This window comes from Allopusillimonas ginsengisoli, from assembly GCF_004153455.1.
Taxonomy (GTDB): Bacteria; Pseudomonadota; Gammaproteobacteria; order Burkholderiales; family Burkholderiaceae_B; genus Allopusillimonas; species Allopusillimonas ginsengisoli.
This window is the reverse complement of the sequence record NZ_SDQE01000001.1, coordinates 566550-797235: the sequence shown is the minus strand read 5'-3', so window position 1 is coordinate 797235 and position 230686 is coordinate 566550. Positions and strand designations below refer to the sequence as shown.

The window sequence follows — 230686 nt, the reverse complement described above, 5'->3', positions numbered from 1 at the left end:
CGTCATCAAGATTGAACGGCCAGGCGTGGGGGATTTTGCGCGTGGCTACGATGAACGGGTCAAGGGGCTGGCTTCGCATTTTGTCTGGACCAATCGATCAAAAGAAAGTCTTACGCTTGACCTTAAACGCCCCGAGGCCCGCGACGTTCTCGGCAAATTGCTGCAACAGGCCGACGTGCTGGTTCAGAATCTGGCGCCGGGTGCTGCGGCCCGCCTGGGATTATCGTACGAAGCCCTGGCGCCCGATCATCCACGGCTTATCGTCTGCGATATATCGGGCTATGGCCAGGGCGGCGACTATCAGGACAAAAAGGCCTACGATCTGCTTATCCAGAGCGAAAGCGGCTTTCTGTCGGTCACCGGGTCGGCTGACCAGCCTGCCAAGGCTGGGTGCTCCATTTCCGATATCGCCGCAGGCATGTATGCCTACAGCAGCATTCTGTCGTCGCTCTTGCTGCGCGAACGCACGGGGCAGGGCTGCCGGCTTGATGTATCGATGCTGGAAAGCATGGTGGAGTGGATGGGTTTTCCTATGTATTACGCCTTTGATGGCGCGCCGCAGCCGCAGCGCGCGGGCGCTTTCCACGCCACGATTTATCCTTATGGGCCTTTCCCGGTGGGCGATGGCAGCGAAGTGATGCTGGGCTTGCAGAACGAACGAGAGTGGGCTGCATTCTGCAAAACGGTGCTGCAGCAGCCGGAGCTGGCTACCGACGAACGCTTCAACGCCAATTCTCGCCGAGTCGCCAACAAGGAGGCTTTGCGGGTGCTGATTGTCACGGTGTTTGCAGCGCTGACGCGGGATCAGGTCATTGCCCGGCTGGAAGAAGCCGCCATCGCAAACGCCAGTGTCAATACCATGGCCGACGTCTGGCAACATCCCCAGTTGGCGCAGCGCGCGCGCTGGCGAACGGTGGACAGCGAGGCGGGCGCATTGCCTGCGCTGGTGCCGCCGGCCAGCAGTTCGGCCTTTCAGCCGCGTATGGATCCTATCCCGGCATTGGGCGAGCATTCGGCTGTGATCCTGGCTGAGCTCGGTTATAGCGAGACGCAGGTTCGAGCGTTCGCCGAGCAGGGCATTATCTAGGTCGGCGTGTTGGCGATCCTTGCAGTGGCAGTACATTGATCGCCATCCTGCAGGCTGATCAGCGGCGAGGGTCGTCCGGGATGCGCGTAATCGCCTGATCCGCGCAGGCCGCAATCAGGTCGGGCAATGTACCCTGCGCCAGCTTGAGGCCAGGTGCGAGATCGGCCAGCGGCCTGAGCACGAAGGCGCGCTGATGCATGCGTGGATGCGGCACGGTCAGGTCAGGGTCATCAATGTGCCAGTCGCCATACAGCAAGAGATCCAGATCCAGTGTGCGAGGCGCGTTTCGGTATGGGCGCTCCCGACCATGCGCCTGTTCTATGCGCTGCAGCATTGACAGCAGGGCGTGCGCGTCAAGCGCGGTATCGAATTCGGCGACGGCGTTGACATAATCAGGCCCCGATGCGTCTACCGGGGCGCTGCGATACAGTGGGGACAGCCGGAATGTACCTGTGCCTGCGGCATCTTCCAACTGCCCGGCAGCCGCCAACAGGACCGATTGCGCTTCGCCAAGGTTTGCCCCCAGGCCTATATAGCAGCGTGTCATAAGGCCTGGCTCAGTTTTCTGTCGACGGTGCGGACTTGGCCTGCTGGTCGTGCGGAGTGGACCGCTTGCGTCCGCGGCTGCGCCGGCGCTTGGCGCCCGCAGGCCGTGCACGCTGCGTAGATTGATAAGCCTCTATCATGTCGGCGCGCTGACCGTCATCGGCATTGGCCAGATCCATCCACCATTGTGCCTGTACGCTGTCAACCTCGCGGGCTTCGGCTCTTAATTGCAGAAAGTCCACAGCGGCGCGAAAGCGCGGCTGATTCATCATGCGCCAGATGGCGCGCGTGTTGACGTGTTCGAAGCGCGCCTGCATAAACCAGATTTCTCGCATATCCGCCTGAAAACGACGCTGGATGGCGAGTCTGCGGGTTTGTTCGTCCATGACGGAGTCTGCCGCCTGCACCAGCGCCTGCGCAACGTGTTCGCCTTTGGCGGTGATTTCTTGCCAGCGTCTGTTGACGAGCTTCCAGAGCAGGGCGGCAAACAGAAAACTCGGGCTGATGGATTGACCGGAACGCACGCGTGCATCCGTGCGGGCCAGCGCCAGGGCAATGAATGCTTCCCCGCCTTCTTCGGCGAATATCTGGTCGATCAAAGGCAGCAGGCCTCGATCCAGCCCGGCCTTGCGCAACTGGCGCAGGCATTCCATGGCATGACCACAGGTCAGCAGCTTGAGGGTTTCGTCGAATAGCCGCGACGAAGGCACATGCTCGATCAGCTCCGCCATGCGGGCGATAGGTTCGGCCGAAGCGGTATCGATCGAACCATCCAGCTTTGCCGCAAACCGTATGGCCCGCAGCATGCGCACAGGGTCTTCGCGGTAGCGCGCCTCGGGCTCGCCGATCATCCGTACGACACGGTTCTTGAGGTCGGCCACGCCACGGTGGTAATCGATGACTTCTTCAGTGAGCGGGTCGTAATACAAGGCGTTGAGCGTGAAATCGCGCCGCGCGGCATCTTCGGCCTGCGTGCCAAAGAGATTGTCGCGCAGAATGCGACCGTACTCGTCGGTGTGCTCCTCGCCATTGGCCATGGCCCGGAATGTCGAGGTTTCGATGATTTCTTGCCCGAACACCACGTGCACGAGCTGGAAGCGCCGTCCGATGATGCGTGCGCGACGGAACAGCGGACGCACTTGTTCGGGGGTTGCATTGGTTGCCACGTCGAAGTCTTTGGGGACCAGGCCCACGATCAGGTCGCGCACCGCGCCGCCCACGATATAGGCTTCGTAGCCTTCGCTGCGCAATACTTCGCAAACCTTGATGGCATGTCGCGATACATTGCGGCGGTCGATGCCGTGCTTATCGCGTGAAAGACGTTCAGGTCCACGCGGCGCCGACGCAAAGAGGCGCTCCACGAAATTTTTTATTGTTTGCTTGAGCATGGCGGTATTTTAGGACTTTGCGTCCTGCATGTCCTCGAACAGGTCCAGCACCCTCCAGCCACGCTCAAGCGCCAATGTGCGCAGGGTCGGATTGGGGTTGGTGGCGACCGGGTGCGTTACGGCTTCGAGCAGGGGTAAATCGTTGTGCGAATCACTGTAGAAATAGGACGCGTCGAAGTCTTCCAGGCTCCGACCCAGGTCGGCCAGCCATTGGTTGACGCGCACGACCTTGCCTGCCTGGAAGCTTGGCACGCCCGCAATGCGGCCGGTGTAGCGGCCTTCCTGCATTTCGGGAATGGTTGCAATCAATTGCGGGATACCGAAAGTCTTGGCGATGGGTGCGGTCACGAATTGGTTGGTTGCCGTGACAATGGCGCACAGGTCGCCGCGGTCTATGTGATGTCTGACCAGCGCTTCGGCGCGTGGCAGCACTGAGGGCTGTATGACTTCTTCCATGAATGCGTTATGCCAGTCATCCAGTTCGGCTGGCGTGGCCCGTGCGAGCAGGCCCAGCATGAATTCGGCAGATTGTTCCGCAGTCAGGTTGCCTGCGTTGTAGCGGTCCATCAGTTCCTGGTTGCGGCGCTGCGCTTCGATGGGGTCGCCGGCTCGCCCTGTGCGTGCCAGGAAGTCGGCCCATTGATAATCGCTGTCAAGGGGAAGCAGCGTGTGATCAAGATCGAATAGGGCCAAGTGTTGCGTAGTGGTCATGACAAAATGGATTACAGGATTTCGCCTAGAGTTGATCGGGTTCGGGCCTGCCGCGGGTGTCGTCGACGGCAGGCTGGCCGGACGCGAGCAGGTCTTTGAGCAGCGGAACAGTAATTGCCCGCTTTTTCTCGATGGAGTAGCGATCGAGCGCTTCCAGCAACGCGCTCAGCAGCCGCATATCGCGCGAATAATGGGTAAGAATCCAGTTGACAACCTCTGGCGCCAGCCGCAGCCCGCGCTCGGATGCCCTGGTTTCCAGTGCTTGAGCGCGATCATCGTCCGACAACAGTTCCAGTCTGTAGACCAGATCCCATCCCAGGCGGGTACGCAGGTCTTCGCGCAGCGGCAGTGCCAACGGCGCGCGATCACCCGCCAGCACCATGGCAAATGCCTCATTCGTCGTGGCCACCTCGCGCCAGCGATTGTACAGGGCAAACAAGGCGGTTTGGTCGCGTTCGTCCATGAGTTCGACGTTATCGATGGAAACCAGCCGGTAAGGAAAGGTATCCGCGCTGGCCAGGGCGGACAGCGTTGCGGCTGGGCCATCGGGCCCTACATACAGGGCATCGTCCTGCTGGGCGACGGCTTGCAACAGGTGGCTACGGCCTGCGCCGGGAGCGCCCCACAGGTACAAGGCATGCCCTGGCGTGCAGTGGGCAAGCGCGTGGAGCACGGCGGCATTCTGGCCGGCCACGAAATTTTCCAGTGATGGCGGGGAGGGCGGCAGAAGGTCCAGTATGAGTTGCTGAGTCATGATTATTTCGGAGCGGCACGGCGCGCGGGTGAAATTGCCGCGTTCATCGTAAAATCTACCCTCTGGTTCAATTAAACATGCAATTCTTGCACATCCCACGGCTTTTCTCATGACAAACAAACAATCCGCTTCCATGACCTACCGCGATGCCGGGGTCGACATCGACGCCGGGGATGCCCTGGTTGATCGCATCAAGCCACTTGCGGCCCGCACCATGCGGGCTGGCGTCATGGCGGGCATAGGCGGGTTCGGCGCCCTGTTCGAAGTGCCGCCCCATCTCAAGCAGCCTGTGCTGGTGTCAGGCACCGATGGCGTGGGCACCAAGCTGCGCCTGGCTTTCGAGTGGAACCGCCACGACACCGTCGGCATCGATCTGGTCGCCATGAGCGTCAACGACATTCTCGTCCAGGGCGCAGAGCCGCTGTATTTTCTGGATTATTTCGCTTGCGGCAAGCTGTCGGTGGATACTGCCGCCAGCGTGGTCGGTGGCATTGCACGGGGCTGCGAGCTTGCAGGTTGCGCGCTGATCGGCGGTGAAACAGCCGAAATGCCTGGCATGTATCCGGACGGCGAGTACGATCTGGCCGGTTTTGCGGTCGGGGCGGTAGAAAAATCCCGCATCATCGACGGCAAGTCCATCGCCGAAGGCGACGTAGTGCTGGGCCTGGCCTCCAGCGGCGCCCATTCCAATGGCTACTCGCTCCTGCGCAGAATTCTCACTCACGCCAATGCGCGTCCGGGGCAGGAACTCGACGGCCGCCCGCTCGAAGACGTCGTGATGGCGCCTACGCGCATTTACGTCAAGCCCGTGCTGGCGGCGCTGGCCGAGCACGGCCCGGCCATCAAGGGCCTGGCCCATATCACAGGCGGCGGTCTGCTCGAAAATGTGCCGCGCATTCTGCAGCCTGGGTTTGCCGCAACCTTGCATCGCGACGCCTGGGTCATGCCAGAGCTGTTCACCTGGCTGCAGGAAAATGGCGGCGTCGAAGACAACGAAATGCATCGTGTCTTCAACTGTGGCATAGGCATGGTCATCGTGGTCGCGGCGCAGGATGCCGACGCAGTCATGGCCACACTCACGGCGCAGGGCGAGCAGGTCAGCCGTCTGGGCGAGATCGTGGTCCGGGAAAGTGCCGACGCGCCACAGACGGTCGTCATCTAGCTCACGCGCATCCGGAACCCGGGTTGAATGCGCACCGTACGGCTGCCAAGGGGGCTGTGCATTTGCGTGAGTGGGCTGCGAGCGCGCATCCCGGATCACCTGGCCTGTCAAGGCCAATAGGCAGAGGCCTTATCCACCACCTGTGCCGCGGTATTGTCGGCCAGGCAGTCCACCGTCAGGCGGTCCGGCTGCGAGCGCAGCCATGTCAGTTGTCGCTTGGCCAATTGGCGAGTTGCGGCAATGGCGCGCTCCACGGCGGTTTCCAGGCTGCTCGCCCCATCCAGATACTCCCAGAGCTGGCGATAGCCCACGCAACGCACCGAGGGCAGACCGGGGTGCAGGTCCGGCCGGGCGTGCAATGCGGCCACTTCCTCCACCAATCCCTGGTCCAGCATGCTGCGATAACGCTGTGCGATACGCGCATGCAAAACCAACCTGTCCGAAGGCTCCAGGCTGATCGTTATGTATTGATGGGCCTGATCGGGCTGCGTTGAGGGCGAGCGCGCTGCTTGCAGCCAGGCTGACATGGGTTTGCCACTGATGCGATAGATCTCTATGGCGCGCTGCAGACGCTGGCTGTCGTTAGGAGACAGCCGCGCGGCCGTGACGGGATCGTAGTCGGCCAACTGGCGATGCAGGCCCGGCCATCCGATCTCGGCGGCTTCACGGTCTATCTGTGCGCGTATTTGCGCATCTGCTTCCGGCAGGGCATTCAGGCCCTCTCGCAGTGCCTTGTAATACAACATGGTCCCACCGCACAGCAGCGGAAGCCTGCCCCGTGACAGGATGTCGCCAATCAGCTGATTGGCATCCCGTTCGAACTCGGCGGCGGAATAGCTTTGCGCCGGGTCGCGGATGTCCAGCAAATGCTGGGGCACGCGCGCCTGTTCCGACTTGCTGGGTTTGGCCGTGCCGATGTCCATGCCGCGGTAAATGGTGGCTGAATCCACATTGATGATCTCCACGGGCCAGCGTGCTGCCAGCGCGGAGGTGGCGGCGGACTTGCCTGCGGCTGTGGGGCCGGCAAGGCAAAGAATGGGGGTGGTCATGGGCGGGTTCTTCCTGTACCGCGCATCACTGGCCACGCATGAATAGCTTGTCCAGTTCGCCAATGCGCCATTGCACCCAGGTGGGACGCCCGTGATTGCATTGATCGGCGCGCTCGGTGGCTTCCATCTTGCGCAGCAGGCCGTTCATCTCATCCAGCGTGAGGCGGCGATTGGCGCGAACCGAGCCATGGCAAGCCATGGTCGACAACAATTCGTTGCGTTGCTCTGTCAGGCGTGGCGACATCCCTACCTGGGCTAGGTCCCGCAGTACGCCACGCGCAAGGGATTCGATATCACCGCCCGCCAGCAGCGCCGGCACGGCGCGCACGGCGACGGCGGTAGGACCCGCGGCCCGTATGCTCAGGCCAAGCTCGGTGAGAGTGTCTTCGTATTCTTCGACCAGGCCGATTTCTTTTTCACTGACTGTAAAGACTACCGGCACCAGCAATTCCTGGCGGGGGAGTTCGCGCGCGTCCATCGCGTGCTTGAGCTGCTCATAGACTACGCGCTCATGGGCTGCGTGCATGTCGACCAGGACCAGCCCTTGTTGATTTTGCGCCAGAATATAGATGCCATGCAATTGGCCCAGCGCCATGCCCAGCGGGTATTCTGTTGCGCCAGGCTCAAAGGGTGATGCGCCAAGGGGGGGCGTGCCAAAGGGCGATGGTGGCAGGGCAGAAGGCCGGGGCTGATCGCTGCGGGACGCTGGGGCCCCATCTTGATGTCCATAAGGCGCGAAGGCGTCTTCCAGGCCGGAGGCGCCGCCTTGCGGACGGTAAAACGATTGCCAAGCCACACCGCCGTCGCCATGCAGATTAAGGCGCTGCTGCGAGCGGTAGACATCGGTGCCTGGCCTTCCGGCGCCCCAGCCTGCCGGATTGGACGGGCCTTGGCCTGGCCTTTCGTCGCTGCGCAGGTCTGCTCCGGATCGCAGGTTCTCGGGGTGGGCGTGAGCGGCCCAATGCCCGGCGTCGCGATCCATGGAGGAAGGGGTGTCCGCCCCGGCCGTGCCGGGTGCTGCATCAGTGTTGGCGAGCACCTGCCCGCCACCGCCCGCCAGCGCATGTCCCAGCGTCTGGCTGACAAAGCGATGCACCGCGCCGCTGTCGCGAAAACGTACCTCGTGCTTGGCCGGATGGACGTTGACATCGACCGTGGCCGGATTCACCGACAGAAACAAGACATAAGCCGGTTGGCGGTCGCCATGCAGGACGTCGGCATACGCCTGTCGCACCGCGTGCGACACAGTGCGATCCTTGACGTAGCGCCCATTCACATAAAGATATTGTTTGTCTGCCCGCGCCCTGGCGAAGGTTGGGCGGCCGATGACGCCTTCGAGCGAAATCAGGCCCTGCTCGCGCTGCACCCCCAGGCATTGCTCGACAAACTCGCTGCCCAGCACTTCCCGAACGCGTTGAGCCACGTCGCTGGCGCGCCAATTGCGTTGGGCCTTGTCATTGTGGAACAGGCGAAAGGCAATATGGGGATGCGCCAGTGCGATACGTTCGAAGGCGTCTACGCAATGCCCATATTCCGTCGCTTCCGAACGCAGAAATTTGCGGCGCGCGGGCACTTCGTCGAACAGCTGGCGGACATCGACGGTGGTGCCCACGGAGCCGGATGCGGGGGCCGGGTCATCGAATGCAGCGCTAATCTGCCAGGCGTGTGGTTCATCGGCCGTGCGCGAGGTGAGCGTCAGGCGTGATACTGACGCCACCGATGCCAGCGCTTCGCCCCGAAACCCCATGGACCCGACCGATTCGAGTTCATCCAGCGAAATGATTTTGCTGGTGGCATGCTGGGTTAGCGCAAGACTGAGTTCGTTGGCCGGTATGCCGCTGCCGTCATCGCTGATGCAAATGCGGCGGATGCCGCCGCCATCGAGGCGAACCTCGACCGCGCGGGCGCCCGCGTCAATGGCATTTTCCATCAGCTCTTTAAGCACCGAGGCGGGGCGTTCGATCACTTCGCCCGCCGCGATCTGGCTGACCAGCAGGTCGGGCAGGGGGGCGATGCAGCGTCGTTCAGACATGGTGTCAATCCGATTCGTCATGGTGTGATTTTAGCCGTTCGTTCGCGGCAAGTTGCTGCGTGGAATACACTGGGATTTTTTCCGGGGCAATGCCCCACGCACGATGTCGGGAAACTATGCTTGATCTTGTAAATATGATTCTCCATATAGACCAGTTCCTGGGCGAATGGGTCGTACAGTACGGAGAATGGATATACCTGGTGCTCTTCCTGATTATCTTTGGGGAAACAGGCCTGGTCGTGCTGCCGTTTTTGCCCGGTGATTCACTGCTGTTCATCGCTGGGGCATTTGGCGCAAGCGGCATGCTGGACCCGGTGTTATTGGCAAGCCTGCTTATCCTGGCGGCGGTGCTGGGCAATACCGTCAATTACCACGTGGGCCGCTACATTGGACCAAAAGTGTTCACCAGCCGTGTGCGTTTTCTGGACCAGCGCGCGCTGCTGCGTACTCATGTGTTTTACCAAAAGCATGGTGGCAAAACCATTATCCTGTCACGATTCCTGCCCGTTTTCCGGACGTTCGCGCCCTTTGTCGCCGGGGTTGGCATGATGAGCATTGTCCGTTTTCAGCTATTCAACGTGATTGGCGCGGTAATTTGGGTCGGGGGGCTGGTGACTTTGGGTTACTTCTTCGGCAATGTCCCTATCATCAAGGAGCACCTGAGCACCATTGTATTGGTGGGTGTCAGCGCCGCCGTCGTGCCGGTGGCGGCCGGGGTGCTGTGGAAGCTGTTCAAGAAAAAGACGTCGGAGTCCTAGCCGCTTTGCCACTCGCCTGGTTGCAACCCGCCAGCGGATCAAGCAGCAGTCTGTAGCCAGCTTGCCTGATCTCGGGCCGGTGTCGCTGGCATGCCAGGCCGCGGCGCGGCCGGAGGAGATGGCCTGATTTCAGGCTTTCGCCCCGATGGGCAAGCGGGTGGCTGCAGGCTATGCCCGTCGGGCAAGCGCCGGGCTGGATTCGAAATAACCTGAGATGCCTGCCAGCAAGGCTTCGGCCATTTGCCCCTGGTATTTCGGGCTGCGCAGGCGGCGTTCCTCTTCGGGATTGCTGATAAAGGCGGTTTCAACCAGTATGGACGGAATGTCGGGCGCCTTGAGCACGGCAAAGCCGGCTCGTTCTACACCCTTCTTGTGCAAGCTGTTGATCTTGGCGATTTCGCGCAACACGCGCTGTCCAACCTGAATCGAATCGTTGATCTGGGCTGTGGTGGAAAGATCAAGCAACACCTTTGCCACCTGCTTGTCATGCGAACCCAGGTTTATCCCGCCGATCAAATCGGCATCGTTCTCGCGCTTGGCCATGATGCGGGCTGCCGCGCTGGTGGCGCCATTCTGAGACAAGGCAAAGACAGACGCACCGCGCGCACTGGGCTTTATCCAGGCGTCGGCATGGATGGAAATAAACAGATCGGCTTTGACACGCCGAGCCTTTTGCACGCGTACATGCAGCGGAACGAAGTAGTCATTGTCCCTGGTCAGATAAGCGCGCATATTGGGTTGCGCATCGATCAGCTTTTTCAGGCGTCGGGCGATGCTCAATACGACGTCTTTCTCGCGTGTTCCGTTTCGCCCCACGGCGCCCGGGTCTTCCCCGCCATGGCCAGGATCCAGGGCGATCAGCAAGGGCTGTGTGCGTGGTTGCGCGATCTGCGGCGGCAGGGGAGCAGGTGCTTGGGGTTGCTTGGCGATAGGGGGCAGTTGCTGACCCGGGACGGACGGAACAGGCGCGGACGGTGGTGCGTTCTGCGCGAGATTCTCGAGCACTTCCGCCAGTGGATCCTCTTCGGCATTGTTAAGAATTGCAAGCAGGGGATCCTGGGCGATCTTGGGGTACAGGTCCAGCACCAGCCGGTATTTGTATTCGCCGATCGGCTTGAGCGTAAAGACCTGCGGGGCAACTGGCTGTTTCAGGTCGAGCACCAGCCGCAAGACGCCTGGGCGGTTTTGCCCCACGCGTACGGAGCGAATATAGGGATCGTTGGGTTTGATCTTCGAGACAAGTTCATTGATGGCCGGGCTCATGGAAAGGCCATCAATATCCAGAACCAGACGATCGGGGCCTTCGAGCATGAAATGCTCGGCCTTCAACTCTTTGTCGAGCTCAAGTGTCACGCGCGTGTATTCATCGGCGGGCCATGTTCGCACCGCCACGATGGAGGCGGCGTGCGCCAACGAAGGGATGACTGGAATGATCAGTAGGGAACCGGCAGTTACGAGGACTCGGCGTCGGGCGACGTCTGCCGGTGTGGATCCTGTCGGGGCGGAGCAAGTTTCGTCAGCCATAGTCGTCCTTTTTCGCTAAGGGCGGAGAGGCTGGCGTTACGTCCCGTATCTGCATAAGAGAACGTAATATCGAGGTCTGGAGGCGGGAGCATCCCCCCCGCCTGGTCCGGCCATTCGATCAAAACTACCGCATCGTCCCGCAGGATTTCTCGAAAGCCTGCATCCACCCATTCGCGTGTATTGCTAAATCTATAAAAATCAAGATGATAGAAGTATAAGTTAGAAAGATTATAGCTTTCAAGCAGGGCGTAGCTGGGACTTTTGATTCTGCCGGTGATTCCGGCAGCCCTTAACAGGGCGCGAACGAAGCTGGTTTTGCCGGCGCCAAGGTCGCCGCGCAGATGGATCCGGCCGCCGGCGGACAGCCCGGGCAGTTGCGGATCAGTGCCGCAAAGCATAGGCGCAAATGCTTTTGCCAGTGCCGATGTTGCGTCTTCATCTTGCAAATATACGTTAAAAGTAGCTAATTTCTGCTGATTATCGGACGACATAACAAATACCCCGAGACGCTAGGTGACCGGGCTGAGGGTCAGCCAGAAGGGAATCGTAACGATCGCCAGCACGGTCGATGCAGACATGGTGACAGCAACCAGAGGGCCGTTTCCGCCCATGCGCGACGCCAATACATAAGTTGACGATGCAGTCGGTAAAGAGCCAAATAACAACAACATTTGGCGCTCCAGCAACGAAAGTTCCAGCAGCCAACCAATGGCCAAGGCAGCCAGCGGCATGGCAAGTAGTCGTACCGCCACCACCCAGCCCATGAGTTTGCCTGAGCCGCGCCCGCCCTCCAGGGACAACGTAGCGCCAACGCAAATCAGCCCAATCGCAATCGCGCAGGCCCCGAGCCGGGCAAGCGTGACATCCACCACCTCGGGGAGGGACACATGCAGGAAATTGCCCGCCAAAGCCAATACGGTGGCAACGATCAGCGGGTTGCGGACAATCTCCCTGATCAGGCTGCTGCCTGGCTGCTGCCGCGCCAGTCCATAGACCGCAGCCACATTGACGAATGGCACGGACAGGCCCACCAAGACCGCCATCACGGTCTGCCCTTGGGCGCCGGCCATCGCCGCGGCCAGCGACAGGCCTATATAGGTATTGAAACGGTAGCCGCACTGGGCAACCGAGGCAAGGGACCGAGCGTCAGGCTTGAGCGCTGGCCGGGCCAGCCACATGGCAGCAAGGCCGAAGGCCAGCAATGCCAGCACCGCCTGTAACAATTGCCATGCTGTAGAAGGGCTGAGAGGAGTTTGTATAATCGAACGAAAAAGAAGCGCCGGGAACAGAATGAAATAAACCAGCTTTTCAGCGTATTGAAAAAATTCTCCCGAGTACTTCAGTTTGTTGTATAACACCCAACCCATTGCAATCAAAAGAAAATCAGGCAGGACGAGCTGGATGACAGACATATAAGCGGGCTTAGGCCATACGAGCCGGTCGCGCAAGCGCCGGCAGTTGCTAATGGTTTTCGCTAGGAAGCCATTATGAATCAGCTAGTTTACTGTTATTCTGCGGCTGGTCACAAACACCCGGCTGATCCTGGCTGTTTTTCAGAAACCCTTCCCGGAGAATCTCCTAAATGAAAAAACTCCACACGAAACTTGCGGCATTTACCCTTGCTGCCGGTGTTGTCTCGCTGTTTGGCGCGGGCGCCGCCATTGCCGCTGATTACCCCAGTCAGCCCATTCGTGTCATCGTGCCGTTCGCGCCTGGCGGTTCCACAGATATCGTCGCGCGTATTGTTACGCAGCGCATGGCTGAAGAGCTCGGCCAGCCCATGGTCGTGGAAAACAAGGGTGGCGCAGGTGGGGCCATTGGCGCCGCCGAAGCTGCGCGCGCCAAGCCAGACGGCTACGTCCTGTCCATCGCAACGGTCTCTACGATGGCGGTGAACTCCGCATGCCGTCCCAACGACCTGCCGTACGATCCGCTCAAGGATTTCATGCCGGTCACCAACTTCGCCAACGTACCCAACGTGATCGAAGTCAATCCCAAATTCCCCGCCAAAACGTTCAAGGAGTTCGTCAAGGCGCTCAAGGATAATCCAGGCAAGTACACGCATGGCAGTTCGGGCACATGCTCCGTGCTGCACTTGTTTGGCGAAGCCTTCAAGCAGTCCACGGGTACTGATGCCGTACACGTTCCGTACAAGGGATCAGGCCCTGCCGTGACCGATGCGGTCGGCGGCCAGATCGACAGCATGTTCGACAACCTGCCTTCGTCCATGGGTCAGATCCAGGCCGGCAACTTGCGTCCCCTGGCTGTTGCCTGGCCAGAGCGCCTGAAGACACTGCCCGACGTCCCGACGCTGGCCGAGGAAGGTTATCCGGAGCTGAACCAGCCTGCCTGGTATGGCCTGCTCGCGCCAGCCGGCACCCCGGAAGCCATCATCAAGACGCTGCGTGATGCGGCGGTGGTTGCGCTGGAGGATCCCAAGGTCATCGCCACGCTGGAAAAACAAGGCGCCGCGCCGTCGGGCAATACGCCTGAAGAGTTCGGCAAAGAAATCAAAGAGCAATACGATTGGGCCCGCGATGTTGTTGCCAAGGGCAATATCTCGCTGGAATAACACGGCTTGACGTTCCAGGTTGGTAGGTATGCGTACCTCAGGTCAGGAACGAATATAAGTATCAAGCATCTTTGGATTTCAACTGTCTGTAGCCCCGGTTAGCAGTAGCCGTCGCAGGGCGGTTGAAACAACTTGCAATGACTCAGAGCACGCTTCGGTCTGAATGGCCGGAGCGTGTTTTTTTTATGGTTGCTCACTGGCAATGTCTGGCTGGCATGCGGCGGTTTTTGAGGCGGCCCGGTCTTTCGCTGGCTCCTAAAACAATCGGGATTTGGTCCTACGCGGCTGGAGATCGAGTCGCTACACTCTTTTGACCATTTAAGTGCGACTGCGTCGGCGACAGTGTCCGAGGCAAGACGCAACGCGAGGAGGAGACAGTGCCGGAACGCATCACCCTGGAAAAATCCTTTAAACCCCATTGGGTCTGGGCAATCGCCTTTGGCTCGGCAATCGGGTGGGGCAGCTTTGTATTACCCGTTGAGTGGATGGAAATGGCTGGCCCCCTTGGCGTCATTATTGGTCTTTGGATCGGCGCGATGATCCTGAGTCTGGTTGGCTTGAGCATGGGGTTTTTGGTGAAAGCCTATCCTGTAACCGGTGGAGCATTTACCTACGCTTACCTGGCATTTGGTCGAAAGCATGCTTTTCTGTGTGGCTGGTTCCTTATTCTGGGGTATGCCGCCATCGTGGCGCTCAATGCTTCGGCATTCGCGCTGATGATCAAGTTTTTGCTTCCGCAGGTCGCCAAACAGGGATTCCTCTACAGCGTCGCTGGTTGGGATGTCTATCTCATGGAAGTTGTGATTGCCAGTTCGGTGCTGGTGATTTTTGCCTGGATCAATATTCGTGGCGCAGATGCGACCGCACAGACTCAGTTCTATTTTTGCGCCCTGCTTATTGCAGCCGCCGTCGGCGTGACTGTTGGGATGGTCGCAGCCCCCGATACCTCATTCCGAAACATGACGCCGCTGTTCCAGCCGGGCTTGCCAACCTGGACGGCGATTGGCGCGATCGTGGCCATCTCCCCTTGGGCCTATGTCGGGTTTGATACGGTTCCCCAGGCTGCAGAGGAATTCAGCTTTTCGCCTGGCAAGGCAACCTTTCTGATTTTGGCTGCACTATTTGTTGCGGCATCTCACTACTCGATCATGATTGTTGCGACAGGGCTGGCCATGCCCTGGATGGAACTGGTGGAGCATCGTTACCTGTGGGGCACGGGCCAGGCTGTGCTGGGCGTGCTGGGCAATGTAGGGCTGGGTGCGCTGGCCGTCGCATTGTGCATGGGGATTTTTACGGGGCTCATCGGTTTCTATATTTCTTGCAGTCGCCTGATGTTCGCCATGAGCCGGGCCAAAGCTCTCCCGCCCATTTTTTCCCGACTGCACGATAAGCATTGCACGCCCTACGCCAGCATTATCTTTATCTGCGCTATCTGCCTGTTCGCGCCTTGGTTCGGTCGCTCGGTTCTGCTGTGGATTGTGGATATGTCCGCCGTCGGCATTTCCGTGGCGTTCATCTACTATTGCGCAGCGGCCTTCCGTCTGTTCAAGTGGTCGCCTTCGCATGCTGGCTCCGCCTTCTGCAAGGAAGTGGCGCCCGTCAAGAAGCTGATTGCCTTACTGGGCACATTGAGCAGCATCGGCTTCCTTGGCTTGCTGCTGGTGCCAGGCGCCCCTGGGTTTCTGGACACGCCGGCATGGATCGCCTTGCTTTGCTGGCTTGCGCTGGGCCTGGTGTTTTACCTGTCCTTTGGACATCACTACCTGCGTACTCCCAAGCAAGAGCTCGACAAACTGATTCTCGGTGAAGAAGTGGTGGCCGTCGCATAGTCCAAGCACGCATCCGGCAGGTTATACTCCGTGGATTCCTTTTTGTCTCCGTAGTTAAATGGATATAACTTTCCCCTCCTAAGGGAAGATTGCAGGTTCGATTCCTGCCGGGGACGCCAAGGCTTTATTCCTTTCTGCAGCAAGCACCCGAACCCGCACAGTCTTTGACCTTGCGGGTTTTTGCTGCGCAAACGCCATCCCCCAGCAGGCAAAAACGTCTACCGCGTCAAGCGGGTGCGGGCCCCAGGCTCTCACGCTCGACAATGGTTTCCTGCAAAGCGCCAACCGGTTCGACCGGTTCTCCTTCAACCAACGACACCATGATGCGCGCCGCGTGTTTGCCGATTTCGTGGGCCGGGATGCACACCGACGTAATCGATGGCTGCATCATGCTGGCTTCTTCGATGCCATCGAAACCGATGATGGAGACCTGACCCGGTACCGCAATGCCCAGGCGGCGGCATTCATCCAGCGCGCCCATGGCCTGCAGATCCGTCCCAAACATGACGACGGTGGGGCGAGGCGATCCTTGCCACAGTTGCCGTATCGCATCGCGTCCGCCGTCAAAGGAAAAAGGGCGCTCAAGCAGCCATTGCTCGGGCACATTCACCCCCTTTTCGGCGGCAGCGGCCAGGATGCCGTCGCGTCGGCCCCGGGCGCGCTCATTGTGCGCGGACGCGCCGCTGCAGATGGCAATGCGCTGGTGGCCATGGGCCAGGACGCGCTGGGCCAGGCGGTAGGCGGCATCGAAGTTTGAAATCCCTACGCAATACGGATAGTCGCTTTCATCGACAGACCAGGTGAGTACGTAAGGAAGATTGCGGTGGCGAAGCAGAGAATAGACCTCTTGCTCATGATCAGTACCCACCATGATGATGCCGTCGATGCCGCGCTCAAGGGTGGCGCGTATCAAGGCGGCCTCGTCATCTTTGTGGTATTCGTGGCTGACAATCAGCAGCTGATAGCCCAGCGCCCACAAGGTTTGCTGCATTGAATGCGTCGAGTGCGCAAAAATCGGATTGGTCAAGGTTGGGTAGACGGCGGCAATGGTGTGGGTGCGTCGCGATGCCAGCGCCCGGGCGGCGCCGTCGCGGATATACCCCAGCTCTGCAACAGCGCGATTGACGGCGTCCAGGGTTGCCGGCCGTACCTGATCGGGTACAGAAAGTGCGCGAGACGCGCTGCCCAGCGAGACGCCTGCCAGGTGGGCGACATCGGCCAGCGTCGGGCGGCGTTGTGGCTGTTCGGCTGCAGAAGTGCTTGAATCCTTGCTCATGGAGATCGTGTTTGTTTTGAAAATAATTGATTTGTCCACTAAAATGAAGCGCTTCAAGTATTATAAGTTAATTGCAGTTTCCAACACATCAATCCAGCAGGGGTGGCAACATGTTGAAGTTGAAGAATCCGGATTTATTCCGGCAGCAGTGCTATATCAATGGCAAATGGTGCGACGCCGATAGCGGCGCAACCATCGAAGTTACCAATCCGGCCACAGGCGAAGTGCTCGGCACCATTCCCAAAATGGGTGCCGACGAAACCCGCCGCGCCATTGAAGCCGCCAACGAAGCTTGGGCAGACTGGCGCAAAATGACCGCCAAGCAGCGCGCCGGCATCCTGCGCCGCTGGTTTGACTTGATGCTGGCCAACACGGACGACCTCGCCCTGATCATGACGGCAGAGCAAGGCAAGCCGCTGGCCGAATCCAAAGGTGAAATCGCCTACGGCGCGGCATATTTTGAATGGTATGCCGAAGAGGGCAAGCGCGCCTATGGCGATACCATCCCCACATCGTCTCCCGACAAGCGTATTGTCGTCATCAAGGAGCCGATTGGCGTTTGCGCGGCCATCACGCCCTGGAACTTCCCCTCGTCCATGATCACCCGCAAGGCGGGCGCCGCACTGGGCGCGGGTTGTCCTATCGTGGTCAAACCGGCCACCCAGACGCCATATTCGGCGCTGGCGCTGGCCGTGTTGGCCGAAGAAGCCGGCGTGCCGCCCGGCGTGTTTTCCATTCTGACCGGGTCTGCCAGCGCGATCGGCGGCGAGATGACGAGCAATGCGCTGGTGCGCAAGGTAAGCTTTACCGGCTCCACCGAAGTGGGCCGCCTGCTTATGCAGCAAAGCGCCAGCTCGATCAAGAAAGTGTCGATGGAACTGGGCGGCAATGCCCCGTTCATCGTGTTCGATGATGCCGATCTGGATGCTGCCGTTGAAGGCGCCATGGCCAGCAAGTACCGCAACACAGGGCAAACCTGCGTGTGCGCGAACCGCATCTATGTACACGACAAGGTGTACGATGCCTTTTCAGAGAAACTGGTTGCCGCGGTTGCCAAGCTGAAGATCGGCAACGGCATGGAAGAGGGTGTTACCCAAGGGCCTTTGATCGACAATGCGGCGGTCGAGAAGGTCAAGGAGCATATCGAGGATGCCTTGAGCAAAGGCGGCAAGCTCCTGGCCGGAGGCAAACCGCACGCGTTGGGGCAATCATTCTTTGAACCCACCATTATTGCCGGCGTCACCACCGACATGAAGGTGGCGCGCGAAGAAACCTTCGGGCCGCTGGCGCCATTGTTCCGTTTTTCGTCAGACGAAGAAGTGATCAAGCTTTCGAATGACACCGAGTTCGGGCTGGCAGCGTATTTCTACAGCCGCGATATCGGCCGTGTGTGGCGCGTGGCCGAGGCACTGGAATACGGCATGGTGGGCATCAACACCGGCATCGTTTCGAATGAAGCCGCGCCGTTTGGCGGAGTGAAGCAATCAGGTGTCGGCCGCGAAGGATCGCACTATGGCCTGGACGACTACCTGGTTGTTAAATATCTGTGTCTGGGCGGAATTTGATGTAAAGCAATCAGGCCCTGCGGCCTGGTCCACCGTCGCATAAATTGAAGGCCGCAGCGGAAACGCGCGGCCTTCAGTTTTATGGGTGTGCAGTTGCAGCGCCGATAGAAATAGGCAGTGCTGGCACTGTGCCAACTAAAAAAATCCCTGCGCTGGCTGACAGCCTGGAACAAGAAAAGAAGATGGCCCCACCGCTGCGGAGGGTGCGCATCGACAGCTGTCTTATTGGCGATTACCCTGATTCGACCTCGTGTAAACCCTTATTTCATGCGGGTTTTGCGCCTTCTGGCTCCATTGAAACCGCTCACTTGGACCTATTGACGCCATCGGTCCAATGCTACGCTCACTCAAGCCTGCTCTCGAGATGGAGACGCTGGATTCCTCGCTATTATTAATCGACAAGGGGACAACATGCGCAAGTTTAAGAAAGTATTCAAACTGGCTGCCGCAATGGGGCTATCTGTGCTGATTGGTGCCGGAACAGCGTTGGCTGCGGAGCAACCCAAGCGTGGCGGCACCTTGGTGTTGGGTACCTACCAGGCGCCTCGGCATTTGAACGGCGCGGTACAGTCGGGCATGGCAACAGCGCTGCCCAGTACGCAGTTGTTCGCCAGCCTGCTGCGTTTCGACGACCAATGGAATCCGCAGCCTTATCTTGCTGAATCGTGGGAATGGTCAGATGACCGGAAAACGCTCACTGTCCATTTGCGCCAGGATGCGCTGTTTCATGATGGCGAGCCGGTTACATCTGAAGATGTTGCGTTCTCGATCATGGCGAACAAGGAGAACCATCCTTTCAAGGCGATGTTCGATGTTGTCGAAAATATCGAAACCCCTGATCCACATACCGCTGTCTTCAAGCTCAGCCAGCCGCACCCGGCCTTGCTCATCGCGCTTTCCCCTGCTTTGTCGCCGATATTGCCCAAGCATATCTATGACGATGGCCAGGATCTGAAATCTCACCCCCGCAATTCGAAAGACGTGGTGGGTTCGGGGCCGTTCAAGCTCAAGGAGTTCGTGCCGGGTAAAGAGGTCGTGCTGGAGCGTTTCGATAAGTTCTTCCTGAAAGACAAGCCTTATCTTGACCGCATCGTCCTGCAGATCAATCAGGATCAGACAACCCTGCTGATCGGCCTTCAGCGCGGCGACCTGCAAATGCTGCCTTTCATGGGCGACCCCACGCAACTGCGCATGGCCAGTGCCGACAAGAATATTGAGATGCTGGATAAGGGGTATGAAGGTATCGGCGCCTTGGCGTGGCTTGCACTGAACACGGAGCGCAAGCCTTTCGACGATGCCCGGGTAAGGCAGGCCATCGCCTATTCGCTGGACAAGAATTTCATCATCAAGGCGTTGACGATGGGCTTTGCCAAGCCATCAAATGGGCCGATCATCAGCTCCAGCCCATACGCAACCCAGGATGTACATAAATATGCGCTTGATCTGGATAAGGCAAAACAATTGCTGGATGAGGCTGGATACAAGCCGGACAGCAATGGCATTCGTTTCAAAATGAGCATAGACATGCTGCCTGGTACGGGTGCGATCAGCAAGAGCCTTGCTGAGTATGCCCGGGCTCAGTTGAAAAAGATCGGCGTGGCGGCGGATTTGCGTACTTCCGCGGACTTTCCTTCCTGGACCAAGCGCATCGCAGGGCATGACTTCGACATGACCACCGATATCGTCTGGAATTGGGGCGACCCCGTGATCGGCGTACACCGTACTTACCTGACCTCCAATATTCGCCCGATTGTATGGACGAATACGCAGTCTTACTCCAACCCCAAGGTGGACGAGTTGCTTGAGAAGGCTGGCGTCGAGACTGATCTTGAAAAACGCAAGGCACTCTATGCGGAGTTCCAGAAAATTGTCACGAATGACGCTCCGCTGATCTACGTGGCCGAGGTGCCGTATCACACGCTTGTAACGCAAAAGGTTGGCAATCCTCCGGTAAGCATCTGGGGGCCCTTGTCGCCGCTGGATGATGTCTACCTGAAATAAACCACGGCGGCCACGATGTTTCGTTACATTATTAAGCGACTGGTCTATGCAGTGATTCTGCTGCTTGCGGTCATCACGCTCAACTTCCTGCTGATACACATTTCGCCCGGAGATCCTGTCGAGACCATCGCGGGGTCGATGGGTGGGATGACCGAAGAGCTTCGCGCTCAGTTGCGCACGGAGTTCGGGCTCGACAAGCCATTTCTTGTGCAACTGGGCATCTACCTGGGCAACGTTGTGCAGGGGGATCTGGGGCAATCGTATTTTTTCAACGCCCCGGTGACGTCGCTGATTCTGGAACGGTTGCCGGCGACGCTGCTCTTGGTGATCGTGTCTGTATTGCTGGCTTTTCTGGTTGGTACATTCATGGGGTCGCTGGCGGCGCGGCGCCCGAATGGTCTCTTATCGCAGTTGGTGACCATTCTTTCGATCGTGGGTTATTCGGCTCCGGTGTTCTGGACAGGCATCGTACTGATCATTTTGTTTGCGTCAGTGTTTCCGATATTTCCGGTCTCGGATATGCGTACGGCAGGTATGGACGATGGCGGATGGGCCGGCATCCTGGATGTCGCGGAACATCTTGTACTGCCCGCCTTTACGCTGGCCTTCGTTTACATCGCTCAGTACAGCCGGCTTGCGCGTGCCAGCATGATGGAAGCGCTGTCCGCAGACTACATTCGCACCGCGCGCGCCAAAGGCTTGTCCGAAACCATTGTGTTGTACAAGCATGCGCTGCGCAATGCAGTGCTGCCCGTCATTACCATGCTGGGGATGCAGTTCGGCAATGTGCTGGCGGGGGCGATTCTGGTCGAAACGGTGTTCAACTGGCCGGGCCTGGGTCGTCTGGCTTTTGATTCAGTGCTGCGGCGGGATTACCCCACCATGCTGGGCATTCTGTTTTTTGCTTCGATGCTGGTGATTATCATGAATCAGCTTACCGACTTGGCGTACCGCATCATTGATCCAAGGATAAAGGCATGAATCAGAGCTCGATCGCGACAACGTCGACGCCTGGCGTACAGGCAATTGCCCAGAAACCGCCGGGCCAGTGGCGTGAAGCCTTGCGTGTGTTCTGTCGCAACCCTTCAGCAGTGTTCGGTTTTTTCTTGTTGCTGGCCATTGTGTCGATTGCTGTGTTCGGCCCCATGGTCATGGATGCGGATCCATTCGAACTGGTGGGCCCGCCCATGATGCCGCCGGGCACCGAGTTCGGCTTGCTGGGCAGCGATTATCTCGGCCGTGATCTGCTGACGGGCCTGATTTTCGGCGGTCGGGCGACTTTGCTGGTCGGTGTGGTGGCGGCCTTTCTTTCGGTTTTCATTGGAGTCGTCATTGGCGCGGTCGCGGGCTATTACGGTGGGTGGGTGGATGAAGCGCTGATGCGCATCACTGAGTTCTTCCAGGTATTGCCGACGCTCTTGTTTGCCATGGTGCTGGTCACGCTGTTTTCACCGACCTTGTGGACTATATCGATTGCCATTGGGGTGGTCAGTTGGACAGGCACGGCAAGGCTGGCTCGGGGTGAGTTCCTGCGGTTGAAACAACTGGACTATATTCTGGCCGAACGGGTTATTGGCGCAGGAAACGGGCGCATCATCTGGAAAGTTATTCTGCCCAATGCCGTGGCGCCGCTTATCGTTTCTGCCACGCTCGCAATTGGCACCGCCATCCTGTTTGAGGCGGGCCTGTCGTTTCTTGGGTTGGGTGATCCAAACATGATGAGTTGGGGACTGATGATTGGTAATAATCGTCCGTATATTCTTGTGGCCTGGTGGGCGGTAACCTTGCCTGGCGTGGCGATCTTCCTGACAGTGCTGGCGGTTAGCCTGATTGGCGACGGCTTGAATGATGCATTCAATCCACGGCTGCGGGAGCGGACATGAACGCGCCCCTACATCCTGCGCAGCTTTCAGAACCTTTGCTCAAGGTAGAAGGCCTGGGCGTTGAGCTCAAGGGCAGGTCGGGCACGGCCTCGATTCTCACCGAGATCAGCTTCGAGGTTGCGCAGGGGGAAACCGTCTGTCTTGTGGGCGAGTCGGGGTGTGGGAAAAGCATGACGGCGCTGGCGATCATGCGTCTGATTCCTGACCCTGGCCGAATCAACACAGGCAAGGTCATCTTGCGCGGCAAGGATCTGGTGGCATCCAATCAAGCGGAAATGCGCCGTATCCGGGGCAACAAAATCTCCATGATCTTTCAGGAGCCGATGACCGCGCTCAATCCCGTGTATACAGTAGGCGACCAAATTTGCGAACCTTTGCGCCGCCACCAGGGGTTGGATCGTGGGCAGGCCAGGAAAAAAGCGCTCGAAATCCTGCACTCGGTAGGCATTCCTGTGCCGGAACGGCGCATCGATGATTATCCGCATCAGATGTCGGGCGGCATGCGCCAGCGCGTGATGATTGCCATGGCGCTGGCCTGTGATCCCGATGTGCTCATTGCCGACGAGCCGACTACCGCTCTTGATGTCACCGTACAGGCTCAGATTTTTGACCTTCTGCGCGAGCAACAACAGCGGCGAGGTACCGCGATTGTGATGATTACGCACGACATGGGGGCGGTATCGGAGATGTCAGATCGAGTCGTCGTCATGTATGGCGGACGTGTCGTCGAAGAAGGGCTTACCGCAGAAATTCTCGTCAGCCCCGGTCATCCTTATACCCAAGGGCTGATCGCCTGTCTTCCGGAACTCGATGAGGCACCCAGCGAAGAAAGACCAGAGTTGGCTGAGATCCCCGGCGTCGTGCCTTCGGTATGGAATCGCGGCGCTGGCTGTCCGTTCGCGGATCGCTGCAAGCATGTCATGGACAAGTGCCGGGAAGCATTCCCTCCCTCCTTCCAGACGGGGCCTACCCAGAAAGTTGCTTGCTGGTTATATGAGGAGCAGCAATGAACACTGTTGAAACTTCACAGCCATTGTTGTCTGTGCGTGACCTCAAGGTGCATTTTCAAATTGGCCGTGCTAGGTTGGGCAAGGAAAAAGACAAGGTGCATGCCGTCGATGGCGTCAGCTTCGATATACAGCGCGGCCGCACCATGGCGATTGTGGGAGAGTCGGGCTCGGGCAAGACGACCACTGCGCTTTCCATCATGCGGCTGGCCCCGGTCACGGCGGGATCCATTATTTTCAATGATGTCGATCTGACCAAGCTCGAGGGCGAAGCTTTGCGGGCGCAGCGTCGGCATATTCAACTGGTGTTCCAGGACCCCTATTCATCGCTGAATCCACGACAGCGCGCAGGAGAGATTGTGCGAATGCCTCTTATGCTGATGGGCATAGGGACGCCAGCCGAACAGCGCGAGAAAGTGTCGGAGTTGTTTCGACTGGTGGGATTGCGGGACGATCAGCAGGTTCTGTTTCCCCATCAGTTTTCGGGCGGGCAACGTCAGCGCCTGAATATTGCGCGAGCGTTGGCAACAGACCCACAACTGGTGGTCTGCGACGAACCCGTGTCCGCACTCGATATTGCCATTCGTGCCCAGATACTTAATCTCCTGCGGCGCATACAGATAGCGCGTGGGCAATCCTTTTTGTTCATTAGTCACGACATGGCCGTCGTGGAGCACATCTGTGATGATATTGCTGTCATGTATCTTGGACAAATTGTCGAACAGGCCTCCCGCGTTGCGTTCTTTTCCCGACCTCTGCACCCATACAGCGTTGCGCTGATGTCGGCGGTGCCGACAGTATCAGGCGGGCGGGAAAAAGCGGCCAACCGCATCAAGCTGGCGGGTGATCCGCCCAGCCCGATCAACCCGCCCAGTGGCTGTCGCTTTGCCGGGCGTTGCCCGGCCGCGCAGGCACTTTGCCAGCAGGAGCCTCCGTCTTTGCGGGAAGTTCTGCCGGGACACAAGGTGGCCTGTCATTTTGTGCGTGTGGAAGACGGCCGCGTCAGTGCACCGCTGGATGGGCACAAAGCATTTGGTAAAGTGGAGCAGATGGCATGAGCAAGGAAGCAGCACAGCAGGATATCAAGATTTTTCAGGCACGCCGGATTCTCACCATGAATCCTGCGCAGCCTCATGCAACCCATGTCGCGGTCAGGCAGGGGCGTATTCTTGCCGTGGGTACGCAAGAGCAGGCGTCTGCCTGGGGGCGGGCTCATGTCGATGATCGCTATGCCGATCAGGTGCTGATGCCGGGTCTGGTAGAAGGGCATTGTCACTTGCACGAAGGCGTAGTGTGGCTCTATGTCTATGTGGGGTTTTATGATCGGCGCGGCCCCGACGGCAAGATATGGCCCGGCCTCAAAACCATAGATCAGGTCGTCCAGCGTCTGGCGGAGGCACGCAGCAAGCTCGAACCAGGGCGGCACCTGGTCGGATGGGGGTTTGATCCGATCTATTTCGGATCTCAGCGCATGACGGTTCAGGATCTGGACAAGATTCCCGGCGATGGGGCTGTTGTCGTCATGCACGCCAGCATGCACCTGATGAACGCAAATTCGCGCGCGCTGGAGATGGCTGGCATTGATCGCGACACCGATATTGAAGGAATTGCCAAGTTCGACAATGGTGAACCAACGGGCGAACTGCAGGAGTTTGCCGCGATGTTCCCGATCACGCGGATGATAGGCAATCCGTTTCGCACCCTTGGGCAAAGCCAGGAATGCCTGACCATGTTCGGTCAGGTCGCCCAGTCGGCTGGCGTCACGACTGCAACAGACCTTGTCAACGAGCTGCACGACGAGGGGATCGTCGAGTTGGCGCGGGTAACGCGCGCCGACGACTACCCCCTGCGCATTGTGCCGGCTGCTTCTGGCATGCTGTTTGGGCGCGACGTGGACGCGTGCCTGGGCAAGCTCGAAACATTGAAAAAACTCAATCACGATAAGATGAATCTGGGCATCGTCAAGCTGGTGGTCGATGGATCCATCCAGGGCTTTACGGCACGCGTGCGATGGCCGGGCTACTATAACGGCGCACCCAATGGCATATGGGTGACGTCGCCCGATGATCTGGAATACATCGTCGAGCGCTACCATCGCGCTGGGATACAGCTGCATATACACACGAATGGCGACGAGGCTACCGAATTGACGCTCAATGCAGTCGAGCGCGCACTGACTTTGCATCCGCGTTTCGATCATCGGCACACATTGCAGCATTGCCAGATGGCCGACGCCGCGCAGTTCCGCCGCATGGCCAAGCTGGGCATGTGTGCCAATCTATTTTCGAATCACATCTTTTACTGGGGAGACGCACACTACGGGACAACGATGGGCCCAGACAGGGCCAATCGCATGAACGCTTGTGCGACCGCGTTGCGCATGGGGGTGCCGTTTGCCGTGCACTCGGATGCGCCGATTACGCCAATTGGGCCGCTCTTTACTGCATGGTGTGCGGTCAATCGGCAGACCGCCTCCGGGCGTATATTAGGAGAAAGCGAACGGATCAGCGTGTCCGATGCATTGCGCGCCATTACGCTGGGTGCTGCCTACACACTGCGCATGGACGACAGAATAGGATCCATCGAAGTCGGGAAGTACGCTGATTTCTGCGTGCTGGATTCCGATCCCTCTGAGGCGGCGCCTGAAACGCTGAGGGATGTTGCCGTACAAGGAACAGTCGTGGGCGGGCATCCGCTGGCGCTACCCAAGGCGAACTGATGACACAATGATCCGTATCCCTCTGATCGTACTGGGTGGTTTTCTGGGGGCCGGTAAAACCACCTTGCTGAATCATATGCTGTCAGAAGCCGGCGGGCGCCGGATTGCTGTCATGGTCAACGATTTTGGCCCGATCAATGTCGATGCCGCATTGATTGCGGAACACGACGGCGAAACCATCAGCCTGACCAATGGCTGTATATGTTGCTCGATCGGTTCAGGCCTGGATGCGGCGCTGATGCAGGTGCTTGAGCGTCAGCCCGCGCCGGAGCTTATTGTTATCGAAGCGAGTGGCGTCTCGGATCCAGGGCGCATCGCGCAGGTTGGCATGTCAGATCCCATGCTTCAGTTGGAAGCCATTGTGGTCATGGCTGACGCGGAACATCTTCCCGGACAGCTTGACGATCCATTGCTGGCTGATACGGTTGCCAGGCAAATCGAAGCGGCGGGTGTCGTAGTCTTGAACAAGATTGATCTGGTTTCGGCAGAAGATCTCTCCGCGCTCAAACAGCGTCTGGTACGGCAGTTCGGCGCGATTCCGGCCATTGAGGCGCGGCACGGGCGACTACCGATCGAGGCGCTGTCGGGGCAGCCCGCTCAGCTTGAGCGTTTGCGTCAACGCAACGCTCGCACTGCGCAGGATGCTGAAAGCCCGCATCCCCATTCGCATCCCCATGAACACGCTATTGAGGCAGACCATCCCTTCGAGGGTGGCAGTTGGTCCGGTGCCGGCATTTTCAATGCAGATCAGTTGATCCAGGCGCTGAAACAGTTACCCCGTTCAGTCATACGCGTGAAAGGCTGGGTCGTGACAGACCGGCATGGGCCCGCGATTGTCCATCTGGCGGGCCGCCGCGTACGCGTTGAGCGCCTGCCTGCCACGCAAGTGATAGCGATGAACGAACTGGTGTACATTGGGCTAAAAGGCGAGAAGGTACAAGCGGTGATGGAGCAGGCACTGGGAGCGCTGGTCCGCGCGTCGGCGCACTGAGACGATATAGACACCGTCGCCGCACGAGTCAGTGCACTCGACATACGCTTGGCCTTAAAATACCCCCACGTCGTCAATGCATACAAAATTCCGGTCAACATGCCACCGATCCGCAAGGAATGTCCCCCTGGCGCCTGTATCTGCGCCCGCGAAGCGCTGCTCTCCCAAGAGGGCAGCGACATGCGGGTGCTGTTGCTGACGCGCGAAGAAGAGCAAAGGCTTATTCAAAGGCTGGAGCGCATTGCCAGCCTTGAAGACCTGCGTCACATGCAAGCGCTCCTGTACAGGCAACTGGGCGTGGTGTTGCATGTCGAGCCAGGCGCGAACGAGGTGCGTACTGTTCTGGGGTTACGAATCGAGCTGCAGGAACAGCCGGGTTTGTGTCGCAAAACACGCAAATCCATTCCTGCGGCCATCCGGCGCAGCCTCGAAGCCAACCTGGATATCGTGTTCGATCTGCTTAACGAGAACGATCTGCTGGGCAATGCCTAGTTTCGCCCCTTACCCAGTGTCAAGTCGTACCAAAGCATGCCTAGCCACTCGTGCAAGGCTGTGTTCGATTCATGCAGCGCATCAAGCTTGGGAAGATATTTCAGCATATTGTCCAGCGGTGGCCCCTGATAGCCAGTAGGGGCTGGAATAACCGTAAAGCCGACCCGTTTGTAACTGGATACGGAACGACGCATGTGCGAGGCACTGGTCACCAACAGAATGGTATGTATGCCTTCGGCGTGCAGCATATCCCAGGAGAACTGCGCATTCTCCGCCGTGTTTTCCGACTTCCCCTCCACCCATCGAACGGGCGTGTCGAAAAACTCGTTCAGGTCATTTGCCATGGTTTGGCCCGAAGATTCGCCGTTAATCGGCACACCGCCAGATACCAGAATGGGCAGGCCAGTGTGCCGGTGCAGATAGGCGCCGTAGCGAATCCGCAGCAGGCTGGAGTCGGCGGTGGTGTTGATGCCGCCGTATTCAGGCTGCCCGCGCAAAATGCCTCCCGCAAGCACCACGATGGCTTGGGCATTCTTTGCTGCTCCCTGATCCAGTGCAGTAGGCGTCAACGCTGGCTGGTATTCCAGTGCGCGCAACAGCTTATGCGATACAACCGGCAACGACAGCACAAAGACGCAGAGCAGCGTCGCAACGAGAATGCCCGTGCCGATTCGATGGTGGCCGCGCCATAACAATATGCAGCTAAGTGCAAGCAATAACAACATGTTGCCGGGAAACAGCAGTGCCATGGACACGGCTTTGGAGGCAATCAGGCTAGGGGACATGGATCATTGAAGTCTGTGTAAATGAAGGGGTAGTCGGCATTGTAAAGGCTGCGCGCGGCGCGTCGAATTTCAAACCAGACTACGACCAAAGTCGCCTAGGCGGGGCCTGACCGCAAGACTATATTGAGCGGCATCATTGCGGGCCCAGGCATCGCAGTGGAATAACGATCACAAATACCGGAGACCGAACATGCCATCCAGCGACCACGACCGTGTCGTCCAAGCCGTCATGCGCTTGCCAGAATACCAGCAGTTGGTGAAGATACGCAGCCGCGTCAGTCTTTCCTTTTTCATGGCGACACTGATCATCTATTCGGGTTTTATCCTTACCTTGGCCTTCAACCCCGAACTGTTTGCACGCCCCGTCAACGCGGGGCTCACCATCAGCATAGGCGTGCTGGTTGGTGCGTGCGTAACCGTCAGCGCTGTTGTGCTGGTCGCGCTGTATGTTCGATTTTCCAACAAGAAGTTTGATCCGCTGCTGGAAACGATTGCGAGGAAAGTATCATGAAAAAGCTGTTCGCAAGCTGTATGCTGCTTGTCGCCCCGTGCTCTCCCGCGATGGCGGCGACGGGCCAGGCCAATATGTCGGCCATCGTCATGTTTCTGGTGTTCATCGTCGGCACTATGATGATTACATACTGGGCCGCGCGCCGCACGCGCACGACTTCTGATTTCTACACTGCCGGCGGCAGCATCACTGGATTCCAGAACGGATTGGCGATCGCTGGGGATTACCTCTCGGCGGCATCTTTTCTGGGCATCGCGGGCATGGTTTATGTCAGCGGATTTGATGGAATGATCTATGCCATCGGGTTTCTGTTCGGTTGGCCGGTTGTCATGTTCCTGATTGCGGAACGTCTGCGCAATCTGGGTCGCTATAACTTTGCGGATGTGACGTCTTACCGGCTCAAGCAGACGCCGATGAGAGTCCTGGCCGCCAGCGCATCGCTGCTGATCATTGCGCTGTACCTGATTGCGCAGATGGTGGGTGCAGGCAAGCTGATCGTGCTGTTGTTCGGCCTGAACTACAACGTGGCCGTCGTGATTGTCGGTTCGCTCATGATGATTTACGTTACCTTCGGCGGCATGACGGCAACCACTTGGGTACAGATTATCAAGGCGGTATTGATGCTGTTTGGCGCAACGCTGCTGGCGTTCCTGGTACTGGCCTTATTCAAGTTCAGCCCGGATGCCATGCTGGCCGAGGCAGTGCGTGTGCATCCCACTGGCGTGGAAATCATGGCGCCGGGCTCGCAAGTCAGCAGCAATCCGCTCAATGCCTTGTCTTTGGGTTTGGGGCTTGCCTTCGGCACAGCCGGCCTGCCCCATATTCTGATGCGTTTCTTCACGGTGTCCAACGCCAAGGAAGCTCGTCGGTCGGTGATTTACGCCAGTAGCTTTATCGGCTATTTCTATCTGCTCACGTTCATCATCGGATTTGGTGCCGTGGCGTTGCTGGTGCGTCATCCGGAATACTTCCACACCGGGCCCAACGGCCAGATCGACCTGATCAATGGCCTGATCGGCGGCACCAATATGGTTGCCGTTCATTTGTCCAACGCCGTCGGTGGCAGCTTGTTGCTGGGTTTTCTGGCGGCCGTCACCTTTGCCACGATTGTGGCAGTCGTTGCAGGGCTGGCGCTGGCCGGCGCAGCAGCCATCTCGCATGATCTGTATGCCAATGTCTTTGCCCGGGGGCGCGCAACGGAAGCACAGCAAATGCGCATTTCTCGCCTGTCGACCATCATGCTGGGCGTGCTGGCTATCCTGTTGGGGATTCTGTTCGAGAACCAGAACGTTGCCTTCATGGTTGGCCTGGCCTTTGCGATAGCCGCCAGCGCCAATTTTCCGGTATTGGTGCTCTCCATTGCATGGCGAGGCTGCACGACTCGGGGGGCCACCATTGGCGGTTTTCTCGGCCTGGCGACAGCCACGATCTGGGTGGTGCTCAGCAGCACGGTATGGGTCGATGTGCTTGGCTTTGCCAAGGCGATCGCACCCTTTCCCAATCCAGGCATCGTCTCCATCCCACTGGCATTCTTTTCGATCTGGCTGTTCTCTGTACTCGATAACAGCGCGCAGGCCAAGAGGGAGCGCCACGCATTCGATGCCTTGATGGTGCGCAGCGAAACCGGCCTGGGCGCAACAGTCGCTGTGGCGCATTGAGACAACGGAAAAGAGGTAAATCGAATCATGACCCAAGCAAACGAATGTTATCCGGTGCCCGCCGGTTTTGCAGGACCAGGCACCGTCACGGCATCAACGTACGAACGTCTGTATCAATCATCGCTGGACAATCCCGAGGCGTTCTGGCGGCAGGCCGCTGCCCGGCTGTCCTGGTATCGCGAGCCCACCGTTATTCGCGATGTCAGCTTTAATGCCGATGATTTTCACATCAAGTGGTACAGCGATGGCGAGCTGAACGTTAGCGTTAACTGCCTGGATCGTCATCTGGAAACGCGTGGAGATAAAACGGCCATCATATGGGAGCCTGACAGCCCCGACACCCCCGCGCTGCATATCAGCTACCGCGAACTGCATCAGCGCGTATGCCGCCTGGGCAATGCGCTGCGGGCGGTGGGTGTGGGCAAGGGCGATCGCGTCAGCGTTTATCTACCGATGGTGGTCGACGCAGCGGTTGCGCTGTTGGCTTGCGCACGCATTGGCGCAGTGCACAATGTGGTGTTTGGCGGCTTCTCGCCCACATCGCTCGCGGATCGCGTGCGCGATTGCGGCGCCAAAGTCATCATCACCGCAGACGAAGGCCGGCGTGGCGGCCGCAGCGTACCATTGAAAGCGAATGTCGATGCGGCGCTGGCGCTGCCGGGTACAGAGAGTGTCGAGCATGTATTTGTACTGCGCCACACCGGGGGCCAGATCAGTATGAAGACGGGTCGCGATCTGTGGCTGCACAAAGCCATCGAGAACCAGCCAGATACCTGCGAACCAGCGCGCATGAATGCGGAAGATCCCTTATTCATCCTCTACACCTCAGGCAGCACGGGCAAGCCCAAAGGGGTTGTGCATACCAGTGGCGGTTACCTGGTCTATGCCAGCTATACGCATGAAGCCATCTTCGATCTGCGTGAGGACGATATATTCTGGTGCACGGCCGATGTAGGCTGGATTACCGGACATACTTACATTGTTTATGGCCCATTGGCTAATGGCGCCACGACCATGATGTTTGAGGGCGTGCCCAGCTACCCCGACGCATCGCGCTTTTGGCAGGCGGTCGACAAGCATCAGGTAACGATTTTCTACACCGCGCCAACCGCGATCCGCGCGCTGATGCGCGAAGGCGATGGGCCGGTCAAGACGGCGTCGCGCCAATCCTTGCGGCTTCTGGGTACTGTAGGTGAGCCTATCAACCCCGAAGCGTGGCGCTGGTATCACCAAGTGGTGGGCGAAGGTCGCTGCCCCATTGTTGACACCTGGTGGCAAACCGAAACGGGCGGGATTCTGATTTCCGCGCTTCCAGGCGCAACGGCCGCCAGGCCGGGGGCGGCCAGCTTACCTTTCTTCGGCATACAGCCGGCACTGGTCGATGCGGATGGGGTCCGGGTCGAAGGCCCAGGTTCCGGGAATCTCGTCATCAAGGATTCCTGGCCCGGTCAGGCGCGCACCATCTACGGCGACCACGATCGCTATATCGATACGTATTTTCGCGCCTACCCGGGCGCCTTCTTTACAGGCGATGGCTGTCGCCGTGATGCGGACGGGCATTACTGGATTACCGGCCGGGTCGATGATGTCATCAACGTCAGCGGGCATCGCATCGGCACCGCCGAGCTCGAAAGCGCATTGGTGGCACACCCCAAGGTTGCGGAGGCTGCCGCGGTAGGCTTTGCGCACGATCTGAAAGGGCAGGGCATCTATATGTATGTCACGCTGGTGGCAGGAGAAGAGCCCGGCGAAGCATTGCGCAAGGAGTTGCTCACGCATATACGCCGTGAGATCGGCCCTATTGCCACGCCTGATTATCTGCAGTGGGCGCCGTCCCTGCCCAAGACACGGTCGGGAAAGATCATGCGTCGTATTTTGCGTAAAATTGCGGAGAACGAGCCAGATCAGTTGGGTGACACCAGCACACTGGCGGACCCCTCCGTGGTTGACCAACTGCTTGCAGAGCGCCATGTTTTTTCCTGAGGCTGGATGACGGAACTGCTGATCGCCGACGACCATCCCCTGTTTCGCGAAGCCTTGCGAGGGGTGGTGTCGCGCATCTTTCCGGATACCGTTATTCACGAGGCCGATCAGTTCGAGCGGCTATACGCGCTGGTCGAGGCCTATCCCGATGCGGATATGCTGCTCCTCGATCTGGATATGCCTGGCGCAAGCGGCTTTAGCGGGCTGGTTCATTTACGTTCCCTGCACCCGCAGTTGCCGATTGTTATTGTGTCTGCCCACGAAGAGCCTTCCATCATGCGTCGCGCGCTGGACCATGGCGCCATGGGCTTTATTCCCAAGTCGTCGGATTCGCGTCAGCTCGGGCAGGCCCTGCAGCAGATTCTGGAAGGTTTCCCCTGGGCGCCTGCCGGTGTCGAAAACGGCGCCGGCGCGGATGAAGACGAAATGGCGGCGGCCAACCGTTTGCGTGACCTGACGCCGCAGCAATTCCGGGTGCTGCAGATGGTGTACTCGGGCCAGCTCAACAAGCAGATCGCCTACGAGCTCAATGTGTCCGAGGCCACGATCAAGGCGCACATGACACACATCATGCGCAAGCTTGGGGCCTCCAACAGAACGCAGGCCGTGCTTATTGCCTCTCGACTGGGGATTCCGGAAGATCCTGCACTGCGAGGCTAGCCGCCAGGAAAGCGCGCAACGATGCAGGGCGAACGGGCTTGGTCAACACCCGATATCCACGTTCTTTGGCGGATTGCTTGAGCGTATCGCTGCCATCCGCAGTCAGCAGCGCGCCCACGAGCTGCGGCATCTTTTGACGCAGCGCGTCCAGTGCATCCAGGCCATCCAGCCTGTCGTGCAGGTGATAATCCATCAGCACCACCTGCGGTTTTTCAGCCAGCTGTTCCAGTGCGCCGTCGATGGTGGTTGCGCAGACGACATGGGCCTGCCAGCGTTGCAGCAGCGCCTGCATGCCTGCGAGAATATCCGAATCGTTGTCTACGCACAGTACACGCAGCCCCGTCAGCGCCGTGTCGTGGCGCACGCTGCGTTGCCTGGTAGGTATGGCCTGCGCCGGCGCCGGCGCGCGCGGCACGGCGATCGAGAACATGCTGCCTTTGCCGACTTCCGATCGGGTGTCCAGCGCATGTTCCAAGAGCGATGAAATACGCTGGCAAATGGACAGACCAAGTCCGAGCCCGCGGCTGTCCCAATCAAAAGGCTGCTCAAATCGATGGAATTCCTGGTAGATTTGTTGAAGGTGGTGCGGCGGAATCCCGGGACCACTGTCCCATACCTGCAAGACAACACGCTCTCCCCGTATTCGGGCCGCAAGGATAATGCGCCCCGAGCGTGTATAGCGCAAGGCGTTGGCCAGAAAATTTTGCAGCACGCGCCGAAGCAGGCGGCGGTCGCTCCGGATGAAGACAGGCCGGCCGTGCAGGCGCAGCTTCAGACCACGACCATGCGCCATGGGCGCGTATTGTTCCGCCAGTTGCTGAAGCAGGGCCGCCGCATCGAAAACGCTGATGTCCGGACGCAACGCGCCCGCATCCAGGCGAGACACATCCAGCAGCCCATCCAGCAGTTCTTCTGCCGCGCGCAGTGACGTATCAACGCGCTCGGACAAATGCTGTTGTTCCTCGGATTTATCGGACTCTCGCAATGCCGAGGCGAAAAGACGCGCAGCGTTGATAGGCTGCAGTACGTCGTGACTGATGGCGGTCAGGAAACGGGATCGCGATTCCTGGGCCATTTCCGCTTCCTGCGTGCGCTCTGTCACGCGTTGCTCAAGGGTTTCGTTGATATTGCGCAACTCGCGCTCGACGCGCTTATATTCGGTAACGTCGCTGTAGCTGGTGACATAGCCTCCGCCGGGCAAAGGCCGTCCGCGCAATTCAATGACCTGCCCTGTGCCGAGGGTACGTTCATACACATGAGGGGAGCCCATTTTCATGTATGCAATACGCTTGGCAACTTCCTGCTCGATATTCAGTTGCTCTATATTGCCCAGCTCGCCGCGCTGTGCGTTAAAGCGGATCAGGTCTGCAACGGGGCGGCCGACGTACAACATGTCGGCGGGATACTGAAAGAGCTGACGATAGCGATTGTTCCAGGCCACCAGGCGCATCTGCGCATCCACGACACTGACACCCTGATCGATATTCTCGAGCGTGGTCAACAGAATATCTCGATTGAATCGCAATTCCTGGCCAGCCTCGTCCAGCACGGCAACAACCGCTGCGACTTCCACGCCTGATCCTTCCAGTGCGCTGGTCAGCACCAGACGCGCCGAGGCTGCGCCCACGGCTGCCGCCAGAAGCAGCTCGGTGAAGTGTACCCATTCCATATCAGCGCGAAGTTCCGGCGAGAGTGCCTGGCCTGTTTTGGCTGCGCGCTGCTCAAAGGCGCGCCGCGCGGTTTTCTCTCCCACGATGCGTGCAGCCAGGGTACGCAAATCGAGTACGCGCAGATTGCCGCGCCATTGTCCCGAGGCCAGGCTCCGCCGTGCCGCGTAAGGCTCCAGAAACGGCTGGGCTCGCAAGCGTTCTCCCAGACTGGGCCGCCAGTGCGCCGACACCAGCACCATGGTCGTGACATTGAGCAGAAGCGACCAGAACGTGCCATGCGTCAGCGGATCCCAGCCCTCGGCGCCAAAAAGCTGTAGAGGGCGCAGCCACGACATACCGAACAGACCTTGTGTCAGCCACGCCTGGTTCAGCCATCCGGCATCGGTCAAGGTTGGCAGCAGCAAGGTATAAACCCACACAGAAAACCCAATGATCAGACCCGCTTCCACGCCCTGGCGGCTGGCTCCGCGCCAATACAGGCCTCCGATCAGGGCCGGGCCGAACTGCGCCACAGCCGCAAATGCCATCAGGCCATATGACGCAAGCGCCGTATCGCTGCCGCTGGCACGATAATATCCATAGGCGAACGCGGCAACGCAAATGATGGCGATGCGGCGTATCCACAGTACCGTGGAAGCCATGCTGCGCTGACGGGCCCGTCCACCGCGTCGACGCAGCAGCACGGGCATGACCAGATCATTGCTCACCATGGTAGCCAGGGCAACGCTCACCACAATGACCATGCCGGTCGCGGCGGAGAAACCGCCGATATAGGCCATCACGGCGAGCGCTGTGCGGTTTTGCATGAGCGGCAGCGCCAGCACGAAACTGTCGGGCGCCACATCGCCATCGCTGCCGAACATGGTGACGCCCGCCGTTGCGATGGGCAGCACCATCAAGCTGACAATCACCAGGTAGCCGCCGAACAGCCAGCGCGCCCGTTTGATGTCAGCCACATTGCCGCATTCGACGATGGCCACGTGGAACTGTCTTGGCAAGCAGATAATGGCCGCAAAGGCCAGAAGCGTCTGGCTGACAAACCCAACGGGTGGTGTGTTCCGTATCAGCGAATGCGCGGCCTCGACCAAATGAAATTGCGTGCCCGAAAACCAGCGCACTGCAAAGAGCCCGACCAGCACCAGGGCCACAAGCTTGACCAGCGACTCGAAGGCCACCGCCAGCATCAGGCCCGGGCGATGCTCTGTGGCGTCTACCTGTCGCGTGCCGAACAGAATCGAGAACACGGCCATCAAGACCGCCACATACAAGGCGGGATCCCCTAATGTGGTGGACAGCATTTCCTGCCCGCCGAGTACGCCCAGACTGATTGCGACTGCCTTGTACTGCAAAGCCAGGTAGGGAACGGCAGCGATGATCGCGATGATCGCAACCAGCGCCGCCAGTCGTTGCGAGCGCCCGTAGCGCGAGGCAATGAAGTCGGCAATGGATACGGTGTTCTGGGATTGGGCGATCAACGCCAGCCGCTCGATGATGCGCCAGCCGAAGATAAGCAGCAGCAGGGGCCCCAGATAAATCGGCAGATAACCAATACCAAATCGGACGGCTGAACCTACTGCTCCGTAGAACGTCCACGATGAGCAATAGACGGCTAGCGCCAAACTGTAGACAGCAGGCCGAAGCCAGGGGCGCTGGGGGTACAAAGGGTACTTGTCGCCCAGCCAGGCCACGGCAAACAGAATAGCCGCATAGCCCAGCGACACGAGTACCAGCCATACCGGCAACATATGCTGATCTCCCGAGGTTTTATCGTCACGCCGGAGCGTGCGCCTATTGTATAGTGGGCGATTTTAACGAAGACGTACGAAGCCCCTCAAGCGAACGCGCCGGCAGCACGGCCTTTATGTTAAGCGTACATAGCTCAGGGCTCGCTTTCGGTGACTATGCCCCACCAGCCCAACGTTTGGCGGAAGTGCCTGCGTACAGCCAGCATGGCCTCATTGGCTGTGCCTTCGAGAATGGCATCGATAATCAGTAAATGTTCGTGCATGGCGGGCACAATGCGGTCAGGAAGAAGAGGGCGCGACTGCTGCATGATGGAGATGCGATCGACATTGTCATCATAGCTACGCTTGGCCAGTGGATTTCCCAGGGCATTAGCAAGCGTTTTATGCAATTGCCAGTCGACATCCATCGCTTTGCGCTGCAGGGCCGGTGTGATGCCCACCAATGCAGCTTGGCGAACCTCCTCATGTACATCGCGCAAAGCGTGTAAAGAAGATGTTGGCGAGCGAGATGCCAGAATACGAGCGCCTTCTTGATCAAATAAATAACGTAGATGAAAGCAGGATTCCACAGCGTCTGACGTTGCTTCGAGAACGAGCACCCCGCGCTTAGGCAGTATTTCGACCAGGCCAATGGCTTCGGCTTTCTTGACGGCTTCGCGCACGGGTGCCATAGGTAGTTGGGTCTGAGCGATGAGTTCCGGCATAGAAATGAGTTGGCCTGCCCGGATGTGACCCTGCGATAGCAAGGTTCGAAACGCTTGGAATGCTTGATCTGCGAGTGAAAGCCGCTGAATATCCATATCTAGTCAATGCCTCTCTGATACTGCTCCGCTGTGTTAGCCGTGAGAACTCCACCAAAGGCTCTCAAAATAAATTCTCGGAAGCAGGGTAATCCCGATAGGTGCGAGCCTTTCGCACGAGTACCATACTCTAAAAATATCAAAATACATTCTAGCTGAAATGTCAGAAGAAATGTTAGATGTTCAATTGTATCCAGAAAAATTTGGGTTGGGGGAAAAAGGCCACCCTTTATTTGCGACGAAAGTCACTCGAAAGGACAGATCTATGAAGCGCATGCATACAACATTATTCGGCCAGGTGGTGATTGCACTTATCCTGGGCATTATCGTGGGTGTTGTTTGGCCCGGGTTTGCTGTAGAGCTCAAGCCCTTTGGCGACGGTTTTATCAAACTCATCAAAATGATTATTGCACCGCTGGTATTTTGTGTGGTCGTGCATGGTATTTGCAGCACAAGCGATATTCGCAAGGTTGGAAGGGTAGGGATCAAGGCCTTGGTCTATTTCGAGGTGGTCACCACGTTTGCGCTTGCTCTTGGAGTGATTCTGGCCTATGTCTTTTCGCCTGGTCATGGCATGCATGTTGATCCCAGCTCACTTGATGGGGCCGCTTTATCGGCTTATACGGGCCGCACATCGGAGGCTACCGATACAGTGGGTTTCATCATGCGCATAATCCCCAGCACCTTTGTAGATGCTTTTGCCAGTGGTGACATTCTGCAGGTACTGCTGATTGCAGTGATGTTTGGTTTTGCGGTTGCGCTTCTCGGGGAGCGCGGACGGCCAGTTGTCAACTTGTTGGATAGCCTCACTCAGGTATTTTTCAAGTTGATCGCGTTTATTGTCAAGCTCGCGCCAATCGGTGTGCTGGGTGCCATTGCATTTACGGTCGGTAAATACGGTGTAGGGACACTGGGCCAATTGGGTATGCTTGTAGCTCTGTTTTATATTACATGCTTTATTTTTGTGGCTGTGGTGCTCGGGTTCATACTGCGGCTTGCAGGTTTCAATATTTTCAAGCTGCTTCGTTACCTGCGGGAAGAGTTGCTTGTAGTGTTGGGCACGGCATCTTCCGATGCCGTATTGCCACAAGTCATGCGAAAGCTTGAGCTCATGGGCGTTAAGAAATCTACAGTCGGATTGGTAATCCCTACGGGATATTCATTTAATCTTGACGGATTCTCGATCTATTTGACGCTCGCTGCTGTGTTTATCGCGCAAGCCACTGATACACCACTGTCCTTCGTTGACCTTATGACGATTCTGGCTGTTTCGTTGCTTACATCCAAAGGGGCGCATGGCGTGCCGGGCTCCGCCATCGTGATTCTGGCCGCCACGCTTAGCGCTATTCCTGCTATTCCTGCCATAGGTTTAGTGTTGGTGTTGTCCGTGGATTGGTTCATGGGCATGGCCCGCGCATTGACCAATATGATCGGCAACTGCGTAGGCACTGTGGTGATTGGAGCTTGGGAGCGAGACATTGATCGTGCCCGCGCACATGATGTGCTTGATGGCCGTATTACGGTCGACCTTGACGCGCCGGATGAAAATGAACTGGAGTCTGACGCGCCGACTTCAGGAGTGACGCCTGCTTTTGCAAAAATCGGTGTGGACTGACACACAATAAGACGGGGTTCATAAGTCCATATCGACGGCAGTGGACGTAGGCATGGACTTGCTCCCGCTCTGAACTGATGTGTCCGGGAACGCCATGCATGCGCCTTGGACACTCAAGAACACCGTTGCATAGAGATCCGGCGCGGACAGCGAGGGCGAACGCAGGCTGATCCGCGTTTCATTCACCTTGAGTTCAAGCATCGTATGGTCACCCCGAAACGATCGGTGTATCACCTTTGCGGGGATGCCTGGCCCATGAGCGGACAGTCTGACTTGCTCAGGCCGTAGCATGGCCCAGGCCTTTCCGGCCCTGCCAGATGTTGTGCCATGTATATCGAGAAGGCCCAGAGGAGACTGCATGCCAAAGGTCGTCATCTCCCCGCTCAGGAAAATCGTTGAGCCGGTCAGCCTTGCCACCGAAGGGTTTGCGGGTTGCCAATATACGGTTTCCGGGCTGGCGCACTGCATGATTTCACCCGCTTGCATCACGGCCATTTGATCTGACACAGCAAATGCTTCACCAGGGTCGTGCGTAACCAGAATCGTGGTGGTGCCGGTTTGCCTTAATACATCTATAACGTCTTCACACATGCGTCGGCGCAGATCCAGGTCCAGCGCATTGAATGGCTCGTCCAGCAATATCAAGGCCGGATCAGGCGCCAAGGCGCGTGCCAGCGCGACACGCTGCTGCTGTCCTCCTGACAAGGCATGGGGAAAGCGCTTATTCAGGCCAGACAAGCCTGTGAGCGCGAGGACGTCATGCACACGCTGCCGGCCGCTGGCGTGCTTGCGCAAGCCATAACGCACATTGCCTTCCACCGTCAGGTGAGGAAAAAGCGCACCTTCCTGCGGCACATAACCGATGCCGCGGCGCTCGGGCGGCACGAACACAGAGGGTGCCGCGACAATGTGCTCGTCGAATGCAATACGGCCCTGGTCCAGGCGGTCGAAACCCGCGATCAGACGCAGCAGCGTCGTCTTGCCGCAGCCTGAAGGCCCCAGCAGTGCGACGACTGTACCGTGTTCAATCGTCAGGCTGGCCCCGCTGAGGACTTCTACGTCGCCATACCGCTTGGACACGCTATCGATCAGTATGTTGCTCAAAGCACTTCTCCGTAGCGGAGCATGCGCCGGGTAAAGAACCATACCGGCGCGATCGAAATAAGAACCAACAGGGCAGCAAAAGGCGCTGCAGCGGCATACTCCGCATCATAAGTGTAAGACCAGACCTCCGTGGCCAGCGTCGACACCCCCGTGGGGGCGAGCATCAGGGTGGCTGTGAGTTCACGTACGATCTCAAGCATCATGAGTGCCAGCGCCGCCCCGATGCCTGGTGCGATATTGGGTAGAACGACAGTCAAAAAAACCGGGAACGGGCGGCGGCCCAGGCTGCGGGCGATGTGTTCGATCTGTGGTGAAACCAGTTCGACCGACGCACGCAGCGAAGACTGCGCCAGCGGCAGGAACAGAATGGCGTAAGCGCAAAGCAGCAGCAGCGTACTCTGATAGATGATGGGTACGAGTCTTATGGATAGAAACACCAGCGCAAGCGCGATGACCACCCCGGGCAGTCCATGAATGATATACGGCAATCGTTCGACCACCGCCGACAAACGCCCGCGATGGCGTACGGCAAGCAACACCAGCGGGATAGCGAGTACGCTGGTGACGATGGCGCCAGACAATGAAAATAGAATCGTATCCATCAAGGCGGGCAGAATCTCAGCGTAGCCCAAGCCCGCAGAGCTCCCATGGAACAGCCAATAGGCGAGTGTGGAGAGCGGTACACCCAATGACAGCACCCCCAGCAAGAGAAAACCGCCAAGCACAGGAAAAGTGGTGCGGCCCAGATGCACCGTGATTACATTGCGTGCACTACCGCGTCCCACACGCGCCACCCGTTTGTTGCCTCGCACGCGCATTTCGGCGTACGCGGCAGGAATACACAAGGCCATGAGCACCACGGACTGCAGGGCTGCTGTCGCGCTGTTGAACTGCAGCTCATAAGACTCGAAAATAGCAGTGGTAAACGTTTGAACGCGAAGCAGCGCAAGCGCGCCAAACTCGGCGAACATGTGGGTGAGCACCAACAGCGCGCCGCTGCCCAATGCCGGTGACAGTTGGGGGAGCAGCGCGCGGGTAAATGTGCGCCACGGTCCATCGCCCAGGGAACGCGATACATCCTCGAATGCTGGATCCGTGCTTCGCAGCGCTGCGGCGACGGGCAGGTATACCAGCGGGTAGCTGGATAACGACAGAACCAGTATCGCACCCGCCATGCTCTGGAACATGACATCAATGGATGACCATGCGTAGCTGGATACAAAGGCAGGCACAGCGAGCGGAAGCCCTGCCGCGACGCGCCAGACTCGTCGCCCGGGTAGGTCCGAACGCTCCACACACCAGGCTACCGCGATACCGACCGCGCTGGCGGCAACGGTTACCCCCACGGCCAGCATCAGCGTATTCCTCAGTAAGGTATAGGTGCGTTCGCGAAAAATTTCTTCCCAGATCCCAATCAGCCCGGTTTGACCCGCACGGATTGCCACGTAGATCAGTGGCAGGGCAATCAGTGCGGCCGGTACCAGCGCAGCGCCAATAATCCAAGGAGAGGGTGCCGTGTGCGCGTTGCGTGAAGGCGCTATGGCCCGGCTCACGCCAGGCCGGCTTCGCGGCGCAAGGCCAGAGCGTCAGCCGCATCGCCCAGATCGGCGGGGCTCACCAACGGAGGGTCAAGCTCGTCGAAAGGCTTCAGATTAAACGGTGAAGAGACGCCGGGGCGCAACGGATATTCGGCTACGGACGCAACAATGGCCTGTTGTCCGGCTTCGCTCACCATGAATGCAAGCAACTGCTGCGCAGCCTGCTGGTTTTTTGATGACTTGAGAATACCCGCCGCTGACACAGTGATCAAACCTCCGGGATCTTTATTATCTGTGTAATACAAGGCGGACTTCATTTTATCTTCGCCCACTTCCTTGGCGACGGCGAACCAGTAGTAGTTGTTCACCAGCGCAGTAGCAATCTCGCCAGCCTCAACGGCTTTCATCGCTGCCATGTTGCCGTTGTAGATGCGACCGAACTTCTTCAAGCCTTTGAGCCAATTCAATGCGGCCTCGCGCCCGTTCAGTAGTTTGATTGCAATGAGCTGTTCCTGAAATGCACCGCTGGTCGGCACGAAACCGACTTTATCCTTCCAGGATTCTGTCGCCATATCCAGAACCGATGCAGGAAGCTCGGCGGGATTGACCATTTTGCGGTTATAGGCGACGACCCGGCATCGGGCACTGACACCCGTCCATGTATCGTCTTTGGCGGTATACCCTGCCAATACCTGTTTGAGCGTGCGGTCGTCCAGCTTCGCCAACAATCCTTTTTCTGCCAGCGTTACGACGGGCGGGCTTTCTTCCGCGTAGAACACATCGGCAGGAGAGCGCTGGCCCTCTTCGATGATCTGGTTGGCCAGTTGAGAGCTGCTGCCTTTGCGGATCGCTACTTTGATGCCGCTCGCCTTCGTGAAGGCTTCGACCAACGCTGCAGTGGTGCGGGCATGTTGCCCGTTATAGAGTGTCAGTGCCTTGGTGTCTGCCGCGCAGGCGACGCGAAATGCGGGCGCGCCGACCAGTGCGCCGGCCCCCATGATGATCCCTTGGCGCAATAAAGAGCGCCGATTCAAATTTGCCATTGCGATAACTCCTGCTGTTCAGAGTCATAATTCTATGGCAAATAAGAATCATTATCCTTACGATACGCTGAACAGATTGTCGCAGTTGTTGCGGCAATCTGTTCAGAACGGCGCGCTTACGAGGCCTGTTTCACCTGGTCGGCGTCGCTGTCCTTCTCCAGCAGCCTGCTAAAGTCACTGTCCAATTGTTTCAGCGCTGCGTTGATGGCCTCGCGTTTCTCGTCAATCCAGGCCTGCTGATCGGCGAGATCTTTTTTGGCTTCGTCAATCATTCGCGTCATCTCGGCTGGCTGGGGGCCACCGGCGGTCGCTCGATGATTCACGATAGCGACGGGGTCGAGCGCCTTTCTGAAATCCGCTTCGCTCATGGGAAGTTCTTGAGGATAAGTCGCACCATGCACCGCTTCCGCATAAATACGCTGAGCCTCAGCGTAAGGGAAGTCCAATGGTTTGATATTGTTTTGCTTTGCATAGCTGACCACTTCCGATGCAAAATGATGTCCCAGCCGGAAGGGGAGCTTGTGGTTGCGCATCAGCGAGTCAGCCAGTTCCTGGGAAGCGGTCCAGTCACTGTTCAATTCTTCCAGCGCCCTGTCCGGGCTCACCACCAGCGCTTTCATGACATCATTCCAGTCTTTCAGTGTCTTGATGGCGCTGTTTACCATTGCGCTATTGGTCTTGGCGCTTTTGGGATCCGCCATTCCGGGCGTAATGTTGTGCGCCTGAATTACAGGCCCCAATGCAAGTGTGATTGCCGTAGACGCACTGCTGCGAGTTCTGTTCAACAAGCCCGGGTTGCGCTTTTGCGGCATAGCGCTTGATACATACGTGTTATCGCCGCCTTCCTCCAGCAAGATCCATGGCCTTGGCTGAGCATACTGTGTCATCAGGTCCTCGATGAAATGGCCTGTATGCAAGGCAATGCTGGTCACAATCGAACCGGCTTCCACCGGGTGCTCCATCGAGGAAATCTGCGCGGCATCAAAAGCATTGTCCACGGTACGTGCAAAGCCCAGGTAATGGGCCATGCGTTCACGATTCAGCGGCCAGCTCGTTCCGTTCAATACGGTCGTGCCCATTGCTGAACGGTCCACGCGCACATACGCCTCGCGAATGCGTTGGGCATCGCGCTGCAGCCCTGCTGCGTGCCCGAGCAAATAGTGGCCGTAGCTGTTCGGCTGAGCCGCCACGCCGTTGGTGTAGTTCGGCACAATCGTGCCCGCGTGTTTCTCGGCGAGATTGACCAGCGTCGTCGATGTCTTTTGCAGGCGCTGCGCCAGGCCAAGCAGGTCATCACGCAATATTGCAGCCCGATAGGTTGCATGCATATCCTGACTTGAACGCCCTGCATGCAGCAAGGTGATTTCTTCCCCAGCAGCATCAATCATCAACGGCTCAAAGGTAATGACGGTGGAGGGACGTTTGCCGCCCTCTTTGTTCCCCGCCTCAATGACTTGCTCTATTCCCGCTGCGAAGCCGGGCGCCATCGATTTTTCAATCAGCCCTTCGTCAGTGTTGATGACCAGGGTCGCTTTATTCATTTCACCCAGCCAGAAGAACTCATCCCGTTTTGGCGTGTCCGCGGACCCAATCGCGGGGAGGGCGAGCAAGCCCAGGCACACTGCGGATAGTATTGGGGCTTTCATGGTATGTCTCCCAGGTAGTTGGTTCTAATGTTCTTTGATTGTATGTGGCGTGCTGCGCGCAAGTCGTTACTGACTGTGCACGCGCGGATTGCGCAATTCAGGGACTTTGCCAGTCACACCGTTCCTGTTTGTTTCCTGTTTATTAGGGAGAATGATGAAACAAAAGCTCCAGCCCGATGCGCTCGCCACTGTGCACTCGGCTGATGGCGTGTTTCAGTTTGACGCGATAATATGCGCGGGCGCCCTTGACGGGCCGAGCGGCTGTTGCAATCACCGCAATATCGCCACATCGTAGTGGCAACACCATGGGCCGAGACTGCATGCGCGGGCGATGCTCTGTCATCACGAATTCGCCGCCAGTGAAATCCTTGCCTGGCTCGGACAACAAGGCGATCACCTGCAGGGGAAACACAAGCGAACCCTGGCCATAGTGCGTCAAGGCCTGATAGCCTTGCGCGCGCAGGCGTACCAGGTGTGACTGCGACCGGTGCTGCCCCGCCTGATGGTTTTGTTCTACGAATGACTCAAGCGCTACGGGGTAGCGATAGCGCATTCCGAGCAGTTTATTCCAGCGGTTGGCAAGCGGGTACAACTGACGATAAAGCGTTTGCCGCCATATCGCCAGCGGCGCGGGTGGCGGCTCATCAAAGCAGAATACCTCAGCACGGTACTTGTCATTCTCCATCGGCAAAGTCTGGGGCCGGTTCAGGGCGGCGCTTAGCCATCCCCTCAAGGCATACACGTGCTCGTCACCCAGTAGACCGGGCACGATGGCATAGCCTTGTTCGTCGAGTTGCTGCGAGAACGCGTCATTGACAAAAGAGGTGGTAGCAGGCGTTGACATAATCTGTTTCCCTTATCGGGCATCATGAAATATCAGGCCCACGGTATGGCGTTGGCCGCTGTGGAGCTGGCTTACGCCATGCCGCATGGCCACCTTGCGCAGTGTGTGGCGTTTTCCTGCGGCAGGTCGGTGATTTACAGTGAACACCACAGCGTCTCCTTGTTGCAGCGCGACCACTTCAGCGCGTTGCGCGCCCGACGCGGTTTCGGTCATCACGAATTCGCCGCCGGTAAAGTCTTTGTCCGGCGCCGACAGCAAAATGGCCGCTTGCAACGGAAAGACATGTTCGCCATAAAGATCCTGATGCAGGCAGTTGTAGTCCCCCGCGCTGTATTGCAGCATCAGCGGTGTCGGCCGCGTCTGGCCCGCCCGATGGCAGCGGGCCAGAAAGGAATCCAGGCTGTCAGGATATTGGGTATCGATGCGCATCAGTTGATTCCATCGGTTGGCCACACGAGCCAGATGCGGATACAGCGCGTGACGCAAGTGGTCGAGCAATCGGGGAAGCGGGTAGGCAAAATACTTGTACTCACCGCGCCCAAAACCGTGGCGAGCCATGATGATGCGGCTGCGAAAACGTTCATTCTGCGGATACAGGGCGGCAAGCTCAGTGCATTGTTCTGCATTCAGCAGCGAAGGCAGCACAGCATTACCATGTTCGTCCAGCGAATGCTCGATTTCGGCCCAGTTCAGGCCGCCGATAGGCGTTGTTTCGGATGTATGCACTGTGCCAGCTCCCTGGGGCTGTATCGTGGCCGAACATCAGGCGGCCGGATGATAGCTGCGTTATGGATATTGCCAGTTTACGAGTGCTGTCCGCGGGTGACACTCCGCTGCTTGCGGCGGCGTGTCGGTGGTTGTTCACCGAGGCTTAGGCTGTAACTTGCCGCCACACACTCGCCAGCCAAGGCTGCTGCTCCCGTGGCAACCCCGTGGGCCGATAATAGTGCTCCATCTCTTCAAACCCCGCAGCTTGCATCAGTGCCTGCCAACTTTCCAGGTCGTGATACGAACCGTAGCGCGGGCCATTCCAGCCCTCCTGATTTTTCCCATGCGGGTTTGAGCTAAACAGCACGCCGCCTGGCTTTAACGCAGCATGCAATGCGTGGAGTGTGCGCGGCAAAACCTGTGCGGGAACATGAAACAGCACGGCGTTGGCGAAAATACCGTCAAAGAAAGCGTCCGGCAACGCCAGGTCAAATAAGTTTTGCTGCCACACTTCGCAGCCGGTATCCGCGCGTGCCATCTCCACAAACCGTTCTGAGCCATCCAGGCCGATGGCGCGATGCCCCAGTGCGTTGAAGGTTTTCAGATCGCGCCCTGGTCCACAGCCGACATCAAGCAGGGTATAGGGCGGCGGGCCTTCGATATGGCGCAAAAGCGCGGCGATGTTCTGGCTGACATCATGGTCGAGCGTGCCCGCACGAAAGCTGACGGCATTGTCGTTGTAATGCGCCAGCGTCAATGCACTGATTGATTTCAGCGTGTCGTCGTCGATGGTCATGGCTTGCTGTTCAGTTAACCTTGTCAAGTAGATAGTAGCGCGTTTGAATTGCTTTACTATGGACTATACCTATAGGGAGGAGCTCCACCATCATGACCAAGACCACCGCAGTCCAGTTGACTGAATTTGGCGCACCCGAAGTAATGCGTCTGGTATCCGCAGATTTGCCTGCTCCGGCCGAAGGGGAGGTGCAGCTCAAGCAAACTGCGATCGGCTTTAACTATATAGACATATACCAGCGCAGCGGAAAGTATCCGCTTCCAGCGCCCACGGGGCTGGGTCACGAAGCGGCAGGCGTTGTCACCGCGCTTGGTGATAGCGTGACAGACCTGAAGGTTGGCGATCGTGTTGTGTATATGAACGCAGGCATCGGCGCCTACGCCACACATCGTAACGTTGTCGCGGATCGCTTGGTGAAGCTGCCGGATCACGTCGATGACGAATCAGCCGCCGCGGTATTCTTCAAGGCGATGACGGTGCAATACCTGGTCACCAAGACATTTCCCGTGAGCAAGGGGGACATCGTACTCGTGCATGCCGCGGCTGGCGGAGTAGGGCAGATTCTTAGCGCTTGGGCCAAAGCGTTGGGTGCCATCGTGATCGGGACTGCGGGGTCGTCAGAAAAATGCGCGATTGCGCGAGAGGCGGGCTGTGACGTCGCCGTTGATTATTCCGATACTGGCTGGGTATCGCGGGTGATCGACGCAACAGACGGCAAGAAGGCATCAGTGGTTTACGATTCCGTTGGGCAACATACGTTTCTGGGCTCACTCGATTGCGCCAGGCCGTTCGGGCATGTCGTGGTATATGGCTCCGCGTCTGGCCCGATCGCGCCCTTTGACGTAGAACTGTTGAACAAGAAGGGCGGCCTCTATCTGACCCGGCCTTCCGTTTTTCCGCACAACGCCGATCTGGCCACCTTCCGTGCCAATGCCGACATGGTATTCGATGCGCTGGGCCAAGGCATCGTGCGCGCGCAAATCGGTGCGCGGTTTGCTCTGGCAGAGGTCGCGAAGGCCCATATCGCCGCCCAGAACAGGGCGATCACCGGCGCCATGGTCATCGTGCCTTGATCGGAAGAGCACCCCTAGGACACGACCTGGCCACACTGTATATACTTTCTATAGGATCTCGCCGCGTGGTCGCGGGCGAGTCCGTCCGTGCAATCGTTCTGGATTGCTCCCGGCGTAACGCTCACACATAGGAGGCGTGCAGAAACATTTCAGGCGTTACCGGCTGCGCATGGCACGCTTGCGGTGTAACTGGCGTATTGAAACATCATGGCTGATCAACACAATCCGATCCTGGTGAAACGCCGGCAGCTGTTGCTGGCGTCTGGTGCGATGTCTTGTTTTGGCGTGTTCGGCGCCGGGGCAGCTCGGGCCGCAGACAAAAAAGAGGTCGCGTATGGGCAAGGCAGTATCGACCCCATCTTTACGGCAGGCTACGTGGCGCTCGCGCAAGGCTACTTTTCTGACGCTGGCCTGGACGTCAAGTATCTGAACAGTCAGAGCGGCCCCCGCACCAATCAATTGCTGGCCGCACGGCAGATTCTTGTGGGCGCGACGGCCGCCACCGCCGCACCGGCACTGACAATTGCAGGCAAGCCTGCGGCCTTGATTTTCGGTTTTGATCGCCGGATGACTTATGCGAACGTGCTGGTGCGCAAGGCCGACTATGACAGCGGAAAGTTTCGCACGCTCAAGGATCTGGACGGCCAGAAAATAGGCGCAACGCAGCCGGGCTCTGTGACCGCCTTGATGGCTATCTATCTGATGGAGCAGGCCGGCATAGGCAACAAAGTGGATATCCGTCCGTTGGGCGACCTGGCGACCATGCTCGCGGCCCTCAAGACGGGATCGGTCGCCGCAACCATGGCGACCGCATCCATGATGGAGCAGGCCGTTGCAGAAGGCTGGGGAACCCCAATTTTCAACGGCATCGATAGCGAAGTCTGGAACACGTACATGAAGGGAGACGTGCCGGGCATCGCAGCCTATGCGCTTCAAGACGATATCGACAAACGGCCCCAAGACATTCAGCATTTTGTGAACGGGCTGGTAAAGGCGCAGGATTTCATCAATCAGCACACGCCTGAAGACATTACCGAAGCCGTTTACGGGCGTTACTTGAATGCGCTGACCCGGCCATCGGTACTGAAGGCCATTGCGGACTACAAGGCAAATGTGTGGCTGGAAGACAATATCATTACCGAAGACGCCTACAACCGCATGGCCGCCATCATGGGCGACGGCCGGCAGTTCTCTAACGATCAGATGAAAACCGTGCCCTACGACAAATGCGTGAACATGTCCTTCGTCCGCAAGGCAAGAGGCATGTCATCGTGATTGAACTGCGTGAGGTCTCCAAGGCTTTCCAGACCGACAAGGGATATACCTGGGCCGTAGGCGATGTCTCGCTCAAGATCGAACAGGGTGAGTTTGTGTCCATCGTTGGGCCATCTGGCTGCGGCAAGAGTACTTTGCTGAACCTGATTGCCGGTTTTCTGGAACCCACGGCGGGCACAATCGAAATTGACAAGACGCCTGTCAAGGGAAAACTGCACCCCACGCTGGGTTACATCTTTCAGAAAGATACCTTGCTGCCCTGGTACAACGTCTACAAGAATGTGGCGCTGGGGCTGCGTTTTCATGGTGTACCTGAAAATCAGGTCAGGAAGAAGGTGGCGCAGTTACTGGAGCTTGGCCACTTATCGGGCTTTGAACATGCCTACCCACATCAGTTGTCGGGTGGCATGCGGCGGCGTGTGGCATTGTTGATGAGCCTGGCCGTTGAGCCGCGCCTGCTCATGCTGGATGAGCCTTTTGGCGCCCTGGATACGCATACCAAGACGCATCTGCATCGCGAACTGATGGAGATCTGGCGCAAACTGGGTCAGACGGTCGTCATGGTGACACATGATCTCGACGAGGCCATTACCCTGTCCGATCGTGTGGTGGTGCTGTCCTCGCCGCCCAGCAAGGTTCTTCTGGACGAACGCATACACATCCCTCATCCACGCGATGTATTTACAGTGCGTGAGAGCCCTGCCTTTGTCGCGCACTTTCAAAGTGTCTGGAGTGTACTGGGGCAACAGTTCCGGACGGCGGCGTGAGGGCGGAACATGGATAGGCATCACACTTATGTCAGCTTGGCACGGCACGCCGACAACGCTTCTTCGTACCGCCTGGGGGTAATGCGATGAATATACCCGTTTCAGATGCGCCGGAAGGACAGGCCATGCACCTGGCCGAAGCGCGCAGAGCGGCGGTGCGCCGCCGATTTCGAATTACGCTGTGGCAGGTTGGCATTCTGGCCGTCATCCTGGGCGCATGGGAAATCTTGACCCGTATTCCGTGGTTCATTGCCAATACGGTTTTCGATCCGTTCTTTATCAGCCAGCCTTCGCGGATTGCGCTACGTCTGTGGGAATGGATGCAGCCCGGCCCTGATTCGGTTTGGCCGCATCTGTGGCTCACGCTGCGCGCTACCTTTCTGGGTCTGATCGTGGGTGTCGGCAGTGGCTTTGTCGTAGGCGTTGCGCTCAGCCGCAACCGCTTTATGGCCGATGTCCTGAACCCATTTATCGTGGCGTTCAACTCCATGCCGCGTATCGCATTCGTACCATTGATCACCATGTTTTTTGGGCTGGGCGTTGCGTCCAAGGTCGTAACGTCCTGGTTTGTGGTGTTCTTTCTTGTGTTCTTCAATACCTACAAAGGCGGCCGCAGCGTTGAGCGCGAACTGCTGCAGTTCTGCCAGACACTGGGTGGATCACCGCGCCAGATTCTGTGGCGGGTGCGCATCCCCACTGCTGCGGCCTGGACGTTTGCGGCACTGCCCAATGCGATCAGCTTCGCGCTGATCGGTGTCGTGCTGGCAGAGTTCGTTGGCTCGACCACTGGCATGGGTTACCTGATGATTACGGCGCTGGCTACGCTGAATGCCACAGATATGTTCGCCGCCGTGGTGCTGCTTTCGGTGGTAGGGATTGTGCTGGTGTATGGCATCACGCTGATAGAAAGGCGTTTGCTGCACTGGTCGCCGGAATTCAGGGATACTTGATCTGCAGGGCGCTATCGCCGAGGGCCCGCGCTCGCCATAAAAGCCAAAGATAGCGGCTTTTCAATCATAAATGGAATTTGTCATTCAATTTGTGCTTGCGCAGTATTGAGTGCGTTCGCGTCCGTGTGCCAGACTTCTTCACATCCAATCAAAGCACGTGATAACAAAGGAGTGAAGATGAAAGACGAAATACACTTTTTGCGCTATGCCGAGTTGCCTGCGGTTCCCCGCGGACATGGCATTGTCAATCACCCGATCACCAGCGCCAGGCTAGGCGCAACGCGAATTCGATCTGGCGTGACGTGGCTGCCTGTCGGCGCTGCCGTACCGAGCCATTCTCACGGCAATGCCGAAGAACAGGTCACCGTGCTGCAGGGAAAAGTGCGTATCACGTTAGGCGATCAGGTGCTGGACTGCGAGCCCTATGATTCAACGTTTATTTCCAACGGCGTGCCGCATGCGTTCTGTAATGCCGGCGATGAACCGGCCCTGGTCATGGTGATATATGGCCTGACACGAGACAATGACGTAACGCGGACATTTACTGAAACGGGAGAGACCGTTCAGATAGGATCTGATCAGGATCGCTTTCCGGCTTCAGGCGCCGTCGACAGCGGTCACGCATTGCCATGACAGCGACACAGGCCGTCTCGACACACGCAGGGAATCCGTTGGACGCGGGAGGGTTCTACTGCTATCTGGCCACTCCCTACGATGCGGCGGGGAATGTCGATGTTGAAACACTCGCCGAGTATGCCCGACGCATAAGCGTGTCGGGTGTAGCGGGCGTGACCTGTGTTGCAAGCACGTGCGAAGGCCCTTATCTCAACGACACGGAAAGGCAGGTGGTTGTCGACACGGTGTGCAGGGCGGTGGAGGGGCGAGTCCACGTGAATGTCGGCGTCGGCGCGTTCTCGACACGGCAGGTGATCGATTACGCGAAGCAGGCAAAAGACAGCGGAGCTTCCTGCCTGATGCTGGAGATGCCGCAATACTTTGCAGTTACCTTTGAGGCTGCGTATCGGCATTATGAGGCGGTGGCGAACGCTGTGGATCTGCCGATCCGGCTCTATAACCTTACTCAGCCGACCCGATTTGATTTCACTCCGGAACGGATCCTCGCAATGGCAAAGATCGACGCGATCAGGTCGGTCAAAGATGCTTCGTACGATGTAAGCCGAGTCAGAGACATCCAGCTGTTGTGTGGTGAACGGTACACAGTGTATTGCGGCTTTCATTATCAAGCGCTGGAAGGGTTCCGTCTTGGTGCAAAAGGGTGGGAAGTCATGATGCATCCCGTCTTTGCCGATCGCTTGGTTGAGCTGTATCGAGCGTTGACAAAGAATCCCTGGTCCACCGAGTCGGAAAAGCTTTACGCCCGGCTGCATCCGCTTTTTTATTTTTTCAAGCAATACGGGGTTCCGCACTCGATCAAGGCAATCTCGCAGTGGACGGATCTCCCGATGGGCTGCCTGCGGGCGCCACTGGAGCCGCTTCCTGAAACCGCACGCTTGAGGTTACGCGAGCTGGTGGGGGATCTGGACGTCATTTGAATCAACAGGCGTTCCTGAACGCCGCCAACACTAATCAGGCGGAAAACGCTGAAGCCTGGCGTCCTGCGGAAAATGCTACTTTTGACCTTTAACGATATGCGAGGTTGAAATTTTCATAATCTAGGGATGGGTGCCCAAATGCCTACTGAACGATTTTCCGCGAAAGCGGGAAAACTCCCGGAGCGGCCTTCTACCATGCGAAGTATAGAAATAGTCGAGTCCATTGCGTTCTCGGTCGAGCCGTTGAGCCTGGAAGAGATAGCGGAAGTGACAGGGACGCCAAGGTCCACGCTGCATCGCTTGATAAAAACGCTGGTCGATGCCCGGATACTGATGCGGGAGCCTAATGGAAAGCGTTACTCGGCCGGTGAACGACTCGTAGCCATGATAGACGGCGTGCGCAGTCATGCGTCGCTTCACAGCGAGCGGCGGGCCATTCTGAAAGGGCTCGTAGAACAAATCGGGGAGACCTGTAACTTCACAACACTTGATATTACAGACGTAGTCTATGTCGATCGCGTGGAATCGAAATGGCCGCTGGGCATGCATCTGGAGCCGGGTTCACGCGTGCCATTGCATTGCACTTCCAGTGGCAAGCTTTTTCTTAGTCACATGCCTGCGCGGCAGCGGCGGCGGATGTTGTATCAGTTTTCGTTGAAGCGCTACACCGAGAAAACAATTGTGGACCCGGACATTCTTGCTCAGGAGCTGGTCAAGATTCGAAGGGCAAATATTTCGACGGATGACGAGGGATATCTGATTGGTCTGATTTCCGTGGCGGTTCCCGTGTTTGGCCGAAACCGGAAGGTGATTGGCAGTGTTGCGGTGCATGCGCCCAGGGCGCGCATGGAACTCGACAAAGCGCTCGGATATGTTGGGTTGCTGAAACTGGCCGCAAGCGATCTCGGCAGCTTATATCGGCAATTCAAGTGACTTTGATTTCGCAGTAAGGCGCGGTGTTCGCACCAGCATCATGAAACAGGAATGTTTATCCCATTTATGAGACAAAGCATCCGGATTTTGGACGGTTGAGAGTGCCATATGTGACGCATTAAGCTAACCTGAATCTACCGCTTTCCCCGGCTACTTAGCAATAATTAAAAGATTATGGAGACTATTATGAAGGAAACAAAATCCATTTCACGGCGAGACATACTTCGCACTAGTCTGGCTGTGGTGGGCTCATCTGCATTAGGCCCGTTTGTGATATCCACAGCACGCGCGCAGTCCGCCGAGCACAAAATGTTGTTCGCCCATACCTTTACGCAGGCAAGCGAAAGGTATGTCATTACCGGCCTGGATTTGTTCAAGCAGCTCGCTGAAAAATACAGTGAAGGCCGCCTTCTGGTTGACATTCATGAAGGCGGAAAGCTGGGCGGGCAAACGGAGCTGCCGCAGAAAGTGCAATACGGTGCCATTCAGGCATGCCAGGTTTCAATGCAGAATTTCACGCCTTATTCAGAAGTGTTCAATCTTCTGGATCTGCCCTTTATGTTCCGAACGAATGAAGGCTTCAACAAGTTCCTTGAACATCCTGATTTTGCCAATTCGAAGTTCATGACCGATCCTGAGCGTAAGGGGCTCAAAGTGTTGAAGGGCATGTGGGCAAACACCGGATTCCGTGTGCTCTGTGTGAGCAAGAGGGCCGGCAAGCAGATTCGCCTGCCTGTGGATATTACCGGACTGAAGTTGCGTGTGACCAATTCAAAGATTGAGCAGCAAACCTTTGCGCTCACGCCTGCGAGTCCTGTTTCGATCAACTGGGCGGAAACTTATCAGGCCATGCAACAGGGAGCGGTGGATGCGCTCAACGTGGGGCTCGGTCCCTTGACGGCGAATCGTATTCACGAGGTCATCGGAACAAGCGCCCGTGTGGACATGAGTTTCAATGCGCATGTGACCATGATCTCGAAAAAATGGTTCGAGAAACTGCCGTCGTCCATACAAGACGCAATAGAGCGGGCCGCCCAGGAAAGTTGGGATTATCAGAAGTCTCAGCAAAAGACCGCGGACGACCGGATGTGGTCCGAGTGGAAGGCCGCTGGCATCGAGATTGCCGAACTGAGTGACGACGATAGAAACCTGTGGGTCGAGGCGATAGGACATCAACGGCCGGAATGGGACAGCTGGAAAGATCGATACGGTCGACAGCTGTATGAACAGGTTGCCGAGCTGGGTAAGAGTCTGTCGACCTGAATCTTATAAAGCCGTTGCTCGCGGCAGGTATATGAAACGTTGCGGGAATGTGATGATGCCGCCGTGCGTCAATGGCTTGCTGTTGTCTGATGGAGGGGTTGAAAAGTGCGGAATCTTTGGAAGAAGATCGATGATGGGTTTGAAACCTGGCTGATGGTGGCCTGCTATGGCTATCTGGTGCTGATTATCCTGGCGGAGGTTGTCAGGCGCCATCTATTTGGCGCATCAAGTGAATGGGGCGAGATGACCGCCCGTTATGCCTTTGTTTTTGTGGTGTATATCGCCATGGCAGAGATTGCGAGAAACAGAAATCACATACGAATCGATCTCGTCCCGCAACTGCTGGGGGCGCGAAAGCGCTTGTTTCTGTACTTGTACTTCGACTTTCTGCATCTGGTGCTGGTCGTGCTGACGGTCTACTACGGCCTGAACGTGATGCGCTTGCAGATTGAGAATGAAGTGTTGATGACCGGCCTCGACCTGAATATGGCGTTTGCTCAAGCGGCATTGCCGATAGCCTTCTTCATGCTTGGCTACAGGGTGATCCAGCGTTCCATCAGAATGATCAAACATTACCAGGCGACCGGAAAGGTTGAGCTGGGCGGGGGCAATTATGATGATGAGTGATGAAATGGCTGTTCTGATCATCGGTGTACTGATGATGGTTCATCTGGCAATCGGCGTGCCACTATTCCTGATACTGGGGCTTGGATCGCTGGCGATGGTGATAGCGGTCGGCGTGTACTCGATCGATATTATCGGGCAAGTACCTTTTTCCGCGATTGATAACTGGGCTTTGCTGGCCATGCCGCTGTTCATCCTGACGGGGGACATTATTTCAGGCGGGAGGATTGCCAAGGCGTTGACGAATATGGGGCAGGCGATGTTGGGCTGGATACACGGCGGCCTGGGCATGTCTACTATTGCTGGCTGTTTCTTCTTCGCAGGCACAAGCGGTTCGAATTCCGCCGATACGGCGGCAATCGGCAAGATCATGATTCCCTCCATGGTTGAAAAGGGATATGACCGGCCCTACGCGGCCGCGCTTGCAGCCGCAGGCGGGTGCCTTGGCATTATCGTTCCGCCCAGTCTGATTTTCATCATCTATGGCGTAGTGACGTCCACATCCGTCGGAGATCTATTTCTTGCCGGCATCTTCCCGGGCCTGCTGATGGCCGCCAGCATGTGCGTGGCAAATTATTTTGTATGCCGCAGGTTCGGCTGGGGTGTCAGTACGAAGACGCCTTTTGACGGCAAACAGGTGCTGATTAAAACCTGGGGGGCAAGGTATGGCCTGCTGGCGCCAGCGATTATTCTCGGTGGCATCTACTCTGGCGCCTTTACACCGACCGAATCTGCTGCCGTGGCGGTCGCATACTGCCTGTTCGCCGAGCTCGTGATCACGAAAGGCATTACCTGGCGCGAGATACCGACCTTGCTGTACCGCAGCGGGGCGATTACGGGCATGATCGGGCCTATCATCGCTTTTTCCATACTGTTCGGAGAAGTCATGTCGGTGCTGAGGCTGCCCGACGCGCTGGCAGGCGCAATGCTTTCCGCCGAGATGGGTGTGGTTGGAACCATGTTGATGATTATGCTGTTGCTGTTGATCTTTGGTTGCTTCATGGAAACCATTGCGTCGATCATCATCCTGATGCCCATCCTTTTGCCCATCTGCGCCGCCTTGAATATTGATCCGGTCCATTTCGGCGTGTTTGTTGTGTGTACCCTGACAATCGGATTCATCACGCCGCCGGTGGGTATAAATCTATTTGCCGCATCAGCGGTAAGTGGCGTTCCGTATATTCAGATCGCTCGACGTATATGGCCGCTGTTTCTTGCGTTGGTAGTGGCTACTATCTGCATCGCATTCATACCCTGGCTGTCGCTTTGGTTCAGGTAAGCAAAGCGGCCCCCGAACGCTTGCATATGGTTCGGGGATTGGCCGGGATTCGCGGACTGGTTCGTTATTGCCTGAGCACAGTCAAAGCGGCCAGACCAGCAATATCATCGGTATCGTGATCAGGCTCACCACGATCTCCAGCGGCAAGCCCATCCGCCAGTAATCCCCGAACCGGAATCCGCCGGGCCCGAGGATGAGTGTATTGTTCTGATGCCCGATCGGGGTCAGAAACGCTGCTGAAGCACCGATCGCCACTGCCATCAGGAAAGGGTCGGCATTGACATTGAGCTGCGCCGCCGAGCCGATGGCGATGGGGCACATGATGGCCGCGGTTGCAGCGTTGTTGATGACATCAGACATGGTCATGGTGACCAGCAAGACAACCGTCAAGGCAACAATGGCATTGCCATGTGCGACGCTGTCCAGCAGGAATACCGCAATTAGCTTGGCCGCACCGGTGCTTTCGATGGCCTGCGCCACCGGCAGCAGCGCCCCCAGCAGCACAATCACTGGCCAGTCCACGGCTTCGTACATCTTGCGCAGCGGCAGTACGCGAAAAACCATCAAGAGCAGCACGCCGAGCAGAAAACTGATCGCCGCCGGCAGAATATTGAATGCAGTGAGCCCCACCGCCACGGCCATGATTCCGCCCGCCAAGATCATCTTCTTGCGATCGGGCGCGCGCAGCGAGCGGGTCGCCAGAGGCGCACAGCCGGCATTCGACGCAAACTCTGAAATCAGATCGCCCGACCCCTGCATCAGCAGCACATCGCCGTGACGCAGCGCAGTGTGCCTTACGCGACTGCGGATGCGGGACCCCTGGCGCGAAATGGCCAAAAGGTTGATACCGTAGCGCTCACGCAGGTCCAGATCTCCGGCGGTACGCCCCAGCAGGTCTGAGCCTGGGAGAATCACCAATTCCATCAGTTCTTCGTCATCCAACTGAATGGACCGTTCAATCTTCTTTTCACGCGCTTCATCTTTTTCTTGTTGGGTCTGCTCCATGGAGGCGTCAGCCTCGCCGTTATGTTGACGTTCTGGCGCTGCGGTAGAAGCGTTTGCGGCAACCTCGGCGTCTTCGGCTGCTGTCTTCGACGCTGCGTTGATTCCGGGGTCGGCCTTTGTCGATTCGCTATCGGCCTCGTCATGCTTGTCGTCACCCCTGGCCTTGAGCGGTTCCTCCCCAAATACCAGGCCAAGGCTGTCCAGCGCACTGGCCAGTGCCTCGGGATCGGCCTCGATCAGTACCACGTCGCCTTCGCGCAAAGGCCCGGCTGACAAGGGGCTTGTCAGCCTGATCTCGTTGCGGACAAGGCTGATGATCTGGGCGTCGGCGCCTTTCAGTTCGGATTCGGCTTCGTGTAAGGTCATGCCGATGGCTTTGGAGCTGGAGGCAACGCGCGCTTCGGTCAGATAAGCACCGGTATCAAATGAATCGGCGCCAGCGCGTTCCCGCCCCGGAACAATGCGCCAGCCCACCAGCGCGATGAAGAGTATGCCGCCCAGCGCAACAGCGGCTCCGACGGGCGTGAAGTCAAACATGGCGAAGCCGCCGTCTCCGGCTCCCTTGCGGAATCCGGAGACGATCAGATTGGAGGGTGTGCCGATGAGGGTGGTCATTCCGCCCAACATCGTGCCAAACGCGAGTGGCATCAGTACCTTGCCCGGGGCAATGCCCTGGCGTTGCGCAATCTGCAAGGCAATCGGCATAAGCAAAGCCAGCGCGCCCACGTTGTTCATAAAGCTGGACAGCAATGCCGCCAGGCCGACCAGCGCAGCGATTGTGATCGTTGGGCCTGCTTCGGTGGGCAGCACGCGCTGGGCCAGCAGGTCTACCACGCCTGTATGCAGCAGTGCGCTGCTTAGAATCAGCACGCACGCCACTGTGACAACCGCTGGATGGGAAAACCCTGCAAAGGCTTCGTCGGCAGGGACCAATCCAACGATCACGCTGGCCAACAACGCCGCCGCCGCGACGATGTCGTGCCGCCACCGGCCGTACAAGAACAAACACAAGGTCGCGGCCAGTATGGCCAGTATTATCCATTGGGGTTGCGTCATTGCTTACAGCTCGCTCCTTGAATCACCTTGCTAGCTTAACGGATTTCAAGTCGAGCCCCATGCAAGCCACGCAATATCGGTGCGGTTACCTCTTGAACTTTGCCTGCCTGGAATCGCTTATAAGAAAAAATGTTGAATTGAAATAGAAATTCAAATTGTTCTAATGACGGCCCCTGCGTAAGATGTATTCAACCTGTGTGTGGGGCATGAGGAATCTGTGTTGCAGGCCCCGTTTTTCATCCAAGCTTTTTTGCAATCCACTTGCTGGAGATTGATGTGATGATACTTGCTTCATGGTTTAAAGCTGCCAAGTTGGCGCTCTGTGGTGCAAACGGGTCTACAAAGCCTGCTTCCGCCCTCAGGTTCTGTGCGATTATCGGAGCCGCTGCAATATTCGTCATTGTGCCGATAGAAGGTCGGGCCGCCTATCCCGATAAGCCGATACAGATCACCATCTCATTTCCACCAGCGGGCGCAACCGATGTGCTGGCCAGGGCGGTGGGTAATCAGTTGGCCAAGGAGTTGGACCAGTCGGTTATTATCGAGAACAGGGCCGGAGCGGGAGGCGCGATAGGCTTGGTGGCTGGCGCCAGGGCTGCGCCCAACGGCTATAACCTGTATCTTGCGGCAACCACAAATCAGGCGATTGCTGCCGCCATCTATAAAGACCAGGCTGCAAGTCTGGTCGATGATTTCGTTCCCATTGGCCTGATAGGCTTTGTGCCCCACGCGTTAGTGGTTCCGGCGAGCTTGCCTGTCAACAATGTCCAGGAACTCATTGCCTACATCAAGAAGAGTCCTGGGCATTACAACTACGCCTCGCAAGGGGTGGGGACTTTGTCTCACCTGGAAGGGGATCTGTTCAAGGTCCAGAATGACCTGGATATCACGCACGTGCCTTACAAGGGTAGTGTGCAAGCACTGCCGGATGTCGTGAACGGGTTGGCGGTCATGATGTTCGACAGTGTTACAGGGTCAATGCCATTGGTGAAGGGCAACAAGCTTAGATTTCTGGCCGTGGCATCCAGCGAGCGCGTCAGTCTGCTGCCCAATATCCCCACGCTGAAAGAAGCCGGGATTGAAAACGTTGTCGCCGATAATCTCTTTGGCCTGTTTGCGCCAAAAGATACGCCGCAAGAGGTCATACACACCTTGTCGACGGCGCTGGAACGCGCCTTGAAAAACCCGCAACTGGTTTCGACCATGGCCGCCCAGGGCGCAGAACTACGCTTCGGGCCAGCGCCCGAATTGGCCAACGTGATCGCCGACGAGCACAGTTTCTGGGGCGACGTCGTCAAGCGCGCTGATATTGAGGCGCAATAGCGGCAATGGTTTCTATGGGACCGTTGTCTGATCGCTCGCTTTGGCGACCGTCGAGAAGGCCTGCGGTGTGCTGTCAGCGTGGCTGTACTCGTTACGCATATCCTGTGAGCGCTTGAGCACGAGCTGTTTCTCTGCGGTTACATCCATGGTTTTAACCGCCTGGCCGAAACGCCCGAATGCATCGCCGTAGGTAAATCGGTTGAACGGAACCGCCTTACTGGTGATAGGCGACAGATACGTGCTGCGTTTGCCAACGATGCTCGCCACATCAAACCCCATGTACTGCAGAACAGTGGGAAAGATGTTGAAGTGTGAGAGCCGCTGATAATTGAAACTCGTTGCGGCTTCCATCATCTCGTCCTGGTAATTGGTGAAAACCACAAGCGGAACCAGCCCTTCGCCGATGAAAGGGTGGCCTGAACCAGTGCAATGATGCGGCCCGGGCTGGTCGTTTATGTTTTGCCCGTGATCTGACGTATAAATGGCAATCGTCGGCTTGCTCAAATCGAGTGCTGTCAGTGCTTTGATGAAACCCTTTGTTTGCCAGTTCACTGATTTGGCGTACTCGACGCGAGTTGTGTCCGCAGCAACATACTCCGAGTGCAATTGAATCGTATAGTCGGCAGGAAAGTTATTGTGATATGGAAAGTGCGATCCATTCATGATGGCAATGGAGAACGTTTTTCCCTGCTCGTTCAGGTAGGCCATCAGGGCGGGAATATCGGCATCCCGGGATGTTTTGCTGGCATCAATATTGTGATCGACCAGACTTAGTTCGCGCGCATCAAAATGATCATGGCCCTTGCCGCCACGTTGCGCGTCCAGCAGATAGGTCGTGAACCCTGCGTTTCTGGCGTAGCTCCACACGAGGGGCTTGCTATATAAATCATCGGTCACGTGCAGAGGGCGCACTCCCTTTCTGATCATAATGTTGCTTGAGGCACTGCAGTTTCCTGCAGATGTGGCGGCACCGAAATCATAGTATCGCCAGTCGCCGGTGTATCCGGCAAACAGATCCTGGAGGTCACGGGCGGATAAGAAATCGGCCCTGACGCTCTCGTCCATCACCACCAAGATATTGATATCATCGGTTGGATTCGAGGGATGCGATTCTCCCTGATATACATATGCTTTACTGGAACCATCAAAAAGAGAGGCGAGACTCAACCCATATATACCAGTCGTTCCGGGCAGCAGATTCGTATACGTTCCATGCTTGAGAACACAAACACTGGAAAACACCAATATCGATGACACCAGCAATGCCATCGCTTTCAGACTGGCCCCCTTGGTGGGCGCCATCATCCAGAATGCGCAGAACAAGAGGAGCAGGCGGATGGCCGAGTAGGTGAGTAGCGGGTAGTACTCAGCCAGGGCATCTCCCGAGGATCTGATGGCATCAACCAGGATGGCATAATCCTCGTAGAGTAAAGGGGCGCCGCCCGACACTGCGTAATACAGATCAAAGGCCGTTGAAGACACAGCCAGCAGAACAAAAATAGACCATTTTGCTATCGGCCTGCTTTTCGCCGCATACAGATATAGAAAGAAACACAGTAGCCACCAAATGAATATAAAGAGGATCAGTGCGCTGATCTTTGGCCAGCCAGACTGTTCAAGGTAGCCGGGATATTTAAAAAAAACATAGGGCCGCTCTGCCAGATACGCGAGAACAATGAGCACTGTGGCAACAAGTTGACTGTGATGGGGCAAGGATGCCGCGAAGAAGGCTTTTTTCATTGTGTCGGGCCATTCCATTCGAAGCCACGCAGGGCCAGGGATCAAGGCATCCTACGCTGGCCCCACCGGTGATCCAATAGGCCGGTCGCCCTAATGAATCCTCTTTGAATTCTCTTTTAAGCCCTCTTTTCCCGTCAAAACAGCGGCATTTTCCAAATTAACGGACGTTAACTTTGGTTGCACATTCTTTTATTATCCTTTACGCTACCTGCAAATTTAGAACTAATAACTTCGGCCTAGGCTATAAGACGTAGCGTTACATTTTCAACGTTCATGGCCTGGTGTTGGGCGGCACATGCCGCCTCCTGGGAGACTGCTGTGAACCTGACGCTACCTAAACTGCTTGCATCGGCATTTGCTGTGCTGGCCCTTGCATCTTGCGGCAGCGGCAGTGATGTCGCTTCCAGCGACGATTCAGAACAACCAGCAAACATCCTGTTTGTCATCATGGATGACGTTGGCATCGACCAGATGAAGTCTTTTGGCTACGGGGGCAGCACGCCGCCAAGCATGCCGAACATGGACGCCGTGGCGAGCGCGGGCGTGCGTTTTCGCAATGCCTGGTCCATGCCAGAATGCTCGCCGGGGCGTGCCGCGTTCTTCGTGGGCCAGTATCCGTTGCGCACCAACATCAATCAGGCCATTGGGCCCAACGATCTGGCCAATTCGCAGTTGTCTCCCTATGCCGTGACGGCGCCCAAGCTGCTCAAGCAGGCTGGGTATGAAAGCGCCATGTTCGGTAAATTCCACCTGGCTGGCCCGGAAAACAACGAGGCAGAGAACGCCACCCCCAGCGTGCTGGGCTGGGATTACTTCTATGGATGGGTGGGTGGTTTGCCGGGTTCTGTGGATACCACCGCGGGCGGTGTGGATTCAACGGGGCCCTATATGTGTGGCTTTGTTCCCGGCAAGCTTGCCGGCGGCACCGACACTGGCGCTTGCTACCAGGCCAACAACACGTGCAGTGTGATCAAGCGGACGGCGTTGTCTCAAGACGCCGCCGGCCTTCAATGCCTGGCCTCGGGCGGCATATTTGTGCCGGATGATGAGACCTGCGCCGGTCCGCCTGCCACGGTCAATTTCGAACAAGAAAACGGTTACTACGTTTCGCCTCTCGTAATTATCGATGACGGCAATGTCGAACAAGTGCCGCTCACAGACCCGCGGGCCAGAAAGTATCGTACGGTGATCGAAACCGATGCCGCCATTGAGTGGATCAATACCCGTTCGGACAGCAAACCGTGGATGGCAACGGTCAGCTACAGCTCCGCCCACACCCCCTGGCAACAGCCTCCCGGCAACTTGCTCGCCAAGCATAATGGCCCCGCATCGGACAGCTGGGATTGCACAGCCACGCAGCCCGGCCGTTTGATACAGAACAAGATGATCGAGGCGATGGACGCGGAGTTTGGCCGGTTGCTGGTTGAAACAGGGCTTGCAAGTTGGGGTGGCGATGGCAATCTGGTCTACGACCCCAAAGCATCGAATACCATCATCGTCATCATGGGAGACAATGGGACGCTGGGCACCGCAGTAAAAACGCCGTTCATTCCTTCTCAGGCAAAAGGCACCGCATACCAGACGGGTGTCTGGGATCCTTTGATCATCGCTGGCCCGCAGGTTGCCCAACCTGATCGAGAAGTCGAGCACATGGTCAATGCGGTGGATCTGTTCCAGTTATTTGGCGAAGTTGCTGGTCTCGACGTGCACGAGGTTGTGCCGCACACCGTCGACTCTGTGAGTGTGTTGCCCTATCTGACCAATCCTGACCAACCCAGCTTGCGCACGATAAACTTCACCATGGGCGGTATGAATCTGCAGGCCAATGGCGGCAGAAACGGGCCCTGCGTGATCAGCACAACGTGCACGGTGATTCCAACATCCAAGAGCGTATGCGAAGACAACCAGGGGAACTGGTGGGGGCCGGGCTACACCCACAGTTCCGTGGTGGACAACAATGGGGTGGGCTACGAGACATGCGCGGATGTCAATCAGGCGCTTTACAACGCACAGCGAGACACCCTTACCGTACTGCCTGAGTCGTCGATCGCCATTCGCAACGATCGCTTCAAGCTGGTTCGGAATACGGCCATGGATTTCGATCCGAACACCAATGGCTTCCGGACGGACATCGTCGAAGAGCTCTACGAGGTCAATCAGGCTGCGCCCACGCCATTGCTCGATACGCCGAACCTTGATCTGTTGCGCACTCCCACCGCAGAAACGCAGGCTATCTACAAAACGCTGCGGGCGCAGATGGACAAGATTTTGGCCTCCGAGCCGTATTGTCCCGGGGATGGCAATAAAGACGGCGTGGTCAACGCAGAAGACCTGGAGAACTGGCGCCGGATAGCGCATGACTGGGGGCTATCGAGTGTTTACGATTTTTATGTGAATGACATCCTGGATGGACTGACAAACAATATTGACGAAGGCATCGTCCAGAACAACCTGAACAAAACCTGCGAACGCAGTTATGGCGTTTATTAACCCTCTGCGTCGCAAACAGTTTTTTCGCCACCTCATAGCGCGCTATCGCATCGGCGCGGGGTGGCAGGTCTGGGGAATGGCCTTTTCAGGGAGAAGGCTATGATAAAGGCATTTTCAGCGCTTGCCGTGGCGGGGACCGCCGCAATCGTCTTGGCCGCCTGTGGCAGCGGCAGCGATGTCGCTTCCAGCGACGACCCCGAGCAACCGGCAAATATCCTGTTCGTCATCATGGATGATGTCGGCATCGACCAGATGAGGTCATTTGGCTACGGTGGTGTCAAGGCGCCCAATCTGCCGAACATAGACACCATCGCGAGCGCCGGCATACGTTTCCGCAATACCTGGACCATGCCAGAATGCTCGCCGAGCCGCGCCGCTTTCTTTGCCGGCCGGTATCCCTTCCGTACCAATGTGTACCAGGCGCTTGGCCCTAACGACCTTGCCAATTCGCAGCTTTCACCTTTCGACCTGACGGTGCCCAAACTGCTCAAGCAGGCCGGGTATGAAAACGCCCTGTTCGGCAAATCCCATCTGGCTGGGCCAGAAAACAACGAGGCGGGGAATGGCGCGCCCAGCGTGTTGGGTTGGGATTATTTCTATGGCTGGGTAGGCGGTCTGCCCGGATCCGTGGATACCTCCGCGGGGGGCGTTGACCCTGGAGAGGGCTATACGTGTGGCTTTGTTCCCGGCGAACATGCTGGCGGCGCCGACACCGGCGCTTGCTATCAGGCCAACAACACCTGCAGGGTGATCAAACGTACGGCACTGTCTCAAGATGCTGCCGGCCTTCAATGCCTGGCCTCGGGCGGTATATTTGTACCGGATGATGAGACCTGCGCCGGTCCGCCTGCCACGCTCGAATTCAATCGTCTTAACGGCTATTACGTCTCGCCGCTTGTCATCATCGAAGACGGGAATGTGGAAGAAGTGCCGCTTACAGATCCCCGCGCCAGGCGGTATCGTACCCAGATCGAAACCGACGCAGCGATCGAGTGGATCAACGCGCGCACAGGCGACAAGCCATGGATGGCGACGGTAAGCTTTACGGCTGCTCACACTCCCTGGCAACAGCCGCCTGGCGAACTCCTTGCCAACAGCGATGGTCCCGCATCGGATGGCTGGAACTGCAATGGTCCGGAAGCAGGCCGGCTCATACAGGACAAAATGACCGAAGCCATGGATGCCGAGTTTGGAAGGCTGCTGGTCGAGACGGGGCTTGCCAGTTGGAGAAGCGATGGCAACTTGGCTTACGATCCCAAGTCGTCCAACACGACGATCGTGATCATCGGCGATAACGGCACGCTGGGTACGGCGGTAAAGGTACCGTTTGTCGGATCGCAGGCAAAAGGCACGGCGTATCAGACGGGTGTGTGGGATCCCCTGATCATCGCTGGCCCGCAGGTGGTCCAGCCTGATCGCGAAGTTGATCACATGGTCAACGCGGTCGATTTGTTTCAGCTGTTCGGCGAGATCGCCGGGATAGATGTACATGATGCCGCGCCGCGTACGGTCGATTCGGTGGGCGTGTTGCCCTATCTGACCAACCCGGACCAGGCCAGCCTTCGTACCATCAACTTCACGATGGGCAGCAGCAACATACAGGCCAACGGCGCCAGAAACGGGCCGTGTGTGATCACCGCAGCCTGCACGCAGAGCGCGCCCTCCAAGAGTGTGTGCGAAGACAATCAGGGTAATTGGTGGGGCCCTGGCTACACATCAGATACTGTGATTGACAACAACGGCGTGGGCTACAAAACGTGCGCAGAAGTAAATCAGGCGCTCCATACTGCAGGGCAGGATATGCTCAACACGTTGCCCGACACGGCGATGGCCGTGCGCAACGATCGATTCAAGCTGGTGCGCAATATCACCTACAATTTCAATCCGGACACCAACGATTTTCAGACAGACATCGTCGAGGAGCTATACGAGGTGAACCAGGCCGCGCCCACGCCTCTGCTCGACACACCGGATCGCAATCTGCTGGATCATCCCACTGCAGAAACGCGGGCAATCTTCAAGGACCTTCAGGCAACGCTGAACAAAATAGTGGCTTCAGAACCCGATTGTCCGGGCGACGGCAACAAAGACGGCGTAGTCAATGCCGAAGATCTGGACAACTGGCGCCGTATCGCGAACGACTGGGGGTTATCCAGCCTCTATGACTTTGCCGTGAACGGCGTTCTGGATGGATTGACGAACAATGTTGATGAATCGATTATTCAGAACAATCTGAATAAGACTTGCGAGCAATCCTATGGCATTTACTAAACCCCGGCGTCGCACCTTGTTGCTGGCTGGCGCAGGCGTTGTCGGCTTGTTGGCGGCAGGGGGGGCGCTGGGATGGTTCACCCGGCCGGCGCAACAGCCGACAGCACCGACAGTCATTGTCGGTGACGGCGTGACCACGCCTCAGGATATGGCTTGGGTGCCCGCCGGTGTTTTTCTCATGGGCAGCGACAGCAAAATGGCCCAACCCAACGAGCGTCCTGCGCATCAGGTCAAGGTTCATGGTTTCTGGATGGATCGCACCCATGTCTCCAACGATCAGTTCGCCCAATTCGTGAAAGAAACAGGGTACGTAACGACCGCCGAAAAGAAACCCGATTGGGAAACCGTACGCGTGCAATTGCCTCCCGGCACACCCAAACCCCCTGATGGCGTGCTCGTGCCCGGCGGCATGGTCTTCGTGGGCACGCGCGTGCCTGTCAGCCTGGAGAACTATACACAGTGGTGGCGTTATGTACCCGGCGCAGACTGGCGGCATCCGCAGGGGCCCGGCAGCTCCATCGAAGGCAAGGGCGACCATCCTGTTGTGCAAGTGAGCTATGAGGATGTTCAGGCCTATGCGCGGTGGGCGGGCAAGCGCTTGCCTACCGAGGCGGAATGGGAGTTCGCCGCGCGTGGTGGCCTGGAGCAGGCGACTTATGTGTGGGGTGATGAATTGATGCCCGACGGCCAGATGCAGGCCAATTACTGGGATACAGGGGAACGCAGTTTTCCGGTCGTGAGTCCCGAGGCCGGCGGTGCTACGGGCACGATGCCGGCGGGAACGTTTCCACCCAATGGCTATGGGCTGTACGACATGACTGGCAATGCATGGCAATGGGTGTCGGATTGGTACCGCGCCGATTATTTCGCCCTGCAGGCGCCCGCTGCCGCAAAACAGCCTATCGACAATCCCTCAGGACCCAATGAGTCTTTCGATCCGTCCGAGCCCGGGGTGCCGGTGAATGCGCCGAAGCGCGTGATTCGCGGCGGTTCGTTCCTGTGCAACGAGAGCTACTGCCTATCGTACCGGCCGAGCGCCCGCCGCAGCGCCGATCCATACAGCCCCATGTCTCATGTAGGCTTCCGGCTGGTCAAGGATGCGCCGGCGCCTCAACTTGCGTATCGCGCACAATGAACGCCCCGACACCAGGTCATTGAATCATTTGATTGATTTGGATAATCGGCATCATAACGGCCAGCACAATGACCAGTACGATGCCGCCCATGATCAAGATCATCAAGGGTTCAAGCAGCGCAGTCATGGTCATGGCACGCCGCTCCAGTTCACTCGATAGCGTGCGTGCGGCGCGCTCCAGCATCGCAGGCAGTTCACCTGTACGTTCGCCACTGCCTATCAGGTGTATCAACAGGGGGGGGAACACTTTCTGTGACTGCAAGGCCCGCGCCAGCGGGCTGCCTTCACGCACCCTCTGCGTGGATTCGTCCACTGCCAGGCGCAGCCTGTCATTGCCCAGCGTTCGGCCTGCCGCATCCAGGGCGGCCAGTAAAGGAACGCCGCTACCCGTGAGTATGGACAGTGTGGCGGCGTAGCGGGCAGTGTTCACGCCCAGCACGTAGCGGCCGATCAAGGGCAGGCGCAGCACCTGCGCATGCCAGGCCAGCCGTGCCGCAGGATCACGCAGGCGCCAGCGCCAAAGCCCAACTAGCACGGCCAGAGCCAGCGCGGCAGCAGCGCCCCAGTTCTGCACAAATCCACTGGTGGACAACATCACACGGGTGAGCAACGGCAGGGTTTGATGCGTCTGGTTGAATGCGCCGACGACCTGGGGCACAACATAACTGAGCAGAAAGATCACCAGACAGATCGACACAATCGTGACGATGGCCGGGTAGATGAAGGCGGTCATCACTTTGTTGCGCAATGCACCGCGCGATTCGATATAGTCGGCCAGTTTTTCCATAACCTGCGGCAGGTCGCCGGACTGCTCTCCGGCGTCGATCAGTGCGCAGTAGATGGGAGGGAAGTCACGTGGATGCGCCGCCAGTGCCTCGCCCAGCCGATGGCCGGCGCGGATGTCGGCGCGCACCGATGCCAGCGTGTTGGCGATGTGCTGGCGCTCTGCCTGTTCCAGCGTGGCGCTCAGGGCGGATTCCAGCGGCAGGTGGGCAGCCAGCAGGCTGGCCAGTTGGCGTGTGAGCCAGCCCAGATCCGAATCGCTGAGCCGCCCGCGCTTCAGCAGGGTGCCGGTGTCGACGCGGCTATTGCTGGCGGTGCGCAAGGTCAATGGCACAAACCCGCGCGAACGCAGCGCCTGGCGGGCATTGCGCTCACTGTCGGCGTCGATCATCCCGCGCTCTACGCGCCCGGTCGCATCGGCAGCTTCGTAGTGGTAGGTTGGCATAGCGTTTCCGTGTAAAAGGGATCAGGCGTCTCGGGTAACACGGCTGAGTTCTTCTTCGGTGGTGATGCCCTGGGTAATCCAGCGCAGGCCGTCCTGGCGCAGCGTACGCATGTCCGCGCCCAACGCCGCATGACGCAATGTCTGTTCGTCGGCGTTCGCGTGTATCATGCCGCGCACCGCGTCGTCCAGCGCGAAGAGTTCATGGATACCTGTTCGTCCACTGTATCCTGTATGGCTGCAGGCCGTGCATCCGCCTGGATTCCAGGCCGCGCTGCCGTCTGCATGGCCGGTCTTGCAATGCTCACACAGCTTGCGTATCAGCCTTTGCGCCAGTACGCCTTGCAGCGTCGAGGCCAGCAAAAAGGGTTCTACGCCCATGTCGATCAGGCGGGTTATGGCGGAAACAGCATCGTTCGTGTGCAAGGTTGCCAGCACCAGATGGCCCGTCAGCGAAGCCTGCACCGCGATCTGGGCGGTTTCCAGGTCGCGAATTTCTCCAATCATGATAACGTCGGGATCCTGGCGCAGGATGGCGCGCAGGGCAGCGGCAAACGTCAGCTCAATGCGTGGATTCACCTGCGTCTGGCCTATGCCCGGCAAGTCGTATTCAATCGGGTCTTCCACCGTAAGAATATTGGTCGTCGTGGTGTCCAGCCTGCCCAGCGCGGCATACAGCGTCGTACTCTTGCCGCTGCCGGTGGGGCCGGTCACCAGAACGATTCCATGAGGCTGATGGATCAGCTTGTCGAGCCGCACCAGTACATCGGGCGCCATGCCCAGTCGCTCCAGCTCCAGCCGTCCCGCCTCTTTGTCCAGCAGGCGCAGCACAGCCCGTTCGCCGTGTCCGGTGGGGAGCATGGACACCCGTACGTCGATGGGCCGGCCGCCAACGCGCAGGGCAATGCGCCCATCCTGTGGCAGGCGTTTTTCGGCGATATCCAGGCTGGCCATGATCTTGATGCGCGATATCAATGCGTTGTGCAGCGCGCGGCGCGGGCTGACGATGTCCCGCAGTGTGCCATCCACCCGGTACCGCACCACTGAATGTGTGTCGAACGCCTCCAGGTGAATATCGCTGGCGCCATCGCGCACAGCCTGTGTGAACAGCGCATTGATCATGCGTATGACCGGCGCATCGTCATGCGCTTCGAGCAGATCTTCGATTTCCGGGATATCCTGCATCAGGCGATCCAGGTCGACCTCATTGGCGGCTGCGTCGACCACCGCGGCAGCGTCATCGGTTTGCGCATACGCCGCGGCAAGCAGCGTGTCGAGCTCTGCGTCGGGCACTTCGCGATGCGCCATGTCGCCATGGCGCCGCCGGATCTCCGAGAGCGCCCAGTCGGGCGTGCGTTCAGACATCACCAGCACGCTGCCCGTTGCGTTGTTCTGGACCAAAGCCCGATGCGCGCGCGCCCAGGCGTAGGGAAGCCGGATGCTCATAGCTGTCCGACAGGGGCTGGCGCAGCGGGAGGGGCTGGGTGAACGGCCGGATTGACCGAGCCCGATGCGGGCCCCGGCAGAGGCTGGGCTTCGTATGGATCGCGCAGGTCAAGCAGGCCGGTATCCGGGTTGCGGTCTATGTCCGGCAGTGGCGCCATGCCGGTCTCGGGAGCGAACCAGGTCGACCGCGGCGGCAGGCCCGACTGCGCGGCGCGCATATAGTTGTACCGGTCCAGTGTGACGCTGGCACCGTCCTGTGCGCTGCGCAAGATATGAGGCCGCAGGAAAATCATCAAGTTGGTCTTGGTGCGGCTGCGACTGTCGTAGCGAAACAGATTGCCCAGCAGCGGAATGTCGCCCAATAGGGGCACTGAACTGGTGCTGTCGGAAATGGTGTCCTCGATCAACCCGCCCAGAACAATGATCTGGCTGTCGTCGACCAGCACATTGGTTTCCAGCGCGCGCTTGCGCGTCACCAGACCGGTTGCCGCGCTCGACGCGCTGGCGTCAATGGAACTCACTTCCTGATAGAGCGCCAGCTTGACGGTGCCACCTTCCGAGATTTGCGGTCGAATGCGCAACGTCAGGCCGACGTCTTCGCGCGTAATGGTTTGGAACGGGTTGCTCGCCCCGTCGCCCGATGTCGTGTACTGTCCGGTAACAAACGGGACGGTGCGCCCCACCATAATGCTGGCTTCTTCGTTGTCCAGTGTCAGCAGATTAGGCGTGGACAGCACATTTGCCCCGCCTTTGGACTCCAGGGCCCGAGCCAGCACGCCCAGGTTGATCACCTCGTTGCCCAGGATGTTCACCGTGCCCTTGACGACCCCCAGGCTCAAGCCCTGGGCCAGGGCGTCGATCGTGCTGATGCCATTGGGGTTGATGCCGCTGCCCGGGAATCGTGCGCCGCCAATGAAGGATGAACCGCCTGAGTTGATATCATCGCCGCCCACCATCCACTGAATGCCAAACTCGGCGGCTTTGTCGGTATTCACTTCGACAATCAGGCTTTCAACCAGCACCTGGGCCCTGCGCTGATCAAGCTGGTCAATGATTTCGCGCAGGCTGCGGTACAGGGGCGCGGGCGCAGAGATGATCAAGGTGTTGGTGGATGGATCGGCCTGTACTGTCGCGCCGCCGGCCGAAAAGGACAGCGAGCGTTGGTCGCCGCCACTCATGCCGCCCAGCATCCCTGCCGCGCCGCCCATGCCATCCATGCCCATGCTTCCCGTCATTGCCGTCGCCTGTGCAGGCAGGCCGGTCGCTAACCCGCCCTCGCCATCTTCACCGGCATTGGACAGGCCGCCGACCCCCAGGCCGCCCCTGCTGCCGCCAGCGTCCGATGCGCCCTGGCCGCCCCCCAGCGCGCCGCGCAGGACTTCGGCCAGGCGTGTCGCCTGCGCATTGCGCAAGTACACCACATGCATATTGCTCGCGCCCGACTCCGGGTTGTCGATGCGTTCAATCAGCTCGCGCGCGTGATCCAGCATTTCGGGGCTGCTCGCGCGCAGCAGCACGGAATTACTGCGAGGATCAGCCACCACGGTGGTGCGTCTGCCGCCCTGGTTGCCTGATCCCTGATTCAATAATTGCGCCGCCAGTGCGGCCACGTCCAGCGCCACGCCATACTGAACAGGTATGACATCGGTGCTGATGGAGTCCGGCGTGTCAATGCTGGCGATCACTTCGGCGATTCGTTCCAGGTTGTCGGCGTAATCGGTGATCACCAGCGTATTGTTGCCAGCGTAAGCATTGATGGAATTGTTGGGCGCAATCATCGGCCGCAAGACAGGCATGAGATTCGTGGCGCTTTCATAGCGCAACTGGAAGACACGTGTGACGAGCTCTCCCGCATGCGCGCCGGTTGAACGGCCGCTGCTGACCGCCATGCCTTGCAGCTTGGCGTCTGCTTCGGGCAGGACGCGGCTCACGCCGTCGATGTCGACGACGGCAAAACCATGCATGCGCAAAGCGCCCAGCAGCATGGAATAGGCCGTGTCAGGATCAACCGGCGCTTCCGACACCAGCGTGAGCTGGCCTTTGACGCGTGGATCCACCAGGAAATTCCGCCCGGTGAAGCGCGACAACGCGCGTACCACGCCGGGCAGGTCAGCGTCCACAAAGTTGAGCATGGTGTTGCCGTCTTGCGCGTTCTGCACAGTGGTTTCAGCACGCGGGCTGCGCGTGTCGTCGCTGCTTGTGCGTCGCGAGGACGACCTGGCGCGGGGAGCGGGCGGAGGCGGCGTGTAGTCCATGCTGCGGGCTGGCCCCTCTTGCCGCCAACCCTGGCCTGTCGACGTATGCACCACCAATTGCGAAGGCCCGCCTGAATCGACGCTGCCCTGTGGGGGCGTGGCGCAGCCTGCCAGGGTCAGCGGCAGCATGAGTGCCAGCGTCAACAACGTCGGGCGGAATCGATGATTGTGTCGCGCGATGGTGAAGAGGTTTTTCATAACGTCTCAATAAGGTTATTGTTCTGGACCGCTTTAGCGAAAGCGCAAAAGCGTGACATCGTTCTGTTGCGGACCCAGCGCGGCCAGTAAATCACGCAGCGCAGTCCGGATCTCGGCGCCTGCGGAAGGATCCGCCTGGGCAGTGCCGTCAAACTGAAACTGTTTTCTGGACAAGATGCCTGCACCATTCAGCATCAAAGGGCCTTGCCGTGTACTGAGCAACACGTCGGCCTGGCCTGGCGCGCCTTGTTTCAGCGCCAGCGCATAGTCGCCAAGCGGGCGCACCGGCGCCAGCGCCGACACGGCATTGCGCCATTCCATGTCCAGCAGTCTTGCGCCGGCCGTCCGCGACGCCAGGCCGATGAATGTTGCCGGCCACTTGAGCGAAAGCTCCCCGCCCGGGTCGATGGCAGCGATACGGGCGTCCAGCGCACCCAGTGCGGTGGCGGGCAGTTGCAGTGTTTGCGCTGAAATACCTATGCCTCGCCAGCCCAGAGACAAGGTGACAGGCCCGCGAAGCCAGGGATGAGACACCCGCAACCTGGGGCCAGGGTCTAATGCGAACTGCCAACGCACGGGTTCGGCCACGCTGCGGCGTCGTTCTGGCGTGCCCAATGCAACCGTCGCGGTGCCAGACCAGATCGTGCCGCTGGCATTGACAACCGCCAGGGGCAGGTGGGAAGGCAGCGCCGCCATGATCCAGCGCGCCGGCAGCACAGCCAGCGCGGCGCTGCCGGCCACGAGCACAAACCCGATCACATAAAGCAGTATCCGCCGACTCATGGCTTGCGCTCCGTCGGCAGCTTCACACGAACCGTCCCGGCGACGCGGCCCGGCCGATCGCGTCCATCAATACTGGCGCGTTCGAGCGCCACCGCCTGTGTCTGAATCTGCAACAGTGACGGCAATCCAGCCAGCCACGTCATGACATGCGCGACGTCGGCATCGGTCAGCACAATTTCCCATTCCATTCCAGATTCGCCCTGCGGCGTATTGATATCGCGGACCGTTGCTGAGCCCGCCAGGCCAGCGCGCTCCAGGCTCGCGCGTATCGCGTCCGGCATGCTTGCAGCGTCGATCTTGCCAGTCTGCGAACGCGCAAGCCCCTGTGCCTCGACAATCAGGGCGTTAATTTGCGTGGCTTGCGCATGCAGGCGGGGCAGATCTTCGCGCGATAGCGCAATGGCGTCCAGGGCAGGCTTGATACCCTGTGTCCATACCAGCGCACCCGCCACGGCTATTGCACCGACACGCAACAGTTTGCGTTCCCTGGAAGTGCGCGCTTGCCACCAGGCATGCGCCCGTTGCACGATTGCTGCCAGTTGTAGGCGCCAGGCGGGAATGGCTTTCGATGGCGCTGTATTCCTGCGCGTCGTCATGGGCGTGCCTCGCGCAGTTCCTGGACACCCGCGCGGCGAATATGCCAGGTATGGGCGGCCTCATCATCTTTCTTCAGCGTCAGGGACTGGGTCGCTGCAGCCTGCTGCAACGCGGCTTCGTTGGACGGCGGCGTATAGCCTTGTGCGAGAACGAGGGTCAATATGCCGTCTTCGTAGTGCAGGGATGCAATATGGCCTTCGGCAAAATCCAGTACCCGGGCTGCGCCCAGTGCCAGAGGCATGAAGTCATCCCCCCCGGCCGTTCCGCTGCCCAGCCGCAGCATGTCGCGTTGGTTTTGCGCTTGTTTCAGCGGGTCAATAATGATTCCAATCGAAGGAAACGCCGTGCGCAGCGACTGAACCATATCGGTTTGCAATGTGCGCGCCTCGCTGCGAAGCCTTCCTGCATGCAGATTCAAGCCAAGCAGCCACAACAGCGCAGCCGCGCCGGCCCATATCGCCGCGCTTCGCCAGTGATGCGTTTTCGTTATGGGGCGCCATTCCGGCTGGGCTAGCGACCAGTTCGGCAAGCGGGCCTGCCAGCGTTCGTCAACGGGAAGGGCAAGTGCCTGATCAGGATGCGGATCGTTATTGGGCAGCGCCAGCGCGCTTGGCACAAAGGCCACAATCTGAAGCTTTGCGTGGGCCAGCTGTTGCCAGGCGGCCAGCAGTGCGCGGCGGTTGGTCCAGGCAATGCAGACATTGCCATCGGGTGCGCGTGGACCATGGGCAATACACAGATCGGCAATGTCTTCCAGCGCCATGGGTTCAACGCTGTTCTGCACGGCATCATGAAGGCGCTTTGCAGTCAAGGGAGGAAGAACGGTGTTGACGACAATGGCGTCGTGCGGATGCAGTATTGCGTACACCGGATAGCCGGCCGCCGCGTCGGCGAGTTGCGCAAGCGATAGCTCGCCACTGCGCAGTACACGGCCAGTGCGATCCAGCACCGCGAAAGCCGTGATGGATTGCGGCGTGACCTCGGCCAGCGGTGGCAGGGATAAGCGCAGATGACCTTTCATTTCAGCCCTCTACCCAGCGTATTTGCGGTGGCTTGCCACCATGACGGTGCAAAAGGGCCTGCATTCCCGCCACGCTATCGTTCAACGTGACCTGGCCCGTCACTTTGAACCAGTCGCTTTGCACGCCAATATTGCTCCCGCCAGTCATGTCGCCGTTGCCCATGCGGTTCAGAAAATCGCTGCGACTGTTGAACCACAGCCCTTGATCGCGCTGATCTGCCAAATCGCGTGCCTGGGCCAGGTCCAGGCCGGGAATGCTGGCGCTCAACACTTCGGCACTGGCCGTATTGACATTGATGGCCGTCTTCTGCGGCAGAACCGTTACATAGTTGGATAGAACGGCGACAACGTCGGGCGGCATACCCTCAATGCCTGTCAGATCGCTCATCGTGCGCAAGCCCGGCGCAGTCTGTTCGCGCTGTGGGCCGGACTGTGACGCTGCCACGCGACGCGCCATCGTCATCGCCAGCGAAGCCGGCATGCCCAGGCCCGTGAGCAGTCGCTGCAGAACCGCAACTTCCCCAGGCTGCACCGCGCCCAGCAACGCCAATTGCGAGAGGTTGTATTTGCCTTGTTCGTCTTCGATCTGCCCCGAAAAATACGCCTTGTGTCGGCCATCTGGTGTGCTGATCTCCAGACCGGCAATAGGCTGCGCCCAGATGGCGTCCTTTCGGGTGATTGCGTTGCGGCGGGCATCATTGAAGAGAATGACGCGCGCCCAATCCAACCCGCCGCGCAGAAGCCAGTCGGCCTGCGTGCGCTCACGTTCGCCGATCAGCGTGTCGGCCAGCAGCGCCTGCCTTTGCATGATGGCGGCTGTAGTCACTGCCGCCGCGCCCACCACCACCAGGGCGGCGATCACCGCCATGCCACGCTGGGCGCGCGGCCGTGAACCGGGCGGGGCAGGGCGACGGTGCCAGGGCATGCGCACAAGTTGATTCATGGCAGCCGCACCACTTTTCGATAGGTTTCATCCACTCCGTTGTGTCGGCGTGCAATAACGATTTCCAATCCTGTCGCTGCCGATTGAGCATTCTGCGTGCTCAGCGAAGACCAGCCCTGGCCAGGCACCCAGCCCCGAACCATGAAACGGCCCACCTGTTCAAGCACAATCTCGCTCACGCCCGGATCGGGCAAAGGCAGCGTATGCGTGGCGGGCCCGACAGCACGCCGCAGGGTATTGCCTTCCATGCCCCAGATCACCTTTTGCCATGCGCCGTTATGGGCCGATCGCAGCACCGTAAGCACTGGCTCATGCCAGACAATGCCGGGCGGCAAGATCGCACTCGTTGGCGCAGAGGGATCCCACTGCATGGCGGATGTGAGGATGTCGTTGCTGGCATGTCGGCTGATATCGCTTTCGATCTGGCCCAGCACCCTCACCAAACCCAGCGTATCGTCGGCGCTGGCATTCAGGCGTCCGTTGGACCGCTCGACCATGTCCAGGGCTCGCCATGAAATGAGGCTGAGCAGCGCCATGAGTGCCAGCGCCACCAGCACTTCAATCAGCGTGAACCCTTTCTGATGTACATGCGTGTGTTTCATGGCAGAGACGACAGCAAACCGTTCAGCTCTGCCAGCACAGGGCCGTCTGCGAGACGCGCCCGCACCGTCGCCAGCCGGAAATTGCCATTCACCGTAGTCTGAAACTGCTGCTCGCACACAAAAGGCAGCGGACCCTGCGGACAGGGCTCCGTTTTACGCCCCGGCACAGGAAAACTGCGCATCAGACGCAGCTCGGTCAAGCGGTTTTCAGCCGCCTGCAGCGCCAGGCTGCGCTGCTGCATGGCCTGCGCGCCGTTGGCGCTGATGCCCAGCGCCCGTACGCTCGCTGCCAGCGCCACGCTGACAATGGCCAGTGCGATCAGTACTTCCAGCAAGGTGAACCCGGATTGAGGATAAGGCGTACTCATGGCCGTACCCGATATTGACCGTTGCCCGAGCGCACAATACGAACGGTATTCGTGCCGTCGTCCAATTCAACCGCCAGCGGGCCGGATATCCACTCCGTATTGAATACGGTCGCCGCGGGCGGATCGATGCGCACCGCGATCGCATTGTCAGAAGACCAGTCGCGCCTGCGCAATGAACTGGTGTCGGGAAAATCCTCGGCCCGCACAGGCCCCGCCTGCCGCGCCAAACCTGTCGGCAGAAACAGATCGCGCGGCGCGCGCGCAAAACCATAGCCCTGCGTATCGAATTTCCAGACAACAGGGCTGTCGCCCTTGCGCGCCTGCGCCTGGGCAACCCCGAACAGTTGCGACAGGCGCACAGCATCCTGGCGAAGCGCCTGTGCGTCGCCATCCTGAAAAGCGCCGACACTGATCGTCGTGGTGGCGATACCGATAATTGCCAGCACAATCAGTACTTCCAACAGTGAAAAGCCAGCCTGTCGGACACCTCGCCTACCTTGATGACCAGGAGCCGATATCGGCGTCGTTGCCTTCGCCTCCCGGTTGCCCGTCGGCACCCAATGAAAAGACATCGATTTCCCCATGTACCCCCGGATTCAGATACTGATAAGGCGTGCCCCACGGATCGTTGGGCAGGTTGTCCATGTACGAGCGTCGATTGCCGGCCTGACCCGTTTGCGGCGGCGCGACCAGCGATTGCAGCCCCTGCTCGGTGGCGGGGTAACGACCGTTGTCGAGCCGGTATAGTTTGAGTGCCTGCATGAGCGCACCGATATCCTGGCGCGCCGCGATAGCGCGCGCCTGATCCGGGCGATCCATGAGATTAGGCACAATTAGCGCGGCCAAAATGCCCATGATGACCACGACCACCATGATTTCAATCAGGGAGAAGCCGAGCTGATGCCCACGGCCGAATCGCGATGTTGGCAAGCGCTCCTGCATCCCCCTCCCTCGTGTACCCTGTTTATTGTTTTGCACAGCGCTTTGGAATAATCATTATTTTGAAAGAATTTATCAAGTTTATAAATGACAATGACAGACACGTCAATTAGCGCACTTTATACTGTCATCATCTTGTTTAATACAATAAATTCGTAAATGCTCCAAAGCGGCCCGCCACCAGGATTCATAAGCAATGACGCGTTTTTTCTCCTTTAACCATCTTGATGGGCCAGCCGTGGTGCGCGGGCTGGCGATGGTGGCGTTCATGGCAGGGGTAGGCATATGGGGGGCGATTCTTTTTGCGCCGGTGCCGCAAGCCTTGCCCCCGGCGCTCGACACCGCTCACGACCCCGGTCGCGATACGAGTGCCGTTGCCCGTTGGTTCGGCGGCGCAGCCCTGCGTGTTCGCGTGGCCGTCGCTGGCCTGATCACAGGCGAAGACGCTCGCGGGACAGCCCTGCTGTCCATCAATGATGGCCCCGTGAGGGCCTATGGCATTGGCCAGACGCTTGCCCCTGGCGTGAGCCTGGCAGGGATCACCGCCAATGCGGTGTCGATTGACCAGGATGGCATTCTCGAGCAGGTAGCCATGCCTCATCCCCCTTCAAGCGATATCCAGGGTTTTTTACCTGCCCCGCCTTCATTGGGGTTGAGCGAGACTTCAGTTCAACAACGCTGAAATAATTTTCAAGTGATTGATTTAAATTCAATAAATATCATTCTTCCAGCGTTTGACGATGTTCCGGAAGTTACTTCCATTTCTTTCATAATTGCAAACAAAAATCATTATCAATACGCAGCGCTTTCCTATATTCTCTGAAACGTCTATTGGCTAAGCCAGCATGCCAGCAAAGCATGCCGGTTTCATTTCAGAGGCTAGTTTGCATGTGGACGCCACAACTGCTGTTTCAAAAGCACGCGCACGAAATCAATTGCTACTTACGCAAGTGTGGGCATGGGCAGGATGAAGCCGCCGATCTCACGCAAGATGTATTTTTACGGGTAATGCGCGCCATGCAACCCAAGTGCGATGACAACCTTCGCGCCTACCTCTATGCTGTTGCGCGCAACTTGTCTACCGATGTCTATCGCCGGCGACAAACCGCTCGTATCTCCGATATTCCCGATTACGAATACTACGGCTTTCCCGATCCCAACCCAGGCCCAGAGCAAGTCATTGCCTGCCGCCAGCAGTTGGAAATCCTGGATCGTGCTTTGGCCGAACTTCCCCAAAAAACAAGGCGTGCATTCGAGCTCTATCGATTCGGCGAAATGACCATCACTCAGGTCGCTGCCGAAATAAATCTTTCCGTTTCCCGCACCTGGACGATTATCCAGCAAGCATGCCAGCATTTGCGCGCCAGTATTCAAGAGGAAGCCTCCTAGCCGCAATCCCCCCGCCTGGCGCAACGGTCATTCCAAATCGCAGCCGCAAACTGGCATTGTGCCTATCTAGTGCGTCTGCGCACTCCCGGAATGACCGTGGCTATGATCGTGGTTGTGGTGCTCGCGAGGCTGAGTAAGGCTGCAGTCGCTTGCTGGTTCATCGGCATTCCAATCGATCGCGACCGTCGGGTGCTCTATATTGAACCTGGTCTTGAGCTCTTTTGCCACGCGCTCAACCACTTCCCTCGCCTGCGCATCGTCTTGCGGACGTACATGCAGCGTTGCCATGGTTCGCCCCGAAGAAAGCTGCCACACATGGATGTGGTTGACAGCCGCAAGTCCCGCGACGCTCTCCATCAGCCCGCGCTCCACCTCGGCCGGAGAAGCGTCATCCGGCGCGCCTTCCAAGAGGATGTGGATCGATTTGGCCAAAAGCTTCCAGGCACTTCTGACGATCAGTAACGCAACGACGACAGATAGGATTGGATCGATCGGGGTCCAAGCGGTGTAGTAAATCACGACGGCCGCGACGATGGCACCCACTGAGCCCAGCAAGTCTCCCATTACGTGCAGTATCGCGCCTTTGACGTTGACATGATCGGTGTCTCCGCGGGTCATGATCCACAGCACGAGAATGTTGACCAGCAAGCCAACAATGGCCACGAGCAGCATTGGTCCGGCCAGGATCTCGTGTGGTTCGAAAAACCGCAGCCACGCCTCATAGCAAATCCAGCCCACGATGGCGAACAGGGTAATGGCATTGATAAAACCTGCAATCACCTCTAGTCGCAGATAGCCAAAGGTGCGTTTGCTGTCGGCCGCGCGCCGGCCGAATCGGAAGGCGGCATAAGCCAGCGCCAGCGCGCCGGCATCCGTCAGCATGTGTCCGGCGTCCGCGAGCAGGGCCAGCGAGCCCGACAGGAAGCTACCGACCACCTCCACGATCATGAAGACAAAAATCAATACGAATGAAAGCAGTATCTTGCGCTCGTTGGCGCTGGTCACTGTGGGAGTATGCGAATGATCATGATCGTGATGGTGGTCGTGACCGCTCTGTGGATGTGAATGTGAATGAGACATTGGGAACCTAAAAGGATGGCATGTCTAAAATATAACATATGAACATATGTTCATGTAAAGAATCTTATAATCCCGCCAATTTCCAAATCATAGGCGAATTGCCTGGCAAGGACATCCCCGAGCGTGGTCGAGAGGGTATATTGGCGCGTGAGCCGCGTTGGCCAACCGGCTTCAGACCGCTCCTTGAGCCGTGCTCGCCGAGCCCGACCAGCGTGCATTCCGAGTTCGACCAGACTTTCCGGCTTGCGCGATAGTGAGGCGGCCTGCCATTTTCGGCTAATCTTCTGCGTGCTCTTCAGCGACGTGATTCGCCATATCAAGCAATACCTGGCTTACATGGTGATCGGCGATCTCGTAGAAGATCTGCTTGGCGTTGCGCACGCCCTTAACCAAGCGAGCGCCTCGAAGCAGGCGCAGATGATGGCTTACAAGCGATTGGGACAAACTCAGGCTTTCCGCAATGTCGCCAACTGAAGTTGGGCCTTTTACGCAGGAAAGTATGATTTTCAGGCGGGATGGGTCGCCAAGCAATCGGAATGTTTCCGCGAGGATTGCGATCTCATTCTGAGAAGGATCCAAAGCTTGTGCGCCGCCACCGTCCCGGTGAGCTTTGTTCTTGCGCACAGTCATCAATCAATCTCCATGGCTCTATGGTGCGTGCGCTCAGCACCCAACTCAATAGCGTTAAAGTCGTTACCCGTAAAACGGTCAATTATTGACCTTACCATAATGATCGGGTTTACGCCTTCGGGCCATATTCGCTTTCCAATTTGAGGGCCACTCGCCGGGTGGCTCCTCCGGAAGCAGCCACGCCTGGATCGTCGCGGGTAAGTTCGCGTTGCCACGCGTAACGCTCAATTGCGCCTTGCCATTTGGCATTCAGTTGCTATGCCCGCTTGACCTTCCCATCGTGGCAGAGTTTAAGCTTTGCATTAACACAAACATTCAAGGAGTAGGTCAATGGCTACCAGTGACCTTCGGCAAAGTGATCGTTCTTTCATGACTACAGGCCATCGTCTGGCCCTGCCGGTCGAAGGCATGACGTGCGCATCGTGCGTAGGCCGTGTCGAGCGTGCGCTCAAAGCGGTCCCCGGCGTGCATACCGCCGCGGTCAATCTCGCCACCGAGCGCGCCGACATCACCTTCACGGGCGAGGCCGATCCGCAGGCCGCTGTCCGCGCCATCGAGAGCGCCGGCTACACCGTCCGTGAAGAGACCACCGAGCTCGCGATTGAGGACATGACGTGTGCGTCGTGTGTGGGCCGGGTGGAGAAAGCGCTCGCGCAACTCCCGGGCGTGCTCGGGGCGACTGTCAACCTGGCGACCGAGCGCGCCCGGGTGCGCCACCTTGCCGATGTCGTCTCAACGGCCGACCTTGAAGCGGCGGTTGAACAGGCAGGTTACAAGTCCCGCCGCCTGTCTGCCGACACGGCGAATGCAGGCGATGAAGACACCGACCGTCGCGAGAGCGAGGCGCAGGCGTTGCGGCGCTCCCTGCTCATTGCCGCCATTCTCACTTTGCCCGTCTTCATCCTCGAGATGGGTTCGCACCTAATTCCCGCCATGCATCACTGGGTGGTGGTGACATTAGGTCAGCAGACCAACTGGTATGTGCAGTTCGCACTTGCCACGCTGGTCCTGTTCGGTCCGGGTCTGCGATTCTTTCGCAAGGGGATACCGGCGCTGCTGCGCGGCGCCCCCGACATGAACTCGCTGGTCTCGGTCGGTACGGCGGCGGCCTATGGTTATTCGGTGGTCGCGACCTTCGTCCCCGATGTGCTGCCGCAGGGAACCGCCAACGTCTATTTCGAGGCCGCCGCGGTCATCGTGACCTTGATCCTGCTCGGACGCACGCTGGAGGCGCGCGCCAAGGGGCGCACTTCGCAAGCGATCAAGCGGCTCGTGGGGCTTCAGGCCAAGACCGCGCGTGTTCAGCGCGACGGCGATACGGTCGAGATTGCGCTCGATCAGGTGAGTACCGGCGACGTCGTGCTCGTTCGTCCGGGCGAGAAGATTCCGGTAGACGGCAAGGTCGTCGAGGGCGCTTCTTATGTTGACGAGAGCATGATCACCGGCGAGCCGGTGCCCGTGTCCAAGGCGGTGGGCGCCGAAGTCGTCGGCGGCACGATCAACAAGACGGGCGCTTTCAGTTTCCGCGTGACCAAGGTCGGCGCGAATACCGTGCTTGCGCAGATCATCCGTCTGGTCGAGGAAGCGCAGGGATCCAAGCTGCCCATCCAGGCGCTGGTGGACAAGGTGACCATGTGGTTTGTTCCGGCGGTGATGGCAGCGGCCACGCTGACCTTCCTGGTCTGGCTGATCTTTGGCCCGACCCCTGCGTTGACCTTTGCCCTCGTCAATGCGGTCGCGGTGCTTATTATCGCCTGCCCGTGCGCCATGGGGCTGGCCACGCCGACCTCGATCATGGTCGGTACGGGCCGCGCAGCGGAGCTCGGCGTGCTCTTTCGCAAGGGCGAAGCGTTGCAGGCGCTGCGCGGTGTGAGCGTCATTGCGCTCGACAAGACTGGCACGCTGACCAAAGGGCGGCCCGAACTGACCGATCTCGTCCCCGCCGAAGGCTTCGACTATAACGAAGTGCTCGCTCTCGTTGCGGCGGTCGAAACCCGCTCCGAGCACCCGATCGCCGAATCGATTGTCGCCGCCTCGAAGCAACTGGGTCTCACGCTCGCACCCATCAAGGGCTTCGACGCAACGCCGGGCTTCGGCGTTTCGGCCCAGGTCGACGGCCGCACTGTCGCCGTCGGCGCGGACCGGTTCATGACACAGCTCGGTCTCGATGTGGCAAGCTTTCAATCTACCGTCCAGCGCCTCGGCGCGCAGGGCAAGAGTCCGCTCTATGCCGCGATCGACGGCCGCCTCGCGGCGGTGATAGCCGTCGCCGATCCGATCAAGGAGACAACGCCCGAGGCGATCAAGGCGCTGCATGCGCTCGGACTGAAGGTTGCGATGATCACTGGCGACAATTCCGCCACGGCCTCGGCGATCGCCTCGCAGCTCGGCATCGATGAAGTCGCGGCTGAAGTCCTGCCCGATGGCAAAGTCGCGGCGCTGAAGAAATTTCGAGCCAATGGCGCGCGGGTAGCCTTCGTAGGCGACGGCATTAACGACGCGCCGGCGCTTGCCGAAGCGGACGTTGGCCTTGCCATTGGCACGGGCACCGATGTAGCGATCGAGGCGGCGGACGTGGTGCTGATGTCTGGAGACCTGCGTGGCGTGCCAAATGCCATTGCGCTCAGCCAGGCGACGATTCGCAACATCAAGCAAAACCTGTTCTGGGCCTTTGCCTACAACGTCGTGTTGATTCCGGTTGCGGCGGGCGTGTTTTATCCAGTGAACGGCACCTTGCTTTCGCCGATCTTTGCCGCAGCTGCGATGGCATTCTCCAGTGTGTTCGTGCTTGGCAACGCGTTACGGCTCAAGCGCTTTCACGCACCCATGGCGATCGATGCCCGGGCCGAGACGCCGACGGGCGGGACGGCAACGCGCCCCGGCCACGCCTAGCGAGCGACAACGTATTCCGCGCCGAAGCGCCGCATGGCTAGCACCCAAAACACAAATAAGGATGGCATCATTGGCTGTATATTTATGCGGGACATTATTCCGCAATGCGGTATCAAGCTGGGCTATAATAAGCGCCAAGGAAGCTGTCAATAATAGTTTCAAGATACTCTTCAATCGGAATAATGACTGTGGATAAAGAACACACACCTGCCATTTCTCCTCAGGCCGGTGAAGACAGAGCTTTTGTTACAGCGCTAGCGCGAGGTTTGGAGTTGTTGTCATGCTTTCGCTCAGGCAATCGCGCATTGGGCAATCAAGAGCTCGCGCAGCGATGCAAGCTGCCTAAATCCACAGTGTCTCGCCTTACCTATACATTGACTCGCTTGGGGTATCTGGTGCAGGTGCCCGACAGCGGAAAGTTTCGCCTTGGAACCGCAACGCTTTCCCTGGGTAGCAACATGCTGGCCCGCATGGATGTGCGCCGGGTAGCCCGGCCTTTTATGCAGGAGCTTGCCAATTTCGCGCACGGCATGGTGTCCCTGGGCGCGCGCGACCGCTTGTCTATCATCTACGTGGAAACCTGCCGCAGCTCCGCGACGCTCACGCTGAACGCGGAGATCGGTTCGCGCCTGCAGATTTCCAACTCCGCCATCGGACGCGCCTATCTGGCCGCCGTGTCAGAGCAAGAGCGCGGAGAAATCATGAATCAGATCAAAGACCTGGACGATATGGCGTGGCCAAAGACACAGTCTGGCATAGAAAAAGCGGTGGAAGACTACCGCACGCTAGGCGTGGCATGTTCTTTCGGGGATTGGCAGGAGGATGTGAACGGCATTGCGCGGGCTTTTTCTCCCGGCGATGGGTTGCCACTCATGGTCATCAATTGCGGCGGTCCTTCCTTTACGCTATCCAGGGATTTTCTTCTCCAGGACGTCCGGCCCCGGCTCATCGACATCTCTGACAAAATCGAGAACATTCTTACAGGGCATCGTTAGATCCAGGGGGGTAATGCTTCCACCTTATGCCCATCTATCTCCGCCGAGGCGGGTGATCCCGGCCCAGCTTGCCTTGTCCAGAGCCCGCGGCCACCGCCCGCTCCCTGGCTGGGTCTCCCGTTTCTCTTCGCCTGGGTCGCCCGGCTTCTGCTGTGTGTTTACAGAGCTGGGCCGTCTTAATATTACTTGCGCAATGCGGTACAGGATACCGCTCAGCAGAATATTCTTTCTCATCTGATCGGTTTGGACATGTGCGCCTGTCAGTGCTGCGCGATATAAATCTTGAAGTAAGCAAGGGCGAAATCATTTTGTTTTTGGGAGCCGATCCCTCCATATTGAACCTGATGCGGGATTGGGCAAATGAACGAACGGGTATATTGCTTGTGGAGCAGTATGCCGATTTGGCTCTTCCTCTGGCAGATCGCGTGATTGTCATGCGGGGTGGGGAAATCATCCTGTCATGCGAGGCGCATGAACTTAGCAGCAGCAGTCAACTGCGCGAGGCTTATCTCGGCGTAAGCTGGGGCTGGGCCAGGGTTCCTCGAGTGCTGTCGATGGGGAACGGGCTGGCCAAAGAGATCAAGCTGTCAGATCTTGAGGCTAATAGGATAGATCCAACTTCGAAAACTCATTCAATTCCGACTGAATGGCATTGGAAAATTCCTGGCGAGTCATGGCAGGTAAATCCATTGCCATCGAATCGTATAACCCCGCGTGGCGGGGCTGCATGAACTGGTTTCTGCTTCACTGGGCGCTTTCGCGCGTGGCGCCGGGCATGGCCGGCGGGTTGGTCGTTGATGCGTGATAGAACGGAATCATGCGGTTGCGAGAGGAAATAATATGCGCGGACATGGCTGCGCGCGCGGCGCTCGAGTCGCGGTTCTGTATTCCATCAACGATTTTCTTGTGTTCTTCTATGGCCTCTTCAGCGACGGACGCGTGATAGCGCAGCCTGAACAGATGCATGTGAGCATGCAGATTCTCCAGGACATGTTTCATGATGCCATTGTCGCTCAGTGTGATGATGGTGCTATGGAAAGCGTCATCCAAAATCGCGAAACGACCATAGTTCTTCTTGGTGCCCTCGAGCACGAGTTGCTCCATCTGGCTGCATAGTTCTCGCAACTGGCGCACATCATCCGCACGCGCGTTATCGGCCGCCAACGCAGCGGCTTCCGGTTCCAGTAGCTCGCGCATCAGGTAGGTTTCACTGAAATATTTTTCGGTTGGGATCGGGGCTACCCAAAAACCTGCGTTGTGCTTTCCAACAATCAGGCCTTCCGTCTGCAGGCGGATCAATGCTGCGCGCACGGGCGTTTGAGACACGCCAAAGGTACGGGCCAGCGTATCGACGGTCAATCGACTGCCTGGGGGTATTTCCAGCGATACCAGTTGGGTGATGAGTGATTCGTAGACTTCGTCACTTAAGGATCGCTTGGTGCGAGGCTCATCTTGTTCATCACCTGCTAGGTGAGCTGTGCGGGTTTTTAATGCCATGGTGTCAGTGAAAGTAGGGCCAAAGCGGCATGAAATCAATTATAGGCGGCCCGGATCAGGCAGGAATTCCATCCTATCGTTTTCCCTAGCGCTCGACAATTTACTTGCTGGGCCTGTCTTTATCATATACGATTTTATAAATCGTGTATGATATGCACTATAGGAAAAAAATGAGCATACGCACTTCTACAGTGGGGATAGACGAAGTCAGGCGTACGTGCCTGGCTGCATTATGTGCCGCCGGTGTGCCTTCTAATCATGCGCAAACACAAGTGCGCTTGTTATTGGATGCCGAATTGCGAGGCGTGCATTCACATGGCTTGTTGCGTTTGCCGCGTGTAATTGAACGCGTTCGCAACGGAGTTTGCGATCCTCATGCTACGGGCAGGGGTGCGTGGAAAGGCGCTTCTCGTTACGAGGTTGATGGTTGCCACGGTTTGGGGCCGGTGGTGGCTTGCGCCGCTTTGGAGCGCTTGTATGACAAGGTGGAAACCAGCGGTGTTGCTGTCGCCGCTGTACGCAACTGTGATCATCTTGGCATGCTCGCCTGGTATGCAAAACAGGCAACTAATCGCGGCCTGATTCTGATCGCGCTCACTGTCAGCGAAGCCTTAGTCCATCCTTGGGGAGGTAGGCGTGCCATGGTGGGCACAAACCCGATCGCCATCGGGGTGCCTGCGGATCCTCATCCTTTTATTCTTGATATGGCGACGAGTCTCGTTTCCATGGGAAAAATCCATGATCATGCGAATCGCGGCCTGCCTATTCCTTTGGGGTGGGCGGTCGACGGAGCAGGGCAGCCGACCACCGATGCAGAAGCGGCCAAGGGCGGTGCCATTGCACCCTTTGGCGGAGCCAAAGGATATGGACTCGGACTGGGGTTCGAGTTGCTTGTCGCGGGACTGACGGGATGTGCTATTGGCACGGATGTGGTGGGAACGTTGGATAGCGACCAGCCTTGCAACAAGGGCGACCTATTTATTGTATTGAAACCCTTGAATGACGCAACCAAATCGATAAGCAATTATCTGCAAGCCTTGCGTTCCTCCCAACCTGCAGATCCCCGCAGCCCGGTTCGTGTTCCAGGTGATCGCGGGCGCGAAGCTCAAGTGAGTCGAGAGCGGGATGAGATAGATATCGACAGCACCGTATGGTCGCAAATCGAAAAGTTGGCAAAAGCATAACGCGTTTGGTTAAAGATGAACACTATGTCTGAGGTGTGGCAATGACGAAGTATGAATATGGAGTAACGCGTATCCCAGGTCGGGTAATTTTTGGCGCGGGGCAGAGGGCTGTTCTGGGGCGAGTCGCGGCATCGTTGGGGCGTCGCGCGCTTATCTGTACAGATAGCCGACTGAGCCAATTGCCGCTCATTGACGACATGGTGGCCGATCTGGCGGCAAACGGTGTTACAGCTGAAGTTTTTGACGGGACCGGTGCGGAGCTTCCGCTTGAAGGCGTTAGGGACTGCGTGGCGCGCTTTCGCGAATTCGATGCTGAGATGTTTATCGGCGTTGGGGGAGGGAGCTGTATGGACTTGGCAAAGGTCGTGAGTTTATTGATGACCTATCCGGAGCCCGCATCTCAATACTATGGTGAGTTCAAGGTTCCGGGGCCGATAAGACCCGTGATTGCCATCCCGACAACATCAGGTACAGGGTCTGAGGTAACGCCTGTCGCCGTGCTTGCGGATCCTGAGCGTGCAGTCAAGGTGGGAATATCCAGCCCTGAATTGATTCCGCATGTGGCGATCTGCGACCCAGAGTTGACGTTAAGCTGTCCGAAGGAACTTACGGCAATCACAGGCACAGACGCCCTGTCTCACGCGATCGAGGCAATTTCTGCAATCAGGCGTCCACGTGATCCCTGCATGGCAATGGAGCGCGTATTCGTCGGCAAGAATACTTTAAGTGATCACTATGCTCTGCAAGCCATCAAGTTGATTACCGAGAATCTTGTCGTGGCCGTTGAGCAGGGTTCGGATCTGGCCGCGCGCAGCGCCATGATGTTGGGCTCAACCTACGCAGGAATGGCTTTCAGCACTGCGGGTACATGTGCTGCTCACGCGATCCAGTACCCCGTGGGCGCGCTGACCCATACTTCGCACGGGATCGGTATCGGCGTGCTCTTGCCGTACACCATGGACTTCAACCTGGAAGCGTCAGTGGACGTATACGCCGAGATTGCCAGCGTCATGGGGATCACCGCTGATGGCGGACCGCGAGAAGCCGCGCAGAAGATGATTGATGCGGTGCGCGAACTGCTCAAGCAAATCGGAATACCGGCCAGTTTGAAGGATCTGGGGGTAAAGCCCGAAGATCTCGGCGCGATCGCGGAGCAGTCGATGGCGGCCACACGGCTCATTGAAAACAATCCAAGAAAACTCGACGCGGAGGGTGTTCTTTCTATCCTCGACGCGGCAATGCAAGGGAAACAAGCATGCTGATTCAAGCTAACAAAAATACTGACGTTGATATGAACCCCAATCTGTTGATTGGCGAGGAATGGCGTGAAGGTTCTCGCAAAGAGCGGATCATGGTTGAGGATCCCGCCACCGGAGGTACGATCGGATCGGTGTCTGACGCCGACGTCTCAGATGCAATGCTGGCAGTGGATGCCGCTTACACCGCAGGTCACGGCTGGGCAGCGACATCTGCGCGGGATCGGTGTGAAATTCTGCGCAGATGTTTCGAGCTAATTACTCGAGACGCAAATGAGCTGGCGAATATTATCTCCTTGGAAAATGGCAAAGCTATCAAGGATGCTCGCGGCGAAGTTGCTTATGCCGCCGAGTTTTTCAGATGGTTTTCAGAAGAAGGCGTGCGCGCCAGGGGCGATATCGGGATGGCCCCGTCGGGCAATAACCATATACTGGTCCAGTATCAGCCCATTGGCGTATCGCTGCTTATAACGCCCTGGAACTTTCCCGCGGCAATGGCAACAAGAAAGATTGCGCCGGCATTGGCAGCAGGCTGCACATGCGTCCTGAAACCCGCTACGGCGACGCCACTAACAGCTTATGCGATCGTCAGAATTATGCTTGAGGCGGGTGTGCCTCCGGGCGTTGTGAATGTCATCACCACCTCCACCACGGGTTCAGTGGTCAACGCCATCCTGAACGATTCTCGCGTGAGAAAGCTTTCATTTACCGGGTCGACCGAAGTTGGGCGCACCTTGCTGCGTGAGGCAGCCGGGCAAGTAATAAATAGCTCAATGGAACTGGGTGGCAATGCTCCCTTTCTTGTATTTGAAGATGCTGACCTGGATTCAGCCGTTGAGGGCGCTATGGTTGCCAAAATGCGTAATGGTGGCGAAGCATGTACAGCTGCAAATAGGTTTCTTGTTCATCGTTCCGTGGCTGAGGCGTTCACCGAACGGCTTGTATCGGCGATGTCTAGACTCAAGGTCGGTCCCGGCGTCAATGAAGACACCGATTGCGGGGCGATGATCAACAACGAGGCAGTCAAGAAAATTCAAGAGCTGGTAGATGATGCAAAAGCAGTCGGTGCGAGGGTTCTCTGCGGTGGAGCGGCGACGGATGAGAAAGGCTTCTATTACCCGCCAACGGTACTGGACAACGTTCCCTTGACTGCGAAGATGTTCCGAGAGGAGATCTTCGGGCCAGTGGCGCCCATCTATGTGTTTGAGACCGAAGAAGAAGCAATCAGGCTGGCAAATGATACGGAATACGGATTGGTTGCCTACCTGTATACCAAGGACACTGGACGTGGATTGCGTATCTCCGCGGCCCTGGAGGCAGGGATGGTGGCGTTGAACAGGGGGCTGGTGTCTGACCCTGCAGCACCGTTTGGCGGCGTCAAGCAAAGTGGCCTGGGGCGTGAAGGCGCGCAACACGGCATGCTTGAATTCATGGAGCCGAAGTACATCGCAACCAGTTGGGCTTGCTAACTCGCCGCTCCTGGCCATTCATTGTATGCATCGGCTCAGGGGCGTCTGTTGATCAGTCGAAGGAAATATTCAGCATGAATCCGCGTCCAGTATTCAGAGGAAGCATACCCGCTCTTGTAACGCCCATGCATGAGGATGGCAGCGTTGATGTCACCACGTTTCAGGCATTGCTGGACTGGCATGTCTCGGAAGGATCCGACGCTGTTGTGGTGGCGGGAACCACAGGCGAAGCGTCGACGCTCGGTATCGAAGAGCAGTTTGATTTGGTTAAAACCGCATGCCGACATCTGAACGGGCGACTGCCCGTCATTGCTGGCACAGGAGCTAATTCAACCGCTGAAGCCGTCGAACTTGCCCGCTTGGCGCAAAAGGCCGGTGCGCAAGCACATTTGTCCGTGGTTCCTTACTACAACAAGCCCGGGCAGAACGGCATTATTGCGCATTTTCAGGCAGTGGCGGAAGCATGTGAACTGCCTATGATCTTGTATAACGTTCCCGGAAGGACGGTTGCTGACATCGCCAATGATACGGTGCTTGCACTCGCGGAAACTCCCAACATCATCGGCATCAAAGATGCAACGGGTGATATGGGCCGTGGGTTCGATTTGCTTTGCCGCCGTCCATCTGGCTTCCAGGTTTTCAGTGGGGACGACGAAACCGCGTTGGCGTTGACCATGCTGGGAGGGGATGGCGTCATCTCTGTCACCGCCAACGCATTTCCGAGAATTATGCACTTGATGATGGCCGATGCGTGCCGTGGGAGCATGCAGTCTGCACGTGATTGGAATGCGAAACTGCAAGAGATGCACCGAGCACTATTCGTCGAGCCTAACCCAGCTCCGCTCAAGTGGATTCTGGCACGCCACGGAAAACTGAAAAACATGCTGCGTTTGCCTCTTGTCCCGCTTTCGGAGATCTATGAGCCCCGCTTGGTGCAGTTGCTGGAAGAGATTGGATAGGAACCCTGCACTTCACTGGAGACAACAACAATGAATACAAAAATAAAAAACAAGAGTGTCAAGTTCATGGAATTCATCATGGCCATGTTAATGGCCGAGATGGCGATTCTCGTGTTCATGAACGTAGTCATGCGCTACGCGTTCCATTCTGGCGTCAGTGGCACAGAAGAAATCGCGCGGCTCAGCTTCATATGGCTGTCTTTCATCGGTGCAGTGGTGGTCATGATATCGGGTGGCCATTTAGGGGTCGATATGCTCCTGCAAAAACTTTCACCGAAATCGCGGCTTTCGGTGGGTTTCCTGGGGCGTCTGCTGATGGGGGGCGCGTTGGGCCTTTTGGCATGGGGTAGCTGGCAGCAGATCATCGCGAACGATGGCGTTGTCGCAATGGGTGCTTTGCCCTATCCCCTGGCCTGGAACTATGCGGCTGGATTATTCGCTGGCGTGGGAGGGCTGCTTTGTGTGCTGAGGGATATTGTTCGCCTTGCGAAAGGAGACTCCCGTTTTCTGACATGCGCCGCATCGGAGGACGAGAGAGAAATTGCAGCGATAACTGCAAGTATTAAAACACTCGGACGCGTTCCCCTGCCGGATGATGACCGTCACGGTCAAAAGGGGAAATGAATCATGAGCATACTTATTTTCCTGCTTACCTTGCTGGGTGCGCTGGCAGTGGGAGCACCGGTCGCATTGGCTCTGATGATAAGCGGCGCTGCGTTAATGCTGCAGTTGGACAATTTCGACGCGCAAATTGTCGCCAGCAATATGGTGAATGGTGTTGATAATTTTATCTTTCTTGCCGTTCCGTTTTTTATCCTGGCCGGTGAGCTGATGAACGTGGGTGGGCTCTCGAAACGGATAGTTTCTATGGCAATCGTTCTGGTCGGACACTTGCGTGGGGGTCTTGGGTATGTGGTAATCGTTGCGTCGGTTCTGATGGCAAGCTTGTCCGGTTCAGCTATTGCCGATAGCGCGGCGATGGCGGCTCTCTTATTACCCATGATGAAATCCGCGGGTTACGAAGAGGGGCGTTCTGCCGGGCTGGTAGCGGCGGGAGGAATTATAGCTCCCATCATTCCCCCATCGATTGGGCTGATCATGTATGGGGTGGTGGCAAATGTCTCCATAACAAAGCTGTTTATCGCAGGCATCGTTCCCGGTCTCTTGATGGGCACAGTTCTGGCGGCGATGTGGTGGTGGCTCAATCGTGACACGAAACTCCATGTCTCATCGCGTGCGAGCGCCAAGGAAGTTTGGCGCGCTTTGGGTACAGGGTTCTGGGCGCTGATGATGCCTGTCATCATTGTCGGCGGATTGCGATTCGGCATATTTACCCCCACCGAATCGGCAGTGGTTGCCGTTGCCTACGCGCTGTTTGTCGGCGCCTACATCTATAAAGAGCTGACACTGAAATCCGTCTATATGTGTCTGGTGTCCGCATCGCGTACCACCGCGGTTGTTATGTTCATCGTTGGGGCGGCTTTTGTGTCCGCCTGGATGATCACCATCGCCAATCTTCCAGCGCAATTGGGCTCTCTGCTGGGCACGATTTCCGATCAGCCGATGGTGCTTATGGCGCTGATGATGGCAATTACGATCGTCGTCGGCACGGCCCTGGATTTCACTCCCATGGTATTGATTCTGACACCCATCATGGTGCCTGTTGCCAAGGCCGCTGGAATAGACACCGTTTACTTCGGCGTTTTATTCATCATGTGCGTGGCAATCGGCCTATTGACCCCTCCGGTTGGAAACGTAATCAATGTAGTGGCAAGTGTTTCCAAACTCCGCTTTGAAAAAGTAGTTCGCGGCGTCGGACCTTTCCTCCTAGCAGAAGTCTTTGTGGTAGTTCTTCTTGTGCTCTTTCCAGAGCTTGTACTTACCCCCTTGGAATGGCTGTATTGAGCCAGCCCGTTTACTTACTAAATCAATAATCAGGAGAAGACAATGAAATTCATGAGGATAAAGCCATTGACCACCATAGCCGCCGGGTTGAGCTTGGCGATGTTATTGCACGCACCTGCGGCAATGGCTCAAATCAAAGAACGTAATCTCAAGTTTGGCCATTTTTCTACCGGGGAGTCGACATACGGCCAAGGAGCGTACAAGTTTGCCGAGATCATCAAAGAAAAATCAGACGGAAAGATAAAGGTCACTATCTATAACTCGGCTCAGTTGGGCAATGAAGTTCAGCAGGTGGGCGCCACCCAGGGAGGGCTTCAGGATTTCTTTTTGATTTCATCATCGCCCCTCACATCCATCGTTCCGCATCTTCAGGTGCTGGATTTTCCCGGATTGCTAACCAGTAAGAAAATCGCCTATGCGCTGCTGGATGGATCGATCGGGCGCGAGATGCTCAAAGAGTTCGAGAAAAGGAAGCTCGTAGGATTGGAGTATTGGGAAAATGGATTTCGGCAGTTCACCAACAACGTGCGGCCGATCAATGACATCAACGACTTCAATGGATTGAAGGTTCGTGTGATCCAGAATCCAATCTATCTGGACATGTTTCAAGCGCTGGGAACGCATGCCGTTGCGATGCCATTTGCTGAACTTTACACAGCGTTGGAAACAAAAGTCGTGGATGGCCAGGACAACACCATCGCCACTGATCATATGTCCAAGTTCTATGAGGTTCAGAAGTACCTCACAATCACGAACCACGTTTTCAACCCCATGATGCTGGTGGGCAGCAAGAAACTCTGGGATGGCATGTCCGATGAAGAGCGGGAGATCATTCAGAGTGCCGCGACCGAGGCGGGCAAGTTCCAGCGCGAGCTGGCTGACAGCATTGAAAAACAGCAGATTTTGGAAATGGAAAAACAGGGCTTGAAGGTCAACTATTTTACAGATGAGCAAACGGAACGAATGAAAGAAAAGATGAGTCCAGTGATCAGTAAATACAGTAAACAGATCGGTGAAGACTTTGTAAAAAAAGTCTATGAAGAAGTGGGCCGTATTTCAGCAAGAGATTAAAAAAGCCCGAATTTTATGGTGCGCACATCACTGTGCATGATTTAGGAAATTAAAGTTATGTCTAACGACCTGCGTCAGAAGTTGCTTGTGGATCCGTCTTTTACTGACACGATTAACAGTGTGGTGATGAATCCAAACAATTCATTAGTTACTGCTTTCCTGGATGTTGTAGGAAAATATGGATCGCCGGCCCAGATCCAGGAAAAGGCGAGGGCAGCACGGCAGCTTCCCAATATTTTGCAGCGCCTGAAATCCGAAAAATCTCCCTATTTCGATGATCTGGATTGGTTAATGAAGATGCGTGACGAGCGCGCATTTGTAAGCGTTGATGACTTCCGTTCAAACGCGCTTCAAGGGCAAAGTCATCCAGCACAGTTCGGTGGAAACGGCGTGATCATGGAAATCAGTGCTTGCCAGTTTTTCCCGTGGCTGATTGATCAAGCAAAGCATGCAATCAAGCATGAAGAAATCATGCCTGGACGCTTTATCCGCGTTCGCGATATGGAGGAGTCGGCTGCAGATCAAGGTGATCTGCTGGCTATGATGGCTGCCATGGAGATTATGGGCACCAGCTATGTGGAAACCCTGAATACCCGTGGCACAGATGGAGCCAATATTCACCTAAACGGGCCTGACACGTTACTTGGCTATTTCACATGTGCTGGTGAGCCGAATGATTATCCGCTCAAATGGATTGACGAATTTCTGCACTATCACACCGAGTACGGGGTGCGCGAGGTTCTGACGTTCAATCCCGGGACCATGCTCTTGGGATACTGGTTGGGGCGGCTTGGGATAGATATCAAATTGAAGGTGTCTGTTTTTGCTGGCACCGACAATCCTTGGTCTTTCTTATACATGCTGATGATTGCCAAAATGTTTGCGGGTCCAAATGGGGAGACGCCTTTGTCGGGCATGAATCCCACAAACGCGACCAATACAGAAACACTCTTGGGCTTCTCGGAAGCACGCGAATTGATTGGCATGACGGAGCAGGTTCGCATTGAGCATCATCTGACCAACTTCTACAAGGGCATGGTCAAGCAACCTTATCTTCGTCGGAATCAGTTCATTGAGGTTGCCGACAAGATCAAAAACATGGCTGCCAAACATGAAGGCGCGGATCCTGAAGTAGATGCCCAGCGCACTCAACCCAGTGCTCCCTTTAATTATTTTCGCAGCAAGGAGGAACTGGTGGCGACTGGAGATATCACAACCGATCAACTGAGCTATATGGACAAACATGCATCGGTGAATAAGACGGCACGCGAACTGTCTCGCCACGGCTTAACGTTTGGCGCTGCGCCGCGGCTTCACGAAGGAGCCTGAGCCGGCCACATATACATAGCTTCAAGCTGGGTGCTCGGGCAGCCCAGCTGCAGTTTTACCCAAGACCGTTTGTCGTTGTTCATTCCGCGGAACGCGTTGAAAACAATATGCCGAACGGAAAACCGGACAACGACCTGTTCCTCATTTGAAATTTACTGGGATATATATGAAAGACAATTCGAAACCCTATCTTGACATCGATAAGGTCAGCGAAACGATTGATGCAGTCAAGAAAAACCGTGGCTTGGCAAAAGTGACGTTCTGCATGCATGGGAAATCGGCGGGTGGTGTCGCCCTGGAAAGCGAAACCGGGGCAATCACTCAAAATGGTGTGGCTGATGATACACGCAGGGGCCAGTTCAAGCTGATAAGCGACGAGCCAGTGCCACTACTGGGCACTGATCTAGGTGTCAGTCCTGCGGAATATGCACTGAAAAGTCTTGCGTCTTGCTACACCGTTACGCTCACTTCGATGGCGGCAGCCAAGGGAATCCAGCTTGATGAGATCGAAATGGATTTGTATTTTGATGTTGACCTTAGCGGCTTCCTGGGCATTGATTCCAGTGTGCGCAACGGAGCTCAAGGGATACGCGTGGATGTGAGGCTCAAGAGTGAGAATACTGATTCCGAAGCATTGAAAATACTGGTGGATTCCTTGCCATCTCATTCACCACTGCATGACACGCTCGCCAATCCGGTTAGCATCACCACTCGGATGGTTTAGCTGGCCCATTCTTGAAACCGACGGTGCGCCGTATGCGCGCCACAGTGCTTGTGCGCCCGTATGGGCGCACAATAGCAAGGGCTCGTGTCAAGACACATTGACACGGACATGAAATCCTCTCTGTTTGCGTCGTGGGGAATTCAAATATGAAACCTCAGCAGAATCGCCAGGTATTTTGACCAAGGTCTATTCGATACCGTTTAGTTGCCCGCCTGTGGCGCGCGCAGGCTCTTGTCGTAGTAGCCGGAAGGGTCAAAGCAGCATACGCGCTTTTTGCCCGAAGACAGCATGTCGCACGCATTTTCAACGCGGCGTTTTCGGGTTTTGGCCTGTTTTGCGGACTCAATCCAATGGATCCAGTCAAGGCGCGCGATGGTCGTGGTGCCGTCCCAAGTAGCCTTTGCCGTCGCAGACTTGTCCAGTGCTTTTTGCAGATCATCAGGTATGGCGGGCTCTGGTTCCGGCGTGGCTGGGGAAACTTGCACCGCAACGGTGTCCCCAACCGAGGCGGCAGCGCCTTCCAGAAGTGCCTGACTGACCTTCAGCCAGTGGCTGAGCTGGCCATCTGGCTCAAGCGTTGCTTGAAAGGGATGGCCGTTGATGGTTCCTTCTACCGACGTTCTGCCGCGTCTGGGCAGCGTGTCGCTGGCGGTTTTGGGCAAGACAAGAAACGCCCATGGGCCATCCTCGCCGGGATTGGCCGGACAATACAATTTGGTCTTGAATGTGGATGCTTTTGTTTTTGGCATGTCAGGATACCTTTGACGTTCCATCGGGTGTAGGTTACAGCCAAACTGCGTGAATTCGCGAGCAATAAATACAAATCAGCCTGCACCTGTTGGCGGGGAAGCCTTATCTTCCACCGCCTATTTTTTCGCCGTGTCAGTTCTGTTTCTCACTTGGTCAGCCCCCACGATGTATTTCTGCACGATTGGTCGTGTATTTGGCCTAGGTGTTTCTACCTAGGTCAAAGCGAATCGTTTTATATCGATATGTTTCTAAAAGATGCGTCAATACAAACACTTGCGGCCTAATGTTCTTGGCTTTCATCCACTAATGTCAGATAAATCAAGGTCCTAGGCTAAATAATTCCGTTGGCTGGATAATGAAACTTTGATTATTATTCTGTTACTTTCATTGCAGTATTATGATTGTAATAATTACATTTAGACATAATTTCATCGATTCGACCCCTATACCCAATTTCCGGTTGCTCCGGTTCCCAATAGGAATACGACCAAAATGATCGTCCAAGAAAAGACAAATTCGCCTTCCTCGAGTGAAAGCGGCCCCGACGGCGTGCCATATCCAGCAATCATTGTTGGTTCAGGGGAATAAATATGAACCATATTTATCGCGTCGTTTTCAATAGGGCATTGGGCGTAATGCAGGCGGTGTCTGAGTTGGCGAGCAGTGCGCCGGGGTCTGAACGGAGGATTCGCCGTCCCTCAGCCGCCACATTTACTCTGACATTGGCGGCGATGGCCTGTTCTGCGGCATATGCCGCCCCGAACCTGCCCGCTGATGCGCTGCAGACTGTACCGGGGGAGGGTGGCGCGCGCTTCCTTTTGGCAGGCTCAGGTGGTAACAGCGGTAGTGGAGGTGGGGGTGGCGGTATCGATGGCTGGGGATCCGGTCACGACTCGGGCATCGGTGCCGGACATGGCGGTAGTGGCGGTGACGGGGACAGTTTATGGGGATTCGGCGGCGGCTCAGGGGGGACGGGCGGAACAGTCGGGAAATCGGTAACGCCATTCCTTGGGCTGGGATATGTTGACAATGCCTCGGGTGCTAACGGGGGAACAGGCGGAAACGGTTTGTTGAATGGGGGCGGTGGTGGAGGCGGTGGTGACGGCGTCCACGCCAATAAGTCCATCATTCTGTATGCCTCGGGCACGATCACCGGCGGCGATGGCGGAAATGGCGGCAAAGGCCCGCTGAGTCTGATCAACGGCGGTGGCGGCGGCGGTGGCGGAAACGGCGTCTCTTTTAACAATACAAGCACGATCTGGAATACCGCCGATATTCGTGGCGGCGATGGCGGCAACGGTTCTTCCGGCGGTGGTGGTGGCGGGGGCGGCAACGGCCTGTTCACCGACAGCTATGTCATCGTCCAGAATAGCGACACGATCACCGGCGGAAATGGCGGCAAAGGCGCGCTCGGTGGTAGCGATGGCAGCGGTGGGGCAGGGATTCATGCCGGCAACGGCGGTTTGATAAATAATTCCGGCGATATTGCCGGCGGTAATGGAGCACACGGAGGTGCGGGCGTCTATGCAGACCAGAGCGGGTCCGGGTCTGATATTGGTTTTGTGCTGAATAACTCAGGCGGTATAAAAGGCGGCGACGGCGTAACCGGCGGCGCAGGCATTGATGTCTATAACGGCGGTGTGATTACCAATAGCGCCGATGTGAGTGGTGGTCATGGCGAGATTGCTGGTGGCGCAGGCGTTATTGCCAATGATGGCGCCACAATAGGAAATACCGGTTTTATTAATGGCGGACATAGCGATCAAATCGGTGGCATGGGCATTATCGCCAATAACGGCGGCACGATAGCGAATGGCGGCGTTGTTACGGGTGGCAATGGTACGCACGGTGGTACGGGGATTGCGGCGGGCAATGGTGCGTCGATTGTCAACACCGGCTCTGGCCAGATTCTCGGCGGCAATGGAAAGCAGGGCGGTCAAGCGATTGTGGCCAGCGGCGCCAGTGTCCTGAATAGTGGTTTGGTATCGGGGGGCGAAAGCAGCAGCCATCTTCGCGGAAGCGGGGGCGAGGGTATAAACATTACGGATTCCTTTGCACTGAATGACGGCAATGTGACAGGCGGCAATGGCATCGGTGGCGTAAGCGGCCTGGGCGGCGACGGCCTCATCGCCAGCAGTTCGTCTGCCTTGAATATCGGCACGATTGAAGGGGGCAGCGGGATTGGCGGCAAAACCGGTATCGGCGGCACTGGTCTGGCGGCCATTGATAGTGAAGTTGCAAACCGCGGCGATATTGCCGGCGGCGATGGTCTTGGTGGCAAGATCGGCCAAGGCGGCAGTGGCGTAGTCGCACTCGGCAGCAACGTTGCAAACCGCGGCGATATTGAAGGCGGCGGCGGCATTGGCGGCAAGTCCGGTCAAGGCGGTATTGGCTTGGTGGCAGCGGGCAGCAACGTTGCAAACCGTGGCGATATTGATGGCGGCGACGGCATTGGCGGCAAGAGCGGTACCGGTGGCATCGGGGTGGTGGTACTCGACAGCGACATTTCAAACCGTGGTGACATAGACGGCGGCGATGGTATTGGGGGCAAGATCGGCCAAGGCGGCACAGGCGTAGTCGCACTCGACAGCAACGTTGCAAACCGTGGCGACATTGATGGCGGCGACGGCATTGGTGACAAGATCGGCACCGGAGGTAATGGCCTGGAATCGAACAATTCACTTGTCCTGAATCGTGGCGACATCGCTGGTGGCGCTGGCCTTGGCGGCAAGGTCGGTAAAGGTGGCGCTGGCCTGGTGGCAAGCAGCTCATTGATTTTGAACCGTGGCAATATTGACGGGGGCGATGGCCTGGGCGACATCGCTAGCAAAGGTGGGGCAGGTCTGAAGGCAAGCAGCGCCAATGTTTTAAACCGCGGCAGTATCGACGGGGGTGATGGCATTGGAGGCGAGACCAGCAAAGGCGGGACCGGCTTGGTGGCAGTGGGCAGCAACGTTGCAAACCGTGGCGACATCACTGGCGGCGATGGTCTTGGCGGCACGACTGGCAAGGGCGGCGCTGGCCTGGTGGCGATCGAAAGTCATGTCGCAAACCGTGGCAACATTGAAGGCGGTGCCGGCATAGGCGGCGAGGCCGGCAAGGGTGGTACAGGTCTGGTGGCGCTCAATGAAACTTCTGTCGTGAACGCCAGACGAGGCAAGATCGAAGGCGGTAGCGGCCTCGGCGGCATCGCTGGCACAGGCGGCACAGGTCTGGCGGCCAATAACTCCTTCGTCCTGAACCGTGGCGACATCGATGGCGGCACGGGCATTGGCGGCGTGCGTGGCGAAGGTGGCAATGGCATAAGCGCCACCGATCATGCGGTTATCTTCAATCGTGGCGAGATCAGTGGGGGCGATGGCGCAGGCTTGCTGGCCGGTGCTGGTGGCGCAGGCATCCGTGCCGATAATCACGTGGCGGTTGTCAACCGTGGTGAAATCACCGGCGGTAATGGCCAAGGTCTCGCAATGTCCTCCGGTGGCGCCGGTATCGAAGCGAACAACAACGTTGTCGTCGGCAATCTTGGCGACATCACGGGCGGCAAGGGAGCGATAGCAGGCTCAGGAATCGCAGCCAGCGATGGTGTCCTGATCGCCAATGCTGGCTCCATCAATGGCGGCCAGGGCAGTGGTCGCCGCTCGGTCGGCGGCGCGGGTATCGAAGCGGATAACGGCGGCACCATTGTCAATATCGGCTCCATTGCGGGGGGTAACGGCAGAGCAGCGGGTGTGGGTATTGCGGGGACCGGCGGAATCACCGTCTACAACCGAGGCGCGATCAGTGGAGGCTTTGTGAGCGGCCATGCCGGCGACGAAGCGTATCGCGCCCATGCAGTGGATTTTTCGGGCGGTGGTAACACGCTGAAGCTCTATGGCGGATACTCAATCGACGGCAAAATCAACAGCAGCAGCGGCACGACGAATGGCGGCGATACGCTTCAACTGACGGGCAACGTTAACGACACGTTCAACGTAGATCAAATCAGCGGCCCATCCAACTACTTCAATCATCTGGAGAAGCGTGGATCCTCGGAGTGGACGCTGACGGGTGAAGGCCAGAAAAATCAGAACTGGGATGTTTTCCATGGCACGCTGATTGGCAATGCGAACAGTCTAGCAGGCAATATTGCCAATGCCGGCAAGGTGGTCTTCAACCAGGACACCAATGGCGTCTACGGTGGCGATGTCGGTGGCCTGAACGGCAGCAATGGCGTCATGGTCAAGGAGGGATCGGGAGCGCTCCGGTTGACGGGATCAAGCAGTTTGGATTGGTCGGTCAACAACGGCAAGGTGACCAGCTCGGCGGAATACTTCACGGGCAACGTGCAAATCGCAAACCTCGCCACATTCACGTTTGACGAGTCCGGTGATGCAAGCTACGGCGGTAATGTATCCGGTGACGGACATCTGGTAAAGGACGGTACAGGGCGTTTATCCTTTGGCGGCGACAACTCTGGCTTTAGCGGAGACTTGATGGTCAACCAGGGTATTGTCAACTTGGGCAAGAATCCAAATGCGCACATCGCAGGCGCCACGAACGTCGGGGCGGGCGGCCTGGTCGCGGGTTCGGGAACGATAGGTTCAACGGTAATCAACAGCGGCGGTATCCTTGCGCCGGGCAACTCCATTGGCCACATCAACGTGGTGGGCGATTTAACGATGAAGCCGGGTTCAATTTATCAAGTTGAAGTCAGCGGAGACGAGAGCGATCAAACCCACGTAACCGGCAAGGCATACCTGAACGGTACGGTCCAGCACATTGGCATAGATGGCAACATCAAGCTGTATTCCACCTACTCGATCATTACTGCGGATCAAGGCATTAATGGTGCGTTCTCCGACATTACGTCATCCTATGCCTTCCTGGATCCGGAGCTGTCCTACGGCGCCAACGATGTCTACATGACGCTGATACGCAACGATGTCCCCTTTACCGCCTTAGCCGCCACCGACAATCAACGGGGCGCGGCAACGGGCCTTGCTGGCGTGCCTCGCGACAACGCGGTTTACGACGGCATACTTCGGATATCGGATGACACCGCCGCCGTGCAGCAAGCATTCGACAGCCTGTCGGGTGAAATCCATGCAAGCACCTCCTCAGCGTTGCTGAGTACCAGCAGTCTGGTGCAGCGTACCTTGGCTAACCGCATGCGCGGCAATCTAGGGGCGGGCATGCTTGCCGGCGCGCCTACCGCGCAGGCATCGGGCACACTGCCAAGTTCTGCCATGCCGACTTCCGCCGCTTATCCCTTGTGGGTGCAGGTAGTTGGCAACTGGCAACAGCAAAAGGGTAACGGCAACGCGGCGACCATCAAGACCGACACCGCAGGTCTGTTTGTCGGTGGCGACACTCAACTGGGTGCGGGCTGGCGTTTGGGTGGCGCTGTGGGCTTTACCGATAGCACCGTCAAGCTGAATGACCGTGCTTCCAAGTCAGATGTAGACAGCTATACCGCGGCGGTCTATGGTGGCAATAATTGGGAAGCTGCCCATGGTTCGATCAATTTCCTGGCTGGAGCCGCATACACATTTCATAAGATCGACACTCGCCGTTCAGTCACCGTCGGTGGCGATCAAACCCTGAAGGCGGAGTACGATGCACGCACAACCCAAGTATTCACCGATCTGGGTTACGCGGTGCCGGTGGGCGAACGTGCGCAGGTGGAACCCTATATCGGTCTGGCATGGTTAAGCCAGCGTTCCAAGAGCTTCAGCGAATCGGGCGGCCCGGCAGCGCTGACAGGGAGCAGCCATAGCGACGATATCATCACGACGACGCTAGGGGTTCGCGCTAAAACCTCGGTGGAAATGGGTAGCAAGCTTGCCAGCTTTACGGGTGGATTGGGCTGGCGCCACGCTTCGGGTGACCTCGATGCGACCCGCAAACTGGCATTCCTGCAAGGTAACGGCACCAACTTCGAGGTGTCAGGCGCGCCGATTGCCAAGGATGCAGCAGTTGTAGACTTGGGCGCCGAAATAGCCGTCGGCAGGAACGCAGCCATGGGCCTGAACTACAGCGGTCAGTTTGGCAACGGCAATATCGACAATACCGGCACGTTGTTCCTGAAGATGCGTTTCTAAGCGAAAAGGGCGGCCGGACGCCCCCTATGCGAGCTCTGTAGCGAGCGGCATAGGTGCGTCTGGCCAAGGCAATGGCGCTCGCCTTGCGGCGTTGCGAGCGACCTCTCCAGGTGCGAGCCGCATGCTACCCCTTTACCAATCATTGCATTGGTGCGTCCGGGATATTGATAAAATGGTCTAAATTAGATAACTAGTCAAAGGCCAGCCCACTTTACACGTCAGTCCGTACGAGGTCGTATGCGATCCGCAGGCTGGTCGAAGCACTATCCTTTAATGACCAAGCTGCACATAAAAATCCCCGCGAATACGCGGGGACGAGATTTCATCATTGGCGACCTGCACGGTTGTCTGGATCTGCTTGAAGCAGAAATGGATCGTCATCAATTTGATCCTGATGCAGATCGAATGCTTTCAGTCGGCGACCTGGCCGATAGGGGCCCCGACGCCATGGGCTGCCTGCGGTTGCTGAACCAGCCCTGGTTCCATGCCGTGCGCGGCAACCACGAAGATATGCTCCTGGGCTATCTGCCCCCCTCCGCGTCGTCGATCAAACCCAGTCCGGGCGCTGGCGCGTTGCTGATGCGTAACGGCGGGGCATGGGTCGATGCGTTAACCACCGATGAACTGATCGAGATCAAGAACATCATTCTGCCTAAAGTCGCCGAGCTACCCTATGTCATTACCGTAGGAGACGGCAATCAGCAATTTCACATAGCGCATGCGGAGCTGATGACCACGGGCGCCAAAGAAGAGAAGGCAGGTTTTTGGCGCCGTCTTACCGGAGCACGGAATGGCAAGCGGGAAGGGCGGCGTATCGTGACCGACACCATGCTGGATGACAGCCTCCTGGCCGAGATGACCGAACCCATCATGTGGGGCCGCAGGCTCATACAACAGGTGGATGAGGCAGCCAGCAGAATTATCGACACCCCCCAAGGCCCTTTGATGATCAGTCAGAACGCTCATTATCCTGGCCTCTCTCTCACCTACGTTGGGCATACGCCCGTATCGCAGATGACACTGCACGCCTCCCATTTGTATGTGGATAGAGGCGCTTATCTGCGGAGTGCCGACAGCGAATTACTGATGGTGGATCACAAGCAGGTGTTGGGGTGGTTAGGGGTGGGGTAGTTGGGGCGCCGCTTGTACAATTTATTCAAATACTATGCATCCAAGGTACATAAGACACATTGTTACCTGAACAGTGGTGATATCCCGACTGCAGTCTTTACCCAGCAAGGGGATCAAGTTGAGGTATTCGATACTGACGTGTATCAGCATCTACGCAGCGAGGCAGGTGTATGACGACCCTATACGATAACGACGACCGTAAGATATTGGAAAGCTTACAGAGGTCGGTTGCGAAGGCCCTCGACCGCAAGCGTCGTCTGGGCCAGTACGCTGTGGTGTGGAAGGACGGGGAGGTTTCCTATATTGGCCCTAATCCACCGATTGAGACGGCTTGCACAGCGACGGAACCCAAGACATCGCAGCATGCGGCGAGGCCAATCTAATCTAGTGTGGAAGAAACGTAGGGCAACATCCACTGAGCAGGGCCAACCGCTTTGCGGCTTCTCTTTCAACAAATGCTTTCAACGCATATTGGATCTAGCTGGAGATCTCCTGGATCCCAGGCGAGTCTCGCGCCTTGGGGACAAGCTTGTTGTCCAAAGTGACCGTGGTCCGCGTAATACGCTCCTCTGAGTTGATGGTGGTAATGCAGGCTTACGTTCGCTTAGTCCGTTGCGGCCGCGCCACGTTGAGTTTTGAATGGGCAACCAATTATGTTAGCGTGTGCCCATAACAAATAGTGTCAACTCATAAATCAACAATACAGCGGTAGAACATCACGAGGGGATCTCGAACGCTAAGGAGAAGTGTCATGGCGATTGGTGTCTGGGTTAGCTTGATTCTGTACTTCCTTTTGATGCTTGCAATCGGCTTTTATGCCTGGCGTCAGTCTACTTCTTCTTCACAACAATATTTGCTTGCGGATCGAAATCTAAATCCTGCTGTTGCGGCGTTGTCCGCAGGGGCTTCCGATATGAGTGGCTGGCTGCTTCTGGGCTTGCCCGGGGCGATTTTTATCGCCGGCTTGCAGGAGGCCTGGATCGGTATCGGCCTATGGGTTGGCGCTCTCATTAATTGGGTTGTTGTTGCGCCGCGACTTCGCGAGCAGACCGAACGTTATGACAACGCATTAACCATTCCGGCGTTTCTGGCCAGTCGCTTCCCCACGCAGGCCATGGCATTGCGCATAGTGTCGGCCGTTATCATCGTCATCTTTTTTGCGGTGTATACATCATCCGGCCTGGTGGCGGGCGGCAAGTTGTTTGACATGGCCTTTAGTGGCCTGTTTACCTTTGGCGGCCTGAGTGATTATCAAACCGGTGTCTGGTTGACGCTGATTATTGTGCTGGTCTACACGTCAATTGGCGGCTTTCTCGCGGTTAGCCTCACCGACTTCGTGCAGGGCTGCATCATGATGTTGGCGCTGGTCATTATGCCGATTGTGGTTCTGTACGGCGATGGCGGCGGAGGTATTTCTCAAGCTGCAGAAACCTTGTCCACCGTTACCGAACCCGCCGGCTACCTTTCCTGGACGCAGGGGTTGTCGTTTGTTGCGTGGGCATCTGCGGTTGCCTGGGGGCTCGGCTATTTTGGTCAGCCGCATATCATTGTTCGCTTCATGGCAGTGCGATCTGTCAAAGATGTACCGGCGGCCCGCAATATCGGCATGGCCTGGATGTTTATTTCTCTGCTTGGCGCAGTCACCATGGCCATCTTCGGGCGAGCCTATGCGATCCGCAATGGACTGGACATCAAAGACCCTGAAACCATCTTCATCGTACTTGCCGATCTTTTGTTTCACCCACTCGTTACGGGCTTTTTATACGCGGCCTTGCTGGCGGCTGTCATGAGCACAATTTCCAGTCAGTTGCTGGTGTCCTCTTCGTCGCTGGTCGAGGATTGCTATCGCTTGTTTATGAACAAGGAAGCCACCGAAAAGCAAAGCGTGATGGTTGGTCGCATAAGTGTTATTGCGGTGGGTATTGTTGCTGCCATCATTGCCCGCAACCCTGAATCTGAAGTGCTCTCGCTGGTCAGCCATGCATGGGCGGGCTTTGGCGCTGCGTTCGGGCCCTTGGTGGTCCTGGCGCTGACGTGGCGTCGAATGTCGGGCGCCGGCGCCGTTGCCGGCCTGGTGGCGGGCGCGATAACCGTCATCATCTGGACCTCTTTGGGTTGGGATGCCAGCTTCATGGGGGGGCCTGGAGTTTACGAGATCATTCCCGGCTTTATCATCTCCTGGATTGTGATTTATGTGGTCAGCTTGATGACCCAAAATCAACGTGAGTTCCGGGCGGTGGAGGCCAGTTGATTGAAGGCCTGGCTGCGGGTGTGTGTCCGAGCACAGTTGATGCTCGGACACACACCCGCAGCAATCGATTCACGGATCTCCCGAAAATGCCCACGCAAGCACAAACTGGAGTATGGCGCCTAAAGGGCTACGAGTGGTGCACAATATACATAAAAAAATACAATCAAATATGCACTAGATATTGAACGTTTTAGGTCGATCATGGACATGATGGAGATCGGCGCTAACAACTAGCAGGTGCACGAACAAACTGATGACGGTTGAGCGTTGCCTCTTGCTCATTGCCTGGAACTCGACTAGGACGAATGCCTTGTTTACCTAGTGCAGTATCGACTGCTGCGACTGCAGACTTGCTGGAGCGACGTTTGGTAGTTTGTTCATGGCGCATCTGCTGGGCCATCGCCGCTGAGCCGGTCAGCGCAGGTGCGTATCAGAAAGTGTGTGCCAATGCATGGGCGGCGCAGGACAATTCTTAGATGTCGCATTCATGGATACCGATATGAATGCATTGATGCGACGGCCAAGTTTCAGATACAGCCTGACGGCACGCAGGCGATCCTCGTACGAGTACATGAACTACTCCAAAGTAGTCCAAGATTTTGTCCACACGCTCGGTGGGTCAGTATTATATCGGCGCTAACAGCTATACAAGCCACAGACTAAGCTCCGGTACAAACGTAATGAGCATCAGGGCGATAACCATGGCCACGAGATAATATTTCATGTACGTCAACACCGGGCCGATTCTTAGATTTGACCCGGCGCATACTGTCAGCAATACAGGTGCGGTAGGAGGGGTTTGTTGCCCAATAGCGAGGTTGACGACTGTCATCACGCCGAAGTGGACTGGGTCGATGCCGTACTGGATGACAATCGGGTATAAGAGTGGCACTACGATGAGTATCGCTGAAGCGGGCTCTAGGAATAAGCCAACGAATAACAGGACTATATTCACGAGAAGCAGCATTTCAATCTGGGACGCGCCCATATTCGCAAGAAATGCGCTAATGTGCTGTGGCACCTGCTCAAGCGCCAGTAGTTGGCCAAAAAGCGCAGCACCAGCAATGATAACCATGATGGCAGCACTCTGGTGTGTAGAGATGACAAGGCTTCTATAAAACGCTTGACGGGTCAACAACCGGGTTGCTAAACCATAGCCCAAGGCTATCACAACACCCACCCCCGCCGCTTCGGTTGGCGTAAAGACACCGTAAATCAATCCACCGACCACCAATATTGGAATCAGCAACGGGATCAATGCATCTCTTGTCGCACGCAGCAGAAGATTTACACTGAAGGGCTGTGTGCTTGTGAACCCTTTACGTACTGCGTATAAGTAGCTTACTACCATAAAAAGAAAACCCAGTAATATCCCCGGTATGATCCCAGCAATGAACAAATCTCTGACGGATGTGTTAGTGACAGCTCCGTAGATGATGAAGGAAATGGATGGAGGAATTATGCCGCCTATGACGGCAGCGGCGGAAGTAACGGCAGCGGCGAATTCTTTTGGGTAACCGTTTTCAGCCATTTCGGGTACAAAAATCTTGCCCAGCATTGCTGCGTCTGCCGTCGGGCTACCACTAATTTCCGCGACGAACATGTTCGTTACGACATTCACATGCGCAAGTCCGCCTCGCATCCAGCCGACTAAGGATTGAGCCAAGTCGATAAGGCGTCGAGCAATACCCGCTTCCGTGATCAGCGCGCCCATCAATATGAAGAGCGGCAGCGCGAGTATGACGAAATTGGAGGTGCTATCCAAGAGCTTGATCGGGGCGTTCATTAGGCCTGCGGGCGAAAGCCATAGCCCGATGCTCGATGCAATGATAAGTGCAAACCCGATTGGTATCTCGAGGACGATAAGTACAAGCAGGATTATTATCGCTATGGTTGTAAACATCTACTTTTCGCATCCCTAAGATTTAGAAGGCCATGTGACTGTTGCCTGATGCACTGAGCACGTCGTTTCGTTCGTCACGGGAAAAACATCTGTACGCAACACGCCACCCTCTCATATGTCTAAGCGGCTTGCTTGGTCGTTCGGAGGGGTCGGCCGCTGCTTTATGAGCGTCACGAGATCGCGCGCTTCGGACAAGGTCAGTAGAAAGAAACCGACACATATGCCAGAGAACCAAATTCCTACGGGCCACTCTATTGTTTGCATGTGGCTACCGCCCACAAGTTGAGTGACACGCAAGCTGAGGTAGCCGAGCATGACGAAAAAGGCACATTGAATCAATGAACGTGCGATTGCCACTCGGTGGCGCGTACGGGGAGAGCAATGCTCAGACAGTAGCGAAATGCTCAGATGAGTCTGTTCTCGCGAGCAACGATACGCCCCAAGAAATGTGATCCAAACAAGCAAGCCACCGCTCAGCTCAGTTGACCATGAGAGTGATGCATTAAAGACGTAGCGCATGATCACGTTGATGGTGATGATGACGCTGACGGCAGCCAAGCTCGCGGCAAGAACCGCGTCCGTAACATCGTCCAAGATTTGCCAGGGCTTCATAGTCGACTCGCTGTGATGTCAGATAGGCCATCCGCGTCCGGGTTTGCGCCCGTCATGCGGATGGATAGCAATGAAGAGGTGAAGAAGAGTTATTGCACGCTGTCGATCGCCTTCACCCAAGAGTCGCCATACTTCTTTATATATGCCGAGTAAATAGGATCAACACGCTTACGGAACTCGTCTTGATTGATTTCATTTATTTCCAAGCCATCTGCCTTCATGACATCAAGATCTTTTTGTGCGGTGTCGATCGAATAGTCGAAGGACCAATCGATCATCTCTTGCCCTATCTTCCTGAACTGCTTTTTCTGCTCGTCAGTAAGCTTGTTCCAGAAGGTTTTAGAAACCGTTAAGTAGCTCTGAGAAAAGGCGTGGTTCGTCATGACGAGGTTCTTCGCGACTTGATAAAGCTTTGCCTCGTAGTGCCCATAGATGGCCGCCTCGACACCATCTACCACACCCGTCTGCAATGCGGTGTAGGTTTCGGTCCAATCGATAGGGGTCGGATTAGCGCCAAGATCCTTGAAGAGTTGTTGACGGAGCGCCCCGCCTGGCACCCGGATTCGTACGCCTGCCATGTCTGCAACTGTATGGATTGGACGCTTTGAGATGACTTGCCTGAAGCCGGTGTCATAAATTCCCAGGAGCGTAAGCCCGGTAGCGCCTTCAACGGTTTGCCGCATTTCGTCACGCAGTTCGGGCGTAAGAGCGCGCCGGGCGTGCTCATCGCCCTTAAATAGAAACGGCAAATCGAAGATGCCCATTTTTGGCACAGCTTCGGTGATGGGCGTGACGAGATTGGCCATATCTAGGGTGCCAACCTGCAATTGGCGCAAACCCGATGATTCGGTACCTAATTGCCCGCTAGGAAATACTTTGAAATTGAACTGGCCGGGCATCTCTTTATTGACAAGTTCAATGAAATGTTTCACCTGAGCTCCCTGCGGTGAATCAGGCGCGGTGACATAAGCGACGGTCACATCAGTCGCTGCGGCGGCAGGAAGCCCCACGCACGCCAGTGTGGCGGCCAGGCCCAAAACGACGAGAGGATGTTTACGCAGATTCATTAGCTTCTCCTTTGGCTTTGAATTAACGTCATATATATATTGTCGACAATATATAGTACAATAACTGCACTGGATTTGTACACTGGGGGAGCAATGGCAGGATCAAGCTGGGATCACAAGGACGAAGTAAGCTGCAACGGCGGGCCGCTTGCCGGCGTACGCGTTTTGGACTTAAGTGCTTATATCGCCGGCCCCTATGGATGCAGCTTGTTGGCAGACCAAGGGGCCGAAGTCATAAAGATCGAGCCGCCATGGGGAGACAATCTGCGGAATTACCCATCAACGCTGCGGGGTGACAGCAGGGCCTTCTTAGGAGTTAACCGTGGCAAAAGCGGTGTCGTGCTCGATCTCAAAAGCCCCGTGGGCATCCAGGCGCTTTTGAGTCTTGTCGAAACGGCAGATGTTCTCGTGCACAATTTTCGACCTGCAGTCCCTTCGCGCCTCGGCATCGACTACGACACGCTGAAAGCACGTAATCCACGCTTGATTTACTGTGCATTGACTGGGTACGGCGAGAGCGGCCCGTTGAAAAACAGCGCCGGTTACGATCAGGTGTTGCAAACCATGACCGGCATTTGTACGTTTCAGGGAGCGCCGAGCGAACCTGCGATCGTTTACGGATCAGTCGTCGACTACTACGCCTCTGCGCTCGTGGCAGGCAGTGTGGCTTCAGCGCTTTACCAGCGCGAGCGCACGCAACTCGGCCAGTACATTGGTGTGTCGTTGCTCGGCGCAGCATTAGCCATGCAATCGGCCAGATTTATTTGGGCTGATGGAGAAGATCGTAATGTGTGGCGTGATATGCGATCAGGTGGTATCACCGGCCTGCACCCCACGCGCGAAGGCAGCCTGTATCTCTCGGCAAATACGCCCCATTTCTGGAACGCACTTTGCGAGCTGACAGGGCTCGACGAAATGGGTAAAAATGAGCGCTATGACTCGGTTAAAAAGCGCGCCGAGCATGAAGACGAAATTGTGCCGGTTTTGCGTCGGGCGCTTCAGGCTTACACCGCTGTCGAATGGAAGGAAATCTTCGCAGATCGTGTGCCTTGTGCACCGGTTCAGCCTATTGAAGACATGTTTGACGATCCACAAGTCATTTCGCAGGATCTGATCAAGACTTATACTCATCCTACAGTTGGCCGCTACCGAGGGTTAACCCGCCCAGTACATTTCAAAGAATATACAGGCCCGGCACCTGCCGCGGCTCCGGCATTGGGACAGCATACAGATCAGATTTTTCGTGAAATCGGTTGGAGCGAACAAGAGCTTGAAGAGCTACGTGCGGCCAGCGAGTTGGCTCGAGAGAGGAAAGTATGACAACGCTCTGGGAATCCTATTTGTCGGAAAAGGACATCGCCACGATTCGCCGAGGCGGCTTTAGTCGCCGCATGGGGTTCGGTAGTCGGCCCGCCGTCATTGTGATCGATGCTCAGAAATATATGATAGGCGAGGCCAATAAGGACGAACATTGGCCGTCCAGCTGCGGCGAAGTCGGGCGCGAGGCTGCCGACGCAATTACAAAACTCGTAGACGTCGCCCAGCGGTCGCAAGTGCCGTGCTTTTTCTCGCGCTTCGAGTTGGCTGCCGATGGCAGCGATATGGGAGTTTACTCACGAAAACGAGATTTGCTGGCCAGCGAACACTGGTGTTTATCAGGCTCCGTCGGCGCGCAGTTGATCGACGGCCTTCAGCCGGCAGATGGCGATGTTGTATTTGTTAAGAAGAAACCCAGCGGATTTCATGGCACGCCTTTGCTGGGATACCTGGTTGATCGCGGTATCGACACCGTCATCATCGTAGGCGGTGCCACCAGCAATTGCATCCGCGCAACCGTGTTTGATGCTGCGTCGTACAACTTCAGAACGATCGTTCCCAAAGAGTGTGTATTTGACCGCATCAACGTTTCCCACATCATTAGCTTGTTCGACATGGATCGGCAGTTTGCGGACGTTGTCGACATGCAAGATGCCATTACCTACCTTCAGGAACTAGAACCCGTCGTCGAAAGGAAATGCTTATGACATCAAGCCACAGGGACGTTCCAAGCACGATTCCTTATTTTCTGCGCACGCAGATTCGTGAACTGATTATCGACGGTACATTCAAGCCGGGACAACCTGTGCGTGAGCAAGAACTCGAGCGACGCTATGGTGTAAGCCGGGCACCGGCGCGCGAAGCTTTGCTCCTGCTTGAGCAGAGTGGACTCGTTACTCATAAGCCACGTCACGGGTTTCGCGTCACCCTCTATACAGAAAAGGAGATCCGCGATCAGTATCTGCTGCGCGCCGAACTCGAAAGCTACGGCATGCGCTGCCTTAGCGAGGTCGGCGATCTGGCCCCGTTGCTTGAAACCCTGGAAGCTTGCCGTGTACGTATGAGCCACGCGAGAGACAAACAGGATGCCCGCACCTACCTTACGGAAATCCATCGGTTTTTTGATTCGATCGTCGACTATCTCGACAATGCGCCATTGCGATTGGCGCTGAAAAGGTTAAACGAGATGTCCGAGCCATTACGCTACAACCTTTTATCTCGGCGTCTATCGCAAAGCCGCTCGTTGGAATACTTAAGAAAGATGATTGACGCGCTCGAAGAGCGCCGCTTTGATTGCGCAGCGGAGCTGAAGCGCGAACATGTTCTGTTTAACCTTCCGCATGTCATCGAAGCGTATCGCGCTGCGCGCGAAGAAGAAGACAGCCAGACATCCATCCAATGATCGAGCGACCAACATGGTTATGACCACCTCGCCCAACTGCGCAGGATCTGGGTTCACGGCTTACATGGATCTACCCCGGCCTGATGATTCGGATGTGCCATTAGCCTGGGGGGTATGGGGACCGAATGACCAACTTGGCATGCTGAACAATCTATTGCCTGCCAAGACCGCTGCTGCGGCCAGCCTGGTGAAGACGGGCATGAGATTCAATTTGAACTTGCCGTTGAACTTGCCTCTTGGTGCGATCGGATGTGCGACGCACAATATACGCAAGCCGCCGCGTCAAACATTGTTCAAAACAACGTATGCGGGTCTGAATATCCGGGATGACAAAGTCGACGATTTCTTCCTACAAGCTTCCACGCAGTGGGATGGGCTGACCCATGTGGGCGACCCTGTACATGGTTTTTATAACAACGCACAGGACAATGAGATTACCCAAGGCGTAGGCACACGCAATGGCATCGAACACTTTGTCCGGTACGGCATCGCCACACGAGCAGTACTGATCGACCTGCCGCGTTTCTTCTCAGCAACGGGCCAGCATTGGTCACCCAATGGCAGTCTTGTCGCTACGCGCGAAGACTTGCTTGCTTGCCTCGAGCGGCAAAAGACCAAACTACAGCAAGGCGATCTGCTCCTGGTCCGCACTGGCTGGGTTCATGCCTTCCGCGAGGCGGAAAGCGACGTCACTCGCGGTAAATTGTTCGCTGATCGAGACTATTCAGGCATATCAGGAGACCTTGATATGTGGGAATTCTTGTGGGACCAACGCTTGATTGGCGTGGCTTCTGATTCTGTAACTGTCGAAGCTTGGCCTTTGCACGAGAATCGGCCGAGCTTGCATCTTGCTATTGCGAGATTAGGGCTTTTGCTGGGAGAAATGTTCGATCTGGACGCACTAGCCGAAGATGCTCAGCAGAATCAACAATACGAGTACTTTTTTGTGTCTGTGCCACTGAATTTGCGTGGTGGTGTCGGCTCGCCGGCGAACGCTATAGCGCTGAGATAAGATATGCAGAATATCAACTCTACAACATCATCTTTAGAAGTTGCTCCTGAAAGTTGGCTAGATTACGCATGCGATAGCCACTTGCATATCTTCGACGGGCGTTTTTCGCAAACCGCTCGTTATGATGCGTTGATTCCGAATGCGACGGTCAACGACTATCGAAAAATTCAACCACTGATTGGCACAAGCCGGGCCGTGATTGTGCAGGCGAAGCGTTATGGTACCGATAACGCTTGTTTGCTCGATGCGCTGCGCCAACTCGGCGAAAGTGCAAGAGGCATCGCGGTGGTAGCGCCGAGCATCAGCGCAACTGAGCTTCGGCAGCTAAACACCCAGGGCATTCGAGGATTAAGATTCAGCGTCTGGAATGATGCTGATACGGTCATGAATCTGGACCTCCTCGAAGAAATGGCGGAGCGCATCGCAGATCTCGATTGGCACGTTCAATTGCATATGACCGCAGACCAAATAGTACATAGTGCGGCTCTGCTGCACCGACTTCCTTGCCCCATCGTGTTTGACCATATCATGCGACTGCCACCTGAACAGGGTCTACAGCATGCCGCATGGCCTGTGGTGAAGGAACTGTTGAATAACGGCCGCTGTTGGGTGAAGCTGTCTGGAGCTTATCTAAACAGCCATATCGGTGAGCCGGACTATCCCGAGGTTTCAGCGACGGTAGCGACCTTGATCAGGACAGCGCCGGGACGGTTGGTATGGGGTAGCGACTGGCCCCATGTAACGGAGATAAGCGCCGGTCGGCCCATAGCGACTGTTCAATTGCGAAGGCTGTTACGGCGCTGGGCGCCCTCGCCGCAGCTGTTACGGCGTGTTCTAGTAGATAACCCGGAAAGGCTCTACGGGTTTTCCCCGCATGCGGCTTGACCGCGCCATGGCCCCGATCGTGCCTGCCATATTGATCAAATAGTAGATAGAGGAGAACCGCACCGTGCGTAGTAAATTGTTTGTACCTGCTTCGCGTCCAGAACTGTATACCAAGGCAATGCAAAGCGAGGCGGACGGTATCTCTTTTGATCTCGAAGATGCCGTTGAGCAACGGCGTAAGGCCACCGCTCGAGTCGAATTGGCTACTTGGTTGAAATCGTTGCCCCCTAAACAAGAGGTTGGCAAGATCCTCATCGTCCGTTGCAACAGCATCGACACACCGGAGTTTCAGGACGATATACAGGCGGTGGCTTGTGCAGCCTTACATCAGATTAACCTTCCGAAGGTGGAATCGCCCGATGCGGTCATCGCAATGGCAGAAGCACTCGAGCGTGCCGAGAAAGAGCATGGTGTAGATACGCCCATTGGCATCCTTGCCAATATCGAATCGCCACGCGGACTTCGATGTGCCTCTGAGATCGCTCGGGCCCATCCACGAGTGTGTGGTCTGCAAATAGGTTTTGGTGATTTATTCAAACCATTAGGCATTCAACCGAGCAATGAGGCGTGTCAGTACGTCCGAATCCAAGTACGTTTAGCCGCAGGCGAAGCAGGAATCGAGGCTTACGATGGCGCCTACGTCGATATCGGCAATCCACAAGGCTACGAGGAAGACGCGAAAGCAGCGAATGCAATGGGATTCGCAGGCAAGAGCTGCATACACCCTTCTCAGGTTCGATTGGCTAACAATATTTTCATACCAGATGCCGCCGAAGTCGCCCACGCCCTTCGTGTGATGGAGGCTGCAGAGAATAATCTCGCTCGAGGCACTGGTGCTTTTGTGGTTGACGGGAAACTGGTTGATGGCCCATTTATTGAAAGTGCGCGACGGCTGATCGAAAGGGCTCGCCGGGCCGATACGCTTGAGTGAGAAAGTTGTCTGTTATTGTCAAGTGGGGGTCAATCAATAATTCCGGCGTGTTGTAGCGAGATCTGCGATATCAATACCATGACTGGCTATCCCTCTCGGTAGCCAAATCATGGCGATTCTCAACCAAGTCGAAGCCGGCACTACGATGGCCACAATTCTCGCGTGGACGGCATAAGCAGATCGTCGCGCTATAGGTGGCATGCAAATATCGCGGCATGGATACCTTGATAATATACGAGCGCTTGTGTGTAGTAGTCGCGACTTGATCTGACAGTCCCGGCTTTCAGAGGCTGTCTTGTCTGATTAAACTGCGTCGTTCAGGTCGGCGACTTTGCGTTTCCACTTCTCCCTTTCGTCGATCAAAGTCTGCATGGGCCTACGACAACAACACATTCCGTAGCTACCGACAACCGTCGTCCTCGAAACGTAAGCCTTGCGCGAGACTGCTGTGGTTCAACACCTTCCTGCTCAAGTTTTTGGAGGACCGATTTCAGACGGTTTTCGAGCGAAAGCCGTTGGATGACGGCATCTGCGGGAATTCCGCTGAGTAGCTGTTCGAGCTCTTGGATCTCAGACAGCAAGGATTCACGTCGTTGAATCATGGTGCAACCCCAAGGTCGGCTCGGGTTTGATTCAGAACTTGCACGGCGACAAGGTCTTGGGTGCTCTCCAGATCCAATTGAACAAAAGCCTTCCGCATGCCGTCTCTCCTGTGAGACCACATGCTGTACCAATAGGATATATGCTGAATTGAAAGCGCACGCCCTGGGCGACCCATCAGCGTAAAGCCAGTTCTTGCGTCCAATAGCTAGCCATTAGACGATTAGGTCTGTAACTTGAGCGCGGTGGCGGTGTGTACGCACGCTGCGGTCATCGCCTTTAACGTGCGTAATCGCCTCTTGCAGGCCTGGTTTGATATTTTCACATGCGATGCTCAAGATCGCCGTTCTGTCCAGATGCTGAGCGGGTCGGCCGGCTCGCTGCACTCAGCAAACGACCCTGAATTCTGCTGTTAGAAAACGCAATCTTAAAACGGTTGATTTGCAAGGTAGTGACCATGGCAGCAATTGTTCCTATAGCCGAGATCGAAATCAACAAGGTGATCACATAAAATGGGGTATAGCCGAGATGCTGAGCTATAAACCCAGCCACAACGCCGCCTAGCATGCTGAATAGCCCATCGGCACATTGAAAGAGTGTGAAATCGACGCCTGCCTGCTTGATATCGGACCATCGCATGAAGCTTGAATAAAGCGCAACATAGCCGAATGCCATAACACCAGACGAACTTAGAATGCCAAGCAGCAAAATCACGCTGTGGAAACGTTCTGCGAGGACGGAAAGAACCAATAGCCCCGCGAAAAGACCCGCTTGCAAGATCAATGCAAGGATGAGCACAAATTTCGCGCCGGTTAGACGAACCACCGCGCCAACGATAAGCGCGCCGACCGAGCCAACGAACATGCTGCCGACGCCGGTAAGAATACCGATGGTTTGTAGATCAAGGCCATAGTCGACCATGAATGGCCCAAGCATAGCGACACCCCATTTTTGCGCGACGGTGAAAACAGCAGTGACCAGTAGACCAAGTTGGACCTCGCGTCTCTTGAGCGCGGTTTATAAGGACGGTTGGGTGGAAGCCGAGGTAGATGTCGTCTTTGAAATGCGCATGAAGGCGAACGGTAAACCAAGGCCGAAGATAATTACGGCCATGATCAGCACCGAAGACGTCCAGCCTTGTTGAGCCGCTATCCACAGAAAGGCACCAGCACCTATTGCCGACCCGACATAGGTCCGCCGACCTGAGCGGCATTGCCCCAGCCGTGATGTTCGGGCTTTAGGTTTTCCACTGCGAATCCGTCGCAAGCAATGTCAACGGTTGACGCTATGAGGGCTACAAATACTAGTATGAAAACCGTGGTGACGGTTATAGCAGGGCCATTAAAGGCAAGCGCCACGAGTCCCATCGCGCACAGGATACTGCCTAGCGTCGTAAGGACACGCGTTCCGCGGTGTGCGGAGCCAAGATGTCTGATTCGCTCGACATGGGGCGACCAGAGAAATTTCAGGGACCACGGTATAACGGTGAGATAGAGCAGCCCGATCTGGTCGAGTGGCAAACCGTCCTTGCGCAAGACAGCAGGCAGCCCGAGCATTGTCAACCCCCCGATGACACTTTGCGAGACGTAAAGCGCGCCGACTGCCAGAAAGATGGTGTGTGGCGCGGGCGCGTCGCTATATAGGGAGCGTTGCACGTCCATATTGATCAAAAGCGATGTTGCCGTGAGCGCATAGACCTAAAATTGCGCGGTGGCGGTCAGGCTTATGCTGCGAGGATCGCTTGCTTTAATATAGTCCGCGTATTGGTAGGTCCAGTAGCGTTGATTCGTGATATTGTGTGCCGCCAAACGAAGTGTCGTGTCGTAGCCATTGACCGTGGTTTCATAACTGGCTCCGACATTGAAGACGGCATAGCTATCCATCTCGACATCATTGCTAGGCCGCAACATGGTGCTGCTCGTGTATTTGGCGTTGGCCATAAGTTTAAGGCCAGGAATTTGTGGTACGCGGTATGAAACCTGAGTCGTAGCGACGACTTTCGGCGCACCCACAACGCGATTTCCGATGTTATCGGCGCCTTTCTCGTAGGTTGCATTTAGCAGCATCACCTCGCCGCCTATGTCCCAGTAGGAACCTAGCCGCATAGATGCTCCCACTTCTGCGCCTTGGTATACCGAGAGGCCGTCCTGCACGATTTCATTGGCGACGTTGGGGTATTCGGTCTTTCTTTCAACGCGGAACAGCGCTGCAGTCGCCGCCAAGCGTTCTTGCACGCTCTTGATGCCGATTTCGTATTGTCGGCTTTTAATGGGATCAAGTTGTGCACCGTGGTTGGCATAACGGGATCCAACTGAGGAGCCTTGTTCCAATGATTCAATATAGCTTGCATACGCCATGGTCTGCGGCATGAGCTTATACATCAATGCGGCTGTTGGCGTTAATACGCCGTTTTTGTTGTACGACGATGTCTGAGCACCACCAGGACCAAAGGCCTTCTGATCATAATTGGTATAGCGCAGCCCCCCCAGTATTGACCACCGGTCTGACAGCTGTACCGTGTCGCTCGCAAAAATCGCCTTTTGGGCGATCTCCGCCCCCCGGAACATACCCAGACTATGTATGGTGCCAACGCTTTGATAAGTATTGGTATTCTGCATAGACAATGTCCCGGTGCCTATCTGTTGATAGAAACCATTGCCGGCGTAATCATTTTTCTGACTTTGCTGCGACGCACCCGCCACAATATCGTGTTGGATTGCCCCAGTCTGGACGCGCCCTTGCAACATAGCCTGCCAGAAGTTGAACTGATAAGCCTCGCCGTAATCGGAGCGAATGTCATTGTAGTTGCCCAGTTCGTCCGTAAACTGGACTACCTCTTCGTTGCGTCGCGTCTGGGTGGATGATTGACTGTAGCTGGTGCTCAGCGTCCAATCTGGCGAGATCTTGTACTTCAGCCCGGTAGAGTAAAACCGAAATGCATTATTGAAGTGCGTTCCGTCTCCCACTAGCCGCCCATTGTCGTTGCGCACAGCCGAAGGTAGATTGTGTCCAGTCAACAGCCCGGTATAAATCGTGGGTTCAGTATCTGATGCTTTGATATCCTGATAAATGCTCTGGAAATCCCAGGTCAGACGGTCGGTCAGGCGCGCATCCAGTGCCAGCGATACGGAGTTCCGATTTAGGGTGCTGTTGTTATATAAGGTGCCTTCTTGGTGCGTAGCATTGAGCCGATAGCCGAATCGGTCGTTATCGCCTGTGCGTCCGCCCAGATCGACGCTCTCGTGCCACAGGTTTTTGGATTGGTACCCTACTGTGACATCACGAACCGGCCCGTTGGTAGGTTTCTTGGTGACATAGTTCACCAAACCGCCTGGCGAACCGAAACCATACATGAATCCTGTTGCCCCTTTGAGCAGATCGACGCGTTCAAACTGCTCATACGGTAACGTTGTGGCATAGCTCATGAACGGCTTTCCATCGATGCGGAAAGAATTCTGCCAATCCAGGGGCAGGCCGCGCACAGTAAGGTAGTTCGCCCAAGCGCCATAGGCTGCACTGTTGTCGGACACCGAGGCATCCGTCATGAACACGTCCCCTAGCTTGTTGACTTGGCGCTCTTTGATGTCCGCGCTGATGATCACAGTGGAGGAGAATGGTGTTTCAAGCTTGCTGCGCGTGCCCAGCGCGCCGCTGAGGACCGGCGATTGGAGGTGCTGCAGTGTGTGGTCCTCCCGCGTGCCGATCACCGATACCTCCGGTAGCTGGGGAACGGCCCTAGCCGAAGGAGCAACGTCCCGAGCTAAAGCGGATTGTCCAGCGCTAAAGCCTGTGACGATCAGCGTTGCCAGCGGCGTGAGCAACCGCAATGGTATTTGTCGCTCCATGTTCATTTGTGTTGTAGTAATAGCCATTCTTTTTTTCCCTATCCGAATTGAGGATTGAGTTTCAAAATAGATTGAGAATTAGGATGACTGGAAAACGCTGCAAACCTGCTTTTTTACTGCTTAAACATTGATTTTTTATCAGACACGAAGAACCGTGAAATATGGGGCAGGCGAAGTTGCCATGGTGTCGATTAAGCTGTGTCGACGAGCATCGTATCGAGTTATTGCGAGCCGAATGCTTAATTGATAGGATGGGCCTATCAGGAGGCTGCCTGTTCGCCGTCCCGAATATCGAAACAATCATTGACCGTTTTTCCCGCAGGTATAGATTGTCTCTTCTTGCTAAAACACGTCTTGGAGACATCAAATGCGGCATTTCCTGAGCCTGGCATTGGCTTGTAGCCTCTTTCTTCCTTTCGCATCCCAGGCTGCAGACGAGGCAGCATCATCGTATCCTGTCAAACCCATCAAGTTTGTCGTGCCCTATCCTCCCGGCGGATTGGGCGACACGTTTTCGCGTTCGCTGGCGCGAGGCCTGAATGAGAAGCTTGGACAACCCATTATTGTGGAAAACAAGCCCGGCGCCAGCCAGATCATCGGAGCGGAACAAGTGCTGCGGGCTCCCGCAGATGGATACACCATCTTTCTTGGCTCCATGACCAGTCTGGCCACCAATCTGGGTTCATACAAGAAGCTTTCTTACGACCCGCTCAAGGACTTCGCGCCGGTCAGCCGATTGTTCTCTACGCCGCTTTATCTTGCCGTCAATGCCGACGTTCCCGCAAAAGACGTTAAAGAACTGGTTGAAATGGCCAAAGCCAAGCCAGGCGACCTGTCCTACGCCTCCTTGGGATTGGGGGGCAGTCTGCATCTGGCTGGGGAGCTCTTCTCCAGCGCGGCCGATATCAGCTTGCTGCACGTCCCCTACAAAGGCAGCGTGCCGGCCATTACAGACGTGATGAGCGGTGTGGTCACCATGATTTTTGACGGCGGCTCAACGGTTGCACCGCAGGTTAAAGCAGGAAAACTGCGCGCGCTTGCGGTGACGGGTGACAAACGCTCGTCCATTGCAGGCCTGGAGGATGTCCCCAGTATGGCCGAAGTGGGTTACCCCTCTGTGGATGTCGGGGTCTGGTGGGGGTTGATCGTGCGCTCGGGAACGCCCCAATCCGTCGTGGATCGGCTTTCCAAAGAGGTGAGCGCTGTCATAGCGGATCCAGCGTTTATCGACTCGCTGAGCAGCACCGGCATCGAAATCCAGGGCAGTACGCCAGAAGCATTTGGCGTGTTCATGCAGAGCGAAGCGGAGCGGTGGCCTGAATTCATGCGGCAGATTGGTGTAGAGCCTCAGTAAAACAACGCCATGCTTAACAAGATACACACGTCTGTCGGGCAGGCCCTGCAAGGTATACACGATGGCGCAACCATTCTGGTGGGAGGGTTTGGTGGCGCCGGTCTCCCTTTCGAGCTGGTCCACGCCCTGATCGACCACGGGGCAAAGCATCTCACTATTGTGAACAACAATTCGGGGACGGGTACGGACGGACTGGCGGCCTTGGTGGATGCTGGCCGTGTCGCCAAAATGATCTGTTCCTTCCCGCGCGCAGCAGACCCCCGCAGCGATCCAAACATTTTTCAGCGCTGGTATCGGGCCGGAAAAATCGAACTTGAAGTGATTCCGCAGGGAACCATCGTCGAGAGGTTGCGGGCGGCAGGTGCTGGCATCGGCGGTTTCTACACGCGTGTGGGCGCCGGCACGGTCATGGCGCAAGGCAAGGAAGTGCGGGAAATCAACGGCAAGGAATACGTGCTGGAGCAGCCCCTGCATGGAGACTTTGCCCTGATCAAGGGAATGAGCGCCGACCGTTGGGGCAATATCATTTACCACAAGGCCGCGCGCAATTTTAATCCGGTGATGGCCATGGCAGCGACCACGACAATTGCTCAAGTGAGCGACGTGGTGGCGCTGGGGGCGCTTGACCCCGAGCACATCGTTACGCCGGGTATTTTTGTTGATCGTGTCGTGCAGATCGCACCGGAAGCAAGGAATTGAGCATGTCCTCGACAATCATGCAAGGCTACAGCCGCACACAGCTCGCCGCGCGGGTGGCCCGCGACATCGAAGACGGCTGGTATGTGAATCTGGGTATAGGCACACCCGAGAAAGTGGCTGACTATATCCCCAGCGACAAGGAAATCATTCTTCATAGCGAGAATGGCATTCTCGGCATGGGGGAGACAGTCACGGACCCCGCGCAAGTCGATTGGGATTTGATCAATGCGGGCAAGCGACCCATCGCTTTGCGGCAAGGCGGCTCATTTTTTGATCATGTCACGTCGTTTTCCATGATGCGCGGCGGGCACCTGGACCTATGCCTTTTGGGCGCGTACCAGGTGTCAGAGCAGGGCGATCTGGCCAACTGGTGGACCGGAGGCGAAGGCGAAATGCCAGCGGTTGGTGGCGCCATGGACTTGGTGACAGGCGCTCGGCGACTCTATGTGATGATGGATCATGTGAGCAAGGCAGGCGAGCCCAAGATCGTCAATGCGTGCACGTACCCCTTGACCGGGAAAAAGGTAGTCGATCGCATTTACACCGATTTCGCGGTGATTGATGTGGCAAGCGATGGCCTGTTGGTGCGAGAGTTGGTGGACTCAATCACATTCGAGACGCTTCAGCAATGGACCCAAGCGCCGCTTATGCCCGCCGCGGACATGCGCATCGTCACGATAGAGACCAGGGAAACGGAATGAGCGATCAACAGGGCATGATGCCCGCCGCGGGCGCTGAAGCAACCTACTTTGGTTTTCTTCGGTCGGGCATATGGAACATACAACAGTGCCAGACATGCAATCGATGGATTTTTTACCCGCGTGAATATTGTCCTCATTGCCAATCGCCTGAGCTGCGGTGGCGCGCACCTACCGGCCTGGGCACGGTTTATTCGATGAGCAGGGTCTTCGCCAGGGATGGCAAGGGGCCATTGGTACTGTTGGTGGATCTGGACGAAGGCGTGCGTATCATGGGCGGCGCTGCTGAGGACAACAATGAGGGCTTGACGATAGGCGCCCGTGTTTCCGCGAGGCTCGACAACAGCGGAGAAGAAAGCCGCATTCTGTTTGTGCCAATGCGTGGTGCGCAACATGAAGCTTAATGACATAAGTGCTTCGGTCGCCGTGACCGGTATAGGGACTGCCGGCCTTGGCGAAGCCAGTGGCTTTACCGAACTGGAAATCCTGGCCCACGCAGCGCAGGCTGCAGTGGCAGATGCAGGCCTGGGCATGAAGGACATCGATGGCCTCATGACCGCGAGTTTCAGCCGATTTCTGCCCAGCCTGTCCGTGGCGGAATACCTGAACGTTCAGCCCGCATGGATGGACAGCAGCAACGTAGGAGGGGCATCCTACGTCAATTACCTGCTGACTGCCGCGCTCGCGCTGAACGCGGGCCTGTGCAACGCCGTGTTGGTGGTTTACGGCAGCACCGCTCGCACGCAGCGAGACTTTCGCGAGCATATCCGCGCGCGCGGGCAGCTCGAGCCGCAACCCTACGAGGCACCCTACAAGCCCTTCAATCCTGCAACGTCGTACGCGCTCGCTGCGGCACGCCATATGCATGAGTTCGGTACGACACGCGAGCAGCTTGCGCAGGTCGCGGTATCCGCGCGCAAATGGGCGCAGTTGAATCCCGACGCATTCATGCGAGAAGCATTGTCTGTTCAAGACGTGCTGGCATCCCGAATGATCAGTGATCCGTTAACCGTACGTGATTGTTGCCTATTGACCGACGGGGCTGGGGCTTTTGTGATGACGCGGGCAGATCGTGCAGGGCACGCGTCGGCAAAGCCAGTCTATCTGCTGGGCGCCGGCGCATCGCAGACGCATCGCCAGATATCTGGGATGCCCGACCTGACCACAACGGCAGCAGTGGAGTCAGGACGCAAGGCATATGCCATGGCCGGACTGCAGCCGTCTGACATCGACGTTCTGCAGCTCTACGATGCCTTCACCATCAATGTGATTTTATTTCTCGAGGACCTGGGCTTTTGCCGAAAAGGAGAGGGAGGGGCATTTGTCCAGAGTGGTGCGATCGAACCTGGTGGCGGCCTGCCGGTCAACACCAATGGAGGTGGTCTGTCGTGCGTGCATCCGGGAATGTATGGCGTATTTACGGTAATCGAAGCGGTCAGGCAGCTCAGGGGCGATGCAGGTGATCGTCAGGTGCCTCAGGTCGAAACTGTGTTGTGTCATGGCAATGGCGGCGTGCTTGCCAGCCAGGTTACGGCCATCCTTGGGTCTGCCGCGACACGCTAGGTAGGCGGCGCACGGGATCGGGCCGCTGCCAGGTTCTTGGCACTGATTCAGGTGCTTCTGTGTGGCAGCATAAAGCCTTCAAGGTTTTTGACCATGGCCAGCAGGCGCGGGCCGATCTCATTTTCCAGGGCGCCGTTTTTGCCTTGATAAGAATGCACGACACAGTTGAAAACCAGTAGCTCGCCTTGTCGAATTCCCGCAAAAGGAATTCCCACGCCGTAAACGTCTGGAAGGATATCGCCCGCGGCCATGCAAAACCCGAGTCGTCTGTAGTCTTGCATGCTTTTGTCCAGTGCGTCTTTGTGCTGGGCCCATTCCTTGGGCTTTTTGACGCGCAGCGTATTAAGCAGCATTTCGCGAGCGTCAGAGTTCAAGCCGCACAGGTAAGCTCGGCCAATGGCGCTGCCCGCCAGCGACACCGATAGCCCAATATCGGACATGCGCGTATTGAATATCGAGCGATGCCGGCTGGTTTCGACATAGGTGATGTGCAGCCGGTCAAGTACTCCCATGGAAACCGAACCTTGTATCGCCTCTGCCAGCTCGCTCATCAGCGGCCTGGCAATCTGGCGTATCGCCATATTCGCCAGCAAGGGATATCCGATGGGCAATACCGCCGTGCCGAGCTGGAACTTGCCGGAGCTTTTTTCCGTGGTCATGTATCCAAGGCGGGTCAGCGTATAGGTGAAGCGCGAGATCGTGGACTTTGACATGCCCAGTAGATCGGACAGTTCCTTGTTGCTCAGTATCGGTCTTTCAGGCGTGAAGGCGGACAACAGTTCCAGGCCCTTGGCCAGCGTCATGGCGAACTGTGGATCGCCATCGAAGTCTTCCAGCTGAGTGGCGCTTTGTTGAATGGCAGAAAGATACGTCATGGCATCTCTACTTGTTTCATTATTCGAAACAATGATGTGAATGAAAACCGAATGTCGGTAGATTATCACGTATTCGATATTTGAATCATCACTAGCTAAAAGATAAACACATGGAAAAGACAGCGATGGCTTTCCGCGAAGCTGGCGTCGCCGACAGCGTCTCTCAAGACGCCTTGATGGGCGCATGGATGTGCGTGCTGTGCGGCTGGATCTATGACGAGGCGCAGGGAGATCCTGCCAGTGGCCTGCCGGCCGGAACACGCTGGGAAGATGTCCCCGATTCCTGGCTCTGTCCCGACTGCGGCGTTGGAAAATCCGAATTCATCATGGTGCAGGTTTGACGAACTCAGCCCTCCGGGAACGAGCGCATACATACAAGGGAGCATGACATGCTAAGTAAAGAAGACAATGAGATTCTGACCCACAGCGCCGCTGGCACTCCCATGGGAGAACTGCTGCGCCGCTTCTGGCTGCCGGTTCTGCTGTGCGAGGAGCTTGATGCGCCGGGAGGAACGCAGAAGCGGGTAACGGTGCTGGGTGAGGACTTGCTGGCATTCCGTGATACGAACGGTCGTGTCGGTCTGGTCGAGCCGGTCTGCCCGCATCGCGGCGCCAATCTCTATTATGGTCGCAATGAAGAGGGTGGCCTGCGCTGTGTGTTCCACGGCTGGAAATTCGATGTGGACGGCAATTGCGTAGACCTGCCCACCGCGCCCTGTCATTCCAATTACAAAGACCGAATCAAAATCAAGACATACCCCACGAGGGAGGCCGGTGGATTTATCTGGGCATACATGGGGCCGGCGGACAAAATGCCAGAACTGCCGCAGATGGAGTTCACGCTGCTTCCCGCGTCGCATGTGTTTGTCTCCAAAAAGTGGCAGGACTGCAACTGGGTGCAATGCGTAGAAGGTGCAATTGATACCGCCCATTTTTCCTTCCTGCACATGGTGATTCCCAAGGAAGGACAAGACGTCGCCAGTCTGTTGCAGCACGCAGCCATCGGTTCCCAGAGTGTCAAGAATGACCGCATTCGTTGGGTGCAGGAAGATCCACGACCCAAGTTCGAGATTAATGAGTTTCCCGCGGGCCTCACGATAGGGGGTGCGCGGATTGCCGGAGAACAGGATCTCTACTGGCGCATCGCCCAGTTTCTGGCACCCAATCACGCGCTTGTACCGAGTGCGTTTCCCGGCGAAAACTATCACGGGCAAACCTGGGTGCCCGTCACCGACACATCGTGCTGGATCTACAACTACACGTGGAATCCAGACCGTCCGCTGACGGAAGAAGAGCGCGAAGCCTGCCGCAAGGGCCTGACCGTTCACGCCGAAATTGACGAGAACTACTATCCGCTGCGAGGGCCTCACAACGATTATCTGATTGATCGCGAGGCACAGCGTCAAGGTAGCTTTACGGGAATTCAAGGCGTATCAGAGCAGGACGCCGCCATTCAGAACAGTATGGGCGGCATTGTTGACCGCACACGCGAACATCTCGGTGCGACTGATATCGGTCTCGTGAAGTTTCGTCAATACATGCTGAAGCGCGCCAAGGCATTGGCCAGCGAAGGCCAGGAGCCCGCCGAGCCCGGCTGCGCGGCGCATTACGCCGTCCGCTCTGGCGGTTGGGTGGCGGACGCAGGCAAGAAGCTCGAACAGGTCATGGTCGAGCGTTTTGGACATCCCTACGGTTACGTCGGCGCTGACCTGCGCCAGGCCGCGGAAAAGGTGCAATCGTGAAGCTCAAACAATGGCGCTCGCGCATCCTGGAACAGCAAAGGATGTTCGGCCTTTTCTGCTGTTCCTACAGTTCACAGACCGCCGAGGCGATCGCTCACAGCGGCTATGATTTTCTGATCTTTGATACTGAGCATTGCCCGGGCAGCTTGACGACACTGCATGCTCAATTTCTTGCGATCTCGTCCACCAGCACGACAGCCGTCGTGCGTGTTGGCGGACTGGACGCGGGCCAGATCAAGCAATGCCTCGACCTCGGGGCGCACGCCATTATGGTGCCCAACGTCGACACCGTGGCGCAGGCGCAAGTCGCTGTCAGTTATTGCCGCTATGCACCAGCCGGAAAAAGAGGTGTGGGCGGGAGTGTGCGCGCCTCACGCTATGGTCGCGACAAAATCTCCGGCGATCATCGGCCGGAGGATGCTGTGCTGATGGTGCAGGCCGAAAGCAGGATCGCGATGCAAAACCTGCCTCAGATTGCGGACGTCGAAGGCGTGGATGTTGTATTTTTTGGCCCCAATGACCTGGCTGCGGACATGGGCTTGCTGGGTCAGCCTGGACATCCTGAAGTGGTGGCGGCCGTTATCACCGGCATCAGTCAGGTGCGGGCGGCTGGCAAGGTGGCAGCTGTCCTCGCAAACGAGCATGCCTGCGACCCTTATCTTTCGGCGGGCGCCAGTGTAATAGCCCTGGGATCAGAGATGGGCATTCTTGTCGCGGGAGCGGATAGCCTGCAGCAGCGGGTCAGGCGACAGCATGGGGAGGCGCAACCGTGAGCAAGTCCGAGTCACGGCGGGCACTGGTGCTGGCTTCGAGTGCTGGTATCGGGTATGCATGCGCGACAGCGCTGGCCAGCGAGGGCCTTTCAGTGTGCTTGAACGGTAGGGATGCAGATCGCCTTGAAGACGCCGAACGCAAGTTGCTGGGCAGGCATCCCCATGCTCAGCTTTCGTCATGCGTAGCGGACCTGAATCTGGACGCAGACCGACAACATTTACTTTCCCAGGCGGGCGACATCGACGTATTGGTACTCAATATGGGCGGCCCCGCCGCGACCACCGAAGCGTTGTCGCTGGACGATTGGCAAAGCGCTTTTGAAACGGTCTTTCTTCCCATGGCAGACATTCTGGATCAGGTCTTGCCCGGTATGATGCGGCGCGGCTGGGGCAGGGTGGTGATGATTTCCTCCGTGGCGGTCAAGCAGCCTATCCCCAACCTTCTTGTATCGGGCGTGTTCCGGACCGGGCTGGCCAACCTCGTCAGCGCCAGGGCCGCGCAAGCAGCTCCCAGCGGCGTCACCATCAACTCGATACTGCCGGGAAGAATTCTGACAGCCAGACAAAGCAATGCGCTGGAGCGCGACGCGCGCCGCGCTGGCGTATCGCGAGAGGCCTACGAGCGGACGGTGTCTGCGGCGATCCCCATGGGGCGACTCGGTTTGCCCGAGGAAATCGCCCATGTCTGCGCATTTCTGTGCAGCGAGGGCGCCAGCTACCTGACCGGCCAGCATCTGCTTGTCGATGGCGGCGCCTACAAGGGCATGTTTTAAGTATGGGCCGCGCAGTTCATTCATCAGCAGTTTTACCAAAGAGGTGGCTATATGACAGTCAGTGATTTACCCATCAAGAATACAGAGGCCGCGATCATCGGCTTGAGTATGATGCAGAGAATTCGTTTTCTCGAAGAAAAGATTACCGAGCTGCGCAAACAGCAGATTATCCAAGGGTCGGTACACCTTTGTATCGGACAGGAGTCTATCTATGCGGGCGCGCTACAAGCCTTGCGGCAGGGTGATCAGGTGTTTTCAACCTATAGGGGGCATGGATGGGCAATGGCCTGCGGCGTGCCGCCCGAAGCGATTCTTGCAGAGCTGCTCGGACGGCAGACAGGAGTAAACCAGGGACGCGGTGGATCTGCCTATTTCAGCGCGGCCGATTGGGGGTTCTATGGCGAGAACTCCATCGTTGGCGCTGGCGCGCCAATTGCCTGCGGCGCGGCGCTCACCAATAAGCTGACCCGTAATGGCGCCGTTGCGCTGACAGCCTTTGGTGACGGTGCAATGAATCAAGGCGCCATCCACGAGGCGATGAACTTTGCAGCGTATCTCGATCTGCCTGTGATATTTGTCTGTGAAAACAACGTCTATTCCGAGCTTACGCCCATCGCCGAGATGACGCGCGATACCAATCTGTTCAAGCGCGCGCAGGCTTATGGAATCCCTGGCATGCGAATTGACGGTAACGACCTTGAGGCGGTGCGCGATTGCGTCGCCGAACAGGCAAAAGCTGCTCGCGAAGGAAAAGGACCTGTGTTGATCGAGATGATGACGCAGCGCCTGGTGGGCCACTATTACGGCGACATGCAGAGCTACCGCCCACGTGGCGAACTGGCCGAGGCAAAGAAAAACGAACCCATCCTCAGGCTGCGCGAAAAGCTGCTTGGGATGGACGTGTCCGCCACGCAACTGGATGACTGTGAGGCCGACGCACGCAATACGATAGAGGCCGCCGCGCAGAAAGCGTTGGACGCCCCCCTGGCTGATACCAAGACCATTCTGGAGCATCTGTATGCATAACGATATTCAAACATCAGTGGTGGAGCTGAGCTACGGAAAAGCGATCAACGCCGCACTGCAGCGAGCCATGTCCACTTTTCCCGAAACCGTTCTCTTTGGCGAGGATGCAGGCAAGCCGGGTGGCGTGTTTGGCATTACCAAAGATCTACAAAACAATTTTGGTGAGGATCGAGTGTTCGACACGCCGATCAGCGAAACCGCCATGCTGGGTACGGCGGTGGGTGCGGCGATGACGGGGTTGCGTCCTATCGTCGAGATCATGTGGATAGACTTCAGCCTGGTGGCCATGGACCAGATCGTCAACCAGGCAGCCAATGTACGCTATGTTTCTGCAGGCCGCCTGGGCGCACCATTGACGATCCGCACCCAGCAAGGCGCCTTGCCTGGGTCATGTGCCCAGCATTCCCAGAACCTGGAAGCATTCTATGCTCACGTGCCTGGCTTGCGCGTCGGCTTGCCCGCCACAGCACAGGATGCCTATTCCATGACGTTGGCCGCGGTCAAATGTGATGACCCTACGTTGGTGATAGAAAATCGCGGTTTGTATTACGGCGAAGCGCAAGCCGTCGAGATCGACGGTGACATCGAGGCGGCGCAAGGCGCGCATATCGCCCGGCCGGGCAAGGATGTCACCATTGTGACTTGGGGCGCCATGTTATCGCAGGCTCTGGCCGCCGCCGAAACGTTGGCCGAGAAGCATGACATCTCGGCCGAAGTGATCAACGCGCGTTGGGTTGCGCCGTTCGACTGGAAAACGCTGGACGAAAGTGTGAGCAAAACCAAACGGCTGTTGATCGTGCACGAAGCCAACGTCACCGGCGGCTTCGGCGCAGAGATCGCTGCGCGCACGCAAGAGCGCCATTTCCTGAATCTTTCCGCACCTGTGCGGCGCCTTGGCACGCCAGACGTACGCATGCCGGCCGCGCCCCATCTTCAGAGCGTATTGATCCCTGACGCTGCGCAGATCAGTGACGCAGTGCTGAAGATGACTTTGCCGGAATAAACGGGCATTGCATCCTGTCGCTGGCTCAGGCCGGCCGGGATGCATTCAGTCTAGAGTGTATCGGCCTCGCTTTGACCGGCAGACAGCAACAGCATCAAGAGCACAGGAGTATCCAGATGAACGCCCCTCCTATCGTCATCGTTGGCACTGGACTGGCAGGCTACGCGGTAGCGCGAGAGCTGCGCCGGTTCGACGAGCAGACCCCAATTACCTTGTTCACGCTGGACGAGGGCCATTTTTACGCCAAGCCCATGTTGTCGAATGGCATTTCTGCCGGCAAAGACGCGGCGAAGCTTCAAGGGCAGGCTGTCGACCGCATGCGCGAGCAACTAAAGGTTCAGGTGCACACGGGCTGCGCCATAGAGGCCATAGTGCCGGACCAGCATACCTTCACGGTCGCCGGCCAGCCGATGTCATATGCCAAGCTGGTGTTGGCAGTGGGCGCCGAGCCGCTGCGCCTGCCATTGAAGGGCACCGCTGCAGACCACGTCGTATCGATCAATAACCTGGAAGACTACGGTGCACTTTTCGCGCAGTTGGATGAACCAAAGCGCATCGCCATTCTGGGCGCGGGACTGATAGGCTGTGAATTTGCGAACGATCTGGTCAGCGCTGGCCACACGGTATCGTTGATTGATCCCGAACCATGCCCCTTGAGCCGCTTGCTGCCCTTGCAAATTGGTATGCAGATGAAGGAGGCTTTGGCTCACATAGGCGTGAACGTGTATTGCGGCACGTTCTGCAAGGCAGTCAATCATGCCGATGGGCACTTGCAGCTTGAGCTCTCCGATGGGGCGCTCGAACATGCGGATGTCGTGATCAGTGCAATCGGCCTGCGTCCCCGCACTGATTTGGCCAGCCGGGCAGGCGTCTCGATCGACAAGGGCATAGTTGTCAATCGCTATTTGGAAACCAGTGCTGCAGACATTTATGCCTTGGGAGACTGCGCCCAGGTGTCCGGCACCTTGCTGCCTTACGTTATGCCCATCATGCAATGCGCCAAGGCTTTGGCCAGAACCTTGAGCGGCCAACGTACGCCGGTTAACTATGCCGCGATGCCCATCGTCGTGAAAACGCCTGCGTTTCCGATTGCCATTTCGCCGCCGATGGTATTGGACGGCGACTGGGTCATTGAGTCAGCGACTCAGGCGAGCATCAGGGCAACATACTTTAATGCCGCGAACAAACCTACGGGGTTTGTCGTCGGGGGCGAGCACCTAAGCGAGTACCGCAAGCTGGCAGAGCGCGTGCCGCCTTGGCTTGCGCCGATACTTAGTTAGGAAGGGCGTTTAACGTGAAGCGGGGGCGCCCTTGCCCCACCTGAACCACGTCCAATGTGATAGTGGAATCTCGCTTAAGCCATTCTCTGTTAATCAAATCCGGATCTTCGATTGAAACGCCAATCTTCCTTTTAATAATTCCCTGGAGTGTGTGGAATTCGAATGATCGGCTGTTCGGGAGCACGCCCAGAAATTTACCCTGATAAGTGACTCGTCCTTCTTTAATATTTTCTTCTTTGAGCCGGCCTGCTGATTTTTCCAGTTGCTCCATTCCCTCAAATTTAAATATCTTGTGTTTGAATTCCAGGCCGCACCAAGCTTGATAGTGTGACAGCACGCCAAGAAATTCAGATATTTTTTTGACAGCACGAGGGTGGATGACATCGACAAGCTCCGCGACTTCGTCGTCGCTGCCTATTGCAGAAGCCTCAAGTAAAGACTGCATCCTCTGCAAAGCTTCCTCTGTCTTTTCTTGGTCGGGAAACAAGCTGTCAGCAGGTAACTCGAATTCGAAGCCAAAAGACCCAATAGCGGTTCCTGTTATAAGTAGCTGATTCTTTGCTCGATCAGGAATCGGCCCCATGAAATGGAGGCTTTCATTTAAGCCAGCGACCACGGCCGCGAACGCATCGGCAAACGCGTTAGATGCCTTTCCCCCAAAATCAGCCGCAATTCCGCGACTGCCAACGACCGGCCGTCCTCGAAACGTTAGCCTCGCGCACGACGGCTTTGGCTTAACAACTTCTTGTTCGAGCGCTTGTCGTACCGATTTCAGGCGATTTTCGAGCGAAATTCTTTGTATGACTGCCGTTTCTGGAATTCCATCAAGCAACTGTTCGAGTTCCCGGATCTCAGACAATAGCGATTCACTGCGTTGAATCATGACGCGCCTCCAAGATTGGCTCTGACTTGATTCAGAACCTGCACGGCCGCAAGATCTTGAGTGCTCTCCAGATCCAATTGGACGAAACCCTTCCAGGCGAGCGTGGGGATGTCCCCATCGTAATGATGAACGTATCCAATGGGGATTTGTAAGGGGAACGATCGAAATCATGGCCCGGCAACCCCGGACGGACAGGTGGGATTACGCCTTGAAGATTCCAGGCAGGGATCATACAAACTCCGTTTAACGCATCGTTATATTATAACGCGGACAGGCTCACAGGATAGATAGACAACTCATACGGCTGTGTCGCATCAGCGCCATATGCCTGTCCTGTGGAAAGGGCATTGATCACGTTAGTCATGCAGATATACCAGGGAAAACCCTTATCATATTGGACTGAATTGGCATAGGAAATAGTTTGCATGCGCTTGCAAAAATCGATATAGTTTCTCGGTCGCCCAGCCGGTTGGGTATTTAGATCAAAATTTGCAAGCGCTTGCAAAATAACAGGAAGTAACAAATGGCTGTCAGGTACTTGAAAAAAGGCAAGGATGAGCAAGCGATCGCCGAGAGCGATGCCAAGGTTCGCGCCACTGTTGAGGCGATACTGGCCGATATTGAAAAGCGTGGCGACGATGCCGTGCGTGAGCTGTCGCAGAAGTTCGATGGATGGGCGCCAGAGCGCTTTCAGTTATCGCCAGCGGAGGTTGAGGCTGCGGTCAAGCAGTTGTCACCACTGGAAATAGAAGACATTAAGTTCGCACAGAAGCAGATTGGGGGATTTGCCGCCATTCAACGTAACTCCATGAAAGATGTGGAGGTTGAAACAATGCCTGGCGTCATTCTTGGCCATAAACACATTCCTATCGATGCCGTAGGTTGTTACGTGCCCGGCGGGAAATATCCCATGATCGCATCGGCACACATGAGCGTGCTCACCGCCAAGGTGGCTGGGGTCAAACGCATCGTGTCGACTGCGCCTCCGTTCCAGGGCGCCCCTCACCCGGCAATCGTTGCCGCCATGCATTTTGCCGGCGCCGAAGAGATTCTGGTGTTGGGTGGGGTGCAGGCCATTGGCGCCATGGCTTTGGGGACGGAGAGTATCTCTGCTGTCGACATGTTGGTGGGACCGGGGAATATGTTTGTAGCCGAAGCCAAGCGTCAGCTCTTTGGCAGAGTGGGTATTGACCTGTTCGCCGGACCTACGGAAACCCTGGTGATTGCGGACAGTACAGCGGATGCCGAAATGTGTGCGGTGGACTTGCTGGGTCAGGCCGAGCACGGCCCCACTTCACCTGCGGTGCTGCTGACTACGGATGAACAGCTTGCACGTGACACCATGGCTGAAATTGAACGGCAACTGCAGGTCTTGCCGACGGCTGACATCGCTCGCATTTCTTGGGCGGACTACGGGCAAGTCATTGTTTGCGACACTCAGGAAGAAATGATCGAGATTGCGGATGCGCTTGCCTACGAACACGTGCAGGTCCTGACCGAAGACCCGGATGTGTTCCTGAAGCAAATGACCAACTATGGCGCGTTGTTCCTGGGGCCGCGTACCAACGTGTCGTTTGGAGACAAGGTGATCGGAACCAACCATACGTTGCCGACCAAGCGTGCGGCCCGCTACACGGGAGGACTGTGGGTCGGAAAGTTCATCAAGACCTGCACCTACCAGAAGGTTGTTACTGATGAGGCATCCGCGTTGATCGGCGAGTATGGCTCGCGACTATGCCATATGGAAAACTTCGCAGGGCATGGTGAGCAAGCCAATCTGCGTGTGCGCCGCTATGGCGATCGCCCCGAGGTGCCCTGGTACCAGCCGGTATCTCCGTTGGCGGCATCGGACCAATAATCGCAAAAGTGGGAGGGTAAGGCTATGCGTATGCCTAGCTTTCGTGTGGATGGTCGCAAGGCCTTGATAACCGGCGCCAGCCGCGGCATAGGGCTGGCAGCAGCCTGTGCATTGACACAGGCTGGAGCGCAGGTCGTGTTGGCGGCCCGGACGGAAAGTGATTTGCAGGCCGCAAAGCAGGTGGTGCTGGAAGCCGCTCCCGATGCCCAGGTGGCGTTGTGGACGCTTGATGTGACCGACTCGGCGGCTGTGAGACGCGGAATGATCGAATATGGCCCGTTTCATGTTGTGGTCAATAACGCGGGTACGAATCGTCCGGCTCTCCTTTCACACTTGGAGGATGCTGACCTGGATGACGTCATCGATTTGAATGTCAAGGCGGCGTTCTATGTGACACGCGAGGCAGCACGTCTGATGCAAGAAAACAGTTTACGAGGCAGTGTCATCAATATGTCATCGCAGATGGGGCATGTGGGTGGGCCGAAGCGAACGGTGTATTGCGCGACCAAGCACGCCATTGAAGGGTTCTCAAAGGCGCTTGCGCTGGAATTGGGGCCGGCGGCTATCCGCGTCAATACGATATGTCCAACCTTCATAGAAACCGAGATGACCAAGACGATGCTGAATGATCCGGCATTCAAGCAATACGTAGACTCCAATATTGCACTGGGCCGAATGGCAAGTTTAGAAGACATCATGGGAGCCGTGGTGTTTCTGGCCAGCGACGCGTCCGCCATGATTACTGGTTCTTCAATCATGGTGGACGGTGGATGGACGGCATCCTGAAGCGGCCGTCACGTGTATTGAATCAATAAAGTTAATGCTACATAAGGAACCGCTATGTCGACCAAAATAGATCCGGCGCTGCTTACGCCGGACTTGATCGAGGTGCTGACCTCGGTTGATACGCCCACTATTTGCAATGCGCTGGAGATTGCTACAGGCACCCGAACGAACAAGGGTTTTACACGAGGCGCTTTCTATGCGGCGCATCCTGATATGAAGCCTGTGGTTGGCTTTGCACGCACGGCAACTCTGCGCACGGCACATCCTTACACCGAACCGCTGGACACCATCAAGGCCCGGCGAATTGCCTGGTATGAGCACCTGGAAGGCAAGGGGATTCCCACTTTTTGTGTGATGCAGGACATCGATGATGAGCCTGGCCTGGGCGCTTTCTGGGGGGAGGTACACAGCAACGTGCTGAAAGGCCTGGGCGTGACGGGTGTGCTGACCAACGGTGCGATGCGCGACTTCGGGATGCTGGCCGAAGGCTTTCAGATTTTGGCTGGCACCATTTCTCCCAGCCATGGCTTTGCACAAATTGTCACCATCGGCGAGCCCGTAGAAATTCACGGATTGACCATCGAGGATGGTGATCTGATTCATGCGGACAGACACGGTGCAGTAGTGATACCAGCCGATGGGTTAGCAGCGTTGCCTCATGGCATAGAAGTTATTACAGCAAAGGAAAGACCGCTGATCGAAGCGTCCAAACTTCCGGGCTTTTCTACCGAAGATCTCAAGCGCGCAATGGCTGAGGCCGACGACATTCACTAACCTGATTTCATAAATGGCGGCCTGACGCATCAGGCATTTGACGGAGACAACGTATGAACAGAAAGTTTTTTTTGCGCGCCCTAATGGCGTTGGGTATTGCCGCAACCGCAGTCGGATCGGCCTTGGCTGCGACCGCAGACAACTATCCGTCGGGACCCATCAAGTTGGTCATGCCGTATCCTGCCGGTGGCATGAGTGATGTGTCGGCTCGAACGATAGCCGAAGCTTTGTCGGCAAAGATCGGCGGTAACATCATTGTGGAAAATCGCCCTGGAGCAGCCTCGACGGTAGCCAGCAACTGGATGGTGCACCAGAAGCCCGATGGTTACACTCTGTATGCGGCGCCGGTATCCTTGGTTCTGAACCCGATTCTGCAACCCCAGGTCGGCTACAAGCCCTATGAGGATTTCACGCCTATCTCGATGTTGCTTTATTCGCCGTTTGTGCTGCAGGTGAATAAAGACATGGGCGCAGATAACGTGAAGGATCTGGTGACCTTGATCAAAGCTCATCCGGGAAAGTATGCAATCGGTACATCTGGCTTAGGCTCGATTAACCACTTGGCCGCTGAATACTTTATCAATGAGTTTGGGCTTGACATGATTGTTGCCCATTACAAAGGAGGCGCGCCGGCATCGCAGGACCTGGTTGGCGGGCAGATTCACATGATGTTTTCCGCTGCAAACGAGGCGGCGCCGATGATGAGGGCGGGACGTACCAAAGGGTTGGCGGTGACGACAGCAGAGCGGCTGTCCATGCTCCCCGACGTGCCCACTATGAACGAGGCCGCCGACCTGAAGGATTTCGAGGCTGTATTCTGGATGGCATTAGTCGCGCCCAAGAACTTGCCGCCCGAAATTCAATCGAAGCTCTCTTCTGCAATGCTGGAGTTGAACAGTGATGCACAACTGCGGCGCAAGACCGACGCGCTGGGCGTACGTATGCACGCCTCGGATCCCCAAGAGGTAACGGCCAATTTGCGTCAAGATGAGAAGAAGTGGGGCGATATCATCAACAACCTGGATATCGAACTCTGATCATGAGCGATACAAAGCACAAAAAGACCCCGGAATCTCTGCGCAGCCATAGATGGTACGGTGCGCAGGATTTGAGGGCATTCGGCCATCGTTCGCGTACGATGCAAATGGAGCTCGATCGCGAGGACTTTGTAGGCAAACCCGTGATCGGCATCGTCAATACATGGTCCGAGATCAACCCTTGCCATACGCATCTGCGGGCGCGCGCCGAGAACGTAAAACGGGGCGTTTGGCAGGCCGGCGGCTTTCCTGTTGAGCTGCCTGCCATCACACTGGCTGAAACGATACAGAAGCCCACAACGATGATGTACCGCAATCTTCTGGCGATGGAAACAGAAGAGTTGTTGCGGTCTTATCCCATCGACGGTGCGGTGTTGCTGGGTGGCTGCGACAAGACCACGCCGGCGCTGGTGATGGGGGCGACCAGCATGAACCTGCCAACCATTTTTCTTCCGGCCGGTCCGATGTTGACGGCCCGGTGGCGAGGCCAGACGCTGGGATCGGGGTCCGACCAGTGGAAGTTCTGGGATGAGCGCCGCATGGGCAATATCACGGAAGAAGAGCACCGCGAGGTCGAGGCCAGTATCGCGCGGTCACCGGGAACCTGCATGACGATGGGTACCGCATCGACGATGGCGACGATCTGCGAAGCCTTGGGCGTTTCGCTTCCGGGTGCAAGCTCCATACCGGCGCCTGATTCCGGGCACGGCCGGATGGCGGCTCAATGCGGCAAGCGCATTGTTGAAATGGTGTGGGAAGATCTCAAAATCCGTGACATTCTGACGCCGGCAGCGTTTCAGAACGCCGCAACCACCTTGATGACCAACGGAGGATCGACCAATGCGGTTATTCATCTGGTTGCCATGGCGGGGCGTGCGGGCGTCAACCTAGTGTTGGACGACTTCAACCAGGTCAGTGCGCGCACGCCGGTGCTGGCGAATATCCGCCCAGTTGGAAACACCTATCTGATGGAGGATTTCCACTATGCCGGGGGTCTGCCTGCCTTGTTGCGGGAGATACAGGACCTGCTCCATCTTGAGGCCTTGAACTGCAACGGGAAAACGCTGGGCGAAAACATTTCCAGTGCAAAGATCTGGAATGACGATGTGATTCGGCGCCGAGACAACCCGGTGAAGACGGATGGCGGGCTGGTTGTCTTGCGAGGGAATCTGGCTCCCGACGGAGCTGTGCTAAAGACTGGCGCCATGGATCAACGGTTTCTTCAACATACCGGGCGGGCCCTTGTATTCGACAGCTACGATCACATGATGGATCTGATTGATCGCGATGATCTGGATGTGTGCGAAGACTCTGTGCTTGTCCTGCGTAACGCCGGGCCACTGGGCGGACCTGGCATGCCCGAGTGGGGCATGATGCCTATTCCGCGCAAGCTGCTCAAGCAAGGCGTGCGGGATATGGTTCGCATATCAGATGCGCGCATGTCGGGAACCAGCTATGGCACCTGTGTTTTGCATGTGTCGCCAGAAAGCTGGATAGGAGGTCCTTTGGCGCTTATACAGACCGGCGACACCATCCGCCTTGATGCCAACGCGAAAACACTGGACGTTCTGTTGTCTGATGAGACCCTTGCGGAAAGGCGCAAGCACTGGAAGCAGCCCGAAGAGCGATTCCCCCGTGGTTATGGGAAGCTGGTCATGGCGCATATACAGCAGGCTGACAAGGGCTGCGACTTTGACTTTCTGATGGGAACGGATCCTGTTCCCGAGCCCGAAATCCACTGAGATTGTTCAATGCCACATATTCTTGTTTCCAGGAAAATCGCCGAGCCGGGCATAGCATTGCTACGCGCCGAACCAAGTTTCACCATTGACGTCCTCGACGCCTCCTGTAGCGCTCAATTCACGGACAGGCTGGCGAATGCGGATGGCGTGATTCTGTGTTTTCAGCCACTGAGAACCGCCGATATCGCCGTCGCAACGCAACTCAAGGTTGTGTCCCGACATGGGGTGGGCTACGACTCAGTTGATGTCACGGCGCTTGACGAACGCCGTATACCTTTGACAATCACTCCAGACGCCAATGCGGTGTCGGTCGCTGAACACGCCCTGTCGCTGCTATTGGCTGTGGCACGACGGACTTCATTTTTTGATCTGGAGGTGCGCAAGGGAAATTGGTCCACGAATGCGACCATGCCAATGTTTGAATTGGCTGGTAAACGTGCGCTCATCGTGGGAGCAGGCCGCATTGGTACCGCTACGGCGCATAGATTGCGTGCATTCGATATGCAGGTTCAGGCGTATGATCCCGCGTTGCCGGATAGCGCTACTTTGATGTCAGGCGTTCAGCGCGTCGAGCATTTGTCCGATGCGCTTGCTCAAGCAGACGTTGTCAGCCTTCACCTGCCATTGACGGAGCAGACACGTCATTCGATCAATCCACTGGCGATGAAACAGGGATCCGTGCTGATCAACACATCGCGCGGGCCCGTTGTGGACGAAGCCGCACTGGTACAGGCTTTGAAGAATGGCCATCTTCTTGGCGCCGGGCTTGATGTATTCGAGTCCGAGCCGCTGTGCGCCGAGCATCCCTTGGTTGGCTTGGGCAACGTAGTGCTGTCGCCGCATATATCTTCTCTGACGGACGGGAGCCTGCGGCGGATGGCGCTGGAAGCTGCCCAGAACGTGATTGATTACTTCCGTGATTCACTTGATCCGGCAGTCGTTGTGAACAAGCAGGTGCTGGCGTCATGAAACTGGAACGCTTTCTGTCTGTATCGGATTTTGAGCGTGCGGCGGCAAAGCGGCTACCCCGGTGCGTGTATGGCTATGTTCGCGGAGGCACGGAGGATGAGCAGTCTTTGCGGGCAAATTATCAGGCGTTTGACAGCGTCGGGTTCATGCCTCGCGGCCTGAATGTCGTGGACAAGCGGGATACTTCCACAGAGCTGTGGGGGCGCCGATACAGAATGCCGCTGGGTATCGCGCCCACAGGCCTGGCGGCACTGGTGCGGCACGAATGCGATTTGGAGCTGGTCCGTGCCGCGAAAGAGGCCGATGTTCCGTTCATTATCAGCGGATCATCCAGTGTTCCGCTTGAACGACTTCAGGAAGAAAGCCGGGAGAACTGGTACCAGGCCTATTTTCCCGGCGATCGTGTTCGAATGTCGCGCATTCTTGAGCGTTTGGAGGCAGCAGGCATTGGTGTTCTGGTAGTAACCATTGATACCTGCGTGGCCGCCAATCGCGAGAACAATGCAAGGCTGGATTTCACTATTCCCTTTCGAATGACGCCGCGACTCTTGCTGGATGGCGTTTTGCACCCGCGTTGGAGCGCCGGCGTGTTTCTGAAAACGCTACGCGCCAATGGGGTTCCGCGTTTTGCCAACCTCTATGAAGAGATAGGCCCACCGATTACGCAAGAACCGGCACACGGGTTTCGTACCGGCAGAGATAGGCTCTGCTGGGATGACATCGCCTGGTTGCGCGAGCAATGGAAGGGCCGGTTGGTACTAAAAGGCGTGATGCATCCTGAGGATGGCCAGAAGGCGGAGCAGATGGGCGCGGACGGGATCATCGTCTCAAACCATGGAGGCCGCCAGTTGGATGGTACTATAGCGCCGCTAGCCATCCTGCCATCGATCATCAATGCGGTATCGACGGGATTTCCCGTCATGATAGACGGTGGATTTCGCCGCGGCACCGACGTATTGAAAGCGATAGCGCTCGGAGCATCATTGGTGTTTGTGGGACGCGCTACACTTTATGGTGCTGCGGTGGCCGGCGCATCCGGCGCAGGGCGCGTATTGTCCATTCTTGCCACTGAGGTGGACAGGAATATGGCTTTATTGGGTTGCGCGGAGCTTTCCGATGTGACAAGTGAATTGCTTGCCCGGAAAACCGTCGCACCGCTTTGAATGGCTACTTATGACTGATTCTGCGAAATTCGGATCGACAGCTATCAGGCAGGTGACACTGGCCGATGTGGCGGCGCTTGCCGGAGTAAGTTCATCGGCGGTGAGCCGTACGTTTACGCCTGGCGCGAGCGTCGGGAAAAAAACGCGAGCTATCGTACTTGAGGCAGCCAAAACCCTTGGCTACCGCCCCAATGCCATCGCTCGAACGCTGTCGACCCGCAAGTCACGGATGATCGGTATTGTGGTGTCGTATCTGCACAATCAGTTTTATCCAACGGTCATCGAGCGTTTGTCGCAAATGCTGCAGCTACATGGGTATCATGTCCTGCTCTTTATAAGTAGCGATACGGGCACAGGCGAGGACGGCATCGACGCCTTGCTGCTGGATATTCTCCAGTATCAGGTTGATGGAATCGTACTTGCCAGTACAACGATGTCATCACAGCTCGCTGCGCATTGCCACGCCGTCGGAATCCCGGTCGTACTGTTCAATCGCCTGGCGCCCGTAGAGGAGGCCAGTACGGTTACATCCGACAATCTGGAAGGTGGTCGTCTGGCTGCCAGGACCTTGATCGAGTGCGGCGCCCGACGTATCGCATTTGTCAGGGGGCTGGAGGATTCATCCACCACGCAAGACCGCGAGAAGGGTTTAAAGGAGGAGCTTGCACGGCACCGTAAACGGCTCTTCGGGCATATTTGCGGCGAGTATGATTTTGATGCGGCTAAGGCTGCTACACGAGAACTATTCAGCTTGGCCAAAAAGCCGGATGCCCTGTTTGTTGCTAACGATCACATGGCCTTTGCCGTCATCGATGCGTTGCGCGACATGGGCCACGAAGTTCCAAGAGATGTTCAGGTGGTGGGGTTCGATAACGTACCGCAGTCAGCATGGGGCGGCTATCGGCTGACCACAATAGAGCAGAACTCTGAGCTCATGGCCCGGGCAACCGTATCGATATTGCTTGAGCATCTTGAAACCGGCGATGCCACGCCAAGGCAAGTAGTGACGCCTGTCCAACTTATAAGGCGCTCAACAACGCGCCCCATCTAGTTTTTGCGAAATCAGTGTCTTATGTATGGCAGTTGTTTTGACAAATTTGCAAGCGTTTGCAATCAATGGAGGGAACCAACAAGATGGCGCGCACGGCCTGGACGCTGGTGGCCGATGGTCGTGAGTATCAGGGGGTGGGTTCGCGTTAGCGGGTTCACGCAAATATAACTGTTCAATGTGAATTTAAGACAACCATGAAATCAAGAATGAAGTTTGGCCTTGCCGTCGCATCTATCATGCTGATTGCCAGCAGAGCATCGCTGGCCGCATGGCCCACTGACAAGCCCATAAACTATGTCGTTCCGTTCTCGCCAGGCGGTGGCACGGACATCATCGCCAGAGTGGTTGCCGACAAACTCGGTTCCATTCTCGATACGACTGTCATTGTGACGAACAAACCCGGTGCGGGCGGCAACATCGGTACCGAATACGTAGCCCGATCGGCGCCTGACGGTTACACGATCGGCGGTGCTTCGATCGCAACACATTCCATCAACGTCAGTCTGTACAAAAATATTGGGTTTGATCCAAAGAAGGACTTCACACCGATAAGCCTTGTGGGAACAACGCCCAACGTGCTGATCGTCAATCCCAAGACTTCATATCGCAGTGTCAAGGATCTGCTGGAGGGCATCCGCGCGTCAGAGCATCCCATGGCCTTTGCGTCTGCCGGCGCGGGCACTTCGCAGCATCTGTCAGCGGAACTGTTCGCGCAGACAGAAGATGTGAAGCTGCTGCATGTTCCCTACAAGGGGGCAGGTCCGGCGCTGACGGCAGTCATGGCGGGCGAAGTGCCCTTTAGCTTCGAGAACCTGATCGTCGCCAGTCCTCAGATTAAAAGTGGCGCTGTCCGGGCGCTGGCAGTCACCTCTTCCGATAGGGAAGCAGCTTTTCCCGACCTGCCCACGATGCAGGAAGCCGGCGTGGCGGGCTATGACGTAGTTTCCTGGCAGGCAGTTTTTGCGCCTGCCGGGCTGGATCCCGAAATTCGCGATCACCTGAACTCAGCCATTCAAGACATTTTCAAGCAGCCGGATGTCATCGAGCGAATGGCAGGATTGGGCGTCAACATTATGGCGAGCTCGCCCGAGCAGCTCGCGACCTTTCAGGACGCCGAACTGAAGAAATGGGCGACGGTCATCGAAAAGGGCAACATCAAGCTGGATTGACGGAAGATAGAAACAAGAGCCTGGCGAGCCTTTACGTCTGCCTGCAGGCGTGGGGCCGCCTGGTTTGCTCATGAACAACTGCTGCGGTTTCGACCCAGCAGGGGAGGCTTGCCGGCAATTATTGGTTTGATCATGGCTTATGTTAAGCGAGCGAGACGGTGGGAACCCCTTCAGTGACCACGTGGCCATGCTTATCGGAACATTCTGGTTCGCACTCCGTGGCCTTGTACTGACGGCAAGGCTGGTGCTAAGCGATTCTTCTCACAGATCTGCTTCGATAGCATCGAGAAATATGGGCTCCCAATCGAGGATATGAGTTTTCATCAAGCTCAGAGCGCGCTGCTTGTCTCCCGAAATTATTACGTCGACCAGCTGAAAGTGTTCATCTACAGACAACGCTTGTCGTTCCATACCTGCCGGTGATTCGATGCCGTATAGCCTCATGTTGTCACGCAGATTCATGATCATCTTGGTGAGCCGTTCATTGCCGGCCAAAGAGATTAATGTGTAATGAAATGCTCGGTCCGCTGCTAGATATTTGAAGGTATCCCGCGCGGTGACTGCGTCAGCGATTTCTTGTGCATGTAGCCGCAGCTCCGCCACTGCATTTTCCGATATGTTGTCTACCGAAGTGATTGCATAGCCTTCCAGCTGTACACGAATTGCGAATAGATTCTTTAAGTCTTCCGCGGTTGGTATACAGACACGAAATCCGCGATTGCGTAGTGGTTCCAGAAGCCCTTGATTGCTGAGTTCGAGCAGCGCTTCTCGTACTGGGGTGGTTGAGCTGCCCCAAGCCTTCGCTAAGGTGGGAACGGTAAGAATTTCACCTGGCCGCGTTTTGCCTGACACGATCTCCAGCCGGATGCGCTGCAGCACTGAGGAGCGAAGATTTGCCTCAAGTGGGCTATCAAACGGTGGCAATGCGTTGATCAATGGAACGTTCTCCTGTGAGTGCGACGATATAACTGCCTGGAACTTAGGGGGTTACATCATAGGGATTATACCAATTTAATGTAGCGCGTGACGCAGTAGACTGTCGGCAATTAAGTAACGCGTCACGCATTATTATTATGGACCGAGAATTTCCGTCAGAGTTGCTGGAGGGATATTGCACCCTCTGTAGATCGCGTTGCGGCTCTTTGAATCTTATTCAGGACGGCCGGCTAGTAAAGGTAACCCCATCGCCCAGTCATCCAACGGGCGGTGCTTTATGTGCAAAAGGACGTGCGGCTCCAGAGTTATTGGCCAGTCCCTTACGCCTGACACACCCTTTGCGTAGAACAGGAGCAAGGGGTCAGGGCGAATGGAAACAGATTTCCTGGAGTGAAGCACTTGATGAGATTGCCGGTCGTTTGCTAGATCAGCGGGCCATCTACGGCGCCGAATCGGTCGCATTCGCCGTGACTACACCGAGCGGTACTCCCATGGTGGATAGCTTTGAATGGGTCGAGCGTTTCGTGCGGTGCTATGGCAGCCCCAATCTAATCTATGCCGTGGAAGTGTGTGGTTGGCATAAAGACTATGCACACGCACTGACATTTGGCCGCGGGATTGGAGTGCCGGATCTGGAAAATACGGATGTCATTGTCTTGTGGGGCCACAACCCGGCACGGACATGGTTGAAGCAAGCCAGCCGCATCGGTACAGCGCGACAACGCGGAGCCAAGGTGGTTGTTATTGACCCTAAGCAGGAGGGGTCTGGTCAGCAGGCGGATATTTGGTTGCGCATCCGCCCTGGCGCGGATGGTGTTCTGGCGCTGGGAGCGATCCGCCATCTCATCAGCACCCGCCGTTATGATGACGCATTTGTTCGTCGCTGGACGAATGCGCCCGCTCTGGTGGACCAAGAGAGTGGAAAACTTTTGCGAGCTAATGAAATCTGGCCCACGCAAGACGCTGGCGCATATCTGGTTGCGCTGTCTCAAGGCGGATTTGGTGCGACCACCAACATCGCATCGCAGGCCAACGAAGTGCTATTAGATGCGGCTGGAACACTTGTCGATAGGCATGGTCGTTCACGCTCTTACACGACTGTCTTTCGACTTCTGGCGTCTGCCGTCGAGCCATATGATGTTGCATCTGTGGCAGAACACACTTGGATAGACGCAAAAGAGATCGCGCAATTCAACGCATTATTCCAGGATAGTCCGAGATTGTGCTACCACGCATGGACGGGCGTCGGTCAACATTCGAATGCCACTCAGACCGAGCGTGCCATTGCTACGCTGTACGCTTTATGCGGTGCCTGTGATCGCCAAGGAGGCAATCTTTGGACGGTTGCGCCGCCTTATCGCGCGGTAAATACATACCATGAGTTGCTTTCTGAAGAGCAGCGTTCCAAGGCTCTCGGTATTTCGCAGTTGCCTTTAGGTCCGCCCCGATTGGGATGGATCACTGCCAGAGATTTTAGCGCTGCAGTGCTGGAGCATAAGCCTTATCCGGTACAAATGTTGATGAGCTTTGGTTCCAATCTTCTGGTGTCTCAGTCGGACACTGAGCGCAATATTCGAGCACTGCGAGCCTTGGACTTCCATGTTCACGTAGACATGTACATGAACCCCACAGCGCAGAATGCAGACATTGTTCTTCCCGCCAACACCCCTTGGGAGCGCGAGGCGCTTAAGTGCGGGTTCGAGATAACCCAAGACGCAGTCGAGCATGTTCAACTGCGTCAGCGCATGGTAACTCCCTTGGGCGAATCCCGTGCGGATTTTGAAATCGTGTTCGAACTGGCCAAGCGTTTGGGGTTGAGCGACGCATTTTTTGGCGGCGATATCGAGGCGGGTTGGAATTTTCAATTGGCGCCCTTGGGAATTACGGTCGCAGACTTGCGGGCCCATCCCGGTGGAATGCGTTTCCCACAAGCCTTTAGCCATGAAAAATACGCTCGGCGGGATGCTGCAGGTCGACCGGCGGGATTTCCGACGGAAAGCGGGTTTGTTGAGCTCTACTCTGAAGCCTTGTTGGATATTGGCCAGCCTCCAATACCTGCGTTTGCTGAGCCCGCTCATGATTCGGAATCAACCGGGCTGCGCGAGGCGTTCCCCATTCTCCTTAGCACAGCAAAGAACGGATGGTTCGTACATTCGTCTCATCGCCATGTCGCTTCTCTACGCAAAAAGTCCTTGTTGCCGCAGGTTTCTATGAGTGGTGCGCTTGGCGAGCATCTTGGGATTCAGAGCGAAGATTGGGTTCGCATTACGACGCCGTCTGGCCATGTTGTCATGCGAGCTCATCTTGATGAACATTTACATCGAGACGTTGCTATCGCGGATTTTGGATGGTGGCAGGGCTGCACGGCATTGGGGCAGGATGACGCGCCAATCGTCGGAAATGGGTCATTCAACATTAACAGCATTCTGAGTGATGCCGATAGGGACCCTGTCAGCGGCAGCGTTCCCCTGCGCGCTGTCCAATGCCGCATCAGCCCAGAAATCGCAATGAACCGTGGTCGCTGGGCAGGGCCTCGTGCTTTCCGGATCGCTTCGAAGCGTTCGCTGGGAGAAGATATAGCCGAGTTCGAATTTACGCCTATCGATGAGCGACCGTTGCCAGACTTTCTTCCGGGCCAGCATGTAATGGTGTCATTGGCAGGTGTCGATATCCGCCGTGCATATTCCCTTACGGGGCAAAATTGCGCACCGCAGGTATTCACAATCGGCGTTCGACGCAGAGTTACAGATCAAACTAATGCGTGCAGCATGTCTGCCCACCTGCATGGCTTAGATGCTGGAGACCAGGTATTTCTGTTCCCACCATCCGGTTCGTACACGATTCCGACCTTCAGTAGGCGACCCATCATTTTGGTGGCTGGCGGCATTGGCATCACGCCTTTTGTCGGCTATCTACAAGCTGTCTCGAAAGGCGCGGCGGGTGCACCCGATATCACGCTTGTATATGTCTGTCGTAATAGTCGTACACACGCTTATGCCGCCAGACTCAAGGAGTTGGCGCAAGATATTTCCACCGTGAAAATCATTACTGTCTATCGTGCACCGCTTTCCTCTGACCGTATCGGTGTTGATTTTGACAACAGCGACGATCTGGACTTTGGTTGGATCGAGGACGAGACGCTGAAACGTCGGCCCCTGGCATATTTGTGCGGTGCGCCCAAGTTTCTTCAGGATGCGACAGAAGCGTTGAGTCGACGCGGCATTCCGCTTTTCGATATTTTCACGGAAGCCTTTAGTGCCGACGTAAAGGTCCCTTCGACACTACGACCGCAGTCGATACAAGTCGAGGGAAACGATGCAAAGTTTGAATGGCGGCCCGAACTAGGTTCACTTTTGGATGCCGGGGAGCGATTCCACGTAGCGCTGCCTAGCGGATGCCGCGTGGGGCAGTGCGAAAGCTGTTCGATGCAGATTGTCTCGGGGCAGGTGGTGCATCTGTCGCCCTACGAAGGTCCCCCCGACAGATGCTTGACCTGCCAGGCAGTACCGCTATCCACAGTGATCCTGCGTCGGTAAGCACAGGCCCATAACGCGTATTGACTGCTGTACCCAATCACGACTACATAAAGGTAAAAAAATGTCTACCAGTCAGCTTCAGCCCAGTAACGTCAGGTTGCCCGCGTCATCCACACGCATAGAGCGACTCTCCCAAATCATCGTATCTTGTGCGGAAAAATGGTTCCCCGATGCTTATGTTTTTGTTGTCGTTGCTTGTGCCGTAGTAGGTGTCTTAGCTGTATTGCACGGTGGCTCACCTGTGGACGTCAGTCAGGCGTTTGGTGAAGGATTCTGGAGCATTATTCCGTTCACCATGCAAATGGCCATGGTAGCTATTACAGGCTATGTGCTTGCCATGTCGCCGCCGATTGCCAGCCTGCTTCGGAAGCTGGCACGTGTTCCCAGCACATCTAGAGGTGCTGTCGTGTTTATCGGTACGCTCAGTATTCTGCTTTCGTTGGTCAATTGGGGCGTTAGCTTGATTTTCTCAGGGCTGTTGGTAAGAGAGATGGCCAGGCGTACTGACTTACGGCTCGACTATCGAGCGGCGGGCGCCGCGGGGTATCTTGGTCTTGGATGTGGATTTACATTGGGAATGAGCTCCTCAGCGGCGCAACTGCAGGCTACCCCCGGTAGCATTCCAACCTCTCTAATGCCTATCACAGGGGTGATCAGCTTCTCTGAGACCATACTCACCTGGCAGAACGCGCTCGTTATAGTAATGGTCACAATAGTTTCCGCGCTGGTCTGCTTTTTTACGGCGCCAAGGTCTGCTGACGCTACTGTGACCGCTGCTGATCTGGGTGTTGATCTTGACGATGATCGGGTTCCTCCCGCGCACCGTCAACGACCCGGCGATTATTTCGAGTTCAGCCCCATTCTGACGGTAGTGGTTGTCGTACTTGCACTAGGCTGGCTATGGAACACCTTCCGTAGCGGCAACCCCTTAATCACGCTGTCACAGCTGAACACCTATAACTTCGTCTTTCTCTTGCTGGGCTTGCTGTTGCATTGGCGTCCCCGCAGCTTCTTGGAGAGCTTTGCGCGCGCGATGCCCAGTGTAAGTGGTGTGTTGCTGCAGTTCCCTTTTTACGGGGGAATTGGTTATGTGCTAACGAAGGTGGTAAACAGCGAACATCACACGCTATCCGATACCATTGCACACTGGTTTGTAGGGCTTGCCCACAATACAGAGGTTTTCTCGATATTGATCAGTATCTATTCAGCGGTGTTGGGATTTTTTATCCCGTCTGCTGGAGGGAAATGGGTGATCGAAGCGCCTTACATCATGACTGCCGCGAATCAGCTTGAGGCGCACCTGGGCTGGACCGTTATGGTTTACAACATTGCGGAAACACTGCCCAATTTCATCAATCCATTCTGGATGTTGCCTTTACTTGGCATATTGAAACTGCGATCAAAAGACCTTATAGGCTATACCGCGATGCAATTCTTTATACATCTACCCATCGTAATCCTAGCTGGTGCGCTGCTGATGGCAACCTTCGACTATGTGCCGCCGGTTATCCCTGGCAAGTGAGTATTCTTTAATATCATGAATCATCTATACCAACTCAACGAGCCAGTACTTTCGTATCTTCCTGGAAGCCCTGAAAGAGGCTCAGTGCAGGCCGCTCTGCACGACCTTAAGCAGCAGCAGCTCGATATCCCGTTAGTAATCGGAGGCAAGCGGTTTTATCAGGGACGCGGCGTACCTCTCAGTTGCCCGCACGATCACACCGTCCAGCTGGCATCTGTCCACCAAGCTACTGAATCGGATATAGGATCCGCCATCGCTGCCGCAACTGCTGCGCACACGGAGTGGGCAGCATGGTCGTTGGAAGATCGTGCCGCCGTGTTTTTACGGGCGGCGGAATTGCTGTCGGGGCCGTGGCGTCAGAAGCTCAATGCCGCCACCATGCTTGGGCAAAGCAAAACGATCCATCAAGCCGAGATTGACTCTGCATGTGAGTTGATAGATTTTCTACGCCTGAACGTGAGGTTCGCGCAGGAGCTGCAACAAATTCAACCTAGTTCGCCCAATGGTATGCGCAATACCTTGGATTACCGCCCCTTGGAAGGGTTTGTGTACGCGGTGACTCCTTTCAACTTCACGGCAATTGGGGGGAATTTGCCCTGCGCACCCGCATTGATGGGCAATACAGTAATCTGGAAGCCTGCATTCACAGCGACTTATAGCAATTATATGATCATGGAATTGCTCCAAGCCGCAGGGCTGCCGCCTGGTGTAATTAATTTTGTACCAGGCCCCTCTCATTCCGTGTCGAGTGCCGTGCTGTCAGCAGAGTCTTTTAGTGGGTTGCATTTCACGGGATCTACTTCTGTTTTTGACGCTTTATGGACGGAAGTGGCTCGGAATCTTTCTGGCTACCGGAACTACCCACGCCTTGTTGGAGAGACAGGAGGAAAAGACTTTGTGGTGGCACATGCCTCTGCAGAGATTGAGACCTTAAGCACTGCGTTGCTGAGGGGCGCTTTTGAATACCAGGGCCAGAAGTGTAGTGCTGCATCGCGCGCTTATGTGCCCGCCTCGTTGTGGCCAAGGCTGAAGCAGCGATTGATAGACGATATCGCGACAATCAAGATGGGCGACATCGAAGACTTTGGGCAATTTATGGGTGCAGTCATCGATCGCAAAGCCTACTCAAGAGTTGCGGGGTATATTGACGAGGCGCGTGCCGGAGCCGACACCATTCTGGCAGGAGGTGGCTATTGCGATACAAAAGGCTATTTCATTGAACCAACGTTGATCGAAGTAGCAGATGCCAAGGCCCGTACAATGCAAGAAGAAATATTTGGACCAGTCCTGTCGGTTTTTGTCTATGCCGACAAAAGCTGGGAGGAACTACTGACGCTGGTGGATGAGACTAGTCCTTATGCTTTGACCGGGGCTATATTTGGCACAGATCAAAGCGCGCTGCGCCGAGCGGCGGATCGGCTAAGATTCTCAGCAGGTAACTTCTATATCAATGACAAACCCACAGGTGCCGTCGTGGGGCAGCAGCCATTTGGTGGTGCCCGGCGAAGCGGAACCAACGACAAAGCAGGATCCCCATTGAATCTCATGCGTTGGGTATCGCCAAGAACAATTAAGGAGACCTGGGTGCCGGCCAGGGAGTATGTGTACTCTCACATGGCTTAACGCACGTTGGCTCAGAGCAGCTGGCATTTTTCACGCGTCCAGAGTCTCGTTTGCATTGTTAAGAGCGTGGACGCTGAAACCCTAGGCGAATACTGTTGTTAAACCTGAGAAAAGTCTGCAAACTCTCCTGCTAAGGGATTAGTCAATGGAACAGGTAGGACAACTTAAAGGCTTAGGCGATGTTGCATTCATTAAGTTTCAGGCAGTTGCGGGCCTTCCGGGCGATTATGCTACTGGGTAGCACGGTAAAAGCGGCTACAGAGTTGGGAGTGTCTCAACCGGCGATTAGTCGATTGTTACGAGAAATGGAGCATCTGGCAGGTTGCGAATTATTCGACCGTAGGCAGGGGCGTCTTATTCCCACTGAAGAAGCTGAAGTCCTGTTCCAGGAAACACATGTCTTCATGGCAAACTACGATCGTGTGTGTCGGTTCCTATCAGAGTTGAAATCTCGAGAAAGCGGCCAGTTGCGGGTGGTGGGGACCAATGCGATTGCCCATGGCTTGCTGCCTCAGGCCATAGGGGAGTTTTCCAAACGCTCTCCCAAAGTCGCCATTTCCTTAGGCATAACCGTGCGTGATGAAATTAGAAAATGGGTGAATGAACAAGAGTTCGACATCGCCGTGGCCGCAATGCCGATAGAGTATCCAATAGACGATATCGAAAAACTAGGTGTTGTAAGAGGGGTTTGTATTCTGCCTTCTTCTCATGCTCTCGCGGAACGACAGGTAATTGAAGCCGAAGATTTGAAGGGAGAGCGATTTGTTTCGCTTTCCTCTGGCACTGTTGGTAGGCTCTACATCGATATGATGTTTGAGCGATTAGGTATCGAGTTACAAAAACTGGTTGAAGCGCAAACTTCGGAAGCAGTTTGCGAGCTTGTCTCTCATAACCAGGGTGTATCGCTTGTTGATCCGTTTACAGCAGCCCGTTTCATCAACCGAAAGGTCGTTGTAAGGCCATTTTTGCCAGTCGTTCCTTTTGAATACGCATGCCTTTACCCAGTACGTCGTGCGAGGGCACGCTTCTCCAGCGATTTAGTGGCATGTATTCAGCGCTGTTTTGCGGAGTTTTCCAAGGCTCAAGGTTTATGAGTGCTCAAAGAGAAAACTCTGTCGATGGAGAGTCATGTGCTGGCTAAGCGAATTAAGATTCCTTGACCACAGTTTGTTAATTCGGTAATCCGATCTGAGCCTTGATGCGTTCAGCCATCACTACTCACTAACAGGACAATATGCGGCTGGTATTCTTATGAATACCAGCCGTTGTTTATTCGGTCTCTGCGTCGTATTCGGGCCTAAATAATTATTTTCTACAAAAAGACTCTAATCTATTTACTCTAAGGGTATTCCAAACAAGACGGTGCCTTCATTCCTTATCGCTCTGTAGCAAGAATCGCTAGTGAGCGGAATTGAGAGTTCGCATGGGTATAAGTTAACGTTATATACCAATCTGGTATTAGCATTTGATTTTATATGGTGCGGCTGCAACACTAGCCGTATTCCCAACCGTTGCACAATCGGAGCAAAAATGAAAATCAGCAATATAGAGGTATTTAAGGTGTCAATCCCTGTAAAGGGCGATTATCGCATGGCCACCGGGGTACATACCGCATTAGAAAGTCTTGTGATCAGGTTGATTAGCGACGATGGCATCGTAGGTATTGGGGAGGCTCATCAAGGAATAGCTGGATATACCTATGAAACTATCGACTCAATGTATGCCGTGGCACAGCACACCTTTCGTCCGGCACTTATAGGGACTGATCTTGTGTCTATAGAAGAGTTTCATTCGCGCATGGAGTTTATCCGGATAGGAAATCCGTTCGTAAAGAGTGCGTTTGAAACGGCGGCATATGATCTTTTGGCGAAGCAGCGTGGCATTTCAATAGCTGAGATGTTAGGTGGGCCTGTGAGAAACCAAATACAACTTTCCGGTGGAATCGGTATTGACACTCCCGAAAGATTGGGTGGGAAACTTACTGAGCTAGTAGATAAAGGTTATAAGACCGTAAAAATAAAAATTGGAACAAATGACATACACAACGACATTGCGTGTGTGATCGCTGCGCGTAAAGCTATTGGGGATAACGTCAATTTAAGGGTTGACTGCAATTCTGGATATACGACGCCAGATGCAGTTACGGTGATTCGTGGAATTGCAGAATGTAATGTTGAACACCTTGAGCAACCTGTCTCTGCTCTTAATTTTCGTGGCTTAAGAAAATTGAGAAGCATGGGAGTCGTTCCCATACTAGCTGATGAAAGCGCATTTACCGTCGCGGATGTTATGCGATGCATTGAGCAGGATGCGGTAGACGCCGTAAAAATCAAAATCACCAAAGTCGGCGGATATATAAATGCACGTAGAATTATCGAGTTATGTCAAGCAGCAGATTTAAAAGTTATTCTTGGTCAAGGACTGTGTTCAAGCATTGAAGCATCAGCAGAAATGCAGCTCGCTTGTGCGTTTGCCCAAATCGATTCGGTAGGGGAAATGGTAGGCCCGGCCAAACTTTCTGGTGATTTGACTGATTCTCCTATCGACCTGAGTGAAGGCAAGTTGATACTGCCGCCTGGTTTCGGTATGGGCACAACGCTGAGTGAAGCCAAACTTAAACAATATAGTGTCTGAATATTCTAAGCGGTACGCAAAAAAGTTTCGGATTGCACAACTATTTAATAGTGTTTATAGGAAAAAGGCATTGATGATATCTATCGGATTTATGCCTGGAAAAACATATTTAAACGATCTTCCTGTCGCAAGGAAGAAGTAACCAAAATAAATTTCGACAATAATTAAAAATGCGTTCTAAAAGGAGGAGCAGAAAATGATTGCCAAATTTTTAACCTGTCATTTATTAAAAAAATCTACCAATTTCGGCTGTCTTTTTATATTATCCTGTGCTTTGTCAGGAGTTTTTCACAGCAGTGCAAGTGCGTTCGAACCTGATCGTGACGTTAGTATCATCGTAACCACCTCTGCAGGCGGAGGGAACGACATGATCAGTCGCACATTGGCCTCGGTAATTACTGATCTTAAACTGACTAAGTCGAATTTTGTGGTAGAAAATCGCCCAGGAGGCAGCAGCCTGGTGGGCATGCAGTACGCCGCCAAGCATAAAAACAATCCATACATATGGATCAACTTTGCGACTGCATTTTTCACTACCCCGATGCTGAATAAGTCTTCTGTGAGCTATAAGGACTTTATTCCCCTTGCCATGATTGCAGAAGAGCCTTGGATCATGGCTGTGCGTGCGGATTCTGATATCAAGAGTCTGAACGATATAAAAGCGGCAGGCTTCATGCTTTCGGGGACTGAAGGCATCATGGCGGGTCCGGCTCTATTGGCGCAACAAATTGGACAACATTTTAATATCGAAACTGCCGTTGTTCCTTTTTCTGGCCAAAGTGGTGTTGTTGCGGCTTTATTGGGAAAGCATATCGATGTGATGTTCGCCGTACCAACCGTGGCAATTCCTTTGATCGAAGCTGGTAAGTTGCGGCCATTGGCGGTTAGCTCCAAAGAAAGAATGTCCGCTTTACCAGAAATTCAATCACTGACAGAAGCTGGCTTGGACATCGTACTGTCACAGCCCCGTGGTTTTGCACTGCCACTTGGCGTATCCGAGGATGCGCGCGAGTATTGGGTGGAGATTATCAGAGAGGCAGTAATGAGCGAGCAATGGAAAAATCGATATTTGGATAAAACTCATCTGGATCCCGTTTTTATACATGGAGATGAGCTTAAAGACAAGCTGGAAGAAATAGACGAGAAGTTTTTGAATTTGATGAAAAAATAAACCTCATTTATTCGACAAATTTTTTTCCATCAAAGGTGGCTTCATGCCGAACATTAAGAATCCAGAACTATTGTTTAGCTTTTGTCTTTTGATAGCCGGTTTGTTGATTCTGCATTATTCTCTTTTTTACTTCATATTGTCTGATGACGAGTCGGGGCCAGGAATATTTCCATTTATCTCGGGGCTGTTAATACTTATATCCTCAGCAGTAAATATATGGAGCTCTTGGCGGGCCACCAGTTCTGAGGATTTAAATATAGAAGGTCGCAGCGATATAGGCTTGATTGCGATCATGGTTGCCTCGCTGATGTGTTTGGTGGCGATGGCGGAATCATTAGGTTTGTTTTTATGCACGATTATTATGATGATTGTTGTTGGCATCTGTTGTGCAGATAAAAAAATGAGATTTTATCGAAAAATCTGGCTGGCGTCTGTTTTAATAATATTTGGAGTAGTTACTCATTTGTTTTTCACATGGTTCCTTAACGTTCCGTTGCCAAAAGGAATATTGGCTTTTCCGGTGTGACAATGATTCTATTGCGTAAAGGACTATAAAATGACAGATTCAATTGCTCTCTTGACTTCTGGAATCTACGCAACCCTCACGACATGGCAGTATATGTTTGCGGTGATCGTCGGTTCATTGAGTGGCTTGATAATTGGGGTTTTGCCGGGTCTAGGGCCGGCGGCTGGGGTGGCCATTATGCTGCCTATAGTCTTGTCACTCGATCCAACTACTGCTCTCGCCATGCTTGCAGGTGTTTATTTTGGAGCAATGTACGGAGGAGCAATAACCGCTATTCTGCTCGGGATTCCTGGCGATGCTCCAGCTGTCATGACAGTATTGGACGGCCATCCTCTTGCCAAGAAGGGCGAAGCGGGCCGTGCACTGGGTATATCCATTATTGCCTCATTTATCGGTGGCATAGTTGGATTGGTGGGGTTGACTTTTTCAGCCCAAATTATTGCAAGTTATGCCCTGGCATTTGGCCCTTCTGAAATCACAGCGCTTATGGTATTTTCTCTTTCGCTGGTGAGTCTGCTTTCTTCTGACGCTCCCGCAAAGGGCTTTGCCGTTCTAGGTGTGGGCATCTGGCTAGGAACTATTGGGTTAGATGCCATTATAGGAACGCCTCGTTTCACATTTGGTACTGCGCACATGTTGGACGGTCTGGATTTCGCCGTTGTTGCAGTCGGGCTTTTCGGCGTCGGAGAAATGTTGTTCTCGATGCGTGAGCGTAGTTTGCCTGTTATACGCAGCACCTATAGCTATAGCTCAATGCGGCCACGGCTAAGTGACGTGTATGCTACTAAAAAAGCACTTTCCTTGGGCTCAGCCATTGGCTTTTTTATTGGTGTACTGCCTGGTGTTGGAGCGACCGCATCCACAATGGTGAGCTATGCCACTGCAAAGAAGTTTTCAAGTGAGCCAGAGAAGTTTGGCCATGGGGCACCGGAAGGCATTGCCGCTCCAGAATCAGCTAATAACAGTGCTGCCTATGGATCAATGGTTACATTGTTCACACTGGGGATTCCCGGTTCAGCGACTACAGCAGTTCTCCTGGCGGGTCTTGTAATGCTTGGATTACAGCCAGGCCCGCTACTGTTTCAGCAACATGGGGAACTGGTTTGGACGCTATTTGGAACCTTTTATGTTGGCAATGTGGTTCTGTTGATTATGACTGCTGCATTAGTCCCGCTGCTAGCAGCAGCTATTTTTACCCCGCGTATGTATCTTTATCCAATCGTGTTGTGCATTATTGTGTATGGCGTCTATAGCATAAATTATTCTACATTTGATTTGTTGATGGTTGTCGTATTTGGCGTGGTCGGCTATCTTATGAAAACCGCTAACTTCCCTTTGGCCCCGCTTGTGCTGGGATTGATCTTAGGGCCCATTCTCGAAGTTAATATTCGGCGTACACTGGTTGCTACGCGTGGGGATTGGACTGCTTTTATCAATAGCCCTATATCATTCACTGTCTACGCACTCACCTTGTTGCTTATATTAACGCCTCTCTTTAAAAGTATAATTGGGCTCTTACCGAATAAGCGTACTATTATCGAATAAGGCAGGCTATGATGTAGTTTCCTGGCAGGCAGTTTTTGCGCCTGCCGGGCTGGATCCCGAAATTCGCGATCACCTGAACTCAGCCATTCAAGACATTTTCAAGCAGCCGGATGTCATCGAGCGAATGGCTGGATTGGGCGTCAATATTATAGCGAGCACTCCCGAGCAGCTCGCGACCTTTCAGGACGCCGAACTGAAGAAATGGGCGACGGTCATCAAAAACGGCAACGTCAGGCTGGATTGAGGCGGGGTAGGAAAAAAAGCAGCGACGGGCGGCCCGAGAATTTTTTTTGCAGGCGCGTGTGTCCCGCTTCGCATTTGAGTAGAAGATCAATCAGACATCGGGCTGATGGAATACGAATTACCGTCAGGCTAACGCCGCAATCACTGCCTCGGGATTGTGGTCAATAACATTGAGTAGTACCAGCGCGGGGCCGCGAGGCGTACGATCGCCTCGTTCCCAATGCCGTAGCGTGGCAGTGGAGAAACCGAAACGGGCAGAAAACTGCTCCTGAGTCATGCCAACCTTGGCTCGCACTGCCTTCACATCGACGGGGCGAGGACGGTGCACACGCACACCATGTTCATCACCTTTTGCGTGGGCGATAGCCTCTTGCAGGCCTTGCTTGATCCTTTCAAATGGAGTGCTCATGACTGTCGTCCCTTCCAAATATCTACGAGTATGTCGACCAAAGCGGCCAACGCGTTGGACTCAGTCTTCGCGATTTTCGTATTCCGCCTGTGCCTTCAATGATGTCCCCAGCTTTTGGGTGTTGGGCCAGAAAATCGATTAGATTGCGGCGTTCGTTCTCGCCCAGTAGCTTGTCTGCCAACTTAATGTACGTGGGCAATTCTGCAATACTATGCACGGCTTATTGTAATCCAATGGATTAGGTTCATCAAGAATGGCGCAACTTCGCGTTGGCGCTGGCTTCGCAACCAATTTATCTAAACTCATTCGTTTTGTGCTTTTCCGTGAACACATTTATCCACGGGTAAGTTGCGCCCCTGTGAGATTTGACAGGATGACTTTGCCGCATTCAGGTGAATATCTAGTGGGCGGGCCCCGTTGTTCGAGAGCACAGAGAGCGTGATCTGCATACAAATCGCATCCCCATCCTACCGGGAAAACATCTCCGCCAGCGCGTCCAGCACCATCTGCACTGGTGCCCCACGATTGCTTTCCTTGCGAACCAACACCTGCATGTTGCCGAAATGAACCCGCGTATCCACCGGCAAAATGCGAAGGTGCCCTTGGTCCTGAAAATACTCGGCGATCACGCCTGGCAGCGCGCTGACCCAGGGGTGGGTATTGATCAACTGGATATTGGTGTGGACTGCATTTGACTGTATATATCGTGCTGGACGCCCGGTGCCCATACGATCGAACATTTCGTCCATGCGGTCGCTCATCACTGTTCCGGCGATGGGCAAGATCCACATGCATGCAGCAAGGTCAGAGGGAGAAAGCTGCCGCCGGCGTGCGAAAGGATTGCCTGTGCCGCACACGATGGAAACGGGATCTTCATGCAGAAAACGTCCCTCGACTTGATTGGAGTCGATACGGGAAGTTGTGCGGCCAATGACGCAATCCAGACGTCGGTCGAGCAGTCCATCAAGCAGATCGTGCAACAGGCCTTCATGAATGCTTATGTCTAGGTCAGGGGCTTTGGCCAGAAGCGTGCTAACCAATTGTGGCGCGATATGAATGGATGCGGAAGGTAGCACGCCAAGACGCAGCACTCGTTGGTGTCGCAACTGCAGCGCCTTTAGATCGTTCGCCAATCGATCGGCGGCTCCGGCGAGGTTCTTTGCATGAGCGATCACCAGCTCGCCGATGGCGGTAGGACGCGTGCCGGTACCCGTACGCTCGAATAGTGTTTGACCGATTTGCTCTTCGAGTTGAGCCAGCGACTTGGATGCCGCAGGCTGACTCATATTGAGCGCTTCGGCTGTTCTCCCCAGATGCCCGGTGCGATCCAGGGAGAGCAGCAAAGTGATATGCCTGGGTTTCAAATGCTGGCTAAGCATGTGAGGGGCCTTTTACACGGCTGGTTATTGAGGTGTGGATCGAATTCCATGACCGGACCTCACTCTGGAGGATAACCAAATAGTTATCAAGGTTGATTTTTAATTCATTTTACATCAACCCGCTGCACTGGCAGACTAAGCTAATTCAAGAAAAGGCGTATGTCCATTGCTGGGCGCCGCCAGATTCCGGAGACAACCATGCCGCAGATGCTTTCCTCACTATTATGTGGACTCGTTGCTGTTTTGACGGCGATCCCAGTGTCAGCTCAGAATCACTACCCAGATAAGCCTATCTCCATCATCGTGCCGTTTGCGCCGGGCGGCGCGACCGATGTCACGGCACGTATGTTGGCAGAACAGATAAGCCAGGATACGGGGTACCAGCTTATTGTGGAGAACAAGGGCGGCGCAGGCGGCGGCATTGCCGCAAGCCAAGTGGCACGTGCTGCACCCGATGGTTATACGGTGCTATTTGGAACTTCCAACACAAACGGCATCAATAGCTTTATCTACAAGCTGAACTACGATCCGGTCAAAAGCTTTGAGCCTGTCGGTCTCGTGGCGGAAAACGTTGTGGTGCTGCTGGCTAATGCCTCCTTTCCAGCAGACACGCTGGAGCAGGCCATCGCGTTGATCAAAAAATCACCCGACGAATACAGCTATGCTTCTCCTGGTCTCGGAACAGTGCATAACTTGTCAATGGAGTTGCTGAAGAAGGCAGAGGGTCTGGACCTCATGCATGTTCCATACAAAGGGGCGGGGCCGGCCATGATTGATTTGGTTGCGGGTACGGTGCCGCTGATGATAGGTGGTATTGCGCCAGCCAAATCGTTTATCGCGTCGGGCAAGGTAAAGGTTCTGGCTGTGGCCAATGAACGAAAATTTGAAGGCCTGCCGGCAGACGCGCAGTATTTTTCTGATGTGGTGCCACAGGCCGCGGTCAGCTCCTGGATGGGGCTGTTCATGCCAGCGGGTACGCCGCCGGATCGGGTTGAGACCCTGAGTAAGGCCTTACAGAAGGCATTGCAGTCGCCCAAGCTGCAGGAGACGTTGCAAGTGCAGGGAATGCAAGCCGAATACATGGGCCCGAAAGCGTTTTCAGACAAGGTGGGCAGCGACATGGACTTCTGGAAGCAGGCTGTCGAGACCACCGGTCTTGAATCTCACTAAGCGGCAACCCTATGCAAAAAGATAGCGTCAATTTTCTTTTGATCATTACAGATCAACAACGGGCGGATCACGTTGGCTGTTACGGGAACGATGTGGTACAGACCCCGCACCTGGACGCGTTGGCGCGTACGGGCTGGCGCGCAGGCAACATGCACGTGGCGACTCCCATCTGCATGCCGAACCGGGCCAGTCTCATGACAGGCCGGTATCCTTCCACGCATGGTGCACGGCACAACGGTATCTCGTTGTCGCTGCGCTCGTCTACCTTTGTCGATACCCTGCGCCAAGCGGGCTATCGCACGGCGCTAGTGGGCAAGGCTCACTTGCAGAACATGACTGATATCGCACCCAGTTGGCCCGTGCGCGCGGAGGACCGACTGCCAGCCGAGGCACGCGAGCCAGACGCCGGCAATTACGATCAGGAAAAGCGACAGCTTTGGTTGGGCAGAGACGACTACGATCTGGACTTGCCCTACTACGGCTTCGAGCAAGCGCGACTGGTGGATGATCATAGCGATGATGTCCACGGGCATTATCGCTACTGGCTACGTGAACATCACCCCGACGTTGAGCAATGCATCGGTCCGCAAGCAGCAATTCCAGCGCCCGCGTATGAGTTGACACGCATACGGCAGGCCTGGCGTACGCGGGTGCCAGAGGATCTGTATCCGACCGCCTACATCGGCAATGAAACCATACGTTGTCTAGCGCAGTTTTCCCGGCAGGACGCGCCTTTCTTTCTGCAGTGCTCTTTTCCCGATCCCCACCACCCATTTACCCCGCCCGGTCAGTATTGGGATATGTATCGCCCTGAAGACATGCGACTGCCGGCGTCGTTTGACTCGCCGCATTCACCGCCACCGCATGTGCAATGGCTGCGCGACAAGCGTGACGATGGCACGGCAGTACGCCACACGCCTGCGATCTTTGCGTGTACCGCTCGGGAAGCGCAAGAAGCGATCGCGCTGAACTATGGCTCGATCTCGAATATCGATCATCAAGTCGGGAGGGTGCTGGCGGCATTGAAGGAACACGGGCTGGATCGCAACACGGTAGTGATCTTCACCAGCGACCATGGCGACTACCTGGGTGATCATCAACTCTTGCTCAAAGGCCCGATCCATTATCGCGGCCTGACCCGTGTGCCATTCATTTGGCGTGACCCCGCGGGCGCGCCTGCAGCGCATGGCAACGAGCAGGCATTAGTGAGCACCATTGATATTGCGCCCACCATTCTCGAAAGGGCGGGTGTGAAGCCTTTCAATGGCATGCAGGGGCGTAACCTGCTGCCGTTGCTTCAAGGCGAAAGCGGTCACGTGCGTGACGCTTTAATGATTGAAGAGGAGGGGCAGCGCGTGATATTGGGATTCGACAGCCGCATACGCTGCCGCACGCTGTTGATGGGCGGCTGGCGCCTGACCATTTACGATGGGGCCAAATGGGGCGAGCTATACGATCTGAACGAAGACCCCCATGAACTGCGCAATATGTGGGCAGATGCGGCGGCGCGTGCCATGAAGGCGGGCATGCTTGAGCGATTGGCCTACCTGATGCTCGAGCATGTGGATACGTCGCCGTACCCTACAGCGTTGGCATGATAGCCTAATTCACCTTGGTGGCACCTTGATCAGCCAATATATTGGCCGCCTTGGCGTACCGGACGTACCGATACCCATACCACAGCATCAACACCCCCAGGCCAAGTGCAGGGATCAGCAGCACGGACAACAGCACAAATATTGCCAATAGCAGCCGATTGCTTTGGTAATAGTAGGTTTGGCCATCTCCTACCCGGATGCCGATCAAACGATTATCCTGCAGGTACAGCACGGATGCTTCCTGAGTGCGTGTAGCCCGCACAAGATATCTGATTAATCGCTTGGGTACAGCCACATCGGGGACCGCCTGGTCCCCGATTTCTATGACAGTGTAGGTCACTACCCTTGGGCTGACGCGGGTGTAACCCAGCATTGCGACAACACCCTGAACTGACTTCATGCCTTACTCCAGAAATGCATTGCGCGGTAGTTGGGTATAGAACTTCCAATGCCCGACTATCAGCGTGAGGAAAAGGTGACCTAAGGCCTATTTGACAGTAGATAGTGTGAAAATTGAGTGAAAATTCGTCACGAAGCTGTAGGCGTATTTATCAGCGGCGTAACGTGGTTCCTCTGCCGTCGACACATACGTCAAGTCGCAGCACGTGTTGGGGGCCGCCCAGCGCGATAATTATCGTCGCGCGCACTGAGTAATATGCGGCGAAGACACCTAGCCGACGAATTGCTTCTTACGGTCTAAAACCGCCCGCGATCGCGAACTTAAAGGTGAATGTAATCAGCGCTTGATCGGTGAAGGGAATAGCCTATGGCGTCTGCGTGTTTTCAGCTTGTGGTTTGCTACCTGTGAACTTTGGCATTGAGACTTGATTCGCCGGGTTTATGTCTCTTCTACCGATAACTTTTTTAATGGTGCGTGCAAGTATTTTTAGGTCTAGCCAAAAAGTATGATGGTCTACATACCAAACATCCATCTGGAATTTTTCATCCCAGCTCAGCGAATTGCGACCGTTGACTTGCGCCCATCCTGTTATGCCTGGCCGAACTTCATGGCGTCGATGTTGAGTAGGGCTGTACAGTGGGAGATATTCTGATAAAAGTGGGCGTGGCCCTACTAAACTCATTTCTCCCTTCAGCACATTCCAAAGTTCGGGTAGCTCGTCTAGGCTAGTTGAGCGTAGAAAAATACCGAAAGGCGTCAACCGCTCAGCATCCGATACCATCAGTTCTTGAGGTTCGCGCATGCTGCGGAACTTGATCATTTCAAACATCTGCCCTTTGAGTCCTGGGCGCATTTGACGAAACAGTACCGGGCTGCCCAGGTTGCGTCGAACCTTGTAAGCCAAGACAAGGAAAACGGGTGCGAGAAGCAACAGTGCGCCAGCGGCAACTATCACATCAAATAGACGTTTGGCCATTCAATGACTCGCCTCCCTCTGCACTGTACGTGTTTGATCTACGCTTATAGAGTTCCGAGCTCTATCAGCCGGAGGATTACAGTGATAGCCGATTTACTGAAATGTTGGAACTATGCAGTTGGCAGGAGTAGGCTAATTTGCCGATAGCCTAAAGGCGTAAATCAGCCTCTTGTGGCGACAACGCATACTTCAAGTCGTACAGCACATGTTCAGGCTTGCCCAGCGCGCGGATCGCCGCCGCGCCCATCTGCACGAACTGGTGATGCGAGACGGCCAGGATGATGGCGTCGTAGGCGCCATCGGCCGGCTTGTCGATGGGCGTGATGCCGTACTCGTTCTGGGCTTCCTGGGCCTCGACCCACGGATCGTACACATCGACCTCAATGTTGTATTCGCCCAGTTCCTTGACAATGTCCACCACCCGCGTGTTGCGCAGGTCCGGGCAGTTCTCCTTGAAGGTCAGCCCCATGACCAGCACCCGCGAGCCCTGCACCTGGATGCAGCGCATCGTCATGGCCTTGACCAGTTGCGAGACCACATATCCGCCCATCGAGTCATTGAGCCGGCGACCGGCCAGGATGATCTCCGGGTGGTAGCCGATGGACTGCGCCTTGTGCGTCAGGTAGTACGGATCCACGCCTATGCAGTGCCCGCCCACCAGGCCTGGGCGAAACGGCAGAAAGTTCCACTTGGTGCCGGCCGCTTCGAGCACAGCCTGCGTATCGATGCCCATCCTGTTGAAGATCAGCGCCAGCTCATTGATCAGCGCTATGTTCACATCGCGCTGGGTGTTCTCGATGACCTTGGCCGCCTCGGCCACGCGGATGGACGGCGCCTTGTGGGTGCCGGCCACGATGATTTCACTGTACAGCGCATTGACCAGGTCGGCCACCTCGGGCGTGGAGCCGGAGGTGACTTTCTTGATGGTGGACACCCGATGCTCTTTATCGCCCGGATTGATGCGCTCGGGGCTGTAGCCGGCAAAGAAGTCTTCGTTAAAGCGCAGGCCCGAGATGCGCTCGAGCACCGGCACGCAGTCTTCTTCGGTCGCACCCGGATAGACCGTGGATTCGTAGATGACGATGTCGCCGCGCTTGAGGATCTTGCCGATGGTTTCGCTGGCGCGGATCAAAGGGGTCAGATCGGGCTGCTTGTATTCGTCGATCGGCGTGGGAACGGTCACGATGAAGACGTTGGCCTGGGCCAGGTCTGCCGCTTTACAGCTGAACGTCAATTGAGGCGCATCGGCGAGCTCTTCTGCGCTCAGTTCCAGCGTGCTATCTTCGCCGCTCTTTAACTGTTCAACCCGGCGGGTATTGATATCAAAGCCCAGCACAGGGCGTTTCTTGGAAAATTCCACTGCCAGTGGCAGGCCTACATAACCAAGGCCAACAACGGATAGGTTCACGTCTTCGATCTGCAAGTAAATCTCCTGCGAAAAATTGTGTTCAGTATGCTGTGCCGGCCAGAAGATGGCCAAAGAAAGATCTAACGATCAACGCTCAGGGTGCGTCAGGAGTCAGGCCCAAACCTGGATCGTTCTTCTCGATGCGCTCGTTGCGAGCGTTGGCCCGGGGGCGGGGCAAGGTAGTTGGAACATGGCCTGACTGCGTAGCATCAGTGTGTTCTATGCTGTCATTGGCCTCGAGACTGTCGCGGGTATTTCCGTCACTGGATGCGGTAAGAAGAGACTGAGGAGTACCTGAAGAAATCTTTTGTTGGTAAATCCAGTCGTCAATTTGCTCGCCGCCCTTGTAGCCATCGACCAGCATGAAAAACAGCTGGCGGATACGTGGATAATCTTCGCTTTTGATAGCATTCCAAAGCTTGGTCAATGCTGCGGTCAGCTCATCCCACTCAAAGCGCTTTTCATTGGCACGCATGATCATCTGATGTGCTGTTGGGGTGACGTTATCGCCGATCAGTAGCTCTTCGTACAGCTTTTCACCAGGGCGCAAGCCTGTATATTCGATTTCGATGTCGCCGTCGATATTGGTATCAGAGCGGACGCTCAGCCCGGATAGCTGGATCATTTTCTCGGCAAGCTGGGCGATTTTTACGGGCTCACCCATATCCAGCACAAACACGTCACCCCCCTGACCCATGGAGCCAGCCTGGATAACCAGTTGGGCGGCCTCGGGTATCGTCATGAAGTAGCGAGTGATGTCGGGGTGGGTGACCGTTACCGGCCCGCCGTGGCGGATTTGTTTGCGAAAGAGTGGAATCACCGAGCCCGAAGATCCCAACACATTTCCGAAACGCACCATGGTAAAGCGTGTGCGGTTCTCGACCTTTCTATCAGTGCCGAACAGTGTGGGTTGTTTTTCTTCTGCCAGGGCCTGTAGCACCAATTCTGCCATGCGCTTGGTACCACCCATGACGTTGGTGGGGCGTACCGCTTTGTCGGTGGAAATCAGCACGAAATTGCTTACGCCGGCACGCATGGCCGCCTGGGCAGCGTATAGGGTGCCGAAGGTGTTGTTGACGATGCCTTCGGCCATGTTTCGTTCCACCATCGGCACATGCTTGTAGGCTGCCGCGTGATACACCGTATCAACTTTCCAGGCATTCATCACATCGTGAAGGCGAGTTTGGTTGCGAACCGAACCCAATACAGGAAGTACGCGTGTGGGCAGATGGTTGTCGCGGACGTAGCTTTCCAGTTCCTGATGAATGGCGTATAAGCCAAACTCAGAGTGCTCATAGAGGAGCAGGGTCCTCGGGTCGCTGCGCAGGATCTGGCGGCACAGTTCTGATCCGATGGAGCCTCCCGCGCCCGTTACCATCACCACCTGTCCGCTGATGCAGCGGCCAAAGAGCGCTTCATTCGGCGGGACCGAATCGCGGCCCAGCAGATCGTCCACCTCCACTTCGCGCAGATACTCTACCTTGACGCGACCACTGGCCAGGTCCATAAGCCCTGGCACAGTGCGTACGGGTACGGAGTAGGGGGCCAACATGTCGACAATCTCGCGGCGCCTTTTCCGCGTGGCGCGAGGTACTGCGAGCAGTATTTCGTGGGCGCCTGTATCGTGCAACATCTCTTTGATGTTCTCGGGCGCATAGACTTGCATGCCCATCAACAAGCGGCCAGTGAGCTGTGGATCATCGTCCAGAAATCCAACGGGTAGCATCTCTGAGCCGGCACGCAAGGCTTGCAGCAATTGACTGCCTGCAGCTCCCGCACCGTAAATGACCACGCGCTGTCGTTGATCCTTGCGCTTGTTGCCGGTGGGCAACAAGGGCAGGGCACGATGATGGCCGAACTGCATTTTGTTGAAGTAGCGTCGTATGGCCAGCCTGAGCCCGCCGATAAAGAGCAGGCAGAGTAGCCAATAGATGATTACCAGCGAGCGGGGTACCACAGCCTCGGCCTGACCGTACAGGTAAATCACCACTGCGAGCAGCGCAGAGGATAGGGTGACGACACGCCCGATCGTGGTCAGCGCCTGAGCGCCGATATAGCGCAGCACTGCACGATACATGCCAAAACGAATAAACAAGGGCAGTGAAACCATCGGCGCGGCGATAAATAGCCATGCATGCGCACCAAAAGGTTGCACGACACTGGCGTTATCGAGACGAATAAAGAAGGCTAGCCATAAGGCTAGCCAGATCAGCATGGTGTCGACAACAATCTGTAGTGCCCGTTTTCGTCCGCGCGGCAGCCCTAAAAGCCACTCGCGCATCGATAACTTGGGGTTATTGCTCGTGTTCATCCTTTACCTCTGCCTGAATTGCCAACTGCATCACTTCCGTTAATACCGTACACGTACGGGTGATTTCGGCTTGGGTCAGCGTTGGGTGTACCAGAAACATCATGGATGTTTCTCCCAGCTCTTTCGCGATAGGTAAACGTTCTGTTGGGCGCCATCCCGTATTGTCAAATGCCTTTTCCAGGTAAACCTCGGAACATGATCCCTGATAGCAGGGCACGCCGCGGGACGAAATCTCGCTCACGATGCGATCCCGGTTCCAGCCATCGGCGAGCTGAGACGGTTCGATAAATACATAGCACTTGTAGGCGGCATGTATGCTGCCCTCCGGCAGCACCGGGACACGCAAGCCAGCTAACCGGCGGGCTGTATCCCAGATGGCATTCGCATTGCTCACCCGTTGCTCGTGCCAGTCCGCCATCCGCTTCAGCTGAATGCGGCCGATAACAGCCTGCATTTCAAGCATGCGCCAGTTGGTGCCGAAACTCTCATGCAGCCAGCGGAAACCCGGCGGATGCTCGCGCTCGTACACGGCTTCCCAGCTTTTGCCGTGGTCTTTATAGGCCCACATCTTCTTCCACAGCTCGGCATCGTTAGTGGTTACCATGCCGCCTTCGCCGCCTGTGGTCATGATCTTATCCTGGCAGAAGGACCAGGCGCCGATATGACCGATGGAGCCCACCGACTTGCCTTTGTAGCGAGCGCCATGTGCCTGAGCACAATCCTCGATGACGAACAGGTTGTGTTCTTTCGCCAAATCCATGATGGGATCCATGTCGCACGGCCAGCCCGCCAGGTGGACGCAGATGATGGCCTTGGTGCGAGGCGTTAGCACGGCGCGGATAGTTTCCGCGGTAATGTTCTGGGAATCGCGGTCTACCTCTGCAAAAACGGGAACAGCACCGGCATTGATCACGCATGATACGGAAGCAAGAAAGGTGCGAGGCGTAACAACGACCTCAGCGCCAAGGCCGACGCCCAGCGCTTTGAGCGCAACATCCAGCGCAAGCGTGCCATTAGCCAACGCTACAGCATGGGTGCTGTCAGCCCAGGAAAAAAATTCTGTCTCAAATTGCCTGCATTCTTGCCCGGTCCAGTAATTGACCTTATTAGAAAGTACGACATCACGCACTGCTCTGGCTTCTTCGTCGGTGAAGGAAGGCCAAGGGGAGAAGGAAGTATTTAGCATAGTATTTACTCTAGCAACGAATGCGGTTTATTTCTTAAACTCTTTCGCTAGCCCACGGACAACAGGCGTGCGGGATTTCCCACAACCGTCACATTAGGGGGAACGTCCTTGGTAACGATAGCGCCCATTCCAATAACGGCGTTATTACCAATTATTAAAGGATTGTCAGGAGTTCCCTGTTTTAGAACAGCCCCAGATCCAATATAAACATGATCGCCTACGACAACGTTGCCGCTACACCTTACACCGGCTGCAAATGTTACGAAATCACCTATTACGCAATCATGAGCCACGTAACTATAGTGGTTTAAATGGAAGTGGCAGCCAACTTTAATATTGCAGGTGAGCATTGAAAAGGAGCTGAGTACAGATCCTTCGCCAATTTGTACGTCGTCTAAAATTACCGTATTTGCGGCTGCAACGTTGATGAACGCAATGTTGTCATTGGTGCACTGAGTTGCCAGCTTTTCACGAATTAAGCTATTTGCAATGGCTATGACTATGTATTTCTTGTAAGCCTTATAGTTAAGAAATTCCTGGTATCTTAATACTTGATGCCCATTGATCCAGCTATGTGAGCATTGATCGTCTATAAAAAATAATTTCTTACTACAGTCTACACCCATAGAGTCTAGTTGGCTTCTCAATAAAGGCATAACTTGACGGCCAAAGCCGCTCGCCCCGTACACCGCAAATATTGAATCACTCATTATTCATCGCTCTGTATCAGTTTTTTCGGTAGTACTAACTAGGTCGGAAGGAGCCCCTGTAAATCGCGGCATGGTTTGATCAGCCGAAGAATTAATTCCTTCTCTGATCAGGATTTTTTTGATTGTTAGAATAATTATTTTACTATCCAACCAAATAGATCTATTTTCGACATACCAAATATCTAAGTTGAATTTTTCTTCCCAACTAATAGCATTTCTTCCGTTAATCTGGGCCCAACCAGTAACTCCTGGCTTTACTTCGTGCCGTCTGAATTGTTCTTTAGTGTAGAGAGGTAAATAATCTATTAATAAGGGGCGAGGACCTACTAAGCTCATGTCACCTTTAAATACATTCCAGAGCTCGGGCAGCTCGTCTAAGCTTGATGAACGCAGTATTCTTCCAAACCGAGTAAGTCGTTGATCATTCGGTAATGGTTCGCCTTGTGCGTCTTTACTATCTAGCATAGATCTAAATTTAATCATTTGAAACGGAATTCCGTTTAAACCTGGCCTAGATTGCGTAAAAAAAATTGGCGAGCCAAGTTTGAGCTTTATTGCTAGGGCGACTATGAGAAAGATGGGAAACAAGATAATGATTCCCATCGCAGAAAAAAAAATATCAAAAATACGTTTCATCGCTGAATTGCTGCTTCGAGCCAATCGCAAAAGGATGTGGAAAGATCATCCCGATCAAATTGTTCTCTAGCTAACGCTGTTGCGTTCCTACCCATCTGTTTTAATATTTGTTTGTTACATAAAGCATGTTCTAGAGCATCAGCGAAAGCAATTGAGTTATCAGGCGGTACCGTATAGCCACAGTTTTTTTCTAGAATCATATCGCTTATCCATCCTGGATAATTGTTCAGCACGGGGAGGCCGGCGGCAATATAGTCAAAAAATTTATTCGGCGATGTGCCATAATAAAATTCCGGTATATTGGCAAGTAACTGTAGGCCCAGATCCGAGCTCTTCATTAACCCAGCTAATTTTTGCTTATTTACAGAATCGTGAAAAATCAAATTATCTAAATTTCTTTTTTTTGCGTTTTCAATCAATGAATCTTTTAATTTTCCTTGCCCAATGAGAAGTAATTTTATTTTATCTTGTTTTCTATTTTTTAACTGTTCGGCGACGTCTAATAGCGCATCAAGTCCATTTGCTATTCCATGAGTGCCTGCGTATAACGCTAAAAAGTCATCTTCATTTACATTTGCAGGGCGCCATGGTGCAGCGTCAGAAGAAAATATTGTTAAATCACAACCATTAGGTATCAACGCAATGTTTTTACTTAATATACCTTTGCGTCGAATTCCCTCGACTATTCCGGGGGATAATCCTACTAATTTGTTAGCAGATCTGTAGGTTGCCCATTCGAGAAAGGACATTGATTTCAAGACAAGCGGGTTGCGGATAACTCCCATTGCTTTGGGCAACTCCGGCCATAAGTCTCTCACTTCAAAGATGAATGGCTTACGTCGAAACCATCGAGCAAATATACCTGGAATGCCTGCAGTTAAGGGAGTGGTGGTGGCGAACACGCCGTCATAGTTTTCAGTGAATATTAATTTAACACTACGCGCAGCAAACCTTAAAAACTGGCCGGCTCTTTGTGTTAAGCCAAAATTATTGGAGTATGCCAGGTCAAACTCTATAATATCTATACCGTCAACAACTCCACGTCTCATGCCTTTATTAAACGGATTGTTTAGTCCTGACCCTCCCCGATTATAGCTTCCGCAAACCATAGTCACTTGGTGTCCGAGCGAAATCAGCTTCTGTGCCATTTGGTAGGAACGAATACCTGCGGATCCTTTTGGAGTAGAGAAATGCTGGTGAAAATATAGGACTTTCATTAAATGATCAATGTCGTTAATGTTCAGGCATTAGCCGGTGTGTTGATGTCGGTCATGAGGGGCGCAGACTGCTCCGTCGTGCCGATCAGCAGTGTTTCGAGCTGAGCAATAATTCTTACAGCAGCGTTTCCGTCCCATTTTTCAGGAATTGCGCCTTTTTTCCATTCACCCGCAAAAAGACGGTCAAGCGCTGGCGTGAGTTTGGCGGGATCGGTGCCGATCAGCTCGTTGGTACCGACGGTCACTGTCTCAGGTCTTTCGGTGGTGTCGCGCAAGGTCAGGCATGGCACACCCATGACGGTCGTTTCTTCCGTGATGCCGCCCGAATCGGTAATGACGCCTAAGGCGTTCTTGACCATGTAATTGAACTCAAGATAAGGCTGTGGATCTACCAGCTTGATAGAAGACGGAAAACCCCGTAGCTCCCTCAAGGTCTTGGCCGTGCGGGGATGCACGGGAAATATTACAGGCAGGCCCCGCGTGCCTACTGCAATGGCACTCAGCAATTTAGAGAACGATGTGCCCTCGTCTACATTGGCAGGACGGTGCAGTGTGACAACAAAATAGTCTTTGCCGTTTAGATTCAGATCTTGCCAAAAATCAGGTGCACGCAATCTATCCTGATTGGCGAGCAGGGTGTCGATCATCGTATTGCCGACGAAAAAAATACGGTCGTCAGGAATCCCCACTTTGAGCAGGTTGCAGTCTGCTTCTACAGTTGTGGTGAAAAACCAATTGGTGATGGAGTCCGTAACCATACGATTGATTTCTTCAGGCATGCTCCAATCGCCCGATCGGATGCCCGCTTCCACGTGCGCGACTGGGATATGCAGCTTCTGTGCGGTGATGGCGCAGGCCATGGTTGATGTAACGTCTCCCACTACAAGGCAGAGGTCTGATGGCTTTTCCAACAGCAGCGCTTCATATCTGATCATGATGCCGCCAGTCTGCTCAGCCTGGGTGCCAGAACCGACTTCAAGGTTGACGTTAGGTAGCGGGATGCCCAATTGTTCAAAAAAGTCGCCGGACATCTTGGCGTCATAATGTTGTCCGGTGTGAACCAGGCGATAGCGCAGGATGCCACCTTCGGCTTCTCGCGCCTTGAGAGCCCTGATTATCGGGGCTATTTTCATGAAATTTGGGCGTGCGCCGGCAATAATGTCGATTAACATAAATTATTTCTAGATGGAATTTTGAGGGTTTAGGTCCAGCGGATAATAGTAGTGATGCATGCATCGTAATGAGTTTCAAGCTCCAGCACAGGCAGTTTCGTTTTATGAAGATAGTATAGAGATTCCCACCCATCAACCAGTTCGAAACGGTCAATCGGTTGATTCGATGTAATCTCAAGAGAATAACGCTTACTGCGGGCTGTGAGGCCGTGTAGCTCCCATAAGACGGGAGCCAGTCTCCAGCGAAGAATAGCTTTATCCTTGAATCCTGATATATTATCTGTAACAGTCAGGTGATTTTTGTGCAGTTCCAGTAAGCGCTTATGCGAAACTCCATTTCTATCCCTATAGCCCGCGCCAAAAGTATCATTCTTCTCGGAAATCAAAAGTGGTTTTATCCAATTTGTTTTTAGCCAGTCTCCAAATAGAAAACGGCTAATTCTTGGCATCTGATCTCTGCCATCAAACTGTACAGTATTATGGCCGTGTGTCCCGGAGAAATAATGCATTAAATCCGATGAGGAGTTATAACTATAGCTTCCTGCATCTCTAAGTAAATTTAGACCATCAACCCATAAGTCCAGGTGAAGCGCATCAGATTGACTGGGTTTAAAGCGAAATCTGGGAAAGCGTAGCAGTGCGAGAGCGCGTTCTCTTCTTAAAACCGCATACCCCCCATCAGAATATACTACAGAGCGTTGAACTGAAGTATCCAAAGTGGGAGGAACTAGACCAAGCCAGCGCAGAAGTTCTTTAGATGCTTGTTGTTCATTATATCTACTGCAACCAACAAAGAGCGTCATAGATAAATGAACACTGGGTCTATAATCTCTATAGTCTGTATCAACTATGGGCAACAAATGTGCCCCGTCGTTAGCACCAAAATTTGGCCCATCTCCCGACTCTATATCTAACATATGGTCTAGCCAGACGGCCGCGGCACATGCTCTTTGATAAAAAAGAGTATCAAATCGAGGACGATTAAGTTTACGGCGCCATAATTCGACGATGGATAGTGTATCCATCATTAACCGATGATAATTCAATGAATATTGAGAGAAGCTTCCGTCTGGTGAAATCAATTGTTCAACTCTATCTTCTAGTAATCTGCGCCCTAGAGTCTCCCAGCGTTTTGCCGAAACGTTTCCTTGAGTAGCTAGCCATCCACCACCTATAAATAATGCCGCCGCCTCCGAAGTGCCATGGTTATTATTCTGACCGAGTGCGTAATCAATGGTAGGTGCTATGCGTTTTAAATGTATTTCAATCAATGATAACAAAGATAAACACGGCTTAGCAATTTGGTTACTTAACAATGCACCCATAGCTAAATGTATAACGCGAATTGAGGCTTCTTGCCCACACTTCCAATTAGCCCCTTTGTAGGGAGGATTGTTCAATATCCAGTCGTCGATCCAAGTATTTAATTTATGTAAAGCAGTAGGATCACCTAAAATACCGCGTTGAACAAATGAGATAACCCAATCAAACCGAGATGCTTCCCAAATTACTTTGATATCCGTAACGTTTGTCTCGAAATCCGGAATGGCCCACCAGTCATTTCGGAAATTCGAGATTGTCACGTTCTTAAATGGATCATTATGCCAACATGGCGGCGTGGCATCAACGCATACTTCATGAAATCCGAAATACAATGCGCGACGAGTCCAAAAATAGGGAGCCTTCGGTTTCGTTAAATCCGGTGTCAGATCAAAAAAGAAAGGCAGATGAGGAATATCAGCTTTCAGACGTAATACTGGATTAATTTTCGTCTTTATGCTCAACCGATAAATTAAGACGCGTGCGACATTACGTAAGCCTAACAAAAATAAAGTTCTTATTTTGACAAGTATCATAAGAGATCGGAGTCATTGTTCTCGGCGTATGCCACGCATTCATGCACTTTCAGAAGCATGGTTTTCATATTCCACGTTTCGGCTACTAATCTTCTCGCTTGTTCAGACATATAGATTAGTTTTTCCGAGTGCAACGATTTTACAATGGCATGTGTTAGATTCGATATATCGTAATCATTCAAAAGAAACCCCGTTTCACCATCGATTACTAGGTCTCTCTCAGTGCCATCTGCTGGCCGCGAAACGACCGGTTTGCCGAATATCATTGCATGGTTTATTACCAAACCACCGAGTCCGGGGACTACTACTAAGTCTGCGGCAGAAAAATAGTTACCAACCCCTTCAAATATCTTGCCAAAAAACTTTACGTTAGACGATATGCACATTTCATGGGCACGACGTTCCAGTTCAGGCAATTCAGGCCCAGCTCCAACAAACCATAATTGAGTATCTGGATGAATATTAACATCTAACAACACATCTCTGAACGATAACAAAAGATCCATAGGGCGTTTGGATTTAATCAAAGAACCGACATACAAAATAGCCGGCCCATTTTTTGCACTTTTCAGCTTTGAGACTAAAGATAGATCTATCTCAGCTAACGCCCGCTGTTCATTCATACTATTGGGAGCAACAATTATTTTTTTGTGCCGTATTTTTTTTCTAAAATATAATAATCTTTTGCTAAGGTGTTTCTTGCCATTACGCATGATGAACGAGAAAGTAAAAAATTAATAATAGGGTCGGTAAGTTTGTTTAGAAAATTTCTCTTTCTAGTTCTTACTTTTCCTAAACTCCACCAGATATATTTAGATTTGAACAGCTTGCAATAAACATATATCGATAAATTATTTAGAAAATTAATTTCACCTTCAGTGATGATTATCTCTGGCCTATCTTTTACCAGCGAAAAAAATAGAAACGGAGAAAAATAAAAAGGATATTTCTGATTCTTGTAGTGGATGGTTGGAGAAACTGATCGTAATTTTTTATAGGGAAATGGGACGGTATTTCCTGTTATTGATTTAGTATCATTCTTTGGTTTGTATCCACCATCGTATATTATTGCGTCGTGATGAGAGTTTTCAATAAAGTATTCTAGAAATTGAATACGCCAATTTGCCAGGTAAGGCTGAAAAAAAGCTACTCTCATATCAATATATGTTTTTAAGGAGTGTATAAATATCGACCGAAGTTGTTTTTATCACTTTTGCCGGCACCCCAGCAACGATTGTATTGTCGGGAACGCTGTTTATTACGACGGAATTAGCACCTATAATCACATTGCTTCCGATAGTAATGTCGCCCAGAATCCGGGAGCCTGCAGCTATATAGACATTGTCCCCAATTCTGGGCACTCCCATCGGATCTAGTTGACGTCCAATAGTTACATTCTGACCGATAATTACCTTTTCGCCAATAATTGATTTTGAATGCAATACAACTCCAATTCCACCGTAGGCAAACTTCGACTTCTTTCCAATTACGCAAGAATAGGGGATTACGCTGTTAAATAAAATGAAATTCACTCCTTTTATAATTTTTGGTAAAAATGGAATCTTATGTCTATATAAGAAATTAGACAATCTGAATAAACCGATTGCATTCATGTGTGCCTTAATAAAAAAATATCAACATTATCCGAAATAATCGTTTATAGTTTTAATTGATGTCTACGTTAAGTCCAGCTGAATTTATAAATATTCTTGTGGCGCATGGTTTGGACAACAACAACAAGCGCTAGGTTGCCTGCTAAAGTCGAATACGCCGCTCCAGTAATACCGTATTTAGGGATTAAAAAGACGTTAAGAGCAACGTTGAGAATCATTGCGATTAGGCTGCTAAAAAACAGCAATTTTGCGCGGCCAATTTTAATTAATGTGTAATTGGAAACTAGATAAAAAGGCATAATAAGATGGGCTGCAAGGAGCACACAATAAATCAGAGGATTATAAGTATATTCTTCTAAATAGATCGTCGCAATAAAGTAACACACTGATAATATAACGGACAAAACGCAGCCGAGAGATATCATATATATCACGCATTTTGTGGTGGTTTTGCTCAATTCTAGAATCGAGTTCGATTTATATATTTTTGGTTCAAATACAATTGCTATTACCGCATATGCGAACGTCAGTGCCGAAGTGAAGGTATACATGAAAGAGTATTGCCCGACAGCATCAGAATCTAGATAGTGAGCTAAAATAAATCGATCCGACATGGACAAAAGTATTCCAGAGATTCCATGGCACGCAATAGGAAGTCCTTTGCTAATTCTAATTCTTAGCGTGTAGAAGCTAATTTTTGACCATGAGGCTACTGAAAATACCTTCAGGCTTGTAAAAACTGCGGCAAATGATTCTGCAAGAAGATATAAAAAAGTACTGCCAGTATAGCTGCTCAACGTAACAACCAAAATCAATCGCGTTGAGGCATACAGCAGCCTATTTTTTGAAAATTGCAAAAATTTGCTCTGAGTTCGATAAGTACAAAGTAGAATCTTATTTAATGATAAAAGAAGCGCAACTAGCGGTATATATAATAGATATAAAGGAGCTTCAGGGATAAATGGTATGCTTCCGGCTCCAAGCAAGAATAATATCGCTGAAGTGATCATGCATACAGTAGCTGCCGAGAATGCTTCGAGAGCTATATTCTCAGTTTTTGCACTTAATAATTCTCTGTCTTGTCCCATTAATACAAGTGGTGACAAAGTCATTAACAGAGAATAACATAGGACTATCTTCCCGTAGTCCGAGGGGGAAATAAAGAATGGCAATAACGCTAAAGATAACCAGCTGCAGCTACGTGCTACAGCTTCTGATAGACCAACTCCAATTAATGGCGATTTTATTCCAATCATTTGAATAATTATAGATGCGTGCTCAAGAATTCTCTTTTCTCATAAGTGAGATCATTTTAGGGATGTAAATCTCACGTACAGTCGGACGATGGCCAATAGTAGTATGCCCGTCATAAAGACTACGAAACCATTATAGATACTTCCTCTAGCCACTAGTATCGACGCACTTAAAAATGAAGATAGTAGATAGAGACTACTTATTCCAAATCGTTGCTTTGCCTTGAAGTAGATCAAGTAAAAACAAGCTATAAATATCGAGGCAAAACTTCCTGCTGATTTGAAATTTCCATAAAACATTCCATACATGGTCGGATGCATACTTCCTCCGACGTTGTATATGCCTGTATAAGAATTCCAGACTTCGTATGAAAAGTCCGGAGGCTTAATTCCTAGAAATCCCGTGGGAAGATAGAAGAAAATAATTCTTGAAATTGTCCACCCTTCACCGAAGCCGACCACATCATTTCCATGGTCGATAAGGTAATAGAATGAATCTATTAGTGATAGCTCGCCCTCACCGGAGGAAATCATATTTATAATGTTTGTTGTCGATGTTTCGATCGAGAAATCATCAATGCCTACGTAGCGTAGCTGCTGAAGAGTAAAAAACAATGCTAAAAATAAAACTATATAAACCGCGAACTTTATATATGATTTTCGTATAAATATATAGTAGAATATAAACGGGAATATAATTGGTAGCATTAAACTGCGCGATTTAAATGCTAATACGAACCCGACAGAAAGTAAAAATAGAATTATTGCATTAATATATTTTTTGTAAATTATTACTGAGGAAAAAATTGAAATCGCTGAAAAATAATAAATGTATATAAGTGGTAAATAAAATGGAATATTTTTCGATTCGCGCCATCCTGCATTAAAGACCGTTCCTTTAGTTGCATATATGCTAATTAAGGCTATGACGGTAGTAATGAGAAAAATAGCTGAGATTGCATTATGAGTCCTAGTTTCATCTCTTAGGTTTTCAGAAATAGGCGTAATCGTTTTTTTTGAGTGCGTAACAGAGTAAATAATCGCAAAAAACACAATGTAGCTCGCGTTGAATACAGCTGAAAAAAATAAAGCGTATTCTATAGCGTGTGTGGATCCGGTTGCTGTTTGGGCATCAATGTATATTGGTATATAGAAATTGAATGAAATGGCAAGCCATAGAAATAACATTTCTCGCCCGTATTTAATATGCATGAAGAGAATTGCAACATATGTGGCGAAAGATATTAAATACATGAAGTCGCGGAATGGATAGCTAAAGCATTAAGGACGGCTGACGTTATTATAAATTTCGGAGATGCATATATAAACATTGCACTGCTTAGGATTCAGATTTGTAATTATAATTCATATATTTATAACCACCATTACGAGAGCCGTATCGAAGTGTAGTAGGAACTAGATCGTTAAATATGATTCCTTTGACTTGTTTTCCTGTCTGTTTAATGCGTTTTATAGATTCTTCAAGTTCGCCAATGGTGGATACGTTAGCTCTGGCTAACAAAAATATTGTGCCTGCAAAAGGTGTTAGTACTAAAGCATCAGCTACAGGAAGTATGGGGCTAGTATCGATTAGTACATAATCATAAAGGTCCGAAAGTTTTTCCAATAACGTTTTCGTCGTGCTAGAAAGTAACAGCTCAGTAGGGTTTGGGGGAAGTACGCCCGTAGTTATTACATCTACATTTGCTATTACATTTTTATGTGTAGCTTGTTCTAATGTGATTGTGCCGCTGATTAGTTCGCTTAAGCCATGTTGACGTGGCAAGCCGACGTATTGATTCAAATAGCCTTTTCGCATATCGGCGTCTACGAGCATCACCCGCTTACCCCCTGCGCCAAGCACTGCAGCGAAATTCATACTTGTGAAGGATTTTCCTATTCCCGGGGTCGGGCCGCTCAAGAGGATAAGGTTGTTTTTTGCCTCTAACAGTGCGAATTGGAGTGCTGTTCTTAAACTTCGCAGACTCTCTATTGCAGGGTCTTGCGGTTCTTTTGTCGCGAGGACGTGGTTGCCTGGTTCTTTCATCTTAGCGAGCTGATGAAATTTTGCTTGAGACGAGGAATGCGGGACAGTGGCGAATACGTGCATGCCTAAAGCTGATTCAATTTCAGCAGGGTCTTTTACCCCTGGATTTAACCAAGCACGAACGATTGCAGTGCATACTCCTGCGAGTAGACCGAAGAAAGCACCCAACGCAATTATTAGAAGGCGATTAGGCTTGACAGGGACTTCAGGTTTTGCAGCCGTATCAATCACACGGACATTGCCCACCTTGCCTTCTTTTACAAGTCGAAGTTGTTGCGCACTATTTAATAAATTAACATACATTTCGCTATTGACTTTTACATTTCGCATTAAGCTCAGTAGCTGCTGCTCGATGTCAGGCATTTTTTTAACATTTTTTTCTATTTTCTGAAGTTCATCTTGAATGGCAACGATTTGATTATCAATTGTTCTAATTGCAGGATGATTAGGTTGGAATCTTGGCATTAATTCTCGTCGCTTTTGTTCTAACTCCAGCAGTTTAGTTTGCAAGTTGGCTGAAGCTTGCAACGATAATTCGCCCTCCGATCCTAAATTGAATGTTCCATGCGCATCTCTAAATTCTGTATATTTCTCTTCAGAGATACTCATCTGTTGTCGTAATTGAGGAAGAAAATCATCAAGAAACGATAATGTTTTTTCTGCTTCAGCAGCCTTGCGCTCGATATTTTGCTGCACATATGCCTGACCAATTGAATTGAGTATTTCTGATGTTCTACTTGGGTCTGGTCCTTTTAAAGTGACAGCTATTATGCCTGATTGCTTTCCTTTCTCCCCAATATTCAATTGTGTTTGAAGATCTGTTATGGTCTTCAAGCGTGAAAAGCTTTTTAAAAGAAAACGAGCTCCGGGCTTAGCATTAATATTTTTAATTAATAACTTTCCATTCCCATCTTCGAAATTGAAGGTATTAATTATTCCGACTTTGCCGTTTGCGATTGGAGTCGAGTCTGGCCCGCTTAGGCGATAACCGTCGTCAGTAACTACGAGTAATAGTTCTTTGCCCTTTAGAGCTTCGGATACGTCTAGCTGTTCAACTGCGATTGATTCTGTTCCTGTTACGTAACCGTCAAACCATAAAAAGCCAGGATCTGATAGAGATGTTGCTCGTTTTGCCAGCCACTCTCCAATAATTGGCAAATAATCTGGTCTAGCGTATGTGTATAGAGCTAAATCGTCTGCAGCTTTCCCTATAACGTACCTAGATCTCAAAATTTCCATCTCCGCCGATGCGGGGGATTGAACATCAAATAGCACAGCCATTTCGCCTAAGCTACTGGCAGTGTTATTAGAGTTCGTTTCTACTTGTATTAGCATATTTGCTTGGTATATTGGCTGACTAATAAATGCATAGCTTGCAGCTATGCATAGGACTAGTAGTCCAATTCCAGAAATTAGCCATTTTTGTTCTAATATTATGTCAATTATTCGAAAAAAATTGATCGTATGTTCGTCTTGTATAGAGACCAAGGGGGATATAGTATTTATTTCGCTATTCATTAGGAAAATTCGGATTTATACTTTATGTCAAATAACGAGCACAAAAGAGCTGTTCGTAATCAATTTTTGGATTGATCTAATGAGAGTTTGATCGGTGCTTGGAGGAGAATCAAAATTCAGCTATGCTGTCTTGTCTTAATGTACAATTTTATTTAAGTAAATTTTTTATTTTTAATTCAATAGTAATAATTCTAATATCGTTATATTACTGAGTTTTTACAAGCATGCTTACACATTAAATCTCAAGTTTTTTCTATTGGAGTTAGCGTGTCGCGTTTCTAGTCGCAGTCACCGCCGCATAACTAGGCAAAATATTGCTAATCACACGCTGCCACCTAACTACACTCGCTGGATCAACATAAACCAAGTCATCCGATTTCAACTGAAATCCGTTAGCAAGCACAAAAGCCGTTGGCTTGGTTGCATCCAGGTGATAAATCTCTGCGTCGTCATTATTTCCTTTCCGGATGACATAGATTTGATTGGCGTGAGCTGTAAGGGGATTAGGACCGCCTGCGGCGCCCAATGCGTCGGCCAGCGTCCAGTCGCCATCAAGCATAGGTTGCGTGCGAGCATCCAGCACTTCACCCATCACAAAAACCTTATTCTCTTCACTGCTACGCACGCGAATCATGTCTTCATTGGCCAACATGATCTTGTTGGGGTTGATACCCAAGCGCATGAGCGTTGGAAAGTCGACCCGCATGGATTTGTCTTTGCGAGTAAGAATAATCGTCGAGCGATCTGCTTCTTTGGTAAAACCCCCTGCGCGGTTCAGTGCTTCGGGCAACGTCATCGGTAGATCATCCATGACTTGCAGCCCTGGGGTGCGAACCTCGCCATCTACATAGACACGCCGATTACGATAGGACTGCACCCGAACCGTAATTTGCGGATCTTTAACGTAAGAGGCCAGTTTTTTGGTCAAGGCGTTGCGGACTTCGAGTTCGGTCATGCCCTGCACGTTGAAGGCGCCCACATACGGGAACTGAATTTGCCCGTTCGCGTTGACGTTATAGCCGTTACCAATATCCGCCTGGCTAGGTGACCCTTGCACTCGGGTGGAGGTGATGGGCATCAATGCCAGTTCCGGATGATCCCACACCACAATATTAAGTATGTCGCCAGGCCCAATCGTATAAGGCGATGGCGTGCCGAATAGTGCCCTCACATCGGGACTGATGTCCGTTGCCATCGCCGCCCGCTGTTGCTTCAACAATTGCGGCGTAATATTAATCAGCACCCCCGGAGGCGCTTCATCTCCCTGCTCATCAAGCTTGCTTTGCACATTCTGGGGGCTTCCCATATGCATCCCGGGCGACAACGCGCAGGCGGAGAGCAAAGCAGCCGTTACAGAAATTACACTTATGCGCACAATGCGCTGCGAAAGACGGGATTCGGGCAAGGTCGATGCTGTCATTTGGTCTTTTTGATGGTTGATTTGCCGAAAACAGGCGTAAAACCCGGGCATTATTCTTGGAAAGCGAGCTTCATGATAAACAAGCGCGCAGGCTACCGCAGCATTTTCGCCCGAAATTAGGCGAAAACACTAGGCCGATAGGTTTATGGGCGTAAACGCTTCCAACGCTGTATTAGCGCATTCCTGAATGACGGATTGGTGTCAGTGGCACTCGAATGTTACTGCGTATTGCTAAAACAAGGCCAGTACCCATGTTGCTCACATCTGGTATTGAATTGGCGTTGTAATATTACTACGATGACACTGTCAGTTTAAGGGAATGCGAATAATTTGTATTTCTATTCGTATCAATTGTCCGTTGTTATTAGGCCGCATGGCGGTAGAGATCCTCAGATCAGTCCAGAGCTTCCAGCTTGCTGGGGGATATTTTCAGTTCGCGTTGTTGCCCCAGTATTTCGAGCAGCAGCGTCACGCGCTTGGACGACACGGCGGAGATAAGGCCTTCCAGGCCGCTAAACGGGCTGTCACACACACGGGCGCGGCGTCCTGGGCGCAAGGTGGAGAGCTCGGTTTCAGGGGTTTCGTTGCGTCGTCGCTCGAGTGCGCGTATGGCATCGAGCATGGTGAGCCGCACGGTGGCGATCTCAATGCCGAACCTGATCAGGTTCGTGACGCCTCGTGTAGAACGTACGGTCGCGAGAGATTGATTGGGGCTGCAAGGCTGCAGGAAAATGTACCGGGGAAACATGGGTTCATATCCAAGCTCTTGTTTTTTATAGGTTTTATACATGGGCAGATAGACATTGAAGCCCTGAGCCTGCAGGTTGGCAAGCGCGATGCTTTCTTGCCGCGGTCGGGTATAAGCCAGGTACCAAGGCTGCGGCTGTTGGTCGTGGGCTATCCCCTCGTGGGATTGTTGGTCGGCAGATTCCGCGAGTTGAGGTCGCCTTTTCAAACTGACTGGCATGATCGACGCCCCTATGTTTTTGGTTTGCTGTCGGATAAGTAGCCCCCGACCAAGCATGGCCAGCAGGCGGCATTATTCTCCCCAGATTTGATGACATTATAAGATGCGCAACCCCGACGCTAAGACGAAAAAGCTATATGGCTATACCAAAGTCGACTGTACGTAAATGAGGAAAAAGGCGGAGGGTGGGGCGTTGATCGTCGCAAACGTATGCGGGAAATGGCCGTCCAATAGATGACTTTATGCGCCGCCATATGTTGATGGTCGTACGCCATCCAGCCCCTAGCGTTTTTGGTGAAACCGCTGTACGTTTGAAACAATAAGAAACAAAAAACAGGTCGGGAGGCTGAGGCGATGAGTGTTCACACGGATGGGTTTGCCAGACAGGCTCAGGGCAGTACATGTCACCGCATGGCTGGCGTTGCTGGAGTTTCTATCTTGCAAGCCTTAGGTCATTTTCTCGCCGGTGTGGCGATTGCTGCGTTTCTTCTTCCAGAAGGAGGGATGATCGTGTTGTTGAGCCTCTTCGCCGCAGCGGCCATGAAGACGCTGTATAACTATCTGGATGCTGGCCGCCTGGTTGCCAGGGACGCCGGCTACGCGAGCGCCTTGATGGCGGGTGGTGTGTTATGTCTGTGTTATCACCAGGTGGGTGGACTCGCTTGAGCACATAATCCCCACGTTTTCCGGAATCGATCGGTCCTCCCTCTTATTCACGTGTTTCGCGCCCAGCGGCTTAGCCAGCTTGCTGGGCGCGCTGCGTTGGCGCGGCTGTTTGCCGCTTACCGCCATCCTCCCTCTCCATAAGTAAATAGCGGTTCGCCAGCTAGAAAGACAAGCAAATGCCAGGGTGGGTTACACCAACTAGGGTTAATCCGTATATGGCTAACCGCCATAAAAGCGGCATAATTTTTCAAACTAATGGAATAAATATTCCGGTATATGGAATTTCAGGGAAAAATGTCAGAGCAAAATAAAAAAGAGGGTGCAGTCGGCTCCCTGGAGCGAGGTCTCCTGATCATTCGTACCTTGTTGGACGCGCCGGGCCCGCTGAGTCTGGCCGAGCTCGCGCACGAACTAGGGCTGGGGCCCAGCACCGTGCATCGACTGTTGGGAACACTGACTGAACTGGGCCATGTCGTCCGGGAGCCTGGGGGCAAGCGTTATCTGGCGGCGCCCCAAGTCTTGGCGCCTTTGAGCTTCCAGCACCCTATCACCCAGGTGAGGCTGGCGTGCAGGCCGGCGATTGAAGAGTTGCGTGAGCGAACGGGCGAAACGTCGGCATTTGTGCTGTTTATTGGGCATGAGCGCCTGGTACAGGATTTTGTGATTGGTCAACGGCTCTTGGCGCCCAACTACCAGACATGGCTGAGGAGTCCGACGCACGGATCAGCATCTGGAAAGCTGCTGCTCTCCACGATTCCAGAAAAGAATTGGGCCGATCTGATCGGTCAGGAGCCATACCAGGCGCACACGCCTTCCACCATTACCACGCATGACGAAATGGCAGCTGAGATTCAGGCAATTCGAACGCAGCACTATTGCGTTTCCAAGAATGAAGCCTATGACGGCGTCTCTGCGTTTGGGTATCCGGTCGCGGTGCTCGGTAAAACCGTGGGCTGCATCACATTGACTGTGGACAGCGCATCGTTGAACGCTGCGCGGGAGGAAGTCTTGATCCAGGAAATGCTGCGCTGTGTGAAGAGCATTCAAACCGCATCGGGTTCGCTCAAGCTGCTTCACGACTGGCTCTTTTGATACCTCATCAATACCCGCACTTATTTGAAGGAAATTTAGAATGTCCAGATCTTCCCAGCAGTGGTTTGCTCGTCCAGACCTCCCCGATGATCATTATGTTGATGTCGATATTTACACATCGCAGCAGGTATTTGAAGACGAACTGCAGAACATTTTCGCAAAGACTTGGAAGTTTGCCTGTCATGAAAGCGAAATCCCTCATATTGGTGACTATCGCGCACTGAATCACGCAGGCATTCCCGTTTTTCTTATTCGGGGCGAGGATGGCAGCATACGTGCCTTTGTCAACGCCTGTCCGCATCGTGGGTCCAAGCTGGTGACGGATGTTCGCGGCAACGCCAAAAACCTGACCTGCTTTTTCCATCTGTGGACGTTCAACGATCAAGGGCGATGCATTGAGATCACTCGCGAAGATGGCTATGCCCAGTCTGGCGTGTGCAAAGGCGAGCAAGGGCTTCGCCGTGTCCGATGCCATAACAAGTTTGGCATGCTCTTTATCAATCTCGACGACGAGGCGGATGAGTTTGATCAGCACGTCGGAAATGTCATGGATTGCCTGGAAGAGGTGATGACAACCAAGCCGCTGGAAGTCTTCCATCATCACCAGATCACGATGAGTGCCAATTGGAAGCAATGGCATGAAACGAACATGGAGCTCTATCACGAATGGGGGCACATCGTGAATAGGTCCACCGCGATCGCTGCTGACGGCTATCACAACCGTAGCTGGTCTATCCACGAAAACGGCCATGGAACGTTGGATCCGATGGAGGTTTCGTATGACAACTACAAAGGCTGGGAAAGCCGAACTGGATGCCTGTTACCTGGTTTGGGGCCCGGCGAGTTGCGCTTGGTTGATCTTTTTCCCAATACAACCATTCTGGTCCGGGCCACGGCGATCCGTATAGATACCACTACGCCTATCGCTCCAGGCATCACCTTGCTTGAGCAGCGCGGCTTGGGAATTCTTGGTGAGCCAGAGGAGGACCGCAAGGTGCGCGTCAAGCACCACAACGAGATTTGGGGTCCGTTAGGAAGAAACCTGGCGGAAGACGTCATTTTTGTTGAAACCGTTTCGGAAACGCATCGCCGCGAAGCATCCAAGTGGGGACTGTTCGCCCGGCACGAGGGAATCAAGGCTCAGGACGACGAAATTATGCGTGCCTACTATCGAGTATGGGGACGCATGATGGGCAGGTCAGCCAGTAATCCCTTGGGGTGATCTGCCTCTTGTATAGGTTTCCGTAAATTTTAAACACTGTGGAGCGGTCAGTAATGAGCGGTTATCGCGAAGAGATTAGTGAGTTTCTCTATCACTTATCAGAAAAGCTGGACGAAGAGTTGTACGAAGAGTTCCTGTCGTCGTGCGATGCCAGCTTTCATTATCAGGTGGGCGCGTTCAGCCCGGAGTTGGGCAAGGAGATGGTCTGGCTTGACCATGATTACAAGGAAATACGCAACCTCATGCTGTTGATTCATCAGCATGTCCGTATGAAGGGAAACTTCACCAGAAATATCAGCATGATACGGATCAAGGACGGTGGGGAGAACTGTTATGAGGTGCGCTCTCAGATTATGGTCATGCACACCGATCAGTCTGGAACGACCAAGCTGTTCGCAGTAGGTAGTTATAGCGACAGGATCACACGCAAGCAGGATCAGCTTCGCCTGCTGGAGCGCAAAGTGTATTTGCAAACGCGCAATCTTGGGCCAGGTATTCATGTGCCTATCTAACAAATCCATGGGGACAATGTTATGACACACCATAATCACAACACGGCACGCAGAAGCACGCTGCGCAAATTGACCGGTCTTGGCCTGGGAACGGTTTTGAGTGCCGGCGCCGGCGCCGGCGCGGCCCTGGCGCCGTTTGGTGCGCTCGCCAAATCGGAATCCAAGGCGACGTACCGCTTCAGGTTTGGAACGATCTACACGCCCGCAGCGGCAGAGTACACGGCGCCAGGTATTTACGATTTCGTCGAGCGTGTTCATCGCAAATCGGATGGCGAAATTGCAATTCAGCTGATTGATAAAGCCCAGGCATGTTCTGAAGATCAGTGTGCGCAGCGCGTGATGAATGGCATTCTGCACATGGGTTCCTCCACCTTTCAGAATACCGGCACGACCATGCCGTATTCCGTCGCATTGGACTGGCCATTCTTATGGAAGAGCAGGGTCGCCTACCATAACTTTCTGTTGAGTAAAGCATCGAACCGCCTGTATCGCGATGTGCTGCGAGACAAGTATGGCGTAGTGCCGCTGTATGCGAGCGGTGGCATGCGCAACATCATGATGGGGAAAAAATACGCCGAGGCCGCGGATATTACATCGCCGGATGTCCTCAACGGGGCGAAGATCCGAATTACGAATAGCGAGATGATCAGTAATTTCGCCAAGAGCATGGGGATGGCGCCGATCCCATTGGCGTGGGGGGAGTTGCTGGAGGGCCTGAAGTCCGGGCTGGTGGACGCGACCGAAACCTACCCAAGCGCGGCTGCCGGGTTCGGCATGTATTCGGTCTTGTCTCAGGATATTGATGTCCAGTTCTGTCCGGGCTATTCGATGATTTTCATGGCCGCCAGAACCTTCGACAAATTGCCCGAGCGCCTGCAGGAACTGATCTACGAAGCTGCCTACGAGACCATGGTCCACGCCTATGAAACCGCAACGCTTGCGGAGTCTACGCTGGTGGGGATCGGGCCAGACCCATCGCCTGATTCTGCGTATCAACGAGGCAAGATCCGCCAGATCAAGCTGAGCCCTGAGCAGTACGCAGCATTCAAGGAGCGTGGCTCGGTCGAAAACAACTCGCAACTGTATGCGAATCTGAGAAAGCAGCTTGATGGGGTCGCGCGGTTCGATGTCTACGGGGCCCTGAGCGAGTACGCCGAAAGCGCATCGAGCACAGAGTTGGTCGCCGAGAAATGGTGGACCTGAGCAAGCGTGTCCAGTTGGCCGGAGCGCCACGAACTTGAAAACTAAAAACGGCGGGAAGCGATGAAGCTGAAGACGTTCTGTACCAACGCTAATCTTGACCGGGTTCTTCTGAAGATTGAGAACTCGGTGATGATAGTCAGTTACCTGATACTGATCTGCCTGGTAGGTGGAGAGACCATTCGTCGGGCCATTTTCCAGCAGCAGGCAACCTGGGGGCCCGAGATTGCGATGTATTCGTTTATCTGGCTTTCCTGGTTCGCTATGGCGAGGCATTGTCGCTACGGAACCAATTTGGGCTTCACGAAGATCAGAAGCTCTCTGCCGGCCTCCGTCAGAAGAGTGTTGGAAGTGATCGACGCCATTCTATGGTTGATCATTGGCGGGGTGGTGTTCTGGAGCACGGCCGAACTGATCTCGAGCAACTATGCGACTGAGCAATTGATCATGGGAACGCCAATCCCCGCATGGATCATTAATCTGGGCGTGCCTTTGGGTTGGGCATTTTCCATGTTCAGGATTGTTCAACGATTGTGGCTGGTTCTGTTTCAGTGGAATTTCCTCGAAAGTGAGCGGACGACCGATTTTCTAAGCGCTTGAGCCCACTGAAATTCATTATCGGAACTATTTATGCTCTTTCTCATTTCATTCTTGTGCATAGCGCTGTTCGTTCTCGGCACCCCGATGGTTTTGTTACTTGCCGTGTGGGTAGCGGCAACGTCGTACTGGATCATTGACTACCCGCTGATGAATATTGGGTTGTCATCCATCGACTCGCTAAAAAACTATACGTTCCTGGCTGTTCCTTTGTTCATCGCGACAGGGGATCTGCTCACCGCGGGCGGCGTGTCACAGCAATTGGTCAAGTTTTCACGTGCGCTGATTCGTTCTGTGCCGGGGCGAACGGCGGCTACTTCGGTGCTGGCCAGTGGCATGTTCTGCGCCATCAGTGGTTCAAGTGCAGCTGCCGCGGCCACGATGGGCAAGCTGATGGCCCCGGAGTTCAAGCGGGCCAATATCCCCATGCGCAGAGGCGGCGCAACCGTGGCGGCAGGTGGGATTCTGGGCGGGCTTATTCCTCCCAGTACCATCATCATCATTTATAGCCTGACGGTAAACGTCTCACCTGTGGAGTTGAATCTGGCGGCAATATTGCCAGGTTTGCTGATATTGCTGTTCATTTTCGTCGTGTCGATCATGCGTACGCGTGAGTACGAGCCAGCATCCAGATCGACGGAAAGCTATTTTAAAGAGGTTGGCGCTTCCGTATTGGGCGCGACCCCCGCGTTCATTGCCATTGGCCTTTTGTTTGTGGGCCTGTATTCAGGTCTCTTCAGCCCGACCGAAGCCGCGGGCGTGGTAACCATCTACTGCGCGCTCATCGGGCTGTATTGGGTACGCCAGTTCGGCATCCGGGACATACCAAAAATCCTGATGGAAAGTGCCTCGGTTACCGGGATTATCGGGCCGATCGTTGTTTTCTCTATTCAGTTCCAGCAAATCCTTTCGGTGATGGAGATTCCGGATTTGATCTTGGTGCAGTTGGTGGAGCTGTCGTCGGCTTATGGTGCGACGCTTACGCTTGCGGTAATGATGGGCATCGTTCTCCTGTTTGGCACCTTTATGGAAGTGATTGCGGTAATTCTGATTCTTGCACCCATTTTTGCGCCCATTGCAACAGAGATCGGATTGAACGGCGTGCATTGGGGCATGATTTTCATTATTGGCGCATCCATAGGGTTTATTAGCCCGCCGCATGGCCTGAATTTGTTCATCACATCAATGACCATGAAGATAGATTACGGGGAATTGATGTTCGAGATTGTGAGAATGATTATTCCAATCCTGATTGCCTGGATCATCGTGGCAGCATTCCCATATATCAGCCTTGTTTTCGTATAGATGAAATCGAGACTTCGTCGAAGGGTAGCATTTTGATGCAGCAAGAACACAGTATTTTATTCAAGAGCAAGGTCAACGATTACGCAGCGGTTGCCGTTGAAGGTGAATCGGTCTTGCAGGCCGGGCTGCGTCAGTCTGTACCGCTCAGCTATCACTGCGCAAGTGGCAGCTGTGGTTCTTGCAAGGCGCGTCTCGTTCAAGGGGCGCTGAACGTCTATACCGGCGCTGACTTCATACAGGTTTCGCATCCAGTGGGCCAAACAAGCGTGGGCCCCGAGGTGCATTTGTGTCAGAGCCACGCAGTGACTGACTGCATATTCGAGGCGTCTTGCGACGACAAGGCACCGGCCGAATTGCCTACGCCCAAACATTACGTCGCACTGCTCAAGGATGTGCAGTCATTGGGCTCTGGCTTGCATCGTTTGCTGGTTGAGTTTGACGATGCCGTCCGTTTTTTACCCGGCCAGTATGTGATGCTGGATGCAAAGGCCGGGGGCCGGGCTCGAGCTTATTCGGTCGCAAACTTTGAGCAAAACTCGCGTCAGTTGGAATTCATTCTTTCATGCAACCCCAATGGGGCGGTGTCGCCCTTGCTGTGTGACGCGAACAGCATCGGCAGAGAACTGCGCGGATATGGTCCGCTGGGCAAGGCGTATGTGCTTCCCAAACCAGATAAAGAGCTCGTCATGTTGGTGGGTGGGTCGGGCGTGTCGGTGGCTTTATCTGCCTTGCAATGGGCCATTTCAACGCAATACACACAGCATCGTCGGCTCACGATCTTCTGGGGCGTTCGAGACACATCTCCAGTCGATTTGATCAGGGTATTCAATCGTTGTGTGGCCACCCACCCCAATATCCAGGTTGCCATTTGCAGCGATGTCGCGCCAAGCGCTCAGGATAGCGTCCAGTTCCCGCATGTTGATTTCTTTGAAGGCTATCCGGCTGATCATATTGTGAATGATGCCAGCATCAGTTGGGAGGACAAGGAAGTATACATTTCGGGGCCGCCGCCAATGGTTGACTATACGGTCAGGCAACTGATGATCAACACAGAGATTGATCTGGCGGATGTCAAATGCGATAGCTTTGTTTGACCTGAGGTGGCTTCAGGCCGAAGCCCGGACTCCGAAAGCTCACAAGCAGCGGTTTTGTCATAGCAAGCAGTGGAAGGAAAGCCCTGCATATTTTAATAGAGGTTATTCGTGACGAGTATCAACTGGGTTAAAGCCTGCGAAGAAAATGAAATAAGCGATGGCGACATTGTAGAAAAGCATATTGACGGGCTTGACATCGTTCTGATGCGAAATGGCGAGCAGTTCTTTGCGGCGCAGGCCATATGTCCGCACATGGACGAAAAGCTTTGCAATGGCTTGTTGAAAAAATCCCGGCTGATCTGTACCAAGCATCTCTGGCAGTGGGATCTTGAAACCGGGAATCCCTTGGGCGCCGCGGAGAAGCCGATTCAGATATACAAGACGAGTTTAAAAGAGGGTGTCGTCTACGTAAGCGTAGACACTTAATAGGTGAATGAAATGACCAGAAAATTGCTGATGCTTGTTGGGGACTATGTCGAGGATTATGAGGCGATGGTGCCGTTTCAGGCATTCCAGGCGGTCGGGTATGAGGTAGATGCGGTGTGCCCGGACAAGGCTGCAGGAGACTATGTCATGACGGCGGTTCATGACTTTGAAGGCGCGCAGACTTATAGCGAAAAACCGGGCCATAGGTTCACATTGAACGCTTCATTTGACGAAATAGACCTGGAATCTTATGACGGCTTGGTTGTTCCGGGTGGTAGGGCGCCAGAATATTTGCGCTTGAACCCGAAAGTGCTGTCATTGATCCGCTATTTCTTCGAAGCCCAAAAACCAGTTGCCTGCATCTGCCACGGGATTCAGCTTCTGAGTGCGGCTGATGTATTGAAAGGGTACAAATGCGCCTGCTACAACACTTGCGCGCCCGAGGTGACAGCTGCGGGCGGCGAATATGTTGATATTCCGATGAATGATGCGATTACCGATCGTAATTTGGTGACCGCTTTTGCCTGGCCTTCCCACCCCGCGTGGATTGCTCAGTTCATGACATTGCTGGGAACAAAAATTACTCATGATTGAGTAGGTTCGATACGCCTGCAATAAGTAAAAAACAATATTCATAAAACAAAAGGAAGAGACAAATGAGCTGGTTTACTAAAACGGTAGTCGGGGTGGTGCTCGGCATTTTGGGTGCGCTTTCGGGTGCGAATGCCGACACCTACCCCAATAGGCCTATCAAGTTGGTGGCGCCTTTTCCGCCAGGCGGGGGCACGGATATCATGGCCCGCGCTCTTGCAGAGCAGTTGGCCGCGGAATTGAAGCAGCCGGTTATTGTGGAGAATCGCAGTGGGGCCAGCGGTAATATCGGCGCGGCCGCTGTGGCGCGCGCCAAAAACGATGGCTACACCCTGTTGATGACATCCGCGCCGTTTGCGATCGGTCCCGCGATTTTCAAAGACCTGAGCTTTGATCCCATCAAGGATTTCACTGCGATAACGCAAATATCCATGGTGCCGCTGCTGGTGGTAACGCGTGCGGATTCGCCACTGAACTCGATTGCCGATCTTATCGCCGCAGCAAAGGAAAACGACAAAAGCATATCTTTTGCCACCTTTGGCGTCGGCTCTCCGCCCCATCTCACCGGAGAGAAAATACAGGAGCTGGCGGGCATAAAAATGCTGCATATTCCCTATAAGGGCGGAAGCGAGGCAATCACTGAACTGATGTCTGGCCAGGTGTCCATCGGTATTCTCGATGTGATCTCCATGATGCCTATGGTCAAAGAGGGGAGGCTGAAGGCATTGGCGATAACCGGGCCTGTGCGGGCTCAGACGCTGGCAGAGGTGCCCACGCTTGTTGAAGCTGGCGTGCCGTACGATGATGTGGGTTGGTTTGGATTGTTTGCCCCTGCAGGCTTGTCCCCAGCAATAACCAATACTCTCAATGCAGCGGTTAACAAGATTCTGGCGACGCCGGACATACGCAGGTTGATTTTTGCTAGCGGCACGGTTCCCATCGCGCCGCCTACTTCACCTGCCGAGTGGCAAGCGATTTTCAATGAGAATGTGCGTGTTTGGGGGGCGACTGCCACCGAAGTGATGAAAAAAGAACCCTGATGCGCACCGTTTTTGTGTGGCGCTAAGCGAGGATTTCAATCCTTTCCCAACCCGACATTCACTTCCTTCGCGCCCAGCAGCCTGACGAGCTCGCTGGGCGCGATGCCGATCAGGTAGCCGCGTCGCCCGCCATTTACGTAAATGGTGCGGTAGGGCAACAGGCTGGCCTCTATCCATACAGGCATTTTCTTGCGGGTTGCCAGGGGTGACGTGCCGCCCACCAGGTAGCCGGAGTGCTTTTGCGCGGTTTCAGGGGTACATGGCGCAACGCGCTTGGCGCCGGTCTGGCGGGCCAGGTTTTTGGTGGATACTTCTCTGTCCCCGTGCATGACCACGACCAGCGGTTTGGCGTTCTCGTCTTCCATGATCAGTGTTTTGGCGACTTGGTGCAGGTTTAGTCCGAGCTGATGCGCGGCTTCGGTGGCACCGCCGTGGTCCACGTAATCGTATGGGTGTTCGGTGTAGGCCACTTTGCTTTTCTTGAGCAACTGGGTGGCGGGGGTTTCGGAAACGTGTTTTTCTTTGCTCATGGATGGGGCGGGCGCTCAGGCGCGTGGGTGGTGTTTGGCGTGCAGGGCCTTGAGCCGCTCGCGCGCAACGTGGGTATAGATCTGGGTGGTTGAGATATCGGCATGGCCGAGCAGCATCTGCACCACGCGCAAGTCGGCGCCGTGGTTGAGCAGATGGGTGGCGAAAGCATGGCGCAGAATGTGAGGCGACAGGGGTACGTGGATGTCGGCCAGGGCTGCGTACTTCTTGACGATCAGCCAGAAGGATTGCCGCGTCATCGCGGCGCCTCGCGCGGTAATGAAGAGGGCGTCGCAGCGCCGTGCGCCCAACAGCGCGGGCCGGGCGGTTTGCATGTAGCGCTCTATCCAGTGTTGGGCCTCGGCGCCCAGCGGCACGAGCCTGTCTTTGCCGCCTTTGCCCATGGTGACGCGTACGACGCCTTCCGTCAGGCTGACGTCCAGCAGGCCCAGGGTGATGAGTTCGCTAACGCGCAGGCCGGTGGCGTAGAGGGTTTCGAGCATGGCCCGGTCGCGCAGGCCCAGCGTGCTGTCCTTGTCGGGGGCTTGCAGCAGGTCGTCCACCTGGTTTTCGGACAAGGTTTTGGGAAAGCGAGCAGGCTGTTTGGCGGTATGCAGGGTGAGACAAGGATCTTGCTGCACCAGGCCATGGCGCAACGCCCACAGATAGTAGCGACGCAGGGACGCCAGGCGGCGGTTGGCGGTAGTGGCTTTGCTGACGGCGTGGCGGGCGGCAAACCATTCCTGGATATCGGCGGCGTCGGCTTGTTCCAGGGATTTGGATAGTTTGCCATGCAGCCATTGCGCAAAGGCGGTGAGGTCGCGCCGGTAAGCGGCCAGTGTGTTGGCGGCCAAGCCATCTTCCAGCCAGACGGCGTCCAGGAATTGGTCGATGGAGGCGGGCGGCGTATAGGGCACTGGCGATTTTCTGCAGTATGAATGTTGTTATCGATGTTAGCGCATCTGGTCGCTGGCGATGCCTTCGCCCTGCTGTTTGGATCAAATATTAGGGCACAGTGGGGCGGCAACAGCACGCGCCATCCATTCGTGCCGGGTGATAGTCGACATTTCTGCGGCGGTTTCGTTTGACTAAGCGATATATAGGTATATATATTACGTTTTTACGCTAAGTGTTAGACGATCTTGCCGCGCCGCAGCGCCTGAAGCGCTTGCCGGTCGCACCACCCGATCAGGAGAAGGAAGGAATGATGACGAAGAAATGGCTTGCTGCAGCGATTTTTGCGGCGATGGGTTTGCATGGGCAGGCCTCCGCAGAGGATTTGGTGGTGGCGGCGGCTTCCAGCCTGACCAATGCGTTTACCGAGATTGGGGAGCAGTTCCAGAAGGATAATCCGGGCGCTAAGGTGCTGAATACCTTTTCGGCGTCGGGCAAGCTGGCTGCGCAGGTTGTTGAGGGCGCGCCGATTGATGTGTTTGCATCGGCGGATCAGAAAGCGATGGACAAGGCCCTGGACGGTGGTTCGATTGATGCCGCATCGCGCAAGGATTTCGTGCGCAATCAGGTGGTGTTGATCGTGCCTGCCCAGGATCCGCTGAATATCAAGTCTGTAAAGGACTTGGGGTCGGACAAGGTCACGCGCGTGGCCTTTGGCAATCCGGCGTCGGTGCCGGTGGGCCGTTATACTCAGGCCTCGCTTGAGCAGTCTGGCGATTGGGCAGGCGTGGAGAAACGCCAGGTATTGGGGCAAAATGTGCGTCAGGTGCTGGATTACGTCGCGCGCGGCGAGGTAGACGCCGGGTTTGTGTTTGCGACCGATGCGGCGATCAAACCTGATGAGGTGAAGGTGGTGCAAAAGCTGGAGTCGCCGGTGCCCGTGTTGTATCCGATTGCGCTGGTCAAGCGGGGCGGACGCAGCTCGCTGGCCGGGAAGTATCTGGATTTCATCCACTCCGATCAGGGGCAGGAGATTCTGGCAAAGTACGGCTTTGACAAGCCCTGAGCGGGTGTTTGAGGCCAGCCGGCCGCCGCCAGGCTGTTCAGTAGGTGTTTTATAAGGTTCGCCACGGGCAATTGTCCGTGGCATTTCGTTTATGACAGGTTTGTGGGTTCCGCTGCTGTTGTCCTTGAAGGTTGCCGGGTGGGCAACGCTGTTTGCGGCGGTGCTGGGTATTGTCATTGCCTATGGGCTGGCGCGCTGGCAGTCGCGCTGGAGCGATGTGATCGACTCCATTCTGACGCTGCCTATGGTGTTGCCGCCGACGGTAATGGGGTATTACTTGCTGGTCCTGTTGGGCAGGCGTGGATGGCTGGGACAATGGCTCAAGGGGTTCGGAATTGAGCTGGTGTTTACGTGGCAAGGTGCGGTGATTGCCGCCACGGTGGTGGCGTTCCCCATGGTATTGAAGGCGGCGCGCGCGGCGTTCGAAGATGTGGATCAGTCCCTGGAAAATGGGGCGCGCGTGCTGGGGCTGGGGTCGTGGGCGATTTTTTTTCGCGTTACCTTGCCGCTGGCGATGCGCGGCATTCTTGCCGGGGTGTTGCTGGCCTTTGCGCGAGCGCTGGGTGAGTTCGGCGCAACACTGATGGTGGCAGGCAGTATCCCGGGGCGTACGCAAACGTTATCCATTGCGATTTACGAAGCAGTGCAGGCGGGCGACGATGCGCTGGCCAATACCCTGGTGCTGGTAACCTCGATAACCTGTGTGGCGGTGCTGTTGATTGCAAGCGTATTGGTGCCGCGTCGGGCGCGCATGAAGGGGCTGCAGGAGTTCGGACCATGATAGATCTGGAGATTTACCGCGAGGTCAGTGCGGGAGCAAGATCCTTCACGCTGGATGTGGCGTTGAAGTCGGATGCGCGGCGGATTGCGCTGTTTGGTCCTTCGGGGGCGGGCAAGTCGCTGACGATACGGGCAATCGCAGGCTTGCTGCGGCCTCAGCGCGGCCATATCGTGGTCAATGGCGCAACGCTTTACGATGAGTCTGGCGGCATTTACTTATCACCGCAGGCGCGCAGGTTGGGGTATTTGCAGCAGGATTATGGTCTTTTCCCACATCTGACGGTGGCGCAGAATATTGGTTTTGGACTGACCCGGGGGCTGTTGAACCCGGCTCGGCGGCGTGATCTGCCGGCCTCTGCCCAGCGCTGGGTGGATGCGTTTGAGTTGCGGGCAATATTGGGCAGTTATCCGTCGGAGATTTCCGGTGGGCAGCGGCAGCGCGTGGCGCTGGCGCGGGCATTGTCGGTCAATCCGCGCTTGTTGTTGCTGGATGAGCCCCTGGCGGCCCTGGATGTAGGCCTGCGCAGGCGTATGCGCGAGGAGCTGGCGGGGCTGCAGGCTCAACTGGATATTCCCACCATTCTCATTACTCACGATCCACAGGATGTGCTCGTGCTGGCGGATCATGTTTTTCAGATACGTGACGGTGGCATTGTGGGTGATTGTAAGCCCGCTGAACTGGTGGCACAGCAGACGTCTGCCTGGGAGTCCTGCGAAGGGCCGGTGCCTATGATGGCGTGAGGGATGTTCCCATTCACGTACACTGCTATGAAATATGGATAGTTGTTATGGGCTAACGCAGGCCGCGCTGGCCAGGCGTCTTCTTCTTCTTTTTCCGGCGCTGATACGGACTGGTAAGAAGGGGCGCCTGGTAAATGCTGCAAGGGCGCTAGAGGTGATGCTTCCCTAGCAAAGATTGATTCATGGCTGCGTCCCCCGCATCTGACACCTCGACCCATTTTGGGTCAGGGGCGGCGCCTGGGACATAGCTGTCGTGCCAGTTCCACCATTTATAGGGCGGCGTTTGTGGATAGCCTTTCGGCGAGTCTTCCCAGGTTTCCTGCCGACCCAGTGGGGTAATGTCCAGGTAATTCCAGGTCCCGCCCATCTGTTCATCGCCCCGATTATTGAGAAAATAGGTTCGGAATATCTGGCCGCCATCTCGATAAAAGACATTTGTGCCGTGCCATTCATCCACACCGAAATCAGTATCGAAGCTGTCTGTGATGGTGAACCATGGGATATCCCAGCCCATGCGTGCTTTCAGGCGGGCAATGTCGGCTTGGGGCGCGCGCGACAGGAACACAAGGCTGGTATCTCGGGCGTTGAGATGGGCAAGATGCGCCACCTGATCCGCCACCATTGAGCAGCCCCGGCAGGCATGCTCGGGCCAGCCATATACGCCAGGCTCGAAAAAAGCCCGGTAAACAATCAGTTGATGCCTGCCGTCGAACAGATCCGGCAGGCTAAGCGTTCCATTGGAACCTTCGAATGCATAGGCCTTATCCACCCGCATCCACGGCATCCGACGCCGCCTGGCCGCCAGCGCATCTTTGGCGCGGGTCATCGCCTTTTCCTCCACAAGCAGCTTTTGCCGCGCAGCTTCCCACGCCTCGGGAGACACGACCGGCGGAGTGTCCATGGCGGATGCGGCATCGTCGGTTTGAAGATCTTTCTCTTGCGTCATCGCTTTCTACCTCCGGAGGCGGCACAAGCCCGGTCGTACACGACGCGATCCATGCCGTCAGTTCGTTAGTGATGCTCAGGAAGTAGTGTTGCAGCAAACGGGCAGGCGGGGGAGTAAAAATTGTGACGCGATTTGAGACCGGGCCAAGTGTAGAGAGTGGGGCTCTTCCAGGATGTTGGCCCTGCTTCGCGGTCGCGTGCAGCACCGTGTGTTCAAAAACCAGCCAACTGTTGCAGGCGTTCCAGGACGAGCATATGACGAGCGTTTGATTGATTTGGCGATATCAGCCATGGCAGCCGCTCAATGAACGTTGCGTTGGCCAAGAGTGCTTCAAATTCATCTTGCAGAAAGCTGCGCAATTTGGTGTCAGACTGGATCACTTCTTGAATGATGGATGCGCGTCCGTCAATGACCGTTACGATATCTTCCATGTCATGATGCATGAAGTCTCCATTTCCGCGTGAGGCGAAAGCTTCAAGTTTGGTCGCTAAAAAGTAGGGGGCGGAAATAACATTTGCGTGCTTGCCACTTGGCAAACGCATATTGTTTGAGGATTGTGCTGCCGGAGCGTACCAAGTATTCGTAAATCCGAGGATGGCTTCGTCTGCAGGTACGACATCAATGATTATGGAATCTTTGATCCAGCGACAGATTACGTCACCCTGATCTTCCCTGAAGCCGCGCTCTTTCAGACGAGCGCACAACGCGTAGTAGTCGGAGAGTGGCGTTGCTTCGGTAAGCATATCGACATCTGTCGTTGGCCGGATGGACGTGACGGCGGGCTCGGTGACGAGCAACCCGACAGCACATCCACCTATGAGCAGGAAGTCGTCTGCTAGCTTCCCCAATGCCTCCACGGCTGCTTCCACTGCTGTCAAGTTAGGATCAAAACTCATAGGAGTGCACTTTTGATAAAGTTAATCCCCGCCTCGCGTTCGCGTGCAGCACCGCAACGGATGGCGTCGAACGCAGCAAGGATGTGGTAGAGCCCGTTGTCTTCCCTGCAGGCATCGGGAGCATTTGGATATAACGGCGCGATCGATTGCCCGAGTACAGAACCTTCGGGATATGGCCAGACGGTGGGCAACATGCCGGCCTGCAGGAATTGGTCATACAGTGGCGGCGCGGACGCCCCAGTTGGCATACCTCTGATTACCGCGCCAGGCTTGGCCGGGAAAGCGTATGAGGCGCCATACATAAGAAACTCCAGCAGTGCCGTGCGATTGGCCCGGACTGCTGTTCCATCTTGCAATAGCAATCTGGACAGGAGCGCCCGTTTGGAGGCGCCATGTGCTTCTGAGGCTGACATATGCAATGCCTGACCAAGCTGGGCGAAAGTAAAGGGCATGTCATGATGGATGGCGAACTGGATCGCGACGACAAGGTCCTGCGGGCGCAGCAAAAGCTGTTTCATGGATGGCTCGACTGTGGTATTCGTTATTCGCGAATATCGTACGATATTGTTTTTTCATCGTCAATATCTCGGATTCGCGATTAGTGAATGGATTGGTTATGCTAAATTATAAGTTTACGAATGATGAATTAACGCTTCGCCTTGGCTATATTCGAGTTAAAATTAATTAAACTCAGTTTAATTTCGGATGCGGAAAGTATAACCATGGAAGTAAACTCATCCCGTAAAAGAAGCCCGCGAGCGCCTTCTATCTCGCTGGAGGAGGCCGTTGATCGAGTTCGCAATGTGTATGACGTCGAGGGTTCGCGCGCTGCTCCGACGGAAGCTGTTGCGCAGCACATGGGGTACAAAGGAGCCAATAACGGGGCGGCGCTGCAAGCACTGGCAAGTGCAAAGTATTTTGGGTTGCTGGAAAAGCCAGAGGATGGGCGTATTCGCGTGACGGAAGGGTTTGAGCAATTCTTGCTCGCACGCGAAGAGGTGCAACGCAAGTCGCGGCTTGTGCAATTTTTGCGCAATCCTCCGCTCTATGCAGAGTTGCTGGCCAGATATAAAAAGCTCACGACGTCGACTGACGCCCTGAGATCAGACCTTATCAAACGGGGGTTCAACCCCATCGCTGCCGAGGTTGCTTTGGCGGCGTTTCTGAAGTCAGTCGAGTACGCGGATTACAGCAGCAACAACGGCGCATCCTCTGACGTCGTTACGCTTTCGACAGATCTCACAGTCAATTCCGACAACGGCGTGACGGCCGCAACGGCGCTCAGTGACGACGCCTCTGGGCGGACGTCGCTGGCAGCGGGCGCCTTCGCTTCACTTTCTCCAGTACCGACACCATTGTGGTTGGATGCCGGCATGGACAGCATTCCCGTCAGACTGCCAGGAGGTCGAAAGGCTTGGTTGGCAATTCCTACCCCTTTTTATGCAGACGACAAGCAGCGCCTAAAAGCGCAGATCGATTTGCTGCTGACCCAGGAGCAGGGTTAGGGCCGGCTGGTATGCAGAGCAAAGTAATACCGGTCCTGACTACAGCATAGCGGCCACCCAAGCGAGAAGGTCAGTTTGAACTTATGCGCGGCATAACAGCTTGTGCCGCGCAGACCTTCGCAATATAGTGCCCTCTTGTACGCGTATTACATGTTGAGGGGTGATTGACTTGAGTACGATTTCGAATATAGCGTCTACCCTTACCGGCGGCGACGGGGTTGATGCGTCTTTTGATACAGATGCTCTTGCTGCAGCGGCTCGTGCGAGGTTTCCTGTGTTGGAAAGACTCACTTATCTCAGCGTTTGCGAGAAAGGAATTATTTCTCGTGATACGCGCGCCGCAGTCGATACTATCTGGATCTAATGGAGGCCGCGGGGGCGTCTAGGTCGGAGCATGAAGAGCAGGTATTTCAGGCAAGGGAAAAATTCGCCCGGCTTATCAATGCAGACCCGGTGGAGATTGCCTTTTCGCGCAATGTGTCGGATGGGGTCAACTGTATCGCCAATGCCTTCGACTGGCGGGAAGGCGATAACGTTGTACTGACCGCTGAGCTAGAACATCCCAACAATTTATACCCCTGGCGGCATCTGGAAAGGCGTGGTGTCGTCTTGCGCATGGTTGAGCCTCGAAATGGCGCAATTGACGCTCAGGCAATGATTGATGCAATTGATGAAAGAACGAAGATCGTGACGGCAGCTTCAGTGAACTTTGCGCCCGGCACCAGAACCGATCTGCGTGCCATAGGTGCTGTGACTCGCGCACGAGGGGTATGTTTCTTGGTCGATGCTGTTCAGTCAGCAGGCATCCTGAGTCTGGATGCCAACACAGATTTGTTTGACTGTTTGGCTACCTCCACAAGCAAAGGGCTGTTGGGCCTGTATGGATCCGGCTTTCTGTACTGCCGAAAGAGTCTGGCAGAGCGTCTTCAGCCAGCCTATTTGTCTCGTACCGGTGTCGACATGGCGACCGGCCAGCATTCCGAGGGAGGTCTGGGGGACTATCGCTTGGCCGTCGGCGCACATCGCTTTGAGTTGGGTAGTTATCCGTTGGCGGGAGCATACGCGGCAAACGCATCGCTGGACATGCTGCTTTCAATTGGCAAAGAAGTTATCGAGCCGCATGTACTGGCGCTCGCGCGCAGCTTTGCGGTGGGCCTCAGTCAGCGCGGCCTGAATGTTTCAGTGATGCCGGACTCTCCTCATCTATCCCATATAGTCACCGTCGGCGCGCTGGGAAAAGGCGGCCATGATTTTTCGGACGATGAGGCCATCAACCGATTGGCGGCCTACCTTCGTAGCGAGCAGGTTGCATTTTCGATCCGAAAGGGGCAACTGCGGTTCGCCTTCCATATCTATAACAACGACGCGGATGTGAGTCGCGTCTTTGAACTAATCGATTTCTACCGAGATTAGAAGGGCTGTTGACCATTCCTGTACGACACTTTCCGCCCACTCGGGCAAGTTTGCCCAATTTTCTTCGTAGTTCACCTGTCCTACATTGCATGCTTTCGAATCCGATGACTTGCAGACATGCCGTCCGCCTTTCCGACCCCAGTGGCCGATATCCCCAAGGAGCCCGCGCCTCGCCTGTCTCTATGCAATGACGTGGTTTTTAAGACACTGTTCGCCAACCACCTTCCGCTGCTGACGGACCTGATCAACGCTGTGTTGTATCCCGCGTCGCCCATCGTGGTGCAGCGCGTGTTGAATCCACATATCCTGCCGGCCGATTTAACGGGCAAAAACGTTGTGCTGGACATTCTGGCCGAAGATGCTCAGGGCCAGCGGGTGGGCGTGGAAATGCAGTTGCGACGTTATTTGCATTGGCCTCAGCGCAATATCTACGGCGTAGCGCGCACCCTGGCCGGCCAATTGCAGGCGGGCCAGGACTACCAGCAGCTCAAACCGGCCATCGGCATCAGCCTGCTGGTCCACGATCTGTTTGACAAACACCCTTACCAGGCCAGCTGGCGCTTTACGCTGCGCGACCAGAAGCGCCCGCGGGTGCAATTGGACCCTGCGCTGCAAGTGCATATAATCGAGTTACGCAAGGCTGAAAGGCTACGCAAGTTACCCGCGCCACTGCGTGCCTGGATTGCCTGCCTGTTGCACAATCTGAACGAGGCTGCCATGAATGCCATTACCTATCCGCCCGTTAAGGAAGCGCTCAAGTGTCTGGAGACGATGTGCTCCGATGAGGAATTACGCCTAGCCGCCGAACGCCGCGAGCAGGCGTTAGTTGATGTCAAGGATATGATCGACTGCGCCCTCCATGATGGCGAGCGGATCGGGTTGCAGAAGGGCATGCGGCAAACGCTTTTAAGTCAGTTGGCACGCAAGTTTGGCCACCTGCCGCAGCCCTTCAAAGCGCGGCTTGAGCACGCCGATGTACAGCAACTGCATGCATGGTCGTTAAACTTGTTGGACGCCAAGCGGATCGAAGACATCTTTGCCTAGAGCCGCACGCAGAGTTGTCCTCGACCGCGAAGTAGCGGCAGGCAATATCAATCCGTCACGCCCAACATCACGCTGGATGCCTTGAAGATGGCATAGACCTCGTCGCCAGCCTTGAGGGCGAGCTTGGACAGGCTTTCCATGGTGAGCACGGCGACCAGCACCTGGCCGGACGGCAATTCGATGCGTGCCTCGGCGTTGACTGCGCCTTCCTTGACTTCGCTGATGCGCCCGGCCAACTGGTTGCGGGCAGACAATTTGATGCCGTCGTCAGATTTGCCGACGATGATGGAAGAGGCCTTGATAAAGGCGAGGGCGCGACGGCCGGGTTCCAGGTCGAGGCTGCGGGCGCTTTCGCTGGTGATGTTGGCAACGATGTCCAGCCCGGGTGCGATATTAAGAATGATCTCGTCGTTGACAGCGCCGTGTTTGACGCTGGCAACGGTGCCGGAAAGATTATTGCGTGCGGATGTCTGGATCATGATGTGTTGTATGAGCTCTAGATTGTGGGTAGGCACGCTGCCACTGTGTGCCAGTTGCGCTAAAAAACGCTGGTGTTCGCGGTTGAGTCTGTCGAACAGATTCAGCAGCTCGACGGCCCGTTCGCTGAGGGTGGCCCCGCCGCCATGCCTGCCGCCCGTGGTGCGCATGACCAGGGGCTCGCCGGCGAGATTGTTCATTGTATCGACCGCATCCCAGGCGGCTTTGTAGCTCAGACCCACTTTACGCGCCGCAGCGCTGATCGAGCCTTCTTGTGCGATGGCGCCCAGCAGTGCCATGCGGCGCTGGCTGCCCCAGTTCTGCTCGCCTGTGCGAAATGCAATGGAGCCAGTCAGCTCAATGGCTGGCGTCTCGTTGGCGGAGGTGGATTTAATATCAGACATAACGCCGAGTTTAAGCGCTTACGACTGCTTAGGGAATGATGCATTCTACGGTCAGTCGTAGTTCCTTGGCTTTCAGGATGGCGATCAGCATAAGACCAAAGTCCGCCCACCTTCTAGGTAGAATGACCCCTTGTCTATATTTACCTCTGCCGTGATGGAAAACTTTCCCTCCATAAGGTTGGACGCGTTGACTGGGCTGAAAGCCCGGGATGTGCTGGTGCTCACCGTCAATAACCGTTACGCCCGCCGGGTGCTGGCGGAGCTGTCAGCGCGGCTGAGCGCGGATCGTAGGGTGATGGCGGTGCCGGATATTGTGCCGCTATCGGGCTGGCTTGCGCGGCTGGCCGATGAGCTGGCTTTCGTGCCGGAGTCCGGGCAGGCTATGCGTACAGTGGATGGCTTTGGCGTGCAGTTGTTGTGGCGGCAGGCAATTGGAGAGGCGGAACCCGACCATCCGCTGCTGGATATCGCCCAGGCGGCGCGGCTTGCGGCAGAGGCGGATCGACTGCTTGACGACTGGCGCATCCAGGTCAGGCCGGAGCAACAGACCAGCGACTACCAAAGCTTCTTGCTGTGGCGAGAGCGCTACCGTGATCATCTCGTTGCCATGGACCTGGAGGACAGCAATCAGGCGTATGAGCGCGTTTGCGAGTGTGTATGCGATGGAACACTGTCCTTGCCGTTTAAAACGCTGGTGCTGGCGGGTTTTAACGAAGTGTCGCCGCGGCTGGCCGGTGTATTGGAGGCGCTGCGCGATCAGGGCGTGCAGATAGTAGCGCTGGAACGGCCGGCGCAGGCGGCGGGCGAGGTGTTCCGTATAGAGGCCGATGATCCGGATACAGAATGGCGGCTGGCGGCGCAATGGGCAGCGCGGCAGTTAAAGGCTAATCCCAATGGCAGTTACGCTATCGTCGCGTCTCGGCTGGAGGCAGACGTGGCGCTGGCGCATCGCAGTTTGCGGGCGGCGCTGGGCGAAGCAACGCCGTACAACGTTGCGGTTGCCCGCCCTATGGCGGAGTGGCCGCTGGTGCGCGCTGCGCTGGCATGGCTGACCGTGATGGCAGGGGTGTCGCGCGGCAGGTCTCTTGCGCCTGCGGATCTGGGTGCGGCGCTGTTGGCAGGCGGTTGCGCAGGGGGCGCAGTAGAGGCGCCCGGTCGCGCGGCCATCGACGCCTATTGGCGCCGCCGCCGGATTATGTCGGTGTCAGACGCTGACTTCAGTGAATTGTTGCGGCGCATGGCGCCCCAGTTGGGTCAGGCCTGGCAAGGCTGCATCGAGGCGATGCGCGATGATCACGGCACGGCAACGGCAGAGGTCTGGTCCCGTCGTTTCCGGCATTGGCTGGAGGCGCTGGGTTTTCCGGGACAAGAGATACTGGACAGCCATGCGTATCAGGTGGTAGAGGCGCTGGACCGTTTGCTGGATGTGATGGCGCGTCTTACTTTCGTGGCGGGTTCGCTCAGTTTTGCGGGTGCGGTCGGGTTGTTGCGCCGGTTGGCGAACGAAACCCCTTTCCAGCCGCAGCGGGATCCCGCTTCCCGGCTGGATGTGTTGGGTTTTCTGGAATCCGAGGGAGGGCGTTGGGACGGAATTTGGGTGCTGGGGCTTACCGACGAGGTGCTGCCCGCACCGCCCAAGCCGAATCCGTTTATTCCGCTGTTGGCGCAGCGCGAGGCGGGCGCGCCGCGCGCCACCCCTGAGCGCGAGCTGCGATGGGCGCAGACGCTCTATGCCTCACTACTGGAATGTGCACCGCAGGTCGTATTGAGCCATCCGCGTTTCGAGGGCGAGCGGTTGCTCCGGCCCAGCCCGTGTATTGCGGCGGTACCGGTGGTGGATGCGTTGAGAGGTGAGCAAATCGGCGCGGGCGGTGCGGCGGCCGATCATGCTGTCGGGGGTGGTCGCGCGGAACAAGGCAGTTTAATGACGAAGCAGGGTGATTCCCAGGCGATGGGTCGTCAAGACAGGCAATGCCCTGCCGATATTCTGGAATACCTGGTCGATGATCAAGGCCCGCCCTTGGAACCTGGCGCGGAAACGCGCGGTGGCATAGGCGTGATCGATACTCAGGCACGCAATCCCTTGTGGGCTTTTGCCAAGTACCGCCTGGGCGCAAGTGCCTTGCCCCCCTATGCAGAACTATTTGACCAGAACGCGCGCGGCGAACTGCTGCACCGGGCGATCGAAATCGTCTGGCGCATGATCCCGGATCAGGAGGCATTGCGCAGTCTGGATCAGGCCGGTCATCTCGACAGCCTGGTCAGCGAAGCGGTACAGCAGGCGGCCGATGAGTTCCTGGGCGATTACGGCGATACGCTGCGTGGCCTGGAGATGCGGCGCGCAGAGATTGTGCTCCGTGATTGGCTGGCGGCGGAACTGCAGCGCGCGCCGTTTGCAGTCAAGGATGTTGAGCAGAAGTACGACTGGCGGTATGGCGCGCTGTCTCTGAGCCTGCGGCTGGACCGCATCGACACGCTGGAGGATGGCCGGCTGGCAGTGATCGATTACAAGTCTGGCAGCGGCCGTATCGATCCAAAATCTGATTGGATGCGGGTGCGCCCGGTAAGCCTGCAGCTTCCTTTTTATGCGTCTGTATTGGCCGAGCATAGCAATCAAGTGGGTGCGCTGGTGTTGGCCCGCTTGCATGCGCGCGAGATTCAGATGCGTGGCCTGGCGGACGGCGAGTACGGTTTTGATGGCGTGGCCGCGCTGGATGACTGGCCAGTCTTTGCAGGGCGACAGTGGGAAGACGTCATGCAGCAATGGCGACGCACCATTGAGCAACTGGCCCAGGAATATGCGTCGGGCGTGGCGCGAAACGAATATTTGCGCCTGGACGACATCCGCTATTGCGATGCCCTGCCTTTCCTGAGGTTAACCGAGGAATATCCGAGTGACGATGCGAGAGCCTAGTGACAGTGCGGTACGCGCTGCGGCGATAGATCCGAGCCAGTCTTTTTTGATCCAGGCGCCCGCGGGATCGGGCAAGACAGAATTGCTGACGGATCGCATTCTGGCCTTGCTGGCGACGGTGAACCGGCCAGAGGAGATCGTGGCGATTACTTTTACGCGCAAGGCGGCGTCCGAGATGCATGCGCGGGTGTTGGGCAAGCTGCGCGACGGAAAAGGGCCGCGGCCTGAGGCGCCACACAAGCAGCGCGGTTGGGCCTTGGCCCGCCAGGCACTGGCCCGCGACGAGCAATTGGGCTGGAACTTGCTGGATTATCCGGCACGCTTGGGCATACGCACCATCGATTCCTTTTGCGCGTATCTGGTGCGGGCCATGCCGTGGATGAGCGGTCTGGGCGGGATGCCTTCAATTACCGATAATCCCGGTGAGCACTATGAGGCTGCGGCGCAGGCAACACTGGCCATGGCAGACGAAAACGAGGCGGTGGCCGAGTTGATCGCGCATCTGGATGTGGACGTCAACATTGCACGGGATTTGCTGGCCGGTATGCTGGCCAGCCGGGACCAGTGGCTGCCGCTGCTGGGGCGGGGGGCCGACAACGAACAGTTGCTGGAGAGCCTGGCGCGTGCGGTGGAGGAAGATCTGCGCCGTTTGGGTGGCGCCATGCCGGTGGGTTGGGCGTCTGCGCTTGCTCCCTGCTTGCGTCAAGCCGCGGAAACCTTGGCGGCCAGCGGGGCTGAGCCGGATAGTCCTCTGTTGGACTGGGACGGACAGCCTTTTGATATAGATATGGACTGCCTGCCGCAGTGGCAGGCTTTGGCGCAGGCCTTGTTGACGGCCAAGGGCACATTGCGGCGCACGGTCAACAAGAATCAAGGTTTTGAGGCGGGTAGCCAGCACAAAAAGGATTTTCTTGCGTGGCTGGCGTCGGTGCCTGAGAATGAAGCGTGGGTAGGCATTCTGCACGACATCCGCAGCGCGCCTTGTGGGGGCTATACAGAAGCGCAGCAGCGGGTGTTGGCCGTGCTGCTCGAGGTGTTGTGGCTGGCTGCGGCCCAGCTCAAGCTGCGTTTCGCCGAGGCGGCTGAGGTGGACTTCACTGAAATTTCGCAGCGTGCCATTGAGGCGCTGGGCCGGGTGGACGACCCCAGCGATCTGTTGTTGTCGCTGGACAGCGCCATTCGTCATATTCTGGTGGATGAATTCCAGGACACCAGCCAGACCCAGATCCGATTGCTGGAATTGCTGACGGCGGGCTGGATGGATGGTGATGGACATACGCTGTTTCTGGTGGGCGATCCCATGCAGTCCATTTATCGCTTCCGCAAGGCCGACGTGGGTGGGTTTTTGAATGTGCGTGATCACGGGCTGGGCGAGGTTCGGCTGACGGCGCTCGAACTTAAAGAAAACTTCCGTTCCCAGGGCAATCTGGTTGAATGGGTGAATGCGACTTGCCAGCCGATTTTTCCCCGCGAGAATCACCCCGGCCTGGGGGCGATCCGTTATACGCGATCCGTGCCGTTCAACGAGGCGGTCGAGGGCGTGACCACGCAGTTTCATCCTGTGTGGGTGCGCAAAGAAGAGGAGGGCGATGAGGAGCACGAGGGCGATTTTGCCGCAACGATGAAACCTGCAGGTACAAGTGACCTGGCGGTGAATGCTGACCGCGCCGGTAGCGGTGCTGAAGCACAGGGGGGCCCTACGTCGTCCGCCCCAGGTGCCCCTGCGGCGTCTGGGCAGACGCTGCCGTTGACAGAAAGCGATGCGGATACATTGGTTGTACGTCTGGCCAGGCAGGCGTTGGACGAGCATCCCGACAGCGAGCATCCCGTTGCCATTCTGGTGCGTGCTCGAAGCCATCTGGGTGAAGTCGTACATTGTCTGACTGCTGCCGGCGTACCGTGCCGGGCGGTGGAATTGGTCACGCTGCAATCGCGGCAGGTCGTGATTGATCTTGCCCAGCTCGCGCGTGCGCTGTCGCATCCCGCCGATCGGCTGGCCTGGCTGTCTGTGCTGCGCTCGCCGCTGTGCGGCTTGACACTGTCCAGCCTGCATGCCCTGTGCGGTGCGGATTTGTTGACGCCGATTCCCCGGCTGCTGACTGCCTGGTTAAGCGGGAATGCAAGGCAACGCGAGGGAGATAATGTGGATGAGGTCTGGCTTCCGTCGGATAAGGGGCCTTTGCCGCCCGACGAAGCCCGTCGCCTGCGGCTGGCCGCTGCTGTGCTGTTGGACGACAGCAATGCCGCCGGCTCTGTGCCCTTTGCCGCCTGGCTGGAGCGCTGCTGGCAGCGCCTGGGCGGTCCAGCGGTGTATTACCGGAATCCTAGTGATGCGGCCGATGCAGAGCGCCTGTTCCGACTGATCGAAGACATTGCGCCCTATGGGCAATTGGACCCTGTCGATCTGGAACAACGCCTGGAGAAGCTGTTCGCTGCGCCGGAAAGCAGCGAACGTGCGGTAGAGGTGATGACTTTGCACAAATCCAAGGGCTTGGAGTTCGAAACGGTGATCATGACCGGCCTGCATCGCCGTCCACGTGCCGACACGCCGCCCTTGATGTACTTCGAACCGCATGGCGACGAATTGCTGTTGGGGCCCATCAAGCATCGCGTGACCGCCGAGCCTGACCCGGTCACCGTTTATCTGGCCGAGCGCGAGAAAAAGCGCGCGGCTTACGAGACGGACCGCCTGCTGTACGTTGGTCTGACGCGTGCTCGGCATCAACTGCATCTGGTCGGCGAGGTTGTACTGGCTGAGGACATGAAACCCAAGAAGCCCGCAGGCACTTCGCTGTTGGGGCGTTTGTGGGATCAGTTGATCGTGCCCGAGGTGCCTGACATCGGTGTGGCGTCGAAGACGATTTCATTGGGCAACGCGGCGACGCGGGCGGTGGCAGGAGCAGGCGCGGATGCGCAATCTGTTGATGGCTCGCAGCGCGGCCTTTTGGGCAGGCCCACTGGCCGTTTTCTGGTTCGCCGGCGGCTGGATGCCTTGCCTCCGGAACCGGAATTCGGCATACAGGAAAGCCCAGGGTCGTCGACAGCAGGGGGCGCAGGTTCAGTTGCCCCTCGCGCTGCGCACGGATCACCCGCCTCGCCTGTCGCCGCCGCCCGCCGCCCAGCCGGCGCCGCCATCTGGCAATGGCGCGAAGCATCTGGCGACGAAGCTGTCATCGGTACGGTCGCCCACGCCTGGCTGGAGCGCATCGGCAAGGAGGGCGCTGATGCCTGGACTGCCGCCCGCATTGACGACTGCCTGCCCGTGTTTCGCCGCCAGCTTGCACGCGCTGGCTTACCCGATACCAGTCTGGATCACGCCACCGAAGCCTTGCGCGATACGCTGGCTTCCACGCTTGCCAGCGAGCGCGGCCAGTGGCTATTGCGCGTGGCCCAGGCTCATCGCGAATGGACACTGCTGGATATCAGCGGTCGTGTGTCCGTCATCGATTTGGCCATCTCCCAGGAAAACGACTGGCTGGTTGTGGACTACAAGACTGGCAAGCCTCATTCGGGCGAGTCCGCCGACGCCTACGCGGCCCGCATGCGTGAGCGCTATCGCGAGCAGATCGAACGCTATTGCGCACACGTGACGGCCCTTGACGGGCGCCCCGCGCGCGGCGCGCTGTATTTTCCGAGGGCGGATATCTGGGTGGATTATCCGGTGCAGGGGGTGGGGTGATCGCTTGGCAGCGGAATGTTTGGCGGAACGTCACGCCATTGGCCCGGCAGTAGATCGTCCAGTGCCCAAGGCCCGACCTGTACTCTTACCAATCTCAGCGTAGGAAGCCCCACGGCGGCGGTCATGCGCCGCACCTGGCGGTTGCGCCCTTCATGGATGGTCAGCGCTATCCATGCGGTCGGTATATGCTGGCGAAAGCGTACAGGCGGCGTGCGCGGCCACAAATTCGGTGGCGTAATGTCAGTGACGTCACTGGCTGCCGCGCGGCCATCCTTGAGCATTACACCCTTCCGCAACTGCTGTAATTGCTGCGCCGTGGGTTCGCCTTCCACCTGTAACCAGTACGTTTTCGCCATCTTGTGCCTGGGGTCGGCGATGCTGGCCTGAAGCTGGCCGTCGTTGGTCAGCAACAGCAGACCTTCGCTATCCCGGTCCAATCTTCCAGCGGGGTATACGTCTGGCACGTTGACGAAATCTTTGAGCGTACTGCGGCCCTGCTCGTCAGTGAACTGCGGCAATACATCGTACGGTTTGTTCAGCAGAATGAGGCGCGGCTCATCGGGCGGCGGCTTCGCATCGCGACGGGCGTAAGACATGCCGCGGGGCCTTGCAGCCTTGGTCGTTGTGTTCATGACATTCATCGATAGAGATCTGCTGTGCTGCACTTTTCTCAAGCTAGACGCTTTAAAGTGAGCAAGCTAGTTATCCGGCCATCTTGGGCCGGCTGGTGCCCACATATTCCAAAGAGGCAGGTAGCACGTAATCGGGCCCCATCCCAAGCGTATAGCGCATGCCGATGTCCCAGGCTTTGAGCATACGCTCTCCACATGCCAGATTAAATTCTGGATAGTGCTCGCAGAAGTAGTGTAATTCCAGCGCAGCCACTTCGATGCCGGTTGCGATGTCTTCCAGGACGCGATGGACTTCCTTGCCGGTCATTTTGCATGTGATGCGGCCAAACTTGACGAGCGCATCTCGTTTTGGAAAGCGCTTGGAGCCGCCAAGCGTTAGCGCGAGCTGGTCCGAATCCAGGTAGGCCCTGGTGCAACATACATCGTATACGGGCGCGAGGCGTGGCGTTATGGTTGGATCTTCGTAGAGTAGGCCAAAGTTCTTCAGGTGCGCATCGCCATTGCCGACGGCGCAAGATAGCGCGATGGATTTGAATACCTCGACCATCAGCGCGCGCCGCTCCTGGGGCGCTAGCATTGCCGCCATGGTCTTGACCATTTCTTCATAGCTGCCTTTGTACTTATCGTGTGCGGTCAATGCACTTAGGCTGGCCATGTCTTCGAATCCGATAGGGTGGCCCGTTTGCTCATCCAGGTCAAAACGCTTGATGGCCAGCACCTGTCCATCGTCCGAGAGTTCGGCGTGGGCTGTGGCCAGGCCGCTCATTTTTGACGCATACAGACACAGGTATTCATTGATCGCCAGGCTTGGGAAGTCCCGCCCGGCCGCCTTCAGGATATAGCCATCCTGTTGGAGTGTCAGGCGGTGGCGTCCAGAAATGTTCTGTTGATCTAACGTCTCATCAGACTGCTTGTCGCTAAAGAGAACCTTGGGCTGCACGCCGCTTACCCCGGAATGGTGCGCCATCTTTTCAAACAGTTCTTCCAGCAACTGCTGCGAGTCCGTAGTTGCCAATACCTCTTTTAGCGAGGGTACGACTGGTCTTTTGCCATCTGGGCTTTGGCCATGAGGTACAACGCGAATTCTGCCGATGGTTCTATTTCCAGCCAAATGGAGCAGTTCAAAATCGCCCATGTCGGTAATGACCTTCAAATAGCGATTAACCAGGTAAGCGCGCAGCGCCCCTTCCGGAATGTTCTGATCGAACACTGGCGGCAGATTTCCGACCATGCCGGCCACTTTAGGCTCATAGGATGCGCGCCGAATCGGCATGATGAGCGAAACCGCATCGGCGTCGTTCAGACCGTCCAGATAATGAAACGCCACCTTGGCCTGATAGGCTCTGCCGTTTTCTCGAAAGCGCTCGAGAACCCCTACCTTGCGAAGACCCAAATGGTCATCCACCCAGACATCAAGCAAATCGGATATGGCCGGTTGGGTTTGTTCAGTGTCATTAGCCACGGTATCGACTCCTGGTTCGAGGCGCATCGTCCTGTTCGCGCTTATTCTGCAGTTCATCCATCGTGGGGCGATAGTCCATGCTGGGCGTAAAATTCATATCGAACTGCACAGCTTCCAATATGCGCAGCAACCGGTTCACGCCCAGCTCGGGCAAGTGGCCGTTTTCCAGCGCGCTAAGCGTGGCTCTGGATACCCCGGCCTGCTCGGCCAGTTGCATTTGATTCAATCCGCATTGCACACGCCTTGCCTTGATGAGTGCCCCAATTTCCATCATGTCCATATCAATATCCTGTAAAGTATATTGGATATTTTGATATGTATTCCCCTGTTTGTAAATTATATTAGACAATAAAAGAGACAAACTCCGATTTGTAATGTCTAGTTTATTGGACAAAACATAATCTAAATAAAAATATGTCCAGTAAACTGGATCAATTCGGATGAAGGGAGAGCCTATGGTGTATCAGACCATCGGTTTGCTGAGGCTGACGGTCATACAGCGCCTGATCCAGGGCATCGAGCACGAAGTCCGTATCATGGAACTGCTGACACGCCAGCCGACAATGCGCCGGGCAAACCCATCGATGACGAAGGACACATGCAGCCAGCCTTGCCAGGTCGACACGTAAGTGGAGTCCGACACCCAAAGTTGATTGGGGTGAACTGACTCCCAGAAGTCGGACATCTGGGGGAAATACATGCAGGAGAGGTGACCTGCCCCCGGAAATTGGACGGTTTAAAACTGGAGAGGGGTTGCCTCTTTGGGCTTCAAACTGAAGGTCGTTCAGCGCTTCTTATCAGACGGTGGGCGGGCACAAGCGGCTACCTTCCCATATCGTTATATAGTAAGGTATATTTCGACCGCGCTATGTATCGGCGCTTAGATATGAATAACGCTTCCCTAGGAAATATACCCACATGAAACTTCGCGTGTTTGGGCTTGCAATTGGCCTGTTCGTTTCTTGCGCTGCCCCGGTGGGGGCGGAAACCTTGCTGATTGCGTCGGCATCAGGGTATCGCAAACCATTGATGGAGCTCATCCAGAAATTCCCGGCCTCGTCGGACATCAAAGTTGAAGCCAGCTTTGGCCATATGAAGCAGATCGAGACCCAGGCTCGACAGAATCCGGACATTGCGCTTTTGGTCGGCGACCGGGCCTTCCTGGAACCCATGAAGCTGGCCGATCGCTATGAGCGCCTGGGTTCGGGCAAGCTGGCGTTGATCTATTCGAAAACAATCAAACTGACGTCGGTACAGGATCTGGGTAGCGATAAGGTACAGCGTTTTGCGACGCCAGACCAGAAACGGGCCATTTATGGCAACGCGGCGATGCAGTGCCTGCAGCGCACGGGCTTGATAGATAAGGTCGGCGGAAAAATGGTCGAAAACGACACGGTGCCGCAGGTCGGGTCTTATGTGGCGCTGGGTGAAATGGATGCCGGCTTCGTCAATCTGACGGAGGCGCTGGGCCAGGGCGATCGCATCGGTGGATACGTGCAGGCACCCGCCGATTGCTACGATCCCATCGATATCAGCATGGCGGTCATGAAAAACCACGAGGGCGATAAGGCGGTCAAGGCTTGGATTGATTTTGTGTCCAGTGCGCCAGCGCGCGAGATATTGAGCCACTACGGCCTGGATTAAAGCGTGGCCGACTGTGCGCAGGCCTCACTCTGGCTGACCGCCGAAGTGTTGCTGTGGAGCATGCTGCTGCAGTTGGTGGTGGGCGCGGGCCTGGGCTGGCTGATGGCCCGCCGAACGTTCTCCGGCAAGGGCGTGCTGGATGCCATGGTGATGTTGCCGCTGATCTTTCCTCCCATCGTGCTGGGCTATGCCCTGTTGGTGGCATTGGGACGCAATGGCTGGCTGATGCAGGCTTTGCCGTCCGCGCTCCGGCCCGAGCTCGTGTTTGCCACACCGGGCCTGGTTATCGCAGCGTTTGTGGCGGGCCTGCCGCTCATGGTCAAGCCCGTGCAAACGGCCTTTATGGGCGTCCCGGCACGTCTGCGCGAAGCGGCCGCCACACTGGGTGAGCGCCCTTGGACGGTGTTCTGGCGGGTGGAATGGCCTTTGGCGCGACGCGGCATTGCCGCGGGCTTGATTCTGTCAGGCGGCCGGGCGTTGGGCGAAGTCGGCATTTCGTTGATGCTGGGCGGCAATATTTCGGGTCGCACTGAAACCTTGTCGCTGGCGATCTACAACAGTGTGCTCGATGGTCAGTTCGATTGCGCGAACCAATTGTCGCTGCTGCTGGTAGGCATGTCTGCGCTGGCGTTTTTCCTGCTCAAGCGTTATGGAACGATTTGATTTCACTGAGGACGGATGATGAACAATGCCCCGCTGTTTTTTGAAACGTCGATGCTGGACGCCTGGCTGGAGGAAGACGTTGGGTTTTTCGATTTGACCAGTACGCTGCTGGATGTTGGCAACAGACCAGCCCGGATATCCTGGGTGGCGCGCCAGCCCATGACGCTGGCCTGCACAGAGGAAGTGGCGCGCATGGTACGCCAGCGCGGCGGATCAGTGTCGCTTTGCCTGCCCAGCGGACAGCGGGTGGAGCCGGGCACGGTGGCGGTCGTGGCACAAGGCGACGCACAGCCCCTGCTGGATTGCTGGAAGGTAGGACAGAACCTGCTGGAATACGCCTGTGGGGTAGCTACACGCACTCGCACTATGGTGGATGCTGCAGCCCGTGCGAATCCTGGCGTGGGCATACTCACGACCCGCAAGCATCCGCCCGGGTTGCGTCGCGTCGTTCAGAAGGCAGCGCTGGCCGGCGGAGCCTTTCCGCATCGCCTTGGCCTGTCCGAGACGGTGCTGGTGTTTCCCCAACATCGGGCCCTGATGCCGGGCGGTTGGGCCGAGCTGCGCAAAGCGCTGGATGTTCATCGGCCTCATCTGGTGGAAAAGAAAATCGTGATTGAAGCCGACACCTATGAGGATGCCTGCGAGGCGGCTCGTTGCGGCGCCGATGTAATCCAGTTCGATAAGGTCGAGCCCGCGCAGCTTGCGCAATGGTGCCCGCTCTTGCGGGCGGAATGGCCCTCACTGGGGCTGCTCGCCGCAGGCGGTATCCGTCAGCACAATGTCGCGGAATATGCGGCCAGCGGGGTGGATGCTCTGGTGACCAGCAGCCTGTACTTCGGCCCGCCAGCGGATGTTGGGGTGAACGTGACGGCGATGGGGGCGTGAAAATACGAAGCGATGAAACCTTTCAGTTTCATCGCTTTGGAGGGCGGGGCTAAGCCATGATGAGATCTTCTACAGCCCCTCTCTACACGAGCATAGAGGGAGGCATGATGTTGTAATTCTACTTTATTGTACTTACAATAAAAATGAAGATCACCTTCCATGCTATCAAAAGTCTGCGACTGTTCACGGCATTCGGGTGATTAGCTTTCGTAAAGCAAACTGTAGAGAGGCAAGAAGATATGCCAAATCGCTTACCCTTAATTGATTCCGATGGCGAAGTGCGTGAGTTGTTAGATGCGGATTTCGCGGCCGCCAAAAGACTGGATTCGCTTCCTGAGAGTGTTCAGAAAACATTGCGTGGTCTAGGCAAGCGTGGCTCGCAACGCGCGCCAACAAAAGAGCTGGTGACGATTCGGCTGTCCAGAGATGTCGTGGATCATTTTCGTGGAGCCGGCCGTGGCTGGCAGACCCGAATAGACGAAGCGCTGAAGAAGGCAGTGAAAACGGGAATCGCCTGAGTCTTTGCATCTATACAAATGTGGTGCACGATGCGCCTTAACGCGATTCTCAAACTCCTGTTAAACTTCGCTTGGCGGGCCCCTTCGCATGGTTCGGCGGTGAATCTGGTCAGGTCGGGAACGAAGCAGCCATAGTCGTTCAGAGCCAGTGCCGAAGTAAGGCTCGCCTCTTCATTTGCGGGTAGTTTTCCGCGTCCCCATGCCCGCGCCCAATCAGGTACACTTTCCGTTTACCCTCGGGTTTCAGGCTTTTGCATGACATATCTTGTACTTGCGCGAAAATGGCGACCAAGGTCGTTCGACACGCTGATCGGTCAGGATCACGTTGTGCGCGCACTGACGCACGCCTTGTCCACCCAGCGTCTGCACCATGCCTGGCTGTTTACGGGCACGCGGGGCGTTGGCAAGACCACGCTGTCGCGCATCCTGGCCAAGTCCCTCAACTGTGAAACCGGCATCACGGCCACGCCTTGCGGTGTCTGTCGCGCGTGCACCGAAATCGATTCCGGCCGTTTTGTGGATTATGTCGAGCTCGATGCCGCGTCCAACCGCGGTGTCGACGAAATGACGCAACTGCTGGAGCAGGCGGTGTATGCGCCGGGCAGTGGTCGCTTCAAGGTCTACATGATCGACGAAGTTCACATGCTTACCGGGCATGCGTTCAACGCCATGCTCAAAACGCTTGAAGAGCCGCCGCCGCACGTCAAGTTCATCCTGGCAACGACGGATCCTCAAAAGATCCCGGTTACGGTGCTTTCTCGCTGTTTGCAGTTCAATCTCAAGCAAATGACCGGAGAATCCATCGTCAGCCATTTGCAAGGCGTACTGGATCAGGAAGGCATTCAGTACGAAACCCCTGCGCTGCGTCTGCTGGCTCAGGCAGCGTCGGGTTCTATGCGCGATGCGCTGTCCCTTACTGACCAGGCGATTGCCTATAGTGCGGGCAACCTGTCGGGCGAAGCGGTGCGCGGTATGTTGGGCACCATCGATCAGCGTCATCTGATTGCTTTGCTGCAGGCGCTGTCACAAGGCAGTGCATCGCAGGTGCTGGCTGTGGCAGACGAACTCGCCATGCGTGGTCTTTCGTACAGCGGCGCACTGGCAGACTTGGCCATATTGCTGTCGCGTATCGCCATAGAACAGCGGATTCCGGGCGCCACGTCGGCAGACGACCCGCTGGCCGAAGATATTGCCGCGCTTGCCCAGTCCTTGCATCCGGATCAGACACAGCTGTTTTATTCCGTTGCGGTGCACAGCCGCAGCGAGCTTACCCTCGCGCCAGATGAGTATGCAGGGTTCGTGATGGCGTGTTTGCGCATGTTGTCGCTGGTGCCGCCGGGCACTGTGCCGCCGCCTTCGGGCGGGCAGGCTGCAGACGGCGCGGCAGCCGGGGCTGAGCAGGCAGGCACGCCCGCCAAGGCAAGCGCGGCGCCAGCGCCGGATGCGGCAACCCTGACAGCGGCGCCCGCTGCGGAGTCCGTCGGTATACCCCCCTTAGACGCACCCGCCAAGGCGGGTGGCACCGGCGCGTCATCTGACAGCGCCAACATACCGGTCGCCGGCGCGCCCAAGGCGGCTGGGACTGGGCAGGCGGATCCAGCGCGAGCCGCCACAATTATGCAGCGACAAGGTGCCGCCAGCATGGCGGCCCCGTCGCCTGCCGCCGCCGCGGCATCCGGGGATTCAATCACAACTGTTGCGCCCGCCGACGATATTCCAGCGTGGGAAGACGATGTCCGTCCTCCGGCCGAATCAAAGCGCCCGCAATCCAGCGCGCGTGCCACAGCCAGGCAAGATGTCGCTGCCGCTGCGTCGCCCGCTCGTGTTCAGGCCGGTGCGCCCGAGGCGCACACCGCTGAAACGCCGTCGGCTGTGCCGTCAGATCGCACGGTTGCTTCGGCAGCGGCCCCGGCGGCATCCGCCGCAGCAATCCATGCCACGGCGGAAGACGGTTTCGAGACTATGCAGTCGGCGCCCGCCACCGACCCGGAGGCAGGTTATTTCGACGAAGCCCGATTTGTGCCAGACGACGATGATGGCGCGCGCTTCGTGCCTGCAGAATCGGACGGCGATGACGGCGCGGATGCCATTCCAGGGGGGTTCGCCCTGCGCGAAGACGGTGGCGAGTCGACTTTGCCGCCCGGCATTGCGCCTGCCCGTAAAAAAAGCAAAACTCCCCGCCTGCGTGACATGACGTCGCAGGCATGGCCTGCGCTGGCGGCCAAGCTACCCTTGAGCGGCCTGGCGGCCGAGCTCGCCCGCCAGAGCGAATGGCTGGGCGGGCAGGGAGATCAAGTTCGTCTGCGGGTGGCGATACGGCCGCTGACCGAAATCCAGGGCAAGGCCAGGCTGCGCACGGTATTGTCCGAACACTTTGGCACGGCCGTCCAGCTTGAGGTCGAGTTTGGCCACACTGGCGACGAAACCGCGCACGCTGTCGCCCAGGCGCGCCGCGCAGAGCGGCAAAAAGACGCAGAGCAGGCCGTTGTCAACGACCCCTTTGTGCAAGAGCTGATCGCCAACTTCGGCGCCCGCGTGGTGCCAGGATCGGTCAGTGCTACCGAGGAAAGGGCGGCATGATGTGCGGTAGGCATACGGTCATCCTGTGCGTATACACTTCCCAACCGAGGCTGGTCCGATATTCGGAGACGGCTCGGTATTTTGAATAATCCAGGTTTATCCCTGGACTCTTTTCTTTATCAGGAAATATCCATCATGATGAAAGGTCAGATCGCCGGCTTGATGCGCCAGGCGCAACAGATGCAGGAAAACATGAAGAAAGCGCAGGAAGCGCTTGCGGAGATCATGGTCGAGGGCGCCTCGGGCGGCGGTCTGGTGAAGGTATCAATGAGCTGCCGCCACGATGTCAAGCGTGTCACCATCGATCCTACGCTGCTGGGCGAAGACAAAGACATGCTCGAAGACCTTGTCGCGGCCGCGTTCAACGATGCCCTGCGCAAGGCTGAAGCCGCTTCCCAGGAAAAAATGTCTTCTGTCACGGCGGGCATGCCCTTGCCTCCCGGGATGAAGCTGCCGTTCTGATTTGTCTATGGAAACGCCGCTTCCGGAACCCGAGCCGCTCAAGGCACTCATTGAATCCCTGCGCTGCTTGCCGGGAGTAGGTGTCCGCTCGGCCCGGCGCATGGCCTACCATCTGATGCAGCACGATACGCGGGGTGCGGACCAGCTCAGCCGCGCGTTGGCCTCGGCGGTTAAGGATCTGCGCCATTGCAGCCGCTGCAATGGGTTTTCAGAAGAAGATATCTGTCCGACTTGCGCCAATCCCAAGCGCGATGGCTCCTTGCTGTGCATCGTCGAAACGCCATCCGATCAGAATATGATCGAGTCCAGCCATGGCTATCGTGGTCTGTATTATGTATTGATGGGCCGACTGGCGCCGCTTGAGGGCGTGGGCCCGCGAGAACTACAGTTTGATCGGCTGATCGCGCGCGCCTGCGATGGCGAGGTGCGCGAAGTCATACTGGCCACCAACTTTACGGCAGAGGGCGAGACCACAGCGCATTACCTGTCCGAGTTGTTGCGCGAACGGGGGCTGAAAGTCAGCCGTTTGGCACGGGGTGTACCTGCAGGCAGCGAGCTTGAATATGTGGATGCCGGGACAATTGCCTGGGCTTTGATGGAACGGCGCAGCACGTCCTGAGATCGCTGCGCATGGTGCAAGTCCCTATGGCCGCAGGTTATTTCTACAGTACTATTACAAAGCAAAACAACATCCATCAGGAGATATCCCATGTCCCTTTCTAGACGCGACCTGCTCAAGATGGCAGGCGTAGCTGGCGCAGCCACGTTCGCTCCCGCTCTGACGCGGGCCCAGCAGCTTGAAAAGAAAGATGTCAGCATCGCCGTAGGTGGCCAGGCACTGATTTATTATCTGCCTTTGTCTATCGCCAATATCAATGGCTATTTCAAGGACGAGGGCCTGGAAGCCAAGATCATCGATTTTGCAGGTGGCTCCAAGGCACTGCAGGCAGTGGTCGGAGGAAGTGCAGACGTCGTTTCCGGCGCGTTCGAGCATACGATTACATTGCAGTCCAAAGGCCAGTTCTACCGCGCCTTCGCCCAGCAGGGCGCAGCGCCCATGATTGTGCTGGCGGTCTCCAACAAGACCATGGCGGACTACAAGTCGCCGGCTGATCTCAAAGGCAAGAAAATCGGCGTAACGGCGCCAGGTTCGTCGACCAATATGATGGCCAGCTTCTTCCTGGACAAGCACGGTCTCAAGCCAACGGATGTGTCCTATATTGGCGTGGGCGCGGGTGCGGGTGCCATCACGGCGATGCGCACAGGCCAGATCGACGCGATCGCCAACCTTGATCCCGTGATCAGTACGCTGCTCAAGGAAGATGCGATCCAGGTCATTGCCGATACCCGCACCATCAAGGACACCAAGGATATTTTTGGCGGCAACATGCCGTCGGGCTGCCTGTATACCTCGCAGAAATTCATCGACGCCAACCCCAATACGGCCCAGGCGCTGGCCAATGCCATTGTGCGGGCGGATAAATGGATACACGCCAATAGCCCGGACGAGATTGCCAAGGTTGTTCCAGAGGGCTATCTGCTGGGAGACATCGAGCTCTACAAGCTGGCGCTCCAGGGCAATATGGAAGCTTTGTCCAAGGATGGCATGGTGCCCGACGATGGTCCGCAAACCGCGCTGAATGCGCTGGCTGCGTTCGTTGCCAACTTCCCCAAAGACAAGATCGATATTTCCAAGGTCTGGACCAACGATTTTGTCATCAAGGCCAATCAGAAATACCCCAATGCCTGAAGCAGCACTTTCTCTCGATAACATTACCTGCACGTTCGCCTCCAACGAGGGCGGTGGCAAAAGCTACACCGCCGTCAAGGAGGCGAGCCTCGCGATCGCGCCAGGAGAGTTTGTTTCCGTAGTCGGCCCCACCGGCTGCGGAAAATCGACACTATTGAACGTGGGGGCGGGCTTGCTGGCCCCATCGTCAGGCACGATACGTGTCTTTGGCCAAACGCTCAAAGGCGTAAATGCCCGTGCAGGCTATATGTTTCAGGGCGAAGCCCTGATGCCTTGGCGGGATGCGCTGTCCAATGTGACGGCAGGCCTCGAATTTGCAGGCGTGCCTGCCGCTCAGGCACGTGAAAAAGGCATGGACTGGCTGCGCCGTGTCGGGCTCGGCGGTTTCGAAAACCGCTACCCGCACCAGATGTCTGGCGGCATGCGCAAGCGTGCCATGCTTGCACAGACGCTCATCCGCGATCCCGACATCATTCTCATGGACGAGCCGTTTTCTGCGCTTGACGTCCAAACCCGGCAATTGATGGAGAATGAAGTCCTGGAACTGTGGATGGCCAGTCGCAAGGCCGTGCTGTTCATCACGCACGATCTCGATGAAGCCATTGCCATGAGCGACCGCGTGGTTGTGCTGTCTGCCGGCCCTGCCACGCATCCCATCGGCGAATTCCTGATCGATCTGCCCCGGCCGCGCGATGTGGCCGAAGTACGAACCAATCCCCGTTTCGTGGAGCTGCACCAGGCCATCTGGAACGTGCTGCGCGAAGAAGTTCTCAAGGGCTATGCCCAGCAAAAACGGGCCTGAAAGATGTCCAGCCTACAAAAATCTCATCATTACGTTCTCCGCTTCTGGCAGGTGCTGCTGCTGGTCATTGTGCTGCTTGCCTGGCATCTGGCCTCGCGCGACAATAATTTTGCTTTCTTCTTTGGGCGCCCCATTGAAGTCGCCAAGGTGATCTGGGCCTGGTTCATCACAAACAGAGATATCTACCTGCACCTGGGCATCACGCTGACAGAAACCGTGCTGGCCTTTGTCATTGGCACCGTTGCCGGACTGGCATTCGGTTTGTGGCTGGGTTTGTCGCGGGGAGCCAGTGCCTTGCTCGATCCCTATATCACCGCCGCCAATTCCATGCCTCGCGTCATTCTGGCGCCTATTTTCGGCATGTGGTTCGGCCTGGGCATCTGGTCCAAAGTGGCGCTGGCTGTGACGCTGGTGTTCTTCATTGTGTTTTTCAATGTCTACCAGGGCGTGCGCGAAGTGCCTTCAACCTTGCTCGACAACGCACGCATGCTCGGCGCCAATCGCAAGCAGCTGCTGCGCCATGTGTATATCCCATCTGCGACCAGCTGGGTGTTTTCCAGCCTGCACACTTCGGTTGGCCTGGCCTTTGTGGGGGCGGTGGTGGGCGAGTATCTGGGCTCGGCCAGCGGGGTAGGCTATTTGATCCTGCAGGCCGAGGGCACGCTGGACGTCAATACAGTGTTTGCGGGGATTGTCGTGTTGACGGTGTTCGCGCTTGTGCTCGATGGCATGGTGACGTTGGTCGAAGACCGGCTGCTGTCGTGGAAGCCCAAGGCGGGCGAGACCGAAAAACTGTGATTTGATCGGGCAGACCTTGGCCGGGCAGACCCTGCAAGTTCTGCCCGGAGATCACTCTCCGAACGATAATTTCGCAAAATAGCAACGTACAAAAGAAAAAATACGTTTCTAAATGAGAACTATTAACTATAATTAACGCCTAGTTCTTATCTACATCGGCTTTCCCCGCTGCAGGATCAGAGCCTGCAGCCTCCTTCTGCTCCCGTCCATGTATTTTCCATGCCGTCTGGCGCCGTAGGCGATGTTGCCTCACTGTGGGCGCTGGGGCGCCGCTGCTGCGTGCTGTTGCCGTCTGTTGTGTCCTTTATTTCTGACTTGGAAGCTCCTCATGCGTGTATTGAATCCTCCTTTCACCCCATCGCTGACCTTCGCTGCCGTGTTTTTCGCCATGTCGGCTGGCGTTCCCCTGGCTCATGCGCAGAAGCCTGGCACGGATGTGGAAACCTTGTCGCAAATCACCGTGCAAGCCAGCGCGGACGCCTCCGCAGACGGGTTGGCGCCTGCGTATGAGGGCGGGCAGGTCGCAACCGGGGCGCGCATCGGCATCCTTGGCAGTCGAGATTACATGGAAACGCCCTTCAGCTTTACCAGCTATACCAACGAGCTGATAGAAGACCGCCATGCGCACAGCGTCGGCGATGTCTTGCAAAATGATCCTGGTGTGAGGGTTGCCAGGGGTTTTGGCAATTTCCAGGAAGCCTATTTCATACGCGGCTTTCTGCTCGGCTCTGACGACGTGTCGTACAACGGTCTGTACGGCTTGTTGCCGCGCCAGTATATTTCGGCCGAAATCTTCGAGCGCGTGGATGTGCTGCGCGGTGCTTCGGCCTTCCTGACAGGGGCGACGCCGGGCGGTGGCGGCATCGGAGGCATCATCAATCTGGTGCCCAAGCGCGCACCTACCGAGCCGCTGACACGCCTGTCGGCCGGCTGGACCAGCAAGGGCACGATTGAGTCGTCGGCCGATGTCGCGCGTCGGTTTGGCGACGAACAGCAATTCGGTGTGCGCGTGAGCGCCGGACAGCGCGGCGGCGAGTCCTCGATTGATCGTGAACACAACAGTACAGGCGTTGTGTCGCTGGGGCTGGATTGGCAGGCGGATCGGTTTCGCCTGTCGGCAGATCTGGGCTGGCAAGAAAACCGTCTCAAACGCACGCGTACCAATGTTACGGTGGACGGTTTGACCGAAATTCCGGACGCGCCAGACGCCAGCAGCAATTTTGCGCAAGACTGGTCTTATTCCAATGAGCGGGATCTGTTTGGCTCGTTGCGAGGTGAGTTCGACGTAAGCGACAATGTAACCGCCTGGGCTGCCTACGGCATGCGTCGCAGCAAAGAGGCCAACTCACTGGCTAATGTCAGGCTCACCGACGGCGGCACCGGCGATGGCAACATTTATCGCTTTGACAATACCCGTCGCGATCGGGTCAAGACGGGCGAAGTCGGCTTGCGCGGCAAGCTGCAGACGGGGCCGGTAAAGCACGAAGTGGTTGTTGCGGCATCGTACTTCGATGCAGAAAAGGACAACGCTTATGCCATGGATTACACCAATACTTTTCCCACCAATATCTATGCCCCGCGCTACTATGCCAGGCCCGCTTTCAGCGCCGATACGCTATTTGGCAACGATCTGGATGACCCCGCGTTGCAAGGCCGCACGCGCCTGACCAGCTTCAGCATCGGCGACACCCTGTCGTTCCTGGATGATCGCCTCTTGTTGACGCTGGGTGTGCGGCATCAGACGATCAACGTGCGCTCCTATGCCTATGACACCGGCGCCGAAAGCGACCGCTACAAGCAAAGCCGCAACTCGCCCGCGGCAGGCCTGGTGGTCAAGCTCACGCCGGATATCTCGGCTTATGCCAACTACATAGAATCGCTGGCGCAGGGCGAAACCGCACCAACGACGCAAGGCGGCCTGCCTGTGGCGAACGCGGGCGAAATGCTGTCGCCTTATGTTTCCAAACAGAAAGAAATCGGCCTCAAATATGACGGCGGCGGGCTGGGCGGCGGCTTGGCTTTTTTCAGCACCGATAAGCCGCGTGCTTATGTGGGCGATGATCGCCGCTTCAGTGCAGCCGGCAAAGATCGCCACCAGGGCATTGAACTCACTATGTTTGGCGAATTAACGCCGTCCATGCGTGTGCTGGGCGGCGTTACCTGGCTCGATGCCAAGCAGCGTGACACCGGCGCTGCGGCAACGGATGGCAAGCGTGTAATCGGTGTGCCCCGGCTGCAGGCCAATCTTGGCCTCGAATGGGATATTCCGGGCGTAGAAGGGCTGGCCGTCGATGGCCGCGTGGTCTATACCGGCTCTTCTTATGCGGATTCCGAGAACACCCTCAAGGTGCCGGGTTGGACTCGCCTGGATGCCGGCCTGCGCTATCGCACCGAGATCAGCGGCAAGTCAGTAACATGGCGGGCACGGGTCGATAACATCACCAACCGCGATTATTGGGCCTCGGTCGGCGGCTACCCTGGCAACGGCTATCTGGTGCTGGGCGCGCCGCGCACGTATTCGTTAACGGCCAGCATCGAGTTTTGACAGCGCTGCGGTTGATGTAGGCTGCCTCAAGAAGGAAAGTTTTCGCGTATCGCCGCGCCGTCCACCTTCTTGAAGTTGCCTGCCCCCTCGTCATAATCCCAGCGTTCTACAACGCAGTGTCCGGGCTTGCCTTCGATTCCGTGGCGTATGAGATTGACGGAGTTGTTGGAATCATGACGGATCCGCGAGGAAAGCGCCGTTCCCGCCTGCAAGGCCCATACCTTACGATGAACGCCCGCGATGCGCTCATGCAGCGCACAGAGATAGGGGCGGTGTATATGGCCGCCCAGAATCAGGTCTACCCCGGCCTGTGCCCATACCGCGATCGCCTGTTCATGCCCCCGCAATAAATGTTCTTCGTCGACCGGCTTTATCACGTGCACAGGCTGGTGGGTGACTACGATGCGCAATTGCTTGGATGTGGCTTGTTTCAGGCGGTTTGCCACGCGGTCGATCTGCGCAGCAGAAACCTCCCCCTCGATATGCCGATAGCGGCGGGTTGTCCGCACGCCGATAACCAGCAGATCAGCGCACTCATGAACAGGCTCGAGATCGGGCCCGAAGGCTTGGGTATAGCGCCAGTAAGGTCGCAAGAGCCGGGTTGCGATGTCGTAAAGCGGGATGTCGTGATTGCCCGGGATGACCAGCCTGGCGGGGATGGTCAGGCGATTCATGAAGGCAAGCGCGGCAGAAAACTGCGTCTTGCGCGCGCGCTGTGTGACATCGCCCGACAGAATCACCAGATCAGGCGTTTGTGCTTGAGCCAGGCGTTCCAGTGCCTTGGCGACAGCCGGCCTTTCGGTGCCGAAGTGTGGGTCTGACATATGGAGCACCACCTTCATGCCGCCACATCCTTGTGATTGTCCGCAAAGGCATGCGGTGTGTCGTCATTGGTTTTTTGCCTGATCAATTGCAATGGCTCGGGAGCGACGCGAAACGCCAGCGGCGTATCCAGCCACATGACCTCGCCGTCTACAGCGACCTTGATGCGATGCTTGCGGTGCTTGTTGCCTCGCAGCAACCCGCGCGGCGATACCGACAGGCTGCGGAAACTGAAACCGGTGACGTTTTCTGCCTCGCCCAGCTTGCCCAGGGCGCCGCGCGCGGCCAACCACAGCATGGCCAGCGTTCCTACCGGCTTGACCGCGATGGCGGCGAGCTGGCCCTGTGTGACGGATTCTGCCTGTTCAACACCGACTTGCTCCAGCTGAAGGCGGTTGTTGCCGATAAAAAGCGTTGTTGTTCGGAGTTCTGACTGCTCGCTGCCCTGTTCCAGCACGAGGTTCAAGTACCGATGATCGCCGCAGGCCGTGACCAGCGCCGACCAAAGTGCCACAAACCGGCTGCGGCCATAACGTTGCTTGAACGCTTCGCGGTCTTCGAGCAACTGGGGGTACAAGCCTACGCTGGCATTCACAAGAAACACGCGATCATTGACCAGGCCAACCTGTACCGGCGTTACCTGCCCGTGCAATAAATCCTGCAGGGCTGCGTCGATGTCCTCGGGGATACCGAGGCTGCGCCCAAAATAATTGAATGTGCCTTGCGGGATGGCGCCGAAACAGCATCGCCGGCCCAGGGCTGCCGTAGCGACGGCGTTAATCGTTCCGTCTCCGCCGACGGCGACCACAGCGCCATTCTCGGACTCGGCCGCGTCAACGGCCTGTTGTATTGTCGCTGTCAGGTCGTCGATATCTTCTATGATGAACAGGTGGTAGCGCCTTGCTGCCGCGCGCATGGCGGATTCGATCGCGTCGCGGGCAGCGTCTGCATCCCGGCGGCCGGATCCGCCATTGAGGACGAAGCACAATGGCGGCTCGAATTGTTTCGTGTCGGCCTGCATTTTGGCCCCAGGGGCGCAGTCGGGTTTCGGCGTTGGCGCCTTATCCACGCGCCTTGCCAATCAAGGTATCCAGCTCAATTGCATCCGCGGCAAACTTGCGTATGCCTTCGGCCAGCTTTTCGGTGGCCATGGCATCGTTGTTCAACTCGGTACGGAAGGCAACCTCGTTGCTGGCCTGCCATTCTGGCGCCTTGTTGCGGGCGTTGGCAGGATCAAGCTGACGCTCCAGCGGGTTGTTGTCGCTGGCCAGCGCTTCGAGCAGGTCGGGGCTGATGGTGAGCAGGTCGCAGCCGGCCAGTGCGCGGATCTGGCCGATGTTGCGAAAGCTCGCGCCCATGATTTCGGTGCGGATGTCGTAGGCTTTGTAGTAATCGTAGATGCGGCGCACAGACTGCACGCCGGGATCGTCGGCACCGCTGCGGGCGGCTTCGTCCCACTTGTCGCCGGCGTCTTTTTTGTACCAGTCGTAGATACGGCCAACAAAAGGCGATATCAATTGCACTTTGGCCTGGGCGCAGGCCAGGGCCTGGGGCAGGCAAAACAGCAGCGTCATGTTGCAGCGTATGCCTTCGGCTTGCAGTACCTTGGCGGCCTGGATGCCTTCCCAGGTGGAGGCGAGTTTGATCAGTACGCGTTCACGATCGATGCCGGCACGTTTGTACATGGCAATGATCTGGCGCGCCCGTTCGATGCTGGCCTGGCTGTCGAACGACAGGCGGGCATCGACCTCGGTGGACACGCGGCCGGGGATGATTTTGAGAATTTCGTGACCAAAGGCCACCAGCAACTGGCTGGCGAGTTCGGAAGCCGAGGCGCCGCCATGATCTGCAATGACTTTTTGCACGAGCTCGCGGTTTTCCTCAAGCTTGACTGCTTTGAGGATGAGCGACGGATTGGTGGTGGCATCCGTCGGCTGGTAGGTGCGCATGGTTGCAAAATCGCCGCTGTCTGCGACGACGGTGGTGAACTGGCGCAAGGAATCAAGCTGATTGGTCATAGCATTTACACCGGTAGAAACTAGTCAGGGTCAACGTATCACTGTAGACGATTTTCCACAGGGCGGACAGTGCCGGGGCAGAGGGCGTGCAAAATACCCGCGCACCCGCGCCAGGCCTTGCGGCGCGTGCCTGACGATCCCTCGTATAACCCCCAATTGCATGAAATACAATACTAATCTTGGAGGGCGGCCCAGACTCAAGGTATAATCAGAAGGTTTAATTACTGACTTTATAACCGGGGTTTACAGTGCTGCCGTCACTATTTTCCGAGGGGGCCAACGGGTCTCCTCCAGCAATTCTTGCCTTGGCGGACGGTACCATCTTCAAGGGTGTCTCAATCGGCGCCGATGGTCATTGCGTCGCCGAAATCGTTTTCAATACCTCAATGACGGGATATCAGGAAATCCTGACCGATCCCAGCTACAACGGGCAAATCGTAACCCTTACCTATCCGCACATTGGCAACACCGGCGTGAACGACGAAGATGTCGAATCCACCCACATCCACGCCGCTGGCCTGGTGGTGCGCGACTGCTCGCTGCGTGTTTCCAATTTTCGCGCCACGCGCTCCCTGCCCGAATACCTGAAATCGCAAGGGGTGGTTGGTATCGCAGGCATTGATACCCGCAAGCTTACCCGTATCCTGCGCGAAGGCGGGGCGCAAGGGGCCTGCATCATGGTGGGCGAAGACGCCGACCGCGCGCTTGAACTGGCCCGCAATTTTCCGGGTATGTCCGGGCAAGACCTGGCCAAGGTTGTTTCCATCAAGGACAGCCGCGAATGGAAAGAGGGCACCTGGCAGCTGGGCGCAGGCTTCAGCACGCCCGACGACGCCAAGTATCACGTTGTGGCGTACGACTATGGCATCAAGACCAACATCCTGCGTCTGCTGGCCGATCGCGGCTGTCGCGTTACCCTGGTGCCGGCGCAAACGCCGGTGAACGACGTGCTGGCGCTCAATCCGGATGGATTGTTCCTGTCCAATGGTCCTGGCGACCCCGAGCCATGCACTTATGCCATCGAAACCTGCAAGGCCGCGCTGGAACGCAAGATTCCGCTGTTCGGTATTTGCCTGGGCCAGCAGATTATGGGCCTGAGCCTGAACGGCAAGACCATCAAAATGAAAACCGGTCATCATGGCGCCAATCACCCCGTGCAGGATCTCGACACCGGGCGCGTTTTCATCACCAGCCAGAACCATGGCTTCAACGTCGATCCCAAAACGCTGCCCAAGAACGTGCGTGTCACTCATGTGTCGCTATTCGACGGCACGCTGCAGGGCTTTGAGCTCACTGACTCACCGGCTTTCTGTTTCCAGGGCCATCCTGAAGCCAGCCCCGGGCCACACGATATCGTTGTGCTCTTCGACAAATTCATCAGCCTCATGGCCGGTCAAAAATAATTCCGCACTATGCCCAAGCGTTCAGACATACAAAGCATTCTCATCATCGGTGCCGGCCCCATCATCATCGGGCAGGCATGCGAGTTCGACTATTCCGGTGCACAAGCCTGCAAGGCCCTCAAAGCCGATGGCTTTCGCACCATTCTGGTCAATAGCAATCCCGCCACCATCATGACCGACCCGGAAACCGCCGATGTCACCTACATCGAGCCCATTACCTGGGAAGCGGTCGAAAAAATCATCGAGCGCGAGAAGCCCGACGCACTGCTGCCCACCATGGGCGGGCAGACTGCGCTGAACTGCGCGCTGGACCTCGTGCATCATGGTGTACTGGCCAAGCACGGCGTCGAGCTTATCGGCGCCAATGAGCACGCCATCGAAAAAGCCGAAGACCGCCAGAAATTCAAGCAGGCCATGACCGCCATCGGGCTGGAGTCGGCAAAGTCAGGCGTGGCCCACAGCATGGACGAAGCCTGGGACGTGCAGCGCCGTATCGCCGAGCAGGTGGGTACGTCGGGCTTCCCTGTCGTGATCCGCCCCAGCTTCACCATGGGTGGTTCGGGCGGCGGTATCGCCTACAACAGCGAAGAATTCGAATCCATCTGTCGTCGTGGCCTCGAAGCCTCGCCCACCAAGGAACTTCTCATTGAAGAGTCCCTGCTGGGCTGGAAAGAATTCGAAATGGAAGTCGTGCGCGACAGCGCCGACAACTGCATTATCGTGTGTTCCATCGAAAACCTGGATCCCATGGGGGTGCACACGGGCGATTCCATCACGGTTGCCCCTGCGCAAACCCTGACAGACAAGGAATACCAGATCATGCGCAACGCATCCATTGCGGTGCTGCGCGAGATCGGCGTGGATACAGGCGGTTCCAACGTGCAGTTCGCGGTCAATCCTGAGAACGGCCGGATGATTGTCATCGAGATGAACCCGCGTGTGTCGCGTTCGTCGGCTTTGGCGTCCAAGGCGACAGGCTTTCCCATTGCCAAGGTCGCTGCGCGCCTGGCCGTTGGCTATACGCTGGACGAACTGCGCAACGAAATCACGGGCGGTGCAACGCCGGCTTCGTTCGAGCCTACCATCGATTACGTCGTCACCAAGGTGCCGCGCTTTGCGTTCGAAAAATTCCCGCAAGCCGATTCGCGTCTCACCACGCAGATGAAGTCGGTGGGCGAGGTCATGGCCATAGGCCGAACCTTCCAGGAGTCCTTCCAGAAAGCATTGCGCGGGCTCGAAGTCGGTGTGGATGGCCTTAATCAAAAAACCACCGATCGCGAAAAACTGCAGATCGAACTGGGTGAGCCCGGACCAGAGCGCATCTGGTATGTGGGTGATGCTTTCGCGCAGGGTTTCAGCCTCGAAGAAGTACACAGCCTGACCAGCATCGATCCCTGGTTCCTGGCGCAGATCAAGGACATCGTCGACATCGAGCTGGCGCTCGAACAAAAGACGCTGGCCGATCTGAATTTCGATACCGTGTGGCAACTCAAGCGTCGCGGCTTCTCTGACGGCCGCCTGGCTTTCCTGCTTGACACCACCGAAGCCGAAGTGCGCAAGCTGCGTCATCAACTGGGCGTGCGTCCGGTCTACAAGCGCGTGGATACGTGCGCGGCGGAGTTCGCCACGCACACAGCCTATATGTATTCCACCTACGAAGAAGAATGCGAAGCGGCGCCCACCGATCGCAAGAAGATCATCGTGCTGGGTGGTGGCCCGAACCGCATTGGCCAGGGTATTGAGTTCGATTATTGCTGCGTGCATGCGGCGCTGGCCATGCGGGCGGACGGCTATGAAACCATCATGGTCAACTGCAATCCCGAAACCGTCTCCACAGATTACGACACCTCGGATCGCCTGTATTTTGAACCGCTGACGCTCGAGGATGTGCTCGAAATCGTGCACAAAGAAAACCCCGTCGGCGTCATCGTCCAGTACGGCGGCCAGACACCGCTGAAACTGGCGCGCGCGCTTGAAGCCAACGGCGTGCCCATCATCGGCACCAGCCCTGATTCCATCGATGTGGCCGAAGACCGCGAGCGCTTCCAGAAGCTGCTCAACAAGCTGGGCTTGCGCCAGCCACCCAACCGCACAGCCCGCACCGAGGGCGAAGCCCTGTCGCTGGCTGGCGAGATCGGCTATCCGCTGGTCGTGCGCCCCAGTTATGTGCTGGGTGGCCGCGCCATGGAAATCGTGCATGAGCAAGCCGATCTGGAGCGCTATATGCGCGAAGCAGTCAAGGTCAGCAACGATTCGCCTGTACTGTTGGACCACTTCCTGAACAATGCCACCGAGGTCGACGTTGATTGCGTCTGCGACGGCGAAACCGTCTTTATTGGTGGTGTCATGGAGCACATCGAGCAGGCTGGCGTGCACTCGGGTGATTCTGCCTGCAGCTTGCCGCCTTACTCGTTGCCGCAGGAGATTGTGGCCGAGATCAAGCGTCAGACTGCCCTCATGGCACGTGCGCTGAACGTCAAGGGTCTCATGAACGTGCAGTTTGCCGTCCAGGATGGCGAAGTCTACGTGCTCGAAGTGAATCCGCGTGCGTCGCGTACGGTGCCTTACGTATCCAAGGCGACAGGGTTGCAACTGGCCAAGATTGCGGCCCGCGCCATGGCTGGCAAGACGCTGGCGGAGCAGGGCGTTCATCACGAAGTAGTGCCTGGCTACTACAGCGTCAAGGAAGCGGTCTTCCCCTTCGTCAAGTTCCCTGGCGTGGACACCATTCTTGGACC

Annotated in this window: 197 protein-coding genes, 1 tRNA gene, 1 other RNA gene and 1 pseudogene (2 of these 200 only partly in view); 122 read left to right on the top strand and 78 right to left on the bottom strand. The window is 55.7% G+C overall.

Annotated features, from left to right (window positions below; all coding sequences use genetic code 11):
* On the top strand, window positions 1-1087 hold the 3' portion of the coding sequence (locus ERE07_RS03910) for a CaiB/BaiF CoA transferase family protein (protein ID WP_280634351.1). The gene continues 131 nt to the left of window position 1, outside the view; only the last 1087 of its 1218 coding nucleotides appear in the window; its start codon lies off the left edge, out of view; its stop codon occupies window positions 1085-1087.
* A gap of 58 nt (window positions 1088-1145) precedes the next feature.
* On the opposite strand, the gene folK is transcribed toward ERE07_RS03910, so the two are convergent.
* The 4 genes from folK to hda are packed head-to-tail and all read right to left on the bottom strand — an operon-like array spanning window position 1146 to window position 4486.
* On the bottom strand, window positions 1146-1634 hold the full coding sequence (folK, locus tag ERE07_RS03905; RefSeq protein WP_130007474.1) for a 2-amino-4-hydroxy-6-hydroxymethyldihydropteridine diphosphokinase: 489 nt from the start codon (window positions 1632-1634) through the stop codon (window positions 1146-1148).
* 10 nt (window positions 1635-1644) lie between these two features.
* Window positions 1645-3021 (bottom strand): polynucleotide adenylyltransferase PcnB, encoded by a 1377-nt coding sequence (gene pcnB, locus ERE07_RS03900; RefSeq protein ID WP_130007473.1) that lies wholly within the window; start codon window positions 3019-3021, stop codon window positions 1645-1647.
* Window positions 3022-3030: 9 nt separating this feature from the next.
* Window positions 3031-3732: an HAD family hydrolase gene (locus ERE07_RS03895; protein WP_130007472.1), complete on the bottom strand. Its 702-nt coding sequence runs from the start codon at window positions 3730-3732 to the stop codon at window positions 3031-3033.
* A gap of 25 nt (window positions 3733-3757) precedes the next feature.
* Complete coding sequence (gene hda, locus ERE07_RS03890; protein WP_130007471.1) at window positions 3758-4486, bottom strand: DnaA regulatory inactivator Hda; 729 nt, start codon at window positions 4484-4486, stop codon at window positions 3758-3760.
* A gap of 109 nt (window positions 4487-4595) precedes the next feature.
* Here hda and purM point away from each other — a divergent pair, with 109 nt between their 5' ends.
* The gene (gene purM, locus ERE07_RS03885) at window positions 4596-5648 is read left to right on the top strand and encodes a phosphoribosylformylglycinamidine cyclo-ligase (RefSeq protein WP_130007470.1); all 1053 of its coding nucleotides are present in this window, start codon (window positions 4596-4598) and stop codon (window positions 5646-5648) included.
* Between the two features lie 107 nt (window positions 5649-5755).
* Here purM and miaA read toward each other — a convergent pair whose 3' ends face one another.
* A complete protein-coding gene (miaA, locus tag ERE07_RS03880; RefSeq protein WP_130007469.1) occupies window positions 5756-6697 on the bottom strand; it encodes a tRNA (adenosine(37)-N6)-dimethylallyltransferase MiaA in 942 nt (313 codons plus the stop codon).
* A gap of 25 nt (window positions 6698-6722) precedes the next feature.
* Window positions 6723-8729 (bottom strand): DNA mismatch repair endonuclease MutL, encoded by a 2007-nt coding sequence (gene mutL / locus ERE07_RS03875; RefSeq protein WP_130007468.1) that lies wholly within the window; start codon window positions 8727-8729, stop codon window positions 6723-6725.
* A gap of 116 nt (window positions 8730-8845) precedes the next feature.
* Here mutL and ERE07_RS03870 point away from each other — a divergent pair, with 116 nt between their 5' ends.
* Window positions 8846-9487 carry a VTT domain-containing protein gene (locus tag ERE07_RS03870; protein ID WP_130007467.1) on the top strand — a complete coding sequence of 214 codons (642 nt, stop codon included), beginning with the start codon at window positions 8846-8848 and terminating at the stop codon, window positions 9485-9487.
* Window positions 9488-9655: 168 nt separating this feature from the next.
* On the opposite strand, the gene ERE07_RS03865 is transcribed toward ERE07_RS03870, so the two are convergent.
* From ERE07_RS03865 to ERE07_RS03855, 3 genes are read right to left on the bottom strand one after another with little or no spacing between them, the layout of a single operon-like run.
* A complete protein-coding gene (locus ERE07_RS03865; RefSeq protein ID WP_130007466.1) occupies window positions 9656-11011 on the bottom strand; it encodes an N-acetylmuramoyl-L-alanine amidase in 1356 nt (451 codons plus the stop codon).
* Window positions 10939-11502, bottom strand: a complete 564-nt coding sequence (tsaE, locus tag ERE07_RS03860; RefSeq protein WP_130007465.1) for a tRNA (adenosine(37)-N6)-threonylcarbamoyltransferase complex ATPase subunit type 1 TsaE — start codon at window positions 11500-11502, stop codon at window positions 10939-10941. The genes ERE07_RS03865 and tsaE overlap by 73 nt, the downstream gene beginning before the upstream one ends.
* Before the next feature lie 18 nt (window positions 11503-11520).
* Window positions 11521-12423, bottom strand: coding sequence for an AEC family transporter (locus ERE07_RS03855; protein WP_130007464.1), 903 nt, complete (start codon window positions 12421-12423; stop codon window positions 11521-11523).
* Window positions 12424-12593: 170 nt separating this feature from the next.
* On the opposite strand from ERE07_RS03855, the gene ERE07_RS03850 reads away from it, so the two are divergent.
* The 3 genes from ERE07_RS03850 to ERE07_RS03840 all read left to right on the top strand — a co-directional run bounded on the left by ERE07_RS03850 (window position 12594) and on the right by ERE07_RS03840 (window position 15531).
* Window positions 12594-13583 (top strand): tripartite tricarboxylate transporter substrate binding protein BugE, encoded by a 990-nt coding sequence (locus ERE07_RS03850; protein ID WP_130007463.1) that lies wholly within the window; start codon window positions 12594-12596, stop codon window positions 13581-13583.
* Between the two features lie 377 nt (window positions 13584-13960).
* Window positions 13961-15412, top strand: a complete 1452-nt coding sequence (locus tag ERE07_RS03845; RefSeq protein WP_130007462.1) for an APC family permease — start codon at window positions 13961-13963, stop codon at window positions 15410-15412.
* 44 nt (window positions 15413-15456) lie between these two features.
* Window positions 15457-15531, top strand: a tRNA-Arg gene (locus ERE07_RS03840).
* A 107-nt stretch (window positions 15532-15638) separates the two neighbouring features.
* Here ERE07_RS03840 and ERE07_RS03835 read toward each other — a convergent pair.
* The gene (locus tag ERE07_RS03835) at window positions 15639-16688 is read right to left on the bottom strand and encodes a LacI family DNA-binding transcriptional regulator (protein ID WP_130007461.1); all 1050 of its coding nucleotides are present in this window, start codon (window positions 16686-16688) and stop codon (window positions 15639-15641) included.
* 110 nt (window positions 16689-16798) lie between these two features.
* On the opposite strand from ERE07_RS03835, the gene gabD reads away from it, so the two are divergent.
* The 9 genes from gabD (at window position 16799) to ERE07_RS03790 (ending at window position 27346) form a co-directional block, all read left to right on the top strand.
* Window positions 16799-18253 carry an NADP-dependent succinate-semialdehyde dehydrogenase gene (gene gabD, locus ERE07_RS03830; RefSeq protein WP_130007460.1) on the top strand — a complete coding sequence of 485 codons (1455 nt, stop codon included), beginning with the start codon at window positions 16799-16801 and terminating at the stop codon, window positions 18251-18253.
* Between the two features lie 411 nt (window positions 18254-18664).
* Window positions 18665-20254, top strand: a complete 1590-nt coding sequence (locus tag ERE07_RS03825) for an ABC transporter substrate-binding protein (RefSeq protein WP_130007459.1) — start codon at window positions 18665-18667, stop codon at window positions 20252-20254.
* Between the two features lie 15 nt (window positions 20255-20269).
* A complete protein-coding gene (locus ERE07_RS03820; protein ID WP_130007458.1) occupies window positions 20270-21235 on the top strand; it encodes an ABC transporter permease in 966 nt (321 codons plus the stop codon).
* Window positions 21232-22137, top strand: a complete 906-nt coding sequence (locus ERE07_RS03815; protein ID WP_130007457.1) for an ABC transporter permease — start codon at window positions 21232-21234, stop codon at window positions 22135-22137. Before ERE07_RS03820 ends, ERE07_RS03815 begins: the two co-directional genes overlap by 4 nt.
* Window positions 22134-23147, top strand: coding sequence for an ABC transporter ATP-binding protein (locus tag ERE07_RS03810; protein WP_130007456.1), 1014 nt, complete (start codon window positions 22134-22136; stop codon window positions 23145-23147). The genes ERE07_RS03815 and ERE07_RS03810 overlap by 4 nt, the downstream gene beginning before the upstream one ends.
* Window positions 23144-24202, top strand: a complete 1059-nt coding sequence (locus tag ERE07_RS03805; RefSeq protein ID WP_130007455.1) for an ABC transporter ATP-binding protein — start codon at window positions 23144-23146, stop codon at window positions 24200-24202. Before ERE07_RS03810 ends, ERE07_RS03805 begins: the two co-directional genes overlap by 4 nt.
* On the top strand, window positions 24199-25863 hold the full coding sequence (locus ERE07_RS03800) for an amidohydrolase (protein WP_130007454.1): 1665 nt from the start codon (window positions 24199-24201) through the stop codon (window positions 25861-25863). Before ERE07_RS03805 ends, ERE07_RS03800 begins: the two co-directional genes overlap by 4 nt.
* 7 nt (window positions 25864-25870) lie before the next feature.
* Window positions 25871-26854, top strand: a complete 984-nt coding sequence (locus tag ERE07_RS03795; RefSeq protein ID WP_130007453.1) for a CobW family GTP-binding protein — start codon at window positions 25871-25873, stop codon at window positions 26852-26854.
* Window positions 26855-26953: 99 nt separating this feature from the next.
* Window positions 26954-27346 (top strand): hypothetical protein, encoded by a 393-nt coding sequence (locus tag ERE07_RS03790; protein WP_130007452.1) that lies wholly within the window; start codon window positions 26954-26956, stop codon window positions 27344-27346.
* On the opposite strand, the gene ERE07_RS03785 is transcribed toward ERE07_RS03790, so the two are convergent.
* Window positions 27343-28131 carry a YdcF family protein gene (locus ERE07_RS03785; RefSeq protein WP_130007451.1) on the bottom strand — a complete coding sequence of 263 codons (789 nt, stop codon included), beginning with the start codon at window positions 28129-28131 and terminating at the stop codon, window positions 27343-27345. The two genes, ERE07_RS03790 and ERE07_RS03785, sit on opposite strands and share 4 nt — an antisense overlap.
* A 190-nt stretch (window positions 28132-28321) precedes the next feature.
* Between ERE07_RS03785 and ERE07_RS03780 the strand changes: the two genes are divergently transcribed.
* Genes ERE07_RS03780 through ERE07_RS03765 form a run of 4 tightly spaced genes read left to right on the top strand, consistent with a single transcriptional unit; the run spans window position 28322 to window position 32943 of the window.
* Window positions 28322-28642 carry a DUF485 domain-containing protein gene (locus ERE07_RS03780; RefSeq protein ID WP_130007450.1) on the top strand — a complete coding sequence of 107 codons (321 nt, stop codon included), beginning with the start codon at window positions 28322-28324 and terminating at the stop codon, window positions 28640-28642.
* A complete protein-coding gene (gene actP / locus ERE07_RS03775) occupies window positions 28639-30300 on the top strand; it encodes a cation/acetate symporter ActP (RefSeq protein ID WP_130007449.1) in 1662 nt (553 codons plus the stop codon). The genes ERE07_RS03780 and actP overlap by 4 nt, the downstream gene beginning before the upstream one ends.
* A gap of 27 nt (window positions 30301-30327) precedes the next feature.
* Window positions 30328-32283: an acetate--CoA ligase gene (gene acs, locus ERE07_RS03770; RefSeq protein WP_130007448.1), complete on the top strand. Its 1956-nt coding sequence runs from the start codon at window positions 30328-30330 to the stop codon at window positions 32281-32283.
* A 6-nt stretch (window positions 32284-32289) separates the two neighbouring features.
* Entirely contained in the window at window positions 32290-32943 is a 654-nt protein-coding gene (locus ERE07_RS03765) for a response regulator transcription factor (protein ID WP_130007447.1), read from the top strand.
* Here ERE07_RS03765 and ERE07_RS03760 read toward each other — a convergent pair.
* Both ERE07_RS03760 and ERE07_RS03755 read right to left on the bottom strand, forming a co-directional pair.
* The gene (locus ERE07_RS03760) at window positions 32894-36358 is read right to left on the bottom strand and encodes a hybrid sensor histidine kinase/response regulator (protein WP_130007446.1); all 3465 of its coding nucleotides are present in this window, start codon (window positions 36356-36358) and stop codon (window positions 32894-32896) included. The two genes, ERE07_RS03765 and ERE07_RS03760, sit on opposite strands and share 50 nt — an antisense overlap.
* Before the next feature lie 134 nt (window positions 36359-36492).
* Window positions 36493-37158, bottom strand: a complete 666-nt coding sequence (locus ERE07_RS03755) for a GntR family transcriptional regulator (RefSeq protein WP_130007445.1) — start codon at window positions 37156-37158, stop codon at window positions 36493-36495.
* Between the two features lie 265 nt (window positions 37159-37423).
* On the opposite strand from ERE07_RS03755, the gene ERE07_RS03750 reads away from it, so the two are divergent.
* Window positions 37424-38773 carry a C4-dicarboxylate transporter DctA gene (locus tag ERE07_RS03750; protein WP_130007697.1) on the top strand — a complete coding sequence of 450 codons (1350 nt, stop codon included), beginning with the start codon at window positions 37424-37426 and terminating at the stop codon, window positions 38771-38773.
* An 18-nt stretch (window positions 38774-38791) separates the two neighbouring features.
* On the opposite strand, the gene ERE07_RS03745 is transcribed toward ERE07_RS03750, so the two are convergent.
* The 7 genes from ERE07_RS03745 to ERE07_RS03715 all read right to left on the bottom strand — a co-directional run bounded on the left by ERE07_RS03745 (window position 38792) and on the right by ERE07_RS03715 (window position 46452).
* A complete protein-coding gene (locus tag ERE07_RS03745; RefSeq protein WP_130007444.1) occupies window positions 38792-39877 on the bottom strand; it encodes an ABC transporter ATP-binding protein in 1086 nt (361 codons plus the stop codon).
* A complete protein-coding gene (locus ERE07_RS03740; RefSeq protein WP_209021076.1) occupies window positions 39874-41430 on the bottom strand; it encodes an ABC transporter permease in 1557 nt (518 codons plus the stop codon). Before ERE07_RS03740 ends, ERE07_RS03745 begins: the two co-directional genes overlap by 4 nt.
* On the bottom strand, window positions 41427-42458 hold the full coding sequence (locus ERE07_RS03735) for an extracellular solute-binding protein (protein WP_130007443.1): 1032 nt from the start codon (window positions 42456-42458) through the stop codon (window positions 41427-41429). Before ERE07_RS03735 ends, ERE07_RS03740 begins: the two co-directional genes overlap by 4 nt.
* Before the next feature lie 116 nt (window positions 42459-42574).
* Window positions 42575-44104: an argininosuccinate lyase gene (locus ERE07_RS03730; RefSeq protein ID WP_130007442.1), complete on the bottom strand. Its 1530-nt coding sequence runs from the start codon at window positions 44102-44104 to the stop codon at window positions 42575-42577.
* 142 nt (window positions 44105-44246) lie between these two features.
* Entirely contained in the window at window positions 44247-44948 is a 702-nt protein-coding gene (locus tag ERE07_RS03725; protein WP_130007441.1) for a 2OG-Fe(II) oxygenase, read from the bottom strand.
* Between the two features lie 12 nt (window positions 44949-44960).
* Complete coding sequence (locus tag ERE07_RS03720) at window positions 44961-45674, bottom strand: 2OG-Fe(II) oxygenase (protein WP_130007440.1); 714 nt, start codon at window positions 45672-45674, stop codon at window positions 44961-44963.
* 145 nt (window positions 45675-45819) lie between these two features.
* Complete coding sequence (locus tag ERE07_RS03715; RefSeq protein ID WP_130007439.1) at window positions 45820-46452, bottom strand: class I SAM-dependent methyltransferase; 633 nt, start codon at window positions 46450-46452, stop codon at window positions 45820-45822.
* A gap of 92 nt (window positions 46453-46544) precedes the next feature.
* Here ERE07_RS03715 and ERE07_RS03710 point away from each other — a divergent pair, with 92 nt between their 5' ends.
* From ERE07_RS03710 to ERE07_RS03665, 10 genes are all read left to right on the top strand, one after another.
* Window positions 46545-47525: a quinone oxidoreductase family protein gene (locus ERE07_RS03710; protein WP_130007438.1), complete on the top strand. Its 981-nt coding sequence runs from the start codon at window positions 46545-46547 to the stop codon at window positions 47523-47525.
* A gap of 207 nt (window positions 47526-47732) precedes the next feature.
* Window positions 47733-48800 carry an ABC transporter substrate-binding protein gene (locus ERE07_RS03705; RefSeq protein WP_130007437.1) on the top strand — a complete coding sequence of 356 codons (1068 nt, stop codon included), beginning with the start codon at window positions 47733-47735 and terminating at the stop codon, window positions 48798-48800.
* Window positions 48797-49567 (top strand): ABC transporter ATP-binding protein, encoded by a 771-nt coding sequence (locus ERE07_RS03700; RefSeq protein ID WP_209021075.1) that lies wholly within the window; start codon window positions 48797-48799, stop codon window positions 49565-49567. The genes ERE07_RS03705 and ERE07_RS03700 overlap by 4 nt, the downstream gene beginning before the upstream one ends.
* Before the next feature lie 86 nt (window positions 49568-49653).
* A complete protein-coding gene (locus tag ERE07_RS03695; RefSeq protein WP_425330945.1) occupies window positions 49654-50517 on the top strand; it encodes an ABC transporter permease in 864 nt (287 codons plus the stop codon).
* Window positions 50518-50694: 177 nt separating this feature from the next.
* Complete coding sequence (locus ERE07_RS03690; RefSeq protein WP_130007435.1) at window positions 50695-51150, top strand: cupin domain-containing protein; 456 nt, start codon at window positions 50695-50697, stop codon at window positions 51148-51150.
* Window positions 51147-52070 (top strand): dihydrodipicolinate synthase family protein, encoded by a 924-nt coding sequence (locus ERE07_RS03685; protein WP_130007434.1) that lies wholly within the window; start codon window positions 51147-51149, stop codon window positions 52068-52070. Before ERE07_RS03690 ends, ERE07_RS03685 begins: the two co-directional genes overlap by 4 nt.
* 195 nt (window positions 52071-52265) lie before the next feature.
* Window positions 52266-53003, top strand: a complete 738-nt coding sequence (locus ERE07_RS03680) for an IclR family transcriptional regulator (protein WP_167670717.1) — start codon at window positions 52266-52268, stop codon at window positions 53001-53003.
* A 186-nt stretch (window positions 53004-53189) separates the two neighbouring features.
* Window positions 53190-54266, top strand: coding sequence for a TRAP transporter substrate-binding protein (locus ERE07_RS03675; RefSeq protein ID WP_167670716.1), 1077 nt, complete (start codon window positions 53190-53192; stop codon window positions 54264-54266).
* A 105-nt stretch (window positions 54267-54371) separates the two neighbouring features.
* Entirely contained in the window at window positions 54372-54893 is a 522-nt protein-coding gene (locus ERE07_RS03670) for a TRAP transporter small permease (protein ID WP_130007431.1), read from the top strand.
* Window positions 54894-54897: 4 nt separating this feature from the next.
* Window positions 54898-56169, top strand: coding sequence for a TRAP transporter large permease (locus ERE07_RS03665; protein ID WP_167670715.1), 1272 nt, complete (start codon window positions 54898-54900; stop codon window positions 56167-56169).
* Between the two features lie 81 nt (window positions 56170-56250).
* On the opposite strand, the gene ERE07_RS03660 is transcribed toward ERE07_RS03665, so the two are convergent.
* Window positions 56251-58230 (bottom strand): SLC13 family permease, encoded by a 1980-nt coding sequence (locus ERE07_RS03660; protein ID WP_130007429.1) that lies wholly within the window; start codon window positions 58228-58230, stop codon window positions 56251-56253.
* Between the two features lie 279 nt (window positions 58231-58509).
* On the opposite strand from ERE07_RS03660, the gene ERE07_RS03655 reads away from it, so the two are divergent.
* On the top strand, window positions 58510-59553 hold the full coding sequence (locus ERE07_RS03655) for a Bug family tripartite tricarboxylate transporter substrate binding protein (RefSeq protein WP_130007428.1): 1044 nt from the start codon (window positions 58510-58512) through the stop codon (window positions 59551-59553).
* A gap of 12 nt (window positions 59554-59565) precedes the next feature.
* Here the strand turns inward: ERE07_RS03655 and ERE07_RS03650 are convergent, their stop codons facing one another.
* Window positions 59566-61293, bottom strand: a complete 1728-nt coding sequence (locus ERE07_RS03650) for a sulfatase-like hydrolase/transferase (protein ID WP_167670714.1) — start codon at window positions 61291-61293, stop codon at window positions 59566-59568.
* 318 nt (window positions 61294-61611) lie between these two features.
* Here ERE07_RS03650 and ERE07_RS03645 point away from each other — a divergent pair, with 318 nt between their 5' ends.
* The 3 genes from ERE07_RS03645 (at window position 61612) to ERE07_RS03635 (ending at window position 67189) form a co-directional block, all read left to right on the top strand.
* Window positions 61612-63783, top strand: coding sequence for a sulfatase-like hydrolase/transferase (locus ERE07_RS03645; protein ID WP_245153386.1), 2172 nt, complete (start codon window positions 61612-61614; stop codon window positions 63781-63783).
* Window positions 63784-63882: 99 nt separating this feature from the next.
* Window positions 63883-66054: a sulfatase-like hydrolase/transferase gene (locus ERE07_RS03640; protein WP_130007425.1), complete on the top strand. Its 2172-nt coding sequence runs from the start codon at window positions 63883-63885 to the stop codon at window positions 66052-66054.
* Complete coding sequence (locus ERE07_RS03635; RefSeq protein WP_130007424.1) at window positions 66041-67189, top strand: formylglycine-generating enzyme family protein; 1149 nt, start codon at window positions 66041-66043, stop codon at window positions 67187-67189. Before ERE07_RS03640 ends, ERE07_RS03635 begins: the two co-directional genes overlap by 14 nt.
* 16 nt (window positions 67190-67205) lie before the next feature.
* Here ERE07_RS03635 and gspF read toward each other — a convergent pair whose 3' ends face one another.
* Genes gspF through gspG form a run of 11 tightly spaced genes read right to left on the bottom strand, consistent with a single transcriptional unit; the run spans window position 67206 to window position 77569 of the window.
* Window positions 67206-68417: a type II secretion system inner membrane protein GspF gene (gene gspF, locus ERE07_RS03630; protein ID WP_130007423.1), complete on the bottom strand. Its 1212-nt coding sequence runs from the start codon at window positions 68415-68417 to the stop codon at window positions 67206-67208.
* A gap of 21 nt (window positions 68418-68438) precedes the next feature.
* Window positions 68439-69860, bottom strand: a complete 1422-nt coding sequence (gene gspE, locus ERE07_RS03625) for a type II secretion system ATPase GspE (RefSeq protein ID WP_130007422.1) — start codon at window positions 69858-69860, stop codon at window positions 68439-68441.
* Window positions 69857-72313, bottom strand: coding sequence for a type II secretion system secretin GspD (gene gspD / locus ERE07_RS03620; RefSeq protein WP_130007421.1), 2457 nt, complete (start codon window positions 72311-72313; stop codon window positions 69857-69859). The genes gspE and gspD overlap by 4 nt, the downstream gene beginning before the upstream one ends.
* A gap of 33 nt (window positions 72314-72346) precedes the next feature.
* Window positions 72347-73096 carry a type II secretion system protein N gene (gene gspN, locus ERE07_RS03615; RefSeq protein WP_130007420.1) on the bottom strand — a complete coding sequence of 250 codons (750 nt, stop codon included), beginning with the start codon at window positions 73094-73096 and terminating at the stop codon, window positions 72347-72349.
* Window positions 73093-73692, bottom strand: coding sequence for a type II secretion system protein GspM (gspM, locus tag ERE07_RS03610; protein ID WP_130007419.1), 600 nt, complete (start codon window positions 73690-73692; stop codon window positions 73093-73095). The genes gspN and gspM overlap by 4 nt, the downstream gene beginning before the upstream one ends.
* A complete protein-coding gene (gene gspL, locus ERE07_RS03605; protein WP_130007418.1) occupies window positions 73689-74714 on the bottom strand; it encodes a type II secretion system protein GspL in 1026 nt (341 codons plus the stop codon). Before gspL ends, gspM begins: the two co-directional genes overlap by 4 nt.
* A gap of 1 nt (window position 74715) precedes the next feature.
* Entirely contained in the window at window positions 74716-75657 is a 942-nt protein-coding gene (gspK, locus tag ERE07_RS03600; RefSeq protein WP_130007417.1) for a type II secretion system minor pseudopilin GspK, read from the bottom strand.
* Window positions 75654-76259, bottom strand: coding sequence for a PulJ/GspJ family protein (locus ERE07_RS03595; RefSeq protein ID WP_130007416.1), 606 nt, complete (start codon window positions 76257-76259; stop codon window positions 75654-75656). The genes gspK and ERE07_RS03595 overlap by 4 nt, the downstream gene beginning before the upstream one ends.
* A complete protein-coding gene (gene gspI, locus ERE07_RS03590) occupies window positions 76256-76627 on the bottom strand; it encodes a type II secretion system minor pseudopilin GspI (protein ID WP_130007415.1) in 372 nt (123 codons plus the stop codon). Before gspI ends, ERE07_RS03595 begins: the two co-directional genes overlap by 4 nt.
* On the bottom strand, window positions 76624-77199 hold the full coding sequence (locus tag ERE07_RS03585) for a prepilin-type N-terminal cleavage/methylation domain-containing protein (protein ID WP_280634350.1): 576 nt from the start codon (window positions 77197-77199) through the stop codon (window positions 76624-76626). The genes gspI and ERE07_RS03585 overlap by 4 nt, the downstream gene beginning before the upstream one ends.
* Window positions 77120-77569: a type II secretion system major pseudopilin GspG gene (gspG, locus tag ERE07_RS03580; RefSeq protein WP_130007413.1), complete on the bottom strand. Its 450-nt coding sequence runs from the start codon at window positions 77567-77569 to the stop codon at window positions 77120-77122. The genes ERE07_RS03585 and gspG overlap by 80 nt, the downstream gene beginning before the upstream one ends.
* 193 nt (window positions 77570-77762) lie before the next feature.
* Between gspG and ERE07_RS03575 the strand changes: the two genes are divergently transcribed.
* Both ERE07_RS03575 and ERE07_RS03570 read left to right on the top strand, forming a co-directional pair.
* The gene (locus tag ERE07_RS03575) at window positions 77763-78248 is read left to right on the top strand and encodes a type II secretion system protein N (protein ID WP_245153385.1); all 486 of its coding nucleotides are present in this window, start codon (window positions 77763-77765) and stop codon (window positions 78246-78248) included.
* Between the two features lie 206 nt (window positions 78249-78454).
* A complete protein-coding gene (locus ERE07_RS03570; RefSeq protein ID WP_130007412.1) occupies window positions 78455-78955 on the top strand; it encodes an RNA polymerase sigma factor in 501 nt (166 codons plus the stop codon).
* 66 nt (window positions 78956-79021) lie between these two features.
* Here the strand turns inward: ERE07_RS03570 and ERE07_RS03565 are convergent, their stop codons facing one another.
* Both ERE07_RS03565 and ERE07_RS03560 read right to left on the bottom strand, forming a co-directional pair.
* Complete coding sequence (locus ERE07_RS03565) at window positions 79022-79960, bottom strand: cation diffusion facilitator family transporter (RefSeq protein ID WP_245153384.1); 939 nt, start codon at window positions 79958-79960, stop codon at window positions 79022-79024.
* A gap of 351 nt (window positions 79961-80311) precedes the next feature.
* On the bottom strand, window positions 80312-80665 hold the full coding sequence (locus tag ERE07_RS03560) for an ArsR/SmtB family transcription factor (protein WP_130007410.1): 354 nt from the start codon (window positions 80663-80665) through the stop codon (window positions 80312-80314).
* Window positions 80666-80995: 330 nt separating this feature from the next.
* Between ERE07_RS03560 and ERE07_RS03555 the strand changes: the two genes are divergently transcribed.
* From ERE07_RS03555 to ERE07_RS03545, 3 genes are all read left to right on the top strand, one after another.
* Entirely contained in the window at window positions 80996-83557 is a 2562-nt protein-coding gene (locus ERE07_RS03555; protein WP_425330944.1) for a heavy metal translocating P-type ATPase, read from the top strand.
* A 182-nt stretch (window positions 83558-83739) separates the two neighbouring features.
* On the top strand, window positions 83740-84552 hold the full coding sequence (locus ERE07_RS03550; RefSeq protein WP_130007409.1) for an IclR family transcriptional regulator: 813 nt from the start codon (window positions 83740-83742) through the stop codon (window positions 84550-84552).
* A gap of 263 nt (window positions 84553-84815) precedes the next feature.
* The gene (locus ERE07_RS03545) at window positions 84816-85283 is read left to right on the top strand and encodes an ATP-binding cassette domain-containing protein (RefSeq protein ID WP_167670712.1); all 468 of its coding nucleotides are present in this window, start codon (window positions 84816-84818) and stop codon (window positions 85281-85283) included.
* 13 nt (window positions 85284-85296) lie between these two features.
* On the opposite strand, the gene ERE07_RS03540 is transcribed toward ERE07_RS03545, so the two are convergent.
* Window positions 85297-86049: a GntR family transcriptional regulator gene (locus tag ERE07_RS03540; RefSeq protein WP_130007407.1), complete on the bottom strand. Its 753-nt coding sequence runs from the start codon at window positions 86047-86049 to the stop codon at window positions 85297-85299.
* 170 nt (window positions 86050-86219) lie between these two features.
* Here ERE07_RS03540 and ERE07_RS03535 point away from each other — a divergent pair, with 170 nt between their 5' ends.
* From ERE07_RS03535 to ERE07_RS03495, 9 genes are all read left to right on the top strand, one after another.
* Entirely contained in the window at window positions 86220-87233 is a 1014-nt protein-coding gene (locus tag ERE07_RS03535) for an Ldh family oxidoreductase (protein ID WP_130007406.1), read from the top strand.
* 41 nt (window positions 87234-87274) lie between these two features.
* Complete coding sequence (locus tag ERE07_RS03530) at window positions 87275-88495, top strand: iron-containing alcohol dehydrogenase (protein ID WP_130007405.1); 1221 nt, start codon at window positions 87275-87277, stop codon at window positions 88493-88495.
* Window positions 88489-89958, top strand: coding sequence for an NAD-dependent succinate-semialdehyde dehydrogenase (locus tag ERE07_RS03525; protein WP_130007404.1), 1470 nt, complete (start codon window positions 88489-88491; stop codon window positions 89956-89958). Before ERE07_RS03530 ends, ERE07_RS03525 begins: the two co-directional genes overlap by 7 nt.
* Window positions 89959-90032: 74 nt before the next feature.
* Complete coding sequence (gene dapA, locus ERE07_RS03520; RefSeq protein ID WP_130007403.1) at window positions 90033-90917, top strand: 4-hydroxy-tetrahydrodipicolinate synthase; 885 nt, start codon at window positions 90033-90035, stop codon at window positions 90915-90917.
* Between the two features lie 66 nt (window positions 90918-90983).
* On the top strand, window positions 90984-91541 hold the full coding sequence (locus ERE07_RS03515; protein WP_167670711.1) for a TRAP transporter small permease: 558 nt from the start codon (window positions 90984-90986) through the stop codon (window positions 91539-91541).
* Window positions 91542-91544: 3 nt separating this feature from the next.
* The gene (locus tag ERE07_RS03510; RefSeq protein ID WP_130007401.1) at window positions 91545-92822 is read left to right on the top strand and encodes a TRAP transporter large permease subunit; all 1278 of its coding nucleotides are present in this window, start codon (window positions 91545-91547) and stop codon (window positions 92820-92822) included.
* A 42-nt stretch (window positions 92823-92864) separates the two neighbouring features.
* The gene (locus ERE07_RS03505) at window positions 92865-93893 is read left to right on the top strand and encodes a TRAP transporter substrate-binding protein (protein WP_130007400.1); all 1029 of its coding nucleotides are present in this window, start codon (window positions 92865-92867) and stop codon (window positions 93891-93893) included.
* A gap of 57 nt (window positions 93894-93950) precedes the next feature.
* Window positions 93951-95222, top strand: coding sequence for a hypothetical protein (locus tag ERE07_RS03500; protein WP_209021074.1), 1272 nt, complete (start codon window positions 93951-93953; stop codon window positions 95220-95222).
* A 166-nt stretch (window positions 95223-95388) separates the two neighbouring features.
* Window positions 95389-95946, top strand: coding sequence for an OsmC family protein (locus tag ERE07_RS03495; RefSeq protein WP_130007399.1), 558 nt, complete (start codon window positions 95389-95391; stop codon window positions 95944-95946).
* A 200-nt stretch (window positions 95947-96146) separates the two neighbouring features.
* Here the strand turns inward: ERE07_RS03495 and ERE07_RS03490 are convergent, their stop codons facing one another.
* Window positions 96147-96695 carry a YdeI/OmpD-associated family protein gene (locus ERE07_RS03490; RefSeq protein WP_130007398.1) on the bottom strand — a complete coding sequence of 183 codons (549 nt, stop codon included), beginning with the start codon at window positions 96693-96695 and terminating at the stop codon, window positions 96147-96149.
* 591 nt (window positions 96696-97286) lie between these two features.
* On the opposite strand from ERE07_RS03490, the gene ERE07_RS22165 reads away from it, so the two are divergent.
* The 3 genes from ERE07_RS22165 (at window position 97287) to putP (ending at window position 106158) form a co-directional block, all read left to right on the top strand.
* Complete coding sequence (locus ERE07_RS22165) at window positions 97287-102776, top strand: autotransporter domain-containing protein (RefSeq protein WP_130007397.1); 5490 nt, start codon at window positions 97287-97289, stop codon at window positions 102774-102776.
* Between the two features lie 273 nt (window positions 102777-103049).
* Entirely contained in the window at window positions 103050-103907 is an 858-nt protein-coding gene (locus ERE07_RS03480; protein WP_167670710.1) for a metallophosphoesterase, read from the top strand.
* Between the two features lie 751 nt (window positions 103908-104658).
* Window positions 104659-106158 carry a sodium/proline symporter PutP gene (putP, locus tag ERE07_RS03470; RefSeq protein WP_130007394.1) on the top strand — a complete coding sequence of 500 codons (1500 nt, stop codon included), beginning with the start codon at window positions 104659-104661 and terminating at the stop codon, window positions 106156-106158.
* A 643-nt stretch (window positions 106159-106801) separates the two neighbouring features.
* Here putP and ERE07_RS03465 read toward each other — a convergent pair.
* The 3 genes from ERE07_RS03465 to ERE07_RS03455 form a co-directional block, all read right to left on the bottom strand.
* Window positions 106802-108061 (bottom strand): TRAP transporter large permease, encoded by a 1260-nt coding sequence (locus ERE07_RS03465; protein WP_130007393.1) that lies wholly within the window; start codon window positions 108059-108061, stop codon window positions 106802-106804.
* Window positions 108062-108172: 111 nt separating this feature from the next.
* A complete protein-coding gene (locus ERE07_RS03460) occupies window positions 108173-108673 on the bottom strand; it encodes a TRAP transporter small permease (RefSeq protein WP_130007392.1) in 501 nt (166 codons plus the stop codon).
* Window positions 108674-108762: 89 nt separating this feature from the next.
* Entirely contained in the window at window positions 108763-109740 is a 978-nt protein-coding gene (locus tag ERE07_RS03455; RefSeq protein WP_130007391.1) for a TRAP transporter substrate-binding protein, read from the bottom strand.
* Between the two features lie 93 nt (window positions 109741-109833).
* On the opposite strand from ERE07_RS03455, the gene ERE07_RS03450 reads away from it, so the two are divergent.
* The 6 genes from ERE07_RS03450 to ERE07_RS03425 all read left to right on the top strand — a co-directional run bounded on the left by ERE07_RS03450 (window position 109834) and on the right by ERE07_RS03425 (window position 115287).
* Window positions 109834-111060, top strand: a complete 1227-nt coding sequence (locus tag ERE07_RS03450; RefSeq protein ID WP_130007390.1) for a CaiB/BaiF CoA transferase family protein — start codon at window positions 109834-109836, stop codon at window positions 111058-111060.
* A complete protein-coding gene (locus tag ERE07_RS03445; RefSeq protein ID WP_130007389.1) occupies window positions 111057-111764 on the top strand; it encodes an isochorismatase family protein in 708 nt (235 codons plus the stop codon). The genes ERE07_RS03450 and ERE07_RS03445 overlap by 4 nt, the downstream gene beginning before the upstream one ends.
* A complete protein-coding gene (locus ERE07_RS03440) occupies window positions 111761-112459 on the top strand; it encodes a GntR family transcriptional regulator (protein WP_130007388.1) in 699 nt (232 codons plus the stop codon). The genes ERE07_RS03445 and ERE07_RS03440 overlap by 4 nt, the downstream gene beginning before the upstream one ends.
* Window positions 112377-113471 carry a cyclase family protein gene (locus tag ERE07_RS03435; RefSeq protein ID WP_130007387.1) on the top strand — a complete coding sequence of 365 codons (1095 nt, stop codon included), beginning with the start codon at window positions 112377-112379 and terminating at the stop codon, window positions 113469-113471. Before ERE07_RS03440 ends, ERE07_RS03435 begins: the two co-directional genes overlap by 83 nt.
* A gap of 3 nt (window positions 113472-113474) precedes the next feature.
* On the top strand, window positions 113475-114356 hold the full coding sequence (locus ERE07_RS03430) for an amidohydrolase family protein (RefSeq protein ID WP_130007386.1): 882 nt from the start codon (window positions 113475-113477) through the stop codon (window positions 114354-114356).
* A 64-nt stretch (window positions 114357-114420) separates the two neighbouring features.
* Entirely contained in the window at window positions 114421-115287 is an 867-nt protein-coding gene (locus ERE07_RS03425) for an HpcH/HpaI aldolase/citrate lyase family protein (RefSeq protein ID WP_130007385.1), read from the top strand.
* A 921-nt stretch (window positions 115288-116208) separates the two neighbouring features.
* On the opposite strand, the gene ERE07_RS21815 is transcribed toward ERE07_RS03425, so the two are convergent.
* The 3 genes from ERE07_RS21815 to ERE07_RS03415 form a co-directional block, all read right to left on the bottom strand.
* The gene (locus ERE07_RS21815) at window positions 116209-116868 is read right to left on the bottom strand and encodes an MFS transporter (protein WP_280634357.1); all 660 of its coding nucleotides are present in this window, start codon (window positions 116866-116868) and stop codon (window positions 116209-116211) included.
* Window positions 116869-117059: 191 nt separating this feature from the next.
* Window positions 117060-117542: an MFS transporter gene (locus ERE07_RS21810; protein ID WP_209021073.1), complete on the bottom strand. Its 483-nt coding sequence runs from the start codon at window positions 117540-117542 to the stop codon at window positions 117060-117062.
* Window positions 117543-117584: 42 nt separating this feature from the next.
* Window positions 117585-119759 (bottom strand): TonB-dependent siderophore receptor, encoded by a 2175-nt coding sequence (locus tag ERE07_RS03415; protein ID WP_130007384.1) that lies wholly within the window; start codon window positions 119757-119759, stop codon window positions 117585-117587.
* 340 nt (window positions 119760-120099) lie between these two features.
* Between ERE07_RS03415 and ERE07_RS03410 the strand changes: the two genes are divergently transcribed.
* The 5 genes from ERE07_RS03410 to ERE07_RS03390 are packed head-to-tail and all read left to right on the top strand — an operon-like array spanning window position 120100 to window position 124046.
* The gene (locus tag ERE07_RS03410; RefSeq protein ID WP_130007383.1) at window positions 120100-121086 is read left to right on the top strand and encodes a Bug family tripartite tricarboxylate transporter substrate binding protein; all 987 of its coding nucleotides are present in this window, start codon (window positions 120100-120102) and stop codon (window positions 121084-121086) included.
* A 9-nt stretch (window positions 121087-121095) separates the two neighbouring features.
* Window positions 121096-121785 (top strand): 3-oxoacid CoA-transferase subunit A, encoded by a 690-nt coding sequence (locus ERE07_RS03405; protein ID WP_130007382.1) that lies wholly within the window; start codon window positions 121096-121098, stop codon window positions 121783-121785.
* Window positions 121786-121802: 17 nt separating this feature from the next.
* Window positions 121803-122486: a 3-oxoacid CoA-transferase subunit B gene (locus ERE07_RS03400; protein ID WP_130007691.1), complete on the top strand. Its 684-nt coding sequence runs from the start codon at window positions 121803-121805 to the stop codon at window positions 122484-122486.
* Window positions 122483-122887 carry a Zn-ribbon domain-containing OB-fold protein gene (locus ERE07_RS03395; protein ID WP_167670709.1) on the top strand — a complete coding sequence of 135 codons (405 nt, stop codon included), beginning with the start codon at window positions 122483-122485 and terminating at the stop codon, window positions 122885-122887. Before ERE07_RS03400 ends, ERE07_RS03395 begins: the two co-directional genes overlap by 4 nt.
* Window positions 122877-124046: an acetyl-CoA acetyltransferase gene (locus tag ERE07_RS03390; protein ID WP_130007380.1), complete on the top strand. Its 1170-nt coding sequence runs from the start codon at window positions 122877-122879 to the stop codon at window positions 124044-124046. Before ERE07_RS03395 ends, ERE07_RS03390 begins: the two co-directional genes overlap by 11 nt.
* Before the next feature lie 47 nt (window positions 124047-124093).
* Here the strand turns inward: ERE07_RS03390 and ERE07_RS03385 are convergent, their stop codons facing one another.
* On the bottom strand, window positions 124094-124921 hold the full coding sequence (locus tag ERE07_RS03385) for an IclR family transcriptional regulator (RefSeq protein WP_130007379.1): 828 nt from the start codon (window positions 124919-124921) through the stop codon (window positions 124094-124096).
* Window positions 124922-125031: 110 nt separating this feature from the next.
* Between ERE07_RS03385 and ERE07_RS03380 the strand changes: the two genes are divergently transcribed.
* The 7 genes from ERE07_RS03380 to ERE07_RS03350 all read left to right on the top strand — a co-directional run bounded on the left by ERE07_RS03380 (window position 125032) and on the right by ERE07_RS03350 (window position 131518).
* Window positions 125032-125262, top strand: coding sequence for a rubredoxin (locus ERE07_RS03380; RefSeq protein ID WP_425330943.1), 231 nt, complete (start codon window positions 125032-125034; stop codon window positions 125260-125262).
* 48 nt (window positions 125263-125310) lie between these two features.
* Window positions 125311-126663: a Rieske 2Fe-2S domain-containing protein gene (locus ERE07_RS03375; RefSeq protein ID WP_130007378.1), complete on the top strand. Its 1353-nt coding sequence runs from the start codon at window positions 125311-125313 to the stop codon at window positions 126661-126663.
* Window positions 126660-127436, top strand: coding sequence for an HpcH/HpaI aldolase family protein (locus ERE07_RS03370; protein WP_130007377.1), 777 nt, complete (start codon window positions 126660-126662; stop codon window positions 127434-127436). The genes ERE07_RS03375 and ERE07_RS03370 overlap by 4 nt, the downstream gene beginning before the upstream one ends.
* Window positions 127433-128209, top strand: coding sequence for an SDR family oxidoreductase (locus ERE07_RS03365; RefSeq protein ID WP_130007376.1), 777 nt, complete (start codon window positions 127433-127435; stop codon window positions 128207-128209). The genes ERE07_RS03370 and ERE07_RS03365 overlap by 4 nt, the downstream gene beginning before the upstream one ends.
* A gap of 51 nt (window positions 128210-128260) precedes the next feature.
* Window positions 128261-129235 carry a thiamine pyrophosphate-dependent dehydrogenase E1 component subunit alpha gene (locus tag ERE07_RS03360; RefSeq protein ID WP_130007375.1) on the top strand — a complete coding sequence of 325 codons (975 nt, stop codon included), beginning with the start codon at window positions 128261-128263 and terminating at the stop codon, window positions 129233-129235.
* Window positions 129228-130238, top strand: a complete 1011-nt coding sequence (locus tag ERE07_RS03355) for an alpha-ketoacid dehydrogenase subunit beta (RefSeq protein ID WP_130007374.1) — start codon at window positions 129228-129230, stop codon at window positions 130236-130238. Before ERE07_RS03360 ends, ERE07_RS03355 begins: the two co-directional genes overlap by 8 nt.
* 116 nt (window positions 130239-130354) lie before the next feature.
* A complete protein-coding gene (locus ERE07_RS03350) occupies window positions 130355-131518 on the top strand; it encodes an FAD-dependent oxidoreductase (RefSeq protein WP_130007373.1) in 1164 nt (387 codons plus the stop codon).
* On the opposite strand, the gene ERE07_RS03345 is transcribed toward ERE07_RS03350, so the two are convergent.
* Window positions 131511-132401, bottom strand: coding sequence for a hypothetical protein (locus tag ERE07_RS03345; protein ID WP_130007372.1), 891 nt, complete (start codon window positions 132399-132401; stop codon window positions 131511-131513). The genes ERE07_RS03350 and ERE07_RS03345 overlap by 8 nt on opposite strands.
* A gap of 523 nt (window positions 132402-132924) precedes the next feature.
* On the opposite strand from ERE07_RS03345, the gene hisD reads away from it, so the two are divergent.
* The 9 genes from hisD to ERE07_RS03300 all read left to right on the top strand — a co-directional run bounded on the left by hisD (window position 132925) and on the right by ERE07_RS03300 (window position 142950).
* On the top strand, window positions 132925-134259 hold the full coding sequence (gene hisD, locus ERE07_RS03340) for a histidinol dehydrogenase (RefSeq protein WP_130007371.1): 1335 nt from the start codon (window positions 132925-132927) through the stop codon (window positions 134257-134259).
* 24 nt (window positions 134260-134283) lie between these two features.
* Window positions 134284-135045 (top strand): SDR family NAD(P)-dependent oxidoreductase, encoded by a 762-nt coding sequence (locus ERE07_RS03335; protein WP_130007370.1) that lies wholly within the window; start codon window positions 134284-134286, stop codon window positions 135043-135045.
* A gap of 54 nt (window positions 135046-135099) precedes the next feature.
* Window positions 135100-135819 (top strand): RraA family protein, encoded by a 720-nt coding sequence (locus ERE07_RS03330; protein WP_209021072.1) that lies wholly within the window; start codon window positions 135100-135102, stop codon window positions 135817-135819.
* Window positions 135820-135941: 122 nt separating this feature from the next.
* Entirely contained in the window at window positions 135942-136856 is a 915-nt protein-coding gene (locus tag ERE07_RS03325; protein ID WP_245153378.1) for a Bug family tripartite tricarboxylate transporter substrate binding protein, read from the top strand.
* A gap of 2 nt (window positions 136857-136858) precedes the next feature.
* The gene (gene araD, locus ERE07_RS03320; RefSeq protein WP_130007368.1) at window positions 136859-138598 is read left to right on the top strand and encodes an L-arabinonate dehydratase; all 1740 of its coding nucleotides are present in this window, start codon (window positions 136859-136861) and stop codon (window positions 138596-138598) included.
* Between the two features lie 9 nt (window positions 138599-138607).
* Window positions 138608-139567, top strand: coding sequence for a hydroxyacid dehydrogenase (locus ERE07_RS03315; RefSeq protein ID WP_130007367.1), 960 nt, complete (start codon window positions 138608-138610; stop codon window positions 139565-139567).
* Window positions 139564-140730: an alpha-hydroxy acid oxidase gene (locus ERE07_RS03310; RefSeq protein WP_130007366.1), complete on the top strand. Its 1167-nt coding sequence runs from the start codon at window positions 139564-139566 to the stop codon at window positions 140728-140730. The genes ERE07_RS03315 and ERE07_RS03310 overlap by 4 nt, the downstream gene beginning before the upstream one ends.
* Window positions 140731-140740: 10 nt before the next feature.
* On the top strand, window positions 140741-141781 hold the full coding sequence (locus ERE07_RS03305) for a LacI family DNA-binding transcriptional regulator (protein WP_130007365.1): 1041 nt from the start codon (window positions 140741-140743) through the stop codon (window positions 141779-141781).
* 194 nt (window positions 141782-141975) lie between these two features.
* A complete protein-coding gene (locus ERE07_RS03300; RefSeq protein WP_130007364.1) occupies window positions 141976-142950 on the top strand; it encodes a Bug family tripartite tricarboxylate transporter substrate binding protein in 975 nt (324 codons plus the stop codon).
* A gap of 261 nt (window positions 142951-143211) precedes the next feature.
* Here ERE07_RS03300 and ERE07_RS03295 read toward each other — a convergent pair whose 3' ends face one another.
* Window positions 143212-143886 (bottom strand): GntR family transcriptional regulator, encoded by a 675-nt coding sequence (locus ERE07_RS03295; RefSeq protein WP_209021071.1) that lies wholly within the window; start codon window positions 143884-143886, stop codon window positions 143212-143214.
* A gap of 137 nt (window positions 143887-144023) precedes the next feature.
* On the opposite strand from ERE07_RS03295, the gene ERE07_RS03290 reads away from it, so the two are divergent.
* From ERE07_RS03290 to ERE07_RS22310, 9 genes are all read left to right on the top strand, one after another.
* A complete protein-coding gene (locus tag ERE07_RS03290; RefSeq protein ID WP_130007363.1) occupies window positions 144024-147422 on the top strand; it encodes a molybdopterin-dependent oxidoreductase in 3399 nt (1132 codons plus the stop codon).
* Window positions 147423-147483: 61 nt separating this feature from the next.
* Complete coding sequence (locus tag ERE07_RS03285) at window positions 147484-148944, top strand: short-chain fatty acid transporter (RefSeq protein WP_130007362.1); 1461 nt, start codon at window positions 147484-147486, stop codon at window positions 148942-148944.
* A 15-nt stretch (window positions 148945-148959) separates the two neighbouring features.
* The gene (gene pruA, locus ERE07_RS03280) at window positions 148960-150567 is read left to right on the top strand and encodes an L-glutamate gamma-semialdehyde dehydrogenase (protein ID WP_130007361.1); all 1608 of its coding nucleotides are present in this window, start codon (window positions 148960-148962) and stop codon (window positions 150565-150567) included.
* A gap of 179 nt (window positions 150568-150746) precedes the next feature.
* Window positions 150747-151661, top strand: coding sequence for a LysR family transcriptional regulator (locus ERE07_RS03275; RefSeq protein WP_130007360.1), 915 nt, complete (start codon window positions 150747-150749; stop codon window positions 151659-151661).
* A 436-nt stretch (window positions 151662-152097) separates the two neighbouring features.
* Window positions 152098-153201, top strand: a complete 1104-nt coding sequence (locus ERE07_RS03270; protein ID WP_130007359.1) for a mandelate racemase/muconate lactonizing enzyme family protein — start codon at window positions 152098-152100, stop codon at window positions 153199-153201.
* Between the two features lie 196 nt (window positions 153202-153397).
* The gene (locus tag ERE07_RS03265; RefSeq protein ID WP_130007358.1) at window positions 153398-154372 is read left to right on the top strand and encodes a tripartite tricarboxylate transporter substrate binding protein; all 975 of its coding nucleotides are present in this window, start codon (window positions 153398-153400) and stop codon (window positions 154370-154372) included.
* Between the two features lie 43 nt (window positions 154373-154415).
* Window positions 154416-154898 (top strand): tripartite tricarboxylate transporter TctB family protein, encoded by a 483-nt coding sequence (locus tag ERE07_RS03260; RefSeq protein WP_130007357.1) that lies wholly within the window; start codon window positions 154416-154418, stop codon window positions 154896-154898.
* Window positions 154899-154928: 30 nt separating this feature from the next.
* Window positions 154929-156443: a tripartite tricarboxylate transporter permease gene (locus ERE07_RS03255; protein WP_209021070.1), complete on the top strand. Its 1515-nt coding sequence runs from the start codon at window positions 154929-154931 to the stop codon at window positions 156441-156443.
* Window positions 156406-156687 (top strand): tripartite tricarboxylate transporter substrate-binding protein, encoded by a 282-nt coding sequence (locus tag ERE07_RS22310; RefSeq protein ID WP_130007356.1) that lies wholly within the window; start codon window positions 156406-156408, stop codon window positions 156685-156687. Before ERE07_RS03255 ends, ERE07_RS22310 begins: the two co-directional genes overlap by 38 nt.
* Before the next feature lie 123 nt (window positions 156688-156810).
* Here the strand turns inward: ERE07_RS22310 and ERE07_RS03245 are convergent, their stop codons facing one another.
* Together ERE07_RS03245 and ERE07_RS03235 are read right to left on the bottom strand one after the other, a co-directional pair.
* Window positions 156811-157095 carry a helix-turn-helix domain-containing protein gene (locus tag ERE07_RS03245; protein ID WP_130007355.1) on the bottom strand — a complete coding sequence of 95 codons (285 nt, stop codon included), beginning with the start codon at window positions 157093-157095 and terminating at the stop codon, window positions 156811-156813.
* Window positions 157096-157562: 467 nt separating this feature from the next.
* On the bottom strand, window positions 157563-158474 hold the full coding sequence (locus tag ERE07_RS03235) for a LysR family transcriptional regulator (protein ID WP_130007353.1): 912 nt from the start codon (window positions 158472-158474) through the stop codon (window positions 157563-157565).
* Window positions 158475-158672: 198 nt separating this feature from the next.
* Between ERE07_RS03235 and ERE07_RS03230 the strand changes: the two genes are divergently transcribed.
* Both ERE07_RS03230 and ERE07_RS03225 read left to right on the top strand, forming a co-directional pair.
* Window positions 158673-159644, top strand: coding sequence for a Bug family tripartite tricarboxylate transporter substrate binding protein (locus tag ERE07_RS03230; RefSeq protein ID WP_245153376.1), 972 nt, complete (start codon window positions 158673-158675; stop codon window positions 159642-159644).
* Between the two features lie 11 nt (window positions 159645-159655).
* On the top strand, window positions 159656-161242 hold the full coding sequence (locus ERE07_RS03225; protein WP_130007352.1) for a sulfatase family protein: 1587 nt from the start codon (window positions 159656-159658) through the stop codon (window positions 161240-161242).
* A 4-nt stretch (window positions 161243-161246) separates the two neighbouring features.
* Here the strand turns inward: ERE07_RS03225 and ERE07_RS03220 are convergent, their stop codons facing one another.
* The 17 genes from ERE07_RS03220 to nusG all read right to left on the bottom strand — a co-directional run bounded on the left by ERE07_RS03220 (window position 161247) and on the right by nusG (window position 181932).
* Entirely contained in the window at window positions 161247-161642 is a 396-nt protein-coding gene (locus ERE07_RS03220) for a hypothetical protein (RefSeq protein WP_130007351.1), read from the bottom strand.
* Window positions 161643-162006: 364 nt separating this feature from the next.
* Window positions 162007-162618 (bottom strand): sugar transferase, encoded by a 612-nt coding sequence (locus ERE07_RS03215; protein ID WP_130007350.1) that lies wholly within the window; start codon window positions 162616-162618, stop codon window positions 162007-162009.
* Window positions 162619-162766: 148 nt separating this feature from the next.
* A complete protein-coding gene (tviB, locus tag ERE07_RS03210) occupies window positions 162767-164041 on the bottom strand; it encodes a Vi polysaccharide biosynthesis UDP-N-acetylglucosamine C-6 dehydrogenase TviB (protein ID WP_130007349.1) in 1275 nt (424 codons plus the stop codon).
* Window positions 164042-164120: 79 nt separating this feature from the next.
* Window positions 164121-166337: a polysaccharide biosynthesis protein gene (locus ERE07_RS03205; RefSeq protein ID WP_209021069.1), complete on the bottom strand. Its 2217-nt coding sequence runs from the start codon at window positions 166335-166337 to the stop codon at window positions 164121-164123.
* On the bottom strand, window positions 166321-167523 hold the full coding sequence (locus tag ERE07_RS03200; protein WP_130007348.1) for a DegT/DnrJ/EryC1/StrS family aminotransferase: 1203 nt from the start codon (window positions 167521-167523) through the stop codon (window positions 166321-166323). The genes ERE07_RS03205 and ERE07_RS03200 overlap by 17 nt, the downstream gene beginning before the upstream one ends.
* A gap of 47 nt (window positions 167524-167570) precedes the next feature.
* Window positions 167571-168233: an acetyltransferase gene (locus tag ERE07_RS03195; RefSeq protein WP_130007347.1), complete on the bottom strand. Its 663-nt coding sequence runs from the start codon at window positions 168231-168233 to the stop codon at window positions 167571-167573.
* Between the two features lie 3 nt (window positions 168234-168236).
* Window positions 168237-168869, bottom strand: a complete 633-nt coding sequence (locus tag ERE07_RS03190) for a sugar transferase (protein ID WP_130007346.1) — start codon at window positions 168867-168869, stop codon at window positions 168237-168239.
* The gene (locus tag ERE07_RS03185) at window positions 168866-170086 is read right to left on the bottom strand and encodes a glycosyltransferase family 4 protein (protein ID WP_130007345.1); all 1221 of its coding nucleotides are present in this window, start codon (window positions 170084-170086) and stop codon (window positions 168866-168868) included. Before ERE07_RS03185 ends, ERE07_RS03190 begins: the two co-directional genes overlap by 4 nt.
* Before the next feature lie 23 nt (window positions 170087-170109).
* Window positions 170110-171258 carry a non-hydrolyzing UDP-N-acetylglucosamine 2-epimerase gene (wecB, locus tag ERE07_RS03180; RefSeq protein ID WP_130007344.1) on the bottom strand — a complete coding sequence of 383 codons (1149 nt, stop codon included), beginning with the start codon at window positions 171256-171258 and terminating at the stop codon, window positions 170110-170112.
* A gap of 29 nt (window positions 171259-171287) precedes the next feature.
* Window positions 171288-173114: a heparinase II/III family protein gene (locus ERE07_RS03175; RefSeq protein WP_130007343.1), complete on the bottom strand. Its 1827-nt coding sequence runs from the start codon at window positions 173112-173114 to the stop codon at window positions 171288-171290.
* A complete protein-coding gene (locus ERE07_RS21805; RefSeq protein WP_209021068.1) occupies window positions 173111-173737 on the bottom strand; it encodes a glycosyltransferase family 4 protein in 627 nt (208 codons plus the stop codon). The genes ERE07_RS03175 and ERE07_RS21805 overlap by 4 nt, the downstream gene beginning before the upstream one ends.
* A gap of 17 nt (window positions 173738-173754) precedes the next feature.
* Window positions 173755-174270 carry a hypothetical protein gene (locus tag ERE07_RS21800; protein WP_209021067.1) on the bottom strand — a complete coding sequence of 172 codons (516 nt, stop codon included), beginning with the start codon at window positions 174268-174270 and terminating at the stop codon, window positions 173755-173757.
* Between the two features lies 1 nt (window position 174271).
* On the bottom strand, window positions 174272-174727 hold the full coding sequence (locus tag ERE07_RS22160; protein WP_130007342.1) for a serine O-acetyltransferase: 456 nt from the start codon (window positions 174725-174727) through the stop codon (window positions 174272-174274).
* A gap of 68 nt (window positions 174728-174795) precedes the next feature.
* Window positions 174796-175983, bottom strand: coding sequence for an MATE family efflux transporter (locus ERE07_RS03160; protein WP_130007341.1), 1188 nt, complete (start codon window positions 175981-175983; stop codon window positions 174796-174798).
* 1336 nt (window positions 175984-177319) lie between these two features.
* Window positions 177320-179545, bottom strand: a complete 2226-nt coding sequence (locus tag ERE07_RS03155; RefSeq protein WP_130007340.1) for a polysaccharide biosynthesis tyrosine autokinase — start codon at window positions 179543-179545, stop codon at window positions 177320-177322.
* A 262-nt stretch (window positions 179546-179807) separates the two neighbouring features.
* Entirely contained in the window at window positions 179808-181016 is a 1209-nt protein-coding gene (locus ERE07_RS03150) for a polysaccharide biosynthesis/export family protein (RefSeq protein ID WP_245153375.1), read from the bottom strand.
* Window positions 181017-181359: 343 nt separating this feature from the next.
* Window positions 181360-181932, bottom strand: coding sequence for a transcription termination/antitermination protein NusG (nusG, locus tag ERE07_RS03145; RefSeq protein WP_130007338.1), 573 nt, complete (start codon window positions 181930-181932; stop codon window positions 181360-181362).
* A gap of 354 nt (window positions 181933-182286) precedes the next feature.
* On the opposite strand from nusG, the gene ERE07_RS03140 reads away from it, so the two are divergent.
* From ERE07_RS03140 to ERE07_RS03090, 11 genes are all read left to right on the top strand, one after another.
* Entirely contained in the window at window positions 182287-182598 is a 312-nt protein-coding gene (locus tag ERE07_RS03140) for a hypothetical protein (RefSeq protein WP_130007337.1), read from the top strand.
* A 294-nt stretch (window positions 182599-182892) separates the two neighbouring features.
* Entirely contained in the window at window positions 182893-183690 is a 798-nt protein-coding gene (locus tag ERE07_RS03135) for an IclR family transcriptional regulator (protein WP_130007336.1), read from the top strand.
* Window positions 183691-183730: 40 nt separating this feature from the next.
* Window positions 183731-184912 carry an aromatic ring-hydroxylating oxygenase subunit alpha gene (locus ERE07_RS03130; RefSeq protein ID WP_130007335.1) on the top strand — a complete coding sequence of 394 codons (1182 nt, stop codon included), beginning with the start codon at window positions 183731-183733 and terminating at the stop codon, window positions 184910-184912.
* A 53-nt stretch (window positions 184913-184965) separates the two neighbouring features.
* A complete protein-coding gene (locus ERE07_RS03125) occupies window positions 184966-185424 on the top strand; it encodes a nuclear transport factor 2 family protein (RefSeq protein ID WP_130007334.1) in 459 nt (152 codons plus the stop codon).
* A 21-nt stretch (window positions 185425-185445) separates the two neighbouring features.
* A complete protein-coding gene (locus ERE07_RS03120; RefSeq protein ID WP_130007333.1) occupies window positions 185446-186627 on the top strand; it encodes a TRAP transporter substrate-binding protein in 1182 nt (393 codons plus the stop codon).
* 60 nt (window positions 186628-186687) lie between these two features.
* Window positions 186688-187224, top strand: coding sequence for a TRAP transporter small permease (locus ERE07_RS03115; RefSeq protein WP_130007332.1), 537 nt, complete (start codon window positions 186688-186690; stop codon window positions 187222-187224).
* A 30-nt stretch (window positions 187225-187254) separates the two neighbouring features.
* Window positions 187255-188526 (top strand): TRAP transporter large permease, encoded by a 1272-nt coding sequence (locus ERE07_RS03110; RefSeq protein WP_130007331.1) that lies wholly within the window; start codon window positions 187255-187257, stop codon window positions 188524-188526.
* A 35-nt stretch (window positions 188527-188561) separates the two neighbouring features.
* Entirely contained in the window at window positions 188562-189620 is a 1059-nt protein-coding gene (locus ERE07_RS03105; protein WP_130007330.1) for an FAD-binding oxidoreductase, read from the top strand.
* A 108-nt stretch (window positions 189621-189728) separates the two neighbouring features.
* Entirely contained in the window at window positions 189729-190046 is a 318-nt protein-coding gene (locus tag ERE07_RS03100; protein ID WP_130007329.1) for a Rieske (2Fe-2S) protein, read from the top strand.
* Between the two features lie 12 nt (window positions 190047-190058).
* On the top strand, window positions 190059-190640 hold the full coding sequence (locus tag ERE07_RS03095; protein WP_130007328.1) for a DJ-1/PfpI family protein: 582 nt from the start codon (window positions 190059-190061) through the stop codon (window positions 190638-190640).
* 62 nt (window positions 190641-190702) lie between these two features.
* The gene (locus ERE07_RS03090) at window positions 190703-191677 is read left to right on the top strand and encodes a tripartite tricarboxylate transporter substrate binding protein (RefSeq protein WP_130007327.1); all 975 of its coding nucleotides are present in this window, start codon (window positions 190703-190705) and stop codon (window positions 191675-191677) included.
* 35 nt (window positions 191678-191712) lie between these two features.
* On the opposite strand, the gene ybaK is transcribed toward ERE07_RS03090, so the two are convergent.
* Complete coding sequence (gene ybaK / locus ERE07_RS03085; RefSeq protein ID WP_130007326.1) at window positions 191713-192207, bottom strand: Cys-tRNA(Pro) deacylase; 495 nt, start codon at window positions 192205-192207, stop codon at window positions 191713-191715.
* Window positions 192208-192222: 15 nt separating this feature from the next.
* A complete protein-coding gene (gene xerD / locus ERE07_RS03080; RefSeq protein ID WP_130007325.1) occupies window positions 192223-193122 on the bottom strand; it encodes a site-specific tyrosine recombinase XerD in 900 nt (299 codons plus the stop codon).
* 287 nt (window positions 193123-193409) lie between these two features.
* Here xerD and modA (ERE07_RS03075) point away from each other — a divergent pair, with 287 nt between their 5' ends.
* The 3 genes from modA (ERE07_RS03075) to ERE07_RS03065 all read left to right on the top strand — a co-directional run bounded on the left by modA (ERE07_RS03075) (window position 193410) and on the right by ERE07_RS03065 (window position 195686).
* Window positions 193410-194165, top strand: coding sequence for a molybdate ABC transporter substrate-binding protein (modA, locus tag ERE07_RS03075; protein WP_130007324.1), 756 nt, complete (start codon window positions 193410-193412; stop codon window positions 194163-194165).
* A gap of 91 nt (window positions 194166-194256) precedes the next feature.
* Window positions 194257-194946 (top strand): molybdate ABC transporter permease subunit, encoded by a 690-nt coding sequence (gene modB, locus ERE07_RS03070; protein WP_130007323.1) that lies wholly within the window; start codon window positions 194257-194259, stop codon window positions 194944-194946.
* Window positions 194943-195686 (top strand): ATP-binding cassette domain-containing protein, encoded by a 744-nt coding sequence (locus ERE07_RS03065; protein WP_130007322.1) that lies wholly within the window; start codon window positions 194943-194945, stop codon window positions 195684-195686. Before modB (ERE07_RS03070) ends, ERE07_RS03065 begins: the two co-directional genes overlap by 4 nt.
* Window positions 195687-195834: 148 nt before the next feature.
* Here ERE07_RS03065 and ERE07_RS03060 read toward each other — a convergent pair whose 3' ends face one another.
* The 3 genes from ERE07_RS03060 to ERE07_RS03050 form a co-directional block, all read right to left on the bottom strand.
* Window positions 195835-196632: a DUF899 domain-containing protein gene (locus ERE07_RS03060; protein ID WP_245153373.1), complete on the bottom strand. Its 798-nt coding sequence runs from the start codon at window positions 196630-196632 to the stop codon at window positions 195835-195837.
* Between the two features lie 212 nt (window positions 196633-196844).
* Window positions 196845-197528, bottom strand: a complete 684-nt coding sequence (locus tag ERE07_RS03055; protein WP_130007321.1) for a hypothetical protein — start codon at window positions 197526-197528, stop codon at window positions 196845-196847.
* Complete coding sequence (locus ERE07_RS03050; protein WP_130007320.1) at window positions 197525-198046, bottom strand: hypothetical protein; 522 nt, start codon at window positions 198044-198046, stop codon at window positions 197525-197527. The genes ERE07_RS03055 and ERE07_RS03050 overlap by 4 nt, the downstream gene beginning before the upstream one ends.
* A gap of 204 nt (window positions 198047-198250) precedes the next feature.
* Here ERE07_RS03050 and ERE07_RS03045 point away from each other — a divergent pair, with 204 nt between their 5' ends.
* The 3 genes from ERE07_RS03045 to ERE07_RS03035 all read left to right on the top strand — a co-directional run bounded on the left by ERE07_RS03045 (window position 198251) and on the right by ERE07_RS03035 (window position 201490).
* Window positions 198251-199033 (top strand): hypothetical protein, encoded by a 783-nt coding sequence (locus ERE07_RS03045; RefSeq protein ID WP_130007319.1) that lies wholly within the window; start codon window positions 198251-198253, stop codon window positions 199031-199033.
* Between the two features lie 363 nt (window positions 199034-199396).
* A complete protein-coding gene (locus ERE07_RS03040; protein WP_130007318.1) occupies window positions 199397-200446 on the top strand; it encodes an aminotransferase class V-fold PLP-dependent enzyme in 1050 nt (349 codons plus the stop codon).
* 117 nt (window positions 200447-200563) lie between these two features.
* On the top strand, window positions 200564-201490 hold the full coding sequence (locus tag ERE07_RS03035; protein ID WP_130007317.1) for an Rpn family recombination-promoting nuclease/putative transposase: 927 nt from the start codon (window positions 200564-200566) through the stop codon (window positions 201488-201490).
* Window positions 201491-201537: 47 nt separating this feature from the next.
* Here ERE07_RS03035 and ERE07_RS03030 read toward each other — a convergent pair whose 3' ends face one another.
* Window positions 201538-202371: a TOBE domain-containing protein gene (locus ERE07_RS03030; protein WP_130007316.1), complete on the bottom strand. Its 834-nt coding sequence runs from the start codon at window positions 202369-202371 to the stop codon at window positions 201538-201540.
* Between the two features lie 130 nt (window positions 202372-202501).
* Between ERE07_RS03030 and ERE07_RS21935 the strand changes: the two genes are divergently transcribed.
* Together ERE07_RS21935 and ERE07_RS03015 are read left to right on the top strand one after the other, a co-directional pair.
* Window positions 202502-205285, top strand: coding sequence for a PD-(D/E)XK nuclease family protein (locus tag ERE07_RS21935; protein ID WP_245153371.1), 2784 nt, complete (start codon window positions 202502-202504; stop codon window positions 205283-205285).
* Entirely contained in the window at window positions 205272-208964 is a 3693-nt protein-coding gene (locus tag ERE07_RS03015; protein ID WP_130007315.1) for a UvrD-helicase domain-containing protein, read from the top strand. The genes ERE07_RS21935 and ERE07_RS03015 overlap by 14 nt, the downstream gene beginning before the upstream one ends.
* Here the strand turns inward: ERE07_RS03015 and ERE07_RS03010 are convergent.
* The 4 genes and pseudogenes from ERE07_RS03010 to ERE07_RS02995 form a co-directional block, all read right to left on the bottom strand.
* Window positions 208940-209596 carry a pseudouridine synthase gene (locus ERE07_RS03010; protein WP_209021066.1) on the bottom strand — a complete coding sequence of 219 codons (657 nt, stop codon included), beginning with the start codon at window positions 209594-209596 and terminating at the stop codon, window positions 208940-208942. The two genes, ERE07_RS03015 and ERE07_RS03010, sit on opposite strands and share 25 nt — an antisense overlap.
* 70 nt (window positions 209597-209666) lie before the next feature.
* Window positions 209667-211058, bottom strand: a complete 1392-nt coding sequence (locus ERE07_RS03005; RefSeq protein WP_167670708.1) for a type II toxin-antitoxin system HipA family toxin — start codon at window positions 211056-211058, stop codon at window positions 209667-209669.
* The gene (locus ERE07_RS03000) at window positions 211051-211338 is read right to left on the bottom strand and encodes a helix-turn-helix domain-containing protein (RefSeq protein WP_130007312.1); all 288 of its coding nucleotides are present in this window, start codon (window positions 211336-211338) and stop codon (window positions 211051-211053) included. The genes ERE07_RS03005 and ERE07_RS03000 overlap by 8 nt, the downstream gene beginning before the upstream one ends.
* Window positions 211339-211513: 175 nt before the next feature.
* Window positions 211514-211716: pseudogene (locus ERE07_RS02995) on the bottom strand (DDE-type integrase/transposase/recombinase); the annotation flags it as partial.
* 260 nt (window positions 211717-211976) lie between these two features.
* On the opposite strand from ERE07_RS02995, the gene modA (ERE07_RS02990) reads away from it, so the two are divergent.
* The 12 genes from modA (ERE07_RS02990) to ERE07_RS02930 all read left to right on the top strand — a co-directional run bounded on the left by modA (ERE07_RS02990) (window position 211977) and on the right by ERE07_RS02930 (window position 223705).
* Window positions 211977-212702 (top strand): molybdate ABC transporter substrate-binding protein, encoded by a 726-nt coding sequence (modA, locus tag ERE07_RS02990; RefSeq protein WP_130007311.1) that lies wholly within the window; start codon window positions 211977-211979, stop codon window positions 212700-212702.
* A 3-nt stretch (window positions 212703-212705) separates the two neighbouring features.
* Entirely contained in the window at window positions 212706-213365 is a 660-nt protein-coding gene (modB, locus tag ERE07_RS02985; protein WP_280634348.1) for a molybdate ABC transporter permease subunit, read from the top strand.
* Between the two features lie 15 nt (window positions 213366-213380).
* Entirely contained in the window at window positions 213381-214250 is an 870-nt protein-coding gene (gene modD / locus ERE07_RS02980) for a ModD protein (protein WP_245153370.1), read from the top strand.
* 239 nt (window positions 214251-214489) lie between these two features.
* On the top strand, window positions 214490-214768 hold the full coding sequence (locus ERE07_RS02970; protein WP_130007310.1) for a BrnA antitoxin family protein: 279 nt from the start codon (window positions 214490-214492) through the stop codon (window positions 214766-214768).
* 73 nt (window positions 214769-214841) lie between these two features.
* An RNA gene (ffs, locus tag ERE07_RS02965) (signal recognition particle sRNA small type) lies at window positions 214842-214939 on the top strand.
* An 84-nt stretch (window positions 214940-215023) separates the two neighbouring features.
* The gene (dnaX, locus tag ERE07_RS02960) at window positions 215024-217348 is read left to right on the top strand and encodes a DNA polymerase III subunit gamma/tau (RefSeq protein WP_130007309.1); all 2325 of its coding nucleotides are present in this window, start codon (window positions 215024-215026) and stop codon (window positions 217346-217348) included.
* 135 nt (window positions 217349-217483) lie between these two features.
* Window positions 217484-217810: a YbaB/EbfC family nucleoid-associated protein gene (locus ERE07_RS02955; RefSeq protein WP_130007308.1), complete on the top strand. Its 327-nt coding sequence runs from the start codon at window positions 217484-217486 to the stop codon at window positions 217808-217810.
* Window positions 217811-217817: 7 nt separating this feature from the next.
* Window positions 217818-218429, top strand: a complete 612-nt coding sequence (gene recR, locus ERE07_RS02950; RefSeq protein ID WP_130007307.1) for a recombination mediator RecR — start codon at window positions 217818-217820, stop codon at window positions 218427-218429.
* 90 nt (window positions 218430-218519) lie between these two features.
* The gene (locus ERE07_RS02945; RefSeq protein WP_130007306.1) at window positions 218520-219560 is read left to right on the top strand and encodes an ABC transporter substrate-binding protein; all 1041 of its coding nucleotides are present in this window, start codon (window positions 218520-218522) and stop codon (window positions 219558-219560) included.
* Entirely contained in the window at window positions 219553-220362 is an 810-nt protein-coding gene (locus ERE07_RS02940) for an ABC transporter ATP-binding protein (RefSeq protein ID WP_130007305.1), read from the top strand. The genes ERE07_RS02945 and ERE07_RS02940 overlap by 8 nt, the downstream gene beginning before the upstream one ends.
* Window positions 220363-220365: 3 nt before the next feature.
* Window positions 220366-221160: an ABC transporter permease gene (locus ERE07_RS02935; RefSeq protein WP_130007304.1), complete on the top strand. Its 795-nt coding sequence runs from the start codon at window positions 220366-220368 to the stop codon at window positions 221158-221160.
* A 328-nt stretch (window positions 221161-221488) separates the two neighbouring features.
* On the top strand, window positions 221489-223705 hold the full coding sequence (locus tag ERE07_RS02930; protein WP_130007303.1) for a TonB-dependent receptor: 2217 nt from the start codon (window positions 221489-221491) through the stop codon (window positions 223703-223705).
* Between the two features lie 26 nt (window positions 223706-223731).
* On the opposite strand, the gene ERE07_RS02925 is transcribed toward ERE07_RS02930, so the two are convergent.
* From ERE07_RS02925 to tal, 3 genes are read right to left on the bottom strand one after another with little or no spacing between them, the layout of a single operon-like run.
* The gene (locus ERE07_RS02925; protein WP_245153367.1) at window positions 223732-224529 is read right to left on the bottom strand and encodes a metallophosphoesterase family protein; all 798 of its coding nucleotides are present in this window, start codon (window positions 224527-224529) and stop codon (window positions 223732-223734) included.
* A 14-nt stretch (window positions 224530-224543) separates the two neighbouring features.
* A complete protein-coding gene (locus ERE07_RS02920) occupies window positions 224544-225548 on the bottom strand; it encodes a diacylglycerol/lipid kinase family protein (RefSeq protein ID WP_130007301.1) in 1005 nt (334 codons plus the stop codon).
* A 40-nt stretch (window positions 225549-225588) separates the two neighbouring features.
* On the bottom strand, window positions 225589-226545 hold the full coding sequence (gene tal / locus ERE07_RS02915) for a transaldolase (protein WP_130007300.1): 957 nt from the start codon (window positions 226543-226545) through the stop codon (window positions 225589-225591).
* A gap of 248 nt (window positions 226546-226793) precedes the next feature.
* Between tal and carA the strand changes: the two genes are divergently transcribed.
* Both carA and carB read left to right on the top strand, forming a co-directional pair.
* Complete coding sequence (gene carA, locus ERE07_RS02910) at window positions 226794-227948, top strand: glutamine-hydrolyzing carbamoyl-phosphate synthase small subunit (protein ID WP_167670707.1); 1155 nt, start codon at window positions 226794-226796, stop codon at window positions 227946-227948.
* A 9-nt stretch (window positions 227949-227957) separates the two neighbouring features.
* Window positions 227958-230686 carry the 5' portion of a carbamoyl-phosphate synthase large subunit gene (carB, locus tag ERE07_RS02905; protein ID WP_130007298.1) on the top strand. It continues 514 nt past the right edge of the window, so the window shows 2729 of its 3243 coding nt (coding positions 1-2729); the start codon lies at window positions 227958-227960; its stop codon lies off the right edge, out of view.

Bases quoted from the DNA above. Each gene is read 5' to 3' on its own strand.
- ERE07_RS03205 (WP_209021069.1), bottom strand. From the start codon at position 166,337: ATGAACACGAGCAATAACCCCAAGTTATCGATGCGCGAGTGGCTTTTA.
- ERE07_RS03465 (WP_130007393.1), bottom strand. From the start codon at position 108,061: ATGTTTACAACCATAGCGATAATAATCCTGCTTGTACTTATCGTCCTC.
- folK (WP_130007474.1), bottom strand. From the start codon at position 1,634: ATGACACGCTGCTATATAGGCCTGGGGGCAAACCTTGGCGAAGCGCAA.
- gspG (WP_130007413.1), bottom strand. From the start codon at position 77,569: ATGCAGGAGCGCTTGCCAACATCGCGATTCGGCCGTGGGCATCAGCTC.
- ERE07_RS03870 (WP_130007467.1), top strand. From the start codon at position 8,846: ATGCTTGATCTTGTAAATATGATTCTCCATATAGACCAGTTCCTGGGC.
- ERE07_RS03305 (WP_130007365.1), top strand. From the start codon at position 140,741: ATGACTGATTCTGCGAAATTCGGATCGACAGCTATCAGGCAGGTGACA.
- ERE07_RS03810 (WP_130007456.1), top strand. From the start codon at position 22,134: ATGAACGCGCCCCTACATCCTGCGCAGCTTTCAGAACCTTTGCTCAAG.
- ERE07_RS03055 (WP_130007321.1), bottom strand. From the start codon at position 197,528: ATGAGTTTTGATCCTAACTTGACAGCAGTGGAAGCAGCCGTGGAGGCA.
- ERE07_RS03105 (WP_130007330.1), top strand. From the start codon at position 188,562: ATGCAGCAAGAACACAGTATTTTATTCAAGAGCAAGGTCAACGATTAC.
- ERE07_RS03150 (WP_245153375.1), bottom strand. From the start codon at position 181,016: ATGCCCGGGTTTTACGCCTGTTTTCGGCAAATCAACCATCAAAAAGAC.
- ERE07_RS03360 (WP_130007375.1), top strand. From the start codon at position 128,261: ATGACAGTCAGTGATTTACCCATCAAGAATACAGAGGCCGCGATCATC.
- ERE07_RS02925 (WP_245153367.1), bottom strand. From the start codon at position 224,529: ATGTCAGACCCACACTTCGGCACCGAAAGGCCGGCTGTCGCCAAGGCA.
- ERE07_RS03410 (WP_130007383.1), top strand. From the start codon at position 120,100: ATGCGGCATTTCCTGAGCCTGGCATTGGCTTGTAGCCTCTTTCTTCCT.
- ERE07_RS03690 (WP_130007435.1), top strand. From the start codon at position 50,695: ATGAAAGACGAAATACACTTTTTGCGCTATGCCGAGTTGCCTGCGGTT.
- ERE07_RS03710 (WP_130007438.1), top strand. From the start codon at position 46,545: ATGACCAAGACCACCGCAGTCCAGTTGACTGAATTTGGCGCACCCGAA.
- gspF (WP_130007423.1), bottom strand. From the start codon at position 68,417: ATGCCAACCTACCACTACGAAGCTGCCGATGCGACCGGGCGCGTAGAG.
- ERE07_RS03650 (WP_167670714.1), bottom strand. From the start codon at position 61,293: ATGAAAAAAGCCTTCTTCGCGGCATCCTTGCCCCATCACAGTCAACTT.
- ERE07_RS03595 (WP_130007416.1), bottom strand. From the start codon at position 76,259: ATGAAACACACGCATGTACATCAGAAAGGGTTCACGCTGATTGAAGTG.
- purM (WP_130007470.1), top strand. From the start codon at position 4,596: ATGACAAACAAACAATCCGCTTCCATGACCTACCGCGATGCCGGGGTC.
- ERE07_RS03035 (WP_130007317.1), top strand. From the start codon at position 200,564: ATGCCGTCCGCCTTTCCGACCCCAGTGGCCGATATCCCCAAGGAGCCC.
- ERE07_RS03255 (WP_209021070.1), top strand. From the start codon at position 154,929: ATGACAGATTCAATTGCTCTCTTGACTTCTGGAATCTACGCAACCCTC.
- ERE07_RS03065 (WP_130007322.1), top strand. From the start codon at position 194,943: ATGATAGATCTGGAGATTTACCGCGAGGTCAGTGCGGGAGCAAGATCC.
- tsaE (WP_130007465.1), bottom strand. From the start codon at position 11,502: ATGTCGTCCGATAATCAGCAGAAATTAGCTACTTTTAACGTATATTTG.
- ERE07_RS03570 (WP_130007412.1), top strand. From the start codon at position 78,455: ATGTGGACGCCACAACTGCTGTTTCAAAAGCACGCGCACGAAATCAAT.
- ERE07_RS03090 (WP_130007327.1), top strand. From the start codon at position 190,703: ATGAGCTGGTTTACTAAAACGGTAGTCGGGGTGGTGCTCGGCATTTTG.
- ERE07_RS03780 (WP_130007450.1), top strand. From the start codon at position 28,322: ATGCCATCCAGCGACCACGACCGTGTCGTCCAAGCCGTCATGCGCTTG.
- ERE07_RS03260 (WP_130007357.1), top strand. From the start codon at position 154,416: ATGCCGAACATTAAGAATCCAGAACTATTGTTTAGCTTTTGTCTTTTG.
- gspD (WP_130007421.1), bottom strand. From the start codon at position 72,313: ATGAAAAACCTCTTCACCATCGCGCGACACAATCATCGATTCCGCCCG.
- ERE07_RS03185 (WP_130007345.1), bottom strand. From the start codon at position 170,086: ATGAAAGTCCTATATTTTCACCAGCATTTCTCTACTCCAAAAGGATCC.
- ERE07_RS03400 (WP_130007691.1), top strand. From the start codon at position 121,803: ATGCAAGGCTACAGCCGCACACAGCTCGCCGCGCGGGTGGCCCGCGAC.
- ERE07_RS03555 (WP_425330944.1), top strand. From the start codon at position 80,996: ATGGCTACCAGTGACCTTCGGCAAAGTGATCGTTCTTTCATGACTACA.
- ERE07_RS03735 (WP_130007443.1), bottom strand. From the start codon at position 42,458: ATGGCAAATTTGAATCGGCGCTCTTTATTGCGCCAAGGGATCATCATG.
- ERE07_RS03795 (WP_130007453.1), top strand. From the start codon at position 25,871: ATGATCCGTATCCCTCTGATCGTACTGGGTGGTTTTCTGGGGGCCGGT.
- ERE07_RS03560 (WP_130007410.1), bottom strand. From the start codon at position 80,665: ATGACTGTGCGCAAGAACAAAGCTCACCGGGACGGTGGCGGCGCACAA.
- ERE07_RS03195 (WP_130007347.1), bottom strand. From the start codon at position 168,233: ATGAGTGATTCAATATTTGCGGTGTACGGGGCGAGCGGCTTTGGCCGT.
- ERE07_RS22165 (WP_130007397.1), top strand. From the start codon at position 97,287: ATGAACCATATTTATCGCGTCGTTTTCAATAGGGCATTGGGCGTAATG.
- ERE07_RS03765 (WP_130007447.1), top strand. From the start codon at position 32,290: ATGACGGAACTGCTGATCGCCGACGACCATCCCCTGTTTCGCGAAGCC.
- ERE07_RS03500 (WP_209021074.1), top strand. From the start codon at position 93,951: ATGTCTAACGACCTGCGTCAGAAGTTGCTTGTGGATCCGTCTTTTACT.
- ERE07_RS03015 (WP_130007315.1), top strand. From the start codon at position 205,272: ATGCGAGAGCCTAGTGACAGTGCGGTACGCGCTGCGGCGATAGATCCG.
- ERE07_RS03685 (WP_130007434.1), top strand. From the start codon at position 51,147: ATGACAGCGACACAGGCCGTCTCGACACACGCAGGGAATCCGTTGGAC.
- ERE07_RS03805 (WP_130007455.1), top strand. From the start codon at position 23,144: ATGAACACTGTTGAAACTTCACAGCCATTGTTGTCTGTGCGTGACCTC.
- ERE07_RS03680 (WP_167670717.1), top strand. From the start codon at position 52,266: ATGCGAAGTATAGAAATAGTCGAGTCCATTGCGTTCTCGGTCGAGCCG.
- putP (WP_130007394.1), top strand. From the start codon at position 104,659: ATGGCGATTGGTGTCTGGGTTAGCTTGATTCTGTACTTCCTTTTGATG.
- ERE07_RS03285 (WP_130007362.1), top strand. From the start codon at position 147,484: ATGTCTACCAGTCAGCTTCAGCCCAGTAACGTCAGGTTGCCCGCGTCA.
- ERE07_RS03750 (WP_130007697.1), top strand. From the start codon at position 37,424: ATGAAGCGCATGCATACAACATTATTCGGCCAGGTGGTGATTGCACTT.
- ERE07_RS03695 (WP_425330945.1), top strand. From the start codon at position 49,654: ATGAATATACCCGTTTCAGATGCGCCGGAAGGACAGGCCATGCACCTG.
- ERE07_RS03160 (WP_130007341.1), bottom strand. From the start codon at position 175,983: ATGATTGGAATAAAATCGCCATTAATTGGAGTTGGTCTATCAGAAGCT.
- acs (WP_130007448.1), top strand. From the start codon at position 30,328: ATGACCCAAGCAAACGAATGTTATCCGGTGCCCGCCGGTTTTGCAGGA.
- ERE07_RS03435 (WP_130007387.1), top strand. From the start codon at position 112,377: ATGTTCTGTTTAACCTTCCGCATGTCATCGAAGCGTATCGCGCTGCGC.
- gspI (WP_130007415.1), bottom strand. From the start codon at position 76,627: ATGAGTACGCCTTATCCTCAATCCGGGTTCACCTTGCTGGAAGTACTG.
- ERE07_RS03785 (WP_130007451.1), bottom strand. From the start codon at position 28,131: ATGTCCCCTAGCCTGATTGCCTCCAAAGCCGTGTCCATGGCACTGCTG.
- ERE07_RS03460 (WP_130007392.1), bottom strand. From the start codon at position 108,673: ATGAAGCCCTGGCAAATCTTGGACGATGTTACGGACGCGGTTCTTGCC.
- ERE07_RS03200 (WP_130007348.1), bottom strand. From the start codon at position 167,523: ATGCTAAATACTTCCTTCTCCCCTTGGCCTTCCTTCACCGACGAAGAA.
- ERE07_RS03220 (WP_130007351.1), bottom strand. From the start codon at position 161,642: ATGAAGTCAGTTCAGGGTGTTGTCGCAATGCTGGGTTACACCCGCGTC.
- actP (WP_130007449.1), top strand. From the start codon at position 28,639: ATGAAAAAGCTGTTCGCAAGCTGTATGCTGCTTGTCGCCCCGTGCTCT.
- ERE07_RS03825 (WP_130007459.1), top strand. From the start codon at position 18,665: ATGCGCAAGTTTAAGAAAGTATTCAAACTGGCTGCCGCAATGGGGCTA.
- ERE07_RS03300 (WP_130007364.1), top strand. From the start codon at position 141,976: ATGAAATCAAGAATGAAGTTTGGCCTTGCCGTCGCATCTATCATGCTG.
- ERE07_RS02930 (WP_130007303.1), top strand. From the start codon at position 221,489: ATGCGTGTATTGAATCCTCCTTTCACCCCATCGCTGACCTTCGCTGCC.
- ERE07_RS03655 (WP_130007428.1), top strand. From the start codon at position 58,510: ATGATACTTGCTTCATGGTTTAAAGCTGCCAAGTTGGCGCTCTGTGGT.
- pcnB (WP_130007473.1), bottom strand. From the start codon at position 3,021: ATGCTCAAGCAAACAATAAAAAATTTCGTGGAGCGCCTCTTTGCGTCG.
- ERE07_RS03270 (WP_130007359.1), top strand. From the start codon at position 152,098: ATGAAAATCAGCAATATAGAGGTATTTAAGGTGTCAATCCCTGTAAAG.
- ERE07_RS03385 (WP_130007379.1), bottom strand. From the start codon at position 124,921: ATGACGTATCTTTCTGCCATTCAACAAAGCGCCACTCAGCTGGAAGAC.
- ERE07_RS02945 (WP_130007306.1), top strand. From the start codon at position 218,520: ATGTCCCTTTCTAGACGCGACCTGCTCAAGATGGCAGGCGTAGCTGGC.
- ERE07_RS03480 (WP_167670710.1), top strand. From the start codon at position 103,050: ATGACCAAGCTGCACATAAAAATCCCCGCGAATACGCGGGGACGAGAT.
- ERE07_RS03345 (WP_130007372.1), bottom strand. From the start codon at position 132,401: ATGATTCAACGCAGTGAATCGCTATTGTCTGAGATCCGGGAACTCGAA.
- ERE07_RS03010 (WP_209021066.1), bottom strand. From the start codon at position 209,596: ATGAACACAACGACCAAGGCTGCAAGGCCCCGCGGCATGTCTTACGCC.
- ERE07_RS03430 (WP_130007386.1), top strand. From the start codon at position 113,475: ATGCAGAATATCAACTCTACAACATCATCTTTAGAAGTTGCTCCTGAA.
- dapA (WP_130007403.1), top strand. From the start codon at position 90,033: ATGAATCCGCGTCCAGTATTCAGAGGAAGCATACCCGCTCTTGTAACG.
- gspN (WP_130007420.1), bottom strand. From the start codon at position 73,096: ATGAGTCGGCGGATACTGCTTTATGTGATCGGGTTTGTGCTCGTGGCC.
- ERE07_RS03225 (WP_130007352.1), top strand. From the start codon at position 159,656: ATGCAAAAAGATAGCGTCAATTTTCTTTTGATCATTACAGATCAACAA.
- ERE07_RS21805 (WP_209021068.1), bottom strand. From the start codon at position 173,737: ATGAATGAACAGCGGGCGTTAGCTGAGATAGATCTATCTTTAGTCTCA.
- ERE07_RS03515 (WP_167670711.1), top strand. From the start codon at position 90,984: ATGGAATTCATCATGGCCATGTTAATGGCCGAGATGGCGATTCTCGTG.
- ERE07_RS03505 (WP_130007400.1), top strand. From the start codon at position 92,865: ATGAAATTCATGAGGATAAAGCCATTGACCACCATAGCCGCCGGGTTG.
- ERE07_RS03705 (WP_130007437.1), top strand. From the start codon at position 47,733: ATGGCTGATCAACACAATCCGATCCTGGTGAAACGCCGGCAGCTGTTG.
- ERE07_RS03665 (WP_167670715.1), top strand. From the start codon at position 54,898: ATGGCTGTTCTGATCATCGGTGTACTGATGATGGTTCATCTGGCAATC.
- ERE07_RS03230 (WP_245153376.1), top strand. From the start codon at position 158,673: ATGCCGCAGATGCTTTCCTCACTATTATGTGGACTCGTTGCTGTTTTG.
- ERE07_RS03800 (WP_130007454.1), top strand. From the start codon at position 24,199: ATGAGCAAGGAAGCAGCACAGCAGGATATCAAGATTTTTCAGGCACGC.
- ERE07_RS03725 (WP_130007441.1), bottom strand. From the start codon at position 44,948: ATGTCAACGCCTGCTACCACCTCTTTTGTCAATGACGCGTTCTCGCAG.
- ERE07_RS03245 (WP_130007355.1), bottom strand. From the start codon at position 157,095: ATGAGCACTCCATTTGAAAGGATCAAGCAAGGCCTGCAAGAGGCTATC.
- modB (WP_130007323.1), top strand. From the start codon at position 194,257: ATGACAGGTTTGTGGGTTCCGCTGCTGTTGTCCTTGAAGGTTGCCGGG.
- ybaK (WP_130007326.1), bottom strand. From the start codon at position 192,207: ATGAGCAAAGAAAAACACGTTTCCGAAACCCCCGCCACCCAGTTGCTC.
- ERE07_RS03155 (WP_130007340.1), bottom strand. From the start codon at position 179,545: ATGAATAGCGAAATAAATACTATATCCCCCTTGGTCTCTATACAAGAC.
- modA (WP_130007311.1), top strand. From the start codon at position 211,977: ATGAAACTTCGCGTGTTTGGGCTTGCAATTGGCCTGTTCGTTTCTTGC.
- ERE07_RS03275 (WP_130007360.1), top strand. From the start codon at position 150,747: ATGTTGCATTCATTAAGTTTCAGGCAGTTGCGGGCCTTCCGGGCGATT.
- ERE07_RS03215 (WP_130007350.1), bottom strand. From the start codon at position 162,618: ATGGCCAAACGTCTATTTGATGTGATAGTTGCCGCTGGCGCACTGTTG.
- araD (WP_130007368.1), top strand. From the start codon at position 136,859: ATGAGCGATACAAAGCACAAAAAGACCCCGGAATCTCTGCGCAGCCAT.
- ERE07_RS03440 (WP_130007388.1), top strand. From the start codon at position 111,761: ATGACATCAAGCCACAGGGACGTTCCAAGCACGATTCCTTATTTTCTG.
- ERE07_RS03140 (WP_130007337.1), top strand. From the start codon at position 182,287: ATGAGTGTTCACACGGATGGGTTTGCCAGACAGGCTCAGGGCAGTACA.
- ERE07_RS03350 (WP_130007373.1), top strand. From the start codon at position 130,355: ATGAACGCCCCTCCTATCGTCATCGTTGGCACTGGACTGGCAGGCTAC.
- nusG (WP_130007338.1), bottom strand. From the start codon at position 181,932: ATGCCAGTCAGTTTGAAAAGGCGACCTCAACTCGCGGAATCTGCCGAC.
- ERE07_RS03330 (WP_209021072.1), top strand. From the start codon at position 135,100: ATGTCGACCAAAATAGATCCGGCGCTGCTTACGCCGGACTTGATCGAG.
- miaA (WP_130007469.1), bottom strand. From the start codon at position 6,697: ATGACCACCCCCATTCTTTGCCTTGCCGGCCCCACAGCCGCAGGCAAG.
- ERE07_RS03635 (WP_130007424.1), top strand. From the start codon at position 66,041: ATGGCATTTACTAAACCCCGGCGTCGCACCTTGTTGCTGGCTGGCGCA.
- pruA (WP_130007361.1), top strand. From the start codon at position 148,960: ATGAATCATCTATACCAACTCAACGAGCCAGTACTTTCGTATCTTCCT.
- ERE07_RS03490 (WP_130007398.1), bottom strand. From the start codon at position 96,695: ATGCCAAAAACAAAAGCATCCACATTCAAGACCAAATTGTATTGTCCG.
- ERE07_RS03445 (WP_130007389.1), top strand. From the start codon at position 111,057: ATGACAACGCTCTGGGAATCCTATTTGTCGGAAAAGGACATCGCCACG.
- gabD (WP_130007460.1), top strand. From the start codon at position 16,799: ATGTTGAAGTTGAAGAATCCGGATTTATTCCGGCAGCAGTGCTATATC.
- ERE07_RS03660 (WP_130007429.1), bottom strand. From the start codon at position 58,230: ATGACGCAACCCCAATGGATAATACTGGCCATACTGGCCGCGACCTTG.
- hisD (WP_130007371.1), top strand. From the start codon at position 132,925: ATGGCTGTCAGGTACTTGAAAAAAGGCAAGGATGAGCAAGCGATCGCC.
- ERE07_RS03045 (WP_130007319.1), top strand. From the start codon at position 198,251: ATGGAAGTAAACTCATCCCGTAAAAGAAGCCCGCGAGCGCCTTCTATC.
- ERE07_RS03315 (WP_130007367.1), top strand. From the start codon at position 138,608: ATGCCACATATTCTTGTTTCCAGGAAAATCGCCGAGCCGGGCATAGCA.
- ERE07_RS03175 (WP_130007343.1), bottom strand. From the start codon at position 173,114: ATGATACTTGTCAAAATAAGAACTTTATTTTTGTTAGGCTTACGTAAT.
- ERE07_RS03540 (WP_130007407.1), bottom strand. From the start codon at position 86,049: ATGGCATTAAAAACCCGCACAGCTCACCTAGCAGGTGATGAACAAGAT.
- gspE (WP_130007422.1), bottom strand. From the start codon at position 69,860: ATGAGCATCCGGCTTCCCTACGCCTGGGCGCGCGCGCATCGGGCTTTG.
- ERE07_RS03585 (WP_280634350.1), bottom strand. From the start codon at position 77,199: ATGTCTTTTCATTGGGTGCCGACGGGCAACCGGGAGGCGAAGGCAACG.
- ERE07_RS03290 (WP_130007363.1), top strand. From the start codon at position 144,024: ATGGACCGAGAATTTCCGTCAGAGTTGCTGGAGGGATATTGCACCCTC.
- ERE07_RS03135 (WP_130007336.1), top strand. From the start codon at position 182,893: ATGTCAGAGCAAAATAAAAAAGAGGGTGCAGTCGGCTCCCTGGAGCGA.
- ERE07_RS03715 (WP_130007439.1), bottom strand. From the start codon at position 46,452: ATGACCATCGACGACGACACGCTGAAATCAATCAGTGCATTGACGCTG.
- ERE07_RS03115 (WP_130007332.1), top strand. From the start codon at position 186,688: ATGAAGCTGAAGACGTTCTGTACCAACGCTAATCTTGACCGGGTTCTT.
- ERE07_RS03060 (WP_245153373.1), bottom strand. From the start codon at position 196,632: ATGACGCAAGAGAAAGATCTTCAAACCGACGATGCCGCATCCGCCATG.
- ERE07_RS03865 (WP_130007466.1), bottom strand. From the start codon at position 11,011: ATGGCTGACGAAACTTGCTCCGCCCCGACAGGATCCACACCGGCAGAC.
- hda (WP_130007471.1), bottom strand. From the start codon at position 4,486: ATGACTCAGCAACTCATACTGGACCTTCTGCCGCCCTCCCCGCCATCA.
- ERE07_RS03335 (WP_130007370.1), top strand. From the start codon at position 134,284: ATGCGTATGCCTAGCTTTCGTGTGGATGGTCGCAAGGCCTTGATAACC.
- ERE07_RS03125 (WP_130007334.1), top strand. From the start codon at position 184,966: ATGAGCGGTTATCGCGAAGAGATTAGTGAGTTTCTCTATCACTTATCA.
- gspM (WP_130007419.1), bottom strand. From the start codon at position 73,692: ATGACGACGCGCAGGAATACAGCGCCATCGAAAGCCATTCCCGCCTGG.
- ERE07_RS03455 (WP_130007391.1), bottom strand. From the start codon at position 109,740: ATGAATCTGCGTAAACATCCTCTCGTCGTTTTGGGCCTGGCCGCCACA.
- dnaX (WP_130007309.1), top strand. From the start codon at position 215,024: ATGACATATCTTGTACTTGCGCGAAAATGGCGACCAAGGTCGTTCGAC.
- ERE07_RS03730 (WP_130007442.1), bottom strand. From the start codon at position 44,104: ATGAAAGCCCCAATACTATCCGCAGTGTGCCTGGGCTTGCTCGCCCTC.
- ERE07_RS03375 (WP_130007378.1), top strand. From the start codon at position 125,311: ATGCTAAGTAAAGAAGACAATGAGATTCTGACCCACAGCGCCGCTGGC.
- mutL (WP_130007468.1), bottom strand. From the start codon at position 8,729: ATGTCTGAACGACGCTGCATCGCCCCCCTGCCCGACCTGCTGGTCAGC.
- ERE07_RS03040 (WP_130007318.1), top strand. From the start codon at position 199,397: ATGGAGGCCGCGGGGGCGTCTAGGTCGGAGCATGAAGAGCAGGTATTT.
- modA (WP_130007324.1), top strand. From the start codon at position 193,410: ATGATGACGAAGAAATGGCTTGCTGCAGCGATTTTTGCGGCGATGGGT.
- ERE07_RS03405 (WP_130007382.1), top strand. From the start codon at position 121,096: ATGCTTAACAAGATACACACGTCTGTCGGGCAGGCCCTGCAAGGTATA.
- ERE07_RS03355 (WP_130007374.1), top strand. From the start codon at position 129,228: ATGCATAACGATATTCAAACATCAGTGGTGGAGCTGAGCTACGGAAAA.
- ERE07_RS03640 (WP_130007425.1), top strand. From the start codon at position 63,883: ATGATAAAGGCATTTTCAGCGCTTGCCGTGGCGGGGACCGCCGCAATC.
- gspK (WP_130007417.1), bottom strand. From the start codon at position 75,657: ATGAATCAACTTGTGCGCATGCCCTGGCACCGTCGCCCTGCCCCGCCC.
- ERE07_RS03790 (WP_130007452.1), top strand. From the start codon at position 26,954: ATGCCACCGATCCGCAAGGAATGTCCCCCTGGCGCCTGTATCTGCGCC.
- ERE07_RS03815 (WP_130007457.1), top strand. From the start codon at position 21,232: ATGAATCAGAGCTCGATCGCGACAACGTCGACGCCTGGCGTACAGGCA.
- ERE07_RS03760 (WP_130007446.1), bottom strand. From the start codon at position 36,358: ATGTTGCCGGTATGGCTGGTACTCGTGTCGCTGGGCTATGCGGCTATT.
- ERE07_RS03095 (WP_130007328.1), top strand. From the start codon at position 190,059: ATGACCAGAAAATTGCTGATGCTTGTTGGGGACTATGTCGAGGATTAT.
- ERE07_RS03850 (WP_130007463.1), top strand. From the start codon at position 12,594: ATGAAAAAACTCCACACGAAACTTGCGGCATTTACCCTTGCTGCCGGT.
- ERE07_RS02920 (WP_130007301.1), bottom strand. From the start codon at position 225,548: ATGCAGGCCGACACGAAACAATTCGAGCCGCCATTGTGCTTCGTCCTC.
- ERE07_RS02935 (WP_130007304.1), top strand. From the start codon at position 220,366: ATGTCCAGCCTACAAAAATCTCATCATTACGTTCTCCGCTTCTGGCAG.
- ERE07_RS03755 (WP_130007445.1), bottom strand. From the start codon at position 37,158: ATGGATATTCAGCGGCTTTCACTCGCAGATCAAGCATTCCAAGCGTTT.
- ERE07_RS03855 (WP_130007464.1), bottom strand. From the start codon at position 12,423: ATGTCTGTCATCCAGCTCGTCCTGCCTGATTTTCTTTTGATTGCAATG.
- ERE07_RS03190 (WP_130007346.1), bottom strand. From the start codon at position 168,869: ATGAAACGTATTTTTGATATTTTTTTTTCTGCGATGGGAATCATTATC.
- ERE07_RS03820 (WP_130007458.1), top strand. From the start codon at position 20,270: ATGTTTCGTTACATTATTAAGCGACTGGTCTATGCAGTGATTCTGCTG.
- ERE07_RS03835 (WP_130007461.1), bottom strand. From the start codon at position 16,688: ATGAGCAAGGATTCAAGCACTTCTGCAGCCGAACAGCCACAACGCCGC.
- ERE07_RS03310 (WP_130007366.1), top strand. From the start codon at position 139,564: ATGAAACTGGAACGCTTTCTGTCTGTATCGGATTTTGAGCGTGCGGCG.
- ERE07_RS02970 (WP_130007310.1), top strand. From the start codon at position 214,490: ATGCCAAATCGCTTACCCTTAATTGATTCCGATGGCGAAGTGCGTGAG.
- ERE07_RS03380 (WP_425330943.1), top strand. From the start codon at position 125,032: ATGGAAAAGACAGCGATGGCTTTCCGCGAAGCTGGCGTCGCCGACAGC.
- ERE07_RS22160 (WP_130007342.1), bottom strand. From the start codon at position 174,727: ATGAATGCAATCGGTTTATTCAGATTGTCTAATTTCTTATATAGACAT.
- gspL (WP_130007418.1), bottom strand. From the start codon at position 74,714: ATGAAAGGTCATCTGCGCTTATCCCTGCCACCGCTGGCCGAGGTCACG.
- ERE07_RS03130 (WP_130007335.1), top strand. From the start codon at position 183,731: ATGTCCAGATCTTCCCAGCAGTGGTTTGCTCGTCCAGACCTCCCCGAT.
- ERE07_RS03510 (WP_130007401.1), top strand. From the start codon at position 91,545: ATGAGCATACTTATTTTCCTGCTTACCTTGCTGGGTGCGCTGGCAGTG.
- wecB (WP_130007344.1), bottom strand. From the start codon at position 171,258: ATGTTAATCGACATTATTGCCGGCGCACGCCCAAATTTCATGAAAATA.
- tal (WP_130007300.1), bottom strand. From the start codon at position 226,545: ATGACCAATCAGCTTGATTCCTTGCGCCAGTTCACCACCGTCGTCGCA.
- ERE07_RS02955 (WP_130007308.1), top strand. From the start codon at position 217,484: ATGATGAAAGGTCAGATCGCCGGCTTGATGCGCCAGGCGCAACAGATG.
- ERE07_RS03390 (WP_130007380.1), top strand. From the start codon at position 122,877: ATGAAGCTTAATGACATAAGTGCTTCGGTCGCCGTGACCGGTATAGGG.
- ERE07_RS02940 (WP_130007305.1), top strand. From the start codon at position 219,553: ATGCCTGAAGCAGCACTTTCTCTCGATAACATTACCTGCACGTTCGCC.
- ERE07_RS03265 (WP_130007358.1), top strand. From the start codon at position 153,398: ATGATTGCCAAATTTTTAACCTGTCATTTATTAAAAAAATCTACCAAT.
- ERE07_RS03495 (WP_130007399.1), top strand. From the start codon at position 95,389: ATGAAAGACAATTCGAAACCCTATCTTGACATCGATAAGGTCAGCGAA.
- ERE07_RS21800 (WP_209021067.1), bottom strand. From the start codon at position 174,270: ATGAGAGTAGCTTTTTTTCAGCCTTACCTGGCAAATTGGCGTATTCAA.
- ERE07_RS03525 (WP_130007404.1), top strand. From the start codon at position 88,489: ATGCTGATTCAAGCTAACAAAAATACTGACGTTGATATGAACCCCAAT.
- ERE07_RS03530 (WP_130007405.1), top strand. From the start codon at position 87,275: ATGACGAAGTATGAATATGGAGTAACGCGTATCCCAGGTCGGGTAATT.
- ERE07_RS03050 (WP_130007320.1), bottom strand. From the start codon at position 198,046: ATGAAACAGCTTTTGCTGCGCCCGCAGGACCTTGTCGTCGCGATCCAG.
- ERE07_RS03535 (WP_130007406.1), top strand. From the start codon at position 86,220: ATGAGCATACGCACTTCTACAGTGGGGATAGACGAAGTCAGGCGTACG.
- ERE07_RS03895 (WP_130007472.1), bottom strand. From the start codon at position 3,732: ATGACCACTACGCAACACTTGGCCCTATTCGATCTTGATCACACGCTG.
- ERE07_RS03450 (WP_130007390.1), top strand. From the start codon at position 109,834: ATGGCAGGATCAAGCTGGGATCACAAGGACGAAGTAAGCTGCAACGGC.
- recR (WP_130007307.1), top strand. From the start codon at position 217,818: ATGGAAACGCCGCTTCCGGAACCCGAGCCGCTCAAGGCACTCATTGAA.
- ERE07_RS03030 (WP_130007316.1), bottom strand. From the start codon at position 202,371: ATGTCTGATATTAAATCCACCTCCGCCAACGAGACGCCAGCCATTGAG.
- ERE07_RS03395 (WP_167670709.1), top strand. From the start codon at position 122,483: ATGAGCGATCAACAGGGCATGATGCCCGCCGCGGGCGCTGAAGCAACC.
- ERE07_RS03235 (WP_130007353.1), bottom strand. From the start codon at position 158,474: ATGCTTAGCCAGCATTTGAAACCCAGGCATATCACTTTGCTGCTCTCC.
- ERE07_RS03000 (WP_130007312.1), bottom strand. From the start codon at position 211,338: ATGGACATGATGGAAATTGGGGCACTCATCAAGGCAAGGCGTGTGCAA.
- ERE07_RS03120 (WP_130007333.1), top strand. From the start codon at position 185,446: ATGACACACCATAATCACAACACGGCACGCAGAAGCACGCTGCGCAAA.
- ERE07_RS03575 (WP_245153385.1), top strand. From the start codon at position 77,763: ATGACGCGTTTTTTCTCCTTTAACCATCTTGATGGGCCAGCCGTGGTG.
- ERE07_RS03110 (WP_130007331.1), top strand. From the start codon at position 187,255: ATGCTCTTTCTCATTTCATTCTTGTGCATAGCGCTGTTCGTTCTCGGC.
- ERE07_RS03550 (WP_130007409.1), top strand. From the start codon at position 83,740: ATGACTGTGGATAAAGAACACACACCTGCCATTTCTCCTCAGGCCGGT.
- ERE07_RS03675 (WP_167670716.1), top strand. From the start codon at position 53,190: ATGAAGGAAACAAAATCCATTTCACGGCGAGACATACTTCGCACTAGT.
- ERE07_RS03415 (WP_130007384.1), bottom strand. From the start codon at position 119,759: ATGGCTATTACTACAACACAAATGAACATGGAGCGACAAATACCATTG.
- modD (WP_245153370.1), top strand. From the start codon at position 213,381: ATGATGAACAATGCCCCGCTGTTTTTTGAAACGTCGATGCTGGACGCC.